The 223664-nt window shown below is 61.9% G+C and carries 217 protein-coding genes, 3 tRNA genes, 2 pseudogenes and 1 riboswitch (1 of these 223 cut by a window edge); of the genes and pseudogenes, 121 read left to right on the top strand and 101 right to left on the bottom strand.

Features of this window, described 5'->3' with window-relative positions:
• Positions 1-52: 52 nt before the first annotated feature.
• Complete coding sequence (locus KXR72_RS10790; RefSeq protein ID WP_437421104.1) at positions 53-1747, bottom strand: L-lactate permease; 1695 nt, start codon at positions 1745-1747, stop codon at positions 53-55.
• A gap of 279 nt (positions 1748-2026) precedes the next feature.
• Between KXR72_RS10790 and KXR72_RS10785 the strand changes: the two genes are divergently transcribed.
• Positions 2027-2818: a GntR family transcriptional regulator gene (locus KXR72_RS10785; protein ID WP_437421336.1), complete on the top strand. Its 792-nt coding sequence runs from the start codon at positions 2027-2029 to the stop codon at positions 2816-2818.
• A gap of 21 nt (positions 2819-2839) precedes the next feature.
• Here KXR72_RS10785 and smpB read toward each other — a convergent pair whose 3' ends face one another.
• Complete coding sequence (gene smpB / locus KXR72_RS10780; protein ID WP_437421103.1) at positions 2840-3322, bottom strand: SsrA-binding protein SmpB; 483 nt, start codon at positions 3320-3322, stop codon at positions 2840-2842.
• A gap of 190 nt (positions 3323-3512) precedes the next feature.
• Here smpB and KXR72_RS10775 point away from each other — a divergent pair, with 190 nt between their 5' ends.
• Positions 3513-3947 (top strand): type II toxin-antitoxin system RatA family toxin, encoded by a 435-nt coding sequence (locus tag KXR72_RS10775; RefSeq protein WP_437421102.1) that lies wholly within the window; start codon positions 3513-3515, stop codon positions 3945-3947.
• Positions 3940-4260 carry an RnfH family protein gene (locus KXR72_RS10770; protein WP_437421101.1) on the top strand — a complete coding sequence of 107 codons (321 nt, stop codon included), beginning with the start codon at positions 3940-3942 and terminating at the stop codon, positions 4258-4260. Before KXR72_RS10775 ends, KXR72_RS10770 begins: the two co-directional genes overlap by 8 nt.
• Positions 4261-4307: 47 nt before the next feature.
• Here the strand turns inward: KXR72_RS10770 and KXR72_RS10765 are convergent, their stop codons facing one another.
• Positions 4308-4826, bottom strand: a complete 519-nt coding sequence (locus KXR72_RS10765) for an outer membrane protein assembly factor BamE (RefSeq protein ID WP_437421100.1) — start codon at positions 4824-4826, stop codon at positions 4308-4310.
• A 94-nt stretch (positions 4827-4920) separates the two neighbouring features.
• On the opposite strand from KXR72_RS10765, the gene fur reads away from it, so the two are divergent.
• Positions 4921-5328 carry a ferric iron uptake transcriptional regulator gene (gene fur / locus KXR72_RS10760; protein WP_437421099.1) on the top strand — a complete coding sequence of 136 codons (408 nt, stop codon included), beginning with the start codon at positions 4921-4923 and terminating at the stop codon, positions 5326-5328.
• 204 nt (positions 5329-5532) lie between these two features.
• On the opposite strand, the gene recN is transcribed toward fur, so the two are convergent.
• Positions 5533-7206, bottom strand: coding sequence for a DNA repair protein RecN (gene recN / locus KXR72_RS10755; protein WP_437421098.1), 1674 nt, complete (start codon positions 7204-7206; stop codon positions 5533-5535).
• A gap of 230 nt (positions 7207-7436) precedes the next feature.
• Between recN and grpE the strand changes: the two genes are divergently transcribed.
• The 8 genes from grpE (at position 7437) to KXR72_RS10715 (ending at position 17660) form a co-directional block, all read left to right on the top strand.
• Complete coding sequence (gene grpE / locus KXR72_RS10750) at positions 7437-8006, top strand: nucleotide exchange factor GrpE (RefSeq protein WP_437421097.1); 570 nt, start codon at positions 7437-7439, stop codon at positions 8004-8006.
• Positions 8007-8100: 94 nt separating this feature from the next.
• The gene (dnaK, locus tag KXR72_RS10745; protein WP_437421096.1) at positions 8101-10014 is read left to right on the top strand and encodes a molecular chaperone DnaK; all 1914 of its coding nucleotides are present in this window, start codon (positions 8101-8103) and stop codon (positions 10012-10014) included.
• Between the two features lie 162 nt (positions 10015-10176).
• A complete protein-coding gene (gene dnaJ / locus KXR72_RS10740) occupies positions 10177-11304 on the top strand; it encodes a molecular chaperone DnaJ (RefSeq protein ID WP_437421095.1) in 1128 nt (375 codons plus the stop codon).
• A gap of 83 nt (positions 11305-11387) precedes the next feature.
• Positions 11388-12194 (top strand): 4-hydroxy-tetrahydrodipicolinate reductase, encoded by an 807-nt coding sequence (gene dapB / locus KXR72_RS10735; protein WP_437421094.1) that lies wholly within the window; start codon positions 11388-11390, stop codon positions 12192-12194.
• Between the two features lie 180 nt (positions 12195-12374).
• Positions 12375-13523, top strand: a complete 1149-nt coding sequence (gene carA / locus KXR72_RS10730) for a glutamine-hydrolyzing carbamoyl-phosphate synthase small subunit (RefSeq protein WP_437421093.1) — start codon at positions 12375-12377, stop codon at positions 13521-13523.
• Between the two features lie 30 nt (positions 13524-13553).
• Positions 13554-16775, top strand: a complete 3222-nt coding sequence (carB, locus tag KXR72_RS10725; RefSeq protein WP_437421092.1) for a carbamoyl-phosphate synthase large subunit — start codon at positions 13554-13556, stop codon at positions 16773-16775.
• Positions 16772-17251, top strand: coding sequence for a transcription elongation factor GreA (gene greA, locus KXR72_RS10720; RefSeq protein ID WP_437421091.1), 480 nt, complete (start codon positions 16772-16774; stop codon positions 17249-17251). The genes carB and greA overlap by 4 nt, the downstream gene beginning before the upstream one ends.
• Positions 17252-17261: 10 nt before the next feature.
• On the top strand, positions 17262-17660 hold the full coding sequence (locus tag KXR72_RS10715; RefSeq protein WP_437421090.1) for a DUF4149 domain-containing protein: 399 nt from the start codon (positions 17262-17264) through the stop codon (positions 17658-17660).
• A 7-nt stretch (positions 17661-17667) separates the two neighbouring features.
• Here the strand turns inward: KXR72_RS10715 and KXR72_RS10710 are convergent, their stop codons facing one another.
• Complete coding sequence (locus KXR72_RS10710) at positions 17668-17979, bottom strand: YhbY family RNA-binding protein (protein WP_437421089.1); 312 nt, start codon at positions 17977-17979, stop codon at positions 17668-17670.
• Positions 17980-18061: 82 nt separating this feature from the next.
• Here KXR72_RS10710 and rlmE point away from each other — a divergent pair, with 82 nt between their 5' ends.
• The 16 genes from rlmE (at position 18062) to KXR72_RS10630 (ending at position 33891) form a co-directional block, all read left to right on the top strand.
• Positions 18062-18697: a 23S rRNA (uridine(2552)-2'-O)-methyltransferase RlmE gene (rlmE, locus tag KXR72_RS10705; RefSeq protein ID WP_437421088.1), complete on the top strand. Its 636-nt coding sequence runs from the start codon at positions 18062-18064 to the stop codon at positions 18695-18697.
• Between the two features lie 193 nt (positions 18698-18890).
• Complete coding sequence (gene ftsH, locus KXR72_RS10700; protein ID WP_437421087.1) at positions 18891-20801, top strand: ATP-dependent zinc metalloprotease FtsH; 1911 nt, start codon at positions 18891-18893, stop codon at positions 20799-20801.
• 14 nt (positions 20802-20815) lie between these two features.
• Entirely contained in the window at positions 20816-21667 is an 852-nt protein-coding gene (folP, locus tag KXR72_RS10695; protein ID WP_437421086.1) for a dihydropteroate synthase, read from the top strand.
• An 8-nt stretch (positions 21668-21675) separates the two neighbouring features.
• A complete protein-coding gene (gene glmM, locus KXR72_RS10690; protein ID WP_437421085.1) occupies positions 21676-23013 on the top strand; it encodes a phosphoglucosamine mutase in 1338 nt (445 codons plus the stop codon).
• A gap of 65 nt (positions 23014-23078) precedes the next feature.
• Complete coding sequence (gene tpiA, locus KXR72_RS10685) at positions 23079-23834, top strand: triose-phosphate isomerase (RefSeq protein ID WP_437421084.1); 756 nt, start codon at positions 23079-23081, stop codon at positions 23832-23834.
• A gap of 4 nt (positions 23835-23838) precedes the next feature.
• Positions 23839-24222 (top strand): preprotein translocase subunit SecG, encoded by a 384-nt coding sequence (gene secG, locus KXR72_RS10680; protein WP_437421083.1) that lies wholly within the window; start codon positions 23839-23841, stop codon positions 24220-24222.
• A 7-nt stretch (positions 24223-24229) separates the two neighbouring features.
• Positions 24230-24315 (top strand) — tRNA-Leu (locus KXR72_RS10675).
• 93 nt (positions 24316-24408) lie between these two features.
• Positions 24409-24485, top strand: a tRNA-Met gene (locus tag KXR72_RS10670).
• 128 nt (positions 24486-24613) lie between these two features.
• Positions 24614-25072: a ribosome maturation factor RimP gene (gene rimP / locus KXR72_RS10665; RefSeq protein ID WP_437421082.1), complete on the top strand. Its 459-nt coding sequence runs from the start codon at positions 24614-24616 to the stop codon at positions 25070-25072.
• A gap of 46 nt (positions 25073-25118) precedes the next feature.
• Complete coding sequence (gene nusA, locus KXR72_RS10660) at positions 25119-26600, top strand: transcription termination factor NusA (protein ID WP_437421081.1); 1482 nt, start codon at positions 25119-25121, stop codon at positions 26598-26600.
• Between the two features lie 29 nt (positions 26601-26629).
• Entirely contained in the window at positions 26630-29128 is a 2499-nt protein-coding gene (gene infB, locus KXR72_RS10655) for a translation initiation factor IF-2 (protein WP_437421080.1), read from the top strand.
• A gap of 116 nt (positions 29129-29244) precedes the next feature.
• On the top strand, positions 29245-29634 hold the full coding sequence (gene rbfA / locus KXR72_RS10650) for a 30S ribosome-binding factor RbfA (protein WP_437421079.1): 390 nt from the start codon (positions 29245-29247) through the stop codon (positions 29632-29634).
• Positions 29635-30552: a tRNA pseudouridine(55) synthase TruB gene (gene truB, locus KXR72_RS10645; protein WP_437421078.1), complete on the top strand. Its 918-nt coding sequence runs from the start codon at positions 29635-29637 to the stop codon at positions 30550-30552. It abuts the gene before it with no gap.
• Between the two features lie 112 nt (positions 30553-30664).
• Positions 30665-30934, top strand: coding sequence for a 30S ribosomal protein S15 (gene rpsO, locus KXR72_RS10640; protein WP_437421077.1), 270 nt, complete (start codon positions 30665-30667; stop codon positions 30932-30934).
• Between the two features lie 168 nt (positions 30935-31102).
• Complete coding sequence (pnp, locus tag KXR72_RS10635) at positions 31103-33208, top strand: polyribonucleotide nucleotidyltransferase (RefSeq protein WP_437421076.1); 2106 nt, start codon at positions 31103-31105, stop codon at positions 33206-33208.
• A 308-nt stretch (positions 33209-33516) separates the two neighbouring features.
• Complete coding sequence (locus tag KXR72_RS10630) at positions 33517-33891, top strand: BON domain-containing protein (RefSeq protein ID WP_437421075.1); 375 nt, start codon at positions 33517-33519, stop codon at positions 33889-33891.
• 53 nt (positions 33892-33944) lie between these two features.
• Here KXR72_RS10630 and KXR72_RS10625 read toward each other — a convergent pair whose 3' ends face one another.
• From KXR72_RS10625 to dksA, 15 genes are all read right to left on the bottom strand, one after another.
• The gene (locus tag KXR72_RS10625; protein WP_437421074.1) at positions 33945-34253 is read right to left on the bottom strand and encodes a DUF2845 domain-containing protein; all 309 of its coding nucleotides are present in this window, start codon (positions 34251-34253) and stop codon (positions 33945-33947) included.
• A gap of 12 nt (positions 34254-34265) precedes the next feature.
• Positions 34266-34565 (bottom strand): DUF2845 domain-containing protein, encoded by a 300-nt coding sequence (locus tag KXR72_RS10620; RefSeq protein ID WP_437421073.1) that lies wholly within the window; start codon positions 34563-34565, stop codon positions 34266-34268.
• Position 34566: 1 nt separating this feature from the next.
• Positions 34567-37458 (bottom strand): DUF748 domain-containing protein, encoded by a 2892-nt coding sequence (locus tag KXR72_RS10615; RefSeq protein ID WP_437421072.1) that lies wholly within the window; start codon positions 37456-37458, stop codon positions 34567-34569.
• 186 nt (positions 37459-37644) lie between these two features.
• Entirely contained in the window at positions 37645-38520 is an 876-nt protein-coding gene (locus KXR72_RS10610; RefSeq protein WP_437421335.1) for an oxygenase MpaB family protein, read from the bottom strand.
• Between the two features lie 78 nt (positions 38521-38598).
• Positions 38599-40263, bottom strand: a complete 1665-nt coding sequence (gene pgi, locus KXR72_RS10605) for a glucose-6-phosphate isomerase (RefSeq protein ID WP_437421071.1) — start codon at positions 40261-40263, stop codon at positions 38599-38601.
• Positions 40264-40620: 357 nt separating this feature from the next.
• Positions 40621-41001 carry an aspartate 1-decarboxylase gene (gene panD, locus KXR72_RS10600; RefSeq protein ID WP_437421070.1) on the bottom strand — a complete coding sequence of 127 codons (381 nt, stop codon included), beginning with the start codon at positions 40999-41001 and terminating at the stop codon, positions 40621-40623.
• A gap of 100 nt (positions 41002-41101) precedes the next feature.
• Positions 41102-41965 carry a pantoate--beta-alanine ligase gene (gene panC, locus KXR72_RS10595; protein WP_437421069.1) on the bottom strand — a complete coding sequence of 288 codons (864 nt, stop codon included), beginning with the start codon at positions 41963-41965 and terminating at the stop codon, positions 41102-41104.
• Positions 41962-42762, bottom strand: a complete 801-nt coding sequence (panB, locus tag KXR72_RS10590) for a 3-methyl-2-oxobutanoate hydroxymethyltransferase (protein WP_437421068.1) — start codon at positions 42760-42762, stop codon at positions 41962-41964. The genes panC and panB overlap by 4 nt, the downstream gene beginning before the upstream one ends.
• Before the next feature lie 161 nt (positions 42763-42923).
• Positions 42924-43418 carry a 2-amino-4-hydroxy-6-hydroxymethyldihydropteridine diphosphokinase gene (gene folK, locus KXR72_RS10585; RefSeq protein WP_437421067.1) on the bottom strand — a complete coding sequence of 165 codons (495 nt, stop codon included), beginning with the start codon at positions 43416-43418 and terminating at the stop codon, positions 42924-42926.
• Entirely contained in the window at positions 43419-44813 is a 1395-nt protein-coding gene (locus KXR72_RS10580; protein ID WP_437421066.1) for a polynucleotide adenylyltransferase PcnB, read from the bottom strand.
• A gap of 646 nt (positions 44814-45459) precedes the next feature.
• On the bottom strand, positions 45460-46878 hold the full coding sequence (locus KXR72_RS10575; protein ID WP_437421065.1) for a sigma-54-dependent transcriptional regulator: 1419 nt from the start codon (positions 46876-46878) through the stop codon (positions 45460-45462).
• A gap of 144 nt (positions 46879-47022) precedes the next feature.
• On the bottom strand, positions 47023-49977 hold the full coding sequence (locus KXR72_RS10570; RefSeq protein WP_437421064.1) for a sensor histidine kinase: 2955 nt from the start codon (positions 49975-49977) through the stop codon (positions 47023-47025).
• Positions 49961-50137 carry a hypothetical protein gene (locus KXR72_RS10565; protein ID WP_003095129.1) on the bottom strand — a complete coding sequence of 59 codons (177 nt, stop codon included), beginning with the start codon at positions 50135-50137 and terminating at the stop codon, positions 49961-49963. Before KXR72_RS10565 ends, KXR72_RS10570 begins: the two co-directional genes overlap by 17 nt.
• A gap of 169 nt (positions 50138-50306) precedes the next feature.
• The gene (gluQRS, locus tag KXR72_RS10560; RefSeq protein WP_437421063.1) at positions 50307-51197 is read right to left on the bottom strand and encodes a tRNA glutamyl-Q(34) synthetase GluQRS; all 891 of its coding nucleotides are present in this window, start codon (positions 51195-51197) and stop codon (positions 50307-50309) included.
• A 92-nt stretch (positions 51198-51289) separates the two neighbouring features.
• Positions 51290-51733: an RNA polymerase-binding protein DksA gene (gene dksA / locus KXR72_RS10555; RefSeq protein WP_019342101.1), complete on the bottom strand. Its 444-nt coding sequence runs from the start codon at positions 51731-51733 to the stop codon at positions 51290-51292.
• Between the two features lie 192 nt (positions 51734-51925).
• Between dksA and KXR72_RS10550 the strand changes: the two genes are divergently transcribed.
• Together KXR72_RS10550 and sfsA are read left to right on the top strand one after the other, a co-directional pair.
• Positions 51926-53098, top strand: coding sequence for a pyridoxal phosphate-dependent aminotransferase (locus tag KXR72_RS10550; protein ID WP_437421062.1), 1173 nt, complete (start codon positions 51926-51928; stop codon positions 53096-53098).
• Complete coding sequence (gene sfsA / locus KXR72_RS10545; protein WP_437421061.1) at positions 53098-53805, top strand: DNA/RNA nuclease SfsA; 708 nt, start codon at positions 53098-53100, stop codon at positions 53803-53805. The genes KXR72_RS10550 and sfsA overlap by 1 nt, the downstream gene beginning before the upstream one ends.
• Positions 53806-53821: 16 nt before the next feature.
• On the opposite strand, the gene KXR72_RS10540 is transcribed toward sfsA, so the two are convergent.
• The 5 genes from KXR72_RS10540 to KXR72_RS10520 all read right to left on the bottom strand — a co-directional run bounded on the left by KXR72_RS10540 (position 53822) and on the right by KXR72_RS10520 (position 58428).
• A complete protein-coding gene (locus KXR72_RS10540; RefSeq protein ID WP_437421060.1) occupies positions 53822-55129 on the bottom strand; it encodes a PQQ-dependent sugar dehydrogenase in 1308 nt (435 codons plus the stop codon).
• A gap of 18 nt (positions 55130-55147) precedes the next feature.
• Positions 55148-55660, bottom strand: coding sequence for an MgtC/SapB family protein (locus KXR72_RS10535; protein ID WP_437421059.1), 513 nt, complete (start codon positions 55658-55660; stop codon positions 55148-55150).
• A gap of 63 nt (positions 55661-55723) precedes the next feature.
• Positions 55724-56746, bottom strand: coding sequence for a DUF5924 family protein (locus tag KXR72_RS10530; protein WP_437421058.1), 1023 nt, complete (start codon positions 56744-56746; stop codon positions 55724-55726).
• A 128-nt stretch (positions 56747-56874) separates the two neighbouring features.
• Positions 56875-57378, bottom strand: coding sequence for a DUF2726 domain-containing protein (locus KXR72_RS10525; RefSeq protein WP_437421057.1), 504 nt, complete (start codon positions 57376-57378; stop codon positions 56875-56877).
• 462 nt (positions 57379-57840) lie between these two features.
• A complete protein-coding gene (locus tag KXR72_RS10520) occupies positions 57841-58428 on the bottom strand; it encodes a TIGR00730 family Rossman fold protein (protein ID WP_437421056.1) in 588 nt (195 codons plus the stop codon).
• A 660-nt stretch (positions 58429-59088) separates the two neighbouring features.
• Here KXR72_RS10520 and KXR72_RS10515 point away from each other — a divergent pair.
• A complete protein-coding gene (locus KXR72_RS10515) occupies positions 59089-60000 on the top strand; it encodes an SDR family oxidoreductase (protein WP_437421055.1) in 912 nt (303 codons plus the stop codon).
• Positions 60001-60010: 10 nt separating this feature from the next.
• On the opposite strand, the gene dauA is transcribed toward KXR72_RS10515, so the two are convergent.
• On the bottom strand, positions 60011-61735 hold the full coding sequence (gene dauA / locus KXR72_RS10510) for a C4-dicarboxylic acid transporter DauA (RefSeq protein WP_437421054.1): 1725 nt from the start codon (positions 61733-61735) through the stop codon (positions 60011-60013).
• A 193-nt stretch (positions 61736-61928) separates the two neighbouring features.
• Here dauA and KXR72_RS10505 point away from each other — a divergent pair, with 193 nt between their 5' ends.
• From KXR72_RS10505 to KXR72_RS10495, 3 genes are all read left to right on the top strand, one after another.
• Positions 61929-62216 carry a PA4642 family protein gene (locus KXR72_RS10505; RefSeq protein WP_437421053.1) on the top strand — a complete coding sequence of 96 codons (288 nt, stop codon included), beginning with the start codon at positions 61929-61931 and terminating at the stop codon, positions 62214-62216.
• A gap of 293 nt (positions 62217-62509) precedes the next feature.
• Complete coding sequence (gene mqo, locus KXR72_RS10500; protein WP_437421052.1) at positions 62510-64021, top strand: malate dehydrogenase (quinone); 1512 nt, start codon at positions 62510-62512, stop codon at positions 64019-64021.
• A 390-nt stretch (positions 64022-64411) separates the two neighbouring features.
• The gene (locus KXR72_RS10495; protein WP_437421051.1) at positions 64412-64996 is read left to right on the top strand and encodes a YajG family lipoprotein; all 585 of its coding nucleotides are present in this window, start codon (positions 64412-64414) and stop codon (positions 64994-64996) included.
• 73 nt (positions 64997-65069) lie between these two features.
• Here the strand turns inward: KXR72_RS10495 and KXR72_RS10490 are convergent, their stop codons facing one another.
• Complete coding sequence (locus KXR72_RS10490; protein ID WP_437421050.1) at positions 65070-66446, bottom strand: DUF1329 domain-containing protein; 1377 nt, start codon at positions 66444-66446, stop codon at positions 65070-65072.
• A gap of 382 nt (positions 66447-66828) precedes the next feature.
• Between KXR72_RS10490 and KXR72_RS10485 the strand changes: the two genes are divergently transcribed.
• The gene (locus KXR72_RS10485; RefSeq protein WP_437421049.1) at positions 66829-67107 is read left to right on the top strand and encodes a hypothetical protein; all 279 of its coding nucleotides are present in this window, start codon (positions 66829-66831) and stop codon (positions 67105-67107) included.
• Positions 67108-67128: 21 nt separating this feature from the next.
• Here the strand turns inward: KXR72_RS10485 and KXR72_RS10480 are convergent, their stop codons facing one another.
• Positions 67129-68295, bottom strand: coding sequence for a 1-acyl-sn-glycerol-3-phosphate acyltransferase (locus KXR72_RS10480; RefSeq protein ID WP_437421048.1), 1167 nt, complete (start codon positions 68293-68295; stop codon positions 67129-67131).
• Positions 68296-68380: 85 nt separating this feature from the next.
• Between KXR72_RS10480 and KXR72_RS10475 the strand changes: the two genes are divergently transcribed.
• The 4 genes from KXR72_RS10475 (at position 68381) to KXR72_RS10460 (ending at position 70411) form a co-directional block, all read left to right on the top strand.
• A complete protein-coding gene (locus tag KXR72_RS10475) occupies positions 68381-68563 on the top strand; it encodes a CPXCG motif-containing cysteine-rich protein (RefSeq protein ID WP_437421047.1) in 183 nt (60 codons plus the stop codon).
• Positions 68563-68823 carry a putative signal transducing protein gene (locus KXR72_RS10470; protein ID WP_437421046.1) on the top strand — a complete coding sequence of 87 codons (261 nt, stop codon included), beginning with the start codon at positions 68563-68565 and terminating at the stop codon, positions 68821-68823. The genes KXR72_RS10475 and KXR72_RS10470 overlap by 1 nt, the downstream gene beginning before the upstream one ends.
• A gap of 47 nt (positions 68824-68870) precedes the next feature.
• A complete protein-coding gene (locus KXR72_RS10465) occupies positions 68871-69491 on the top strand; it encodes an SOS response-associated peptidase (RefSeq protein WP_437421045.1) in 621 nt (206 codons plus the stop codon).
• A 104-nt stretch (positions 69492-69595) separates the two neighbouring features.
• The gene (locus tag KXR72_RS10460; protein ID WP_437421044.1) at positions 69596-70411 is read left to right on the top strand and encodes a M48 family metallopeptidase; all 816 of its coding nucleotides are present in this window, start codon (positions 69596-69598) and stop codon (positions 70409-70411) included.
• A 21-nt stretch (positions 70412-70432) separates the two neighbouring features.
• Here KXR72_RS10460 and KXR72_RS10455 read toward each other — a convergent pair whose 3' ends face one another.
• The 4 genes from KXR72_RS10455 to KXR72_RS10440 form a co-directional block, all read right to left on the bottom strand.
• A complete protein-coding gene (locus tag KXR72_RS10455) occupies positions 70433-70876 on the bottom strand; it encodes an ester cyclase (protein ID WP_437421043.1) in 444 nt (147 codons plus the stop codon).
• Positions 70877-70959: 83 nt separating this feature from the next.
• A complete protein-coding gene (locus KXR72_RS10450; RefSeq protein WP_437421042.1) occupies positions 70960-71547 on the bottom strand; it encodes a TMEM165/GDT1 family protein in 588 nt (195 codons plus the stop codon).
• Positions 71548-71559: 12 nt separating this feature from the next.
• Positions 71560-71760: riboswitch (yybP-ykoY riboswitch) on the bottom strand.
• A gap of 40 nt (positions 71761-71800) precedes the next feature.
• A complete protein-coding gene (locus KXR72_RS10445) occupies positions 71801-72802 on the bottom strand; it encodes a methyltransferase (RefSeq protein WP_437421041.1) in 1002 nt (333 codons plus the stop codon).
• 59 nt (positions 72803-72861) lie between these two features.
• Positions 72862-73824, bottom strand: coding sequence for a 2-hydroxyacid dehydrogenase (locus KXR72_RS10440; protein ID WP_437421040.1), 963 nt, complete (start codon positions 73822-73824; stop codon positions 72862-72864).
• 62 nt (positions 73825-73886) lie between these two features.
• On the opposite strand from KXR72_RS10440, the gene KXR72_RS10435 reads away from it, so the two are divergent.
• From KXR72_RS10435 to KXR72_RS10415, 5 genes are all read left to right on the top strand, one after another.
• Complete coding sequence (locus KXR72_RS10435; protein WP_437421039.1) at positions 73887-74519, top strand: LysE family translocator; 633 nt, start codon at positions 73887-73889, stop codon at positions 74517-74519.
• 94 nt (positions 74520-74613) lie between these two features.
• Positions 74614-76296 carry a fatty acid--CoA ligase gene (locus KXR72_RS10430; protein WP_437421038.1) on the top strand — a complete coding sequence of 561 codons (1683 nt, stop codon included), beginning with the start codon at positions 74614-74616 and terminating at the stop codon, positions 76294-76296.
• A 184-nt stretch (positions 76297-76480) separates the two neighbouring features.
• The gene (locus KXR72_RS10425; protein ID WP_437421037.1) at positions 76481-77137 is read left to right on the top strand and encodes an OmpA family protein; all 657 of its coding nucleotides are present in this window, start codon (positions 76481-76483) and stop codon (positions 77135-77137) included.
• Between the two features lie 153 nt (positions 77138-77290).
• Entirely contained in the window at positions 77291-80980 is a 3690-nt protein-coding gene (locus tag KXR72_RS10420) for a CHASE domain-containing protein (protein WP_437421036.1), read from the top strand.
• Positions 80981-81076: 96 nt separating this feature from the next.
• The gene (locus KXR72_RS10415) at positions 81077-83215 is read left to right on the top strand and encodes a putative bifunctional diguanylate cyclase/phosphodiesterase (RefSeq protein WP_437421035.1); all 2139 of its coding nucleotides are present in this window, start codon (positions 81077-81079) and stop codon (positions 83213-83215) included.
• A 12-nt stretch (positions 83216-83227) separates the two neighbouring features.
• Here KXR72_RS10415 and KXR72_RS10410 read toward each other — a convergent pair whose 3' ends face one another.
• From KXR72_RS10410 to KXR72_RS10400, 3 genes are all read right to left on the bottom strand, one after another.
• On the bottom strand, positions 83228-84133 hold the full coding sequence (locus KXR72_RS10410) for an acyltransferase (RefSeq protein ID WP_437421034.1): 906 nt from the start codon (positions 84131-84133) through the stop codon (positions 83228-83230).
• Positions 84134-84256: 123 nt separating this feature from the next.
• Entirely contained in the window at positions 84257-86353 is a 2097-nt protein-coding gene (gene pta, locus KXR72_RS10405) for a phosphate acetyltransferase (RefSeq protein ID WP_437421033.1), read from the bottom strand.
• 102 nt (positions 86354-86455) lie between these two features.
• Positions 86456-87643: an acetate kinase gene (locus tag KXR72_RS10400; RefSeq protein ID WP_437421032.1), complete on the bottom strand. Its 1188-nt coding sequence runs from the start codon at positions 87641-87643 to the stop codon at positions 86456-86458.
• 243 nt (positions 87644-87886) lie between these two features.
• Between KXR72_RS10400 and KXR72_RS10395 the strand changes: the two genes are divergently transcribed.
• The 4 genes from KXR72_RS10395 to KXR72_RS10380 all read left to right on the top strand — a co-directional run bounded on the left by KXR72_RS10395 (position 87887) and on the right by KXR72_RS10380 (position 90881).
• Positions 87887-88372: an FKBP-type peptidyl-prolyl cis-trans isomerase gene (locus KXR72_RS10395; protein WP_437421031.1), complete on the top strand. Its 486-nt coding sequence runs from the start codon at positions 87887-87889 to the stop codon at positions 88370-88372.
• A gap of 99 nt (positions 88373-88471) precedes the next feature.
• Positions 88472-88954 (top strand): glutathione peroxidase, encoded by a 483-nt coding sequence (locus tag KXR72_RS10390; RefSeq protein WP_437421030.1) that lies wholly within the window; start codon positions 88472-88474, stop codon positions 88952-88954.
• A 144-nt stretch (positions 88955-89098) separates the two neighbouring features.
• Positions 89099-89695: a TetR family transcriptional regulator gene (locus tag KXR72_RS10385; protein ID WP_437421029.1), complete on the top strand. Its 597-nt coding sequence runs from the start codon at positions 89099-89101 to the stop codon at positions 89693-89695.
• A gap of 76 nt (positions 89696-89771) precedes the next feature.
• On the top strand, positions 89772-90881 hold the full coding sequence (locus tag KXR72_RS10380; protein WP_437421028.1) for an NADH:flavin oxidoreductase: 1110 nt from the start codon (positions 89772-89774) through the stop codon (positions 90879-90881).
• Between the two features lie 30 nt (positions 90882-90911).
• Here KXR72_RS10380 and KXR72_RS10375 read toward each other — a convergent pair whose 3' ends face one another.
• The 7 genes from KXR72_RS10375 to KXR72_RS10345 form a co-directional block, all read right to left on the bottom strand.
• Positions 90912-91523, bottom strand: coding sequence for a flavodoxin family protein (locus KXR72_RS10375; RefSeq protein WP_437421027.1), 612 nt, complete (start codon positions 91521-91523; stop codon positions 90912-90914).
• 69 nt (positions 91524-91592) lie between these two features.
• Entirely contained in the window at positions 91593-92351 is a 759-nt protein-coding gene (gene cysZ, locus KXR72_RS10370; RefSeq protein WP_437421026.1) for a sulfate transporter CysZ, read from the bottom strand.
• A 224-nt stretch (positions 92352-92575) separates the two neighbouring features.
• Positions 92576-92917, bottom strand: coding sequence for a HopJ type III effector protein (locus tag KXR72_RS10365; RefSeq protein ID WP_437421025.1), 342 nt, complete (start codon positions 92915-92917; stop codon positions 92576-92578).
• Entirely contained in the window at positions 92910-93206 is a 297-nt protein-coding gene (locus tag KXR72_RS10360) for a DUF1244 domain-containing protein (RefSeq protein ID WP_437421024.1), read from the bottom strand. Before KXR72_RS10360 ends, KXR72_RS10365 begins: the two co-directional genes overlap by 8 nt.
• A 98-nt stretch (positions 93207-93304) precedes the next feature.
• Positions 93305-93679 carry a dihydroneopterin triphosphate 2'-epimerase gene (folX, locus tag KXR72_RS10355; RefSeq protein ID WP_437421023.1) on the bottom strand — a complete coding sequence of 125 codons (375 nt, stop codon included), beginning with the start codon at positions 93677-93679 and terminating at the stop codon, positions 93305-93307.
• 14 nt (positions 93680-93693) lie between these two features.
• Positions 93694-94404 (bottom strand): dihydromonapterin reductase, encoded by a 711-nt coding sequence (gene folM / locus KXR72_RS10350; RefSeq protein ID WP_437421022.1) that lies wholly within the window; start codon positions 94402-94404, stop codon positions 93694-93696.
• Positions 94405-94487: 83 nt separating this feature from the next.
• The gene (locus KXR72_RS10345) at positions 94488-95156 is read right to left on the bottom strand and encodes a PilZ domain-containing protein (protein WP_437421021.1); all 669 of its coding nucleotides are present in this window, start codon (positions 95154-95156) and stop codon (positions 94488-94490) included.
• A gap of 205 nt (positions 95157-95361) precedes the next feature.
• Between KXR72_RS10345 and KXR72_RS10340 the strand changes: the two genes are divergently transcribed.
• Together KXR72_RS10340 and KXR72_RS10335 are read left to right on the top strand one after the other, a co-directional pair.
• On the top strand, positions 95362-95814 hold the full coding sequence (locus KXR72_RS10340; protein ID WP_437421020.1) for a flavodoxin: 453 nt from the start codon (positions 95362-95364) through the stop codon (positions 95812-95814).
• Positions 95815-95916: 102 nt separating this feature from the next.
• Positions 95917-96693 (top strand): class II aldolase/adducin family protein, encoded by a 777-nt coding sequence (locus KXR72_RS10335; protein WP_437421019.1) that lies wholly within the window; start codon positions 95917-95919, stop codon positions 96691-96693.
• Here KXR72_RS10335 and KXR72_RS10330 read toward each other — a convergent pair.
• The 3 genes from KXR72_RS10330 to olsB are packed head-to-tail and all read right to left on the bottom strand — an operon-like array spanning position 96681 to position 98828.
• On the bottom strand, positions 96681-97271 hold the full coding sequence (locus KXR72_RS10330) for an ACP phosphodiesterase (RefSeq protein WP_437421018.1): 591 nt from the start codon (positions 97269-97271) through the stop codon (positions 96681-96683). The two genes, KXR72_RS10335 and KXR72_RS10330, sit on opposite strands and share 13 nt — an antisense overlap.
• A 40-nt stretch (positions 97272-97311) precedes the next feature.
• On the bottom strand, positions 97312-98082 hold the full coding sequence (locus KXR72_RS10325) for a lysophospholipid acyltransferase family protein (RefSeq protein ID WP_437421017.1): 771 nt from the start codon (positions 98080-98082) through the stop codon (positions 97312-97314).
• Complete coding sequence (gene olsB / locus KXR72_RS10320) at positions 98082-98828, bottom strand: L-ornithine N(alpha)-acyltransferase (RefSeq protein WP_437421016.1); 747 nt, start codon at positions 98826-98828, stop codon at positions 98082-98084. The genes KXR72_RS10325 and olsB overlap by 1 nt, the downstream gene beginning before the upstream one ends.
• Before the next feature lie 240 nt (positions 98829-99068).
• On the opposite strand from olsB, the gene KXR72_RS10315 reads away from it, so the two are divergent.
• The 5 genes from KXR72_RS10315 to KXR72_RS10295 all read left to right on the top strand — a co-directional run bounded on the left by KXR72_RS10315 (position 99069) and on the right by KXR72_RS10295 (position 103955).
• Complete coding sequence (locus KXR72_RS10315) at positions 99069-99932, top strand: acyl-CoA dehydrogenase (protein WP_437421015.1); 864 nt, start codon at positions 99069-99071, stop codon at positions 99930-99932.
• A gap of 192 nt (positions 99933-100124) precedes the next feature.
• Positions 100125-101285 carry a phospholipase D-like domain-containing protein gene (locus tag KXR72_RS10310; protein WP_437421334.1) on the top strand — a complete coding sequence of 387 codons (1161 nt, stop codon included), beginning with the start codon at positions 100125-100127 and terminating at the stop codon, positions 101283-101285.
• A 46-nt stretch (positions 101286-101331) separates the two neighbouring features.
• Positions 101332-101913, top strand: a complete 582-nt coding sequence (locus KXR72_RS10305) for a DJ-1/PfpI family protein (protein ID WP_437421014.1) — start codon at positions 101332-101334, stop codon at positions 101911-101913.
• 71 nt (positions 101914-101984) lie between these two features.
• Entirely contained in the window at positions 101985-102206 is a 222-nt protein-coding gene (locus KXR72_RS10300; protein WP_437421013.1) for a VF530 family DNA-binding protein, read from the top strand.
• Between the two features lie 183 nt (positions 102207-102389).
• Entirely contained in the window at positions 102390-103955 is a 1566-nt protein-coding gene (locus KXR72_RS10295) for a methyl-accepting chemotaxis protein (RefSeq protein ID WP_437421012.1), read from the top strand.
• Between the two features lie 72 nt (positions 103956-104027).
• Here KXR72_RS10295 and KXR72_RS10290 read toward each other — a convergent pair whose 3' ends face one another.
• Complete coding sequence (locus KXR72_RS10290; protein WP_437421011.1) at positions 104028-105551, bottom strand: fumarate hydratase; 1524 nt, start codon at positions 105549-105551, stop codon at positions 104028-104030.
• 340 nt (positions 105552-105891) lie between these two features.
• Between KXR72_RS10290 and KXR72_RS10285 the strand changes: the two genes are divergently transcribed.
• On the top strand, positions 105892-107022 hold the full coding sequence (locus tag KXR72_RS10285) for a diguanylate cyclase domain-containing protein (RefSeq protein WP_437421010.1): 1131 nt from the start codon (positions 105892-105894) through the stop codon (positions 107020-107022).
• Positions 107015-107959: an iron-sulfur-binding ferredoxin reductase gene (locus tag KXR72_RS10280; RefSeq protein ID WP_437421009.1), complete on the top strand. Its 945-nt coding sequence runs from the start codon at positions 107015-107017 to the stop codon at positions 107957-107959. Before KXR72_RS10285 ends, KXR72_RS10280 begins: the two co-directional genes overlap by 8 nt.
• Before the next feature lie 21 nt (positions 107960-107980).
• Here KXR72_RS10280 and pyk read toward each other — a convergent pair whose 3' ends face one another.
• Positions 107981-109432 carry a pyruvate kinase gene (gene pyk / locus KXR72_RS10275; protein ID WP_437421008.1) on the bottom strand — a complete coding sequence of 484 codons (1452 nt, stop codon included), beginning with the start codon at positions 109430-109432 and terminating at the stop codon, positions 107981-107983.
• Between the two features lie 175 nt (positions 109433-109607).
• Here pyk and KXR72_RS10270 point away from each other — a divergent pair, with 175 nt between their 5' ends.
• The 3 genes from KXR72_RS10270 to KXR72_RS10260 are packed head-to-tail and all read left to right on the top strand — an operon-like array spanning position 109608 to position 110930.
• Complete coding sequence (locus tag KXR72_RS10270) at positions 109608-109985, top strand: tetratricopeptide repeat protein (protein WP_437421007.1); 378 nt, start codon at positions 109608-109610, stop codon at positions 109983-109985.
• Between the two features lie 36 nt (positions 109986-110021).
• On the top strand, positions 110022-110450 hold the full coding sequence (locus KXR72_RS10265) for a DUF4124 domain-containing protein (protein ID WP_437421006.1): 429 nt from the start codon (positions 110022-110024) through the stop codon (positions 110448-110450).
• A 48-nt stretch (positions 110451-110498) separates the two neighbouring features.
• Positions 110499-110930: a PilZ domain-containing protein gene (locus KXR72_RS10260; RefSeq protein ID WP_437421005.1), complete on the top strand. Its 432-nt coding sequence runs from the start codon at positions 110499-110501 to the stop codon at positions 110928-110930.
• A 4-nt stretch (positions 110931-110934) separates the two neighbouring features.
• On the opposite strand, the gene KXR72_RS10255 is transcribed toward KXR72_RS10260, so the two are convergent.
• From KXR72_RS10255 to KXR72_RS10230, 6 genes are read right to left on the bottom strand one after another with little or no spacing between them, the layout of a single operon-like run.
• On the bottom strand, positions 110935-112263 hold the full coding sequence (locus tag KXR72_RS10255; protein ID WP_437421004.1) for a DUF58 domain-containing protein: 1329 nt from the start codon (positions 112261-112263) through the stop codon (positions 110935-110937).
• A 25-nt stretch (positions 112264-112288) separates the two neighbouring features.
• Positions 112289-113293 carry an AAA family ATPase gene (locus KXR72_RS10250; RefSeq protein ID WP_437421003.1) on the bottom strand — a complete coding sequence of 335 codons (1005 nt, stop codon included), beginning with the start codon at positions 113291-113293 and terminating at the stop codon, positions 112289-112291.
• On the bottom strand, positions 113290-114453 hold the full coding sequence (locus KXR72_RS10245; protein ID WP_437421002.1) for a DUF4350 domain-containing protein: 1164 nt from the start codon (positions 114451-114453) through the stop codon (positions 113290-113292). Before KXR72_RS10245 ends, KXR72_RS10250 begins: the two co-directional genes overlap by 4 nt.
• Positions 114450-116015: a DUF4129 domain-containing protein gene (locus KXR72_RS10240; protein WP_437421001.1), complete on the bottom strand. Its 1566-nt coding sequence runs from the start codon at positions 116013-116015 to the stop codon at positions 114450-114452. The genes KXR72_RS10245 and KXR72_RS10240 overlap by 4 nt, the downstream gene beginning before the upstream one ends.
• Complete coding sequence (locus KXR72_RS10235) at positions 116002-116985, bottom strand: stage II sporulation protein M (RefSeq protein WP_437421000.1); 984 nt, start codon at positions 116983-116985, stop codon at positions 116002-116004. Before KXR72_RS10235 ends, KXR72_RS10240 begins: the two co-directional genes overlap by 14 nt.
• On the bottom strand, positions 116982-117734 hold the full coding sequence (locus KXR72_RS10230; protein WP_437420999.1) for an RDD family protein: 753 nt from the start codon (positions 117732-117734) through the stop codon (positions 116982-116984). Before KXR72_RS10230 ends, KXR72_RS10235 begins: the two co-directional genes overlap by 4 nt.
• Before the next feature lie 170 nt (positions 117735-117904).
• On the opposite strand from KXR72_RS10230, the gene sbcB reads away from it, so the two are divergent.
• Positions 117905-119341, top strand: coding sequence for an exodeoxyribonuclease I (gene sbcB, locus KXR72_RS10225; protein WP_437420998.1), 1437 nt, complete (start codon positions 117905-117907; stop codon positions 119339-119341).
• 54 nt (positions 119342-119395) lie between these two features.
• Here sbcB and mvaT read toward each other — a convergent pair whose 3' ends face one another.
• Entirely contained in the window at positions 119396-119773 is a 378-nt protein-coding gene (gene mvaT / locus KXR72_RS10220) for a histone-like nucleoid-structuring protein MvaT (protein ID WP_437420997.1), read from the bottom strand.
• A 373-nt stretch (positions 119774-120146) separates the two neighbouring features.
• Here mvaT and purU point away from each other — a divergent pair, with 373 nt between their 5' ends.
• From purU to KXR72_RS10205, 3 genes are read left to right on the top strand one after another with little or no spacing between them, the layout of a single operon-like run.
• Positions 120147-120998, top strand: a complete 852-nt coding sequence (purU, locus tag KXR72_RS10215; RefSeq protein WP_437420996.1) for a formyltetrahydrofolate deformylase — start codon at positions 120147-120149, stop codon at positions 120996-120998.
• Positions 120999-121016: 18 nt separating this feature from the next.
• The gene (locus KXR72_RS10210) at positions 121017-121271 is read left to right on the top strand and encodes a hypothetical protein (RefSeq protein ID WP_437420995.1); all 255 of its coding nucleotides are present in this window, start codon (positions 121017-121019) and stop codon (positions 121269-121271) included.
• Positions 121261-122733, top strand: coding sequence for a helicase HerA-like domain-containing protein (locus tag KXR72_RS10205; RefSeq protein WP_437420994.1), 1473 nt, complete (start codon positions 121261-121263; stop codon positions 122731-122733). The genes KXR72_RS10210 and KXR72_RS10205 overlap by 11 nt, the downstream gene beginning before the upstream one ends.
• A 49-nt stretch (positions 122734-122782) precedes the next feature.
• Here the strand turns inward: KXR72_RS10205 and KXR72_RS10200 are convergent, their stop codons facing one another.
• From KXR72_RS10200 to yaaA, 3 genes are all read right to left on the bottom strand, one after another.
• Entirely contained in the window at positions 122783-122998 is a 216-nt protein-coding gene (locus tag KXR72_RS10200) for a hypothetical protein (protein ID WP_437420993.1), read from the bottom strand.
• Between the two features lie 270 nt (positions 122999-123268).
• The gene (locus KXR72_RS10195) at positions 123269-124711 is read right to left on the bottom strand and encodes a mannose-1-phosphate guanylyltransferase/mannose-6-phosphate isomerase (RefSeq protein ID WP_437420992.1); all 1443 of its coding nucleotides are present in this window, start codon (positions 124709-124711) and stop codon (positions 123269-123271) included.
• Between the two features lie 589 nt (positions 124712-125300).
• Positions 125301-126077 carry a peroxide stress protein YaaA gene (gene yaaA, locus KXR72_RS10190; RefSeq protein ID WP_437420991.1) on the bottom strand — a complete coding sequence of 259 codons (777 nt, stop codon included), beginning with the start codon at positions 126075-126077 and terminating at the stop codon, positions 125301-125303.
• 135 nt (positions 126078-126212) lie between these two features.
• Between yaaA and dmeF the strand changes: the two genes are divergently transcribed.
• The 5 genes from dmeF to moaE all read left to right on the top strand — a co-directional run bounded on the left by dmeF (position 126213) and on the right by moaE (position 130110).
• Complete coding sequence (gene dmeF / locus KXR72_RS10185; RefSeq protein WP_437420990.1) at positions 126213-127199, top strand: CDF family Co(II)/Ni(II) efflux transporter DmeF; 987 nt, start codon at positions 126213-126215, stop codon at positions 127197-127199.
• 255 nt (positions 127200-127454) lie between these two features.
• Positions 127455-128843, top strand: coding sequence for a PhoH family protein (locus KXR72_RS10180; protein WP_437420989.1), 1389 nt, complete (start codon positions 127455-127457; stop codon positions 128841-128843).
• Positions 128844-128939: 96 nt separating this feature from the next.
• Positions 128940-129410: a cyclic pyranopterin monophosphate synthase MoaC gene (gene moaC / locus KXR72_RS10175; protein ID WP_437420988.1), complete on the top strand. Its 471-nt coding sequence runs from the start codon at positions 128940-128942 to the stop codon at positions 129408-129410.
• Entirely contained in the window at positions 129407-129655 is a 249-nt protein-coding gene (locus tag KXR72_RS10170; protein WP_437420987.1) for a MoaD/ThiS family protein, read from the top strand. Before moaC ends, KXR72_RS10170 begins: the two co-directional genes overlap by 4 nt.
• Positions 129656-129657: 2 nt before the next feature.
• Positions 129658-130110: a molybdopterin synthase catalytic subunit MoaE gene (moaE, locus tag KXR72_RS10165; RefSeq protein WP_437420986.1), complete on the top strand. Its 453-nt coding sequence runs from the start codon at positions 129658-129660 to the stop codon at positions 130108-130110.
• Here moaE and KXR72_RS10160 read toward each other — a convergent pair whose 3' ends face one another.
• From KXR72_RS10160 to KXR72_RS10145, 4 genes are all read right to left on the bottom strand, one after another.
• Positions 130111-130275, bottom strand: a complete 165-nt coding sequence (locus KXR72_RS10160; RefSeq protein ID WP_437420985.1) for a hypothetical protein — start codon at positions 130273-130275, stop codon at positions 130111-130113.
• A gap of 130 nt (positions 130276-130405) precedes the next feature.
• Positions 130406-131818: an ATP-dependent RNA helicase RhlB gene (gene rhlB, locus KXR72_RS10155; protein WP_437420984.1), complete on the bottom strand. Its 1413-nt coding sequence runs from the start codon at positions 131816-131818 to the stop codon at positions 130406-130408.
• Between the two features lie 101 nt (positions 131819-131919).
• Complete coding sequence (locus tag KXR72_RS10150) at positions 131920-132855, bottom strand: GGDEF domain-containing protein (protein WP_437420983.1); 936 nt, start codon at positions 132853-132855, stop codon at positions 131920-131922.
• 167 nt (positions 132856-133022) lie between these two features.
• Positions 133023-133679: an alpha/beta hydrolase gene (locus KXR72_RS10145; RefSeq protein ID WP_437420982.1), complete on the bottom strand. Its 657-nt coding sequence runs from the start codon at positions 133677-133679 to the stop codon at positions 133023-133025.
• Between the two features lie 349 nt (positions 133680-134028).
• On the opposite strand from KXR72_RS10145, the gene KXR72_RS10140 reads away from it, so the two are divergent.
• The 6 genes from KXR72_RS10140 (at position 134029) to KXR72_RS10115 (ending at position 142843) form a co-directional block, all read left to right on the top strand.
• Positions 134029-135057, top strand: a complete 1029-nt coding sequence (locus KXR72_RS10140) for an amino acid ABC transporter substrate-binding protein (protein WP_437420981.1) — start codon at positions 134029-134031, stop codon at positions 135055-135057.
• A gap of 90 nt (positions 135058-135147) precedes the next feature.
• A complete protein-coding gene (locus tag KXR72_RS10135) occupies positions 135148-136332 on the top strand; it encodes an amino acid ABC transporter permease (RefSeq protein ID WP_437420980.1) in 1185 nt (394 codons plus the stop codon).
• 10 nt (positions 136333-136342) lie between these two features.
• Complete coding sequence (locus KXR72_RS10130) at positions 136343-137440, top strand: amino acid ABC transporter permease (protein WP_437420979.1); 1098 nt, start codon at positions 136343-136345, stop codon at positions 137438-137440.
• 9 nt (positions 137441-137449) lie between these two features.
• Positions 137450-138226 (top strand): amino acid ABC transporter ATP-binding protein, encoded by a 777-nt coding sequence (locus KXR72_RS10125; RefSeq protein ID WP_437420978.1) that lies wholly within the window; start codon positions 137450-137452, stop codon positions 138224-138226.
• A gap of 226 nt (positions 138227-138452) precedes the next feature.
• Positions 138453-142349 (top strand): phosphoribosylformylglycinamidine synthase, encoded by a 3897-nt coding sequence (purL, locus tag KXR72_RS10120; RefSeq protein ID WP_437420977.1) that lies wholly within the window; start codon positions 138453-138455, stop codon positions 142347-142349.
• Between the two features lie 176 nt (positions 142350-142525).
• Positions 142526-142843, top strand: a complete 318-nt coding sequence (locus tag KXR72_RS10115; protein ID WP_437420976.1) for an NGG1p interacting factor NIF3 — start codon at positions 142526-142528, stop codon at positions 142841-142843.
• A gap of 63 nt (positions 142844-142906) precedes the next feature.
• Here the strand turns inward: KXR72_RS10115 and KXR72_RS10110 are convergent.
• The 4 genes and pseudogenes from KXR72_RS10110 to KXR72_RS10095 form a co-directional block, all read right to left on the bottom strand.
• Positions 142907-143335: pseudogene (locus KXR72_RS10110) on the bottom strand (organic hydroperoxide resistance protein).
• 107 nt (positions 143336-143442) lie between these two features.
• On the bottom strand, positions 143443-143892 hold the full coding sequence (locus tag KXR72_RS10105; protein WP_437420975.1) for a MarR family winged helix-turn-helix transcriptional regulator: 450 nt from the start codon (positions 143890-143892) through the stop codon (positions 143443-143445).
• 68 nt (positions 143893-143960) lie between these two features.
• On the bottom strand, positions 143961-144461 hold the full coding sequence (locus KXR72_RS10100) for a L,D-transpeptidase family protein (RefSeq protein ID WP_437420974.1): 501 nt from the start codon (positions 144459-144461) through the stop codon (positions 143961-143963).
• A 25-nt stretch (positions 144462-144486) separates the two neighbouring features.
• Positions 144487-145041: an NUDIX hydrolase gene (locus tag KXR72_RS10095; protein ID WP_437421333.1), complete on the bottom strand. Its 555-nt coding sequence runs from the start codon at positions 145039-145041 to the stop codon at positions 144487-144489.
• Between the two features lie 196 nt (positions 145042-145237).
• Between KXR72_RS10095 and KXR72_RS10090 the strand changes: the two genes are divergently transcribed.
• From KXR72_RS10090 to purT, 4 genes are read left to right on the top strand one after another with little or no spacing between them, the layout of a single operon-like run.
• Positions 145238-145849 (top strand): CoA pyrophosphatase, encoded by a 612-nt coding sequence (locus KXR72_RS10090; protein ID WP_437420973.1) that lies wholly within the window; start codon positions 145238-145240, stop codon positions 145847-145849.
• Positions 145850-145851: 2 nt separating this feature from the next.
• Positions 145852-146376 (top strand): gamma carbonic anhydrase family protein, encoded by a 525-nt coding sequence (locus KXR72_RS10085; RefSeq protein WP_437421332.1) that lies wholly within the window; start codon positions 145852-145854, stop codon positions 146374-146376.
• Positions 146373-146564 carry a DUF1289 domain-containing protein gene (locus tag KXR72_RS10080; protein WP_437420972.1) on the top strand — a complete coding sequence of 64 codons (192 nt, stop codon included), beginning with the start codon at positions 146373-146375 and terminating at the stop codon, positions 146562-146564. The genes KXR72_RS10085 and KXR72_RS10080 overlap by 4 nt, the downstream gene beginning before the upstream one ends.
• A gap of 48 nt (positions 146565-146612) precedes the next feature.
• Positions 146613-147794 carry a formate-dependent phosphoribosylglycinamide formyltransferase gene (purT, locus tag KXR72_RS10075; protein WP_437420971.1) on the top strand — a complete coding sequence of 394 codons (1182 nt, stop codon included), beginning with the start codon at positions 146613-146615 and terminating at the stop codon, positions 147792-147794.
• Between the two features lie 4 nt (positions 147795-147798).
• On the opposite strand, the gene KXR72_RS10070 is transcribed toward purT, so the two are convergent.
• Together KXR72_RS10070 and KXR72_RS10065 are read right to left on the bottom strand one after the other, a co-directional pair.
• Positions 147799-149085, bottom strand: a complete 1287-nt coding sequence (locus KXR72_RS10070; protein ID WP_437420970.1) for an HlyC/CorC family transporter — start codon at positions 149083-149085, stop codon at positions 147799-147801.
• A gap of 9 nt (positions 149086-149094) precedes the next feature.
• Positions 149095-149895 carry a cytochrome C assembly family protein gene (locus tag KXR72_RS10065; RefSeq protein ID WP_437420969.1) on the bottom strand — a complete coding sequence of 267 codons (801 nt, stop codon included), beginning with the start codon at positions 149893-149895 and terminating at the stop codon, positions 149095-149097.
• Positions 149896-150134: 239 nt separating this feature from the next.
• Between KXR72_RS10065 and ffh the strand changes: the two genes are divergently transcribed.
• From ffh to thrC, 10 genes are all read left to right on the top strand, one after another.
• Entirely contained in the window at positions 150135-151511 is a 1377-nt protein-coding gene (ffh, locus tag KXR72_RS10060; protein WP_437420968.1) for a signal recognition particle protein, read from the top strand.
• 168 nt (positions 151512-151679) lie between these two features.
• The gene (gene rpsP, locus KXR72_RS10055) at positions 151680-151931 is read left to right on the top strand and encodes a 30S ribosomal protein S16 (RefSeq protein WP_256056068.1); all 252 of its coding nucleotides are present in this window, start codon (positions 151680-151682) and stop codon (positions 151929-151931) included.
• Between the two features lie 4 nt (positions 151932-151935).
• The gene (gene rimM / locus KXR72_RS10050) at positions 151936-152472 is read left to right on the top strand and encodes a ribosome maturation factor RimM (protein ID WP_437420967.1); all 537 of its coding nucleotides are present in this window, start codon (positions 151936-151938) and stop codon (positions 152470-152472) included.
• Between the two features lie 5 nt (positions 152473-152477).
• Entirely contained in the window at positions 152478-153230 is a 753-nt protein-coding gene (gene trmD, locus KXR72_RS10045) for a tRNA (guanosine(37)-N1)-methyltransferase TrmD (RefSeq protein ID WP_437420966.1), read from the top strand.
• 42 nt (positions 153231-153272) lie between these two features.
• Positions 153273-153623: a 50S ribosomal protein L19 gene (gene rplS / locus KXR72_RS10040; protein ID WP_437420965.1), complete on the top strand. Its 351-nt coding sequence runs from the start codon at positions 153273-153275 to the stop codon at positions 153621-153623.
• Between the two features lie 116 nt (positions 153624-153739).
• A complete protein-coding gene (gene xerD, locus KXR72_RS10035) occupies positions 153740-154636 on the top strand; it encodes a site-specific tyrosine recombinase XerD (RefSeq protein WP_437420964.1) in 897 nt (298 codons plus the stop codon).
• 101 nt (positions 154637-154737) lie between these two features.
• The gene (locus KXR72_RS10030; protein WP_437420963.1) at positions 154738-155463 is read left to right on the top strand and encodes a thioredoxin fold domain-containing protein; all 726 of its coding nucleotides are present in this window, start codon (positions 154738-154740) and stop codon (positions 155461-155463) included.
• A 93-nt stretch (positions 155464-155556) separates the two neighbouring features.
• Complete coding sequence (locus KXR72_RS10025; protein ID WP_437420962.1) at positions 155557-156042, top strand: GFA family protein; 486 nt, start codon at positions 155557-155559, stop codon at positions 156040-156042.
• Positions 156043-156165: 123 nt separating this feature from the next.
• Positions 156166-157470: a homoserine dehydrogenase gene (locus KXR72_RS10020; protein ID WP_437420961.1), complete on the top strand. Its 1305-nt coding sequence runs from the start codon at positions 156166-156168 to the stop codon at positions 157468-157470.
• A gap of 80 nt (positions 157471-157550) precedes the next feature.
• Positions 157551-158960: a threonine synthase gene (gene thrC / locus KXR72_RS10015; protein ID WP_437420960.1), complete on the top strand. Its 1410-nt coding sequence runs from the start codon at positions 157551-157553 to the stop codon at positions 158958-158960.
• 63 nt (positions 158961-159023) lie between these two features.
• Here the strand turns inward: thrC and rnt are convergent, their stop codons facing one another.
• Positions 159024-159698 (bottom strand): ribonuclease T, encoded by a 675-nt coding sequence (gene rnt / locus KXR72_RS10010; protein ID WP_437420959.1) that lies wholly within the window; start codon positions 159696-159698, stop codon positions 159024-159026.
• A complete protein-coding gene (pyrC, locus tag KXR72_RS10005; RefSeq protein ID WP_437420958.1) occupies positions 159695-160738 on the bottom strand; it encodes a dihydroorotase in 1044 nt (347 codons plus the stop codon). The genes rnt and pyrC overlap by 4 nt, the downstream gene beginning before the upstream one ends.
• 186 nt (positions 160739-160924) lie before the next feature.
• Between pyrC and KXR72_RS10000 the strand changes: the two genes are divergently transcribed.
• From KXR72_RS10000 to gloA, 3 genes are all read left to right on the top strand, one after another.
• Positions 160925-161818 carry a flagellar protein MotY gene (locus KXR72_RS10000; protein WP_437420957.1) on the top strand — a complete coding sequence of 298 codons (894 nt, stop codon included), beginning with the start codon at positions 160925-160927 and terminating at the stop codon, positions 161816-161818.
• Positions 161819-161901: 83 nt separating this feature from the next.
• A complete protein-coding gene (locus KXR72_RS09995; protein WP_437420956.1) occupies positions 161902-163119 on the top strand; it encodes an argininosuccinate synthase in 1218 nt (405 codons plus the stop codon).
• Positions 163120-163227: 108 nt separating this feature from the next.
• Positions 163228-163620, top strand: a complete 393-nt coding sequence (gene gloA, locus KXR72_RS09990) for a lactoylglutathione lyase (RefSeq protein WP_437420955.1) — start codon at positions 163228-163230, stop codon at positions 163618-163620.
• 63 nt (positions 163621-163683) lie between these two features.
• Here the strand turns inward: gloA and KXR72_RS09985 are convergent, their stop codons facing one another.
• From KXR72_RS09985 to rsxA, 8 genes are all read right to left on the bottom strand, one after another.
• Positions 163684-163863, bottom strand: coding sequence for a PA3496 family putative envelope integrity protein (locus KXR72_RS09985; protein WP_437420954.1), 180 nt, complete (start codon positions 163861-163863; stop codon positions 163684-163686).
• Between the two features lie 110 nt (positions 163864-163973).
• Complete coding sequence (nth, locus tag KXR72_RS09980) at positions 163974-164612, bottom strand: endonuclease III (RefSeq protein WP_437420953.1); 639 nt, start codon at positions 164610-164612, stop codon at positions 163974-163976.
• A 52-nt stretch (positions 164613-164664) separates the two neighbouring features.
• On the bottom strand, positions 164665-165378 hold the full coding sequence (locus KXR72_RS09975) for an electron transport complex subunit E (RefSeq protein WP_437420952.1): 714 nt from the start codon (positions 165376-165378) through the stop codon (positions 164665-164667).
• Complete coding sequence (rsxG, locus tag KXR72_RS09970; protein WP_437420951.1) at positions 165375-166142, bottom strand: electron transport complex subunit RsxG; 768 nt, start codon at positions 166140-166142, stop codon at positions 165375-165377. Before rsxG ends, KXR72_RS09975 begins: the two co-directional genes overlap by 4 nt.
• 1 nt (position 166143) lies before the next feature.
• On the bottom strand, positions 166144-167172 hold the full coding sequence (locus KXR72_RS09965; RefSeq protein WP_437420950.1) for an RnfABCDGE type electron transport complex subunit D: 1029 nt from the start codon (positions 167170-167172) through the stop codon (positions 166144-166146).
• A 76-nt stretch (positions 167173-167248) separates the two neighbouring features.
• Positions 167249-169525, bottom strand: a complete 2277-nt coding sequence (rsxC, locus tag KXR72_RS09960) for an electron transport complex subunit RsxC (RefSeq protein WP_437420949.1) — start codon at positions 169523-169525, stop codon at positions 167249-167251.
• Positions 169522-170097: an electron transport complex subunit RsxB gene (rsxB, locus tag KXR72_RS09955; RefSeq protein ID WP_437420948.1), complete on the bottom strand. Its 576-nt coding sequence runs from the start codon at positions 170095-170097 to the stop codon at positions 169522-169524. The genes rsxC and rsxB overlap by 4 nt, the downstream gene beginning before the upstream one ends.
• Entirely contained in the window at positions 170094-170678 is a 585-nt protein-coding gene (gene rsxA, locus KXR72_RS09950) for an electron transport complex subunit RsxA (protein WP_437420947.1), read from the bottom strand. Before rsxA ends, rsxB begins: the two co-directional genes overlap by 4 nt.
• A 208-nt stretch (positions 170679-170886) precedes the next feature.
• Between rsxA and KXR72_RS09945 the strand changes: the two genes are divergently transcribed.
• Positions 170887-171303, top strand: coding sequence for a hypothetical protein (locus tag KXR72_RS09945; RefSeq protein ID WP_437420946.1), 417 nt, complete (start codon positions 170887-170889; stop codon positions 171301-171303).
• Between the two features lie 19 nt (positions 171304-171322).
• On the opposite strand, the gene KXR72_RS09940 is transcribed toward KXR72_RS09945, so the two are convergent.
• Positions 171323-172144 carry an enoyl-CoA hydratase gene (locus KXR72_RS09940; RefSeq protein WP_437420945.1) on the bottom strand — a complete coding sequence of 274 codons (822 nt, stop codon included), beginning with the start codon at positions 172142-172144 and terminating at the stop codon, positions 171323-171325.
• Positions 172145-172352: 208 nt separating this feature from the next.
• Complete coding sequence (locus KXR72_RS09935; protein WP_437420944.1) at positions 172353-173597, bottom strand: ABC transporter substrate-binding protein; 1245 nt, start codon at positions 173595-173597, stop codon at positions 172353-172355.
• Positions 173598-173836: 239 nt separating this feature from the next.
• On the opposite strand from KXR72_RS09935, the gene ung reads away from it, so the two are divergent.
• Entirely contained in the window at positions 173837-174532 is a 696-nt protein-coding gene (ung, locus tag KXR72_RS09930; protein ID WP_437420943.1) for a uracil-DNA glycosylase, read from the top strand.
• A 33-nt stretch (positions 174533-174565) separates the two neighbouring features.
• On the opposite strand, the gene KXR72_RS09925 is transcribed toward ung, so the two are convergent.
• From KXR72_RS09925 to ygfZ, 3 genes are all read right to left on the bottom strand, one after another.
• Entirely contained in the window at positions 174566-175084 is a 519-nt protein-coding gene (locus KXR72_RS09925; protein ID WP_437420942.1) for a DUF4142 domain-containing protein, read from the bottom strand.
• A 146-nt stretch (positions 175085-175230) separates the two neighbouring features.
• A complete protein-coding gene (locus tag KXR72_RS09920) occupies positions 175231-176067 on the bottom strand; it encodes an HDOD domain-containing protein (RefSeq protein WP_437420941.1) in 837 nt (278 codons plus the stop codon).
• Between the two features lie 39 nt (positions 176068-176106).
• Positions 176107-177048, bottom strand: coding sequence for a CAF17-like 4Fe-4S cluster assembly/insertion protein YgfZ (gene ygfZ, locus KXR72_RS09915; RefSeq protein ID WP_437420940.1), 942 nt, complete (start codon positions 177046-177048; stop codon positions 176107-176109).
• Positions 177049-177198: 150 nt separating this feature from the next.
• Here ygfZ and KXR72_RS09910 point away from each other — a divergent pair, with 150 nt between their 5' ends.
• Both KXR72_RS09910 and KXR72_RS09905 read left to right on the top strand, forming a co-directional pair.
• Positions 177199-177453, top strand: a complete 255-nt coding sequence (locus KXR72_RS09910; RefSeq protein WP_437421331.1) for a succinate dehydrogenase assembly factor 2 — start codon at positions 177199-177201, stop codon at positions 177451-177453.
• Entirely contained in the window at positions 177437-177892 is a 456-nt protein-coding gene (locus tag KXR72_RS09905) for a protein YgfX (protein ID WP_437420939.1), read from the top strand. Before KXR72_RS09910 ends, KXR72_RS09905 begins: the two co-directional genes overlap by 17 nt.
• Here the strand turns inward: KXR72_RS09905 and nadB are convergent.
• Positions 177861-179474 carry an L-aspartate oxidase gene (nadB, locus tag KXR72_RS09900; protein ID WP_437420938.1) on the bottom strand — a complete coding sequence of 538 codons (1614 nt, stop codon included), beginning with the start codon at positions 179472-179474 and terminating at the stop codon, positions 177861-177863. The two genes, KXR72_RS09905 and nadB, sit on opposite strands and share 32 nt — an antisense overlap.
• Before the next feature lie 367 nt (positions 179475-179841).
• Between nadB and rpoE the strand changes: the two genes are divergently transcribed.
• From rpoE to pdxJ, 12 genes are all read left to right on the top strand, one after another.
• Complete coding sequence (rpoE, locus tag KXR72_RS09895; RefSeq protein WP_437420937.1) at positions 179842-180423, top strand: RNA polymerase sigma factor RpoE; 582 nt, start codon at positions 179842-179844, stop codon at positions 180421-180423.
• Positions 180424-180454: 31 nt separating this feature from the next.
• Entirely contained in the window at positions 180455-181048 is a 594-nt protein-coding gene (locus tag KXR72_RS09890; protein WP_437420936.1) for a sigma-E factor negative regulatory protein, read from the top strand.
• Between the two features lie 8 nt (positions 181049-181056).
• The gene (locus KXR72_RS09885; RefSeq protein WP_437420935.1) at positions 181057-182010 is read left to right on the top strand and encodes a MucB/RseB C-terminal domain-containing protein; all 954 of its coding nucleotides are present in this window, start codon (positions 181057-181059) and stop codon (positions 182008-182010) included.
• The gene (locus KXR72_RS09880; RefSeq protein WP_437420934.1) at positions 182007-182498 is read left to right on the top strand and encodes a SoxR reducing system RseC family protein; all 492 of its coding nucleotides are present in this window, start codon (positions 182007-182009) and stop codon (positions 182496-182498) included. The genes KXR72_RS09885 and KXR72_RS09880 overlap by 4 nt, the downstream gene beginning before the upstream one ends.
• Positions 182476-183897 (top strand): DegQ family serine endoprotease, encoded by a 1422-nt coding sequence (locus KXR72_RS09875; RefSeq protein WP_437420933.1) that lies wholly within the window; start codon positions 182476-182478, stop codon positions 183895-183897. Before KXR72_RS09880 ends, KXR72_RS09875 begins: the two co-directional genes overlap by 23 nt.
• Positions 183898-184069: 172 nt before the next feature.
• A complete protein-coding gene (gene lepA / locus KXR72_RS09870; protein ID WP_437420932.1) occupies positions 184070-185869 on the top strand; it encodes a translation elongation factor 4 in 1800 nt (599 codons plus the stop codon).
• Position 185870: 1 nt separating this feature from the next.
• Entirely contained in the window at positions 185871-186725 is an 855-nt protein-coding gene (gene lepB, locus KXR72_RS09865) for a signal peptidase I (RefSeq protein ID WP_437420931.1), read from the top strand.
• 88 nt (positions 186726-186813) lie between these two features.
• A complete protein-coding gene (locus tag KXR72_RS09860; RefSeq protein WP_437420930.1) occupies positions 186814-187191 on the top strand; it encodes a DUF4845 domain-containing protein in 378 nt (125 codons plus the stop codon).
• Positions 187188-187877 (top strand): ribonuclease III, encoded by a 690-nt coding sequence (gene rnc / locus KXR72_RS09855; RefSeq protein WP_437420929.1) that lies wholly within the window; start codon positions 187188-187190, stop codon positions 187875-187877. Before KXR72_RS09860 ends, rnc begins: the two co-directional genes overlap by 4 nt.
• Positions 187870-188784 carry a GTPase Era gene (era, locus tag KXR72_RS09850; protein WP_437420928.1) on the top strand — a complete coding sequence of 305 codons (915 nt, stop codon included), beginning with the start codon at positions 187870-187872 and terminating at the stop codon, positions 188782-188784. The genes rnc and era overlap by 8 nt, the downstream gene beginning before the upstream one ends.
• 182 nt (positions 188785-188966) lie before the next feature.
• The gene (gene recO / locus KXR72_RS09845) at positions 188967-189659 is read left to right on the top strand and encodes a DNA repair protein RecO (protein WP_437420927.1); all 693 of its coding nucleotides are present in this window, start codon (positions 188967-188969) and stop codon (positions 189657-189659) included.
• Positions 189652-190398: a pyridoxine 5'-phosphate synthase gene (gene pdxJ, locus KXR72_RS09840; protein ID WP_437420926.1), complete on the top strand. Its 747-nt coding sequence runs from the start codon at positions 189652-189654 to the stop codon at positions 190396-190398. Before recO ends, pdxJ begins: the two co-directional genes overlap by 8 nt.
• 220 nt (positions 190399-190618) lie before the next feature.
• Here pdxJ and KXR72_RS09835 read toward each other — a convergent pair whose 3' ends face one another.
• Positions 190619-191509, bottom strand: coding sequence for a LysR family transcriptional regulator (locus KXR72_RS09835; protein WP_437420925.1), 891 nt, complete (start codon positions 191507-191509; stop codon positions 190619-190621).
• A gap of 158 nt (positions 191510-191667) precedes the next feature.
• Between KXR72_RS09835 and KXR72_RS09830 the strand changes: the two genes are divergently transcribed.
• Positions 191668-191964 (top strand): hypothetical protein, encoded by a 297-nt coding sequence (locus KXR72_RS09830; protein ID WP_437420924.1) that lies wholly within the window; start codon positions 191668-191670, stop codon positions 191962-191964.
• On the opposite strand, the gene cmoB is transcribed toward KXR72_RS09830, so the two are convergent.
• The 4 genes from cmoB to lon all read right to left on the bottom strand — a co-directional run bounded on the left by cmoB (position 191945) and on the right by lon (position 196643).
• Positions 191945-192907 carry a tRNA 5-methoxyuridine(34)/uridine 5-oxyacetic acid(34) synthase CmoB gene (gene cmoB, locus KXR72_RS09825; RefSeq protein ID WP_437420923.1) on the bottom strand — a complete coding sequence of 321 codons (963 nt, stop codon included), beginning with the start codon at positions 192905-192907 and terminating at the stop codon, positions 191945-191947. The two genes, KXR72_RS09830 and cmoB, sit on opposite strands and share 20 nt — an antisense overlap.
• On the bottom strand, positions 192904-193647 hold the full coding sequence (gene cmoA, locus KXR72_RS09820) for a carboxy-S-adenosyl-L-methionine synthase CmoA (protein ID WP_437420922.1): 744 nt from the start codon (positions 193645-193647) through the stop codon (positions 192904-192906). The genes cmoB and cmoA overlap by 4 nt, the downstream gene beginning before the upstream one ends.
• A gap of 77 nt (positions 193648-193724) precedes the next feature.
• Positions 193725-194120, bottom strand: coding sequence for a protease inhibitor I42 family protein (locus KXR72_RS09815; protein ID WP_437420921.1), 396 nt, complete (start codon positions 194118-194120; stop codon positions 193725-193727).
• Positions 194121-194261: 141 nt separating this feature from the next.
• Positions 194262-196643 (bottom strand): endopeptidase La, encoded by a 2382-nt coding sequence (gene lon / locus KXR72_RS09810; RefSeq protein ID WP_437420920.1) that lies wholly within the window; start codon positions 196641-196643, stop codon positions 194262-194264.
• Positions 196644-196783: 140 nt separating this feature from the next.
• On the opposite strand from lon, the gene KXR72_RS09805 reads away from it, so the two are divergent.
• From KXR72_RS09805 to putP (KXR72_RS09795), 3 genes are all read left to right on the top strand, one after another.
• Positions 196784-197539, top strand: coding sequence for a helix-turn-helix domain-containing protein (locus tag KXR72_RS09805; protein WP_437420919.1), 756 nt, complete (start codon positions 196784-196786; stop codon positions 197537-197539).
• A 254-nt stretch (positions 197540-197793) separates the two neighbouring features.
• Entirely contained in the window at positions 197794-200955 is a 3162-nt protein-coding gene (putA, locus tag KXR72_RS09800; protein ID WP_437420918.1) for a bifunctional proline dehydrogenase/L-glutamate gamma-semialdehyde dehydrogenase PutA, read from the top strand.
• Between the two features lie 205 nt (positions 200956-201160).
• Positions 201161-202645 carry a sodium/proline symporter PutP gene (gene putP / locus KXR72_RS09795; RefSeq protein WP_437420917.1) on the top strand — a complete coding sequence of 495 codons (1485 nt, stop codon included), beginning with the start codon at positions 201161-201163 and terminating at the stop codon, positions 202643-202645.
• Positions 202646-202753: 108 nt separating this feature from the next.
• On the opposite strand, the gene KXR72_RS09790 is transcribed toward putP (KXR72_RS09795), so the two are convergent.
• Positions 202754-202978, bottom strand: a complete 225-nt coding sequence (locus tag KXR72_RS09790; RefSeq protein ID WP_437420916.1) for a DUF3203 family protein — start codon at positions 202976-202978, stop codon at positions 202754-202756.
• Positions 202979-203219: 241 nt separating this feature from the next.
• Between KXR72_RS09790 and KXR72_RS09785 the strand changes: the two genes are divergently transcribed.
• The 7 genes from KXR72_RS09785 to KXR72_RS09755 all read left to right on the top strand — a co-directional run bounded on the left by KXR72_RS09785 (position 203220) and on the right by KXR72_RS09755 (position 211262).
• On the top strand, positions 203220-203894 hold the full coding sequence (locus tag KXR72_RS09785; protein ID WP_437420915.1) for a methylamine utilization protein: 675 nt from the start codon (positions 203220-203222) through the stop codon (positions 203892-203894).
• A complete protein-coding gene (locus tag KXR72_RS09780) occupies positions 203878-206238 on the top strand; it encodes a putative bifunctional diguanylate cyclase/phosphodiesterase (protein ID WP_437420914.1) in 2361 nt (786 codons plus the stop codon). Before KXR72_RS09785 ends, KXR72_RS09780 begins: the two co-directional genes overlap by 17 nt.
• On the top strand, positions 206238-207092 hold the full coding sequence (locus KXR72_RS09775; protein WP_437420913.1) for a DUF3034 family protein: 855 nt from the start codon (positions 206238-206240) through the stop codon (positions 207090-207092). Before KXR72_RS09780 ends, KXR72_RS09775 begins: the two co-directional genes overlap by 1 nt.
• Complete coding sequence (locus tag KXR72_RS09770; RefSeq protein ID WP_437420912.1) at positions 207092-207511, top strand: group I truncated hemoglobin; 420 nt, start codon at positions 207092-207094, stop codon at positions 207509-207511. Before KXR72_RS09775 ends, KXR72_RS09770 begins: the two co-directional genes overlap by 1 nt.
• A gap of 184 nt (positions 207512-207695) precedes the next feature.
• Complete coding sequence (gene putP / locus KXR72_RS09765; protein WP_437420911.1) at positions 207696-209180, top strand: sodium/proline symporter PutP; 1485 nt, start codon at positions 207696-207698, stop codon at positions 209178-209180.
• A 193-nt stretch (positions 209181-209373) separates the two neighbouring features.
• Positions 209374-209547: a hypothetical protein gene (locus tag KXR72_RS09760; RefSeq protein ID WP_437420910.1), complete on the top strand. Its 174-nt coding sequence runs from the start codon at positions 209374-209376 to the stop codon at positions 209545-209547.
• Positions 209548-209855: 308 nt separating this feature from the next.
• Complete coding sequence (locus KXR72_RS09755; protein WP_437420909.1) at positions 209856-211262, top strand: alpha/beta hydrolase; 1407 nt, start codon at positions 209856-209858, stop codon at positions 211260-211262.
• Positions 211263-211351: 89 nt separating this feature from the next.
• Here KXR72_RS09755 and KXR72_RS09750 read toward each other — a convergent pair whose 3' ends face one another.
• The 8 genes and pseudogenes from KXR72_RS09750 to metG all read right to left on the bottom strand — a co-directional run bounded on the left by KXR72_RS09750 (position 211352) and on the right by metG (position 218942).
• Positions 211352-212386, bottom strand: coding sequence for a hypothetical protein (locus tag KXR72_RS09750; protein WP_437420908.1), 1035 nt, complete (start codon positions 212384-212386; stop codon positions 211352-211354).
• Positions 212387-212944: 558 nt separating this feature from the next.
• Positions 212945-213691, bottom strand: coding sequence for a DUF2726 domain-containing protein (locus KXR72_RS09745; RefSeq protein WP_437420907.1), 747 nt, complete (start codon positions 213689-213691; stop codon positions 212945-212947).
• 122 nt (positions 213692-213813) lie between these two features.
• Entirely contained in the window at positions 213814-214332 is a 519-nt protein-coding gene (locus KXR72_RS09740; RefSeq protein WP_437420906.1) for a hypothetical protein, read from the bottom strand.
• Positions 214329-215357, bottom strand: a complete 1029-nt coding sequence (locus KXR72_RS09735) for a hypothetical protein (protein WP_437420905.1) — start codon at positions 215355-215357, stop codon at positions 214329-214331. Before KXR72_RS09735 ends, KXR72_RS09740 begins: the two co-directional genes overlap by 4 nt.
• A 262-nt stretch (positions 215358-215619) precedes the next feature.
• Positions 215620-215693, bottom strand: a tRNA-Gly gene (locus KXR72_RS09730).
• A 68-nt stretch (positions 215694-215761) separates the two neighbouring features.
• Entirely contained in the window at positions 215762-216454 is a 693-nt protein-coding gene (locus KXR72_RS09725; protein ID WP_437420904.1) for a pseudouridine synthase, read from the bottom strand.
• A pseudogene (locus KXR72_RS09720) lies at positions 216454-216639 on the bottom strand (cysteine-rich CWC family protein); the annotation flags it as partial. The pseudogene KXR72_RS09720 and the gene KXR72_RS09725, both read right to left, overlap by 1 nt.
• A gap of 263 nt (positions 216640-216902) precedes the next feature.
• Positions 216903-218942, bottom strand: coding sequence for a methionine--tRNA ligase (gene metG, locus KXR72_RS09715; RefSeq protein WP_437420903.1), 2040 nt, complete (start codon positions 218940-218942; stop codon positions 216903-216905).
• A 194-nt stretch (positions 218943-219136) separates the two neighbouring features.
• Here metG and apbC point away from each other — a divergent pair, with 194 nt between their 5' ends.
• Positions 219137-220231 carry an iron-sulfur cluster carrier protein ApbC gene (apbC, locus tag KXR72_RS09710; RefSeq protein WP_437420902.1) on the top strand — a complete coding sequence of 365 codons (1095 nt, stop codon included), beginning with the start codon at positions 219137-219139 and terminating at the stop codon, positions 220229-220231.
• A gap of 137 nt (positions 220232-220368) precedes the next feature.
• On the opposite strand, the gene KXR72_RS09705 is transcribed toward apbC, so the two are convergent.
• Positions 220369-220578, bottom strand: coding sequence for a cold-shock protein (locus KXR72_RS09705; protein WP_003282211.1), 210 nt, complete (start codon positions 220576-220578; stop codon positions 220369-220371).
• A gap of 318 nt (positions 220579-220896) precedes the next feature.
• Here KXR72_RS09705 and dcd point away from each other — a divergent pair, with 318 nt between their 5' ends.
• Positions 220897-221463: a dCTP deaminase gene (gene dcd, locus KXR72_RS09700; RefSeq protein ID WP_021207353.1), complete on the top strand. Its 567-nt coding sequence runs from the start codon at positions 220897-220899 to the stop codon at positions 221461-221463.
• Positions 221464-221547: 84 nt separating this feature from the next.
• Here dcd and KXR72_RS09695 read toward each other — a convergent pair whose 3' ends face one another.
• The 3 genes from KXR72_RS09695 to KXR72_RS09685 all read right to left on the bottom strand — a co-directional run.
• Positions 221548-222231 (bottom strand): SDR family oxidoreductase, encoded by a 684-nt coding sequence (locus KXR72_RS09695; protein WP_437420901.1) that lies wholly within the window; start codon positions 222229-222231, stop codon positions 221548-221550.
• Positions 222232-222366: 135 nt separating this feature from the next.
• Positions 222367-223293 carry an ABC transporter permease gene (locus KXR72_RS09690; RefSeq protein ID WP_437420900.1) on the bottom strand — a complete coding sequence of 309 codons (927 nt, stop codon included), beginning with the start codon at positions 223291-223293 and terminating at the stop codon, positions 222367-222369.
• A gap of 59 nt (positions 223294-223352) precedes the next feature.
• Positions 223353-223664, bottom strand: partial view of an ABC transporter permease gene (locus tag KXR72_RS09685; protein WP_437420899.1) — the final stretch only. It continues 795 nt past the right edge of the window; the window shows 312 of its 1107 coding nt (coding positions 796-1107); the start codon falls outside the window, past its right edge — the gene reads right to left on this strand; the stop codon is at positions 223353-223355.

Below are 223664 nucleotides of genomic sequence, written 5' to 3'. Positions count from 1 at the left end.
GCCAGTGTCGAACGCCACGGCCCGAGATGTTCGGGGCCGTGGATGCAATTTGTCAGACGCCGACCAGCGGGTCCGTCACGCCTAGCACGTAGATCGCCAGCAGACCGATCAGGCCGGTAGCCAGCACGTAGTACAGGGTAGGCCAAACGGTCTTGCGCAGCGTGATACCTTCGCGGCCCAACAAGCCGACGGTGGCGGACGCAGCGACCACGTTGTGGATCGCCACCATATTGCCTGCTGCGGCGCCGACCGCCTGGATGGCAACGATCATCGCACCGGAAATGCCAAGGGACTGTGCCACACCGAATTGGAACTGGCTGAACATCATGTTGCTGACAGTGTTCGAACCGGCCAGGAAGGCGCCCAACGCGCCGACCGACGGGGCGAGCAGCGGGTAGATGCCGCCTACGCTGTCGGCGACGTAGCGTGCCATCGCGATCGGCATGCTCGGCAGGTCGCCGGCGTTCACGCCCGAATTGATCAGAATGCGCACCATCGGCACGGTAAACAGCAGCACGAAACCGGCACTGAGCAACACGCTGCTCGATTCCTTGATTGCGGCCTTCAGCTCCGACGCGCGCATTCCGTGCAGGAAGTACGTGATCAACACGACCGCAACGAGGATCCCGCCCGGCAGGTAGAGCGGCTCGATGCTGGCGCTGACACCCGTCTCACCGAGGATGTTGGCGAAGGCGATGGACAGGGATTTCAGTGCAGCGGACACCTGCGGGAAGACGCGGCTGATCACCAGGATCGCGCCCACCAGCACATAAGGCAGCCAAGCCCGCAGGGCGCTCATCGGGCGCGCGGCGAGGTCGTCGAGCTTCATCTCGATGGTGCCGACCCATTCGGCCGGCCAGTCGCGCGCATCAGCGAAATCCCAGTGGCTCTTCGGTACAAGGAAATTGAAACGCGCCGCCGTGGTGACGATGGCCAGGCCGACCAGTCCGCCCAACAGTGAGGGGAATTCAGGGCCCAGGAACACGCCGGTAGCGACGTAGGGAAGGGTAAAGGCCAAGCCCGCGAACAGCGCAAACGGCAACACTTCGAACCCGGCTTTCCAACTCCGCTCTTTACCGAAGAAGCGCGTCAGCATCAGTACCATGATCAGCGGCATCACCGTGCCGACCAGGGCGTGGGTGACCGCGACGCTGCTGGTGATTTGCTGCAGGAACATCGGCCAGCTGGAGCCTTGTGCCACCAGTTGGGCGCCAAGCGTAGCCGTGTCCAGCCCGCTATTCACACCGACCACGATAGGTGTGCCGACCGCGCCGAAGGATACCGGCGTGCTTTGCACCAGCATTCCCATCAACACGGCGGCCATGGCCGGGAAGCCGACCGCGACCAGCAGCGGGGCGGCGATCGCCGCAGGCGTGCCGAACCCGGAGGCGCCTTCTATGAAACAGCCGAACAGCCAGGCGATGATGATCGCTTGGATACGGCGGTCGGGGTTGACGGTGGTGAAACCTGCGCGAATCGCCGTGATGCCGCCAGAATGCTTCAGCGTGTTCAGCAGTAGGATCGCGCCGAAGATGATCCATAGCAGGCCGAGCGTGATGACCAGGCCTTGTAGGGTCGAGGCGATGATGCGCGTCAGGCTCATGTTCCAGATGAACAGGCCGATCGCTGCGGTGAAGAGGAATACGACGGGCATGGCGCGGCTAGCCGGCCAGCGCAGGCCGATCAGCAGAACCGCCGCAAGCAAGATCGGGGTGAAAGCGAAGAGGGCAAGCAGTCCGTTGGACATGTCAGGCTCCCCGTCGCGAGTTGAGCAGGGAAATGGCCTGATAGGCCAGTGGCGAACCGGAAGTTGGAGACCGCATGAATAGCCCTCTTCTTGTTGGATGCCTTCGATGTAAATTGGTAATACCAATTGTCCGAAGGGTTTCGCCAGCGTAAGAGTTAGTCATTGCAGACGTCAATTCGGTCCATTTTAGACTTTGGTCGCAGCATCCCAAATTGCGCAAGTGAATCTGGATGGTTACGCTTGCTCCAACATAAAGTGGTAATACCAGTTGAGGGCGTCATGGAAGTAGGGGTGGTGCGCCAGCGGAAGCTGGCAGACAACATTATCGAGCAGCTTGAGGCCATGATTCTCGAGGGTACGCTCAAGGCCGGCGAGCGGCTGCCATCCGAGCGTGTGTTGGCGGAGCAGTTCGGCGTGTCGCGGCCTTCCCTGCGCGAGGCGATCCAGAAGCTGGTTGCCAAAGGCTTGATCGTCAGCCGGCACGGTGGGGGTAATTTCGTCGCCGAATCGCTGGGGTCTACCTTCAGCGACCCGCTGTTGCACCTTTTGGAAAACAGCGTCGATGCGCAACGCGATCTGCTTGAGTTTCGTCACACGCTAGAAGGCAGCTGTGCCTACTACGCGGCGCTCCGCGCAACTGACGTCGACCGTCAGCGGCTGGGTGACGCATTCGCTGCGTTGCAGGCCTGCTATGCGCGCGATGGCGCCGTGAGTCGTGCAGAAGAGGGGGCGGCCGATGCGCGCTTCCATTTGGCGATCGCGGAGGCCAGCCATAACGCGGTGTTGTTGCACACCATTCGTGGGCTGTTCGATCTGTTGCGTCGCAACGTGGTGACCAACATTGGTGGCATGTATGCGTTGCGCAACGAGACGCGCGACATGCTCATGGCGCAGCATCAGGAACTCTATGACGCGATCATGGCGCGCCGCGCGGTCGAGGCGCGGGACGTCATTCATCGGCACATTGCCTATGTGCAAGAAGTGCTGGCAGAAGGGCAGCAAGAGGCGCAGCGCTTGGCGCGTGCGCAGCGCCGCCAGCGGCAGGTGGGGAAGCCCGCACAGATGAATTGAGACGGCGGCTCGCCGGGGGGATTAGTCTTCCTTGCCCTTGGTGCGCATCGCCCGTTGGATCTCGCGGTCCGAGTCGCGCTCTTTTTCGGTGTGACGCTTGTCGAATTCTTTCTTGCCCTTGGCCAGTGCGATGTCGCACTTGATCAGGTGCTTCTTCCAGTAGATCGACAGGGCAACACAGGCATAGCCTTTTTGCTGGACGCCGCCGAACAGCTTGCCGAGCTCGCGCTTGTTCAACAGTAGCTTGCGGGTGCGTGTGGGGTCGGCGACGACGTGAGTGCTTGCAGAGGTCAGCGGCGTGATGTGGCAGCCCATGAGCCAGGCTTCACCGTCCTTAAGCAGCACATAGCTATCGACCAGCTGGGCCTTGCCGGCCCGCAGGCTTTTAACTTCCCAGCCGGCCAGAACGAGGCCCGCCTCGAATTTCTGCTCGACGAAATAATCGTGTAGCGCCTTCTTGTTCAGCGCGATGGTCCCGGGGGACTGTTTCTTCTGTTTGGCCATAGGCTGCGCATTATAGGGAGTCGCGTGGCGGCTGGCGATAACCTGCACCCTGCGACGGCATGAAACTTGAGAGGGGCGTGCTTATCCCAGACAATGACTTGTCCACCAGGGCTCGTGAAGGTGCGTCTGCCCGCCCTGGTCTCATCCGCGCCGTCGGCGAGGGCCGCTGACGAAGAAGTAGAAGGTCTTGATGACGACACATATCCAACGCTCGGCGTTGCTGCCATATCCGGCGCAGGCGCTGTTCGACATGGTCAACGATGTGGCCAGCTATCCCCAGTTCCTGCCCTGGTGTTCGGCGACCGAGGTCATTTCCAGCAGCGATTCGGAAATGCACGCGAGCATGACTGTGGCCAAAGCCGGTATCAGCCAGCGTTTCCTGACGCGCAACGAACTCCAGCCGGGCAAGCGCATCGAGATGAAGTTAGAGGAGGGGCCGTTCAGCCACCTCCACGGCATCTGGGAATTCAAAGCGCTTGGGGAAAAGGCCTGCAAGATCAGTCTTGATCTGACGTTCGACTACGCCGGGCCGCTGGTCAAGGCCACCTTGGGCCCGCTGTTCACCCAGGCCGCCAATACGTTGGTAGATGCGTTCTGTGATCGTGCTAAGCAGTTGTATGGATAGCGGAGTTATTGCCGTCGAGGTGGTGTACGCGCTGGCCGACAGGCAGAAGCTGCTGCAGCTGACCGTGCCGGCAGGCACGACGGCTCGGCAGGCTGCGCTGCAGTCGGGGATCGATGCTTATTTCCCCGGGCTCGATGTATCGTCTGCGCCGCTGGGTATCTTCGGCAAGGCCGTTCCGAAGCCGGATGAGCGTGTGCTGGAAGCGGGCGAGCGGGTGGAGATCTATCGGCCGCTCATCGCCGATCCGAAGGAGGTGCGTAAGCAGCGAGCTGCAAAGGCCGCGCGGAACAAGGCGGAAGGGGCGGTCGACTAGAGTATGCGCCAGCTATAAAAAAGCCCGGCAAGCCGGGCTTTTTTATGTCAGTCCGTTTCGATGCGTTCGGGGCTAGGAACCGGGACGGGCTCGGCGGCATCGACGTCGCGCTGGATCTCATCGAGCAGCGAGCCCGGCGCTGCCGGTTGTTCAGGCGTTGCAGCCGGTTGGGCGGGATTGGCCGCCTCACCAGCGGGGCGCTGTGTTCCAAGAATCGCTTCGTCGCGGCTTACGCCGGGTTTGAAGTCGCCTGCCAAGCCGGCCAGTTGATCATTGCCGTTGAAGACCAGGCTGACCCTCTCCTGTTGGCGCGGCCCGCCGCCCGGCTTGATGCTGTACAGATAATCCCAGCGGTTGGCGTGGAAGGTGTCGGTGATCAGCGGGTTGCCCATGATAAACCGCACTTGCGAGCGGGTCATTCCGGGGCGCAACTGGTCTATCATGTCCTGCGTGACGACATTGCCCTGTTGAATGTCGACCTTGTAAACCCCGGGGAATGAACAACCGGCGAGTGCGAACAGACCCACCAGGGTGAGGCTGGACAGCAGGAGCTTGGTCTTTTGCATCGGTAGGTGACTTCCACTATCTTGGCTGGGCAAAGACCCGGATCATACCCGCATTGAAGGAGGCTGCGAAACAGCAGCAGCGAGAAAGCCAACCATGGTTGAAAATAGCGAATTACGCAAAGCTGGGCTCAAGGTGACCCTGCCACGGGTCAAAATCCTGCAGATGTTGGACACTGCCGATCGGCGCCACATGAGTGCCGAAGACGTCTACAAGGCGTTGATGGAGGCCGGTGAAGATGTCGGGCTCGCGACGGTCTATCGCGTGCTGACCCAATTCGAAGCAGCCGGGCTGGTGGTGCGGCACAATTTCGACGGTGGCCACGCAGTCTTCGAATTGGCCGATAGCGGGCATCACGACCACATGGTGTGCGTGGACACGGGCGACGTCATCGAGTTCTTCGATTCGGATATCGAGAAGCTGCAGAAGGAGATCGTCAAGCGGCACGGCTACGAGCTGGTTGACCATAACCTGGTCCTCTATGTTCGCAAGAAGGAAAGCTGATAGGCCTTGCGTTATTGATGTAACGACTCCGGTGCCGTCTGAACGAAAACCCCGCTTTTGCGGGGTTTTCCGTTCAGTACATGCGTATGCCAGCATGGCCGTGTTGGCGCCGGTTCGTTATAGCGGGCGCGGCTGCGGTAGGCCCTCGGTCTATGAGAACGCGTGCTTGTTCGGCTAACCCTCTGTCCGCGTCTGGATGTTGGCTTACGCCTGGGCAGAGCCGATCATCTGCCGCGCATGGGCTAGGGCCTGTTCGGTCAGGTCGACGCCGCCGAGCATGCGCGCGATTTCCTCCACCCGCTCACTGCCTTCCAGTGCCGCTACCGCCGTGTGGGTTTCATCGCGGCCGCGCGCCTTGTGCACGAAGAGGTGATGATGCCCTTGGGCGGCAACCTGAGGCAGATGGGTGACGGTCAGCACCTGGCCACGCTCGCCGAGCCTACGCAGCAGTTGCCCGACCACTTCCGCGGTAGGTCCACCGATTCCGACGTCCACTTCATCGAAGACCAGCGTGGGGATGCGAGACGTCTGAGCGGTGATGACTTGGATCGCCAGGCTGATCCGAGATAGTTCACCGCCCGAGGCGACTTTCGCCAATGGCCGCAGTGGTTGTCCGGGGTTGGCGCTGACGAGGAATTCAACCTGCTCCATGCCGTGCGGCACGGGGTCGCCATCAGCCATAGGTTTAAGGGTGACGCTGAAACGGCCGCCGGGCATGCCCAGGCGCTGGATCTCGCTTTCGACGGCTCTGCCGAGCGATTCGGCTGCCTGCTGCCGCGCCTCGCTGAGCGCCTGTGCTTTCTCGCTGTAATGACGAGCATAAGCGGCCAATTCCTCGGCAAGCTGTTCCACCGCATCGTCGTCCGCATTAAGGCTTTCCAGTTCCTCCAGCAAACGCTGCTGCAGCGTGGGCAAGTCTGCTGGTTGGACGCGATGCTTGCGTGCAAGGGTGTAGATGCTGTCCAGGCGCTCTTCGAGCCATTGCTGGCGCTGCGGGTCGGAGTCGAAGTGATCGAGGAAACGGTTTAGCTCCCCGACGGCTTCTTCGACCTGGATTTGCGCGCTGGAGAGCAAGTTAACCGCTTCGCCGAGTGCGCCGGGCTGATGTTGAAACGCCGTCAAACGGTTGAGGCTGGCCGTTAACGCCGAGAGCACATTACCCGCGTCGCTTTCGCTGCACATGTCCAGCACCTGGCGACAGGCGCCGAGCAGTTGCTCGGCATTGGCGAGGTTTTTGTGCTCCTGTTCGAGCTGCTCCAGCTCATCCTCACCGAGGGCCAGGGTTTCCAACTCTTCGAGTTGATAGCTGAGCAGCTGGTGCCGTGCTCGCTGTTCGTCACTGCTATCACTCAATCGTTCCAGACTCTGGCGTGTCTGCCGCCAGCGCTGCGCGGCCAACTGCACCTGTCGAGCCAGTTCCTGGCTGCCGCTGTATTCGTCGAGCAAGCGCCGGTGGGTATCGAGCTTGAGCAGTGATTGATGCTCATGCTGGCTATGGATGTCTATGAGCAGCTCCCCCAGCGCCTTCAGGTCACCTTGCGGACAGGGGGTGCCATTGATGTAGCCGCGCGAGCGACCTTCGGCAGTGATCACTCGACGCAGGATGCATGGGCCGTCGTTGTCGAGGTCGCGCTCGGCCAGCCAGGCGCGGGCGTCGGGGATGTCGTCCAGGTCGAAGCTGGCGAGGATGTCGGCCTTGTCCGCGCCGATGCGTACCACGCTGCTGTCAGCGCGGTCGCCCAATGTAAGGCCGAGCGCGTCTAGCATGATCGACTTGCCGGCACCGGTTTCGCCGCTGATGACGCTCATGCCGCGTTTCAGCTCGAGATCCAGGTGTTCGACAATGGCGTAATTGTGGACGGACAGATGAACCAGCATGACGGGCTCCCGGTTTGGCGTGGCTGGCTATTTATACAGTGGTTCGGCTGGCCGCTACAAGCTGGCCTTCCCAGTGGCCTGTAAATAAATCAAGCGGGTCGGGTAGGAGTGATTCGTCGAACCCTACGACGCGCTGGAGTACTTATTCGCCCTTGAAGCCTGAGTCATCGTCCCCATATAGCGGCACAAGCGCGGGCGACGCCCGCTGATGTCTCGATGAGGAGGACCGCATGGCCGACGAGCAGAACCTGGACAACCAGATCCCGGAAGAGAACGAGCAAGAGCAGGCCGAGGTGGCTGAAGACCTGGCTGCTCGAGTGCAGTCGCTTGAAGAGCAGTTAGCGGCGGCGCAGGACCAGTCTTTGCGTGTCGCGGCCGAGCTGCAAAATATCCGTCGCCGCGCAGAGCAAGACGTCGAAAAGGCCCACAAGTTTGCCTTGGAGAAGTTTGCCGGTGACCTGCTGGCCGTCGCCGACAGCCTGGAGCGTGGGCTTGAGCTGTCGAATCCGGATGACGATGCCGTCAAGCCGATGCGCGAAGGCGTCGAGCTGACCCTCAAGCTGCTGCTCGACACCCTGGCTCGTCACCATCTGGAGCCGGTCAACCCCCAAGGCGAGCCGTTCAATCCCGAGCATCACCAGGCGATGGCAATGGAAGAGAGCACTCACGCCGAGCCTGGCAGCGTGCTCAAGGTGTTCCAGAAGGGCTACCTGCTCAACGGGCGTCTGCTGCGGCCAGCGATGGTCGTGGTGAGCAAGGCGCCAGCGCAAACCCCGCCTTCGATCGACGAGAAGGCTTGAATTTCGGCGACAGACCCCCATCTGGTAGCCAAGCGTTTTTGTTACCCGCAGCCGGTGAACAGGCGCGGACCAATCAAAAGTTCGGAGAGAAACAATGGGCAAGATCATCGGTATCGACTTGGGAACGACCAACTCCTGCGTCTCCATTCTGGAAAACGGCAAGGCCAAGGTCATCGAGAACGCCGAAGGCGGCCGCACGACCCCGTCGATCATCGCGTACGCCAGCGATGGTGAGACCTTGGTCGGCCAGTCCGCCAAGCGTCAGGCGGTAACCAATCCGCAGAACACCCTTTATGCGGTTAAGCGCCTCATCGGCCGCCGTTTCGAAGAAGATGTCGTCCAGAAGGACATCAAGATGGTGCCCTACAGCATCGTCAAAGCCGATAACGGTGACGCCTGGGTGGAAGTGAAGGGTCAGAAGATGGCCCCGCCGCAGATCAGTGCCGAAGTGCTGAAGAAGATGAAGAAAACCGCCGAAGACTATCTCGGCGAGCCTGTGACCGAGGCGGTGATTACGGTTCCGGCCTACTTCAATGACAGCCAGCGCCAGGCTACCAAGGATGCGGGCCGCATTGCCGGGCTGGAAGTCAAGCGCATCATCAATGAGCCGACCGCAGCCGCACTGGCCTATGGCATGGATAAGGCCAAGGGCGATCACACCGTGATCGTCTATGACCTGGGCGGCGGTACGTTCGACGTATCGGTCATCGAGATCGCCGAAGTGGACGGCGAGCACCAGTTCGAAGTGTTGGCCACCAATGGCGACACCTTCCTCGGTGGTGAGGACTTCGACATTCGCCTGATCGACTACCTCGTCGACGAGTTCAAGAAAGAGTCCGGCATGAACCTCAAGGGCGACCCGCTGGCTATGCAGCGCCTGAAAGAGGCGGCCGAGAAGGCGAAGATCGAGCTGTCCTCCAGTCAGCAGACCGATGTCAACCTGCCATATATCACGGCCGACGCGACCGGTCCGAAGCACCTGAACGTGAAGATTTCTCGTGCCAAGCTCGAGGCGCTGGTTGAGGACCTGGTGCAGCGCACCATCGAGCCGTGCCGTCTGGCCATGAAAGATGCCGGCATCGACGCCTCCAAGATCGACGACGTCATCCTGGTCGGTGGCCAGACTCGCATGCCGCTGGTGCAGCAGAAGGTGGCCGAATTCTTCGGCAAGGAAGCGCGCAAGGACGTCAACCCGGACGAAGCTGTTGCCATGGGTGCCGCCATTCAGGGTGCCGTTCTGGCGGGCGACGTCAAGGACGTACTGCTGCTCGACGTATCCCCGCTGACCCTGGGTATCGAAACCATGGGTGGCGTGATGACCGCGCTGATCGAAAAGAACACCACTATCCCGACCAAGAAGTCGCAAGTGTTCTCCACGGCAGACGACAACCAGAGCGCCGTGACCATTCACGTGCTGCAAGGCGAGCGCAAGCAGGCGGCGCAGAACAAGTCGCTGGGTCGTTTCGACCTGGCCGAGATTCCGCCGGCGCCGCGTGGCGTGCCGCAGATCGAGGTTACCTTCGACATCGACGCCAACGGCATCCTGCACGTGTCGGCGAAGGACAAGGCGACCGGTAAGCATCAGTCCATCGTGATCAAGGCCAACTCCGGTCTGTCCGAGGAGGAAATCGAGCAGATGGTGCGTGACGCCGAGGCCAACGCCGAGGAAGACCGTAAGTTCGAGGAACTGGTCACCGTGCGCAACCAGGGCGATCAGCTGGTCCATGCGACCCGCAAGATGCTGACCGAGGCCGGCGACAAGGCGTCCGAGGAAGACAAGGCCACCATCGAGAAGGCCATCGGCGAACTGGAAGTTGCGATCAAAGGCGACGACAAAGCCGAGATCGAGGCGAAGATCGCTGCGGTCTCCCAGGCGTCCACGCCTTTGGCGCAGAAGATGTACGCCGAGCAGCCGCAGGGCGGCGAAGGCGAGCAGGCCGGCAACAACGGTCAGGCCGGCGACGATGTCGTCGACGCTGAGTTCGAAGAGGTCAAGGACAACAAGTAAGCTGCGGCTTGTGTCCCCCTTGAGCGGGGGCATGGCGGCGTCCGTCGACGATGCCGCCTTTCGCTCCAGCCCGTCTCGTTCGAAGCGGGCCTGATCGCCGCGCGGGGGCTTGCTCCCGCGTCGGCGTGTCTGGAGGGTACGAATTGAAGGTTCAGGATATCTATGGCCAAACGTGATTATTACGAAGTGCTGGGCGTCGAGCGTGGCGCCAGCGAGGCGGAGCTGAAGAAGGCTTATCGTCGTCTCGCGATGAAGCACCATCCGGACCGTAATCCCGGAGACAAAGCCGCTGAAGAAGCGTTCAAGGAGGCCAACGAGGCTTACGAAGTGCTGTCCGATGCGAGCAAGCGTCAGGCCTACGACCAATACGGTCATGCCGGCGTCGATCCGCAGATGGGGGCGGGCGCTGGGGCTGCTTATGGCGGGGCGAATTTCTCCGACATCTTCGGTGATGTCTTCAGCGATTTCTTTGCCGGTGGACGTGGCAGTTCCCGTGGCGGCGCCCAGCGTGGCAGCGACCTGCGCTACACCTTGGAGCTCGATCTTGAAGAGGCCGTGCGCGGTACGACGGTAACTATCCGCGTGCCTACGTTGGTCGAGTGCAAGACCTGCGACGGCTCCGGTGCGAAGAAGGGCACCAGCCCAGTGACCTGTACCACCTGCGGCGGCATTGGCCAGGTGCGCATGCAACAGGGCTTTTTCTCTGTACAGCAGACGTGCCCGCGCTGCCATGGCAGCGGCAAGATGATTTCCGACCCTTGCGGCAGTTGCCATGGCCAGGGCCGTGTCGAAGAGCAAAAGACCCTATCGGTCAAGGTGCCGCCGGGTGTCGATACGGGTGACCGCATTCGGCTGACCGGCGAGGGCGAGGCTGGTGCGCAGGGCGGGCCAGCCGGCGACCTCTACGTGGTGGTCAATGTACGCGAGCACCCGATTTTTCAGCGCGACGGCAAACATCTCTTCTGCGAGGTGCCCATTAGCTTCGCTGACGCGGCGCTGGGTGGCGAGCTCGAGGTGCCGACCCTCGACGGTCGCGTCAAGCTGAAGATTCCGGAAGGAACCCAGACCGGCAAACAGTTCCGCCTGCGCGGCAAAGGCGTTGCCCCTGTACGCGGGGGCGCCGCAGGCGACCTGCTCTGTCGCGTTGCGGTGGAGACGCCGGTCAATCTCAGCAAGCGCCAGCGTGAGATGCTCGAAGAGTTCCGTGGGACCCTGCAGGGCGACACCTCTCATTCACCGAAGGCCAGTGGCTGGTTCGAAGGTGTGAAGCGATTTTTCGGCGATGTTTGAGTAGGGAGCTGGATGTCAATCGGCAGCCTGTAGTGCGCCGGAGTGGCTTCCATCTTCCGGCTTCCAGCTTGGAGCGATGAGATATGCGACGTATAGCAGTGACGGGCGCCGCCGGGCGCATGGGCAAGACGCTCGTGGAAGCGGTGCAGCAGACCGGCGGCGCAGCGGGCCTGACGGCGGCGATCGATCGTCCCGACAGCACACTGGTCGGTGCTGATGCCGGCGAGCTTGCTGCCATCGGGCGGCTCGGGGTGCCCCTGATTGGCGACGTAGCGAAAGTTGTCGAAGAGTTCGACGTGCTGATCGACTTCACCCATCCATCGGTCACCCTGAAGAACCTCGAAGTGTGTCGGCGCGCAGGTAAGGCCATGGTGATTGGTACTACCGGGTTCACCGAGGATGAGAAGGAGCGGCTCGCGGTCGCTGCGCAGGACATTCCGATCGTCTTCGCCGCGAATTTCAGCGTCGGCGTCAACCTCTGCCTCAAGTTGCTCGACACGGCGGCGCGTGTCCTGGCTGATGAAGTGGACATCGAGATCATCGAGGCGCATCACCGTCATAAGCTCGATGCACCTTCTGGCACGGCGCTACGCATGGGTGAAGTGGTCGCCGGTGCGCTCGGGCGTGAGTTGCGAGACGTGGCTGTCTACGGGCGGGAGGGTCAAACCGGTGCGCGTGATCGTTCCACCATTGGCTTCGCTACCGTGCGCGCGGGCGATATTGTCGGTGACCACACTGTGCTGTTCGCGGCCGAAGGCGAGCGCGTCGAGATCACACACAAGGCGTCCAGTCGCATGACCTTCGCCAAGGGGGCGGTGCGTGCTGCGCTCTGGCTCGAGCAGCGGCCGGCCGGCTTGTATGACATGCAGGACGTGCTCGGACTGCGCTGAGTGGGCCGCTGGGCGGATTTCGTCTGGACCTGAAAGGGCCGTTTCTGTAAGCTTTCCGTTTTAGTGTGTCCACTAAAAGTTGCGCAGAAATGACTCAAACAAAAAGCGGGATGACCTTCACACGTCATCCCGCTTTTTTACAATCTGCGCCTGCTTCAGCCTAGATCTTAGGGAGGTCTCTTGACTAAGCCAGCTCCTACGCCAGCCATACTGGCCCTTGCCGACGGCAGCATTTTCCGCGGTGAATCCATTGGCGCCGACGGGCAGACCATCGGAGAGGTGGTATTCAATACCGCCATGACCGGCTATCAGGAAATCCTTACCGATCCTTCCTACGCCAAGCAAATCGTCACTCTGACCTACCCGCATGTGGGCAACACCGGTACCACGCCGGAAGATGCCGAGTCATGGAAGGTATGGGCTGCGGGCTTGGTCATTCGTGATCTGCCATTGACCTCAAGCAACTGGCGTGAAAAACAGACACTGCCTGAATATCTGAAAGCCAACGGCACCGTCGCCATTGCCGGTATTGATACCCGCCGCCTGACCCGCATCCTCCGCGAGAAGGGCGCTCAAGACGGCTGCATCCTGGCAGGTCCTGACGCGACCGAAGAAAAGGCGCTGGAGCTTGCGCGCAGCTTCCCGGGTCTCAAGGGCATGGACCTGGCCAAGGAGGTCAGTGTCAAGGATCGCTACGAGTGGCGCTCGACGGTCTGGAACCTGAAGGATGACGGCCACGCCGAAATCCCGGCCAGCGAGCTGCCGTACCATGTCGTCGCCTTCGACTACGGCGTGAAGTACAACATCCTGCGCATGCTGGTTGCGCGCGGCTGCCGCGTCACCGTGCTGCCTGCGCAGACGCCTGCCAGCGAGGCTCTGGCGCTGAATCCTGATGGCATCTTCCTGGCCAACGGCCCTGGCGATCCGGAGCCCTGTGACTACGCCATCAAGGCGATACAGGAGGTCCTGGAAACCGATATTCCAGTGTTCGGCATCTGCCTGGGTCACCAACTGCTGGCCCTTGCATCGGGCGCCAAGACAGTGAAGATGCCGAGCGGCCATCACGGCGCCAACCATCCGGTTCAGGATCTGGATACCGGCGTGGTGATGATTACCAGCCAGAACCACGGTTTCGCCGTGGAAGAGTCCAGTTTGCCGAGCAATCTGCGTGCGACGCACAAGTCGCTGTTCGATGGCACGCTGCAAGGTATCGAGCGCACCGACAAGGTGGCCTTCAGTTTCCAGGGGCACCCTGAGGCGAGTCCCGGCCCACATGACGTGGCGCCGCTGTTCGACCGCTTCATCGATGCCATGGCCAAGCGCCACTAAGCCCGCCGAGCACAGAATTCGAGAGAGACCATGCCAAAACGTACAGATATCAAAAGCATCCTGATCCTTGGCGCCGGCCCGATCGTTATCGGCCAGGCGTGCGAGTTCGATTACTCCGGTGCACAGGCGTGCAAGGCGCTGCGCGAAGAAGGTTTCCGCGTCATTCTGGTGAACTCCAACCCGGCCACCATCATGACCGACCCGGCCATGGCCGACGCGACCTACATCGAGCCGATCAAGTGGGCCACCGTAGCCAAGATCATCGAGAAGGAGCGTCCCGACGCGCTGCTGCCGACCATGGGCGGCCAGACCGCGCTGAACTGCGCGCTGGATCTGGAAAAGCATGGTGTGCTGGAAAAATTCGGCGTCGAGATGATCGGTGCCAATGCCGACACTATCGACAAGGCCGAAGATCGCTCACGCTTCGACAAGGCGATGAAGAACATCGGCCTGGCCTGCCCGGTTTCCGGAATCGCCCACAACATGGACGAAGCCTACGGCGTCCTCGAAAAGGTCGGATTCCCTTGCATCATCCGTCCGTCATTCACCATGGGTGGCACCGGCGGCGGCATTGCCTACAACCGTGAAGAGTTCGAAGAGATCTGCGCGCGCGGCCTCGACCTGTCGCCGACAAGCGAGCTGCTTATCGACGAATCGCTGATCGGCTGGAAGGAATACGAGATGGAGGTGGTCCGCGACAAAAAGGACAACTGCATCATCGTCTGCGCCATCGAGAACTTCGATCCGATGGGTGTCCACACCGGCGACTCCATCACCGTCGCCCCGGCCCAGACCCTGACCGACAAGGAATACCAGATCCTGCGCAACGCCTCGCTGGCGGTGCTGCGTGAGATCGGCGTGGAAACCGGCGGCTCCAACGTGCAGTTCGGTATCTGCCCGAACACGGGCCGCATGGTCGTGATCGAGATGAACCCACGTGTGTCGCGCTCCTCCGCGCTGGCTTCCAAGGCTACCGGCTTCCCGATCGCCAAGATCGCGGCGAAGCTGGCCGTCGGTTATACCCTCGACGAGCTGCAGAACGACATCACCGGCGGTCGCACCCCGGCATCCTTCGAGCCGGCGATCGACTACGTCGTCACCAAAATCCCGCGTTTTGCCTTCGAAAAGTTTCCCAAGGCGGATGCTCGCCTGACCACCCAGATGAAGTCCGTCGGCGAAGTCATGGCCATCGGTCGTACCTTCCAGGAGTCCGTGCAGAAAGCGCTGCGCGGTCTGGAAGTGGGTGTGTCCGGCTTCGATCCGAAGCTCGATCTGGCCGATCCCGAGAGCGAAAGCACGCTCAAGCGCGAGCTGACCGTGCCGGGCGCGGACCGCATCTGGTATGTCGCCGATGCCTTCCGTGCCGGCAAGTCCGTCGCGGAAGTCTTCGACCTGACGCGCATCGATGAGTGGTTCCTGGTGCAGATCGAGGATCTGATCAAGGAAGAAGAGCAGATCAAGACACTGGGTCTGTCCAGCATCGATCGTGACGTGATGTACAAGCTCAAGCGCAAAGGCTTCTCCGACGCGCGCCTGGCCAAGCTGCTCGGCGTGACCGAAAAGAACCTGCGTGCTCATCGGCACAAGCTGAAGGTCCTGCCGGTCTACAAGCGCGTTGACACCTGCGCGGCCGAGTTCGCGACCGATACCGCCTACATGTACTCGACCTACGAGGAAGAGTGCGAGGCCAACCCGTCGAGCCGCGACAAGATCATGATCCTCGGTGGCGGCCCCAACCGCATCGGCCAGGGCATCGAGTTCGACTACTGCTGCGTGCACGCGGCACTGGCGATGCGTGACGACGGTTACGAGACCATCATGGTCAACTGCAACCCGGAAACCGTCTCCACCGACTATGACACCTCGGATCGGCTCTACTTCGAGCCGGTGACCCTGGAAGACGTGCTGGAAATCGTGCGTGTCGAGCAGCCCAAGGGCGTCATCGTGCAGTATGGTGGCCAGACGCCGCTGAAACTGGCGCGTGCGCTTGAAGAAGCGGGCGTGCCGATCATCGGCACCAGCCCGGACGCCATCGACCGTGCCGAGGACCGCGAGCGTTTCCAGCAGATGGTCGAGCGCCTGAATCTGCGCCAACCGCCGAACGCGACTGCACGCAGCGAAGAAGAGGCCCTGGCGGCGTCCAAGGTCATCGGTTATCCGCTGGTGGTGCGTCCGTCCTACGTGTTGGGCGGTCGGGCGATGGAAATCGTCTACCAGGAAGAAGAACTCAAGCGTTACATGCGCGAGGCGGTGAAGGTTTCCAATGACAGTCCTGTGCTGCTGGACCACTTCCTAAACTGTGCCATTGAAGTCGACATCGATGCGGTCTGCGATGGCGAGCACGTGGTGATCGGCGCGATCATGCAGCATATTGAGCAGGCTGGTGTGCATTCCGGTGACTCGGCTTGCTCGCTGCCGCCGTATTCGCTGCCGGCGCACATACAGGACGAGATTCGCGACCAGGTCAAAAAGATGGCCCTGGAGCTTGGTGTCGTCGGCCTGATGAACGTGCAGATGGCAGTGCAGGGCGAGGACATCTTTGTTATCGAAGTGAACCCACGCGCCTCGCGGACCGTACCGTTCGTGTCCAAATGCATTGGTGTTTCGCTGGCGATGATTGCGGCTCGCGTCATGGCCGGCAAAACGTTAGCCGAAGTCGGGTTGACCGAAGAAATTATCCCGAACTTCTACAGCGTCAAGGAAGCGGTGTTCCCGTTCGCCAAGTTCCCGGGTGTCGACCCGATCCTCGGCCCGGAGATGAAGTCCACCGGCGAGGTGATGGGTGTGGGCGACAGCTTTGCCGAGGCGTTCGCCAAGGCACAGTTGGGCGCGAGTGAGATTTTGCCCAACAGCGGTTGCGCCTTTATCAGCGTGCGCGACGACGACAAGCCGGACGTCGCCGACGTTGCGCGCGCCCTTGTCGGCCTTGGCTTCGATGTCGTCGCTACGGCCGGGACCGCGAAGATCATCGAAGCGGCCGGTCTGCCGGTGCGTCGGGTCAATAAGGTGACCGAAGGTCGGCCTCATGTGGTCGACATGATCAAGAACGATGAGGTCACACTGATCATCAATACCACCGAGGGGCGTCAGTCCATCGCTGACTCCTACTCGATCCGTCGAAATGCCCTGCAGCACAAGATCTGCTGCACCACTACGTTGGCTGGTGGTCAGGCGATCTGTGAGGCGCTGAAGTTCGGTCCCGAGAAGACCGTGCGCCGCTTGCAGGATCTCCATGCAGGAATCAACGCATGACAACGAAATTCCCGATGACTGTCCAGGGCGCGCGCGCCCTGGAAGACGAACTCAAACACCTCAAGACCGAGCTGCGGCCTCAGATCACTCAGGCAATCGCGGAAGCGCGGGAGCTGGGTGACCTCAAGGAGAACGCCGAGTATCACGCTGCGCGTGAGCAGCAAGGCATGGTTGAGGCACGCATTCGCGATATCGAGGGCCGCCTGCAGAATGCTCAGGTCATCGATATTGCCAACATCCCACATACCGGCAAGGTGATCTTCGGAACGACGGTAGAAATCGCCAATGTTGAAACCGACGAGAGCGTGACCTACCAGATCGTTGGTGACGATGAAGCCGACATCAAGGCTGGAAAAATATCCGTCAGCTCACCGATTGCTCGTGCGCTGGTGGGCAAGGAAGAGGGCGACGTTGTGGTGGTGAAAACACCAAGTGGCGTAGTCGAGTACGAAATCGTCGAGGTCCGCCATCTCTGACCTTCGCCCTATGCGAGCTGCTGCGATCAGCTGGCAGCTGGCTCAGACGTTCTGGGTTGGCGGCCTTTGGCTGCTGCAGTTCGTCGTGCTTCCTGCCCTTGCTAAGTTCGGTCTGGCGCCGCTCTTGATTGAGGAAATTGGCGCGAGCCTCAGGCCGTTGCTGGTAGGCTTCGCCGCGTTTTGTGTCATGTTGCAGGCGCTGGTGCTTGTTCAGTGCCGTGGTTTCGCGAGCCTCTTGCAGGATGTGCGAGGGCAGTTGTTGGTAGCCGTTCTGCTGTTGGCGGCAAGTTTCTTCGCAGTCCGTGCGGGCGTGTTCCAGTCGGCCTATTGGCTGGTGTTCAGCTATCTGGTGATTGGATTGTGCGGGCTGTTGCTAGTGATTCAGTCCGCTCCCGGACGGGAGCGGTAGGACGGCTTCAGGCCTGATAGCGGTGCACGTTGGAGAGCTGCTTGTTGACCTTGGGGTTCTTGCGGTAAACCAGCGCCATCTTGCCGATTGTCTGGATCAACTCGCAACCGCCGAGCTGGCACAGCTCCTCGATTACGGCGTGACGCTCATCGCGCTCACTGAGGCGCAGCTGCACCTTGATCAGTTCATGATCATTCAATGCACGTTCCAGTTCGGCCTGTACGCCTTCGGTCAAGCCGTTTTCGGAAACGATCAGAACCGGCTTCAGATGGTGGCCGATGGATTTGTACTGTTTCTTCTGCTCGTTTGTGAGCGGCATAATTCGACCCTTGCGTCAGAACCCTGAAAAACGGCGACCAGTGTACCTGACACGCCCTGAGCCGCACAGATGAGGTAACAGCTTGGCACGCTCCAAGACCAGCCAACGTTGGCTGAAAGAACATTTCGACGACCCCTACGTGAAAATGGCGCAGCGCGACGGCTACCGTTCGCGTGCTAGCTACAAGCTGCTCGAAATTCAGGAAAAGGACCGTCTGCTTCGACCTGGCATGACCGTCGTGGATCTCGGCGCGGCGCCTGGCGGCTGGTCGCAGGTCGCTAGCCGCGTGATCGGTGACCGGGGTCGGCTGATCGCGTCTGACATTCTCCCGATGGACAGCATTGCCGATGTAGCCTTCGTGCTTGGCGACTTCACCGAAGACGCTGTGTTCGAGCAGATCCTTGAAGCTGTTGGGGATTCGCAAGTCGACCTTGTGATTTCCGACATGGCCCCCAACATGAGCGGTGTGAAGGTCGCAGACCAGGCGCGTGCCATGTTCCTATGCGAGTTGGCGCTGGATTTGGCCATGAAGGTACTCGCTCCAGGGGGTGACTTCCTGATCAAGATTTTCCAGGGTGAGGGCTTCGATGCATACCTGAAGGAGGTTCGCCAGAACTTCGACAAGGTCCAGATGCGCAAGCCACTGTCTTCGCGTGACCGCTCACGGGAGCAATACCTCCTGGCGCGTGGCTTTCGAGGGCTGGGTAACGAGGCTTGAGTGGCGTTGTCGTATCTGACAGCGGATTCCGGGCGCGACCGGTAGCCGATTTGCGGCTAGGATGTTTCATATAGGGTTACAGACCAGGCTGCCTGCTTCGCGGCGTTGTGTAGTAAGTTAAGCGAGCGAACCATAGGCCGTCCTGCAGGTTCCGAACAGTGGGCCCGCTCCAGAGGGTAGTGAATTGAACGACATGGCAAAAAACCTGATTCTTTGGTTGATCATCGCCGCAGTCCTTGTGACGGTGATGAACAACTTTTCGAGCCCGACCGAGCCCCAGACGCTCAACTATTCGGACTTCATCGAGCAGGTGAAGGAAGGTCGGGTCGAGCGTGTCACCGTCGACGGCTTCGTCATCACCGGCAAGCGCAGCGACGGCGACACCTTCAAGACGATCCGACCCGCTATTCAGGACAACGGCCTGATCGGCGACCTGATCAACAACAATGTGGTGATCGAGGGCAAGCAGCCGGAGCAGCAGAGCATTTGGACGCAGTTGCTGGTCGCCAGCTTCCCCATTTTGGTAATCATCGCGGTGTTCATGTTCTTCATGCGCCAGATGCAGGGGGGCGCTGGCGGTAAGGGTGGGCCGATGAGTTTCGGCAAAAGCAAGGCCCGGCTACTCTCGGAAGATCAGGTCAAGACCACTTTCGCGGACGTCGCGGGCTGTGACGAGGCGAAGGAAGAGGTTACCGAGCTGGTCGAGTTTCTACGTGATCCGGGCAAGTTCCAGCGTCTTGGTGGTCGCATCCCGCGTGGCGTGCTCATGGTCGGCTCTCCCGGTACCGGTAAGACGTTGTTGGCCAAGGCCGTCGCTGGCGAGGCCAAGGTGCCCTTCTTCACCATTTCAGGTTCGGACTTCGTCGAGATGTTCGTTGGTGTCGGCGCCAGTCGCGTCCGTGACATGTTCGAACAGGCGAAGAAGCACGCGCCTTGCATCATTTTCATTGACGAAATCGACGCCGTAGGTAGGCACCGTGGTGCGGGCCTCGGTGGCGGTCACGATGAGCGTGAGCAGACTCTCAACCAATTGTTGGTCGAGATGGATGGCTTCGAGATGAACGATGGCATCATCGTGATCGCCGCGACCAACCGCCCCGACGTACTGGACCCGGCTCTGCTTCGTCCGGGCCGCTTCGATCGCCAGGTTGTCGTCGGGCTGCCAGATATTCGGGGTCGTGAGCAGATTCTTAAAGTGCACATGCGCAAGGTGCCGCTGGGTGATAGCGTCGAGCCTGCTCTTATCGCTCGTGGCACGCCCGGATTCTCCGGCGCGGATTTGGCGAACCTCGTTAACGAGGCGTCCCTGTTCGCCGCTCGTGCTGGCAAGCGCTTGGTCGAGATGAAGGAATTTGAGTTGGCGAAGGACAAGATCATGATGGGCGCCGAGCGCAAGTCCATGGTGATGTCCGAAAAAGAGCGCCTCAATACGGCTTATCACGAGGCAGGTCATGCCATCGTGGGTCGCGTGGTACCCGAGCACGACCCGGTCTACAAGGTGTCGATCATTCCTCGCGGACGTGCACTTGGCGTCACAATGTTTCTTCCCGAGGAGGACCGCTACAGCTTGTCCAAGCGCGCGCTCATTAGTCAGATCTGTTCGCTGTTCGGTGGCCGCATTGCCGAAGAAATGACTCTTGGCTTCGATGGCGTTACGACGGGCGCGTCGAACGACATCATGCGCGCCACGCAATTGGCGCGGAACATGGTGACCAAGTGGGGCTTGTCAGAGAAGCTTGGTCCGTTGATGTATGCGGAGGAAGAAGGCGAGGTATTCCTGGGGCGCAGTGCCGGTAGCCAGCACGCTAATGTCTCAGGAGACACGGCGAAGCTCATCGACCTTGAGGTGCGTAGCATCATTGATCATTGTTACGGCACGGCGAAGCAAATCCTGGCCGATAACCGCGACAAACTCGATCTCATGGCCGAGACACTGATGAAGTATGAAACCATCGACTCTGACCAGATTGACGACATCATGGCTGGCCGCACGCCTCGCGAGCCGAGGGATTGGCAAGGCGGTGCGGGGCCGAGTGGAACGCCGATCCAGCCGGAGCCGGGTCGTCCGCAGACCCCCATCGGTGGCCCTGCTGGCGAGCATTGATCGAGCTTTTTTAGATGGCTGATGCGTTTCACCCAACCCGGCTGCCTTGTGGCAGCCGGGTTCTTGATTTATCTCGCCCGCACGTGATGGGTATCCTCAACGTAACGCCAGATTCGTTTTCCGATGGCGGACTGCATGCCGGCGTCGACGCCGCGTTGCATCATGCTCAGGAGATGGTCGCCGCTGGCGCTACGCTGATTGACGTCGGCGGTGAGTCGACCCGGCCTGGTGCGAAGGTCGTGTCGCCAGTCGAAGAGCTCGAGCGAGTCGCGCCGGTTGTGGAGGCGATTGCAAGTGAGCTGGATGTCATTATCTCCGTGGACACCTCGAGGCCTTCCGTCATGCAGGAAGTGGCGCGGCTAGGAGCAGGGATGATCAATGACGTTCGTTCTCTTTCGCGTGAGGGGGCGCTGGATGCGGCGCTGAACACTGGGCTGCCGGTTTGCCTCATGCACATGCGTGGCGAGCCGTCCGACATGCAGAACGATCCTCGATACGACGACATCGTTGCTGAGGTCGAGTGCTTTCTTGCGCAACGAATGCAGGCCTGTGTGGCTGCTGGGTTCGCTTCCGATCGGATCATTCTTGACCCTGGTTTCGGGTTCGCGAAGACGCTCGCGCATAACTTAAGCCTGTTTAACCAAATGGAGCGACTGCATCTGTTTGGGCGGCCGCTTCTGGTTGGGGTGTCGCGAAAAAGCATGATCGGTGGCGTACTGGGTCGCCCCGTAGGCGAGCGTCTGTACGGAAGCCTCGCGCTGGCGGCATTGGCCGTTGCCAAAGGTGCGAAGATCTTGCGGGTTCATGACGTGGCGGAGACCGTCGACGTAGTAAGAATGATTGCTGCAGTTCAGGCGGCAGACTAGGAATAGACATGAGCAGAAAATATTTTGGAACCGACGGCATTCGTGGGCACGTTGGTCAGTTTCCGATCACGCCTGATTTTATGCTCAAGCTGGGATGGGCGGCGGGTATGGCGTTCCGCAAGCAGGGGAAGTGCCGGATTTTGATCGGTAAGGACACGCGAATATCCGGCTATATGTTCGAGTCGGCGTTGCAAGCGGGGCTCTCGGCTGCCGGTGCCGACGTGCTGCTTCTCGGCCCGATGCCGACGCCTGCGGTCGCTTACCTGACCCGGACCTTCCATGCGGATGCAGGGATTGTGATCAGTGCGTCCCACAACCCTCATCACGACAATGGCATCAAGTTCTTTTCCGGACGCGGGACCAAGTTGCCCGATGAAGTCGAACTGATGATCGAGGAGCTGCTGGATGCGCCGATGACTGTCGTGGATTCCGCGCAGTTGGGCAAGGCGTCGCGTATCAACGACGCCGCCGGGCGCTACATTGAGTTTTGTAAGAGCAGCGTCCCGACCAGTACTGACTTTGCGGGCCTTAAAGTCGTCTTGGACTGCGCGCACGGCGCAACCTACAAAGTTGCGCCCAGTGTATTCCGGGAGCTGGGGGCTGACGTGGTTGTAACGGCGGCACAGCCCGATGGCTTGAACATCAATGCAGGCGTTGGTTCGACCCACGTCGAGCAGTTGCAGAAGGCGGTCGTCGAGCATGGGGCTGACTTGGGTATCGCGTTCGATGGTGATGGCGACCGCGTAATGATGGTCGATCATACCGGCGCCCAGGTCGACGGTGACGAGCTGCTATACATCATCGCTTCAGATCTACAGGATCGAGGTCGACTGAAGGGCGGCGTCGTCGGCACGCTTATGAGCAATCTAGGGCTTGAGCTGGCACTCAAGGACCGTGAGATTCCCTTCACGCGCGCCAAGGTCGGAGATCGATACGTCATGGCCGAGATGCTGGATCGTCAGTGGGTGCTTGGTGGCGAGAATTCAGGGCATATCGTGTGTGCTCAGCACGTTACTACAGGCGACGCCATTATCGCCGCGCTGCAGGTCCTCCTGGCGCTGCGGCACCGCGATCAAAGCTTGGCGCAGGCTCGTCTCGCATTGAAGAAATGCCCGCAAGTGTTGATCAACGTCCGTCTCGCCGGCTCGCATGATCCTATTGGTGACCCAAAGGTTCAGTCTGCTTGCGACAGTGTTACACAGCGAATGGCTGGGCGCGGTCGGGTGCTTCTCCGCAAGTCCGGCACTGAGCCGCTGGTGCGCGTGATGGTGGAGGGCGATGATGAGGCTCAGGTGCGTGGCTACGCTCAGGAGCTGGCAGATGTCGTCAAAAAAGTTTGTGCGTGATCGCGCTTGCCAGACGGTTTTTCCTTGAGTACCATCTGCGCCCACTTTGACCGACGAGGTAAACGATGCGTCGCCCATTGGTAGCTGGTAACTGGAAAATGAACGGTACCCGCGCCAGCGTCGCTGAGTTGATGGTCTCGTTGAGTGAGCAGGAGCTTCCTGCTTCGGTAGAGGTTGTGGTATTTCCCTCTTGCGTGCATATCGCGCAGGTGGTCGCCGGGCTGAGCGGTCGGCCGATTGCCGTAGGTGCGCAGAATTGCGCTGGGCAAATTGGGTTTGGTGCGTTGACCGGCGAGGTATCGCCTGAGCAGTTGGTGGATGCTGGCTGCAAATGGGTTCTGGTAGGTCACTCCGAGCGACGCCTGGTTCTGGGCGAAAGCGACGAGGCGGTAGGTCGGAAGTTTGTGGCATCACTTGATTGCGGCCTGACCCCTGTGTTGTGTCTGGGTGAAACGCTGGAAGAGCGTGAATCCGGTAAGACGCTTGATGTGGTGGACCGACAGCTGACAAAGGTCCTGGATGTCGCAGGTATCGAGGCTTTCGCAGGTGCGGTTGTGGCGTATGAGCCTGTATGGGCTATCGGTTCGGGGCTGACGGCTACACCGGCTCAGGCCCAAGAGGTGCATGCCGCCATTCGTGAGCGGCTGGCTCGTGAAGATCGCGGGGTCGCCGCTGGTATCCGGCTTTTGTACGGCGGGAGCGTCAAGGCCGAAAACGCCGGAGAGCTTTTCGGTATGGCGGATATCGATGGGGGGCTGATCGGTGGCGCCTCGTTGAAAGCGAACGAATTCGGCTCGATTTGTCGGGCTGCTGGGGGCTGATCAGATGTTGCAGACTGTTGTGATTGTGGTGCATCTGCTGGTTGCCATCGGTGTGGTTGCGTTGGTGTTGCTGCAGCAAGGAAAGGGCGCAGATGCAGGTGCTTCTTTTGGTTCGGGTGCTTCTGCAACCGTTTTTGGAAGCCAAGGTTCTGCTACCTTTCTTAGTCGGTTTACTGCTATACTGGCGGGCGTTTTTTTTATGACCAGTCTTGGGCTTGGCTTCTTCGCTGCACAGCAAGCAGGTCGTCTGTCTCAGGAAGGTTTGCCGGATCCTGCGGTTCTTGAGGTTCCGGCTAATAAAGCGGAAGAGGGTGATGTACCTGTCCTCGAGTCCGCGCCGTCTACTTCTCCTGCTGACGAAGTTCCGCAGATTGAGGAGCAGAAGTAAGGTTTTTGCCGAGGTGGTGGAATTGGTAGACACGCTACCTTGAGGTGGTAGTGGCCATAGGCTGTAGGGGTTCGAGTCCCCTCCTCGGTACCAAACAAGCAGGCCCGCAGATGCGGGCTTTCTTGTTTCTAATGTTATTGGTTGACCTTTGGTCAAGTGCGGTCGTATAATTCGTGCCCAGTTTGACGCGGGGTGGAGCAGTCTGGTAGCTCGTCGGGCTCATAACCCGAAGGTCGTTGGTTCAAATCCAGCCCCCGCAACCAGTGATGAGAAGCCCCTATCGAGGGGCTTTTTATTGTTTCGAGCCAGGTCGCCGGCATTTCTACAGGCGGTCAATAGGGATGGGCGTTTCGCCCATTTTTCATTTTTACGGCATGCACGAGGGACTTCGATGTCGAGCAAGCTAGAACAGTTGCAGGCCTTGTTGGCCCCAGTGGTCGAGGCGCTCGATTACCAGTGCTGGGGTATCGAGTTCATCTCGCAAGGTCGTCATTCGCTGCTGCGGATTTATATCGATCACCCAAACGGCATTCAGGTCGATGACTGCGAGAAGGTCAGCCGGCAATTGAGCGGCGTCCTCGATGTAGAGGACCCTATCAGCACGGATTACACGCTTGAAGTTTCGTCTCCCGGGATGGACCGGCCGTTGTTCACGCTCGAGCAGTACGCGGCGCATGTCGGCGACCAGGTGAAAATCAAGCTACGGTCGCCTTTCGAAGGGCGACGTAATTTTCAGGGCTTGCTCCGTGGGGTCGAGGAGCAGGACGTGGTGGTGCTGGTCGATGATCACGAGTATCTCCTGCCTGTCGATTTGATCGACAAGGCCAACATCATTCCCCGATTCGATTGAGCGCGGATCCGCGGACCCCAATGGATTGCGAAAGGCGAGGCGTACGATGAGCAAAGAAGTACTGCTGGTTGTGGAGTCGGTCTCCAACGAAAAAGGCGTACCGGCTGGTGTGATTTTCGAAGCATTGGAGCTGGCATTGGCCACTGCTACCAAGAAGCGGTTCGAAGACGAGGTAGACCTGCGTGTCGAGATCAATCGGCACAACGGCAGTTACGAGACGTTCCGGCGCTGGACGGTTGTCGAGGAAGAAGAGTTCGACGATCCGGCGCACCAACTCACGGAAGATATGGAACAAGCCCGTCAGGCCAATGCTAAGGTCGGGGACGTGCTAGAAGAAAAGGTCGAGTCGATCGAATTCGGTCGCATCGCTGCGCAGACCGCCAAGCAGGTCATCGTTCAGAAGGTCCGTGAAGCTGAGCGTGCTCAGGTGGTCGAGGCTTACCGCGATCGTCTTGGTGAAATCATCTCCGGGACAGTAAAGAAGGTGACCCGCGACAGTGTCATTGTCGACCTGGGCAATAACGCCGAAGCCTTGCTTGCTCGCGAAGACATCATTTCCCGCGAAACCTTCCGGGTAGGCGCTCGGGTTCGGGCATTGCTCAATGAAATTCGTACTGAGAACCGTGGCCCGCAGTTGATTCTTTCGCGCACCGCGCCTCAGATGTTGATTGAGCTGTTCCGCATTGAAGTGCCGGAAATCGCTGAAGGCCTCATTGAAGTCATGGGCGCTTCGCGTGATCCGGGTTCGCGGGCGAAAATCGCAGTCCGTTCCAAGGACAAGCGTATCGATCCGCAAGGCGCCTGCATCGGTATGCGAGGTTCCCGTGTTCAGGCAGTTTCTGGCGAAATTGGTGGCGAGCGGGTGGATATCGTGCTGTGGGACGAAAATCCCGCGCAGTTCGTTATTAACGCCATGGCTCCAGCTGAAGTCGCTGCGATCATTGTCGATGAGGATGCCCACGCGATGGATATCGCTGTTGGCGAGGACAATCTGGCGCAGGCCATTGGCCGTGGTGGTCAGAACGTGCGACTGGCCAGCCAGTTGACGGGCTGGACGCTGAACGTGATGACCGAGGCGGACATCCAGACCAAGCAGCAGGAAGAAACCGGCGACATCCTACGCAGCTTCATCGAAGAGTTGGATGTCGACGAGGAGCTGGCTCAGGTGCTCGTCGAGGAAGGGTTCACCTCCCTCGAGGAGGTCGCGTACGTCCCGATGGAGGAGATGCTCGGCATCGAAGGCTTTGACGAAGACATCGTCAATGAATTGCGGACCCGCGCCAAGGATCGCTTGCTTACCAAGGCGATCGCGACGGAGGAGAAACTGGCAGACGCCCAACCGGCCGATGATCTACTCGAGCTGGACGGCATGAACAAGGAACTGGCGGTCGAGTTGGCAATGCGGGGCGTCATTACCCGCGAAGACCTGGCCGAGCAGTCGATTGACGACCTGCTCGACATAGACGGCATCGATGAAGAACGTGCCGGCAAGCTGATCATGGCCGCCCGAGCCCATTGGTTCGAGTAAGTATTCCAGCGGCCTGAGGAGAGAGATGCATGACGCAAGTCACGGTGAAAGAACTGGCCCAGGTGGTCGACACACCGGTCGAGCGCCTGCTGCAGCAGATGCGTGAGGCAGGACTGTCGCACACCAGCGCCGAGCAAGTAGTGACCGATAACGAGAAACAAGCCCTGTTGGCGCACCTCAAGAGCAGCCACGGCGCCAAGGTGGACGAGCCGCGCAAGATCACCTTGCAGCGCAAGACCACCACCAAGCTGAAGGTCGGCGGTAGCAAGACCATTAGCGTCGAAGTTCGCAAGAAGAAGACCTTCGTCAAGCGTAGCCCTGACGAGATCGAAGCAGAGAAGCAGCGGGAACTCGAGGAGCAGCGCGCAGCTGAAGAGGCTGCACGGCAGAAAGCCGCTGAGGAAGCACGTTTGCTTGCCGAGGAAGAGGCACGTCGAGAAGCTGAGCGTCGGGCGAAGGAAGACGCAGCTGCCGCAACCGCAGCGCCTGCTGCTCCTGCGCCTACGCCGGTGGCGGAGCCCGTCACGCCCGCGGCGCCTGTCGAAGAGCGCAAGAAAGAAGAGCCACGTCGCAGCGAGAAGTCCCGTAGCGATGACGACGAGCGCCGCGACCGCAAGCAGGCCCAGCATCGTCCTTCGCTCAAGAGCAAGGCGCCGTTGTCGCGCTCCGTTCGCAGTGGCGAAGACGACGCCGACGGTTTCCGTCGGGGTGGGCGCGGCAAGTCGAAGCTGAAGAAGCGCAACGCGCATGGTTTCCAGAGCCCGACCGGACCTATCGTTCGCGACGTGGCAATCGGCGAAACCATCACGGTCGCAGATCTCGCGCAGCAAATGGCGATCAAGGCTGCTGAAATCATCAAATTCATGTTCAAGATGGGCAGCCCGGTCACCATCAACCAGGTGCTGGATCAGGAAACCGCCCAGCTGATCGCTGAAGAGTTCGGTCACAAGGTCAAGCTCGTCAGCGACAACGCGCTGGAAGAACAGCTCGCCGAAATGCTGAAGTTCGAAGGTGAGGCGATCACCCGGGCGCCGGTTGTGACCGTAATGGGCCACGTCGACCACGGTAAGACCTCGCTGCTCGACTACATCCGCCGCGCCAAGGTTGCTGCGGGCGAAGCGGGTGGCATCACCCAGCACATCGGTGCCTACCACGTCGAGACCGATCGGGGCATGGTTACCTTCCTGGATACTCCTGGCCACGCGGCGTTTACCGCCATGCGCGCACGGGGAGCCCAGGCCACCGACATCGTGATCTTGGTGGTCGCTGCGGACGATGGCGTGATGCCGCAAACCATCGAGGCCATTCAGCATGCCAAGGCTGCTGGCGTGCCGCTGGTGGTTGCGGTGAACAAGATCGATAAGCCCGGTGCGGATCTCGACCGAATCCGTAGCGAGCTGTCAGTCCACGAAGTGACGTCTGAAGAGTGGGGTGGCGACACGCCGTTCGTCTCGGTCTCTGCGAAGATGGGTACTGGTGTCGACGAGTTGCTCGAAGCCGTACTGCTCCAGGCGGAAATACTCGAGCTGACTGCAACACCATCCGCACCTGGCCGCGGGGTCGTCGTCGAGTCTCGCCTGGATAAAGGTCGTGGCCCGGTGGCAACTGTGCTCGTGCAGGACGGTACGCTGCGCCAAGGCGATATGGCCCTGGTGGGCTCGAACTATGGTCGCATCCGCGCCATGCTCGACGAAAACGGCAAGCCGATCAAAGAAGCCGGTCCGTCTATTCCGGTCGAGATTCTCGGTTTGGACGGTACGCCGGATGCAGGCGATGAGCTGACCGTGCTGGCTGACGAGAAGAAGGCCCGCGAGGTTGCGCTGTTCCGCCAGGGCAAGTTCCGCGAGGTCAAGCTGGCCCGCGCTCATGCCGGCAAGCTGGAGAACATCTTCGAAAGCATGGGGCAGGAAGAGAAGAAGACGCTCAATATCGTGCTCAAAGCCGATGTGCGTGGTTCTCTGGAAGCCCTGCAGGGCTCGCTTGGTGGGCTGGGTAACGACGAAGTACAGGTTCGCGTCATCGGCGGCGGCGTCGGTGGTATCACTGAAAGTGATGCAAACCTGGCGCTAGCATCCAACGCCGTGCTGTTTGGCTTCAACGTGCGTGCCGACGCTGGTGCGCGCAAGATCGTCGAGCAGGAAGGCCTGGATCTGCGTTACTACAACGTGATCTACGACATCATCGAAGATGTCAAGAAGGCGCTCACTGGCATGCTTGGCAGCGATGTCCGGGAAAACATCCTGGGTGTGGCCGAAGTCCGGGACGTGTTCCGTTCGCCGAAATTCGGCGCTGTTGCAGGCTGCATGGTCATCGAGGGCATGGTGCACCGCAACCGTCCGATCCGCGTTCTGCGCGACGATGTGGTCATCTTCGAGGGCGAACTCGAATCGCTGCGTCGCTTCAAGGATGACGTGGCCGAAGTGCGCGCTGGAATGGAGTGCGGTATTGCGGTGAAGAGCTATAACGACGTGAAAGCTGGCGACAAGATCGAGGTGTTCGAGAAAGTCGAAGTGGCACGTTCGCTCTAAACAGCAGTTGCGGGCAGAGGCGGCAAGCGTCGAGGGGAAGCCCTGGTCGCTTGCCGTTTGCCTTTGCAGTGCATCGTTTTTCACCATTCGGCAGCTTGCTGCTCGAGGCAGATTTAATGGCCAAAGAATTCAGCCGTACCCAGCGTATCGGTGACCAGATGCAGCGCGAACTGGCGCTGCTGATTCAACGTGAAGTCAAAGACCCGCGCTTGGGGTTGGTGACGATAACCGCCGTCGAGGTCAGTCGCGACCTGTCTCACGCCAAGATTTTCATCACTGTCATGGGCAAGGATGACGATGAGGACGCGGTGAAGACCAACCTGCGGATACTGAGCGAGGCAGCGGGTTTCCTGCGCATGCAGCTGGGCAAGGCGATGAAGCTGCGCACCGTGCCGCAACTGCACTTTCACTATGACGCCAGTGTTCGTCGCGGTGTTGAACTCGCCTCGTTGATCGAGCGCGCTGTAGCGGAAGATCGCCTGCATGGCGACAAGGGAGACGAGTGAGTGGCGCAGGTCAAGCGTGTTCGCCGCGCCGTCAGCGGCATCATTCTTCTGGACAAGCCTCGCGGGTTCACGTCAAACGCAGCCCTCCAGAAGGTGCGCTGGTTGCTAAACGCCGAGAAGGCGGGGCATACCGGTAGTCTCGATCCATTGGCAACTGGCGTGCTGCCGTTGTGTTTTGGCGAGGCGACCAAGTTTTCCCAGTATTTGCTCGATGCGGACAAGGGGTACGAAACCGTTGCGCAGTTGGGCGTTACGACCACGACGGCCGATGCCGAGGGCGAGGTAATCGAACGCAAGTTGGTCGATGTCAGCGAGCAGTCGATCCAGGCGCTGCTGCCGCGCTTTCGCGGTGAGCTACAGCAAGTGCCGCCAATGTATTCGGCACTCAAGCGCGACGGCCAGCCGCTGTACAAGTTGGCGCGTGCCGGTGAAGTAGTGGAGCGCGAGCCTCGTTCTGTTACTATTGCGCGCCTGGAATTGCTGTCGCTGGACGCCGACAAGGCGCGCCTTGCGGTCACCTGCAGCAAAGGCACCTATATCCGGACTCTGGTCGAGGACATAGGCCGCGAGTTGGGTTGTGGCGCGCATGTCGCTGAGCTGCGGCGTACGCAGGCCGGGCCTTTCGATCTTGCTCAGACTGTCAGTCTCGAGACGCTCGAACAGGCGCATGCCGAGGGCGGAGCGGAGGCGGTGGACGCGTTCCTAAAGCCGGTCGACAGTGGGCTTGAGCATTGGCCGCTGTTGCAGTTCTCGGAGCATAGTGCGTTCTATTGGCTGCACGGGCAGCCGGTGCGGGCGCCAGAGGCGCCGAAGTTCGGCATGTTGCGGGTACAGGATCACAACGGTCGTTTCATCGGCATTGGTGAAGTGATCGAAGACGGGCGTATCGCACCCCGTCGATTGATTCGGTCGGAATGACCGAAGCGTTCGCTGCGTAGTAGCGTACGTCGAGGATGGCTGTTGGCAGGCACGGTCACGCCTCTTTTAAAACACGGGACTTGTCCCGGCCTGTTCAAAGAAGGAGCCCATCATGGCACTTAGCGTTGAAGAAAAAGCCCAGATCGTTAACGAGTACAAGCAAGGTGAAGGCGACACCGGTTCTCCGGAAGTGCAGGTTGCACTGCTGACCGCCAACATCAACAAGCTGCAGGATCACTTCAAGGCCAACGGCAAGGATCACCATTCCCGTCGCGGCCTGATCCGCATGGTTAACCAGCGCCGCAAGCTGCTGGATTACCTGAAAGGTAAGGACACCACTCGTTACAGCACCTTGATCGGTCGCCTGGGTCTGCGTCGCTAAGACGCGCTCGCGCTGGAAGCCGGAAGCTGGAAGCCTGAAGTTGAAAGCCGGGATACTCCCCGCAATCAGCTTCGGTCTTCCAGCTTTCGGCTTTCTTGCAGGTCGTATCGGGCCGATTCCCGAGCGTTCTGCCCATTTCCCCAAAGGCAACAAAGAGAAGGAATAACCGTGAATCCGGTAATCAAGAAATTCCAGTTCGGTCAATCGACCGTAACCCTCGAGACCGGGCGTATCGCCCGCCAGGCATCGGGCGCTGTCCTGGTATCCATCGATGATGACGTGTCTGTGTTGGTCACTGTCGTCGGCGCCAAATCGGCAGACCCAAGCAAGGGGTTCTTCCCGCTCTCGGTCCACTATCAGGAAAAGACCTACGCAGCCGGCAAGATCCCGGGCGGTTTCTTCAAGCGTGAAGCCCGCCCCTCGGAAAAAGAAACCTTGACCTCGCGCCTGATCGATCGCCCGATCCGCCCGTTGTTCCCAGAAGGTTTCCAGAACGAAGTTCAGGTGATCTGCACCGTTGTATCCACCAGTAAGAAGACCGACCCGGACATCGCCGCGATGATCGGGACGTCCGCCGCGCTGGCGATTTCCGGCATCCCGTTCAACGGCCCGATCGGTGCCGCACGCGTCGCCTTCCACCCTGAAACCGGCTACTTGCTGAACCCGACCTACGAGCAGCTCAAGGCGTCCAGCCTGGACATGGTTGTGGCTGGTACCAAGGACGCGGTACTGATGGTCGAATCCGAAGCCAAGGAGCTCACCGAAGACCAGATGCTGGGCGCCGTGCTGTTCGCTCACGACGAGTTCCAGACTGTCATCCAGGCCGTCAACGAGCTGGCCGCCGAAGCGGCGAAGCCGACCTGGGAGTGGGCTCCGAAGGCTGAGAACACCGAGCTTCTGAACTCCATCCGCAGCGAGTTTGGCGAAGCCATTTCCCAGGCTTATACCATCATCGTCAAGCAGGATCGCTACACCCGTCTGGGTGAGCTGCGTGACCAGGTCGTGGCCAAGTTTGCCCGTGAAGAAGGCCAGCCTACGGCCTCCGAGGTCAAGGATGCTTTCGGCGAGATTGAATACCGCACCGTTCGCGAAAACATCGTAAACGGCAAGCCGCGCATCGACGGACGCGACAACCGTACCGTGCGTCCGCTGAACATCGAAGTCGGTGTACTGCCGAAGACCCATGGCTCGGCACTGTTCACCCGTGGCGAAACCCAGGCGCTGGTCGTTGCGACCCTGGGTACCGCTCGGGACGCTCAACTGCTCGACACGCTGGAAGGCGAGAAGAAGGACGCCTTCATGCTGCACTACAATTTCCCGCCCTATTCGGTAGGTGAGTGCGGCCGTATGGGCGCGACCGGTCGTCGTGAAATTGGCCATGGCCGCCTTGCCCGTCGTGGTGTGGCAGCCATGCTGCCGAACGCCAACGATTTCCCGTACACCATTCGCGTAGTGTCCGAAATCACGGAGTCGAACGGCTCTAGCTCCATGGCTTCGGTTTGTGGTGCATCGCTGGCTCTGATGGACGCGGGTGTGCCGATGAAGGCGCCTGTTGCGGGTATCGCTATGGGGCTGGTGAAGGAGGGCGACAAGTTCGCTGTTCTGACCGACATCCTGGGCGACGAAGATCATCTCGGCGATATGGACTTCAAGGTTGCCGGTACCGTCAATGGCGTCACGGCGCTGCAGATGGACATCAAGATTCAGGGCATCACCGAGGAGATCATGGAGATCGCCCTGGGCCAAGCCCTCGAAGCCCGCCAGAACATTCTCGGGCAGATGAACCAAGTCATCGCGCAGTCGCGCAGCGAGCTGTCGGCGAACGCGCCGACAATGATCGCGATGAAGATCGACCAAGACAAGATTCGTGACGTCATCGGCAAGGGTGGCGCAACGATCCGCAGCATCTGCGAGGAAACCAACGCGTCGATCGACATCGAGGACGATGGGTCCATCAAGATCTTTGGTGAAACCAAGGAAGCAGCGGAAGCAGCCAGGCAGCGTGTGCTCGGTATCACCGCTGAAGCCGAAGTCGGCAAGATCTACGTGGGCAAGGTCGAGCGAATCGTCGATTTCGGCGCCTTCGTGAACATTCTGCCGGGCAAGGATGGTCTGGTGCATATCTCGATGCTGAGCGACCAGCGCGTGGAGAAGGTTACCGACGTGTTGAAAGAAGGTCAGGAAGTGAAGGTGCTGGTATTGGACGTGGACAACCGCGGCCGCATCAAGCTGTCCATCAAGGACGTCGCCGCTGCGGAAGCGTCGGGCGCCTAAGCTGTTACGCCTGATCGCCCGCCCACGGCGGGGAACGGTATGAAAGGCCCGCATCGAAAGATGCGGGTTTTTTTTGAGTCAGAAAAGATAGGAGATGGGCGTACCGAACCGAACGGTACCATGCAGAATGCATGCTCTAAATCGCCGTAACTTGCATCATGCTAGTGGCGCATAGCTAGTTATTGTTATTAAGATATTGATTTTGATGGTTTTTTATTTCAGCGAAACGTGGCACGCCGGTTGCGATAAGAAGTATGCAACTGCGGTCGGAGTCAAGCCGCAGCCCATACGAAAACAGGAGTGCCACTATGAAAACGATCCAGAACTCGCTTACCGCCGTCGCTGTTGCCGCTGCTCTGAGCTTGCCATTCGCCGGCGCTGCCCTCGCAGATGAAGCCCCGGCTTGGGATAAGACAGACACCGTTATGCTGGCCGCCAATGACAAGATGGATCAGGCAGCGGACGCAACCTCCGATACCTGGATCACCACCAAAGTGAAGTCGACCCTTCTTGCCGAAGACGCAACTCCCGGCATGGATATCGAAGTGGAAACCAAAAATGGTGTCGTGTCGCTATCCGGCACTGTGGCCACCGAGGCTGAGCGCGAAGCTGCGATCAGCAAAGCCAAGTCTATCGAAGGCGTTCGCGAGGTCGCTGCTGACGGCCTCAAAGCGGCCGACTAAGTTCTAGCGGTGCCTTCCAGAACCCCACCTTGCGTGGGGTTCTTCGTTTCTGCTCAGCGCCCGCGCTGGCTTTCGATGTCCTGCAGGCGATTTCCTTCGAAGCGTAGGTAGTGATACATCCCGTTGCTCGGCCCGTAGGTCCATTCCTCAACCTGCACCTCTTGGCGGAATCCCTGTTCGTCGACGCGTTCCTTGAGGCCGATGATGGCAGCATCCGCTGGGTTGCCACACTTGCTCCGAACCTCACTGGTCGAGGCGCCCACGCTGACCAAGGTGCTGTTGCAGCGGTAGGTGGATGACGCCAGCGCCGGCTCGGCGAGCAATAGCGTGCCCAGCAGGGCGAGTGTGTATCCAGGTTTCATGTGGGTTCCTTCTCAGCGCGAGCGGCGCGATTCAATGTTAGTGAGGCGGTTGCCCTGGAACGTCAGGATCTTCAGCGCCCCATTACGCGGTCCATATACCCATTCCTCGATCAACAGCTCCTCCCGGCCATGCGGCCCCAGGGTGTAGCCGAGGACATCGCGTTGAACGGGAGGGCCGCATCGGCGTTCGACTTCGAAGGCGCGGTCACCGGTGTTAACCAGTTGACTACCGCAGCGTAGCGTCTCGGCCGAGGCCATCGGGAGGGCCAGTATGCAGCAGGCTGGCCAGGCGTAGCGAGTAGTCCATCTCATCTCATTCCGCTCCAAGATGCAGGGTGGTGGGAACCATGCCGTTATCCCCGGCTTCAGTGATGCCCGTGTCGAGCAGGTACAACCGGGCATCTGCGAGCCCAGCCTGGTCGACCAAATAATCCTTGATTGCGCTGGCGCGTTCACGGCTCAGGCGGCGTAGCAGGGCTGGGCTGTCAGCCCGGCTAGCCAGTATCGCTTCGCGCATACGAGCGCTGCGGGCCGCTTCGTCGAGTTCGGCCCATTCTGCCGGCGGCTGCTGTTTCAAACGGCTTCGGTAGATTCCTTCGAGCAGCGCCGGTTTGCTGTCTTCGCTGACTTGGAGTTCGGCGGGGTCGGCAGGCACGGTTTCGCCGCTGCGCTGCAGCATGTTGTATTGGGTTTGCTGGTATTCGCGCGTCAGCCATTGCTCGGCCAGTAGCGGTCCATCCATCTCCGGTGAGCTCTGACCTTCGATCTCCAGGCGCAATACAGGGCGTTCGTTAAGTGCCCGGCCAAGCGTGTCCAGGTTCGAGCGGGCTTCTTGGCTCAGTTCGCTACTGCCGGGTGCGAAACGCACCTTGTCCAGATCGGCCTGCTTACCGCCGACAAGGCCGCCGAGAAACCTGAAGGGTGCCTTCGCTGCACGGGTGACCAGATTGCGTAGCGTCTGCCAGACGATCGGCATGACATCGAATTCGGGGTTGTTGAGGTTGCCCTGCACCGGTAGCTCCAGCGCGATCGTGCCTTTGCTGTCTTTCAGCAACGCCACTGCGAGGCGTATTGGCAGGTCCACGGCCTGTGGGCTGTCGACCTTTTCCCCTAGCTGCAGCTGCTGCAGCACGACTTTGTTTTCCGCATTCAGTTGACCTTGGTTGATCCGGTAATGCAGATCCAGATCCATGCGGCCCTTGCGGATGCGGTAGCCGGCGAACTTGCTGGAATAGGGTGACAGCGTGGTCAGCTCGACCTGCCGGAAGCTGGTGGCCAGATCCAGGCTCTGCAAGGGGTCAAAGGGCGTAAGGCTGCCCTTGATGGTGACCGGTGCGTAACGGTCGACCTTTCCGTTGACGTTCACCGAGGCCGGCTGTTGTTGCCGGTTGTCCAGCGTGCCGACCGAGCCATTGAGTTGCTGGACGGCAGTGATGAAGGGCGGTCGCAGGCTCAGATCGGAAAAGTTGGCTGACCCGTCTTCGATGCTGATGCCGCCGATACGGATCGCCAACGGAGCGGTGTCGCCTTCGCGGGCATCGCTGCCGGCGCCATTGGCAGCTGGTTTGTCGACGAGCAGATCATTGATGTTGGTCGTCAGGTCGGGGTTGATGATGAAGCGCGCGTAAGGCTGGGCCAGTGCAACCTGGCCTATTTCCAGCCTCTGGGGGTGGCGGTAGTGAATCCCGTCAAGATGCAGCCGTTGCCACTTCAGCAGGTCACGGTTGTTGATGGTGTCGAGGGCGTGCAGTTGGGTCACGTCAGCACTGCCGCTGGCTTCGAACGTAAGCGGGTCGGTACTCGAGAGCGCCAGGTCGAGTTGGCTGGACAGGAGCCCGCTTCGCAGTTCGAGGTGGACGAAGGGACTGAGATAGGCCTGGGCAGTCCTCAGGTCGATATCTTGCGTTTCGATCGAAAGGGTCCCGCTGGCGGGCGACAGTTGGAGGCGGCCCTCGGCCAACAGCGTTCCACGGTTTCCAACGCCCGCTTCGAGCCGAAGGCCGAAAGGCTGCTTGCCCAGGCTGTCGAAGTTGTAAATGTGGAGGCCAAGCGGACCCACGTCGAGCGTTACGGCTTGCTCAGGCACCTTATCCGTCAGGTGAAGGCGATAGTCGCGCAGTTCGCCGTCCCTGACCACGACTTGCCATGGTTGGGCTTGTGCGGCGCCGGGCTCCGCAGCTGTTGCGTCGCTTGGCGTATCTTCGGCCGGTGAGGCGAAGAGCTCGAGCCAGTCTATGCGTCCATTCTCGTTCCGGCTCGCCCAGGCTTCCAGGTTGCGGCTGCGCAGTGTACCGATCACTGCGCGTCGGGCCGCCAGATCAAGCGAGGCTTCGCTGATGCTCAGCGCGTCGAGCGTCATCAGTGGATCGCCAGCCTGTGTGGCGAACTCGAGAGAGCCGAGTTGCAATTCCAGGTTGCTCAGCATCAGCTCGGTGCCCTGGGAAAGGTCGAGCTGATAGTCGCTCCCGATGCTAGCGCGGCCTTGCTGGAGTTTCAGCGGTACGGCGTTTTGCGCGTAGGCCCAGAGATCCTTCAAAGCCAAGTTGTGGATTTCCAGATGCCCCGATGAGCTGATCGGAGCCGGATTGAGCTGCCCTTTCCATTCGATGCGCGCCCCGCTGGGGCCGGCAGCAACGAGGGTGGCGTTCGCGGCGGCGTCGCTACGCGTGGCGAAATTACGCAGCTCGAAGTCCAGCGAGTCGAGCAGGATATCCACCGGTTCGTCCGGCCTGGCGTCGGCAAAGTGGAGCCGGCCTTGCATCAGAACGAGCCGATCGACCTGCAGTGCAAACGGCTCCTGGTCATCGCGGGGCGGCGAATCAGATGGGGGTATGTCGAATAAGGTGCTGAGGTTGAGCGTGCCGTTTTCGTCGAAGCGCACCTCGCTCTGCAGCCCGGTCAGCTCGGTGTCGGCGATTTGCAGGGCGCGACGCCACAGGCTGCTCCACATGACGTCGAGGTATAGATGATCGAAGCCGATCTGCTCTTTTCCCTGCTCGCCGATGCGAAGGCCGAACAACCACAGCTCTAGGCTGAACGGGTTCAATTCGATTCGCTGTAGGTGCGCCGGAACTGTCGCGTATTGCCCCAGCTGTTGGTTGGCCACGCGCTGTGCGACGCCGGGCAGAATGAGAAAGCCGAGCAGGCAGTAACAGACCAGTGCCATGACCGCGCCGAGGAGGGCGCGTTTCAGTCCTTTGGGCATACGATGCGGATTTCCAGGCAGTTGACTGGCCTTGGAGTATGTCACGAGTGCCGGGTTCCTCCGCATCGTCATCCGCCACGCTTTGCTTGAGAGGTCGATGGGCGTGTCCGACAGGACCGTCAGTGGCGAGCGTCGGAGGAGGTTCCAGGCTTAGCTGGTCGCGGTTAGCGGCCTGGCTTTCGGTCATTAGTGGGCAGGCCGTTCCATGCGCCTGCGCGCCCGATGCGCTGAGCCGTTGCGCACCGCCCAGCGCAGAACCGGGGCCGTGCTCCGCACGCCTACCCGGATCGCCTGGCGGGTGACGGGGTGCTGATGCAAGCCAAGCATTTCACGGGCCCAGTCGGGCAGCAGCTCCACGCCGGCGCGCATCATCAGCGCACCGAAGGGACGGGCCAGGGCACTGGGCGCTGGTGCCGTGAATAGAATCCGCACGATCTCTCGGGAGCGGTCATCGCAACGGAGGCTAGGCCGTATGTCCTGTAGGTACCGTGCGACGGCATCGCGCGAACGCGGCACGTTCCGTGCGCCCAGCGCCTCGGCGACCTGCGCGACTTCGCTGTAGTAGCGGTCCTGTTCATCGCCCGGCAGCGCCGGGTTGAGGTAGCGCAGGTGTGCCTCGAGAAAGTTGCTCACTTCGGCGACATGGACCCAAGTGAGCAGGTCCGGATCGTACGCTGCGTAAGGGCGGCCATCCGGCGCTTGCCCGATGACCTTGAGGTGAATCGTCCGCACACGCTCGATCAGGCGCTGTGCGTCGGCCCGGCTGCCAAAGGTCGTGCCTGAAATGAACTGCCCGGTTCGACGCAGCCGCCCGAGCAGGTCCTCCCGAAAATTCGAGTGGTCCCAGACGCCGGCCAACGCCAGCGGGTGCAGGGCCTGCAGCAACAGCGCGGCGATACCACCGACCATCATCGACGTGAAGTCCCCATGGACGCGCCAGCATACCGAATCAGGCCCGAACAAGCCGGGGTCGCCCGGTGGGTTCTCGTAGTCCACGCCACCGATCGCCAGGCCAGTGAGGCTCATGACCTGGGCTTCGATGGTGCGGCGTAGGGCTTCCATAGCGGGAAAGGGCTGCGTTAGGCCAGCGATGCCGACCTGTCCGGTTGGCAGGTCGGATATGCTCAAGCGGCCAAAGCGTCAGCCGCGATGACGGCCACGGAAGAAGTCGATGAGCCCTTGGGTCGAAGCGTCCTCGGCTGGCGGCGCATCGAAGCTGGTCATCTGACCATAGACGGCCTTGCCAAGCTCTTTGCCGAGCTCCACACCCCACTGGTCGAACGAATTGATGCCCCAGATAACGCCTTGCACGAATACCTTGTGTTCGTAGAGCGCAATCAGCGCCCCGAGGCGGCCGGGGCTGATGGTTTCCATGACGAGCGTGTTGCTGGGGCGGTTCCCCGGGATCACCTTGTGCGGTGCCAGGCGCTCGATTTCGGGTTCGCTCAGGCCTTTGGCGCGCAGCTCGGCCTCGGCTTCGCTGCGGGTCTTGCCCAGCATCAGTGCCTGGCTCTGCGACAGGCAATTGGCATAGAGCCACTCGTGGTGATCGGCGACGGGATTATGGCTGACCACTGGCACGATGAAGTCGGCAGGGATCAGCGGGGTGCCCTGGTGCAGCAACTGGTGGTAGGCATGCTGGCCGTTGGCGCCGACCCCGCCCCAGATCACCGGGCCGGTGTTGCAGGACACGGGCGTACCGTCCTGGCGGACGCTCTTGCCGTTGGACTCCATGTCCATCTGCTGCAGGTGTTTGACGAAGTTGCGCAGGTAGTGGTCATAGGGCAGGAAGGCGTAGCTCTGCGCGCCCCAAAAATTGTGGTACCAGACCCCAAGCATGGCCAGCAGGACGGGCATGTTGCTTTCGAAGGGCTCGCTCAGAAAGTGCTGGTCCATGCTGTAGGCGCCGGATAGCAGGTCCTTGAAGTTGGACATGCCGATGGCCAGGGCGATGGGCAGGCCGATCGCCGACCACAGCGAGTAGCGTCCGCCGACCCAGTCCCACATGGGGAATATGTTTTTCTCGCGGATCCCAAACTCGATCGCGGCCTGCTTGTTGCTGGTCACCGCGATGAAGTGGCGGTAGAGCTTCTCTTCGGTGCCGCCCTTGCCGAGGTACCAGTTGCGCGCGGCCTGTGCATTCTTCAGCGTCTCAAGCGTGCCGAAGGTCTTGCTGGAGATGATGAACAGCGTGGTCTCGACGTTGAGCTTGGCGGTCACCTCGCGGAACTCGCTGCCGTCGATATTCGCCAGGTAGTGCGTCCGCACGCCGTGCTGGGTAAAGGGCAGCAGTGCCTCGGAGACCAGCTGCGGGCCGAGAAACGAACCACCGATGCCGATGTTCACGACGTCGGTAATGGTTTTGTCGCTGAAGCCTCGCCAGAGGTTGTTATGGATCCGGGTAACGATGTCCGTCATCTGCGCCAGCGCAGCGTGCACGTCGCGCATGACGTTTTGCCCATCGACGAGCACAGAATCACCCATCGGCCTGCGCAGCGCGGTGTGCAGCACAGGGCGCTTCTCTGAAGCATTGATTTGTTCGCCCTCGAACATCGCGCGGGCAGCCTGCTCGACACCGGCCTCGCGCGCGAGGTTGACCAGCAGGGTACGGGTCTCGGCGGTGATCAGGTTCTTGGAGTAGTCAAGGAACAGGCCGCAGCAGGACGCCGACAGTTCGTCGAAGCGTTTCGGGTCGGCTTTGAAGGCTTCGCGCATGCTGAAATTCTGCATGCTCAGGCGATGTTCTTCTAAGGCCTTCCAGGACGACAGGCCGGTAGCATCGAGAGGGGTCTGGTAATAGCTCATGGTGGTGCGGCTTCCTTTGCTTGGCGGACTGGCTATGGCGCGCATGCGCACGGGTGGCATGGCAACTGGATGCAGTCACCGACAATCATTCGATCTTGCTGGCACGCTGGCGTTCTTCCTGAAGCGGCAGGCACGTACCGCTGCGGTGAGACCGAAGCGGCCGCGGCGCATCCAGCGCCGCCGAACTGGTCAGACTGGAAAAACGCCGGGGTGTTCCGAAGCGCAAGCGCGGCGTTCGAGCCTGGTCAGGGCGCAGGGTGGGACCATTGCAGATTTGCCCGGCTCCTGGGAAGCCCGCAGGGACAAAAAAGCCCGCGACACGGTGGTGTGGCGGGCTTGGGTATTTCTCTATACCGGTCAGGCGACCTGCACCGGGATGGCGTTACTGGTATGGCTGAGCTCGCCGTCGGCCCCCATATAAAGGACGTGTGGCTTGAAGTTTGCCAGTTCCGCCTCGCTGTAATGTGCGTAGGCGCAGATGATCAAGCGATGCCCGACACCAGCCTTGTGGGCCGCGGCGCCGTTGACGGAGATGATTCGGGAGCCTTCCTCGCCGCGGATGGCGTAGGTGGTGAAGCGTTCGCCGTTATCGACGTTGTAGATCTGGATCTGCTCGTACTCGCGAATGCCGGCGAGGTCGAGCCAGTCACCGTCGATGGCGCATGAGCCCTCGTAATCCAGCACCGAGTGGGTCACCTGGGCGCGGTGCAGTTTGGCCTTGAGCATGATGGCGTGCATGGCGGGGTCCTCCGGGTGCGCAAGCGGCGCAGAGTGTGCCCGAACCCCGGGGTGCGATCAATACCGGGGTCGGACAGTCTGGTACCGGTTTTACCGCAGTTCAGGGCGTCGCCGATGGCGCCTCGACCAGCAGGTTATCGATCAGTCGGGTCTTGCCCAGGAAGGCAGCCGCCAGGATCACCAGCTCGCCGTGGCTGCCGTCTGCAGGTTGCAGGTCCAGCGCATTGCGAATTTCCAGGTAATCGGGCCGCAGACCTGCCGCCAATAGGCCATCCGTGCCGGACGCCAGTAGCGCGGCGAAATCGCGCTCGCCCTGTCGGATGGCGTCGGCGATCGTTACCAGTGTGCGGTGCAGCGTCGGCGCAACGGCCCGCTCCTGAGTGCTCAGGTAGCCGTTACGTGAGGAGAGTGCGAGACCGTCCTCGGCCCTTACGATGGGCTCGCCGATGATCTGGATCGGCATGTTCAGGTCGCGCACCATGGTGCGGATGACGGCCAGTTGCTGGAAATCCTTCTCGCCAAACACGGCAAGGTCCGGCAATACCATGTTGAACAGCTTGCTGACGACCGTGGAGACACCGTCGAAGTGGCCCGGGCGGCTGCCGCCGCAAAGCCCTTCGGACACGCCGGGTACGCGAACAATGGTCTGCAGCGCCTGGCCGTTGGGGTACATCTCCTCGACACTTGGCGCGAACAGTAGGTGGCAACCGGCTTCGACGAGCTTTTCCTGATCGGCCGCGAGGGTGCGCGGGTAGCTTGCCAGGTCTTCGTTGGGCCCGAACTGCAGTGGGTTGACGAAGATGCTCGCGACGACGAACTCGGCACGCTGGCCGGCCTTTTTCACCAGGGCGATATGCCCGGCGTGCAGGTTGCCCATTGTCGGCACGAAGCCGATGCGCTTTCCTTCCCTGCGCGCGCGCGATACCGCCGCGCGCAGGTCAGCTATTGTCCTGACCACGTTCATGCTGAAAATCCGTGTTCGACCGCAGGGAATTCGACGGCCTTGACCGCCTTGACGTAGGCCGCGATGGCTGAGGGAATGTCACCGTGCTCGGACATGAAGTTCTTGACGAACTTGGGCGCGCGGCCGGTCAGTGAAAGGCCGAGCATGTCGTGCAGGACCAGCACCTGGCCATCCGTAGCGCTACCGGCACCAATGCCGATCACCGGCACGCTGACAGCCTGGGTGAGGCGCTCGGCCAGCTCGCTGGGCACGCATTCGAGCAGCAGCATGGCGGCGCCGGCTGCTTCGAGCGCCTTAGCATCTTCGATCATACGTTGTGCCTGCGCTTCCTGGCGGCCCTGCACCTTGTATCCGCCGAACAGGTTGACTGCCTGTGGCGTTAACCCCATGTGCGCGCAGACGGGGATGCCGCGCTCGGCCAGCAGCGAGATCGACTCGGCCAGCCAGGCAGCGCCTTCCACCTTGATCATGTGGGCCCCGGCTTTCATGAGCTGAGCCGAGTTGTCCAATGTTTGCTCGACTGTCGCGTTCGCCATGAATGGCAGGTCGGCGACAATCATGGCGCCGCGATTGCCGCGTTTGACGCAGGCCGTGTGGTAGGCCATTTCGTCGACCGAAACGGGAAGCGTGCTGTCATGGCCCTGCAGCACCATGCCGAGGGAGTCGCCGATCAGCAGCATTTCTACACCGGCTTCGCTGGCGGTTTTGGCAAAGGTGGCGTCATAGCAGGTGAGCATGACGATTTTCTCGCCCTTTTGCTTGAGGCCTTGCAGGGTTGTCAGGGTTACGTCTGGCATGAATGCCGTCCTCCTAGAGCCTCTCGAGTAGCCATGCTGCACCGGCAGCGGGCGGCTTGCCCTATTTGAATGCGTGCCGGCGGCGGGCCGCTATAGTCCCGATGGCGGCAGGCTAAGTCAATCGGCAGTGTTACCGGCAGGTGACGCCTGTTACCCAAGCGTTACAGCGGCGTCTCGAGTCGCTCGAGCCCAGTGAATGGGCAATTGGCGAGCAGGTCTGCCAGAAGCCGACCGTCCGCCAGGCGCAAGTCAGGCGGCGCGATTTCGGCGAGTGGATACAGGACGAACGCGCGAGCCTGAATATGGTAGTGCGGCACCTTCAGACGAGATTCATCGATCAGACGGTCGCCGAACAGCAGGATGTCCAGATCCAACGTGCGCGGCCCCCAGCGCTCGGCCTTGCGCTGACGTCCTTGCGTGGCTTCGATGGCTTGCAGGGCATCCAGCAGTTCAATCGGCTGCAATGTCGTGTCGAGCGCGGCCGCAGCATTGTTGTAGCGTGGTTGGTCAGGTGGGCCCAGCGGATCGCTTAGGTATAGCGACGAGACGGCCGCTAGCCTCGTTCGGGGGAGCAGGGTCAGGGCCTCGAGCGCGGCGCGCAATTGCTGGCGGGGCTCGGCCAGATTGCTGCCAAGACCGATGTAGGCGCGCTCCATTCAGTCAGCAGGCGCCGGCGCGCCGTCGTTCGGGCCGGACTTACGGCGGTTGTTGCGGCGGCGCTTGCGCGGAGCTGCACCACCTTCCTTGTTACCCAGCCCGCGGATCATCGCGCGGCGTTCACTTTCGTTGGCCTCCTGGTAATCGGTCCACCAGTCGCCAAGCCCTCCGGTTTCTTCGCCTGCGCTTTCGCGCAACAGCAGAAAGTCGTAGCCAGCACGGAACCTGGGGTTATCCAGCAATTGGTCGGCCCTGCGCCCTTGGCGACGCGGGAGGCGCTCTTGCATGTCCCATATCTCGCGCATCGGCATGCTGAATCGCTTGGGGATTGCGGTGCGCTGGCACTGCTCCCACACGATGTCGTGTGCAGCTTCCTGCATGGCCGGAATCGGCGGCAGGCCGCGCGCCTGGATTTCGGCAGCCCGAGCCGGTAGTGCCGGCCACAGCAGCGCGGCGAAGAGAAACGCCGGGGTGACTGGTTTGCCCTGGGCGATCCGCTGGTCGGTATTGGCCAGGGCGTTGCGGATCAGCGTGCCGGCGTAGTCTGGATCATCTTCCAGCGCGGCGGCGCTGGCGGGAAATAACGGAGCGAAGAGATCGAACTCCATCAAGAGGTCGAACGTGCGCTCCGCCTTGCCGGACAAGAACAACTTGATGACCTCGTCGAACAGCCGTGCGGCGGGAACATCATCAAGCAGGTCTGCCAGGTCGGCGATCGGTTCGGCGCTGTGCTTCTCGATCTCGAAATCGAGTTTGGCAGCGAAGCGCACCGCCCTGAGCATGCGCACCGGGTCTTCCTGATAGCGTTGCTCGGGGTCGCCGATCAGGCGGATCAAGCGGTTGCGAATGTCATGGACGCCATGGGTATGGTCCAGCACGCGTTCGGTCGAGGGATCGTAATAAAGCGCGTTGATGGTGAAGTCGCGGCGCTGGGCATCGTCTTCAAGCGTGCCGTAGACGTTGTCGCGCAGGATGCGGCCGCTCTCGTTGCGTGCCGACAGGTGGCTGTCCTCGTCCTCGTCGCTTTCTGGGTGGTTTGCACGGAAGGTCGCCACCTCGATGATTTCTCGTCCGAAGTGCACATGGACCAGTTTGAAACGGCGCCCGATCACCCGTGCATTACGGAACTCGGCACGAACCTGCTCAGGTGTGGCGCTGGTCGCTACGTCGTAATCCTTGGGTTCGAGGTCGAGCATCAAGTCGCGTACACAGCCACCGACGACGTAAGCCTGGTAGCCGGCCTGCTGAAGTCGCTCGACAACGCTGACGGCGTGCCGGCTGAAATCGTTGCGGTGCAGCGAATGCTGCCGGCTGGACAGTATTTCGGGTGTGCGGCGAGGATGCGGGAAGCGGCGCAGGGGAGAACGAAAAGACTGGAACAGCTTTTTCAGCATGAGAGGCACTGTGTGGCGAAAGGTGATGTGATGCAGCGAAAAGCCACGAAACGAGCGAGGATTCTAGCACCGGGTGCCGGGATGGTGAACGAAGCGCGGGGAGGTGTCAAAACGACAGCGGCCATATAGCACAAGGGGGAGCCGAAGCTCCCCCTTTCAAATGATGTCGCGTGCTTTTTTGTTATTAGTATTTCGGGCGTGTTGTTTTTGTTTGATCACCCGTTCCCGTCAGCCATCGCTTCGGGGAATCGCTCCTACGTTGGGAGCAAAGAGCAAACGGATTTCTTTGGTCGCTGATCTGCCTCGTTCCATCCAGTACAGGCACTGCTCTAGCAGCTTTTATTGTTCTCGGCCTGGTGGTGGGGCAAAACACCCCGTTGGGCACATCCTCTCCAAAAGAATCAGTTAGCTACGCCTCCGCCTTCTTGTCGTTGTTTTGCTGGAGCCGGTACGTCTTGTTCTTATTGTGGGTCTGCTTGTTATTGTTGTTGTGCCAGATATAAAGCACTTGCCGTGCCAGGTTTTAAATATCGTTATTTTTCAAGTGTTTATGGTTTTGTACCAATCAGCTGCCCATAAAAAACCGGGTTCCCGTTACCGATGAACCCGGTTTTTGTTACGGCTGGGTAGTGAAGGTAACAACTCACTACCCAGCCGCGCTCGACTTGCGCCGTGGGATACCCAGGCGCTGGCGGCGCTCCCACAGGCATTTGCGGCTGATGCCGAGCTTGCGGGCCAGCTCGGTTTCCGTCATGTGGTCCTGATGCTCCAATACGAAGTGCTGGAAATAGTCTTCCAGCGAGAGATCCTCGGTGGGTTCATTGCCGCTCGACACGACCCCAGGCGGCGTGCAGTTATCGTCGAAGTCGTCCTCCAGCTCATCGAGTTCCACATCGATACCGAGCAGGTCCGCACTGATTTCGGCGCTGTCGCTGAGGATTGCGGCGCGCTCGATGGCGTTTTCCAATTCACGCACGTTACCGGGCCAGGCATACAGGCGAACGGCTTGCTCGGCTTCGCGGGAAAAGTGCAGCGGCTCGCCACCGATGCGCTCGCACTGGCGTGCCAGAAAGGCCCGTGCGATCTCGAGTACATCGCTGCCACGCTCGCGCAGCGGCGGCAGTTTCAGCGCAATGACGTGGAGACGGTAATAGAGGTCTTCGCGAAATTGGCCAGTCTTGGCCAACGTTTTCAGGTCCCGGTGCGTCGCGGCGATGAGTCGGACATCGACCTTTTGTGATTGCGTCGAACCCACTCGGCGTATTTCGCCTTCCTGCAGAACGCGAAGCAGTCGGGCCTGGGCTTCGAGGGGCAGCTCGCCGATCTCATCGAGGAAGAGGGTGCCGCCGTCGGCCGCTTCGACAAGTCCGGCGCGGCCGGCATTGGCACCGGTAAAGGCGCCTTTTTCGTGGCCGAACAGCTCGGATTCGATCAGGGTTTCCGGGATTGCTGCGCAGTTGACCGAAATCATCGGCGCCTTGGCGCGCCGGGACAGGTTATGCAGCGCGCGCGCGACGAGTTCCTTGCCCGTCCCGGATTCGCCCTGGATGAGCACGTTCGAATCGGTCGGTGCGACCTTGCGAATCTTGCCGAACAGCTCCTGCATGGGGGCGCACTGGCCGATGATACCGATCCCGGTGTCACTGTTACCGGGTATTGCGGGGCTGGTGTTACCGGTCACGCGGGGCGTGGCTGCCGGCGTTGTCACAGCCTGCTCGTGGTCGCTGATGATGCGTGCCACCGTCTGCAGCATCTCGTCATGGTCGAAGGGCTTGGCGATGTAGTCCACCGCGCCGAGCTTCATCGAGTCCACTGCCGAGCGCAGGCTGGCATAGCTGGTCATGATCAACACCGGCGTGCCCTCGGCGAGCTTGATTAGCTCGGTGCCGGGCGCGCCGGGCAGGCGCAGGTCGCTGACGATGAGGTCGAAGCCCTGAATGCTGAAACGCTCCTGCGCTTCCTGAACGGAACCGGCCTCGCTGACCTGGTACTGGTTTCGTTCGAGGAGACGGCGCAGGGCTGAACGGATGATGGTTTCGTCTTCGACGATCAGAATGTGTGGCATCTGTACTCTCTCGACGGGTTGAGGCTGCTGCGGGCAGTGGCGGGCAGTGCGCCTGCTCGGCAGCGGTCGTGCATCGGCATGGCAGTCGCCCGGTGGGGGCGCCGGGTGCGCTGGCCAGGGTGGAACGCCTGGGTGCACGCCTCTTTAAACAATCGCATCGCTCGCCTCGACATGCCGGGGCAAGGTGATGCGGAAACGGGTACCGCGCTGGGTTTCCGGATTGGCGGGGCTGTCGATATCGATCCGGCCATAATGCTCTTCCACGATCGAATAGACCAGCGCGAGGCCGAGCCCAGTGCCTTCGCCGGGGTCTTTGGTGGTGAAGAAGGGCTCGAATAGCCGGTCCTGGATGGCTTTCGGAATACCAGTGCCTTCGTCCTCAACGATCAGGTAGACGGTCTGTTCCGACACCTCGCTGCGCACGCGGATCGGGTCGCCGGGACTGGAGGCGTCGCGTGCGTTGGCCAGCAAGTTGATCAGCACCTGCGCCAAGCGTTGCGGGTCGCCTTCGGCCACATGGGCAGGGTCGCACTGGTTGAAGAAACGCACCTCGGTACCCTGACGGTTGAGCGAGAGCAGGGCGATGGCGTCCTGCGTGACGTCGGCTAGGTTCACTGGGTACAGGTTCTGTTGCCGGCCGCCAGCATGGGCGAAGCTCATCAGCGACTGCACGATCCGCGACACCCGTTTGGTCTGCTCGACGATCTGGTTGCTGATCTCGATAATCTCGGGGTCGGCCTCGCGCTCTTCGCGAAGATTCTGCGCCAGGCAGGCGATCCCGGTGATGGGGTTGCCAATTTCGTGAGCGACCCCGGCGGCCAGGCGGCCAATGCTCGCCAGGCGCTCGGAATGCACCAGACGATCTTCGAGTTGCTGAGTCTCGGTAAGGTCTTCGATGAGCAGTACCAGGCCACTATTGGCCGGCGCCAGCGGTTCGGCAATCGCCGCCTTGTGCAGGTTCAGGCAGCGGCTGTGGCCATCGAGCTGCAGCCGTTGCTTATGCAGATGCTCGTCGTTCTGCTTGATGAAGCCGGCAAGCAAGCTGCGCCAGGGTTCGGCGATGGTCGATAGGCGCGACCCGACCACGTGCAGCGCCGGGATCTCGGTCAACTCTTCCAATGCGCGATTCCACATCAGGATTTCCTGATCCTTGGCCAGCGAGCAGACACCCATCGGGAGTTCCTGCAGCGTCTGGCGATGGTAGCGGCGCAGGGCATCCAGCTCGGCGGCGAGGCCGGTCAGGCGCGAGTGGTATTCCTCGAGGCGGCTTTCGATGAAGTGGATGTCCTCCGTGACATAGCCATCGGCGCCATTCTTGTAGGAGAGGAAGTTTTCTACGATGTCCTGCGCGACGCTCGGGCCCATCAGGCCCGACAGATTGGCCTCGATGCGATCACGCAGGCGCCGAAGGGCGTACGGGCGATGTTCGTCGAAGGGTAGCTGCAGATCACGCAGCGCCTGCTCGACCTCGCGCTGGGCGGTCTTGGCGCCTAGCGGTTTGGCCAATTGGGTGGCGAACTCCTGCGGCGAGGCGGCGATCAGCTCACGGCGTTGCGGGCGGCGGACGTTCTCGACGGCGCAGGCTTCGGCTGCGGCCTGTTCCTCGGGGCTGGTTTCGGTGAACAGCGAGAACAGCGAAAACGCCAGCACGTTGACCGCCAGCGAGGCGATCGCCGCCAGATGCCAACTGGTGTCGTCAAGCACGTACACCACGTTCAGCAGCGGGATGTAGAAACCGTCCAGGTTGCCGACCAGCGGCAGCAACATGGTCACGACCCACACGGCGATGCCGGCGAGCAGGCCGATGATGTAGCCGCGGCGATTGGCGGTCGGCCAGTACAACACCGAGAGCACGCCAGGCAGGAACTGCAACGTGGCGACGAAGGCAACGATGCCGAGATTGGACAGGTCCTGCTCGGCGCCGAGCAGCAGGTAAAAGCCGTAGCCGGCCATGATGATCGTCAGGATCAGGCTACGGCGGGTCCATTTCAGCCATCGATAGATATTGCCCTCGGCCGGCGGCTGGTACAGCGGCAATACCAGATGATTCAGCGCCATGCCTGATAGCGCCAGGGTGCTGACGATGATCAGCCCGCTGGAGGCGGAAAGGCCGCCGACGAACGCGAGCAGGGTAAGCGCCTCGCTCTGTGCGGTGATGCCGAGGCCTAGGGTGAAATATTCAGGATTGGTGCTGACGCCGAGCTTCAGGCCGGCCCACAGAATCAGCGGCACGGCCAGGCTCATTAGCAGGAGATACAGCGGCAAGCCCCAACTGGCACTGACCAGCGCGCGTGGGTTGAGATTTTCGGTAAAGGTCATGTGGTACATGTGCGGCATCACGATCGCCGAGGCGAAGAACACCAGCAGCAGGGTGCGCCAGGGGCCTTCCTGCAAAGGTGTATGCAGGGCCTGTAGCGCCGACTGGTTCTGCAGCAGCCAGATCTCCAGCTGGTGCGGCCCGCCGAAGACCACATAGAGCGCATACAGCCCGACGCCGGCGAACATCACCAGCTTGACCACGGATTCGAATGCGATCGCGAACACCAACCCCTCGTGCTTCTCCCGCGTCGCGATGTGCTTGGCGCCAAAGAGGATGGTGAACAGCATGATCATCACGCAGTAGCCCAGCGCGACGCGTTCCTGCAGCGGCTCCAGGGTGAGAATGCCGATGGCGTCCGCTACCGCCTGGATCTGCAGGGCGAGCAACGGCAGCATGCCGATCAGCATTACCACGGTGGTCAGCGCGCCACTCCAGGTGCTGCGAAAGCGAAAGGCGAAGAGGTCGGCCAGCGATGCCAGCTGGTACGTGCGTGTGATCCGCAAGATGGGATAGAGCAGCACCGGTGCCAGCAGGAAAGCCCCGCAGACGCCGAGGTACGTCGCCAGAAACCCGTACCCGTACTGGTAGGCGAGGCCCACGGTGCCATAGAAGGCCCAAGCGCTGGCATACACGCCCAGCGACAGCGTGTAGGTCAAGGGATGGCGGATCATCCAGCGCGGTATCAAGCCGCGCTCGCTGACCCAGGCGACGCCGAACAGCACAAGCAGGTAGGCGACGCTGATGAGGATCAGATGGCTGAGGCTAAAGCTCGTCGGCATCGCGCTGGCTCTGAAGAATGAACGTCACCACGATCAGGATCAGCCACAACAGGTAGGGCCGGTACCAGGCGCCGTTGGGGTCGATCCACCAATCCATGATCGCGGGGGAGAACAAATAGATCCCCACGACCAGGAGCAGCACCAGTCGGTAGATGTACATGCCGGAACTCGTGTCGAATGTGCGGGGGATGGTAATGGATGGAGGGTGAAGCTTGAAGCGCGAAGCGAGTTCACGGCTATGCGCGCCTCGGTCGGCCTGGGTGGCATGATCGAATGCCGATCCGGTCCAGGGCCTAGGGCGCCGCGCCTGCTGCTTTCGGCGGCGGGCTTCAAATTAGCTGCGCCTCGGCCAATGTGCGAACGCGCGGGATGCGGTCGGCATTCCAGTGGCGGATCGCCCATTCGAGTATCTCGTAGGGTAGCGCGTCGGCGAGCGGTTCCGGAGTCGGCTGGCCGAGGGCACGCAAGGCGCGCAGCAGCATCGGGGTGGCTTCGTTGGCCTGCAGGGGTGGCGACCGGTAGCGCTTGCCGAGCTTGTGTCCGTCCGGCTGGATGATCAGCGGGACATGCAGGTAGCGCGGGCATGGCAGGCCAAGTAGCTCCTGCAAATAGAGCTGGCGGGGCGTGGAATCGAGCAGATCGGCGCCGCGCACGATGTCGGTCACACCCTGCCAGGCGTCATCGAGCACCACGGCGAGCTGATAGGCGACCAAACCGTCGCGCCGGCGGATGACGAAGTCACCCACGTCGGTGGATAGGTGCTGACCGAACTCGCCCTGGACGCGATCAATGAAACGGAAGGTACGCTCCGGCACCAGCAGGCGGATGGCAGCATCTGCCGCATCGCGGCCAGCGCCTCGGCAGAAGCCTGGGTACAACCCGGCGAACGGTTCCAATTGCTTGCGCGAACAAGTGCAGGCGTAGGCGTGCCCCTGCGCCCGGAGTTGTTCGATCACGGCGGCGTAAACATCCAGCCGGCTGCTCTGGCGTTCCATCGGACCGTCCCATTCGAAGCCATAGGCTTCCAGCGCCTGGACGATTGCGGCTTGGGCACCGGGCATTTCGCGTGGCGGGTCGAGATCTTCCATGCGCAGCAACCATCGGCCGCCCGCAGCACGTGCGTCGAGGTAGGACGCCAGGGCCGCCATCAGCGAGCCGAAGTGCAGGTAACCGCTGGGTGTAGGGGCGAAGCGACCAACGTAGGGTGTGGCGAGTGACATGGGCCGGCTCGGAGCAGTGAACGGCGCGGCGGATGGTGCAGGGCGTGCAGGTGCCGCAAATGAAACGGGGCGCCGTAGCGCCCCGTTCGGGATCAGGAACCGATCTGCTTTTCCTTGATCTCCGCCAGCGTCTTGCAATCGATGCAGAGCGTAGCGGTGGGGCGTGCTTCAAGGCGGCGGATGCCAATCTCGACGCCACAGGAGTCACACCAGCCGTATTCGTTGTCTTCGATCAGTTGCAGCGTCTCGTCGATCTTCTTGATCAGCTTGCGTTCGCGATCGCGTGCACGCAGTTCCAGGCTGAACTCTTCTTCCTGGCTGGCGCGGTCTGCCGGATCGGGGAAGTTGGCAGCCTCGTCCTGCATGTGGTGAACGGTGCGATCGACTTCCTCCATCAGCTCCAGCTTCCATTTGTTCAGGATGCCGGTGAAATGAGCGCGCATGTTGTCGCTCATGTACTCCTCACCCTTGGACTCCTTGTAGGGCACGAAGGCGCGAATCAGTTGGTTGCTGGGTGTCGTTTTGGTAATGGGCATGGATGAACGCCTCTCGCTATGTCCATTGCGCAGGATAATGAGTCCCTCTGCCGGCCCGTGCCGGCCCTGCGGCTGCAAGCGGGCGAACTTACCAGAACGAATCGGGGTGCGCTACTCCCGAATCTTATGGTGGCTGCGGCGTCAGTGGGACCTTGGGTAGAATTCACGTTTTGTTCCTGTCAGGAAGGTCAGATGACCTCGTCATATAGCGCGCGTAGCCGTGCAATCGAACCCTTTCATGTCATGGCGCTGCTGGCGCGAGCCAACGAGCTGCAGGCGTTGGGGCGTGATGTCATCCACCTGGAAATCGGTGAGCCGGACTTCACTACCCCGGCGCCCATCGTCGCGGCGGGGCAGGCTGCCCTGGCCGCTGGGCAGACTCGCTACACCGCCGCCCGCGGGCTGCCGCAGCTGCGCGAGGCGATTGCCGGTTTCTACGCCGAGCGATATCAACTGTCTATTGACCCCGAACGGGTGCTGATTACTCCCGGTGGGTCCGGTGCGCTGTTACTGACCAGCAGCCTGCTGGTCGATCCGGGCCGGCACTGGCTGTTGGCCGACCCCGGCTATCCCTGTAACCGCCACTTCCTGCGGCTTGTCGAGGGAGCTGCGCAATTGGTGCCGGTGGGGCCGGACGTTCGTTATCAACTGACCCCCGAACTGATCGACCGTTACTGGGATCGGGACAGTGTCGGTGCGCTGGTTGCATCCCCGGCGAATCCGACCGGGACGCTACTTGAACGCGATGAGCTGGCCGCGCTGTCCGTTGCGCTTAGGGCGCGGGGTGGCCATTTGGTCGTCGACGAGATCTACCACGGGCTGACCTACGGCACCGATGCGGCCAGTGTGCTGCAGGTCGATGACGAAGCGTTCGTACTCAACAGTTTCTCCAAGTATTTCGGTATGACCGGCTGGCGCCTGGGTTGGCTGGTGGCGCCTCCGGCTGCCGTCCCCGAGCTCGAGAAGCTGGCGCAGAATCTTTACATCAGCGCGCCGACCGTGGCCCAGCACGCCGCGCTGGCCTGCTTCGAGCCGGGCACCATCGAGATTCTCGAAGCGCGCCGTGCCGAATTTGCGCGGCGTCGAGACTTCCTTCTGCCAGCGCTGCGTGAATTGGGCTTCGGCATCGCCGTCGAGCCGCAGGGCGCCTTTTACCTGTATGCCGATATCGCCGCGTTCGGCGGCGATGCCTACCGCTTCTGCCAGCACATGCTCGAAACGCAGTCCGTAGCGATCACTCCGGGGCTGGACTTCGGTCGGCATCAAGCCGGTCATCACGTGCGCTTCGCCTACACGCAGAACCTGCCACGCCTGGAGCAAGCGGTCGAGCGCATTGCGCTGGGCCTGCAGAGCTGGGCCGGCTGATGCGTTACGCGACGGCACTCGAAGAAGGGCGGCTGGTGCGGCGGTACAAGCGATTCTTCGCCGACATCCTGACCGAGACGGGCGAACCGCTATGCATTCACTGCCCGAACACCGGTTCGATGCTCAACTGCATGAGCGAGGGCGCGCGGGTGTGGTTTCAGCGCAACAACGACCCCAAGCGCAAGCTGCCCGGCACCTGGGAACTGGTCGAAACGCCCCAGGGGCGGCTGGCCTGCGTGAATACGGCGCGTGCCAATCGGCTCGTGGAGGAAGCGCTGCTGGGCGGGGTGATCGAGCCGCTGGCTGGCTTTACCGAGCTCAAGCGTGAAGTGGCCTATGGCATCGAAAACAGCCGTGTGGATTTTCGTCTCGATTACCCGGCGGGGCCGGCCTTCGTCGAGGTGAAAAGTGTCACCTTGGGCTACGGCGATACGGCCGTAGCGGCGTTTCCGGACGCCGTGACCAGCCGTGGCGCCCGTCACCTGCGCGAGTTGGCAGCGCTTGCCCGCGACGGTGTTCGGGCCGTGCAGTTGTATTGCGTCAACCTCAGCGGGATCGAGGCAGTGCGCCCGGCGGAGGAAGTCGATCCGCGCTACGCGGCCGCGCTGCGTGAGGCGGTGGAGGCGGGCGTCGAGGTGCTGGCCTATGGCGTGACGATCACACCCGAGGAAATTTGCCTAAGCCGTCGGCTCCCGGTAGTGCTCTAGCCGCGGCCGGCACGGATCAGTCGCGTGGCGTGACCCGCCAGATCACATCGCCCACATCGTCCGCGACCAGCAGGGCACCCATGGCGTCCACCGCGACGCCCACGGGCCGGCCCATGGCCTGCTCGTTGTCGTCGACGAATCCAGTCAGGATGTCCTCGGGTTGACCGGCCGGCTGGCCGTTTTCGAAGGGAACGAAGATCACCTTGTAGCCGCTGCGCGGCTTGCGGTTCCACGAGCCGTGTTGCCCGATGAAAGCGCCGTGGCGATAGCGCGTCGGGAATCGTTCGCCCTCGTAGAAAACCAGGCCCAGCGATGCGGTATGCGCACCTAATGCGTAGTCGGGCACAAGTGCTTGGGCGACAAGATCCGGCCGCTGCGGCTCGACGCGCGTATCCAGATGCTGACCGTAGTAGCTGTAAGGCCATCCATAGAAGCCGCCACGCTGAACGGACGTCATGTAGTCAGGCACCAGGTCACTGCCGATCTCGTCGCGCTCATTGACCGTCGTCCACAGCGCACCGCTGTCCGGTTGCCAAGCCAGCCCGTTGGGGTTGCGAAGGCCCCAGGCGAAGCGTTGCAGCGTCTTGCGCTCAGGATCGACTTCCAGAATTGCGGCGCGGTTTTCCTCTGCGTCCATGCCATTTTCCGCGACGTTGCTGTTCGACCCGCTGGTGACGTAGAGGTGCGCGCCGTCCTGGCTGGCGATGACGTTCTTGGTCCAGTGGTGGTTGATCGGGCCGGCCGGCAGATCGACGATCTTCTCGCCGGAGGCCTCGATGCGCGTGGCGCCGTCGCGGTAAGGGAAGCGCAGCAACGCATCCGTGTTGGCAACATACAAGTCGTCATCGACCAGGGCCATCCCGAACGGCGAATTGAGGCCGTCGAGAAAAAGACTACGTTCGTCCGGCAAGCCGTCGCCATCCGTGTCTCGAAACAGGGTAATGCGGTTGGCACTGGGGCTACCGGAGCCGGCGCGTGCCATGATTTTCCCGGCGATCCAGCCGCGTAGCCCGCCGCTATCTTCTTTGGGCGGTGCGGCGCTTTCGGCGACCAGCACATCGCCGTTGGGCAGCACATATAGCCAGCGCGGATGATCCAAATCACGCGCAAAAGCCTGAACCTGAAATCCATCTGCCGCGACGGGCGTCGTGCCCTCTGGCCAGCCAGTCGCTGTAGCGATATTCACCGTCGGTAGCAGCGAGGTGACCGGTTCCGGCAAGGTCGGGTCCGGGCCGTAGCCGGCATCGACCGGCAGGCGAGCGCGGTCGCCACAGCCGGCCAGAACCAGGCCAAGCGCGGCCGTAACGGCGAGAGAAATGCGCATCAGGAGCTCCTGCTCGGTTCAGTCGTTTTCCCCCTGGCGCTTGCGTGGCGACACGCGTGCCACGTGCTTCTCCAGATGGGGCATCAACCTCAGAATAGCCAACGCGAACACTGTAGTAAGAACAGCGGTGCTTTCGTGCCCCAGCCCGGCGGCGACGCCAATAGCGGCGGTCAGCCAGATACCGGCAGCAGTGGTCAGGCCCTTGACGTCCTGCAGCGAGTCGCCCTTCAGGATGGTGCCTGCACCGAGAAAGCCGACGCCGGTAATGATCCCCTGCATCACCCGCGACAAGTCCTCGACCTTCATGCCGGCTTCCAGCGGCACCAATACGAAAAGTGCCGCGCCCAGTGAGACCAGCATATGGGTGCGCAAGCCAGCGGCCTTACCCTTATATTCGCGCTCGTAGCCTAGGGCACCCCCCAGAAAGGCCGCGACGAGCAGGCGCACCGATACGCGCACGGCATGCTCCAGGTCCGGCAGGTCAGAAAACTCCGAGGCGACAACGCGGCACAGCATTTCCCACCATTCCATAGATCCTCCAGCGAACTGTGCCTGCCACTCATAGCGTTTTGGAGTCGTCACCCACCGCTGCGTTCATTCATGCACCTCGAAGCGCAGCATGCCGATCATCTGCCCGGCCTCGGTCACGACGCGTACTCGCCAACGGCCTGCGGCGGCCTGGGGGAAGTTGCGCTTGTGGCTCCAGGCCCGATAACCGGCGTCCCGACCACCACTGATCTCCAATGAGATACGGTCGACCTGACGGCCATTGTGGGTCCACTCGTGGAAGATGCGCTCTTTCAGGCCGCGCGGCGCATTGATCGCGGTAAAGGCATAGAGGCCATTGGCGTGCAGCTGTGCCAGGCTCAGCGAGCGCAGCCGCTCGCCCGGTTTGCGCGAGCGGTTATCGAGCGAAGTGCTGATCGCCACGTCGGTCAGCCACAGCGTTGCCGGCGGCACCCAGGTTCGTCCCATCCAGCCGGCAAAGCCGACCACACCGGCGAGTACCAGCACACCGAGCACGCTGCGCCAGTTCCAGGCTGGAAACAGGCCGCCCAGGCTGGGCAGCGCCAGCAGCACGGCGATGCCCAGCGACCAGGCATAGCTCTGCGGCGTGGAGAGATGAAAGATGATCGGGAGGGCCGTGAGCAGCACGGCGAACAGCGTCAGTGCGTGGAACGCGAGGTAAATCCAGCGTCGCGGCGCAAGCCATTTGTAGTAGAGGGGGTCGACGAGCGACACCAGCGCGGCGAGCCCGAGCAGGATGGTGAACACCGCCTGACCGCTGTTCCAGGTGGTGGTGATGAAGAAGAACGGAATGATGAAGAACAGGCTTTCCTGATGAACAATCTGCGTGACGTAGCGCAACAGCGGCGCAGGCACCTTCCAGCCGAACCTACGCTCCAGGCCGCGGCGCAGATTGCGCTCGAGCATCAGCCAGAGCCAACTGAGCAGCATGACGGCTGCGACCACCTTGGCCAGCCCTGCCTGGCGTTCGACGAGTACGAAACTGGCGACACCAGAGCAGAAACCAAAGAGCGCCACCACGCCCGGGTAGCGCTGTATCAGGCGGGAGACGATCTGGACGAGGGCGGTGATCCGCGATTTTAACGGCATGGTGCGTTCAGACCTGAACGTGGGCAGGTGGGATAAGGGTTAGGGCCGCTGAGGGTAGCGGTCGCAGCACGCGGTGGCCAGGCTCGGGGAAGGACGGTTCGATCACTGGGACTAATGGCTTGGGCGCATCACGCCTGGGGCAGGGTAGTGGTGCCGGCGGCGACCGCCTGTTCGATCGCGGCCTTGACGCGGTCATAGCTGCGAGCAGTTTCCGCGGGTAAGCGGACCATCGGAAGGCCGATGGTTTGGCAGAGTTCATCCATAAAGGCATTGGCTGGTGTGCCGGCCTCCATTTCAATCGCGCAAACGGGTGCTAGCGACGCCGGGTCGCACAGCAGAAAGTCGAAACGCGACGCCGAGATCCGATTGTGAGCTTGGTACCAGGGCGCACGCCTGGGCACGGCGGTCACGTCGACCACATCGGCCAGACGAACCTTGGCGAACACACGGTACTGCTCGCCTACAGCCTGCTCGAGTAGAGTCAGCAAGGCACGTTCTTCAGGCGCGAACAGTGGGGTATGCAACTGGTACGGCATGCGCAGCGCGGGGTGGTTGTACTGCCGCTGCTTGATGAAAAACACCAGGGCAAAACAAACGAAGGCAGCCAGCACCATTCCGAGAAATACCATCATGGCGTGTACGCTCGTAGCGAGGGGCACGCATTCAGGCGATTGTGACGTTGACGCATGTACGACTCTTCTGGAGGTGGCTGTAACGGGTTGGAGCGGGGCGTTGTCGGAGAGTTCGCCGACATCGTGTGCCAGCCTAGGCATTCTGAAGCCGGCCAATAGTTATCCATGATTACTGTGCAAGGCATTGTGGATAACCTTGGGGTTGAAACGGCAACGCCGCGCTGTTCTTGACGTTGCGCGATATGATCAACATTTGACCAGCCCGGGAGGTAAGGCTCCAACGCTGCTTTGGCTCTCTGAAAAACCGTTTTCCACGTTTCCTTTTTGGCGAAATATCGTCAGGCGGATCTTATCCACGGTTGCTGTGGGTGCCGCTGTGGATAACGCGAGGAAAACCCGCTGCAGCGGGCACCGGCCGTGGCTCACCATACAGTGTTCGTTTTTTGATCAGCTCACGATTGCTTAGCTAACGGTGCGTTCTTGCCAACGTACATCGGCGGTGGGCGCCCAGTGTTCGAGCATGGCTAGGAGGGTTTGTGGAGAGTCGCTGCGCTGTAGCATGTCGCGATGCGGCGCTTTGACGAAGCCTTGTTCCACCAGATGGTCCAGAAAGTGGCTGAGCTTGCTGTAGAAGTGCTTGATGTCCAGCAGGCCGAGCGGTTTACGGTGGTAGCCAAGCTGCCCCCAGGTCCAGACTTCGAATAGCTCTTCCAGAGTTCCAAGCCCGCCCGGCAGCGCAATGAAAGCGTCCGCCAATTCCGCCATGCGAGCCTTGCGTGCATGCATGCCGTCCACGACTTCCAGTCGGGTCAGTCCGGTATGGCCGACTTCCGCATTTTTCAAACTCTGCGGAATGATCCCGATGACCTCGCCGCCGGCTGCTAACGCCGCGTCGGCAACCACGCCCATCAGGCCAACCGCTCCGCCACCGTACACCAAGGTTATGCCCTGCCTGGCCAGCGCCTGGCCCAGCGCTATGGCCGCTTCTTTATACGCCGGGTCGTGGCCCGTGCTGGCGCCGCAAAATACGCAAATCGAACGCATGGTCATGGTCTGCTCCGTCAATGAGAGGCGGGCAGCGTAGCGCCTGTTCGCTGGCTTCACCAAGCCTCAGCGGTCGCTAAGGCAACCTCCACTGGTGCCCGAGGCGTAATTGGCGAAGAGCTTCTGAATGAAATCAAGGCTGAGCATGGCATGGCTCCTCTGGTTCGACGTTTGCAGCCTAGGCGCTACTGACAACGATGGCCCGTTAGTTTTTCGAATCGCGGCCATAGGGGCGCCCCGATGAGTTATCCCCTCTCGTTGTGGAGCGCTCAGTGGATAACCTATTTATTTTTCTGCCGAAGCGGCGAGCGACGTGGCCTCGACAGTTCTGTTCAGAAACTGATCAAGCGCTGGGCCGATGCCATAACTCGCTGTCCGAAAAGATAAATTACCGATGATGCGTTTGGTTATGGCGCTCGCTACCCTACCCATGAGTTGTTAAGGATATCTGTGGGACGCTCTGTGGATAACGTGGGGGCACTTTGCGGGAAGCCTAATGCGCTGCGGGCTTGCAGCGTACGATCAAAGAATGAACAGCGTTGCGCTGCGTCATCCCAGCCCTTTATGCATGCCCATTCATTCGCAGCGCTTTGATTGCCGGGCCCGGCGGCGTCACCGACACTCCAGTCGTCACATGACAACAGAACAGCCGCAGGAGGAAACGCGATGAACGAATCCATTCGCTTCGAAGACAAGGTGGTCATTGTGACCGGTGCTGGGGGTGGACTGGGCCGTGCGCATGCCTTGCTATTCGCCCGCCATGGCGCGCGCGTGGTGGTCAATGATCTGGGCGGCAGTGCCCAAGGCGAAGGCGCCAGTGCATCGGCCGCCGACCGGGTCGTCGCTGAAATCCAGCAAGCCGGGGGAACGGCGGTAGCCAACCATGACTCGGTGACCGAGGGCGACCGGATCGTCCAGCAGGCGCTGGACAGCTTCGGCCGTATCGACGTCGTGGTGAACAACGCCGGCATCCTGCGCGACAAGACCTTTCACAAGATGGAGGACGCGGATTGGGACCTGGTCTACCGCGTGCACGTCGAGGGCGCCTACAAGGTGACCCGCGCCGCCTGGCCGCACATGCGCGAGCAGGGCTATGGCCGGGTGATCTTCACCGCGTCGACGTCCGGCATCTACGGCAACTTCGGCCAGTCCAACTATGGCATGGCCAAGCTGGGGCTTTACGGCCTGACCCGCACCCTGGCCCTCGAAGGGCGCAAGAACAACATCCTGGTCAATGCCATCGCGCCCACCGGCGGCACGCGCATGACCGAGGGGCTGATCCCGCCGCAGGTCTTCGAACAGCTCAAGCCCGAGCTGGTGAGCCCGCTGGTGGTGTTCCTGGGGAGCGAGCAATGTCAGGAAACTTCCGGACTGTTCGAAGTGGGCGGTGGCTGGATGGGCAAGGTGCGCTGGGAGCGCAGCCTGGGGGTCGGCTTCGATCCCAAGGCCGGCTTCGATGTCGAAGACGTGGCCGCCAATTGGCAGCAGATCTGTAACTTCGACAACGCGGCGCATCCGGCCGACAACCTCGAGGCGCTCAAGGAAATGATGGCCAACCTGCAAAAGCACGCGGGTTGACCCACACCCGTCAGGCCTGCGGTGACGCGGCGGTTATCAGGTCGAGCGCCTTAGCACGGGCCTGTTCGCGGTCACGCACGTAGTGAAGCTGGCCGGGCTGGCGATGAATGCCAGCCCGGCGCAGCTTGAGCCGCACCGACGCGCTGGTGCCACAGAGAATCAGCGCGATGCCGTGCCTGCGATAATCGAGTAGCAAATCCTCGAGCGCGGCGAGGGCGGTCATGTCCATCAGCGGGACCTCACGGATGTCGACGATGACCACGCGGATGCCCGGGTTGAAACGGCGCAGCGCTCCGAGGGCTTTGTCTACCGCGCCAAAGAACAGGGGGCCGCGGATTGCATAGGCGGCGACGTGCGCCGGCAGGTCTGAGAAGCCGTCCGTGCGACCGTGGCGCAGGCTGGTGGTGCCGGTGAGTTCGCTCATGCGCTTGATGAACAGCCCTGCCGCGAGCAGCAGGCCGACGCCCACTGCGAGGACCATGTCGAACAGCACGGTCAGCACCAAGCAGGTCAGCAGGACGAGCACGTCGCCGCGCGGCGCGATGCGCAGCGTTCTCATGACATGCGGTGCCTCGCTCATGTTCCACGCCACCAGCAGCAGCAGCGCCGCGAGTGCCGCCATTGGCAGATAGCTGAACAGCGGCGCGAGCCAGAGGATCGCCACCAGTACGACCACCGCATGGGTGATGGCCGCCAGGGGTGAAAATGCACCGGCCCGTACGTTGGCAGCAGTGCGGGCAATGGCTGCGGTCGCTGTGATGCCACCAAACAGGGGCGCGACGAGGTTGCCTATGCCCTGCCCGAGCAGTTCGGCATTGGGGTCGTGGTCGCTGCCGGTCATGCCATCGGCGACCACGGCGCAAAGCAGCGATTCGATTGCGCCCAGCATGGCAATGGCAAAGGCCGGGGCCAGCAGTTGGCGAAGCAGCTCGAAGCTCAGCACCAGGGGCTCGCCGTCTGGGCCAGGCAGCCGCCAGGGCCAGTCAAATGTCGGTAGCAGAGGTGGAATACCAGGATGGGTCGCACCGTCGAGGCTGTAGCTGAACCGCTCGCCCAGGGTGGCGACCGGCAGGCCCAGCGCTTCGAGTGCCAGTCCGGCCAATGCGCCCGCAGTGAGCGCAACCAGATGCCCTGGAACCTTCGGCACCAGGCGCGGCCAGACGATCAGCACCGCGAGGCACGCCGCGGCAACCAGGCCGTCGCCCGGCTGTACGCTTGGCAGCGCCTGGGCCAGCAGGCGCAGCTGATCAAGGTAATGCTGCGGGCTGGCCTCGAGCGATAGGCCGAGCAGGTCCTTAACCTGCAGGGTCGCAATGACGATCCCAATGCCGGCTGTGAACCCCAGGGTGACCGGGTAGGGCACGTAGGCGATCAGGCGACCTGCGCGCAGCAGGCCAAAGGTGATCAGGATGAGACCGGCCAGCATGGTGCAGAGCAGCAGGCCGCCAAGGCCGAACGCCTGCGTGATCGGGAGCAGGATGACCACGAAGGCCGCGGTGGGGCCGGACACGTTGAAGCGCGAACCGCCGGTCAATGCGATCAGCGGAGCAGCGACCAGCACGGTATAGAGCCCGTGTTGCGGCGCGACGCCCACGGCGATCGCCAGCGCCATGGCCAGCGGGATAGCGATAACCCCCACCGTCAGCCCCGCCGCGATGTCCCCGCGCAGCGCCCGACTGTCATAACCCGAGAGCACGGCCAGGCGCCAGGCGGCAAACAAGGGGAAAGGTTTCATGCCAGGCACTCCGTTGCGGCGAAAAGGCCAGTATAGGGTCGGGTGTATGCCCCGTCCGGGTTCGTTCCAGACATTGCCGGCATATCCGCCATTCTCATGTACGACCTTGGTCGCAAGCGGCCCTGGCGCGTTGAGTGCAGGGTTGCCGCGGAGTAAACTGCCGCCCCCGTAAGACTCGTCGACTGGAGTAGGCATGCGTAAAGACAAGAAGCAGGTGATCGGTGAAGAGATCTCCGACGAGTCGATCAAGTTGTTTCTCGAGCCTGAGCCTGCTGACGATACGCCGCCTTCGCTGCATAAGCTGATCAAGGCGTACCGTGGCTTGCGAGTCGACGATTTCGAACGCTTTCTGGGCTTTTTCGTCGAAGCCGGCTATGACCTGAACGCGAAGGATGCCAACGGGCAGGATTTCGTCGCACTGATCGCGGACCAGCGCCAGGCCGAGCCCTACATCGAGCTGATCCAGGCCGCCCGCGGCTGATCCAGGCCTGGCTGCGCTGCAGCCGATGCCTTGCGACACGCTAGACCTTGGCTGAGCGGCTGGCGGCCATTATCGATTCAATCGCTGCGAGTAGCCCGTCGAGCTCTGGCCATTGCCGCTCCGGGAGGCTCCGCAGCGAAAGGGAGACGGCCAAAAGCCTCGCTCCCGACAGCGGACGGGCGTGCCCGTCTCCGGGCACAAGCCCGGGCAGCGATCTGGTGGGCCCTCCGCTTCCAGTCGCTTGGCTGGTGGTTCTACATGATCGCGTACTGCGGTCATGACAGTTTAATGCTGTGATTCTGGAGAACGCGTTGATGACGCAACACGATAGCGAAGCCGTGGATATGGTGCTGGTGGGAGCCGGCATCATGAGTGCGACACTGGCGGTCCTGCTCAAGGAGCTCGATCCCGACATCAAGCTGGAAATCGTCGAGTTGCAGGAGTCTGGAGCCGTCGAAAGCTCGAACCCCTGGAACAACGCCGGTACCGGCCACGCCGGGCTCTGCGAGCTGAACTACACGCCAGACAGCAAAGACGGCACCATCGACATCAAGAAGGCTGTCACCATCAACACTCAGTTCGAAGTATCGAAGCAATTCTGGGCCTATCTTGCGGGCCGTGAGGGCTTCGGTAACCCGCGCGACTATCTCAATCCCGTGCCGCACCTGAGCTTCGTGCGCGGTACCAAGAACATCGACTACCTCAAGCGCCGCTTCGACGCACTGAAGACTCATCACGCCTTCGAAAACATGGTCTACACCGAAGACCGGGCGACGATGGAAGCGTGGATGCCGCTGATGATGCCGGGCCGTCCGGTGGACGAGCCGATCGCCGCCACCCGCGCAATGAACGGCACGGACGTCAATTTCGGTGAATTGACCCGGCAGATGCTCGCGTACCTGGCAAGCAAGCCGGGCGTGAAGATGTCGTATTTCCAGAAGGTCACCGGGCTCGGCCGCGAGGGCAAGGGCTGGCGCGTACAGATCAAGAACACCCGTGACGGTAGCAACCGTGACATCCATGCCGGTTTCGTCTTCCTCGGCGCGGGCGGGGCGGCGTTGCCGCTGCTGCAAATGTCCGACATCGAGGAAGGCAAGGGCTACGGCGGTTTCCCGGTCAGCGGCCAGTGGCTGCGCTGCGACAATCCGGAGATCGTCAAGCAGCACCAGGCCAAGGTTTACAGCCTGGCGGCCGTCGGTGCCCCGCCGATGTCGGTTCCCCACCTCGACACGCGCGTGGTCGATGGCAAGAAGTCGCTGCTCTTCGGGCCCTATGCCGGCTTTACCACCAAGTTCCTCAAGCACGGCTCTCCACTCGACCTGCCGATGTCCATCCGCCCCGGCAACCTCAAGCCGATGCTGGCGGTTGCGCGCGACAACATGGACCTGACTCGCTACCTGATCAAGGAAGTGCGCCAGTCCATGGAGGATCGCCTGGAAACCTTGCGTGGCTTCTACCCCGAGGCCAAGGCCGAGGACTGGCGCCTGGAGATCGCAGGTCAGCGCGTCCAGATCATCAAAAAGGATCCGAAGAAGGGCGGAATCTTGCAGTTCGGCACCGAGCTGGTGTCGGCAAAGGACGGTTCCATTGCGGCATTGCTGGGCGCCTCGCCCGGTGCGTCTGTGACCGTATCGATCATGCTCGACCTGATCGAGCGCTGCTTCCCCGAGCAGGCCCGCAGCGAGGCCTGGAGCAACAAACTCTGCGAAATGTTCCCGGCGCGTGAGAAGGTGCTGCAGTCCGATGCGACGGCGTACCGGGAAGTGGTCGCGATGGTCGACAAGCGACTGGGCCTGGCCGAGTAACCCGAACCGGTGTACACCGAGCCGCCGCCCCCTTGGGAGCCGGCGGCTTTTTCATGTCTGGGCCGTGAGGCCTGGTACCCTTCGACCTATCAGTGCCAGTCGAGGCTCGGCGATTTCCACCCAGCGTGGGCCCACTGGTGGCTCCGCTGCGGTCAGTAGCATGCAGCAGCGGCTGGCATTATCGAGTAGTGCGAAATGGCGATGCGTGGGCGGTGGAACAGGCGTGGCAGTCTGAACATGGCGGCTCCTGTGAGGCCGCTGGGTTATCGCAGAGTTGTATGACTGTTCGATGAAGGCGCCTCCGCTGGCCGGGGCGGCGGTCACTGTTGGCCTGCGGCGACGCTGGGTATACTGCGCGCCACTGACCACCCTTACTTGGAGAAAGACAGCATGCTGCCACGCCTGTTGTTCAGTCTGTTCGTCGTGTCCGCTGTGGCGCTCACGGGCTGCGCTCATAGCCCGCAACAGCTCGATCCCAACCCGAAGATCACCGAAAGCATCAGCCCGGTGGGGCAGGGGCAGCCCGTCGTGGTGCGCGTTGTCGATGGCCGCGCGTCAGCCACTTTGGGAACCCGGGGCGGGTTGTACCCAGAAACCAGCGCGGTGATCGTGCCTAAGGAGCGCGTGGTGCCCAAGCTGCAGGCCCAAGCCGAAGCTGCGGTGCGCCTGCTGGGCTTCACGCCCTCACCTAACGCCTACAACGCGCCCCAGCTGACGCTGACGTTGGCGGAGCTGAAATACCAGTCGCCAAAAGAAGGGCTGTACGTGACAGAGGCGAAGATCGGCGCGACCTTCCGGGTCGAGGTACAAAACGGCGGGCGACGTTATACCGGTCGCTACGGCGCTTCGCTTGACCAGCGCTTCGGCATGGCGCCCAACGAGCAGACCAATACCAAACTCGTGACCGACGTGCTGAGCGATGCGCTGACCCGTGTGTTCCGCGATCAGAACATCGGCCAGGTGCTGTCGCAGTAACCGGCCTAACCCGCCAACGCAAACGCCCCGACTCGAATCGGGGCGTTTTTGTTTCAGGCCTAGACCTGGGTGATCAGCGCACGCCGGAATTGCGCAGCGCCGCTGGTGTGTACTGGTTCGAGTTGGCCTTGTAGTTGTAGGTGTAGGGGTTCTTTTCCTCGTTCTTCATGCCCATCACCAGGTAGCGGCCGGACACCAGGTCGTACAGCGTTTCCATGGCATACAGCGGGACCTGGGCGTTGTAGATGTACTCGGCATGTGCCTCGGCAACCCGCCAGAGGGTATTACGGCCGTCGTAGTGGTCGATGACCGCAGCTTGCCATGTGTCTTCGTCGATGAAGAAGTGGCGCTTGGCGTAGATGTGGCGCTCGCCTGGCTTCAAGGTCGCCTCGACTTCCCACACGCGATGCAACTCGTAGCGGGTCAGGTCCTGGTTGATGTGCCCGGGCTGGATGATGTCGCTGTACTTGAGCTGCGGCGAGTCGAGTCGGTAGGCGTTGTAAGGGATGTACATTTCCTTCTTACCGACCAGCTTCCACTCGTAGCGGTCCGGCGCGCCGTTGAACATGTCCAGGTTATCCGAGGTGCGCAGGCCGTCGGACGCAGTGCCAGGGCCATCGTAGGCGACCTGCGGGGCGCGGCGCACGCGGCGTTGACCAGCGTTGTAGATCCACGCCATGCGCGGCTCCTTAACCTGGTCGAGCGTCTCGTGCACGAGCAATACGTTACCGGCCAGGCGGGAGGGTTCAGTGACCTGCTGCTTGAAGTAGAAGAGCACGTTGCCGTGCTTTTCCGGGTTGTAGTCGGTCAGGGTGTCCGTATAGACCACCTCGTCGACGAATTTCACCAGACTGTAGCTGCCGTTTACCTGCGGGGTTGCCTGGGCAACGGTGCGGCGCGCCGAACCGCCACGGTAGCGAGTGATGTGGTTCCAGACGACTTCCAGCCCGTCCTTGGGTATCGGGAAGGCGACGGCGGTATCGAAGTTTTCCAGCCCGTTGCCGCCGCGTACCAGTTGGGCCTGGGTGGCGTTCTTCGCCGCAGCATCGTAGATGCGCTGCGGCATTGCAGCGCTGCGGCGTGTTTCATACACCGGGAGACGATAGGTGTCGGGGTAGCGCTTGAGCATGGCGATCTGGCCGGGGCTCAGGTTGTCTTTGTATTGCTCGTAGTTCTGCGCCGTGATGGTGAACTTCGGCTTGTCGTCCGGGTAGGGGTCGCTGACGAACCCGTCGGCCGTGACCGGCGCGGCGTCGCTCGCAAGCCCGCCGGTCCAGGCAGGGATGGTGCCCGCCGCGTTTCCCGCCATTTCTGCCCCGATGGGCGTCAAGCTCTTGCCGAGCTTCGCGGCATCGGCCTCGGGAACGGCCGCCATGGCTGGACTTGCCAGCAGTGCGCTGGCCAGCAGGGAGAGTGAGAGAGCCCCCGTCTTCACGAAATTCTTGTTCATTGTTCTGTCCTGTTTGTGCGGTGCCGCTCATGCGCGAATGCATGCCTGCGGTGTGCGGAGCTGTGTCTCGCCGGCGCTGCATCATCATTTAAGATGGCGAGGCCGTGCCCGATCGTGGCAGTCCCGCCTGGCATTGAGTCAGGCGCATGCTCTATTTCGGCTATTTCGGGCAAATCGAGGGTGGAGCCGGAACCGAATATATGTCAATCGCAGCCAGGCGACCTACAGGCATAAACGGCGTAAATACCCGACAAATTGCCAGCTCGGGCGTCATGGGTGTTTGGTCGGGAAAAAAGCCGGCTGCTGCCGGGCTCCGGTAGACTCTCGCGCCGCCCTGGCACCGCCGGGGCCTGAATACCCGTTTTGTGCGGTGGAGGTTCGGTTGTCACTGCAGATCGACATGTCCGGGTTAGCGAGCCTTGCCTGGCTGCTCAACTCGATGGCCTTGCTCATTGCCCTGGCCGGGAGCTGGCTGCTCGTGGCCACTCGCTGGCGGCGACAGTTGTCCGGCGCGCGGCTGCACCTGGCGGAGAGCCGCGTCGAGACCTCGACCGACCCTCAGCGGCTAGGGACCGGGCGAGTGGACCGCTTCTTCTATGCCTTCGGCTTTGCCAGCCTTGGCCTGGCATGGCTATTGTCCACGGCGACCCGGCTGGTCTAGCCGACCCGCCGGGACCAGGCGTCAGAGGCTGAGGCCTGCCTTGATGCGGTGCTGGTTGCGCACTGGCGTGGCGTACTGCTGGATGAGGTAGGGTTGCTGCACGCTTGGGCAGGCCGCGAGGCGCCTGCCCCACTCGGCCTCGGCTCGGGCGATTTCCGCCGCGCCAAACAGGTCACCTACAGCCGGCACCGGCAGGTCGGGATCGCGACCGTCCCAGAGCTGATACGCCAGGTAGTTGACCGGGAACAGCCGGTAGTCGCACAGAATCTGGCGGTCGATATCGGCCGCCAGCTGTTTGGGATCGTCCGGTACATCAGTGATAGGCGTACCGAAACTGACATGCACACGGCCCTTGTAGCCAGTGATGCCGAGCGCGATGCTGGTGTCATCCTCGCCTGCGGCTTTGGTGTAGCCTCCGGTGGTAGCGCGGATGTAGAGCTCGCGCGCCTTGGCCTGATCGCAGGGGTCGTACTCGTAGCTAATCGAGACCGGGGTCGGGCGCAGGGCCGATAGAGCCTCGGAGAACGGCTCCTCCTTGCGGCTCATATGCAGCATCTTGAGGATCGCCGAATCGGTGCGATCATCGCCATCCTTGGCGCGCCCCTCGGCCTGAGCGATCCAGATGGACTCGCCGTCGTTGCGGATCGAGTGGTTGATGTAGGCCGATAGCACCTGGTAAGCCGCGAGTTTTTCACGTCGGGCGGTGATCGACCGGCGGACGATGAAGCTCTTGTTCAGACGCATCAGGTCGCTGACGAAAGGCCGCTGGAGCAGGTTGTCACCAATGGCGATGCGCGGTGTGCGCATGCGTGCCTGGAACACGGCATAGTTCACGAAGGCCGGGTCCATGACGATATCGCGATGATTGGCCAGGAACAGATAGGCGCAGCCAGGCTTGAGTTTTTCGACCCCCGAGTAAGTCACGCCGTCGGTAGCACGCTCGATGGTGCGATCCAGGTACATCTCGATGCGTGCTTGCAGCGTGTCCACCGAATCGATACCGGCGAATTCGCGCCGCAGCCGTTGCGCTATAAGCGGTTTGAGGGCCCAGCCCATGGGGCCGGCCAGCCGCGGGAAGCGAAAGTGGGCCAGAATGTCGAGGAACTCCCGGTCGGCGAACAGTCGCGCCATCACGGCAGGGACTTCGGCGTCGGCATAGGGTCGGATGGCTTCGAATTCGTCCATCATGCTCTCTGAAAGGAAACGACTGGATAGCCCCAAGGGACTTGAGGCAGGACGGCGATTATAGCGGCAACTCAGGCAGGAGACGCTGATGCTCGAGACACAGAACTACCAATGCCCCTATTGCGGCGAAGGCGTCGAGGCCGTGCTCGACCTGAGCGGTGGCGACCAGCATTACATCGAAGACTGCGCGGTGTGTTGCAGGCCCATCGTCTTCGACCTGCGGACCGATGGCAACGACTGGCATCTCGAGGTGTTCAGGGAGGACGAGTGATGCAGCGCATCTATGAGCCGCGGGATTTGCTGGAGGCGCAGATGCTCAGCGGCATGCTGGCAGCTGAGGGTATCGACGTCTTTCTCGCCGGCAGCCACCTCATCGGCGCGATGGGAGAGCTTCCGGCGACGGGGTTGTTGGCGCTGATGGCGGCTGACGAGGAGGCCGAGCGGGCGCGGCACCTGATCGCCGAGTACAATGGCGCCGAACCGCTGCCCGGTGACGAACCCGAAAGCTATCCGGGCGAGTTGATCTGCTAGTTGTCGACGGGGCGCTGTCCCGCTCGACTTGATGACGAGTCCTGCCCATGTGCGGCCGCTTTGCCCTGTTTCGCTGGAGTCCAGCTTTCGCCGCCTTGCCTGGCTGTCCTGCGGACCTGACGCCGCACTGGAGCCTGGCGCCGGGTGCTTCCGTTTTGTTGCTGCGCCAGGAAAAAGGCGACCTGAGCCTGGCCCGCGCACGCTGGGGACTGACGCCGGCCTGGATGACCGACTTCTCGCGAACGCCCGCGCAGGCGCGTGCCGAAACGCTTGCCGAGCAGCCCCTGTTTCGCGAGGCCTTTCGCCAGCGACGGGGTGCGTTGCCGGCGAATGGTTTTTACGAATGGCGCGGTACGGCGCGCAAGCGCCCTTATTGGATGACCGCTGAAGGATCGCTGATGTATTTCGCGGCCGTCTGGGAAGCCTATCCGGTCCAGGGCCATACCTACCTGAGTACTGCGGTCGTTACCCTGCCGGCGGCCAACCAGCGCCGTCCGCTGCTGCTGGATGAGGCGAGCCTGGCCGCCTGGCTCGATCCCGAGACGCCCATCGATACGTTGCAACAGCTGTTCAGCGCTCCTCAGATGCCGTTGCGCGAACGGCCCCTGGCGACTCTGGTCAACGATCCGAAACTGGATGCGCCGGAGTGCCTGACCCCAGCGAACTGATGTGCGTGGCGTCACCGTTTGGGTCAGCGGGTTATCGGCAGCTGCGGTTGCCGGGCGTCGGGCGTCGCTCTAGCATACGGCGCAGATTCCCATGGAGACGCGACATGCTCAGGTTGCACTCAGCCCCCGTTTGCCTCGCAGCGGCGCTGCTCGTCGGCTGCCAGGCCGTCAATACCACCAGCGGTGGCGCCGTTGGCGTCGATCGCAAGCAGTACATGTTCAGCATGCTGTCGACCGATCAGGTCAACCAGATGTATGCCCAGTCCTATCAGCAAACCTTGAGCGAAGCGTCGCAAAAGGGCGTCTTGGAAAAGAACAGTGCGATCACCAAGCGCGTCAATACCATTGCGCAGCGGCTTATCGCGGAAGTGCGGGCCTTCAGGCCCGATGCCGCGCAGTGGAACTGGGAGGTCAACGTCATCGACAGCCCCGAGCTCAACGCCAACTGCGGGCCGGGTGGGAAGATCATCTTCTATACCGGTTTGATCGAGAAACTCGATCTGACCGACGATGAAATCGCCGCAGTCATGGGCCATGAGATCGCCCATGCACTGCGCGAGCACGGCCGTGAGGCGATGTCCAAGGCTTACGGCGTGCAGATGGCGACGCAGATCGGTTCGGCTATGGGCGTCGGGGACGGCAGCTTGCAGCTGGCCAATGTGGGTGTGCAGTACCTGATGACCCTGCCCAACAGCCGCAGCAACGAGAACGAGGCCGACCTGATCGGCCTGGAACTGGCCGCCCGTGCCGGCTACAACCCGAATGCCGCGGTCAGCCTGTGGAAGAAGATGGCTGCCGCGGGCGGCTCCGCACCGCCGGAATTTCTCAGCACTCACCCGTCGTCGAGCAGCCGGACCCAGGCATTGCAGTCGACCATTCCAAAAGTGATGCCGCTTTACGAGCAGAACCGCAAGCGTTGAGCCAGTAGCCCGCCAATCCGATCAGATTGGCGGGAGCTTGAAGGGGACGGGGCTCTCCATGCCCAACAACGCGCGCGCGCCCTCGAGGTCGAAGAGCGTGCTCAGTTCGTCGATATCGCCGTTCGGGTTGAGCGTCCAGATGGACATGGCGGCTACGGAGAGAATCTTGCCATTGGGTTCGTGCCCGAACACAGGCTTGGCCAGCGTGCCGAACAAGGTGCTCGAAGTCACCACCCGGTTGCCTTCGCTCAGGCATTCGTCGACGACCACCTCAAGATCCGGTATCGCCAGGCGGACCTCGCGCACGATCATCGCGAAGCCGGCGCTGTTGGCCGGCTGCGCGATGAATGAACTCTTGTAGATGAAGTAACGGCTTTGCAGCTGTTCAGCCAATGCCAGGCGACCTTTGCTCCAGCTGAGGTCGATGTGCTGGCGAACCCTCCGTTTTCGTTCTTCTGGTGACATTCCGCCCGTTCTCCCCTCTGCCGCCAGGTGCGGCGAACGCGCACTCTAGCAGCAGTGTGGGCCGCGGCGACTTGCGCTGAGTATCAGACTGGAAGCGTGCCGCTCAGGGTAAGGGCCTCGTACGCGGCATAGCCTGCCAGAGCGGCGAAGCCAATTGCCGCAATGCGACGAATCAGCGTCAACGGCATCCGGTCGGCCGCGAAATTGCCAGCCAGCACCACCGGTACGTTGGCGATCAGCATGCCCAGCGTGGTGCCGATGATCACCAGCCAGAAGTCCGGATATTGTGCGGCGAGCATGACGGTCGCGACCTGGGTCTTGTCGCCCATCTCCGCCAGGAAGAAGGCGATCAGTGTCGCCATGAACGGTCCGAACCGAACCCCGCGCGAGGCCTCGTCGTCTTCCAGTTTGTCCGGTACTAGCGTCCACAGCGCGACCGCCGCGAAGGAGGCGGCGAGAATCCAGCTCAGCATTACCGGGGAGAGCGCGGACGATACCCAGTTGCCGATTGCGCCGGCGGCGGCATGATTGGCGAGGGTTGCGACAACGATGCCCCAGATGATCGGCCACGGTCGCCGATAGCGGGCGGCCAACAGCAACGCGAGCAACTGCGTCTTGTCGCCGATTTCGGCGAGCGCAACGATCAGCGTGGGGATATAGAAGGATTCCAACGAGACTTCCTTGCAGGGGCGGGTCGACTAAAAACACCATGACACGCACAGCCTGCCCGCCCCGGGTCAGGTATACGTGTCATGGGTCTTGTCAAACCGCGCGCGGTCGTAGAGCCGCGCGGGTCGCATGCGCCATGGTCTGCGGACCAAGTATGTTGACGCATGCCGGGCGAGCGGAGGGCTCGCCGGAGACTACTCCCCCTGGACGGGCGCGAGTGTGCCGAACGGTGACCCGTTGTGCAAGTGCCGCAGGCTAGTGCTCGCGGCGGGCACTGTAGATGCGGAACCCGCTCGCCTCGGTCACTGTGTCACAACGGCCTAGGCTGGCCTCGATCAAAGGCGGGTATTTGAGGAAGGCATTGGCGACCAGGCGCAGTTCGCCGCCGAGGCGCAGGTGGCTGGCAGCGCGACGCAGCAGGTTTTCAGTGGCTTGGTAGTGTGTATGCACCCCTTGGTGAAAAGGCGGGTTGCTGATGATTGCGCTGCAATCGCTCGGCGCGGCATCGATGCCATCCCCTGCGATCACGTGGCCTTGCAAACCATTGGCGGCCAGCGTCTGGCGGCTGCTCTCGATTGCAAAGGCGTCAACGTCCAGCAGGACCAGCTCGCTATCAGGATAGCGGCGCTTGAGACAGGCACCGACGATGCCTGCGCCGCAGCCGAAGTCCAGCAGGCGGCCATCAGGCAAGCCGTCCAGGTGATCGAGCAGCAGGGCGGTGCCGCGATCCAGTCGACCATGGCTGAACACACCCGGCAGGCTGACGACGTCCAGGGAACCGTCGGCCAGCGGCAGGCTAAACCGTTGGGCCAGCCGTAGCAGATCGGGCGGGGCAGGGCAGTTCGTCACTCGGACCTGCCAGAGCTGGCAATGACGCGCACTGTCGAGCTTGCGTGCCTGGCCGAACGCCCCGAGCTGCTTGGCTGCGCGCTCAATGCCAGCGCGCTTTTCGCCGACCAGATAGAGCATTTGCCCGTCAAGCCTGGCCGCCAATGCCTGGAGCAGGTAATCGGTCAGCTCGCGTGATTTAGGGAGAAAGAGAACTGCTGTCTCGAACGGGCTTGATGGCGCGTCGACGCCGAACACGCAGCGATCGGCAAAGCGCGCCTGCAATTGCTGATGCTCGCCGGCATGCCAAGACCAGCCGTGCGCCTGAGGTAGCTGGCCGAGCAGGTCGTCGGCTGGCAGTCCGGCCAGGAGCAAATGCCCTGTGAACAGCTCGGCCTGGCGCAGCAACACTTCGCTTCGCGGATCCATGGATGCCTCCGGCAAAAGCGGCCGAGCTTAGCAGTCAGCCCGCAGCGACAGAAGGTCCGTTAATTGACTTGGCGCTTCGGCGAGCCGGAGAAGAACGCCTGTGCGTTGTCGCTCAGCTGACCGACGATCCGCTGGCGCGCCTCGCGACTGCCCCAGGCGCTGTGCGGCGTCACGATCAGGCGCGGCACGTCCGCGGCGAGCAGCGGGTTGTCGTTGCTGGGTGGCTCGCTGGTCAGCACGTCGGTGGCGGCCCCGCCCAGGTGACCTCGGCGGAGCGTATCGGCCAGGGCCTGCTCGTCGATTAGACCGCCCCGTGCGGTGTTGATGACGAAGGCCGTGGGTTTCATCGCTTGTAACTGCTGGGCGCCGATCAGGTTGCGCGTATGCTCGGTCAGCGGACAGTGAAGCGTCAGCGCGTCGACCTGCGGCAGGAGCTCCTCAAGCGAGAGGCGATCCGCACGCGGCGGCCGGCCGGGCAGGTTACCGACCAGTACGCGCATGCCCAAGGCTTCGGCCAAGCGGGCAACAGCGCTCCCCAGCTCACCATGGCCGAGCACGCCTAGCGTCTTGTCCGCAAGCTCGACGATGGGAAAGTCGAGCAGGCAAAATTGTCCACTCTCCTGCCAGCGGCCGCGAGCCACGGCGGCCTGGTAATCTGGCAGGCGAGTCGCCAACGCCAGCAGCAGGGTCAAGGTGTGCTGGGCGACGGTCGCCGTGCCGTACGCCTGGCAATTGCAGACCGACACGCCGTGTTGCCGCGCGGCGTCGAGATCGACGTTGTTGACGCCAGTGGCGGCGACGAGCACCAGCTTCAGCTCAGGGCAGGCAGCGAACACCGCTGCGTTCAGGTTGACCTTGTTGATGATTGCCACCTGGGCGCCCTGCAGGCGTTCGATGACATCCTCTTCGGCAGTCTGTGCGTGGCAGGTCAATGCGTCGAAAGCCGCCTGCAGCGGAGCCAGGTCGAGGTCGCCCTGGTCGAGCGGGGAAAGGTCGAGAAAAACGGCGCGGCGGTTGCTCATGAACTTTACTCGTATGAAATCAGCGGGCTGATGGCCCGCTCCGAAATTGACGGAGTCGATCGATGTACTGGACCGAGTTTCTCACAGTTGCCCTGGTGCACTTGCTGGCAGTGGCCAGCCCCGGGCCCGACTTTGCCGTGGTGGTGCGCGAAAGCGTGACGCGCGGGCAGCGAAGCGGCACTTGGATGGCCATGGGCGTGGGCAGCGGCATCCTCGTTCACGTTGGGTATTCGCTGCTCGGGATTGGTCTGATCGTCTCGCAGTCCATCGTCCTGTTCAACTTGTTCAAATGGCTGGCGGCCGGCTACCTGTTCTGGCTCGGCTTCCAGGCCCTGCGGTCCAAGCCAATGCCAGCGGCCGAAGCGTTGGACGGCGGTGTTCCGGTTGAGCCGCGCCCGGCGCGGCGGGCGTTCATGGTCGGCTTCGTCACCAACGGGCTGAACCCCAAGGCGACGCTGTTTTTCCTCTCTCTATTCACGGTGGTTATCGACCCTCATACCCCCCTCGCGGTTCAGGCTGGCTATGGGTTATACCTGGCTTGCGCTACAGCCGTGTGGTTCAGCGTGGTGGCCTGGCTGTTCAGCCGCGCACGCATTCGCGCCGGGTTTGCTCGTATGGGGCACTGGTTCGACCGGGTGACCGGGGTCGTGCTGGTCGGATTGGGGATTCGCCTGGCTGCCAGCGAACTGACCTGAACGCCGCGAGCGAGTCACGGCGGTTCGAATGCATGCCGGCGACGCCTGCATGGCAAACGCGAGTACTTCATAACATCTATAACAGGAAGCCCTCATGCTGCAGACCCGAGTGATCAAGCCCGCCGAGAATGCCTACCAGTACCCGCTGCTGATCAAGCGCCTCCTCATGTCCGGGCAGCGGTACGAGCGCAGCCGCGAGATCGTCTACCGCGACCGGTTGCGCTTCGACTATCGCGAGCTCAACCGGCGCGTTGCGCGCCTGGCCAACGTCCTGACCAGCATCGGAGTAAAGCCGGGCGACACGGTCGCGGTGATGGATTGGGACAGCCATCGCTATCTCGAGTGCATGTTTGCCATTCCGATGATTGGTGCTGTGGTGCATACCATCAACGTGCGCCTGTCGCCCGAACAGATTCTGTACACCATGAATCATGCCGAGGACCGGTTCGTCCTCGTCAACAGCGAGTTCGCACCGCTTTATCAGGCAATCGCCGGGCAACTGACCACCGTTGAAAAAACGCTGCTGATCACTGACTCGGATGAGGCAGGGAGCGAGCTGCCTGACTGCGTAGGTGAATACGAACGTCTGCTGGCGGCGGCCTCGTCCGAGTACGACTTCCCAGACTTCGACGAAGACTCGGTGGCCACCACCTTCTATACAACCGGCACCACGGGCGACCCCAAGGGCGTCTACTTCACTCATCGCCAGCTTGTCCTGCACACGCTGGCGGCCGCGGTGACAGTCGGTTGCCGCGAGAACCCGACGTTGATGAGCAGCGGCGACGTTTACATGCCGATAACGCCGATGTTTCACGTCCACGCCTGGGGCCTGCCCTACGTCGCGACGATGATGGGCCTCAAGCAGGTCTATCCCGGACGTTACGATCCTGAGCTGCTGATCGAGCTGTGGCGCCGCGAGCAGGTGACCTTCTCTCACTGCGTGCCGACGATCGTGCAGATGCTGCTCAACGCCAAGGCGGCGCAGGGTGTCGACTTCGAGGGGTGGAAAATTACCATCGGCGGCAGCGCCCTGACGCGTGGCCTGTACGAGGCGGCACGTGGCTGCGGCATGCAGCTGATCGCCGCTTACGGGATGTCAGAAACCTGCCCGTTGATTTCCGGTGCGCATATCAATGACGAGTTGCTCGCCGCGAGCGATGACGAGCAGGTGACCTACCGGTTGAAGGCAGGCGTGCCGGTGGTGCTCGTCGACGCAGCGATCCAGGCCCCAGATGGCAGCTTCTTGCCCGCCGATGGCACCTCGCAGGGCGAACTGGTACTGCGCGCACCGTGGCTCACGCAGTGCTACGCCGGCAACCCGCAGAAAAGCGAAGAGCTGTGGGCCGGGGGCTGGCTGCATACCGGCGACGTCGCGACGCTGGATGACATGGGCAACATTGATATTCGTGACCGCATCAAGGATGTCATCAAGACCGGCGGGGAGTGGATATCGTCGTTGTCCCTGGAGGGTCTGATCAGCCGACATGAAGCCGTGCGCGACGTGGCCGTCGTCGGCGTCCCGGATGACCGCTGGGGCGAACGGCCTTTCGCGCTGCTGGTGCTGTGCCCTGGACAGTCGCTGGACGCACGTGCACTGCAGGCTTTTCTCGAGCCTGCCGTGGCGCAGGGGCACATCAACAAATGGGCGATCCCGCAGCAAATTGCTGTGGTCGACGACATCCCCAAGACCAGCGTCGGCAAGTTGGACAAAAAGCGCATTCGTGTGGATATCGCGCGCTGGCTGGCGGAGGGGCACAGCGCGATCTCCTCGGTCTAGCGTCCGCGCCCTGCATCGTTGGGGTGCGTCATTTCCAGGTGTTGCCTTACGGGTAGCGCTAATGGCGGCTTCGTCGGCCCGTTCCGGTTATTGCGCCGGGACGGGTGTTAACCTAGCCGCGCTTTTAAGCCGGCCGGTGCCGCTTCGCGCCCCGGCAGACGTCTCGGAGATGAAGGAAGTACCCATGAAGAAGTTCAGCAATCTCACCGCAATCGCCGCCACGCTCGCCCTGCTGGTCGGCTGCACCAACAACCCGTACACCAACGAGCGTGAAGCCGGCAAGGCGGGCATTTATGGCGGGATCGGCGCGGTCAGTGGCGCCGTCATCGGCGCGGCGACCTCCAGCAAAAAGGACCGCGCCAAGGGTGCCTTGATTGGTGCTGCGGTGGGTGGAGCAGCAGGCGGCGGTTATGGTTACTACGTCGATACCCAGGAAGCCAAGCTGCGCCAGACGCTGCAGGGCACTGGCGTCCAGGTGCAGCGCAACGGCGACAACCTAACGCTGATCATGCCCGGCAATATCACTTTCGCCAGCAATTCGGCTGACATTTCCAGCAGCTTCTATCCGACGCTCAATTCGCTGGTTCAGGTGTTCAAGGAGTTCAACAAGAACGGCGTGGACATCGTAGGCCATACTGATAGCACCGGCTCGCAGCAACTTAACCAGGACCTTTCGAACCGACGTGCGCGCAGCGTGGCGGCGTACCTCGAAGGTAACGGTGTAGCTGCATCGCGCATTACCGCTTATGGCGCTGCTTCCAGCCAGCCGATCGCAAGCAACGATAGCGCGGCCGGCCGTGCGCAGAACCGCCGCGTCGAGATCAATTTGCGTCCGCTGTAAGCATTCAAACAAAGCGAGATCAGCAAACGATTTCGCTTTGTCATTTTAGTGACGTCAGTTTTACATCCATCTTTCCGTCTTACGGAACCTCTCGGCGATTAACGACTCTGAAGCTCGTGACAGCGAGCCATGTAGTGGCACTGAGGAGGTCGAATGGAAGATCGTTCCGCTCTCCATTCTCGCAAGCCTTGGCTGCCATTAATGGTGACGTTGGCCTTGATGGCAGGGCTCGGAGGATGGGTCGGCTGGCAATGGCATGTTCAAGAATCGCGCATTCGCAACGAACAGGTGCAGCGCTTCAATCTTGCAGTCAATGACATCGAAAGCACGCTGCGCGAGCGCATGCGCGCCTACGAGATGGTCATGCGTGGCATGGCGGGCCTGTTCATCGGCAGTGACGAGGTGTCGCTCGATGACTGGAACCGCGCCTCCGACCAGCTTCAATTGCAGGATTTCTACCCTGGCATACAGGCGCTAGCCCTCTCGCGTTACGCGCGCCCCGATACCTTTGCCGATGTGTTGCGGCGCATCCGTGCAAATGGGCGTGAAAGCTTTCGCATGTTTCCTGCGGGGCAGCGCGACGAATATCTGATCACCGATTACATTCACCCGCTCGACTGGCGCAATCGCCGGGTAGTGGGATTCGACTTGATGAGCGAGGAAACTCGACGCGAGGCGATCACCGCTGCACGAAACATCGGTTCGCCCATGTTGACCGGACCTATCCGGCTCAAACAGGAAACAGAGGAAAACGCTCAGGTCGGCATGCTGCTTTTCATGCCGCTGTACCGGGCCGGCGCGCCCGTGACCACTCTGGAGGAGCGCCAAGCGGCGTTCGCTGGAGCTTTGCATAGCGCGTTCCGGCTGACTGACCTGATGGAGGGCGTTGTTGGATCGCGCAGCAAGCTGTTCCAGATGCAGCTGTTCGATGCCGGTGCTCCCGATGAGCCGCTGTTGGTCGGCCGCGCACCGGTGAGCCGTGATGCCGGTTTTCATCGAATTCGCAATATCTACATGTATGGCCGTAGCTGGCAGCTTGAAGTTGCCAGCACGCCGGAATACGAGGCGATCCTACGCAGCTCCGGCCGCGCGTTCAGCCTGCTCGCCGCGATGACCGCGGCGTTGCTGTTCTCCCTGCTGATCGGCGGCTATCTGTTCGTGCGCGAACGCGCCCTGCGCAGCAGCCAGATGCTCAGCGAGCAACTGCAGGAGCGCGAGGCGCGCTTTCGCCAGTTGATCGAACAACTGCCCGTGGCGACCCTGCTGTGCAATGCCAACGGCCGCATCGAGCTTGCCAACCAGAGCGCGGCCACACTTCTCGGTAGCACCGCCGGTCTGCTCGCCGGCGAGCGCCTCAATCGCTACGTACCGGGCGCGCTGGAGTCGCCGGAGCAGGCAGATGCGGGGCAACATGAACGCCAGGCACTGCGTGAGGATGGCAATGCCGTCCCGGTGTCGTTGAGCCTGACGAGCTTCAAGCGCGACGACGGGCTGCACCATTTGCTCAACCTCGTCGACCTGCAGCAGCGCAAGCGCGACGAAGAGCGCTTCCGCAACGTGGTCGAGGCGTCGCCAAACGCCTTCCTGCTGTTCGACCACGACGGCCGGATCGTCATGGTCAACCGCCAGACTGAGCTGCTGTTCGGGTACGAGCGCCAGCAACTGCTCGGGCAGCCGGTCGAGCTGCTGATCCCCGAGTCGATGCGCAAGACCTATTTCGAGATCCGCCATCGCCTGGTTCAGGAGCACGAGGCGCGCCTGGGCGACAATCGCGAGCTGTTCGGGCGCCACCGTGACGGGCGGCTGGTGCCGGTTGAGGTGGGCTTGTCGCCGCTGCGCAGCGGCGACGAGCAACTGATTCAGGCCGTGGTCATCGACATCAGCCACCGCAAGGCCGCCGAGCGGCGCCTGCGGGACCAGGCCAACGAACTGATGATTGCCAACCGCTACAAGTCGGAATTCCTCGCCAACATGTCGCATGAGTTGCGCACGCCGCTCAATAGCATCCTCATCCTCAGCGATCAGCTGCGGCAGAACGCGTCGAGCAACCTCAGCGAAAAGCAGGTCCGTCACGCCGACATCATCCATCGCGCCGGGCACGATCTCCTGCAGTTGATCAACGATGTGCTCGACCTGGCCAAGATCGAAGCCGGGCACATGCAGATCAAGGCCGAGCCGTTGAGCCTGGCCGAGCTGATGGTGGAGCTGACGTCGACGGTCGAGGCGCTGGCCGAGCAGAAAGGCCTGGTGCTGGAAACGGCCATCGCGCCGGATGTGCCAGCGGCCGTAATCAGCGACCGGACACGGTTGCATCAGATTTTGCGCAACCTGCTGACCAATGCTCTCAAGTTCACCGAGCAAGGCCGCGTCGACATCCTGGTCGAGCGCCAGGCCGGCGAGGAAGGGGCGGGCGATCGGTTGTTGTTTCGTGTCATCGACACGGGAATCGGCATCGCTGCCGAGGAGCATGAGCGGATCTTTCAGGCGTTTCAGCAGATCGACGGCTCGATCAGCCGGCAATACGGCGGTACGGGCCTGGGGCTGTCGATTGCCAAGCAGTTGGCCGAGGTGCTGGGCGGGGGTATCAGCTTGCAGAGCGAGCCCGGCAAGGGAGCCTGCTTCACGGTTGAATTGCCGCTGGTATCGGCCTCCGCACCGCAGGCCAGATCGGCGCCGCCGGCAGCGCGCCGGGGGCAGGGGCCGGGGCTGCTGATCGTCGAAGACGACGCCGACTTCGCCTCGGTGGTGGCCGAGGTGGGGCAGTCGCACGGTTTCCCCAGCGTCATCTGCGGGACTGGCCAGGACGGCCTTGAGGCGCTCGACCGTCAGCGATTCGCCGGCGTCATCCTCGACATCCTGTTGCCGGACATCAGCGGTTGGCAGGTCTACCGGACCTTGCGCGCCGATACTCGTCATCAGGGTATGCCGGTGTACGTTATCTCCTGCGTACCGCAGCCGCACAGCTGGAGCGACGACGATGCACGCTACCTGATCAAGCCAGTGGCGCAGGCCGAACTGGAGCGCCTGTTCATCGAGCTGGCCATGCAGGAGGCCAACCCGACGCGCCTTTTGTTGGTCGAGACCGACCCGGAGCGCCGTCGCCAGTTACGCGAGCATTTCGAGGCCATGGGCTACCGGGTCACCGATTGCGAGCGCAGCGAGGATGCGCGCCTGGCCTATGCACAGCAGCCGTTTGCGGTGCTGATCATCGATTTCGACCTGCCCGACGAAGACGGCCTGGACCTGCTCGACGCGCTCGACCGGCTGCGTTCGCTGAAGGATGTTCGGGTCGTCCTGAACAGCAAGAATCCACTATCCGAGCGAAATCTCGGAAGACTCCGACGCTATTCGTCGGTCGCCTTGTCAAAAACAGAAGGACTGGAGCATATGGACGATGCATTGAAGCCCCCCAAGGATTCGGCCTCGTTGGCCATCAATGAAATGGAACACCCTTTGCTTGGGCAGCGTGTGCTGCTGGTAGATCCCGACGTGCGGTCGATCTATGCCTTGAGCGGCCTGCTCGATGAGCAAGGATTGCAGGTGGTGCCCGCCACGGCAGGGGACGAGGCGCTGGAACGGTTCGAGGAAGATGCCTTCGATCTGGTTATCGTCGACCTGGCATTGCCCGAGGGTGGCGGCGCGGAGCTGATCGAGCGGCTTAGAAGCGACTATGGTTGTCAGGTGCCGATCGTGGCGCTCGCGATTGAGGCGGATCGTACGGAAGGTAGCGGCGGTACCCTGCCTGGTGTGGACGAGTGCCTGTCCAAGCCGGTCGATCGTAGCGAATTGGTGGCATTGCTGCGCCGTTGCCTCGGGGGCGACGGCGCTCCCCAGGAATCATGAGGAGACGCGTGTGACGCATCGTTCATGCCGGGCCAGGGCCTTGATCGGCCGGGCCGAAGTCGGAGGTAAACGCATGCCCAGCAGGGGAGACGAGTGATGCCGCGCGTGCAAGCCCAATCACAACCACGTACCCGCACGCTGCTGGTAGTCGATGATCGCGAGGCGAATCTGGTCGCGATGGAGGCGCTGCTAGGCGATGGGGACTGGCAGGTGCATACGGTCAATTCCGGCGAAGCCGCGCTTCAGGCCCTACTGGATTTGGACGTCGAATTGGTGCTGCTGGACGTGCAGATGCCGGGTATGGACGGTTTCGAGGTGGCGCGGCTGATGCGCAGCAACCCGCACACGCGCTACACGCCGATCATCTTCGTCTCGGCCATCGCCCACACGCGCGAGTCGGTGCTGCGCGGCTACGCCACAGGCGCGGTGGATTTCATCCTCAAACCGTTCGATCCCCAAGTGCTCAAGCACAAGATCAATACGCTGCTCAGCCATGAGCACAACCGGCGCGACCTTCAACTGCTCAGCCAACAACTCGACAGTGCTCGGGCGTTCAATGCGTCAGTGCTGAACAATGCCGCCGAAGGCATCCTCGTGGTGGGTGAGGACGGCTACATCAGCTTCGCCAATCCAGCCATCGCGCAAATGCTGCACTCGCACGTCGAGGACCTGCAGGGTACGGCGTTGGTCGATCACCTGGCCTCACCGGACATGCCAGAAGCCTGGCGCGATACCGAGTTCTACAAACACTGGCGCAGCGGCAATACCTACCGCCTGCACGAAGCCCAGCTGCACACCGCCCGCGGGACCCGCCTGCCGGTGGCGCTGTCGTCGTCCCCGCTGCCGCGTCAGCAGCGCTCGATGGTGGTCATCGCACTGGACATGTCGGTCGTGCGCAACCTGCACATGCAGCTGGAAACGCAGGCCGTTACCGATTCGCTGACTGGCCTGCTCAACCGCCGCGGGTTTCACCAGGCGCTCGACTCGGCGCTGGCGCGGATCGACCGCAACGGCAAGCGCATGGCGATCCTTTACATCGACCTGGACGGTTTCAAGCGCATCAACGACTCGCTCGGGCACGATGCGGGCGACGAGATTCTCTGCCGTGTCGCGCGGCTGCTCGAAACCTGCATGCGCCCCTACGACATCATCGCGCGCATGGGCGGTGACGAATTCACTGCGCTGCTCGACTCGCTCGACCATCCAGAAGACGCCGCTAAAGTGGCTGAAAAGCTCATCGAACTGATCTCGGTGCGACACAGCATCGACGGAACCGAGGTCACGCTCGGCGCCAGCATCGGCATCGCGCACTTTCCCGACTGTGGGCGAAGTGTCGAGGAGCTGCTGCGTTCAGCCGACATGGCAATGTACGAAGCCAAGCGGGCAGGGCGGCAGCAGTATCGTTTCTTCTCGCGCGAGATGAATGGGCGGGCTCACGCCCGGCTGATGATGGAGGAGAACCTGCGCAGCACCATCGAGCGCAACGGCTTCGCGTTGGCCTACCAGCCGCAGGTCGTGCTGGAGTCCGGCGAGCTTAGGGGCTTCGAGGCGCTGCTGCGCTGGGATTTTGCCGGGCGTGGCGCTGTCGAGCCGAATGTCTTCATCCCGTTGCTGGAGGAGACGCGGCTGATCGATCGCGTTGGCGAATGGGCGTTGCGCGAGGGATTGGCACAATGCCGGGACTGGCGCGAACGCTTCGGCGACAAGCTGATCCTGAGCTTCAACGTCAGCCCGGTGCAGTTTGCCCGGGCAGGCCTGCTCGACGAACTGCGGCGCCTACTCGATGAGTATCAGCTCGACCCTGGCCAGCTTGAACTGGAGGTCACCGAGGGTGCGCTGATGCAAGATCTGGAACAGAGCTGCGACAAGCTCCGGCAGCTTCGCGAACTGGGCGTGCGCGTTGCCGTGGACGATTTTGGCACCGGCTACTCGTCCCTGGCATACCTGCGGCATTTCGAGCTGGATACGCTGAAGATCGACCGCCTGTTCATCGCTAACATGCTGGATTCACCGCGTGACGCTGCCGTGGTCAGCACCATCATCGACCTCGGGCGCAACCTGGGGCTTGAGGTGATCGCGGAGGGGGTCGAGACCCTGGCGCAGCGCGAGTGGCTGGTGCGGCACGACTGCCAGGTGATGCAGGGCTTTCTGGTCGCGCCGGGCCTGACAGTCGACGATGCCCTATCATTCCCGCATTCGGTCGACTGGGAGGCGCTGGAGCGAACGCTGGACTGACCTGCGCCGGGCTTAGCGAGGCGGAAATTCGCGGCGAAGGGCGTCGAGCTTTTCGTCCTTGTCATTCCAGAGCTCGTTGACCCATTCCTGAAAACCCAGGCGGTAGCGTTCGTCCTGGTCGTAGCTGCGCCCGAGAAACTCCGGCGGGAGGGGTTGCGAATCGATGCGCATCACCACCCGGCTGATCCGGCCACAGAGCAGGTCCCAGAAATCCGGTCGGCCGTCGGGGTAGTGAATGGTCACGTTGATCAATGCGGCCAGCTGCTCGCCCATCGCGTCGATCACGAAGGCAATGCCGCCGGCCCTCGGCTTGAGCAGGTAGCGATAGGGCGCACCCTGCTCGATGTGCTTGTCCTCGGTGAAGCGCGTGCCTTCCAGGAAGTTGAACACCGACACCGGGTTGGACCGATAACGCGCGCAGGCACGGCGAGTAGTTGCCAGATCCTCGCCGCGTTTCTCAGGATGCTTGGCAAGGTATTCCTTGCTAAAGCGCTTCATGAAAGGAAATTCCAGCGCCCACCAACACAGGCCAATCACCGGCACCCAGATCAGCTCTTGCTTGAGGAAAAACTTGAGGAACGGCATGCGGCGATTGAACTGGTACTGCAGCACCAGGATGTCGGCCCAGCTTTGGTGGTTGCTGGTGACCAGATAGGAATGGTGCATGTCGACCTTGTCCAGACCCTGCACATCCCACTCGGTGCGCCTGACCAGATCCATCCAGAAGCTGTTGACGGCTATCCAGGATTCGGCGATCCAATGCATGCCGAAGCGCAGCGCACGCTGAACGCGCGGTATGGGCAACAACAGCTTGAGCAGCGACAGCATGAAAAGTGGCCAACACCAGAACAGGGTGTTGAGCGCCAGGAATAGCCCGGCAAGGACGCCCCGAAGCGGGGCGGGCAGGAAACTCAGCATCAAGGGTCTCGTTCGTACTACAAATCTGGCGCAAGAGTAACGATTGCGCGCCGAACTGCAAGCAAACGATCGATTCGGGATAGGGCTTGCTCCGGCGGGGGCCGGAGCAAGCCGGTGTTGCGGTCAGGCCTTCTGGCTGTCGGCCTGCAGTGCGGTCAGGGCGATGGTAAAGACGATGTCGTCGACCAGGGCGCCGCGAGAGAGATCATTGACCGGCTTGCGCAGGCCCTGGAGCATCGGTCCGACGCTGATCACGTTGGCGCTGCGCTGCACGGCCTTGTAGGTCGTGTTGCCGGTGTTCAAGTCCGGGAAGATGAATACGGTCGCTTGGCCGGCCACGAGGCTGTTCGGCGCCTTCTGCTTGCCGACGCTGGCGACCGAGGCAGCATCGTATTGCAACGGCCCGTCGATCGGCAGGTTCGGTGCGCGCTCCTGGGCGATGCGTGTCGCTTCGGCAACCTTTTCTACCTCGGCGCCGCTGCCGGACGTGCCGGTCGAATAGCTGATCATCGCCACCCGCGGCGTTACGCCGAGTGCAACGGCGGACTCAGCGCTCTGCAGGGCGATTTCCGCGAGTTCCGTCGCGCTTGGGTTCGGATTCACCGCGCAGTCGCCGTATACCAGTACCTGATCGGGCAGCAGCATGAAGAACACCGAGGACACCAGGCTGTAACCGGGGGCCGTCTTGATCAGCTGCAAGGCTGGGCGGATGGTGTTGGCAGTGGTGTGCACGGCACCGGAGACCAGCCCGTCAACCTCATCGAGCGCCAGCATCATGGTGCCGAGCACCACCGTGTCCTTCAGCTGCTCGCGCGCATCGTCCGGGGTCAATCCCTTGGCCTTGCGCATCTCGCACATGGGCTCGACGTAATGGTTGACGATCAGCTCGGGGTCGAGGATTTCCAGACTGGCCGGCAGGTTGATGCCTTGCTCGCGAGCTACGGCCTGGACTTCTTCAGGCTTGGCCAGCAGCACGCAACGGGCAATGCCGCGCTCCTGGCAGATGGCAGCCGCGCGGATGGTGCGTGGCTCGTTGCCTTCGGGCAGCACAATGCGCTTGTTCGCCTGCTGAGCGCGCTTGACCAGCTGGTAGCGGAAGGCCGGTGGCGAAAGGCGTAGTTCCGTACGCGGCACGCTCAAGCGCGTGTGCAGAAGGTCGGGCAGCAGGTGCTGAGCGATGAAATCGGTGACCTGGGTGGCACGCTCGATGTCGTCCGCCGGGGTTTCCTTGTTCAGCCCGAAGAGGTTGGTCGCGGTGTCGTAGGAGCCGGTCTGCACGGTCATGACCGGCAGGCCGCCGTCCAGCGCCGCCTTGCACAGTTCGAGGATGCGCGGGTCCGGTTCGAAATCGCTGCATAGCAGCAGACCGGCGAGCTTCACGCCATTGAGCGAGGCCAGGCTGGCGGCAAGGATGATGTCGTCGCGGTCGCCTGGGGTAACCACCAGCACACCGGGCTGAAGCAGTTGCACGGTGTTGGGGACGGCGCGGGCGCACAGCACGATCTTGCCGACGCGGCGCTGCTCGGACTCGCCGGCGTGCAGCACTTTGGCGCCGAGCAGCTCGGCGATGTCGCGGGTGCGCAGCGCATTCAGTTCCTCGGCGAAAGGGATAGCGCCGAGCAGCTGGAAGTCAGGGCTGCCGAGCAGCGGCAGTTGTTCCCTGAGGCGCTCGACGAAAGCCGGGACGCCGTCTTCACTTTTGATCTTGTTGAGGATCACGCCCAGCACCTTCGGGTCCTTGGCGCCGCCGAACAGCTGCGCCTGGATCTCGATGCGCTCGGCCATGCGCTTGAGCGTGTCGCCGCCCTGTGCCGAGATCAGAATGACCTCCGCATCGAGGCTCTTGGCCAGCTGGGTATTGATCCGCGAGGTGTGGTTGAACTCGCGCGTCGGCACCATGCCTTCAACGATCACCACGTCCTTGCCGGCAGCGACTTCCTGGAAGCGGCTGACCACATCCTCCAACAGCAAATCGAGTTCGCCGTCGGCCAGTTGGCGCTCTACCTGCTCGAGGGTGAGCGGTTCGGGCGATGTGATGGCGAGGGTGCTTTCCACCAGCAGGCGCGAGCGTTCACGGCCCTGGTCGAGTGGAAACGGCTGCGCGATCGGCTTGAAGAAACCGACCTTGAGCCCGGCGCGTTCGAGCGACCGGATCAGGCCGAGGCTGATGGAATTGAGGCCGCCACCGAAACCGCAGGGGGCGAGAAAGAGTGTGTGCATGGGGATCTCCTGTCGAGCGGCATGGTCGAGCATGGCTGTGCGAGCAAGGCGATACCCGACGGCGGTGCCGTCGGGTCGTGCGGCTGGCGCTGCGTGGGCCGGTCAGGCGTCCAGCAGGGCCAGCGTGTCCAGTGCGATCTGGCGTTCTTCATTGGTGGGGACGACCAGGACGCGCGGGCTGCCCTCGGCCTGGATCTCACCACCGACGCCGCGGGTGCAGCGCTCGTTGGCTTGTTCGTCGAGCTTGAAGTTGAACAGCTTCAGGTGTTCCAAAGTCCGGCTGCGGACAGCGACGGAGTTTTCACCGATGCCGCCGGTGAAGATCAGGCCGTCGAGCTTGGGTAGCGCGCAGGCCATCGCGGCGAGCGACTTGGCCAGGCGGTAGCAGAACACTTCCAGTGCGAGATTCGCGCCGGCATGCCCGGCAACCCGCGCTTCGTGCAGGGTGCGCAGGTCGTTGGACAGGCCCGACAGCCCTTTCAGGCCGCTATCGTGGTTCAGCATGCGGTCGATCTGTTCGAGGCTCCAGCCCAGCGTGCGGTGCAGGTAGCTGTGCAGGTTGGGGTCGACGTCGCCACTACGCGTGCCCATGACCAGGCCTTCGAGCGGGGTCAGGCCCATGCTGGTGTCGCGGCTTTCACCGTTGACGATGGCGCACGTCGAACAGCCGTTACCCAGGTGCGCGGTCAGCCAACAGCTGTCCTCCACCGGCAGCTTCGTCATCTCCGCGGCGCGTTTGCTGACGTAATTGTGGCTGGTGCCGTGGAAACCATAGCGGCGGACGCTGTGTTCCTTGTAGAGAAACTCCGGCACGGCGTAGCGGAACGCGTGCTCGGGCATGGTCTGGTGGAAGGCGGTGTCGAATACGCTCACCTGCGGCAGGCCGGGGAACAGGGTCATGGCTGCATCGATGCCGACCAGGTTAGCGGGGTTGTGCAGTGGCGCCAGCTGTGCGCTGTCTCGAATCGCTTTCAACACGTCTTCGTTGATCAGGCTGGAGCCGGTGAAGTGCTCACCGCCATGTACGACGCGATGCCCGATGCCGTCCAGCTGGCCGCCCGCGGCCTCCTGGGCCACCGGCAGCAGCCGCTCGAGCGCGGCGCGGTGATCGGCACCCGGGATGTTCAGGCTCTGCTTGGTGTCTCCCTGTTGCCAGTGCAGAACGGCCTCGGGGCTCCCGAGACGCTCGGCCAGCCCTTGCAGCGGGAAGGTTGCCTGGGCTTCGTTGACCAGCGCGAACTTGATCGACGAACTGCCGCAGTTAATCACCAGGATGTTTCGAGCGGACATCGGTGCTCCTTTGGATGCGAGAAATAATTGTTGAAATGATCGCCTACGCTTACTGGTCAGGATTCTTGCACAACGCTGGCGGTCGGGATGCTCTCCAAAGGTTGTATTCGGGGCAGCCGGTGGCAGGAGTTGATCTGGCTCAAGCGCGGCCGCCGGTAGTCCTCGTTTTGCCGCACCGGTTCGCATTCACTGCAGGTCGCGGTTAGACTTTGTCGTCACATTCCCAAGCAAAGGTTTCGTCCCATGCAGATCGCCGCTAACAAGGCTGTGTCAATCGACTACACCCTCACCAACGATGCCGGTGAAGTGATAGACAGCTCGGCCGGCGGCGCGCCGCTGGTCTACCTGCACGGTGCAGGCAATATCATCGCGGGCCTGGAGAAGGCGCTGGAAGGCAAGCAGGGCGGTGATGAGGTCAAAGTCGCTATCGAGCCGCAGGATGCCTACGGCGAATACAGCCCGGAGCTGGTCGCGACACTCAATCGTGCGATGTTCGAAGGCGTCGATGAGCTGGAAGTGGGCATGCAGTTCCATGCCTCGGGTCCGGACGGCGGCATGCAGATCGTCACCATCCGTGACGTGGAAGGTGACGACGTGATCGTCGACGGCAACCACCCCCTGGCTGGCCAGCGCCTGAACTTCGAAGTGAAGATCGTTGACGTGCGTGATGCCAGCGAAGAAGAAATCGCTCATGGCCACGTCCATGGCGAAGGTGGTCACCACCACTGACCCTTTCGTGATCCGTGACGAGGCCCGGTGACGTACACCGGGCCAGGGAAGCGCTCTGGTTCTGCCGGAGCGCTTTTTTGCCCTCTGGAGAAGAGAGAAATGAGCGCGTTCCATGAGTTGGTACTGCCTGGGCTGCGTGGCGAGCAGCTGCCCTTGGCGGAGATGAAGAACCAGGTGACGTTGGTGGTGAACGTCGCCTCGCAGTGCGGGCTGACGCCTCAATACGCGGGCCTGCAGGCGCTGCATGAGCGCTACCAAGCGCGCGGTTTTGGTGTGCTCGGCATTCCCTGCAACCAGTTCGCTGCGCAGGAGCCGGGCAGCGAGGCCGAGATTCTCAGCTTTTGCGACCAGCAGTACGGAATCAGCTTCCCCATGAGCAGCAAGCTGGACGTCAACGGCCCGCAGCGCCATCCGCTGTACCGCCTGTTGGCAGGTGAGGGGGCCGATTTCCCGGGTGACATCACTTGGAATTTCGAGAAATTCCTGGTCGGCCCGGATGGTCGCGTGCTGGCGCGCTTCTCGCCGCGTACCGCGCCGGATGACCCGGCATTGATCCAGGCGATCGAAAACGCTCTGGACTGAGCGCTCCTAAAACAGTCTTTACCTCATCGAGGTCGCCTGCCCGCGGGCGGCCGTCAGCCCCCATCATCCTTGCTACGGTTGTGGCTCGATAAGCCCGATGGATGATGCTGTCGGGCCGAGACGACCGGTCATATGCTCGGCTCTATGAACAGCCGAGCCCGAATCGACAAGCGTGCCTTGATCCTCGCCAAAGGCGCCGACGTGATGACCCGACGGGGTTACCACGGCACCGGCGTGCTGGAAATCGTCCAGGCGGCGGGAATCCCCAAGGGCTCCTTCTATCACTACTTCGCCAGCAAGGAAGACTTCGCCTTGCAAGCGCTCGACCATCTCTATATCCCGCGCCTGGAACGCTATCGTCTCGCGCTGCAGGACCCGGCGCGCGCGCCACGCGATCGCATACTGGCGTACTACGGCGACCTGGTTGCCCATTTCTCTCGCCAGACGAGCCCGGAATACCACTGCTTTATTGGCAGCCTGAGCTTCGAGATGGCCGAGCTGTCGCAGCCGATCGGCCAGCGGGTCGATGCGATCCTGCAAGCGTCCGTCGCCGTGCTCGCCGATTGCCTGGAACAGGCCCGTAAAGACGGGATCATCGACACGACAGTGGATTGCCTCGCCCTGGCCGAATTCATCGGCAATGCCTGGGAGGGCGCCTTGATGCGCATGAAGGTGGGCCGTAGCAGCGCCCCGCTGGCCATTTTTCTAACGCAGCTGGAACGGTTGCTCATGCGGCCCTGATTTTTTATTTGCCTGGCGACGAGACGACCGGTCGCCTGCACACGATTCGTAACGAACCCTGAACGGAGACTCACCCATGACCGCAGCCGTAAACGCCTTATTCCAACCTTTCCAGCTTGGTGCCCTGCAATTGCCGACGCGTGTGGTGATGGCCCCAATGACGCGTTCTTTCTCGCCCAACGGCGTGCCTACCGAGCAGGTGGTGGAATACTACCGACGCCGCGCGGCGTCGGGCGTCGGCCTGATCATCACCGAAGGCACTACGGTCGGGCATGCGGCCGCCAACGGCTATCCCCAGGTGCCGCGCTTTTATGGTGAGGACGCGCTTGCGGGCTGGAAGGCGGTAGTCGACGCGGTGCACGCGGCTGGCGGCAAGATCGTCCCGCAGCTCTGGCACGTCGGTAATGTTCGGCGCAAGGGCACCGAGCCAGAGCCTGAGGTGCCGGGATACGGGCCGATGGAAAAACTCAAGGACGGCCAGGTCATCGTCCATGGCATGAGCCACGAAGACATCCAGGCTGTAATAGCGGCGTTCGCCCAGGCCGCGCGCGATGCCAAGGCGATCGGTATGGACGGCGTGGAAATTCATGGGGCGCATGGCTACCTGATCGACCAGTTCTTCTGGGAAGGCAGCAACCAGCGCACAGATGAATATGGCGGCAGCCTGGCCAACCGTTCGCGCTTCGCCATCGAGCTGATCCAGGCGGTGCGCGCTGCGGTGGGGCCGGACTTTCCGATCATCTTCCGTTTCTCGCAGTGGAAGCAGCAGGACTACACGGCGCGGCTCGTCACCACGCCGGAAGCACTCGGCGAGTTTCTCGAGCCGCTGTCTGCGGCCGGCGTGGACATCTTCCATTGCTCGACCCGCCGGTTCTGGGAGCCGGAATTCGAAGGCTCGGACCTGAACCTGGCAGGCTGGACGCGGCAATTGACTGGCAAGCCGACCATCACCGTCGGCAGCGTTGGGCTTGACGGCGAGTTTCTACAGTTCATGGTCAAGACCGACAAGGTCGCCCAGCCGGCCAACATCGAAGGGTTGCTGGAGCGGTTGAACAAGCAAGAGTTCGACCTAGTCGCGGTTGGCCGCGCGCTCATCTGCGACCCGGATTGGGCAGTGAAAGTACGGGACGGGCGGATGGATGAGATCCTGCCGTTTAGCCGAGATGCGTTGAAAACGCTTGCCTGATGCAGCTAGGCGCCGCTCCGGCGGCGCCCCTCATTGAGACGCGCCGGGATAGCCTGAGTCTTTGAGCAGTTGCGCCAGGTGCACGGCATTTCGGGCCAGCATCTCATTCGTCTTGGTAATTTTCTCGCTGGGTTCCTCGAGGTCCTTGTAGTCGGTCGAACCCATCGCCTGGCCGACCCAGTAGGTGCAGCCGTTCGCCGGAATGCTGAAGCCTACGTCATTGAGCCCCTGGAAAAGCTCCGCGACGACGTGGTGCGCACCATCCTCGTTACCAACTACGGCAACACAGGCCACTCGGCCATATGAAACCATGCGTTGTTCGTCATCCACCTCGCCAATGAAGGCATCGAGCCGCTCCAATACTCGTTGGCAGACGCTGGCGGGATGGCCGAGCCAGATGGGTGTACCGAGGAGCAGGATGTCGGCCGCGAGTACCTTCTCGCGGATCATCGGCCAGTCGTCCCCTTCGCCCTCGTCGGACGTCACGCCGGGCTTGATGTTGTAGTCCACGGCCCTGATCTGCTCGCCGGTTACGCCTAAGCGGGAGAGCGCCTGGAGCGTCTGGTTCAGCAGCAATTCGCAGGAAGACGGCTCAGGAGACGCCTTGAGGGTGCAGTTGATCGCGAGGGCCGATAGCGCCATGTGAAGGTCTCCGGAGTTGGGCTGTCAGAGCTGGGTTGTCCAGATCTAGACAGTCGACTCGCAGGCAGTTCACCTCGATCTGACAGGCAGGTGCGGGTTCAGGCCGCCCTCACGCACCCAGAACACGGTTGCCCCGGCTACCGCAGCGGGCATTATCAGCAGGTTGAGCCCCGGCACCAGCAAGGCCGCATAGGTCACCGCGCCAAAGCTCAAGCTTTTCCAGCGGCGTTGGCGCAGCCAGACCATCATCTCTGCCCAGCTCATCTTGTTGTTGTCAGCTGGGTAGTCGATGTACTGGACGGCCATCATCCAGATCCCGAATAGCAACCACAGCGGTGCCGCCACGATGTTCACCACGGGAATGAAGGAAAGCACCAGCAGGCCCAGCGCACGCGGCGCGAAATAAGCCAATTTTCGTGCCTCGCGGCCAAGGGTACGCGGCAGCATGGCGATCAGCTCTGCCCAGCTGAACGGCGGCGAGCTGTCTTCGCCACGCGCCACCGTTTCGACCTTCTCAGCCAGGAAGCCGTTGAACGGGGCGGCGATGATGTTCGCCAGCATCGTGAAGGTGAAGAACACCATGAGCACCACTAGCGCGACGAACAGCGGCCAGAGGAGGTATTCCAGGAAGCTCAGCCAATCCGGCAGGCTGGGCATGAAGGTGTCGACCCAGGTGCCGAACCGGCTCAGCGCGAAGTAGATCAAACCCGCGAACAGCAACAGGTTCACCGTCACGGGCAGGATTACGAACAGGCGCAGCCCAGGGCTGAGGATCATCCTGAGACCTTCGCGCAGGTATTGGGGGCCGGAAAGGGCGGTGATGGGCATGAGGCGGCGCACTCTGGCTAGGAAACGGCCCGGACCTTACCGGCTTTGGCAAGGCTGGGAAAGACCCGGCAAACGCAGCGATAGGCATCGCCTATACATCCCATCAAATCAAGCCAATGGCCGGCGCCAGACGCTGGCCTTAGTCTTGCCGCCGAGTCTCTCCTTTTGGTTTTCAGGGCCGTCCGTTTTCAAGCCTTCCCCAAGTGCCTGGACGGCCCTTTTTTTTACGATTTGCGCGTCAGCGGCTGTTGGTCGAAGCGGACGCCTTGTAGGCCGCTTTGCATCAGGGCGCGAATGTTGCGGTGGTCGTCGCCGGCTGGGTTGTCCAGCACCGAGCGGTAGTGTTCACCAAACGCCAGCAACGCTTCCTCCTCGGAAAATGCCTCGAGGATGGCCATCCCCAGCACTTTGCACGATCCCTCGTTTTCACCCGCCGGGCTTTCAACGTCGCCGTTGATGAAGCGTGTCGGCCGGTAATCGTATGTATTGGCGATGTACGCCAGGGTATCGCTGAATGGGTGGTTCTCTTCGCGCAGACGGGCGCGAAACTGCCGTAGGTCACTCATGGCTTTGACTCTTCTCGAAGGCGGCCTGTTGTTCAGGTGTCGCCTCTTTCTGGTAGCGCTTCTTCCATTCGGCGTAGGGCATGCCGTACACCTCTTCACGAGCCTGGTCGATGCTGACCTCGATTTCCAGGTCGTCGGCCGCGGCCTTGTACCACTTCGACAGGCAGTTGCGGCAGAAACCGGCCAGGTTCATCAGGTCGATATTCTGGGCATCCGGGCGGTTGCGCAGGTGCTGGACCAGCCGCCGGAATGCCGCGGCTTCGAGTTCTGTGCGTTCTTGATCGTTCATGGCGTGGGGTCTCAGGCGTTGCAGACGTGGCCGGATCATACCCTTCGCCCGTGACCGACTGCCAGCCGTCGCTAGCGATGTGCGGTCGGAGGCGGACCTCAGTCCCGGTGCGCAGCCAGGGTGATAGAGACCGACTCTGCGAAACGCAGCGCATGTGGCTTGTCGACCTCGACCTCAGCGTAGCGGACCTCGGGGTGGCGCATCACCAGATCGAGGATCTCCTGGGTAAGGCGTTCGAGCAGCGCAAAGCGATTGTCCTCGACGTGCTGGATGATCGCCTTGGTGATGGTGCGGTAGTTCAGCGCGTGCTCGATATCGTTATCACGCACGGCTTCCGCCGCGGGGTAGAGCATGGTCAGGTTGATGAGAATGTCCTGTTTGTTGCGGATCTCGTCTTCCTTGATGCCGATGAAGGTGCGCAGGCGCAGGTCCTTGACGCGGATGCGCGCCATGGCCGGTTCGAGTCGAGGCATGGGGTTCCCTCTGGTCAGACAAGGTGGCGGCCGCCGTTGACGGCCAGGGTGGTTCCGGTGACGTACGGATTATCGAGCAGGTAGCGCAGGCTCTGGTAGATCACCTCGGCACCCGGCTCGATGCCCAGAGCCGACTTCGCCAAAGCCTTGCGGCGGTAGGCCTCGTCGTCACCTTCGTTGAACTGTATCAACGCGGGTGCGATGCCGTTGACCTTGATCGCCGGCGCCAGGCTGGCGGCGAAGGACTGGGTGAGGTTATCCAGCCCCGCCTTGCTTGCTGCATAGGCAATGTGTTTGCGGCTGCCAACCCGGGTAACGTCGTCGCTGATGTGCACGATATCCGCCGGCCCGCCATGACGCAGCAGGTCGGCGCAGTGCAGGTTGATCAAGTACGGGGCGAGCATGTGCACCTCGAACATGCGCTGGAATACTTCGGCTTCCCGTCCCGCGTCTTCGCGATGCCAGTCGGAGGCGTTGTGGACGATGGCGCGCAGAACCTGAGTCCGCTCGCGCAGCGCCTGGATGAACGCCATGATGCCGTCGACGCCGGAGAAGTCGGCCGGCAGGGCAGTCGCGCCGCGTTCGCGTAGCCGGTCCACGCCGGGGCGGAGGGTGCGATAGGTGATGATGACTGGCTGGCCGGCGTCGAGTAGCCGTTCGGCGCAATGCAGGCCGATGCGCTGGCCGGCGCCGGTAATGAGGATGGGGGCGTTGGCTTGGCTCATGGTGGTCCGCTGGTTACCGATGACGCCCGGACGGGCCGGGCGATGAACGCCGACAGCTTACATCAGTCTCCACGGCGCCGCGGTCAACCGTCCTTGGGCGGGAGTGTCGGCAGCTCGGGTTGCAGGTCGGGATGGAGCCGTTGATGCTGCTCGTAGAGGTACGAGCGGAGGCGCTCGGCATCTTTGTCCCTGGGATATTGCACCTCGTAGGCGGTCATGCCGTCCTCGGTGTCGCGGATACGCCAGCCGTCGACCTCGAGGGGCTCGTTGCCGGGGAGCTCCAAGCGCAGGTGCAGGTGGCTGGGTGCCTGTTTCGGCCCGGTATCGACCACCAACCCCTTGGGGGATAACTCGTGCACGCTCAGCGTGGTCTTGTCGCCGTTGGTCGACAACAGCGGCAGGGGCTCGTCCAGGTGCAGGCGCCAGGCGCGCAGCACTGGGCCGCGCTCGTAAATGGTCGGGGGCGCAAGTTGCAGCGTGATGCTTTGGAATTCGTCCTGTTTCAGCTGCAGCGGGAAGGACATGCAGTAGTCCTCCAGCTCGGCCTCGAGTGTCAGGTTGGCCTTCGCCGCCAGTTGTAGGAGCAGCGCGTTGGCGCGATCACCCCCGTCGACCTGGAATCCGGCGCGCGTTTCGCCAGGCTCGCTGCGAGCGCGCGAGCTGTTGACCAGCTCATTGATGTACGCCAGTTCGGCGCTGCTCAGCTCGATTTTTTCCGCCATTTCGATATCCCTTTTCAGGCGGCAGGTCATGCCCGTCGCACCGTTGCCGCTCCGGTGCTTCTGGTTCAGTAGGCTGACACTTGGAGTATTGCCGACGGGGGCTGCGACAGCCAGTTGGCGCGCAGGTTCCGTAGCGCCCAGCGGACGCGGGGCTGAGCGAGTGTAATACCGCGCCCGACAGGCAAACGTGTCGAATGCGGCATAATGCGCGGCTGAATTCGCAAGGGAGCTCGCCATGAAAATCGCCATTTTGTCCGGTACGGTCTACGGCACCGCCGAAGACGTTGCCCATCATGCTGCTGAAACACTCAAGGCCGCGGGATTCGAGGCCTGGCACGCACCTCGCGCTCAGCTTGAGCACGTCCTCGACTTCGCGCCCGAGGCGCTGCTCGTAGTGACCGCGACCACCGGTATGGGCGAGCTGCCGGACAATTTCGTGCCGCTCTACTCGGCGATTCGCGACCAGTTTCCAGCCTGGCATGGTCTGCCTGGCGGCGTCATTGCACTGGGCGATGCCAGTTATGGCGATACCTTCTGCGGCGCCGGCGAGCTGATCCGCGAGCTGTACGCCGAGCTTGGCGTGCGCGAAGTGGTGGAAATGCTGCGCCTCGATGCCAGCGAGACGGTAACGCCGCAGACCGATGCCGAGCCGTGGCTGGAGCGCTTCGCCCAGGCGTTGCGCGGCTGAGCCTGTCTTCTGGGGCCATCAGCCTGGCTGGAAAGGCAACTCCCGGCGCGCAGTAGCCTCGCTAGACTCGATTGAGTCGACAACAACAATAAGAGGTGCCGCGTGACCGCTCTGCAATCGATTCCCTCGCTCAAGCACCAGGTCAGCGCTGCCGAATGGCAGGCGCGTGTGGACCTGGCCGCCTGTTACCGGTTGGTCGCCCTGCATGGCTGGGACGACCTGATCTTCACCCATATCTCGGCAAAGATTCCCGACACCGATGAGTTCCTTATCAATCCCTACGGGCTGATGTTCCACGAGATCACCGCGTCCAGCCTGGTGAAGATCGACCTCGCCGGCAATAAGCTGATGGATTCGCCCTACGACATCAACCCGGCCGGCTACACCATTCACAGCGCCGTCCATGAGGTTCGCCACGATGTCGCCTGTGTGATGCACACGCACACGGCCGCCGGCGTCGCGGTTTCAGCGCAGACGCAGGGGGTACTGCCGATCAGCCAGCAGTCGCTATTCGTCCTTGCCAGCCTGTCAACCCATGCCTATGAAGGCGTTGCGCTAAACCATGAGGAAAAGGCACGGCTACAAGCCGACCTCGGCGATACCGGCTTCATGCTGCTGCACAACCATGGGTTGATGACCTGCGGTCCCAGCGTCGCCGACACCTTCCTGATGATGTTTACCTTTCAGCGTGCTTGCGAGGTGCAGGTGATGGCGCAGGCGGGCGGGGCAGAGCTGATACCGATCCCGCAACAGATCCTGGCGGGTGCCAAGGCGATGGCCGCGGGCGTCACGCGGAGCAAGGGCGGGATGGGCGGCGCGCTGGCGTGGCCGGCGCTGTTGCGAAAGCTCGATCAACAGAGCCCCGGCTACGACAGCTGACTGGCCTGCCGGGCATGTGCTGCATAGGCGATGAGCTCGGGGTAGAACGCGCGGAAGTCTGCCTGGAGCGGTTCGTATAGCTGCTCCAGGTCGGCCGCGCCACCCGCCAGCCCTTCGGGGCGCGACAGGCGGCGGCTCATGTTGGCGACGACGCGCTCCATCACACTGAACTCGCGATAGCTGCCGAGCCAGTCCTGCGCAGCCATGCGCGGGGCGATCAGCGCGAGCGTCCCGGGCAGCTCGGCCTCGGCGCCCAGCGCCTCGTACACTCGCGCGGTGAAGCGCGGCAGTGGTTCATCAGCGTAGTCGTGCCAGTGGGCGGCGAGACAGTGATCGAAGAACAGGTCGACCAGGATGCCGGCGTAGCGGCGGCGCTCGCGAGCGAAGCGCTGCTTGGCCTGGAGTACCCGTGGATGAGCGTCGGTATAGGCGTCGATCTGCCGGTGCAAGCGGATGCCGGCTTCGATATCCGCCGGCCAGAGGCCCTGCAACGGTCCTTTGACGAAGTCACCGTAGAGGCTGCCCAGCAGCTCGCCGGGTTGCGAGCCGCCAAGGTGGAGATGCGCGAGATAGTTCATGTGGGCCAGTCTAGCAGCGCTTCCTTGCGCGGGGCTTGCATCAGGCCGCCCGACGCAAGCTGGGTGGTTCGCCGAACAGGGCTTGGTGAATCGAGGCATGGCACAGCCGGCCGAGGCGGCTGCGCTCCATGTCAGCGGTGTCGATGGGCCGCAGCAGCTGGATGTCGACGGTCGCACGGTCTTCCATCATCAGCCGGAACAGGTGCGAGAGCAGGTCATCATCGCCGATGAAGGGCGCGATCGGGTCGGTGCACCCGTTGCGGCTGTAGCGGATGGCGACCGGTTGAATGGGCGTGGCGGTGTCCACCGCACAGCTCAGCAGGCGAGGGTGGAAAGGCCGAAGGGTCGTACCATCGGTGGTCGTGCCTTCGGGAAAGATCAGCAAATCCCGCCCCTGGCGCAAATGCTCGCTTAGCTGGCGCCCGAGCTGCAGCGTGTCGCCCTGGCCTCGCTGGATGAAGCGCGTGCCGGCTTGCGCCGCGAGCCAGCCGAACACCGGCCACAGACGGACCTCGGACTTGGCCAGGAACGTCATGGGCACCAGCATGCCGAGCAGCGGGATGTCGCTCCAGGATTGGTGGTTGGCAAGCCACAGCATCGGGCGCCCAGGCGGCTCGCCGGACAGCTTGACGTCGAACGGCAGTGCGCTGGCCAGCCGGGCGAGAAACCACTGGCACAGCCGCTGGCGTGCCGCGATAGAGGCGGGGCGACCGATCCCGTCGAGTACGCTAAGTCCGCAGGCAAGCAGCAGCCCTACCAGTATCACGCCGGCTAGCCTGGTTAGGCGGGCCAGGAACCTCAGCCGGCGCATCACACGGCCGCCTTGAAATGCCGGGCGTAACGTGGGCACAGCTCGTCACGCTTGAGCAGGATGAACACGTCCGCTACCTGGAAATCCGGGTCCCAGCAGGGTTCGCCGCAGATCTTCGCGCCGAGGCGCATGTAGGCTTTGAGCAGGGCCGGTACTTCGGCCGTGACGTTGTCAGGCAGATCGAGCGGCGGCAGCGGGTTTCTGGGTTGTGCGTGCAGCAGATCGGTCGATAGGTAGCGTTCGCGCAGGCGTTGCATGATCGCCTGGGCCTGGATGCCGCCATCCTGCATGGGAATGCTGGCGCACCCCATCAAGTAACGGTAACCACCCTGGTTCATCGCCTCGGCCAGCTCGCCCCAGAGCACGGCAATGGTCGCTCCGTTGCGGTAGGCCGGGTGAACGCAGGTCCGGCCGATCTCGAGGATGGGTGCGTCCAAGTCCGCTAGGCCTTGCAGGCTGAACTCGCCTTCGCTGTAGAAACGCCCGAGGCGTGCCGCGGTGGGGCTGTCGAGCAGTCGGGTGGTCGCGACCAGCGCGCCGCTGTCCATGTCGCGAACGCCGATGTGATGGCAATAGGGATCGAAATCATCGTGGTCCAGGCCTGATTCGGCCCCTTCGAGTCGCGCACCGAATTCGTTGCTGAAGACTTGGTAGCGCAGCGCCTGGGCTTCGCGCAGCGCGTCCTGACCGTATAAACGTTCGCCCTGAAGGCGCCGGGTCGTGCGAGGGAAAGCGAGGGTGGTCATGCTCTGTCTCCTGGTCAGCCATTGGCGGGCAATGCATTCGGAGCGCGTGATTGTTATGTTGGGCGTTCCGTCAATCGGGTGATTGCCGGCTCAGGCTAGGCAGAGGCAATGTCACGCCGGTTACCGAACGGTGATGCTTGGGTGACGGAAATGTGCCCGGCAGGTTGCTGGCTCATCTTTTTCCCAGAGGTCAAAAACATGGAGTGGCTACGGTTGGTGGGTCCGCTGGAACATTTACCGATGCCGCCCTCGCTGGCGCTTTGGTTCGATGAGGTGCAGCGGCAGTGCGCCGGTTGCGGCACGCTGGAGTCGGCCTTGCTCGGCGGGCGCCTTGCGGCGACTCCCGGGCTGGCTTTTTTGGCTGGATATCAGGCGGCGCTGCGCGGGCTCTGGGCATCCGCGCCTGCGGGCATTGGAGCCTTTTGTGCCACTGAGCAACGTTCCCTGCGTCCGGCTGAGATGCGCACGCGCCTCGTTGGTGGGCGGCTCAATGGAACCAAGGATTATGTGACCGCCGGGCCGGCCGCGCGCTGGCTGTTGGTTGCAGCGCGTGATGAGGGTGAGCGCGAGGCGCCTCGCCTGCGCTTATGCCTGGTCGACAGCCTCGCGACGGGCGTCACGATCGAGCCGGGCCCCCCGTTGCCGTTGATACCGGACATCCCCCACGGCCGTCTGCGCCTTGTAGATGTGCAAGCCGAGCCGCTCGCTGGCGACGGTTGGGACGGCTACGTCAAACTCTTCCGCACGCTGGAAGATCTGCACGTGCTCGCCGCGCTCGTCAGTTGGCTGCAGGGTATCGGTCTGACGTGCCAGTGGCCGCAAAGCCTCCTGCTGCGATTGCTGGGGCTTATGCCAGCCGCCGCGGAAGTAGCCCGGCTCGCTCCCGCAGCGCCTGCCACTCACCTGCTTCTGGCGGGGCTGTTGGCGCAGTTTGAAACGCTCCAGCCTGAAGTCGACGCGGCGTTTGCAGGCGGCCCGTCACACTGGGCGAACCTTTGGCAGCGCGACCGGCGTGTACTCGACCTGGCACGCAGCGCCCAGGCGCGACGGCAGGCGCGGGCGAGCGAGGCCGTTGGCTGGCCGGCAACAGCGCCACTGGTTTGAAACAGGCACGAGGAACTCCACTCCCGGTTCGTGCGCCTAACGGGCGTGCCCGGCGGCGCTGGGCCACAGGCCGACGCCTGACCAACGTATCGCTGAATGAGTCCCGTCGGGACAAGGATCCAGATGTCTTCTCGTTTCACGCCCCTCTCGCTCGAGCCGCAGCATGCCGCGCTACCTGCGGTCATGCCGCTGATGAAGCATGGCGAAGTCTTCCCCTGGCAGCAGGGCAATGACTTTCGCCTGCTGATCGACGGGCCGCGGTTCTTTCCGCAGATTCTGCAGCGCATCGATGGCGCCGAGCGTCGCGTCGACGTCGAACTCTATCTGGTCGAAGACGGCCAATGCGCCGATCGGCTGATCGATGCACTGGTCGCCGCGGCGGAGCGGGGCGTGCAGGTGCGCTGCCTGTTCGATGGATTTGGCTGCCTGAAGCTGGGCCAGCGGTCGCGCCAGCGCCTTTGCGACGCGGGCGTCGACCTGCGTCAATACAATCCGCTGCGGCTGCGGCTCAAGTTTCGCAACCTGCACCGCGACCACCGCAAGCTGATCCTCGTTGACGACAGCTGCTGTTTCGTAGGTGGCGCCGGTGCGACTGACGAGTTCTGGGACCCGCAACGGCCCGACCACCACTGGCACGAGGCGATGGTGGAGGTTCGCGGGCCCTTGGTCGCGGATTGGCGCCGCCTGTTCGAAACGCAGTGGGCGCAATGCTTGAGGCGCCGCGTCTGGCAGATGCCGTTGCCGCGGCGCCTGCCAAAGATCCCGGCCAGCCCCGACGTACGCGACGGTGCCGGGCGCGTTGCCTACGCCGCCGCCCGCCAGCATCGCGACATTCTCTTCAGTTTGGTGCGCCAGCTGCGCCGTGCTGAGCGGCGCATTTTTCTGGCTACGCCCTATTTCCTTCCGACGGGCCGGGTCCGCCGCGAGCTGATGCGTGCGGCGCGGCGCGGTGTCGAGGTGCGTTTGCTGCTCACCAGCCGCAATACCGACCATCCCTCGATCCGCTACGCCGGCCAACGCTACTACCCGCGCCTGCTGCGTGCGGGCGTGCGGATCTACGAATATCAGCCACACTTCCTGCACCTGAAAATGGTGTTGATCGACGACTGGGTCAGCGTCGGGTCGTGCAACTTCGATCACTGGAACCTGCGCTGGAATCTGGAAGCGAATCTCGAGGCGATCGACACGCGACTGAGTGCCGAGGTCGCACGTAGCTTCGAACAGGACTTCGAGCAGAGTCTGGAGATCGACTTGCAGCGCTGGCACTCGCGCCCGCTGCGCCAGCGCGTCTACCAACGGCTCTGGGCGTCGCTTGATCGCCTGGTGATCAATATCTTCAACCGAAGCGGTTAGCCTGACGGCGACCGCCAAATCCACACCTTAACCGGGAGCGTTCCAAATGGCTGCGAAGAAAATCCTGATGCTGGTCGGCGATTACGTCGAAGATTACGAAACCATGGTGCCGTTTCAGGCGCTGCAGATGGTCGGGCATGTCGTTCATGCCGTATGCCCTGAAAAGAAAGCCGGCGACACGGTGCGAACGGCGATTCACGATTTCGAAGGCGACCAGACCTACAGCGAGAAACCGGGTCACCATTTCGCGCTCAATTTCGATTTCGATGCCGTCCGCGCCGAGGATTACGACGCCCTGGTCGTTCCGGGCGGGCGTTCGCCGGAATACCTGCGGCTCAATGAGCGCGTCATCGGGTTGGTCCGCGCCTTCGGCGAGGCGAAGAAGCCGATCGCTGCCGTCTGCCATGGCCCACAGCTGCTAGCGGCGGCCGGTGTGCTCCAAGGGCGCGCCTGCAGCGCGTATCCCGCCTGCGCGCCGGAGGTGCGGCTGGCGGGCGGCGATTTCGTCGAGATTGGCGTCGACAAGGCGCATACCGATGGCAACCTCGTCACCGCCCCGGCCTGGCCCGCTCACCCGTCCTGGCTGGCCGCGTTCCTCGAAGTACTGGGCACGCGCATCAGCCTGTAAGATGCGCCACCTCGCTCGCGCGTCAGGCATCGTTGGCCTGGGGCGCGGGCGCCCATATTCTGAGGACGACCATGGCGCTGCCCAACGACCCCCTTCACGGCATCACCCTCGAGGCCATTCTTGTCGACCTGCACGCGCGCTACGGCTGGGATGGGCTTGCCGAACGAATCGACGTGCGCTGCTTTCGCAACGAGCCCAGCGTCAAGTCCAGCCTGAAATTTCTGCGCAAGACCCCCTGGGCACGATCGAAGGTCGAGGCGCTCTATCTCGAGGCCCAGCGCGCCAAACGCTGATGACATGACGCCGACTTGCGCCCGGTTTCGCTGCGTATGGCCTGCTGCGATTCGTCTGGCGCTAATGAATTTCCCGTTCGGCGACTCAAGTTAGGTCCGTTTCGTCCGACTCTTGTAACAGTTTGATTCGTCATGACCGACGAGTCTGTTAAGAGTCAAATCGCCATCACGGAGATCGCGAGGATGAGAAACAACGGTCCGGTTAGCAACACAGAACGGAGTTTTCCGGCGCATCAGCGACTGATCTCTGCAACCGACACGCACGGCAAGATTCTGTATTGCAACGACGAGTTCGTCGCCGTCAGTGGCTACTCGCGAGACGAGCTGGTGGGCAGCCCGCACAACCTGGTGCGTCACCCGGACATGCCGCCCGCCGTCTTCGAAGCCATGTGGGGCTACCTGAAGGCGGGCAAGAGCTGGATGGGGGTGGTCAAGAACCGGTGCAAGAACGGCGACTTCTATTGGGTCAGCGCGTACGTCACACCAATTCTGGAGGACGGCAAGCTCACCGGCTTCGAATCCGTGAGGGTCAAGCCGACCGCCGAGCAGGTCGCCCAGGCCAGTGCCCTTTACGAACGGCTGCGTGCCGGCAAGCCTGCTGTACCTGTGAGTCGCCGAGCCAAGGGCTGGGCGAAAATGCTGGCGCTGCCGGTCGGAGCCTCGTTGCTCGGCGCCGCCGGCATGCTCTGGCTCCCGCCCGCCCTCGAGTTCTTCGCCTTGCTCGGGCTGTTCTTCGCGCTTGGCTTGAGCTGCCATTCCGCGGCGGAGCGGCGCCTCCAGGGCATTCTCGACCGGGTACCCGACGCCTTTACCGACCCAGTCGTCGCGCTGACCTACACCAGTGGCTACGGCAACGCAGCACGCCTTGAGATGGCTCTGGTCAGTGAGGATGCACGGTTGCGCACCGCACTGACGCGGCTGTCGGATCTTGCCGGCCAGGTCGCCAGCGCATCGGCCGAAACTTACACCCTGGCCAGCCAGACCGAGAACGATCTGCGCCAGCAGCGCGGCGAGACCGACATGACCGCCACGGCCGTGACCGAGATGACCGCCTCGATCACCGAAGTGGCCAGCCATGTCCAGCAGACCGCCGAGGAAGCCACCACGGCCAACGCCTTGGCCGACGACGGCGATCGGGTCGCATCCAGTTCGCGCCAGGCCATGGAGATGCTGGCCCGGACAGTGAGCAACATCGGCAACGCGGTCAATGAACTGGCGGGTGAGACCCAGCAGATCATGTCCGCGGCGGGGATGATCCAGAGCATCGCGGAGCAGACCAACCTGTTGGCGCTCAACGCCGCGATCGAAGCAGCGCGTGCCGGCGAGCAGGGCAGGGGGTTCGCCGTCGTCGCTGATGAGGTACGTGCGCTGGCCAGCAAGACCCGAGATTCGACCCAGCAGATCCAGGCCATCATCCAGTCCCTGACGAGCAAGGCCGATGAAGCGGTCTCCATCGCTCAGGTCGGTGACAAGGAGGCCACCCAGGGATTGGCTCAGGTCATCGAGGCGCAGCAGGCATTGCAGGGCATACGCGACGCGGTCAACCGCATCACCGGGATGAGCCAGCAGATGGCCGCGGCGGCCGATGAGCAGGCTCATGTAGCAGAAGACATCGCCCGTCAGGTCACCAGCATTGCAGTGACCACCGACAGCAACGTGACCAAGGCTGAGTTGACCATGCAGCGAGGGCGGGAACTGGAAGGTACGGCGCGTGGGCTGCGTGCGCTGGTGGAGCGGTTCAACCGCTGACGGATGCGCCGTTAGCAAAAAGCCCGGCCAATGGCCGGGCTTTCTTTTGCGCTACCGTTTTGCAACGTGCGTTTACTGCACTTCGACGGCCAAGCTCTCAGCGATCTTCTTCTGCCAGATCTGAGGGCCGGTGGTATGCACCGATTCGCCCTGCGTGTCGACCGCTACGGTCACCGGCATATCCTTCACGTCGAACTCGTAAATGGCTTCCATACCGAGCTCCGGGAATGCGATGGTCTTCGAAGCCTTGATCGCCTGGGCAACCAGGTAAGCGGCACCGCCGACGGCCATTAGGTAAACGGCCTTGTTGTCCTTGATCGCCTCGATGGCGATCGGGCCGCGCTCGGACTTGCCGATCATGCCCAGCAGGCCCGTACTTTCCAGGATCTGGCGGGTGAACTTGTCCATGCGGGTAGCGGTGGTGGGGCCGGCCGGGCCGACCACCTCATCGCCGACCGGATCGACCGGGCCGACGTAATAGATGAAGCGGCCCTTGAGGTCCACCGGCAGCGCTTCACCCTTGTTCAGCATGTCGACGATGCGCTTGTGAGCAGCATCGCGGCCGGTCAGCATCTTGCCGTTCAACAGGAGGGTTTCGCCCGGCTTCCAGCTCTGGACTTCTTCTGGGGTGACTGTGTCGAGGTTGACGCGGCGCGCGCTTGGGCCAGCTTCCCAGACGATTTCCGGGTAGGCATCCAGCGGTGGCGCCTCGAGGCTGGCGGGGCCGGTGCCGTCGAGCACGAAGTGCGCGTGGCGGGTCGCGGCGCAGTTGGGGATCATGCACACCGGCAGCGAGGCGGCGTGGGTCGGGTAATCCATGATCTTCACGTCGAGCACGGTGGTCAGGCCGCCCAGGCCCTGGGCGCCGATGCCCAGCTGGTTGACCTTCTCGAACAGCTCCAAGCGCATTTCCTCGATGCGGTTCTGCGGGCCGCGCGCCTTCAGTTCATGGATGTCGATCGGGTCCATCAGGACTTCCTTCGCCATCACCGCTGCCTTCTCGGCGGTGCCGCCGATGCCGATGCCGAGCATGCCCGGCGGGCACCAGCCAGCGCCCATGGTCGGCACGGTCTTCAGCACCCAGTCGACGATGGAGTCGGACGGGTTGAGCATGGCCATCTTGGACTTGTTCTCGGAGCCGCCGCCCTTTGCCGCGACGTCCACCTCGACCTTGTCACCCGGAACGATGGAGTAATGGATGACGGCGGGGGTGTTGTCCTTGGTGTTCTTGCGGGAACCTGCCGGGTCGGCCAGGATCGAAGCACGCAGCACGTTCTCAGGCAGGTTGTAGGCGCGACGCACGCCTTCGTTGATCATGTCGTCCAGGCTCATGGTGGCGCCATCCCAGCGCACGTCCATGCCCACGCGAACGAAAACAGTAACGATGCCGGTGTCCTGACAGATCGGGCGATGACCGGTGGCGCACATGCGCGAGTTGATCAGGATCTGCGCCATGGAGTCGCGGGCAGCCGGGGATTCTTCCCGCAGGTAGGCCTCGTGCATCGCCTGGATGAAATCCACGGGGTGGTAGTAAGAAATGAACTGCAAAGCGTCAGCGACGCTTTGAATCAGGTCGTCTTGCTTGATCACGGTCATGCAGCGCGTCCTCTTGGCGGGGCGGAGACAGGCATGTCGAAACAATCAACCGACACGCTCAGGTAAAAAAATGCGCGGCAGTATAACCTGCTGCTGCGCAGGGTAGACAGACGGACCAAAGGTGAAGGGATGCACGAGGCAGGAAGCTGGTGGCGGGCTGCGATGGCCGCCGCAATGGTAAGGCGGCAGTGCCTGACGCAGGCGCGCAAGGCAGGTGGGGCGCCGCTGACCATTCAAACGCTGCCGCTTGTCGAGATCGGCGGCGATCACGGTCAGTTCGATAGGTTTTTTTCGATGCCGAGCGTAAAGTGTGTCGGATTGCCACTATGGGAAGGACTCCATGCGCGCGATTCCTGAAGACTCCGAACAGCAAGCGCTTCAGCTGCTGGTGCTCAAGCGTTTCGGCATGGCGGCCGGCACCTATGCGCTGGCCTTGCTGCTGACCTGGATCACGGTTTTCGGTGGTTATTACCAGGCGCCAAAGGACACGGCGATCGTCGGCTCGCTGATGATTCTCGTCAGCCAACTGGTGTTCTTCTGGATTTTTTACCGTGGCCATAACCTGCGTTTTCGCGATCCCAGCCTGACCGAGCCACAGGTGCTGGTCGGCCTCGCCTGGCTGACATTTTTTCTGCACAACCTTGGCAGCCAGCGCGGTTCGCTCATGGTGCTCTACGTGCTGGTGCTGATGTTCGCGGTATTTCTGCCGCCGAAAGTGTTCGCGCGTTATGCGGTTCTGGCCTTTTGCAGCTTCGTTGGCGTGTCGCTCGGTGACCTCTCATTCGAAGGCGGCGACGAGCCGCAAGTGGTGGTGTTGCAGGCGTCCGTTCTGCTCGTGACGCTGGTTTGGATGTGCCTGTTCGTCAGCTATGTCTACAAGCTGCGTCAACGGATGCGCCAGCGGCGCTACGCCTTGCAGGCGCACCAGGAAACCCTGCGCGGGATGATGCGCCAGTTGGAAGACCTGGCGTCGACGGATGAACTGACCGGCCTCTACAACCGGCGTCATTTCATCACCAAGGCCGAGGCGGAGCTCAAGCGCCTGCGCCCTGGGCATCAGTCCGGTCTCGCGCTGATCGACCTGGACCACTTCAAGCGCATCAATGACCTCTACGGTCATGCAACCGGCGACCGGGTCTTGCAAACGTTCGCCTCGGTGGCGCGCTCGTGTTTGCGGGACGACGATGTGCTGGCGCGCTATGGCGGCGAAGAGTTCGTTCTGCTGCTGCCGGGTACCGATGCCGAGCGCTTCCACGCCTGTTGCGAGCGTCTGCGTGAGGCCTTCGCCAACGCACAGCCGCTCGACGTGGAGCTGCAGGCCGGGCAGTTGAGCTTGTCGGTCGGGTTGACGCTGCTCAGCGCCGGCGACAGCCTCGACGAGTCGCTGCAGCGGGCCGACGACGCGCTTTATCGCGCCAAGCACAACGGCCGCAACCGCTGCGAGGCCAGTTGGGCGACGGTCGATGCCTGACCTGATCTGCCACGGCCGCCGCTGGACGGTGCCTGAGGGCAGCAACCTGCTCGATGCGTTGAACACAGCGGGATTCGGTGTGCCGTTCAGCTGTCGGGCGGGCAGTTGCCAGGCTTGCCTGGTCCGTTGCCTCGATGGGGAACCATTGGATTCGCGGCCCGAGGCGCTGTCGGCGGTGCGCCGCGCGCAGGGCTGGCGGCTGGCTTGCCAGTGTCGAGTCATCTCCGACCTTCAGGTCGCGACGTTCGACCCGGCCCGCGAAGGGATTCCAGCCGAGGTGCGGTCGCTGGAATGGCTGGCAGGGCAGGTGTTGCGCGTGCAGCTCATGCCCGAGCGGCCGATTCGTTATCGCGCCGGACAGCATCTGCTGTTGTGGAACGCAGCCGGGGTGGCGCGGCCCTATTCGCTGGCCAGCCTGCCAGGAGAGGACACTTGGCTGGAGGTCCACATCGACTGCGCGCACCCCGGCGCGTTCGTCGATTCAGCCCGTGGGCTGGTCGTCGGCGCCCGGTTACTACTGGGGCAGCTGCATGAGGGCGGGTTGCGCTACGAGCCGGACTGGCAGGCGCGCCCGCTGCTTTTGCTAGCGTCCGGTACAGGCCTGGCGCCACTCTGGGCCTTGTTGCGCGAAGCCTTGCGGCAGGGGCACGAAGGGCCGATCCGGCTGGTTCATGTCTCGTCCGGCGACTGCTACCTTCGCGGCCCGTTGGAGGCCCTGGCGGCCGAGCACGGCCATCTCGATATCGATCTGGTAAACGGGCGGGAGAGCATGGAAGTGTGGCTGCGCAGCCTGCGTATTCGCTCACGTCGGGACGTGGCGCTGGTCTGCGGCGGGGAGGGCTTCGTCGAGGCGACGACGCGGCGGTTGTACCTGGCGGGCCTGCCGAGAGGTCAGATCCTGAGCGACACCTTCGTCAGCCGCCGGCACGGCGACTGACGAACGGGGCACGCTTCAGACTCAGGTCAGCGAGTCGCCAACCCGCAGGATCTTCATGGTGTTGGTGCCGCCGGTGCCGTGGTAGGTGTCGCCCTTGGTCAGGATCACCCAGTCGCCGATGCTGACGATGTTGCGTTGCAGCAGTTCGTCGACGGCCGCCTGGCTGACCTTGTCTGCCGGCAGCGCGGCCGGGTCGAAGGGGATGGTCTGCACGCCTCGGAACATGGCGACGCGCGCCTGGGTTTCGCGATGCGGCGAGAACGCGAAAATCGGCACCGAGGAGCGAATGCGCGACATGATCAGCGGGGTGTAGCCACTTTCGGTCAGGCTGATGATCGCCTTGACGCCCGGGAAGTGGTTGGCGGTGTACATCGCTGCCAGCGCAGTGCTCTCATCGCTGCGCTCGAAGCGCTGGCCGAGTCGGTGGCCGGATTTGATGCTCGTCGGGTGTTTCTCGGCGCCGCAGCACACGCGTGCCATCGCCTTGATCGCTTCGACCGGGTACTCGCCGGCGGCGCTTTCAGCCGACAGCATCACCGCGTCGGTGTAGTCGAGCACCGCGTTGGCTACATCGGAGACCTCGGCGCGCGTCGGCATGGGGTTTTGGATCATCGACTCCATCATCTGCGTTGCGGTGATCACCACCTTGTTGTTGCGACGCGCGTGCAGAATGATCTTCTTCTGGATACCTACCAGCTCCGCGTCACCGATCTCGACGCCCAGATCACCGCGCGCGACCATTACGCCATCACTGGCGCGGATTAGCCCATCCAGGGCTTCGTCGTCGGCGACCGCCTCGGCGCGTTCGATCTTGGCGATCAGCCAGGCGTTGGAGCCAGCTTCGTCGCGTAGCCGACGGGCCAGCTCCATGTCGGCCGCATCGCGCGGAAAGGAGACGGCCAGGTAATCCAGGTTCATGTCCGCGGCGAGCTTGATGTCGGCCTTGTCCTTGGCGGTCAATGCGGGGGCCGTCAGGCCGCCCCCGCGGCGGTTGATACCCTTGTTGTCCGACAGCGGGCCGCCGATCAGCACGGTGCAATGCAGTTCGTCGGCGGTGGCGTTGTCCACGCGCATGACCACGCGGCCATCGTCGAGCAGCAGTTCGTCACCGATGCTGCAATCTTTGACCAAGTCGGGGTAGTCGATGCCGACGATTTCTTGGGTGCCGGCGTCGCGCGGGTGGGTGACCGAGAAACGAAAACTGTCCCCTTCGGCCAACTCGATGCGCTTATTTGTGAATTTGGCGATGCGGATCTTCGGGCCCTGCAGATCGCCCAGCAGTGCGACGAAGCGCCCGTGCTTGGCGGCGATGTCCCGTACCAGTTGCGCTCGGGCGCGGTGCTCGTCGGGACCGCCGTGGGAGAAGTTCAGCCGGGCAACGTCGAGCCCGGCAAGGATCATCTTTTCCAGCACTTCCGGCGAGCTACTGGCCGGGCCCAGGGTGGCGACGATTTTGGTACGGCGCGAGATCATGCAAAGGCTCCTGTTCGAGAATGGGCCGGAGGCTACTATGCCGGGCGGCTGTAGTCATCGTCGGCCTTCACTACTCTTTGCCCGCTGCGCATCGGTGAAACTGGCCAGCCAGGCGCTCAGCGGCGTTGGAGTTTTCCAACTGCCGGTCGATACACGGCCATCGGAGGATCTACCCATGCGCACTCTTTTCATACTCGTTCTCGCCACCCTGAGCGTCGGTTGCAGCAGCCGAAGTGCGCTCGATCGGCATCTCGACAGCGCCTACAAGCAATACGAGCTCGGCAACTGCGACCAGGTCATGCTCGAACTGTCCCAGGCCGAACGGCGCAGCCGTCCGCGGGACAATCTGCAGCCGGAAATATCGCTCTTGCGCGGCCAGTGCCTGGAGCGCCAGGGACTGTTCGTCGATGCGGTGGAGACCTATCGCTTCATCAGTTCGCGTTACCCGGCGAGCGAATATGCCTTTCGGGGGCGCGCCAGGCTGGAGACGTTGCGCCAGTTGGGGCACTATCAGCCCGAGGAGCGAGTGGTCACCACCGCCGTGAAACCCTGAAGCGGATCGGCCGTACGGCCGGTCGGGAAGGAACCCATGCACCGATTGCTGATCCTGTTCGCGGGACTGTCGTTTTCATCGTTATCCAGCGCTGAGATCTATCGCTGGGTCGACCCGCAGGGAAACGTGCATTTCGAGTCCCGGCCTCGCCCGGGCGCCGAGCAGGTCGAAGTACGTCCCCAGGTCATCGAGCGCGATGACGCGACCCGCGAGCGCGAGGCCCGCACCGAGCGTTTTTTCGATGCCAGACGGGAGGAACAGGCCGCGGCCGAGCGCCAGGCGGGAGAACAGCAGCGCAAGCGCCGTCAGGCGTGTGATCGGTTGCGTCACGAGCTGGCGCAGCTGAGTCACGGCGGGCGCTACTTCCGCCTCGATGCAAAGGGTGAGCGTGTCTACTACAGTGAGGATGAGGTAGGGGCGGCACGGCGGCAGTTGGCCAGTCGTATAAGTCAGAACTGCGGCTGAGTGGCCGGAACGGCGGCAGCGTACACACTTGGTGGCAGGCCCGGAACGATGAACATGCTCAACCAGCGCAGCATCCAGCGACACCAGTTGCCCTATTACCTGAACGTTTTCAATCGCTACACGGACAAGCCGCTGGGCTTCATCGGCAACCTGTCCGAAGGCGGCCTGATGCTCATCAGCCCCTATCCAATGATGACCGATGTACGGTTCGACATGCGCCTGAAGATCCCAGGCCAGCACGGCCAGCTGCGCTGCGTCGATTTCAGCGCGACTTGCATGTGGTCGCGCGAAGACGTCACCCCCGGGAGTTTCGACTCGGGCTTTGCGCTGATCTCGCCGCCAGCGGAGATCCGCGACATGATCGATGCGCTGCATCACTACTTCAGCTTTCGCCCGATCCAACACATTCCACCAGCGCGCCTGCCGCGTAGCGAGCCGCCGGCCAGCCGGGTCGATCAGGATCGCTGCCACGGAACCTGACGGCCTAGAGCACCCCGCCTTTTTTCCAGGCCAGATAGCGGCTGATCAGCGCTGGCCCAAGCTCCTGCGGGCGGGCGTCGAGCACCGGCACGCCTTGCCCGGCCAATCGCTCATGCAGACGGTTGCGAGCCGCCAGGTATTCCATCGCACCGCAGTAGTCCAACGCGTCGTTGAAGCCGGCCACTGGTTGTTGACGCAGATCGTCCAGTACTTGCTCGCGCAGGCTCACCACCAGGACTCGGTGGCGCCTTGAAAGCTGGCGAACGGCGGCCAGCAGGCTGTCATCGTCCTCGTCGCGCAGATTGCTGATCATCACGACCAGCGCACGGCGTTTCTGCCGGCTCAGCACATCGGCCGCGGCCTGCTCGTAGTCCGCCGGTAACTGGCTGTTTTCCAGATCGTAAACACCGTTGAGTAAGGCATTCAGCTGCGCTTGCCCATTGGCCGGGGCGATGTGGCGCTGTCGTGGAGCGGCAAAAGTATGGCAACCGATGGCGTCGCCCTGCCGCAGCGCGACGTAGCTGAGCAGCAGGGCGGCGTTCAGAGCATGGTCGAAGTGCGACAGGACGTCGTCCTGGCTGCGCATGCGGCGGCCGCAATCGAGCAGCAGCAGGATCTGCTGGTCGCGTTCGTCTTGGTACTCGCGCGCGATAGGGATGCGTTTGCGCGCCGTGGCCTTCCAGTCGATCTGCCGTGTGGTGTCGCCTTCGCGAAACTCGCGCAACTGGTGGAAATCCATGCCCAGCCCTCGGCGCTGTCGCTGGCGCACGCCCAGCCGGCTCAGCCAGCTGTCGACAGCCATTAACGGCGCCCCGTGAAGGCGTGTGAAATCGGGGTAGACACGCGCCTGCGAAGGCAGCGGCACGTGGCGGCGCTGGCGCCAGAGCCGCCATCCGCTGTCGAGGCGTATTTCGCAGCGGTCAAACGGATGCTGGCCTCGGCGTTCAGGACAGACCTGGTAGACCATTCGTGCGTGCTGCCCCGGCTGCAGCACGAGGCGCTGTGGCAGTGCCTGGGTGCGAAAGGTGGCCGGCGGATGGTCGAATACGTCCAGCCTCAGCAGATGCTCGCCCCCACCGAGAAGCAGTTCTACGTCGTGCCAGCGGCCTAGCGCCAGGTTGGTTGGAAGGGCGCGTTGAACCTCGGGCGATGGCAGCCGGCGCAGGGCTCGCCAATCAAAGGCGGCAACCAGTGCCAGGCATAGCAGCAGACCCCACCAGGCAGCGTTGACTGCGCGGGGCAGCGTGTAGCCGAGGGCGTTCGGCACGCCGATCACAACGCCGAGTGCCAATAAGAACGCAACCGCCCGAAGCAAATGTCTGGAGGGGGTCATCGTGGCGTCTGAATGGGTGAGGTGTTCACAGGCGGGGCGCCGCGATCTGGTCAAGCAACTGCAGCAGGACCTGATCCACCGAGGTGCCCTCGATCTCCAGTTCTGGCGATAGCCTGACGCGATGCCTCAGCACGGCCAGGGCGCACCCCTTGATGTCATCGGGGATGACGAAGTCACCGCCGCGCAGCAGCGCACGTGCTCGTCCGCAGCGGACCAGAGCAATGGAAGCGCGTGGTCCAGCGCCAAGCGACAGGCCTGGCCAGTCGCGCGTAGCCCTGGCGAGGCGCACGGCGTAGTCGAGTACTTGATCATCGATTGGCAGGTCACTGGCGATCTTCTGGAGCGCCTGTACGTCTTTTGCCTGGAGCATGACCCGCAAGCCGCTGACTTCGATGATGTCGGCGCGCGCCGAGCGAGTCGCCTGGCGGACCAGTTGCTGTTCTTCGTCGGCGTGCGGGTAGTCCATGCGCAGCATCAGCATGAAGCGGTCCAGCTCAGCCTCCGGTAGGGGGTAGGTGCCTTCCTGCTCGATCGGGTTCTGCGTCGCCATGACGAGAAAAGGTTGCGGTGCCGCCAGCGCGCGCCCTTCGAGCGTCACCTGACGCTCCTGCATCACTTCGAGCAGCGCGGCCTGGGTTTTTGCAGGGGCGCGGTTGATTTCATCGGCCAGCAACAGGTTGGTGAATACCGGCCCTTTACGCAGCTTGAACTGCTCGGTCGCCAAGTCGTAGACCGCATGCCCGGTGATGTCGCTGGGCATCAGATCCGGCGTGAACTGTATGCGCGCGAAATCGCCCCCGAAGCAGCGCGCCAGCGCCCGAACCAGCAGGGTCTTGCCCAGCCCCGGCACGCCTTCGACAAGCACGTGGCCGGCTGCGACGAGTGCGGTCAGGACGCCGTCGACGACCTCGTGCTGTCCAATAACGGCCTTGTGGAGTTCCTGGCGCAGCGCTTGTACCAGTTGGCTGGCACGCTCTCGCTGACTGCTCGGATTGAGGGAGGCTTGTGGTTCGCCTGTGGCTTCGCTCATAGGGAGTTCCTGATGCGTTGCAGGTACGCGACCTGACGGGTGAATTCAGCGGCGCTGACTGCTTTGGCGGGGCGGGTCAGGGCCTGCTCGATAAGGTGGTCGGGCAGTTGGGTGAGCGACGCCAGACGGCGGCACTGTTCGTCGTGCGGCAGATGCTCGAAGTTAGGATGGCCCGCGCGGATCAGTCGGCGGATGTCGCTTTGCAGCGTGTCGAGCAGGTGGCGCTGGCCGGCGCGACGGTAAAGGAAATCTGCGCCGGCACGCAGATGTTCGTGAAGGCGCCGCCGGCTGCGTTCGTGCGTTTCGATCAACGGGCCGTGACGCTGGCCGACATGCCAGGCACCCAACAGGATCAACAGCAGTAATGCCGCCAGCACCTCGGGAAAATGGCGGAGCAACTGCTGAACGAGGCCGTCGTGCTGCGTGTCGTAGGCGAGCTGGACGTCGCGGTTCTGGGTCAGATACCAGAGCAGCCAGGCGTGGTCGTAGCGGCCGATGTTCGCGTTTTGCCAGAGCCAGGCGTCGGTGAGCGCGGTGACCAGCCCCTGGCCATGAGCCAACTGCAGCATGTGCGTCGCATCATCGCTGTTGGCCCAGGCGTGGGCACGATGACCGGCATCGTACAGGTGGAAGCGAGTATCGAAGGCGAGGAAGGCGGGTGCGTCCTCGTTTTCCAGAAACAGGCGAGTCAGCCGTGGCTGTTGTGGGTGTTCTTCGGTGGCGGTGCCGCCCTCGGCAGGCTCGGTCGACGCCTCGTGCTGCTGCAGTTCCAGCGCATCGAGCAGGAGGTCGCCGCTGCGTTCGGTCGTTTCCTCCCAGAGCTGCTCGGCGACGAAGATCAGATGCCCGCCTTGCTCGACCCATGCAAGCAGGCGCCTGGTCTGTGCGGGTGTCATCTTGCTGCGGTCGCCAAGCAGGAGCAGCACTTGGCCGGCCGGCGGCTGCTCGGTCAAACCATCGAGGCCAACGGAGCGCGCGACGGGACGGCCCTGACTCTCGAGGAACAGGCGGGCTGCCAGATAGGGGTCGGCCGCCGCTTCGGGTGCAGGCCCGTGCTCGACCACTTCCTCATACGGGGTGGCTTTGCTCACCAGATAGGCCAGTCCTGCGCCGATCAGCAGGGCCGCCGCAATTATGACCAGTACCGTGCGCCGGCTCATGGCGTGGCTCCCTGAAACAACTCTCGCCAGCGCTGGCAAAGCTGAGCGGCGGTTTCGTCTGGGGGCAGGCGGTGGCCGTAGGCAATGCCGAGCCAATGCCCGGTCACGGTTTCGACGTAATGCTGAAGTGCCGGCGGTTCATGGCGCGTCAGCGTCAACACCTCACCCTCCGTGTGCGCCGCCAGTAGCGGGATTCGATGGTGATGCAACAGGCGGCTGAGCAGTGCGCGATAGAGCAGCCCTAGCGCTTCGCGCGGATGTTCGTTCCAGAGCCGTTCCACGGCATCAGGGACGTCGTCGGGCAGGCGCTCGGGCGCGAGGTCTAGGCCGAATAACTGCGGCGGATGCATTCGATGCGGCTTGGCAGGGCGCGGCAGGCGCCGGACGTGCAGGGCGATCCAGCTACGGTAACGCCAGAGCACGAAAGCAATCAGCGCGAACAGTGCGCACCACAGCAAGGCCTCGATGACCAATGCGAGGCTGTCGAAGCCAGCGCCTGGACCATCGGTCCGTAGCAGAGACTCAATCAGCCGTTGCAGCCAGTCGGGCGCCTGCTCCGTGTCGTCTTCGCCGAAACGCCAGCGGGTCACCGTTTCGCGGTTACGAAAGGGTGGTTGGTCCAGCAATGCTGTGATCTGCTGACGTGCCGCCTGGCTTGTCAGCGGTTGCTTGAGCAAGCGGTCGTCCTCGGGGCTGGCTTCGGGCAACGACTGCTGCACGGCGGTACGTGGGGCCGGCGCGGCATCAGCGTGGGCCGGTTCGGCGGGAATCAGCAGCGCCAGGCTGAAACCGATCACCAGCAGTGCAGCGATTGGCTGCAGGCGCTCGCGCAGACGTCGGAAGCTCAACTCGATGTCCCAGGCCTCGAGCACGGTGCGTCGGTTGAGGTAAAGGCTAAAGCCGCAGGCGATGTAGATCGGTTCCCAGACGATGAGCACCAGCGCATAGAGCAGGTTGGACAGATGCTCGGCCCACAGCCATTCGTCGCTCAGGCCGATCAGGTCCTGCCAGTTCCAGTCGGCCAGCACCTGTGCCGGAATCAACAGGTAGAGCAGCGCCAGCAGGCCCAGCCACAGCGCGCCTTCCAGATGCATGCCGACGAGCGTCAACCCGCTTGCGGTGCCGCTGTTACGCTGCCCGAGCACGGCCAGCCGTCGCGCACGCACGGTACCGGACAGGCCTTCGAGCTGGATCACCGGCAGGTCGAAGCTGCGCGTCAGGCTGAAGCGCCGCCAGATGAGGCTGGAAAACCATTGCGGCCGCAGCAGGCCCGGCAATGCCTTGGCACATTGGCGCAAGGTCGGTGTGTCGCCGAACAACGAGCTGGACAGGATGAATAGCGGTAGGCGCTCGAACAGCGGCTTGAGCCACCAGAACAGCAGCAGCGAGAGCGACGGATGTTGCCAGAGTACGAGGCTTAAGAGGGCGAACACCGGCAGGGTGAGTAGCGCCCAACTGAGTACCAGTAACCCTAGCTGGCGACGCGCCATGAGGACGCCGAGGTCGAGCGCCTCCCAGGCGCTGCGTGGGCGGACTGCCAGGTTGATATCACTCAGGCGCATGTCGCGTCCTGCCGCTCAAGATCAGATAGAAACCAACCGCTAGCCAGAGCAGCGCTCCAACAGCGTATTTGACGGCAGGGCTGGCGAAGGTCATCGACGACCAATAGGCCTCGATGAAGGCCGCGATTAGGAGGAAGAGCGTCGCACCGGCGATCATCCGGACGGCCCGGTTCGCCGCTTGCCGCAGCGCTTCGGCGCGACGCAGGCGGCCCGGTGCGATCAGCGCGGCGCCTAATCTCAGGCCCGCTGCGCCGGCGAGCGTGATAGCGGTCAACTCGAAGGCGCCATGGCCGATGACGAATGACCAGAACGGTTGGTGATAGCCGATTCCGGTGAGATGGCCGGCGACCGCGCCGATCACCAGGCCGTTGAAAATAAGGTAGAACAGGCTGCCCAGGCCGAACAGCAGGCCGCCAGCAAAGGTCTGGAACGCGATGCCGATGTTGTTCATCACGTAATAGCCGAACATTACCCAGTCATCGCCGGAACTGCGCTCGCCGAAACGACCGAGGCGACTGGCGTCCGGGTCGTACATTGCCTCCATTTCACGGACTTGGTCGGGGCTGATCAGGCTGTAGACGAGGTCAGGGAAGGCCAGCACCAGCGTGCCCATCCCGAACAGGCAGAGATAGAACGCCAGGCTGGCCGTCAGAACATATCGCCACTCGCTACGTACCAGCCTGCCGAAGCCGCCCAACACAAAGCCCAGCAGCCGACCAGCCAGCGGGCTGCGATGTCGGTAAAGCTGCTGATGCCCACGTTGCGCCAGCTGCTGCAGGTATTCCATGGCATGCGGGCTGTAACCGCGTGCCTGGGCCAGCGCCAAGTGCTGGCAGATGCGTCGATAGGCGGCAGGAAAACCGGCGAGGCCGTTGGCCTGCCGGGCTTTGCCGTGTTCCAGCGCGCGCAGGCTGTCATCGAACGCCTGCCATTCGCGCTGATGCTGCTGTTCGAACAGGCTCTGTTTCATGGCTGCCCCATCAGGCCGCGCGCAATGCCGTTGATCCGGGCCTCGGCCTGGTCAGGCCGTACAGCGAGCGGTTCGGCAATCAGGCCAGCCAGCTCCTGGCGTCGCTCAGCGGACAGGCTGCCCTGCCGTTCGGCGAAGCCGACCAAGGCCTGCTGCTCCGCCTGGCTCAGCGGGAACGGGGCAGTGCAGCTCGTTGCTTCTGGTAGCTGCGGGCGTTCAAGTGGGCGTTCGCTATAGACAACCAAGGTGCCGGCCGCCAGGTCGCCCAGGCGCTTGAAGGCGGGGTGCCACAGGCACGACAGCGCGCCGAGGAAATAGCCGAAAGGCAGCAGATCGACAAAGCGCAGCAAGTTGCGTGTCAGGGACGATGCCCAGCCGACCGGGGTACCGTCATCATGTATTACCCGCAGCCCAAGCCAGCGCTTGCCCGGCGTTCGACCCTGGTAGAGCACTTCGAACAGGACCATGTACCACCACTGCACGAGAAACAGCAGCAGGGCGCCGACGCCCAGGCCGAACTTGCCAAGCGCCCCGAGCCCTAATCCCATGATCAGCACGATCACCGCACGGATCACCAGATCCACGGCGAACGCAAGTGCGCGCGGGACCAGCCCCGCGGGCCGAAGCAGCAGGTCGACGCCCTCCGGGGTTTCGACCCGGAAGCGGTTGTCCAGCAGTGGCTGGGAGTCGGTGGCGACCTGCACTAAAGGTACTCGCGAGCGGTGTGGCGCAGATGCTATGCGGTGCATGAGGGGTTGAGCAACGTTCCAGATGCAATCGCGGGCCTGCGGGGGTAGATGAGGGCGAAACTTGTGAAGCGCGCCCGTCCCGGATGGATTCACAAGCAGGTGGCGGCGCTGGAACCCCTGTCAGGAGTCGGGCGCGCTAGACTGGGCCCCCGTTCGACAAGGAGTCTTTCGTGACGCCGAGCATTTTTTGGTACGACTTCGAAACCACCGGCATTTCACCGCGTTGCGATCGCCCGCTGCAGGTCGCCGGGATACGCACCAACGAGGCGCTCGAGGAAGTCGGTGAGCCGCTGAATCTGTACTGTCGGCTCAGTGACGACATACTGCCTCACCCCGCGGCCTGCCAGGTCACCGGCATTACGCCGAAAATCCTGGAAGAGAAGGGGCTGGCGGAAGCGGAGTTCATCGAGCGCCTGCATGCCCAACTGGCCCGCCCTGGAACCTGCGGCGCGGGCTACAACACGCTGCGCTTCGATGACGAGGTGCTGCGCTACAGCCTGTATCGCAACTTTCACGATCCTTATGCTCGCGAATGGCAGGGCGGCAATAGCCGTTGGGACCTGATCGACCTAGTGCGCACCGCGTATGCGCTGCGCCCAGAAGGTTTGCATTGGCCTGAAGAGGAGGGCCGGGTCACGCTGAAACTGGAGCGGCTGAGCGAGGCTAACGGGCTCGAACATCTTCAAGCACACGACGCGCTGTCCGATGTGCGCGCCACTATCGGTCTGGCCCGATTGATTCGTGACCGCCAACCGCGCCTCTACGAATACCTTTACCGCCTGCGTCGCAAGACAGCCGTGGTAGACCAGGTGCGGCTGCTCGAGCCGATGGTCCACGTCTCGGGGCGTTTTTCCGCCGCCCGGCATTATCTGTCGGTCGTGCTTCCTATGGCCTGGCATCCACGCAATCGCAACGCCTTGATCGTCTGCGATCTGAATTCGGAGTGCGGCCCATTATGGGAAGAAAGCGGAGACGCGCTGCGTGAGCGGCTTTATACGCGACGTGCTGACCTGGGTTCCGAGCACCCTGTGCCATTGAAGCTGCTGCACGTCAATCGCTGTCCGGTTATCGCGCCCATGAGCGTATTGCGGCCATCGGATATCGAACGGCTCGGTATCGAATTGTCATGTTGTGAAGAGCGGGCCGAAGAACTCCGCCGTCGGCAGGTCGACTGGCTGCCAAAACTCGCCGACATTTATCGGGATGACCCGTTCGATGGACTGGATGATCCGGAGCAACAACTTTATGACGGATTTATCGGTGATCGAGACAAGGGCCTGTGCGAGCAGGTTAGAACGTTGGCCGAGCATTGTTCGTCCTCGTTGCCGTTCGACGATCCGCGTTTGCCGGAACTGCACTTTCGCTACCGGGCTCGCAACTTTCCGAACAGCCTTTCCAGCGAAGAAGCTCGTCGCTGGGCGGACTTCTGTCGCCACCGGTTGACCCTACCGGAGTTCGGGGCGCCCAATACGCTGGCGCAATTCGAGCGGAACCTGAGAGAGGCGCTTGGGGCGGTAACGAGCGATCAAGCGAAAGTGCTGGAACAATGGGCCGTACATGCCCAACAGTTGCGGCAGCGATTCGGTTTGCCGTTGAACGATGCTTGAAATAAAAAAGCCATCCGACTTGCATCGGATGGCTTTTGGGTGAGGCTGGGTTCGTTAACCGAGCAGCGTTGCCCAGCTTTCGACCTCATCGGAGCCCCACTGGGCTTTCCATTCTTTAAGCGTCTTGTGATTGCCGCCTTTGGTTTCAATCACTTCGCCATTGTGCGGATTCTTGTATTGCTTGACGCGGCGAGCGCGCTTGGCCGCTGCCGGCGCTTTGGCCGCGCGGGAGGGCTTGTTGTTGCGGGCATCTGGATCCAGCAGCGCAATGATGTCGCGAAGAGACTTCTGGTACTCGCCCATCAGTTCACGCAGCTTGCCCTCGAACTCGAGTTCTTTTTTAAGTTTTTCGTCTGCGGAGAGCGATTTCAGGCGTTCCTGAAGTTCCTTGATGGCTTCTTCAGTGGCGCGGTATTCATTGATCAGCGACATGTCACTTCCTTGGAATAGGTTGGAACGCAAGTGTTGGCAATGATAGACAGGCATCCGGTACAAGTAAATATAGTTTGCCTGGAGAATTTGTTTCTGGTTTAAAACCCGGCGTGGACGTTTTCGAAAGTTTGCACGCTGTGCCAATCCCAGTTCCGGCTGTTTAATATTTTCGATTTTGAGAGGAATCGCCGGGCCTGAAGTTCGCAGCGAGCGTTTCGCACCGCCTCGATTCCCCCATTGTTCTTGTGGTCGAGCGATTGGAGCGCGATGCCCTTGGGTGCGGCCGATCCATGGAGTGGCTGAATAATATGGTGGCGCTTTTCCGCGCTGCGTTAGAATGCGGCCTCTTTTTTACAGGTCGGAGTTTCCGTTAATGCGCACTTTCAGGCTGGTTATCGCCTGCCCCGATGGCGTTGGCATTGTGGCCAAGGTCAGTAACTTTTTGGCGACCTATAACGGCTGGATCACCGAAGCCAACCACCACTCCGACCACCAAAGCGGTTGGTTTTTCATGCGCCATGAAATTCGCGCGGATTCGCTGCCATTTGATCTCGACGGTTTTCGCCAGGCGTTCTCACCCATCGCCCGTGAGTTTTCCATGGAATGGCGCATTACCGATTCCGAGCAGCGCAAGCGTGTCGTGTTAATGGCCAGCCGCGAGTCGCATTGCCTGGCGGACCTGCTCCATCGTTGGCATAGCGGCGAGCTGGACTGTGACATCCCTTGCGTCATTTCCAACCATGACGACCTGCGAAGCATGGTCGAGTGGCATGGCATCCCCTATTTCCACGTGCCGGTCGAGCCGGGGCGCAAGCAGGAGGCGTTCGCGGAAGTCACGCGCCTGGTTCGTGAACAACGGGCCGACGTCATCGTGCTTGCCCGTTACATGCAAATCCTCCCCGCCGAGCTTTGCGGCGAGTTCGCGCAGCGGGTGATCAACATCCACCACAGTTTTCTGCCGTCCTTCGTCGGGGCGAAGCCTTATCACCAAGCGTCGTTGCGAGGCGTCAAGCTGATCGGCGCGACCTGCCACTACGTCACCGAGGAGCTGGACGCCGGCCCGATCATCGAGCAGGACGTAGTGCGTGTCAGCCACCGCGACAGCATCGAAGACATGGTGCGTCTGGGCAAGGACGTGGAAAAAATGGTGCTGTCGCGGGGTTTGCGCTATCACCTTGAAGAGCGCGTGCTGGTGCACAGCAACAAAACCATGGTGTTCAACTGATAACGACCGGAGCCGGAGATGAGCGATCCACTGGACAAGGCCTCGGCCGTCGCGCCGCCGATCATCGGCAGCGGCTGCACGCAGCGCTACGATCCGAATGCTATGGACGGGGCTACCGGCACCACCTTTCCTGACGCTCGCCAGCTCTGGCAGCGCATGCATGGTGGCCGCCCGGCTGGCGATGCTAATGCACACGAGGGGCGGCCTGAGTCGCCTTGCGGGGTTGGCGAAACGCATTCCGCAGTTCGCTCGGAGGTAACCGATGGAAGGTAAAGACACGCTGGTACTTGGGGCGGATATGAGGGGCGATGCCGTCGGCCACCCGCTCCGCCTCGCCAATCGCCATGGATTGATTGCCGGCGCAACAGGCACGGGCAAGACCGTCACCCTGCAGCGCCTGGCCGAAGCGTTCAGTGACGCCGGCGTCGCAGTCTTCGCTGCCGACATCAAGGGAGACCTGTGCGGGCTGGCCGCGGCCGGTGTGCCGCAGGGCAAGATCGCCGAGCGCATCGCCAGCATGCCGTGGCTGAACCATCGCCCCCAGGCTTATCCCGTTACGCTCTGGGACATCGAGGGCGCTGCCGGCCATCCGCTGCGCACTACGCTGACCGAGATGGGGCCGCTGTTGTTGGGCAACCTGCTCGAACTGACCGATAGCCAGCAGGCCGCGTTGTATGCCGCGTTCAAGGTGGCCGATCGCGAAGCGTTGCTGTTGCTCGATCTGAAAGATTTGAAGGCGTTGCTCAACCATTTGCGGTCACACCCCGAATGGCTCGGCGATGATGCCGCTCTACTCAATGCCGGCTCGGTGCAGGCACTGCTCCGGCGCCTTGCAACGCTCGAGCAGCAGGGCGCCGAAGCGCTCTTCGGCGAGCCGGCACTGGAGCTGGGCGACATCCTGCGCCCCGATGCTGACGGGCGAGGGCGCATCCATCTGCTCGACGCCACCCGCCTTGTCCACGATTCGCCCAAGGTCTACGCCACTTTCCTGCTATGGCTGCTAGCCGAGTTGTTCGAGCAGCTGCCGGAGCGAGGGGACGCGGATCGGCCGCTGTTGGCGCTGTTCTTCGACGAGGCGCATCTGCTGTTCAATGACACGCCGAAAGCGCTTCAGGAGCGGCTCATTCAGGTCGTAAGGCTGATCCGTTCCAAAGGGGTTGGTGTGTACTTCGTCACCCAGTCACCGTCCGATTTGCCTGATGAGGTATTGGCGCAGCTCGGTTTGCGCGTCCAGCATGGCCTGCGTGCCTACACCGTGCGCGAGCAGAAGGCGCTGCGTGCTGTGGCGGATGGGTTTCGGGCAAACCCGGCATTTTCTTCACTCGATGTACTGGTCGACCTGGGGATTGGCGAGGCGCTGCTCGGTGGTCTGGAGAGCAACGGGACGCCGGCGATGGTCGAGCGTGTGGCGATTGCTCCGCCGCAATCGCGCGTAGGGCCGCTCAGTGATCAGGAGCGCAAGGCCATCATCTTGGCTTCGCCGTTGCGAGCACGTTATGAAAAGGCCGTCGACCGCGAGTCGGCGTATGAAATCCTTACGGAGCGCGCAGCCCAGGCGGCACGTGAAGGCGAGGCGACAAGTACGAAAACGCAGACCGCAAGCAGCAAGGCTGGCGATGCGCTAGGTGACCTGGCCGGGCGGGTGCTCAAGAGTGCCGTCCAGCAGGCAGCCAACCAATTCGGGCGGCAACTGGTCAGAGGGCTAATGGGCTCATTGCTCGGAAAGCGGCGCTGATCTGATTAGATATGTCTGTCCGGCACAAGATGTATGCCGGGCCATTGCATTAAGGCTTTTCGGCATCCGCGATTGGCGCCGCCAACTCTTTTTCCATCTTTTCCAACTCTTGCTGGAACACCTGGTCCTGTACGGTGGGTTTTTTGCGCCAGCGTTTGCGCTCCGGCTCGGGTTGTGCGGCATAGGTGGTAATTTCGCCACCGTAAATCGCCTGGAAGCGAGTGGCCTGACGTTCGAGTTCTGCGCGAAGTTCGTCTTTCGTCACGTAACGATATTTCCTTTGTAACCATCAATTGGATAGGCGGCGTTTGCCGACAACAGTCGCCTCGTTATTTAAGGGATGGGCGACTTTATTTCAAGTTGGTAATGCGCAGAATCCCTATCGCAAGTGGTGAGACCGCTTCGGCAGTCGTTTTACAAACGTGCTTGCCTGGCATGCCAGGTTTAGGCGGGGCGATGACTTTGCTCGCCTGGATTTAAGCATGGCGCATAAAAAACGCGCCGGTGCGGCGCGTTTTTTCGAGCGGTAAAGTGATTAGCGAGCGGATTGCTTTTCTGATTCCGGAGCGCGTCCGTAAACGTCGTCGAGTCGCTCGATGTCATCCTCGCCGAGGTAGCTGCCGGACTGCACTTCGATGATTTCCAGCGGAATCTTGCCGGGATTAGCCAGGCGGTGGATGGACGTGATTGGAATGTAAGTCGATTGGTTCTCGGTCAGTAGGAACGTTTTGTCGTTACAAGTGACCTGCGCGGTACCCGAGACCACGATCCAGTGTTCCGCACGGTGGTGGTGCATCTGCAAGGACAGCTGTGCGCCTGGATTGACGCAGATGCGCTTGACCTGGAAGCGACCGCCCATGTCGACCGAGTCGTACCAGCCCCACGGGCGATAGACGGCGCAGTGGTTTTGAGTTTCGGAGCGCTTCATGGCGTCGAGCTTGTTCACCAGCTTCTTGACGTCCTGAACCTTATCTTTATGCGCGATCATGGTCGCGTCCTTGGTCTCGACGACGACGATATTGTCCAGGCCGACCACGGTGACGAGCTTGCCATTGCCATGGACCAGGCAGTTGCGGCTGTCTTCGACGATGACGTCGCCGCGGGTCACGTTGCCGTTTTCGTCTTTCTCCAGCACATCCCAGAGCGAGGACCAGGAACCCACATCGCTCCAGCCTGCAGACATCGGGACGACGCAGGCCAGGTCGGTTTTCTCCATCACGGCGTAGTCAATGGAGTTGTCTGGGCAGCAGGCGAAGGTGGCCGGATCGATCAGTACTTCCTGGCCATTCTTGGCGCTGCGCTCCAGCGCAACCCAGCAGGTATCGTAGATGTCCGGGTCGTGCTTCTTCAGTTCATCGAGGAAGACGCTGGCACGGAACAGGAACATGCCGCTGTTCCAGAAGTAATTGCCTGAATCGACGTACTCCTGGGCGCGCACCTCGTCGGGCTTCTCCACGAACTGGGCGACGCGGCTGACGCCTTCCGGTAGCCCGTTGCGTTCCGCCGTGTCGCACTTGATGTAGCCATAGCCGGTTTCCGGGCTGGTCGCAGGTATGCCGAACAGCACCATGCCGCCGTTCTCGGCGGCATTGGTCGCCAATGCCAGCGAACGCTGGAAGGCTTTGTGATCTTCGATGACATGATCTGCCGGCAGCACCAGCAGTAATTCGTCGCGCCCATCGGCAAGTAGTTTCATGGCCGCCATAGCGATGGCCGGCGCGGTGTTGCGGCCAAAGGGCTCGAGCATGAGGCCTTGGGTCTCGAGTTTGCGAGCGGCCAGTTGCTCCTTGACGATGAACCGGTGTTCCTTGTTGCAGACCAGCAGCGGCGGCTGCATGCCCTCGAAGGCAAGGCGTTCGATGGTTTGCTGGAAAAGGGTCTGCTCGGCGGTAAGCGCGAGGAATTGCTTGGGGAACGCCTTGCGCGAAAGGGGCCAGAGCCGTGAGCCGCTACCGCCTGAAAGAATGACCGGAATCATGTCGTATCTCCTGAATCGTTTGAGAAGGGTAAGTTCTTCTTGTCCATTACAGCGCCCCATCGAAGGGCTACCGGATGCGTCTTGGTCGGGCCTTCAGGTGCCGCGCGCCATCGATTTGCTTTCCCTTGAACGGAAAACACCTTCGGTGCGAACTGCTTGCTCCGAGCCTGAATGTCTGGATGCCTTGCGCCTCACCGCCGTGCTCGGCAGGTTGACGTCGAGGTGAATGGCGCGGCCCGGTGTGATCGCTGCGCATCTGGCGCCGCAACACCCCTGGGCGATGGTTTGGGTCGATATCCTGCTGCGTTCGATTCGGGTGGCCAGAGACCGTGCTACCCGGACGGGATGGCTGTCTGGCCGGTGTTTCCGATCCCTTGGCATGCTCATGAGCGACGTCCCTTTGCGTCCGCAATGTCGATACGCGCTTATGAACCCGAAGGCGGTGGGATAGTTCCCTAGAGGCTTACCGCTGATCGGCAAGATGAATGGGGACGGGAAACGGGTCACTCAAATGAAGGTGGCCGGGCTGCAGGTGGGGAGGACGGAGAGATTGCCCGCGCCGGGCGGCGCGAGCAGGCGGGTACGACGATCAGGCCGGAGCGTCTCGCAGGAACACAAGGTGGTCCGCTCGGGATTGCTCGGGGCTGTAGCGATAACCGTCATAGTCGAACGCGAGCAATTGGTCCGGGCGTTCGATGCGCTCCTTGATCACGAAGCGCGTCATGAGTCCGCGTGCTTTCTTCGCATAAAACGAGATGATCTTGTACTGGCCGTTCTTCAGGTCCTTGAAATCGACGTCGATCACGCGCGCCGACAAGGCACTGCGCTTCACCGCTCCGAAATACTCGTTCGACGCCAGGTTCAGCAGCACATCGTCACCTTGTTCGAGCAGGGCCTGGTTGAGCCATTCGCTGATACGCTCGCCCCAAAAGGCGTAGAGGTCCTTGCCACGAGGATTGGCCAGCTTCGTGCCCATCTCGAGCCGGTAAGGCTGCATGAGATCAAGCGGGCGCAGCACACCATAGAGCCCGGAGAGCATCCGCAGGTGCTTCTGTGCGAAGTCGAAGTCCACTTCGCTGAAGTCGTTAGCGTTGAGGCCGGTGTAGACGTCGCCCTTGAAGGCGAGCAGGGCCTGCTTGGCGTTGTCCTGCGTGAACGAGGGCGTCCAGCTGCCGTAGCGTGCGACGTTGAGCGCGGCAAGCTTGTCGGACAGGTGCATCAGTTCGCCGATCTGGGCAGGCGTCATGTCGCGAAGCTGCTCGATGAGAACCTGAGCATCGTCGAGATGCTCGGGCTGGGTAAAGCGGTGGGTGGTGGGCGGGGTGTCGTAATTCAGGGTCTTGGCCGGCGAAATCACCATCAGCATGCGTCGGTCTCCTTGCAAGAGCGACGATTCTAGGCGCTATGACCTCTACGGCTCCAGCTATGGTGTCGATTGAGCCAGGGTTGACGGCTGCCCTGGTACAACGCGCAAGCTAGATGCAACTAAACGGAGTGCTTCATGACTGATTGTGACCATTCGAGCTGGGCACCTTCCCATCATTACCGGCCGCTGGAGCGCCGGGCGGAACGGCGTACTTGGGCGGTGGTTGCGCTGACCGGTGTGACCATGGTGGCAGAGATCGTTGCGGGCTACCTGTTCAACTCCATGGCGCTGTTGGCCGATGGCTGGCACATGGCATCTCACATGGTCGCCATTGGCATGGCGGCATTCGCTTATGCGCTCGCGCGGCGCTATGCCAGCGATCGACGATTTGCTTTTGGAACATGGAAGATCGAGGTGCTTGCCGGGTTCTCCAGTGCCGTGCTGCTGGTGTTGGTGGCGCTGATGATGATCGGCGAGTCGGTGTCGCGACTATGGGCGCCAGCGACAATTGGTTTCGATGAAGCCTTGTGGGTCGCGGCGTTAGGTCTACTGGTCAACCTGGCCTCGGCCTGGTTGCTCCGGGACGAACACGGACATGATCATGGACACGCTGCGCATGATCACCACGACCACGACCACGACCACGACCACGACTCGGGTTCAGCCCATGGGCGGGATCTCAACCGTCACGCAGCCTTCATCCATGTTCTGACCGACGCTTTTACGTCCGTCGCAGCGATCGCCGCCCTGCTTGGCGGCAAGTATCTGGGCTGGGGCTGGCTGGACCCGCTGATGGGCATCATCGGCGCACTGGTGATTCTGGTGTGGGCCAAGGGCCTGTTGCGTGATACCGCCAAAGCGTTGCTGGACCGGGAGATGGACGATCCGATCGTCGAGCGCGTTCGTCAGCGTCTCGAGGCCGTTCACGACACGGAGGTGACCGATCTACACCTATGGAGGGTAGGGCGGGCGCAGTACAGCTGCATTGTCAGCGTGGTGACTCACGAGCCGCACGCGCCGGACCATTACAAGGCAGTGCTGGCAGGTATGCCGGAGTTGGTACACGTGACCGCCGAGGTGAATCGGTGCGAAAAGGCGCACCGGGTTGATCCGTCAGCCTAGTCGGCTGCCAAGTGGTCGCCAAGGCCTATTCGTCGCGCTGTAAAAAAAATCTCATCTGGCTGAAAAAGACTTTTTCCTGTCATCTGTTTTGCGGTATTACCGAATCAAGACCGCCGGAACCTGCACCTCAGGTGGCGGCCTCTGGGTGGCCCCAATCCGCTGCCACTCAAGTCCGCTCACCTCGGCGCACGGCGGTTTCTCTTCGGCGGAGCGCATTCGGCTCTCCGTCGGCAGGCTCCGAAAAGGTGATCGCGTATGGATGACTACGGCAGACCCCGCGCTACTCAGCCCACCCTCTATGTTCTCGATACCAACGTCCTGATCCACGACCCCAACGCGTTGCTGAACTTCCAGGAGCATCAAGTCGCCATCCCAATGACCGTTCTTGAAGAGCTCGACCAGCTCAAGACCGGCAAACATTCGGTGGCGGCCGAGTGTCGCCAGGCTATCCGCCTGATCGACAAGGTGCTGGGCAACGCCACGCCCGAGGAAGTAGAGCTCGGCGTACCGATCCAGAGGGAAAAGAGCGGACCGTGCGGGAGCTTGTCGATCCTGATGAGCAAGGGCGCCGATTCCAGTGCATTACCGGAAGACCTGAACGACAACAAAATCATCAACCAGGTCGTCGACCTGCAACGTCGCAGCGGCGGCGTCCCGGTGGTACTCGTTACCAACGATATCAACATGCGCCTGAAAGCCCGGGCGTGCGGTGTCGCCGCCGAGGATTACCAGACCGACAAGTTGGTCGATGATGTGGGTCAACTGTCGCGGGGTTACCACAGCCTGACCGGTTCCTTCTGGGATCGCGTGAGCAAGGTCGACACCCACCAGGGACATGGTCGCACCTGGCACCGCGTTCAACTGATCGACAACTTGCCGGCAGTCCATGTCAACGAGTTCATCCTGGACGAGCAGGGCTTCGTTGGTTGGATCAAGGGCATTAAGGCCGACGAGTTGCTGCTGCTCGATATGCACCAGGAGCCGTTGCTGCATCAGGAAGCCTGGGGCTTGCGCCCGCGCGACATTCACCAGGCACTCGCGTTGTTTGCCCTGCTGGATCCAGACATCCACTTGGTGAATCTCTCGGGCGCCGCGGGTTCAGGCAAGACCATCCTGGCGCTGGCTGCTGCGATCGAACAGACCGTAGTCAGCAAGCGCTACCGCCGCATCATCGCCACGCGCAGCGTGCAGGGGCTCGACGAAGACATCGGCTTTCTGCCGGGTACCGAGGCCGAGAAGATGGAGCCCTGGCTCGGCGCGATCACCGATAACCTCGAAGCGCTGCACATGGATGATGAAAGCACGCACGGCAGCGTCGACTACATCCTGCAGAAGGTGCCCCTGCAGTTCAAATCGCTGAACTACATCCGCGGGCGCAGCTTCCAGCAGAGCCTGATTCTCATCGACGAATGCCAGAACCTGACGCCGCACCAGATGAAGACCATCATCACCCGTGCGGGCAACGGCTCGAAGGTGGTATGCCTCGGCAATCTGGCGCAGATCGACACGCCTTATCTGTCGGCAACCAGTTCGGGCCTGACCTACCTGACCGAGCGCTTCAAGGACTTTCCGCACGGCATGCACATCACGCTGCAAGGCGTGCCGCGTTCAGTGCTCGCCGAGTACGCCGAAGCGCATATGTAGCGCAGCAGGCCACACGCTGGGACCCTGGGCTGAGATCGAGGGCTTCCAGCGTCCGGCTGGGTTAACATCGCTCCTTCGATTTTCAAGGAGCCTTCCATGCTCACCCATCTCGATTCCCAGGGGCGCGCCAATATGATCGACGTCACCGCCAAGGCCGTCACGGCCCGTGAGGCGGTGGCCGAAGCCAGGGTTCGTATGCAGCCTGAAACGCTGCAGATGATTCAGGAGGGCGGCCACCCCAAGGGCGACGTGTTCGCCGTGGCCCGCATCGCCGGCATCCAGGCGGCGAAAAAAACCCATGACCTCATCCCGCTGTGTCATCCACTGATGCTCACCAGCATCAAACTGGACCTGCAGGCCGAAGGCGCCGATTGTGTGCGTATCGAGGCGAGGTGCAAGCTGGCCGGTCAGACCGGTGTGGAAATGGAAGCGCTGACAGCGGCGAGCATCGCAGCCTTGACCATCTATGACATGTGCAAGGCCGTCGACAAGGGCATGGTGATCGAGTCGGTTCGCCTGCTAGAAAAGGTGGGCGGCAAAAGCGGACATTGGCAGGTGCGTGCATGATCTCGATTCAATATTTCGCCCGCTATCGGGAAGCGCTCGGCAGCGACGGCGAGGCGCTGGAGTGGGATCCGTCGCTGCGCCGGCTCGACGATGTCCGTCAGCGATTGGTGGCGCGCGGTGGCGAATGGTCGGTGCTCGCCGAGCAGAACCTGATGTGCGCGCGTAACCAGGAACTCTGCGATGTGCAGGAGCCAGTGGTCGATGGCGACGAGATTGCGTTCTTTCCAACCGTGACCGGGGGCTGACCATGGGCGTACGCATCCAGGAGGATCCCTTTGATCCTGGGGCTGAACTTAATGCCATGCATTCTGCCAATCACGGAGTCGGCGCTGTGGCTGGGTTCGTTGGCTATGTGCGCGATTTCAACGATGGCGAGGATGTCGCGGGCATGTTTCTCGAGCATGCGCCGGGCATGACCGAGAAGGCGCTGCAGAAGATCATCGATGAGGCCAATGAACGCTGGCCACTGCTCAGGCTAGACATCCTGCACCGTGTCGGCATGCTCGAACCGGGCGAACCGATCGTCTTCGTCGCTGCGGCAAGTGCGCATCGCGAGGCAGCGTTCGATGGGTGCCGTTTCGTCATGGACTATCTGAAGACACGCGCGCCGTTCTGGAAAAAAGAGCAGACGCCGTCTGGCCCACGCTGGGTTGAGGGTCGCAGCAGCGATCAGGATGCCGCGCAGCGCTGGAAGCGCTGATCAACCGAAGGCGATCTGAAGTTTGTAGAGCAGCGTGGACGGCATCGACATGATGCCGAGCGCCAGCAGGGCAACGCCCCAGTTCCGCTCGCGGAAGTTGAAGCCCGTGCCCATCAGCACGAAGCTGGTCAAGATGAGCAGCAACATCAGGTGGGTAGTGTTCATGTGCCGACCTCCTGCCACCGGTACTCATGTCACTTTAGGCGCTTTGCCCAAGTGCGGCATGACCCCGATCAGTGGAGCAGGCAGGAAGTGCAAAAAAAGCGAAGCTGCCAGGCTTCGCTTTTTTTGCCGTTCAACGGCGCGGTGGAACGGGCGCTAGCAACTCGGCCGGAGGCATCTCGCAACTGATCTTTCGCCCAAGCAGCGCTTCGATGGCTGGCAGCGCGAAGGCGTCATCTTCGCCGGCGAAGCTGATTGACGTGCCGCTCGCGCCGGCGCGGCCGGTACGGCCAATACGGTGGACGTAATCGTCCGGCACTTCCGGCAGGGTGAAGTTGATGACGTGACTGATACCGTCGACATGGATGCCGCGGCCGGCCACGTCGGTCGCGACCATGACCCTGATCTTCCCCTCTCGAAAGCCTTCCAGCGCACGGATGCGTTTGTGTTGCGGAACGTCGCCGGACATCTGTACTGCGCTGATACCGTCACGGGTCAACCGTTCCTCGATGCGGCGTACTTCGTCCTTGCGGTTGGCGAAGACCATTACGCGCGTCCAGTCGTTACGAGTGATGAGGTTGTAGAGCAGCTTGTACTTGTCGCTGCCTGCCACGGCGTAAACGTGTTGTTCGACGGTATCGCTGGCGACATGTTCGGCTTCGATTTCGACGATGGCCGGGTCGGTCGTCCACTGCTTGGCGAGGTTCATCACGTCGTCGGTGAAGGTGGCAGAGAACAGCAGCGTCTGGCGCTCACTCTTAGGCGGGGTCTGTCGGATGATCTGGCGCACCTGCGGGATGAAGCCCATGTCGAGCATGCGGTCGGCTTCGTCGAGCACCAGAACCTCGACCATGTCCAGATGAACTTCGCCACGCTGGTGGAAGTCCAGCAGGCGGCCCGGGGTGGCCACTAGAATGTCGCAGTAGCGGGACTCGAGCGCCTTGAGCTGCTTGTCGAAGTCCATCCCGCCAACGAAGTTCATGACGTTGAGCCCGGTGTACTTGGTCAGGTTCTCCGCGTCCTTGGCGATCTGGACGACGAGCTCACGGGTCGGTGCGATGATCAGCGCGCGCGGCTCGCCCATGTAGCGGTCGCTGGGTGGCGGCGTCTGCAGCAGCTGGGTAATGGTCGAGATAAGAAAGGCCGCCGTCTTGCCGGTCCCGGTCTGCGCACGGCCGATGGCATCGCGGCCCTTGAGCGTGAAGCCCAGCACCTGCGCTTGAATTGGCGTGCAGTAGGGAAACCCCAGGTCATGGATGGCATGCATCAGGTCCGGGGCCAAGTTGAAGTCGTGAAACCGCGTTTTGCCTTCGGCAGGTTCCACGGCGAAATCTTCGATTTTCCAAGGCGCCACGGGCGGTACCGCGGGTTTACGGTTTTTCTGCCGGCGCGGCCTGGACGGCGCTTGTGCCTCGCTCGCAGGCTCGGCTACCTCGGGCTCGGCCTCGATTGCCTGGGCATGCGCGTCTTGAACCGGCTGCAGGGGCTGTTCTGGTTGGTCGGCTGTCTTGCCTTTGCCGAACATGTTCTTGAGTGCTTTGAGCACGGTCGTCTCATCTATTAATGTCGAAGGTCCGCCGGGCAGTGTAATGCAATAAGCACATACGGCGAAGCATTGCGCTGAGCGCTGACGATAGCAGCGGCGGCTTAGCCGCAGACGCGGTTTCGCCCGCCTGCCTTGGCCTGGTACAGCGCACTGTCTGCGATTTGGATCAGCGCGTCGAGGCTATCGCTCGGCTGCATGGGTGCGACGCCGATCGAGATGGTGACCCCAGGCAGCGTGCCGATAGGCGACGGGAAGGTACTGACCTGCTCGAGGCTTGAACGAAGCCGTTCGCCAACATTACGCGCATCGGCAAGGGCCATATCCGGAAGCAGGATGACGAACTCTTCGCCGCCGTATCGCACCAGGCTGTCGGCGGGGCGCAACTGCTTGGTTAGGGTGTCGACGACGAGGCAAAGCGCATGGTCTCCCGCCAGGTGGCCATGCCGGTCGTTGTATTCCTTGAAATTGTCGACGTCCAGCATCAGCAGCGACAGGGGTTGGAAGTTGAACGCGCAGCGGGTGCTTTCGCGGCTGTAGATGTGCTCAAGCCAGCGCCGGTTGAACGAGCCGGTGAGGGTGTCGACATTGGCATTCTGCTCGCTATTGATGATCAGCCGGTCGCTCAGGCGTACACGCTGGCAGAGCAGTTGAGCCAGGTTCTGCATCAGTTGCGGCGAGCGCGTGAGTAGCTCGATGGACCGACGATGCAGGCGCAGCACCGTAGTGGGCTCCAGCGCGACGACGTAGGCCGAGGGCGGCAGGTCGTCCATGAAGCTGATCTCACCGGCGCAGTCCCCGGCCTCGATGGCGCGTACCTGATGGCCGTCCAGCGAATCGAGGTGGACGCCGAGGCGACCGTTCAATACGAGATAAAGGTGGTGGTTGTGCTCGTGCGGCGACAACAGAACATCGCCCGTATCGACCAGGCAGGCTTCGAAGACTTCTTGCAATAGGCGCAAGCATGGTTCATCGACGCCTTTCAACAGATGGATCCGCTCTAGGTGGCCCAGCTCGGCTCTCCACGGCGCAAGCTTCATGACCCAGCACTCGGTTCGGGTGGTGTCGTCATGATGTCGATATCGCTCCGTGACCTAGAAAGGCGATGGCCGGACGACGAACGTTTCGGCCTATGCACCTGAATCGCAAGCGTAGCCGGTCTCAGGCGATCGAGCAGGCGTGCGCCGTCACATTTTCCACCGGCACTCTAACCGAGCCTTGCGGCAAGCCAGTCGCCGATGTCGCGGATTTCCTCGGGCAGAACCTCGTGGCCCATCGGGTATTCCTTCCATTCGGCCTGTACCTCGTTAGCTAGCAGGCAGTCGTAAGCCGCGCGCCCCATGGCGTTGGGTACGACCTCGTCCTGCGAGCCGTGCAGGCTCAATACCCGCCGGCCGGCATGCGTCGGGGACAGCTGCAGGTCGGTGGCAAAGGTCGGCGCGTAGGTCGACAACGCAATGACGCCCCCGAGCGGGCCAGCCCAGCGAAGGAAAGCGGTGTGATAGACGACCGCGCCGCCTTGGGAGAACCCAGCCAGCAGGATGCGCTTTGGATCGATGCCTGCATTGCGCTGCGCTTCGATCAGGTCGATCACGGTTTGGGCCGACTGCTCGAGCTGAGCTTGGTCGATCGCGCGCGCTGGGCTCATGGCCATGATGTCGTACCAGCTCGGCATGGCCCAGCCACCGTTTATGGTTACCGCTCGGGTCGGTGCCTGTGGCAGAACGAAACGGGTGTTAACCAATCGCTGCTGCAAAAGCTCTGCAACCGGGAGGAAATCGTAACGGTCCGCTCCAAGCCCGTGCAGCCAGATGACGCAGGAATCGGGGGCGCTTGCGGGTTCGATGATCAATGGATCGCTCATTTTGGGGCTCCGTATGAGGTGTGCGCGCCATGTTGGGGCGCGCGAAGTAGACGGTGTGCGTGATAGACGTGAGGTTACCCGGGCGAGCATTCGGTATGAAGCGCCCAGCTGTATCTACCGTCGTTCTTGGCAAATGTGGTACGCCGCTTGCTTTGTCTGGTTCCACCCAGCGCGTCGATGGCTTCGGCAAGCCCGCATGCCAGCGTGCTGGGAAAGTTGCCGATAACCAATCGGCAGCTAGACTCAGGGCTGGTCTTCCGCCGCTTCGCTCGATTCCTGTCGGGCGGGCAGCCTGCGATCCAGGCAGGAAGGCCAGACCCAGCAGAATAAAAGCAAACTGGAGGTTTCGATGATAAGGGTTAAAACCACACTGGCCGTGCTTGGTGCCGCCACCATTTTAGGCACCAGCGGCTTGGCACAAGCGGGGGCGACTCTCGACGCGGTCAAGAGCAAAGGGTTTGTGCAGTGCGGCGTCAGTGATGGCCTGCCCGGCTTCTCCTACACCGATGCCAAGGGCGAATACAAAGGTATCGACGTGGATGTCTGCCGTGCGGTAGCGGCGGCAGTCTTTGGGGACGCTAGCAAGGTCAAGTACAGTCCGCTGACGGCAAAGGAGCGCTTCACCGCGCTGCAATCCGGAGAAGTGGACATGCTGTCTCGAAACACCACGTGGACCAGTTCGCGTGACGCGGCCATGGGCCTGAACTTCACTGGCGTAACCTATTACGACGGCCAGGGCTTCTTGGTGAACAAGTCGCTGGGCGTATCCAGCGCCAAGGAACTCGACGGTGCAACGGTGTGCATCCAGGCAGGAACCACCACCGAGCTGAACCTCTCCGACTACTTCCGCGCCAACAACCTCAAGTACACGCCGATCACTTATGACACCTCCGACGAGAGCGCCAAGTCGCTGGAATCCGGGCGTTGCGACGTGCTCACGTCCGATCAGTCCCAGCTGTACGCGCAGCGTATCAAGCTGGCCAAGCCGGACGACTACGTCGTGCTGCCGGAGGTCATCTCCAAGGAGCCACTTGGCCCGGCTGTGCGTCAGGGCGATGAAGAATGGTTCGATATCGTGCGCTGGTCGCTGTTGGCCATGGTTAACGCCGAGGAGCTGGGCGTGACGGCGGCGAACGTCGAGGAAACCGCGAAGAGCACCAAGAATCCCGACGTGGCCCGCTTGCTGGGCGCCGAGGGTGAGTACGGCAAGGATCTGAAACTACCCAAGGACTGGGCTGTGCAGATCGTCAAGCAAGTTGGCAACTACGGCGAAATGTTCGAACGCAACATTGGCTCCGGCAGCGACCTGAAGATCGAACGGGGTCTGAACGCGCTCTGGACCAATGGCGGTCTGCAATACGCACCTCCCGTGCGTTGACCGAGCTGGGTCGGCCATCGCGGCTGGCCCTGTTTCAAGGATGAGCCTCGCCGGTGCCTATGCGCCGGCGATGCCGTATGAGGTTTCTTGATGCGAACCATCGCCAAAGCGGGGGTAGCGCGCGGCTCGCTACTCACGGATCCGCAGGCGCGTGCCTGGTTTTTCCAGGTCGTTGCCGTCATAACAGTCGTAGCTATCGGCTGGTTTCTGTTCAACAACACCCAGACCAATCTCGCTAACCGAGGCATCAACTCAGGCTTCGGCTTTCTCGATAACGCTGCCGGCTTCGGCATTCCCCAACATCTGATCGACTATCAGGAGAGCGACTCCTATGGGCGCGTATTTTGGGTGGGGCTGCTTAACACGTTGCTCGTCAGTGTTGTCGGAATCATCCTGGCCACGATTATCGGTTTCATCCTCGGTGTGGCGCGGCTGTCGCCGAACTGGCTGATCCGGCAAATCGCCACGGTCTATATCGAGATATTCCGCAACATCCCGCCGCTGCTGCAGATTTTCTTCGTGTACTTCGCGGTGCTGAGCCCCTTACCCGGCCCCCGGGAGAGCCTGAGCCTGTGGGACATGGTCTTTATCAACAACCGCGGCGTGCAGATGCCGGCACCCAGCGCGGGAGAGGGCTTCTGGTCGTTCTGGGTGGCGCTGTTCGTCGCGCTGGTGGCAATCGTCGCGCTCAACCGCTGGGCGCGGGCCCGGCGCCATGCCACGGGAGAATCCTTCCCGGTGTTCTGGGCGAGCCTGGCGCTGTTCATTGCGATACCGGGCGCATGCTCGCTGTTCTTCGGCGCGCCTTTCCTGTGGGAAATCCCAGAGCTGCAGCGTTTCAATATACGGGGCGGCTGGGTCGTCATCCCTGAACTCGTCTCGATTGTCCTGGCGTTGTCGATCTACACCGCGGCGTTCATCGGTGAAACCGTGCGTGCCGGCATCCAGTCGGTCAGCCACGGCCAGACGGAGGCGGCCGCTTCGCTGGGGCTGCGTCCTGGTCGCGTGTTGCGCCTGGTGATCATCCCGCAGGCGTTGCGGGTGATTATTCCGCCGCTGACCAGCCAGTATCTGAATCTGGCGAAGAACTCGTCCCTGGCAGCCGCGATCGGCTATCCCGACATGGTGTCGCTGTTCGCCGGAACGGTGCTGAACCAAACCGGGCAGGCCATCGAAACCATGGCTATTACCATGAGCGTGTACCTCGCAATCAGCATCAGCATTTCGCTGTTGATGAACTGGTACAACAAGCGCATTGCGCTGATCGAGCGGTAAGGACGAGCGCATGACTTCCCATACTTTCAAACCGGACCTTCCAGCTCCGTCGACCAATATCGGCGTTCTGGGCTGGATGCGTGCCAATCTGTTTTCGAGTTGGCTCAACACGCTGCTGACGCTGCTGGGGTTGTACCTCATCTGGCTGGTCGTGCCGCCCATCATCGAGTGGGCCATCATCAAAGCCGACTGGAGCGGGACCACTCGCGCTGACTGCACACGCGAGGGCGCATGCTGGGTCTTCATACAGACTCGTTTCGCCCAGTTCATGTACGGCTACTACCCGCCGGAACTGCGTTGGCGCGTTGATGCCACGGCATGGTTGGCAATCATCGGCGCAGCGCCGCTGTTCCTGCGGCAAATGCCGCACAAGGCACGGTATGGCATTGCCTTCCTGCTGATCTACCCGCTGCTGGCCTTCTGGCTGTTGCACGGTGGCTTCCTAGGTCTGGAAACAGTCCCAACGAGCCGATGGGGCGGGCTGATGCTGACCATCGTCATCGCGGCGGTCGGCATCGCCGGTGCTCTTCCGCTGGGCATCCTGCTGGCGCTGGGGCGACGCTCGAACTTGCCGGCAATCCGCGTGCTGTGCGTCACCTTCATCGAGTTCTGGCGGGGCGTGCCACTGATCACGGTGCTGTTCATGTCATCGGTCATGTTGCCGCTGTTCCTGCCCGAGGGGATGAACCTCGACAAGCTGATGCGGGCGATGGTGATGGTGGTGTTCTTCGAGGCCGCTTACATCGCTGAGGTGGTACGCGGCGGGCTGCAGGCGATTCCCAAGGGGCAGTACGAAGCTGCCGCGGCGATGGGCCTGGGCTATTGGCGCAGCATGGTGCTGGTGGTCTTGCCGCAGGCGCTGAAGATGGTGATCCCGGGGATCGTCAACACGTTCATCGCTCTGTTCAAGGACACCAGCCTGGTGATCATCATCGGCCTGTTCGACTTTCTCAATAGCATCAAGCGCGCCACCTCGGACCCTGCCTGGCTGGGCATGTCGACCGAGGGTTACGTCTTCGCCGCGCTCGTTTACTGGATTTTCTGTTTTGGCATGTCGCGCTATTCCATGCATCTGGAGCGCAAGCTCGACACCGGCCATCGGCACTAGGAGCCACTCATGAACGACATTTCTTCCAACCCGCAGCACCCGGCCCAGTCCGACGAAGCCGTCATCCAAATGCAGGGCGTGCACAAGTGGTACGGCCAGTTCCATGTGCTCAAGGACATCAACCTGAACGTCACCCAGGGCGAGCGTATCGTCCTCTGTGGCCCGTCCGGTTCCGGCAAGTCGACGACCATCCGCTGTTTAAATCGGCTGGAGGAGCATCAGCAGGGGCGTATCGTGATCCACGGCGTCGAGCTGACCAACGACCTCAAGCAGATCGAGGCGATCCGCAGCGAGGTCGGCATGGTGTTTCAGCACTTCAATCTGTTTCCGCACCTGACCGTTCTGCAAAACTGCACGTTGGCCCCCATGTGGGTGCGCAAGATGCCGCGCCGCCAGGCTGAGGAAATTGCGATGCACTACCTCGAACGCGTGCGCATTCCAGAGCAGGCAGACAAATACCCGGGGCAGCTCTCTGGTGGCCAGCAGCAGCGGGTCGCCATCGCGCGGGCGTTGTGTATGAAGCCCAAGATCATGCTGTTCGACGAGCCCACCTCGGCCCTGGATCCGGAAATGGTCAAGGAAGTGCTCGATACCATGGTCGGGTTGGCCGAAAGCGGCATGACCATGCTTTGTGTGACCCATGAGATGGGTTTTGCGCGCACTGTCGCCGACCGGGTGATCTTCATGGACAAGGGGGAGATCGTCGAAGAGGCCGACCCGGAGGTGTTCTTCACCAACCCCACCAACGAGCGCACCAAGCTTTTCCTCAGCCAGATCCTGCATTGAGGTAGTGGCGCCAAAGCGGGCGCGAGGATCTGCTTTTTGCCAGCGCCTTGCGTTCGGGGCATGGGTCGTCGGAACCCATGCCCTGCAGTTCCAGGGGTGCATTTGTTCGTTGCGGCGCTGAGCTGGCTTCCAGCTGCCGCAGCTTTCGCCTTCCCTTAGCCTCGAACGTCGTCATGGGCTAGAATACGCGGCCCGACTGCTCCCCCTTTCCGAGGCTGTTCCGACGATGTTGATCCTGCGCGGCGCTCCCGCTCTTTCCGCCTTCCGTCACGGTAAGCTCCTGGCGCAATTGACCGAAAAGGTCCCCGCTGTGAGCGGGCTGTACGCCGAGTTCGCCCATTTCGCAGACGTCACCGGCGCCCTGAGCGCGGATGAACAGCAGGTACTTGGCCGGTTGCTCGAGTACGGGCCGAGCGTTCCCGTGCAGGAGCCCAGTGGGCGTCTGTTTCTGGTTATTCCCCGGTTCGGCACCATTTCGCCCTGGTCGAGCAAGGCCAGCGATATTGCACGCAATTGCGGTCTCGCCAAGATTCAGCGTTTGGAGCGCGGAATCGCCTATTACATTGCCGGTGAGCTGTCCGATGCGGATGCCGCCGCGGTCGCTGCCAGCCTGCACGATCGCATGACGCAGGCGGTGCTCGACCGTTTCGAGGCGGCCGAGCCGCTGTTCAGCCACGCCCAGCCCAAGCCGCTGCAGGCTGTGGATGTACTGGGTGGCGGGCGCGCCGCGCTGGAGAAAGCCAACGCTGAGCTTGGCCTGGCGCTGGCTGAAGACGAGATCGATTACCTCGTAACCAGTTTTACCGGGCTGGGTCGCAACCCGCATGACATCGAGTTGATGATGTTCGCCCAGGCCAACTCCGAGCACTGCCGACACAAGATCTTCAACGCCAGCTGGGACATCAATGGCGAGAGCCAGGAAAAGTCGCTGTTCGGCATGATTAAAAACACCTACCAGATGCATGGCGAAGGTGTGCTGTCGGCGTACAAGGACAACGCGGCGGTTATTGTCGGCCATCGCGCCGGCCGTTTTTACCCCAATTCTGAAACCGGCGAGTACGCGGCCAACCAGCAGCCCGTGCATATCTTGATGAAGGTGGAGACCCACAACCACCCGACCGCCATCGCGCCGTTCCCAGGCGCCGCCACCGGCTCGGGCGGTGAGATCCGCGACGAGGGAGCGACTGGCCGCGGCGCCAAGCCCAAGGCTGGCCTGACCGGTTTTACCGTGTCGAACCTCAACATCCCGGGTTTCGAGCAGCCTTGGGAAGTCCCTTACGGCAAGCCCGAGCGTATCGTCACGCCGCTGGACATCATGATCGAGGGCCCGCTGGGTGGTGCGGCGTTCAACAACGAATTCGGCCGGCCGGCGCTGAATGGCTATTTCCGCACCTTCGAGCAGGCGATCGCTACGCCGCGTGGTGAGGAAGTGCGGGGCTACCACAAGCCGATCATGCTGGCAGGCGGCATGGGTAACATCCGTGAAGATCACGTACAGAAGGGCGAGATTTCCGTAGGGGGCAAGCTGATCGTGCTCGGCGGCCCTGCGATGCTCATTGGCCTTGGCGGCGGCGCGGCCTCGTCGATGGCGACTGGCAGCAGCTCGGCGGATCTGGATTTTGCCTCCGTGCAGCGCGACAACCCCGAGATGGAACGTCGATGCCAGGAAGTTATCGATCGTTGCTGGCAGCTCGGCGAAAAGAACCCGATCAAGTTCATTCACGATGTGGGCGCCGGCGGCTTGTCCAACGCCTTCCCTGAATTGGTCAACGATGGCGGCCGGGGCGGCCGTTTCGAGCTGCGTCAGGTGCCCAACGATGAGCCGGGCATGGCGCCGCTGGAAATCTGGTGCAACGAATCCCAGGAACGCTACGTGCTGTCCGTTGATGCGGCCGATCTGGCTCGTTTCGAGGAAATCTGTCGCCGGGAGCGTTGCCCCTTCGCAGTGGTTGGTGAGGCTACCGCCGAGCCGCATCTGACGGTTGCTGACAGCCATTTCGGCAACAACCCGGTGGATATGCCCCTCAACGTACTGCTCGGCAAAGCCCCTCGCATGCATCGCAGTGCGACTCGCGAAGCCGAGCTGGGTGATGACTTCGCCGCCGAGCAGGTGGACTTGGCTGACGCCATTGAGCGTGTCCTGCACCACCCGGCCGTGGCGAGCAAAAGCTTCCTGATCACTATCGGTGACCGCAGCATCACCGGCATGGTCGCGCGTGACCAGATGGTCGGCCCCTGGCAGGTGCCGGTCGCGGATTGTGCAGTGACCACTACGAGCTTTGATGTTTACACCGGTGAAGCCATGGCGATGGGTGAGCGCACCCCGGTTGCGCTGCTCGACGCGCCCGCGTCGGGCCGCATGGCGATCGGCGAAACCCTGACCAACCTGGCCGCGGCAAACATCGACAAACTCTCCGACATCAAGCTCTCGGCTAACTGGATGGCCGCTGCCGGCCATCCGGGCGAAGACGCGCGGCTGTACGACACTGTTCGTGCCGTGGGCATGGAGCTATGCCCCGCGCTGGGCATCACCATTCCGGTGGGCAAGGACTCGATGTCCATGAAGACGCGCTGGAGCGAGGAGGGTGCGGACAAGAGCGTGACCTCGCCGCTGTCGCTGGTTGTGTCCGGCTTCGCGCCGGTGGTGGACGTGCGCAAAACGCTCACTCCGCAACTGCGCCTGGACAAGGGCGAGACCGACCTGATCCTTATTGACCTGGGGCGTGGGCAGAATCGGATCGGCGGGTCCATCCTGGCGCAGGTGTATGGCCGCTTGGGCCGTACCGCGCCTGACGTGGACGATGCCGAGGACTTGCAAGCGTTTTTCGCGGTCGTCCAGGGTCTAAATGCCGATGGCCTGCTGCTCGCCTATCACGATCGGTCCGATGGCGGCTTGCTTACCACGGCGCTCGAGATGGCTTTTGCCGGTCATTGTGGCCTGGACCTGAACCTCGAAGCCCTGGTCGATCATGCCGCCGATATCCCGGCTGCGTTGTTCAACGAAGAGCTCGGTGCGCTGATCCAGGTGCGCCAGGGCGATACCGAGGTGGTGCTGGCGCAGTTCAGTGCCGCTGGGCTTGGCGACTGCGTTTCGGTGGTCGGCAAGCCGGTGAACAACGGGCACGTGGCGATTCGGTTCGAGGGGCAGGACGTGTTCAGCGGTGATCGTCGCCTGCTGCAGCGCCAGTGGTCCGAAACCAGCTATCGAATTCAGCGCTTGCGTGATAACGCGGACTGCGCCGATCAGGAGTTCGATGCGCTCCTTGAAGAAGACAATCCGGGGCTGAGCGTCAGCCTCGGCTTCGATGTCAACGAAGACATCGCAGCGCCCTACATCAAGCGCGGCGTGCGACCAGAGGTGGCGATCCTGCGCGAGCAGGGCGTCAACGGTCAGACCGAAATGGCGGCGGCGTTCGACCGCGCTGGCTTTGCCGCGGTCGATGTTCACATGAGCGATATCCTTTCGGGGCGGATCAGCCTGGAGCGCTTCAAAGGGCTCGTCGCTTGCGGAGGCTTCTCGTACGGCGACGTGCTGGGGGCCGGCGAGGGGTGGGCCAAGTCCATCCTGTTCAATACCAAGGCCCGTGACGATTTCAGTGCCTTCTTCGAGCGTAAGGACAGCTTCGCGCTTGGCGTGTGCAACGGCTGCCAGATGCTTTCCAACCTGCACGAGCTGGTGCCGGGCAGCGAGTCCTGGCCACACTTCGTACGCAACCGCTCCGAGCAGTTCGAGGCACGCGTCGCCATGGTGCAAGTGCAGGATTCGCCGTCCATCTTCCTGCAAGGTATGGCAGGCTCCCGGCTGCCGATCGCTATCGCTCACGGCGAAGGGCATTCGGAGTTCGAGAGCGAGGAAGCACTGCTCGAGGCTGACCTGTCTGGCACCGTCGCGCTGCGTTATGTCGACAACCACGGCAAGGTGACCGAGCGCTACCCGTTCAACCCGGGCGGCTCACCGCGCGGCATCACAGGACTGACGACACGTGACGGCCGGGTGACCATCATGATGCCGCACCCTGAGCGCGTATTCCGGGCAGTGACGAACTCCTGGCGCCCGGATGACTGGAAAGAGGATGGTGGTTGGATGAGGATGTTCCGCAATGCTCGGGTCTGGGTCGACTGAGTATTGAGGTGACGGATGAAGCTCGGAGCGCCTGTCGTTCCGAGCTTTTTTTCGTATTTGGAGGGCTGTCAGCCTGTCGCTGAACCAAGCCATACGGGCTGCGTCTGATGAACACCTAAGCCATTGGCGGGGCTTTAGCCGTTGTCCGGTCCGCCTGTATCTGTACGGAGAGGCTGATGTACAAACTGTGTTTCTATGTTCCGGAAAGCCATCTGGACGCTGTCAAGAAAGCGGTTTTTGCAGCGGGTGCTGGGCGCATCGGTGCGTATGACAACTGCTGCTGGCAGGTGCTGGGCCACGGACAGTTCCGTCCGCTGGAGGGAAGCCAGCCATTCGTGGGGCAGCAAGGTCATGTGCAGATGATGCCCGAGTGGAAAATAGAGCTCGTCGTTGCGGACGAAGCGATCCACGATTGCGTGAGGGCGCTCAAGGGTGCGCACCCCTACGAGACGCCAGCGTTCGAGGTGTGGCGGCTGTCCGATATGCAGTTCTAACGCATCCAGCACACAGAACCCCGGGTCACGAAGGTGGCTCGGGGTTTTTTGTTTCTGCCTCGATCAGACGCTGACGCTCAAGCGCACGTCGATATTGCCGCGGGTCGCATTGGAGTAGGGGCATACCTGGTGCGCCGCTTCTACCAGTTGCTCGGCTTGTGCCTGTTCCAGGCCTGGAAGCTGGATCGTTAACTCGACTTCCAAACCGAAACCGCCCGGAATTTGCCCGATGCCGACCTTGCCGGTAACCGACAGATCGTTCGGCAGGGTGACTTTGCGTTGTTGCGCAGTGAATTTCAGCGCGCCGATGAAGCAGGCCGAATAGCCGGCCGCGAACATCTACTCGGGGTTGGTGCCTTCGCCTCCCGCACCACCGAGTTCGCGTGGGGTGGACAGTTTGACGTCCAGTAGACCGTCAGATGAACGTGCACGGCCGTCGCGGCCGCCGGTGGCTGTAGCGGTCGCGGTATACAGGGCTTTGATGGTTTGCATGGGGCGGTCCTCATGTCTGGAAAGGGTTGGGTTAAGTTATCGCCATGTTATTTATCGCGCAAGATAAATTTCGATATGGCGTTCAGTCGGTTGGCCACGGGACTGCATCAACGTGTCTGGGTTAGGGCGTTGCGCAGCGCTACCAATTGCGCATGCAAGTTGCGTAACGCTTCGGCTGATTGGCCGGTGCATTCGAGCATGCAGCCAGGGAAGGCAGAGGCACGCTGCTTGAGGGCTTTCCCTTCTGGGGTCAGATGCAGCTCAACGACACGTTCATCTTGCTTGCTGCGAATACGGTTGAGCAGTCCCTCGGCTTCCAGCCGCTTGAGCAAAGGCGTCAGAGAGCCAGGTTCCGTAAGCAGGCGCGCGCTGATTTCACCGACGGTTTGCCCGTCGTGCTCCCAAAGGGCCAGCATTGCCAGATACTGCGGGTAGGTCAGCCCGATTTCCTGCAGCAGTGGCTTGTAGGCCTTGGTCATCTGCAGGGAGGCGGAATAGAGCGCGAAACAGAGCTGGTTATCGAGGTGAAGTAATTCGTCGGACGAGGCGTCGTTCATAGGCAGCCGGGGTAACGGGTAGTGAGGCGAACGTTACCCTTCGCAGGGCGCGCGTGCAAAAAAGACGGTCAGGGGCGAATCTCGATCAGGGTGCCGTTTTTAACCAGGCCCCAGATTTCGCGCATGTCATCGTTCTTCAGCGCGATGCACCCTTCGGTCCAGTCCAGGGTATGGAAGAACCACTCGGGATACTCTTCGTCGAGCGGTGTGCCGTGCAGCATGATCATGCTGCCGGGCCGGTCGCCCGTCTTGCTGGCGCGGGCGAGGTCCTGCGCGTTCGGATAGGAAATGTGCATCGCCAAGTTGTATTTTTCCGACGCCTTGCGCCAGTCGATCCAGTAGAAGCCTTCCGGTGTTCTCTGGTCGCCTTCGCGCTCCTTGGGGCCCGGCTGCTTGCCGAGCGAGACGCGGTAGCTTTTCATCGTCACGCCACGACTGATCAAGTGGAGCCTGCGCTCGGACTTGACCACCAGCACCTTGTCGATAAAGGCATCGTCGAATACGGGGGCGGCGTTGGCATGAGAAAGGGTGGTGAAAGTAAAGCAGACTAAAGCGAGCAGCCAGCGCATCGAGGCACGTCCTGAAACTACGACATCAGGCCTGTTTTCGTGCCACGCGCATTGCGCCCATGGCTTCGTTTCGTACCGGGAAGGCCTGCTGGACCCGGTCGGCGAAAAAGTATTCTAGGGTACGGTCGATGGTGGGGAAAGCCAGCTCTGACCAAGGGATATCGGTTTGCGCGAACAACCTGACCTCCAGGCTCTCGTCGCCTGCGCAATAGGCCTGATCGAGCAGTTCCGCGCGAAAGAACATGTAAACCTGATTGATATGCGGCAGGTCGAACAGCGTGTAAAGCTGCAAGCCGGTGACACGTGCATTCGCCTCTTCCAGCGTTTCCCGCTCAGCGGCTTGCTGGACGGTCTCGCCGTTTTCCATAAAGCCGGCCGGCAACGTCCAATAGCCGCGGCGCGGCTCGATCGCTCGGCGGCAAAGCAGGACCTGATCGTGCCAGACAGGTAGACAGCCCGCGACAATCCGCGGATTCAGATAGTGAACGGTCTGGCAGGCGTCGCAGACGAATCGGGGGCGGTTGTCACCCGCAGGCACGAACTCGCTGACCGATCCGCCGCACTGACTACAGAATTTCATCACACGTCCTTTTTCCGATGCTGCACTCGACGGTCGTCGCCGAGCCGCGGCCACCATGAGAGTGGCTGCGGCTCGGGAAGTTTTCAAGCCAGTCTGCGACGTTCGATGGCGTATCGGTGTCGCCCGGCCGGGCTGCGTATTGGGCACCTCGGTGATTCGTGCCATGATGCCCGGCAAAGTCAAACAGAGTAGATCGATGCTGGACAGGATTCTCCAACGGGTGCGCGATTACGCTCCGCATCTCCTGGAGCCGGAGGCGCGAATGCCCGAGGCGGCGGTGCTGATGCCCGTCACCCGAAGCGATTCGCCGGAGCTGGTGCTGACATTGCGCGCCAGCGGGCTGTCGACCCACGGGGGGGAGGTCGCGTTTCCGGGTGGTCGCCGGGATCCCGAAGATGCGGATCTCATCCAAACCGCTTTGCGTGAGGCGGAAGAGGAGGTGGGCTTGGCACCGGGGATGGTCGAAGTCGTCGGCCCCCTGAGCAGTCTGGTGTCGCTTCACGGTATCCACGTCACGCCTTTCGTCGGCATCGTGCCCGACTACGTCGAATACCGCGCCAATGACGCCGAAATCGCCTCGGTCTTTTCCGTGCCGTTGGATTTCTTCTGCCAGGACGTGCGCGAGGTTACCCACCGGATCGATTATGAGGGTGGCGTCTGGTACATCCCTTCCTATCGCTACGGTGAGTACCGGATCTGGGGGCTGACGGCCATCATGGTCGTCGAGCTCGTGAACCTCATCTATGACGCCGGCATCGAGATGCGTCGCCCGCCGGCCAGCTATGTGGATCTGCAGAGGAAACCATGACCATGAAATACCGCCTGGGAGACGCCCGTGTCGACGCGGACCCGCAAAGCTGGGTAGCGCCCAACGCCACGCTAGTTGGAAAGATCCGTCTGGAGGCTGGCGCCAGCGTTTGGTTCGGCGCCGTCTTGCGCGGAGACAACGAACTGATCCACATCGGCCCCAACAGCAACGTGCAGGACGGTAGCGTGATGCATACCGACATGGGGCATCCGTTGACGCTCGGCACCGGCGTGACGGTCGGCCATAACGCGATGCTGCACGGTTGCACCGTGGGCGACTACAGCCTAGTCGGCATCAATGCGGTCATTCTCAACGGGGCGAGGATCGGCAAGCACTGCATCATCGGCGCCAACACGCTGATCGCCGAAGGCAAGGAGATTCCGGATGGCTCGCTGGTGGTCGGGTCTCCCGGCAAGGTCGTCCGCGAGCTGACCGAGCAACAAAAGAAGATGCTCGAGGCCAGTGCCGCCCACTATGTCCATAATGCCCAGCGCTACGCGCGTGATCTGGCGGAGCAGAACGATTGAGCCAGCAAGAGAAACCCGTCTCCTCGCCCTGCGTAAGTATCTGCGCGCTGGACGAGGAGGATGTCTGCACCGGTTGCCAGCGCAGCGTCGACGAGATTCGCCGCTGGCGTGGTATGGACAATGCCGAGCGGCGCGCGGTGCTGCTGCGGTGTCATGAGCGTGCCCGCGCCAGCGGCATGCTGCTCTAACTCGCCGCGTTCTCGCGGCTTCTTCCTGAACGATCAACGAGGCAAATCATGCTCCGAATTGGCACTCCGATGTCTGCCAGCGCTACCCGGGTGCTGCTCTGCGGCTCAGGTGAACTGGGCAAAGAACTCGTTATTGAGCTTCAGCGTCTGGGTGTGGAGGTCATCGCGGTAGATCGCTATGCCAATGCGCCAGCCATGCAGGTCGCCCACCGGCATTACGTCATCGACATGCTCGACGGCGAGGCATTGCGCGGCGTCATCGAGCAGGAAAGGCCGCACTACATCGTTCCCGAGATCGAGGCGATTGCCACCGCGACGCTGGTCGAGCTGGAGGCCGAGGGTTACTGCGTGATACCGACGGCGCGAGCCGCGCAGCTGACGATGAATCGCGAAGGCATCCGTCGGCTGGCGGCCGAGGAACTGGGGCTTCCCACCTCTGCGTACCGTTTCGCGGATTCGCTCGAAGCATGCCGGGCGGCAGCTCTTGATCTCGGCTTCCCCTGTTTGGTGAAGCCGGTCATGAGTTCCTCCGGTAAAGGCCAGTCCGTGCTGCGCAGCGAGCAGGATGTCGATCACGCCTGGGCTTATGCTCAGGCTGGCGGTCGAGCCGGCAAGGGCCGGGTGATCGTCGAGGGCTTTGTCGATTTCGAATACGAAATCACCCTGCTGACCGTTCGCCACGCGGGCGGCACCTCATTTTGTCAACCGGTTGGGCACCGTCAGGAAAAAGGCGATTACCAAGAGTCCTGGCAGCCGCAACCGATGTCGGCGAGGGCTATGGCCGAAGCCGAGCGCATCGCGCTGGCCGTAACCGACGCTCTGGGTGGTCGCGGCATCTTTGGCGTCGAGCTGTTCGTCAAAGGCGATCAGGTGTGGTTTTGTGAGGTCTCGCCGCGCCCGCACGACACCGGGCTGGTAACGCTGGTTTCGCAAGATCTGTCCGAGTTCGCCTTGCATGCGCGTGCCATTCTGGGCCTGCCCGTCCCGGCCATCCGCCAGCTCGGTCCGAGCGCTTCGGCTGTGGTGTTGGTCGAGGGCGAGTCGGCGCAAGTCAGCTTTGGGAACCTGGCGGCAGCGCTGGCTGAACCCGACACTGCGCTGCGGCTGTTTGGCAAGCCGGAGGTCAGGGGGCAGCGGCGTATGGGTGTCGCGCTGGCTCGCGACGAATCGATCGAAGCCGCGCGTGCCAAAGCGCTGCGTGCGGCCTCGGCTGTAGACGTCCAGCTTTGAGGGGTCAGGGCTCGTCGTGGTGGCTGGGCACGCCATCGTCGATCAACCAGGCCCGTACACTCTTTACGCGATTGTCCGCCGCCTGAAGGATCTCGAAGCGGTACCGGTCGACCTGCACGCAGGTGCCGCTGTCGGGGATGTGCTCGAGGGCTTCGGTGATCAGGCCGTTGATGGTCTTAGGGCCGCCGCAGGGGAGCTCCCAGCCCAGCGCGCGGTTGATTTCACGGAGGTAGGCGGCGCCGTCGATCACCAGCGTGCCGTCGTCCTGGGCATGCACGTCGGGGCTGCGTAGCGCGTCCTGGTTACTGAATTCTCCTACGATTTCCTCGAGGATGTCTTCGAGCGTCACGATGCCGAGCACATCACCATATTCGTCGACAACGATACCGATGCGGCGCTTTTGCTTCTGAAAGTTGAGCAGCTGGATCGAAAGCGGCGTGTTTTCCGGCACGAAGTAGGGCTCGTTGCAGGCTTCCAGCAGGCTTTCTCGCGTCAGTTGGTCATGGCTGAGCAGTCGTGCGATCTGCCGCATGTGGACGATGCCTTCGATCTGGTTGATGTCCTTTCGAAAGACCGGCAGACGAGTGTGGGGCGTGGTGCGCAGCTGGGTAACGATGGATTCGAAGTCGTCCTCTATGTCGATGCCGGCCACTTCGTTGCGAGGAATCATGATGTCGTCCACCGTGACCTTTTCTAGGTCGAGGATGCTTAGCAGCATGCTCTGGCGGTTCATTGACATGTCGCTGCCCGACTCGCGGACAACGCTGCGGAGCTCTTCGGTCGACAGGCTTTCGTCGCCCTTGTTGTTCAGGTCAACGCCGAGTAGCCGCAGCAAGCCGTTGCTGATTCCACTCAGGAGGGCGACCAGCGGATACAGCACCTTCTGTAGCAGCAGTAACGGTAGGCTGACGGGGTAGGCGACCACTTCAGGGCGTAGCGCGGCAAGCGTCTTAGGTGTGATTTCGCCAAAGATGAGCAGGATGATGGTCAGGCCAATCGTGGCGATGGCGATGCCAGCCTCGCCCCAGAGCTTGATTGCCAGCACCGTGGCAATTGACGAGGCGAGAATGTTGACGAAGTTATTGCCGACCAGAATGGTGCCGAGCAGCCGGTCGGGCCGGGCCAGCAGGGTACTGGCCCGTTTTGCCCCGCGATGCCCCTCCTTGGCCTGGTGGCGGAGGCGGTAGCGGTTGAGGCTGAGCATCCCTGTCTCCGAGCTGGAGAAGAAGGCCGAGCAAAGGAGCAGGAAAACCAGCAAGCCGACTAGAAAGCCAGGGTGTAGATGTTCCACGTGGCTGCCTTAAATGTGCAGGATGAATTCGCGGACGAGCTTGCTGCCGAAGTACGCCAGCATCAGGAGGCAAAAGCCCGCCAGCGTCCAGCGGATAGCCTTGTAACCGCGCCATCCAAGCTGATGGCGGCCCCAAAGCAACAGGCCGAAGACGACCCAGGCGACGACGGACAGCAGGGTTTTGTGCACCAAGTGTTGGGCGAACAGGTTGTCCAGAAAGATCCAGCCGGAAATTAGCGAAGCCGAGAGCAGCAGCCAGCCGGCCAAAAGAAAGCCGAACAACAGACTCTCCATTGTCTGCAGGGGCGGGAAGTTCTTGATCAACCCCGATGGGTGCTTGTGCTTGAGATGATGATCCTGCAGCAATAGGAGCAGCGATTGAAATACGGCAATCGTCAGCATTCCGTAGGCGAGTATCGAAAACAGGATATGCGCGAGAATGCCGGGCTGCTCGCTGATCGCGGGTGCGGTGCCGGACGGTGCGAATTGGGCGAAGAGAACCGTCAGGCAACCCAGCGGGAAAAGCAGCAGCAGAAGGTTCTCGACTGGCATGCGATAGAGCGCCAGCAGGATCAGCAGGATCACAGCTGCAGCGATCAGGCTGGACGCGTTGAAGAAGTCGAGATGTAGGCCGCTGGGCGATAACAGCTGTATGAACAGGCTGACGCCATGGGCGACCAGAGCGAGCGTGCCCAAGAGCAGCAGGAGGCGTTTGTCCGGCATGGCGCGCTGTACCAGGCGCAGACCCTGGTATCCCGTGACGCCCGCATACAGGCAGGCGGCAGCTAGGCTCGGTAACAAAGGATGCATAGGTGTTCTAAGCAGCTCGGAAAGGCGTTGAGTGTGGCACAAACGTCAAGTCCGCAAAAGCGCGTGGATATCTACGTTCTTTACTTTTGGCAACGCGATCGAAGGGCTTGCGCTTGCAGGACGCTGTGTTCGGTTGCGTGATGATCGTTCGCGATGAAAAGGCAGTCGATGGGGTACCGACGCAGGGTGCGCACCTTCTATAATCGCCGGCTTCACCACACTCAAGCGTGGAACGGCTCATGTTCGAAAATCTAACCGATCGCCTCTCGCAGACGCTTCGCCATGTCACCGGCAAGGCCAAGCTGACCGAAGAGAATATCAAGGACACTCTGCGCGAAGTTCGCATGGCGCTGCTGGAGGCCGACGTTGCGCTGCCGGTGGTCAAGGATTTCGTCGCTCGGGTCAAGGACCGTGCGGTTGGTACCGAAGTATCCAAGAGCCTGACGCCGGGCCAGGCGTTCGTGAAGATCGTGCGTGCCGAACTCGAGGAGTTGATGGGTGCGGCCAACGAAGACCTTGCGCTGAACGTGACACCGCCGGCCGTGGTGCTGATGGCGGGCCTGCAAGGTGCGGGCAAGACCACGACGGTAGGCAAGCTGGCCCGCTTCCTGAAAGAGCGGAAGAAGAAGTCGGTATTGGTGGTGTCGGCAGACGTCTACCGGCCGGCAGCGATCAAGCAGCTGGAAACCCTGGCGGGTGAAGTCGGTGTGATCTTCTTTCCATCGGATACCAGCCAGAAGCCCGTTGAGATTGCTCAGGCGGCGATCCGCGAAGCCAAGCTCAAGTTCATCGATGTGGTGCTGGTCGATACCGCGGGTCGCCTTGCCATCGATGCCGAGATGATGGCTGAAATCCAGGCCGTGCATGGTGCCATCAAGCCGGCCGAGACACTGTTTGTCGTCGATGCGATGACTGGTCAGGATGCGGCCAACACGGCGCGGGCCTTTGGCGAGGCGTTGCCGCTGACTGGGGTGGTCCTGACAAAGGTCGATGGTGACGCACGTGGCGGCGCGGCGCTGTCTGTGCGGCATGTCACCGGCAAACCCATCAAGTTCATCGGTATGGGTGAAAAAAGCGATGCGCTTGAGCCCTTTCATCCCGACCGCATCGCGTCTCGTATCCTCGGCATGGGTGATGTGCTCAGCCTGATCGAGCAGGCCGAGCAGACCCTGGACCGTGAGAAGGCTGAGAAACTCACCAAAAAGCTGAAGAAAGGCAAGGGCTTCGACCTCGAGGATTTCCGCGACCAGCTTCAACAGATGAAGAATATGGGTGGTCTGGGTGGCCTTATGGATAAGCTGCCAGCCATTGGCGGAATGAACCTGTCTCAGATGGGTAATGCTCAGGGGGCTGCGGAAAAACAGTTCAAGCAGATGGAGGCAATCATCAACTCCATGACCCCAGCGGAACGCCGCAATCCCGATCTCATCAGTGGCTCGCGCAAGCGGCGCATTGCCGTGGGGTCGGGTACTCAGGTGCAGGACATCGGTCGCCTCATCAAGCAGCATAAGCAGATGCAGAAGATGATGAAAAAGGTCACCGGCAAGGGCGGCATGGCAAAGATGATGCGCGGCATGGGTGGCATGTTTCCCGGCGGCGGGATGCCCAAGTTCTGATGATGTTCGCGCCTGCCTGGGCATGGCGTTGGCCCGCTTGGTGCGGGCCTCACCCACGTTTCAAAAAAGCCATTTGCAAAAGTTCGGATAATCCTTAGAATATGCGGCCTTTCGGGCCTTGGGCCCTGCATTCAGATTTGCTGTACCGACTACAGGAACGATGTTCACATGGTAACTATTCGTCTGGCCCGTGGCGGCTCCAAGAAGCGCCCTTTCTACCACCTGACCGTGACCAACAGCCGTAACCCGCGCGATGGTCGCTTCGTTGAGCGTATCGGTTTCTTCAATCCGATCGCCTCGGGTGCGGAAGTGAAGCTCTCTGTCAATCAGGAGCGCGCTGCTTACTGGCTGAGCCAGGGCGCGCAGCCGTCTGAGCGTGTTGCTCAGCTGCTGAAGGAAGCTGCTAAGGCCGCTGCCTAAGTTCATGAGCGCAGCGTCTGCTCCGGCCGAAGATCTACTCGTCATTGGCAAGATCGTATCGGTGCATGGCGTGCGCGGTGACGTGAAGGTGTATTCCTTCACTGATCCGATCGATAACCTACTCGATTACCCGCGCTGGACGCTCAGGCGAGGCGAGGAAATCAAGCAGGTCGAGCTGGTCAAGGGTCGCGTCCAGGGCAATATCCTGGTAGCCACGCTGAACGGGCTGACAGATCGTGAAATTGCGCGTACCTACGCCGATTTCGAGATTTGCATCTCGCGTAGCGAATTACCCGATCTGGCTGGCGATGAGTATTACTGGTACCAGCTTCAAGGGCTCGTGGTCATCAATGGGGTCGGGCAAGTGCTCGGTCGCGTGGATCACCTCCTCGAAACCGGTGCCAACGATGTTCTGGTGGTCAAGCCATTCGCTGACAGCCTGGATGATCGTGAGCGGTTGTTGCCCTATACGGACCCTTGCGTGCTGAAGGTCGATTTGGCTGCGGGTGAAATGCACGTCGAGTGGGATGCGGACTTCTGAGCGACATGACGACTATGCGTGTCGACGTGATCAGTCTGTTCCCGGACATGTTCGCGGCTATTTGTAACTATGGCATCAGCAGTCGTGCAGTAAAGCAGGGCTTGCTTCACCTCCGATGCTGGAACCCTCGCACCTATACCGAGGACCGGCATCAGACCGTGGACGACCGTCCCTTTGGGGGCGGGCCCGGCATGGTCATGAAGATCAAGCCGCTCGAACTCGCCTTGGCGGATGCTAGGCAGGCTGCTGGCGAAAAGGCGAAGGTGATCTATCTCTCGCCGCAGGGGCGTCAGCTGAAACAAGCTGATGTGCGTGATCTGGCGAAAGAAGAGGCTTTGATCCTCATCGCCGGGCGCTACGAGGGCGTCGATGAGCGTTTCATCGAAGCTCATGTCGACGAAGAATGGTCGATTGGCGATTACGTGCTGTCCGGTGGCGAGCTGCCGGCCATGGTTCTGATCGATGCAGTGACTCGCTTGCTCCCCGGAGCGCTGGGTCATGCTGATTCTGCCGAGGAGGATTCGTTTACCGACGGCCTGCTCGACTGCCCGCACTACACCCGACCGGAGGTGTATGCGGATAAACGTGTTCCTGATGTGCTGCTCAGCGGCAATCATGAACACATCCGGCGCTGGCGTTTGCAACAGTCCCTTGGCAGGACTTGGGAACGGCGCGCTGATCTTCTGGATGGCCGCTCGCTTTCTGGAGAAGAACAAAAGCTGTTGGCGGAATATATTCGCCAGCGGAACGATAGTTAACGTATCGATGGCAGCCTAATAGGTTTGCCTCAGGAGCACAGCATGACCAACAAGATTATTCAGGCGCTCGAAGCTGAGCAGATGACCAAAGAATTGCCACCGTTCGCCCCAGGCGACACCGTTGTGGTTCAGGTCAAGGTCAAGGAAGGCGATCGTCAGCGCCTCCAGGCCTTCGAAGGCGTCGTGATCGGCAAGCGTAACCGCGGTCTGAACAGCGCTTTTACCGTCCGCAAGATCTCTAATGGTGTTGGTGTCGAGCGTACCTTCCAGAGCTACAGCCCGATGGTCGACAGCATCAGCGTCAAGCGCCGCGGCGACGTACGCAAGGCTAAGCTGTACTACCTCCGCGCGCTGTCCGGCAAGGCGGCCCGCATCAAGGAAAAGCTTTCCTGATCAAGCGGTTTCAGAAAAAGCAGCCTTCGGGCTGCTTTTTTTATGCCTGGGTGTCGGCGGCTGACGTCTGGAGCGTGTTGTGAAAAACTGGCGCGCCGCCGCTGCGATGAATGCACATGCCTACTCGAGATGACCCGCTGATCGACCGTTTCCTGGACGCCCTATGGTTAGAAAAGGGCCTGTCGGGCAATACGCGTCAGGCTTATCGCAGCGATCTAGCCTTGTTCAATGGCTGGCTCGAGGAACGGGGCGTGGGACTGGCTGATGCAGGACGCGACGTCATTCTCGATCATCTTGCTTGGCGCCTGCACCACGCCTACAAGGCCCGCTCGACGGCGCGGTTACTGTCCGGCTTGCGCGGTTTCTATCGCTTCCTGCTGCGCGAGGGCGTGATCGCAACCGATCCAACTCTTCAGGTCGAGCTGCCGCGACTTGGGCTTCCGCTTCCAAAGGCCTTGTCTGAGGCAGATGTCGAGGCGCTATTGGCTGCACCGGAGCTCCGCGACCCGCTGGGGCTTCGGGATCGCGCCATGCTGGAGGTTCTGTATGCCTGCGGCTTGCGCATCACCGAGCTAATCAGCCTGACGCTGGAGCAGGTCAACCTGCGTCAAGGGGTGCTGCGCACGGTCGGCAAGGGCAGCAAGGAGCGCTTGGTGCCATTGGGCGAGGAGGCGAACCATTGGCTGGAGCGTTACCTGCGCGATGCAAGGCGCGAATTGCTGGGGGCGAAGGTTGGCGACGTGGTGTTTCTCAGCCAGCGCGGCGACCAAATGACTCGGCAGGCGTTCTGGTATCGCATCAAGCTGCATGCGAAAGCGGCAGGCATCAACGCTTCGATTTCACCGCATAACCTGCGGCATGCATTCGCCACGCACCTGCTCAACCACGGCGCCGACCTTCGTACTGTGCAGATGCTGCTAGGTCATAGCGACCTGTCGACAACGCAGATTTACACCCATGTCGCGCGTGCACGCCTGCAAGCCCTACATGCGCAACATCACCCGCGCGGCTAGGTGTCGTCCGGATCTTATACGCCGCGGGTGCGCTGCGTCTGATCGAGGCCCCTGTGGTAGGCTGCATCCTTTCCGCTTGATCGATGTCGCCAGGAGATCCCATGCGCGTGACTCGTCTTTTTGCCGCCCTGAGCTTCGGGCTGGCCAGTTCCATAGTGCTCGCCGCTGATGCGGAACAGGCGATTCGTGACTCGCTGAACGCTATTCAGCCCGGCATGCCTGTCGAGGCGATCGCTGAAAGCCCGATGCCCGGCGTTTATCAGGTTCAGCTCAAAGGAGGCCGTCAGCTGTACGCCAGTGCTGATGGTCAGTTTCTGATTCAAGGCTACATGTATCAATTCAAGGACGGTCAGGCGACCAATCTGACCGAGCAGGCGCAGAGCCGGTCGGTCGCGAAAGCCATCGATGCCGTACCGACAAGCGAGATGGTGGTGTTTGCCCCCGAACACCCGAAGACGCATGTCACGGTATTTACCGATACCGATTGCGGCTACTGCCAGAAGCTGCACAGCGAAGTGGCGGAGCTAAACCGGTTGGGCGTAGAGGTGCGTTACATGGCGTTCCCACGCCAGGGCATGGGCAGCCATGGCGCCAACACGCTGACTAGCGTCTGGTGCGCGAAGGATCGCCAGGCAGCTATGAACAAGGCCAAGGCGCGCGAGGAGGTGCCGGCCGCGTCCTGCAACAGCCCGGTGGCCGAGCAGTATGAGCTGGGCCAGCTGATCGGCGTTCAAGGCACGCCAGCCATTATCCTGGCCGATGGCCAGATGATCCCCGGCTACCAGCCCGCACCGCAGTTGGCGGAGTTAGCGCTCAAGGCGAAGTGATTCCGCCTGACCATCGATAGTGACGCCTCCGTCCCGGCGGGAACTGTCGCGTTCGCTGTGTTCAAAGCAGTGAACTAGACAGCGGAGGCGATCATGAAGCTCGAAGGATCCTGTCATTGCAAGGCCGTGCGTTTTTCCCTCGAATCGGCCGAGCCCTATCCATTCATGCGCTGCTACTGCTCGATCTGTCGCAAAACGGCCGGCGGTGGTGGGTATGCGATCAACCTGGGCGGTGATGCGCGCACCCTGCAGGTCGAGGGTCGCGACCAGCTCGGTATCTACCGGGCCAAGATCACCGACGACGCGGGCAAGATGCAGCTCAGCGACGGCCAGCGCCACTTCTGCAAACAGTGCGGCAGCGCGCTCTGGCTATGGGATCCAAACTGGCCTGAACTGGTCCATCCCCATGCATCTGCAATCGATACCGATCTGCCGGAGCCGCCTGAATCTACCCACCTCATGCTCGGTTCCAAGGCGTCTTGGGTAACGCCTCAGGTCGGGCCAGATGATCGTTGCTTCGACGGTTATCCGGATGAATCGCTTGCGCAGTGGCATCAGCGGCTCGGGTTGCGGCAATAGGCGATCTGAGGAGATGGTCAGCGCGCTCCTGACTGGATTTGACTAAATCCCATGCGCTTCGTAATGTGCGACTCTTTTGTTCGGCCGCTGTGTCCGGTCGTTCGCTGGAAGAGGGAGTGCAGCTTGAAACCGGTGAAAGTTGGCATCTGTGGGTTGGGAACCGTCGGTGGCGGCACTTTCAACGTGCTCAAGCGCAACGCTGCAGAAATTGCCCGCCGCGCTGGTCGTGGGATCGAGGTCGCGCAGATTGCCGCTCGCAGCATCAACCCCAAGTGCGACACCGGTGATATCCCCATTACTGCTGACGTTCTCGACGTTGCCCGCAACCCCGAGATCGATATCGTCGTCGAGCTGATCGGGGGCTACACGCTGGCTCGCGACCTGGTGCTTCAGGCCATCGACAACGGTAAGCACGTCGTGACGGCGAACAAGGCGCTCATCGCTGTGCATGGCAACGAGATTTTCGCCAAAGCGCGTGAAAAAGGTGTGATCGTTGCGTTCGAAGCCTCGGTCGCCGGCGGCATTCCGGTCATCAAGGCCATCCGCGAGGGGCTGGCGGGCAACCAAATCAACTGGCTGGCTGGCATCATCAACGGCACCGGTAATTTCATTCTCACCGAAATGCGTGAGAAGGGCCGCACCTTCGAGGACGTCCTGGCGGAAGCCCAGGCGCTGGGCTACGCCGAGGCCGATCCGACCTTCGACGTAGAGGGCATCGATGCCGCGCACAAACTCACCATCCTCGCGTCCATCGCCTTCGGCATCCCGCTGCAGTTCGACAAGGCCTATACCGAAGGCATTTCACGCCTGACCACTGCGGACGTCAACTATGCCGAGGCGCTGGGCTACCGCATCAAACATTTGGGTGTTGCGCGCAGCACCGACGCCGGGATCGAGTTGCGCGTTCATCCGACGCTCATTCCCGCTGACCGTCTCATCGCCAACGTCAACGGCGTAATGAACGCCGTCATGGTCAATGGCGACGCCGTTGGCTCCACCCTTTACTACGGTGCTGGCGCCGGCATGGAGCCGACCGCTTCCGCCGTGGTAGCCGACCTGGTGGATGTTGCCCGCGCACTGACTACTGACCCGAACAACCGAGTACCGCACCTGGCGTTCCAGCCCGATTCGCTCTCCGCCCATCCGATCTTGCCGATCGGCGCCTGCGAAAGCGCCTATTACCTTCGCATCCAGGCCAAGGATCACCCCGGCGTGCTGGCGCAGGTCGCGACCATCCTGTCGGAGCGCGGCATCAATATCGAGTCGATCATGCAGAAGGAAGTCGAAGAGCACGACGGCCTGGTGCCGGTCATTCTCGTGACTCATCGGGTGGTCGAGCAGCGCATCGACGACGCCATCGCCGCGCTCGAATCGCTTGAGGATGTGGTCGGTAAGGTCGTCCGTATTCGCGTCGAACAACTCGCTTGAGGCTGGCGCTCGATGGCTGAACGACATGCTCGTTTGGCCTTCGGCGTTCGGTACTTCTATCGGCTTTTGAGGCTCTTTCCATGCGCTACATCAGTACCCGCGGCCAGGCACCGGCCCTGAATTTCGAAGACGTGCTATTGGCCGGTCTGGCCAGTGACGGCGGCCTCTATGTGCCGGAGAATCTGCCGCGGTTCACCGTCGAGGAAATCGCTTCCTGGGCCGGGCTGCCGTACCACGAGCTGGCCTTCCGCGTCATGCGCCCCTTCGTCGCCGGAAGCATCGCGGATGCCGACTTCAAGCGAATCCTCGAGGAGACCTACGGGGTCTTCGCCCATAGCGCTGTCGCGCCGCTACGTCAGCTCGACAGCAACGAATGGGTACTCGAGCTATTCCATGGCCCGACCCTTGCGTTCAAGGACTTCGCGCTGCAGTTGCTTGGGCGGCTGCTCGATCATGTCTTGGTCAAGCGCGGCGAGCGGGTAGTCATCATCGGCGCGACCTCCGGTGATACCGGCTCCGCGGCCATCGAGGGCTGCCGGCGCTGCGAGAACGTCGACATCTTCATCCTGCACCCGCATAACCGCGTTTCCGAGGTGCAGCGTCGCCAGATGACCACCATCCTGGGTGACAACATTCACAACATCGCCATCGAAGGCAACTTCGACGATTGCCAGGAGATGGTGAAGGACAGCTTCGCCGATCAGGGCTTCCTGAAGGGCACACGTCTGGTGGCGGTGAACTCGATCAACTGGGCGCGGATCATGGCTCAGATCGTCTACTACTTCCATGCTGCGCTGCAGCTGGGCGGGCCGTCGCGCTCGGTGGCGTTCTCCGTACCCACCGGCAACTTCGGCGATATTTTCGCTGGTTACCTGGCGCGAAACATGGGCTTGCCGATCAGCCAGCTCGTTGTGGCGACCAACCGCAATGACATCCTGCACCGCTTCATGAGTGGCAATCGTTACGACAAGGACACACTGCACGCGTCGCTGTCGCCCTCGATGGACATCATGGTGTCGTCCAACTTCGAGCGTCTGCTATTCGATCTGCATGGCCGCAACGGCGCCGCCGTGGCCGAGCTGATGAGTGCGTTCAAGGCCAGTGGCAAGCTGTCGGTCGAAGAGGAGCGGTGGACCGAGGCGCGCAAACTATTCGACTCCCTGGCGGTGGACGATGCACAAACCTGTCGGACCATCGCCGAGGTGTTCAAGTCCACCGGCGAGCTGCTGGACCCGCACACAGCCATCGGCGTTCATGCTGCCCGCGAGTGCCGTCGAAGCCTGTCCACGCCGATGGTCACGCTGGCTACGGCGCATCCGGTAAAGTTTCCAGACGCGGTCGAGAAGGCTGGCGTCGGCAAGGCGCTGGAACTGCCGGCACATTTGTCCGACCTGTTCGAGCGCCCAGAGCGTTGCACGGTATTGAAGAACGACCTGAAGGCCATGCAGGTGTTCGTCGGCGAGCACGGCAATCGCGGCAAGCCGCTGTAAGCGAACGGTAGACATGAAAAAGGCCAGTCATCTGACTGGCCTTTTCATTTACGGGCGACACCACTACTCGTCGAATTCTTCCCAGCCACCCATTTCCTTCCAGCGGTTGACGATTCCGCAGAAGAGTTCGGCAGTCTTCTCTGTGTCGTATCGGGCTGAGTGGGCTTCGCGTCCGTCGAAATCGATACCGGCAGCCTGGCAGGCTTTCGCAAGCACGGTCTGGCCATAGGCGAGGCCGGCCAACGTTGCGGTGTCGAAGCTCGAAAACGGGTGGAAGGGGTTGCGCTTGATGTCACAGCGGGCGATGGCCGCGTTGAGGAAGCCGAGATCGAAGCTGCTGTTATGCCCGACAAGGATGGCACGCTTGCAGCCGGCTGATTTCACCGCCTTGCGCACGCTACGAATGATCTCATTCATCGCTTGCGATTCGGGGACGGCCATGCGCAGTGGGTGATCCAGCTTGATGCCGGTGAACTCCAGTGCGGCCGGTTCGATGTTGGCGCCAGCGAAGGGCTCGACGCGAAAGAACAGCGTGTCCTGCGGATAGAGCAGGCCTTGCTCGTCCATGCCGATGGTGACTGCGGCGATTTCCAGGAGCGCGTCCGTCGCGCAGTTGAAGCCGCCGCACTCAACGTCGACCACGACGGGCAGAAAGCCTCGAAAGCGATTCGCCATTGGCGAGCGAGGTTTGCCGGAGGCGGTGGGCTCCAGATCGTCGTCGAACTGATCGTCACTCATTGGCTTTGCTCCAGCCGCCACTGCAGGGTTTCGCCGGCACGCAGCGGGACTAGGTCATGGTCACCGAAGGGCAGGCTGGCTGGCACGCTCCAGGGTTCACGTACCAGAGTGATGGTGTCGGTGTTGTGTGGCAGGCCATAGAAGTCTGGCCCGTAGTGACTGGCAAAGGCCTCGAGGCGATTCAGGGCACCACGTTGCTCAAAGGCTTCGGCGTAGAGTTCGATGGCAGCGAAGGCGGTGTAACAACCGGCGCAGCCGCAGGCGTTTTCCTTGGCATGCTTGGCATGGGGTGCCGAATCGGTACCGAGGAAAAACTTCGGGCTACCACTGGTGGCAGCGTCCAGCAGCGCCTCTTGGTGGGTGTTGCGCTTGAGGATCGGCAGGCAGAAAAAATGCGGGCGGATTCCGCCCACTAGCATGTGGTTGCGGTTGTACAGCAAATGGTGCGCGGTGATGGTCGCGGCAACGTTGCTCGCAGCAGCCTGAACGAACTGGACGGCGTCACGCGTGGTGATATGTTCGAACACCACTTTCAACGTCGGGAAGCGTTCGGTGACGCGGCTCAGCTGTTCGTCGATGAAGCACTTCTCGCGGTCGAAAATGTCAATCTCCGAGCGCGTCACTTCGCCATGTACCAACAACGGCAGGCCAACCTCGGCCATGACCTCGAGTACTGCAAAAATGTTGTCGATGCGCGTCACCCCGGAGGCCGAGTTGGTCGTTGCGCCGGCCGGGTAAAGTTTGGCCGCGAACACATGGCCGCTCGCCTTGGCCTCGCGGATATCGTCGGGTTGGGTCGTATCGGTGAGGTAGAGCACCATGAGCGGCTCGAACCGGCTGCTGGTTGGCCGCGCGGCCAGGATGCGCTGACGATAGCCCTGTGCTTCGGTGGCATTGCGAACCGGCGGGACCAGGTTCGGCATGATGATGGCGCGCGCAAATTGGCGTGCGGCGTCGGCGACGGTGTGCGGCAGCGCTGCGCCGTCGCGCAGGTGGATGTGCCAATCATCGGGGCGCAGGAGGGTCAGGCGGTCGGACATGCGGGATTCCAGGGCGTTGAAACGTGCGGGAATGCTACCGGAATCGCAAAAAAAAATCGCCGCGGCGGGGGCTTGGCCCATGGCATGGGGCGGTCGGCGTGCTCTATCGCGGTGCTCGCTAGGTTCAAGTTTCCGCGGCCGGCACCGATACCTCCCTTGAACGTTTTGTCCACCGTGGAGCCTCTCGTGCGCCTGCGCCCTCTTTTTTTGGCTTGCCTGCTGGCCCCATCGGCCAATGCCATCACCTTCCAGACTCGTCTGGAGCATGTGCAGTGGCAGGTCGAGGGTGATCAATTCGAGTGCCGGCTAAGCCAAGCCATTGCCGGTTTCGGCAAAGGCGAGTTCGTGCGCCGCGCGGGTGAACAGCCAACCTTTCGCCTGCAATCGACCGATCGCTGGTTCGGCACCGGATCGGCGACGCTGCTAGCGGCGGCTGCGCCCTGGCAACCCGGGCGCAGCGATTTGAATCTCGGTGTGGTTTCGGTGGCTGGCGGGGACATTCCGTTCAACAGCTCGCAGCTGCAGGCCGGGCGCTTGCTGACGGGCCTGCTCGACGGGCGCAGCCCGGTCATTCGCCATCACACCTTGCAGGGTGCTGATGCGCTCGAGGTGCGCCTGCTGCCGGCCCGTTTCAGCAAAGCCTACGAAGAATTCCGCACCTGCACGGCGAAGCTTTTGCCGGTCAACTTCGACCAGATTCGCCAGTCGCAGATTGGTTTTCCGGCCGGTGATATCGAGCTGGATGCGCTGGGCCAGGCTAAGCTCGACATCATTCTGGCGTTCCTCAAGGCAGATCCGAGCGTCAACGTCATCCAGCTCGATGGCCATTCGGACAACAGCGGCAACCGCTTGACCAACCGTGACCTTTCGCGGCGGCGCGCATTGGCCGTCGAGGCGTACCTGATCGCCCAAGGGGTGCCGAAGGAGCAGATCACCGTGCGCTTCCACGGCGAGCGTTATCCGATTGTGCCGAACAGCAGCGAGGCCAATCGCGCCAAAAACCGACGTGTCACCCTGCGCCTCGAGCGAGGCCCGGCGGCCGTGTCGGCCGCAGCCGGGGCCGCTACGCCGGCAACCTGAGCCCGGCGGGCCCGTGCCCCTGTAAAAGGGGCGTCGCGACCAGTAGAATTGCCGCTTTCCTTCAATCCCGGGAGTGGATGGCAATGGCCGACGTAAAGAAGGTAGTCCTGGCGTATTCCGGTGGCCTGGACACCTCCGTGATCCTCAAGTGGCTGCAAGACACCTATAATTGCGAAGTAGTGACCTTCACCGCTGACCTCGGCCAGGGCGAGGAAGTCGAGCCAGCCCGTGCCAAGGCGCAGGCCATGGGCGTCAAGGAAATCTACATCGACGATCTGCGCGAGGAGTTCGTTCGCGATTTCGTCTTCCCGATGTTTCGCGCCAACACCATCTACGAAGGCGAGTACCTGCTGGGTACGTCCATCGCCCGCCCGCTGATTGCCAAACGCCTGATCGAGATTGCCAACGAGACCGGCGCCGATGCCATCTCCCATGGCGCCACGGGCAAAGGTAACGACCAGGTGCGCTTCGAGCTGGGCGCTTATGCACTCAAGCCGGGCGTCAAGGTCATCGCACCCTGGCGCGAGTGGGACCTGCTCTCGCGCGAGAAGCTGATGGACTACGCGGAGAAGCACGCCATCCCAATCGAGCGTCATGGCAAGAAGAAGTCCCCTTACTCCATGGACGCCAACCTGTTGCACATCTCCTATGAAGGTGGCGTGCTGGAAGACACCTGGACCGAGCACGAAGAAGACATGTGGCGCTGGACCAAGTCGCCGGAAGCCGCACCGGATACCCCGACCTACATCGAGCTGACGTACCGCAAGGGCGACATCGTCGCCATCGACGGCAAGGACATGTCGCCAGCCCAGCTGCTGGCCTACCTGAACAAGGTCGGTGGCGAGAACGGCATCGGTCGCCTGGACATCGTCGAGAACCGCTATGTCGGCATGAAGTCGCGCGGCTGCTACGAAACCCCTGGCGGCACCATCATGCTCAAGGGACATCGCGCCATCGAGTCGATCACGCTGGACCGTGAAGTGGCCCATCTGAAAGACGAGCTGATGCCCAAGTACGCCAGCCTGATCTATAACGGCTACTGGTGGAGCCCGGAGCGCAGCATGCTGCAGCAGATGATCGATGCGTCCCAGGTCAACGTGAACGGTGTGGTGCGCCTGAAGCTCTACAAGGGCAATGTCATCGTTGCGGGCCGCAAATCCGATGATTCGCTGTTCGATGCCAACATCGCCACCTTCGAGGACGACGCCGGTGCCTACGACCAGGCAGATGCCGGTGGCTTCATCAAGCTCAACGCATTGCGCATGCGCATCGCCGCGAACAAGGGCCGGACGCAGTTCTGAGCCGAAGCGCGAGCTTTAGGGCTCGCGGCTTCAGGACTGGCGCCGTGCCGGTCCATCCAGGCCCCGGTCACAAGCCGGGGTTTGTCTTTAGCCAAGAGGAGACCACCGATGAGGCTGCTGCATACCATGCTGCGGGTAGGCGACATGGATCGATCCATCGCCTTTTACACCGAGGTGCTGGGCATGACCCTGTTGCGTCGCAAGGATTACCCCGAAGGCAAATTCACCCTCGCCTTTGTTGGCTATGGCGACGAGGCGCATAACAGTGTGCTCGAACTGACCCACAACTGGGGCGTGGACGCCTACGACCTGGGCAACGGCTACGGCCATATCGCATTGGAAGTCGAGGACGTCTACAAGGCCTGCGAGGACATTCGTTCGCGCGGCGGCAAGATCACCCGTGAGCCGGGCCCGATGAAGCATGGCAGCAGCATCCTAGCGTTCATCGAGGATCCGGATGGCTACAAGGTTGAGTTGTTGTCACCGTCACGCAACGACTGACTCGCCAGAAGAAAAAAGCCCCGGATCAACCGGGGCTTTTCGTATCGGTACCTGACGGCAGAATCAGATATCGAAGTCGAAATCGTTGAGCTGCTTCTGTAGCCTGCGCTCTTCGAGCAGGTTGTCGATGATGCGACGTTTGGTCAGGTTAGTCTTGGCGACTTCCACGGGAGCCTCTGCAGCATCGTCTTCGTCATCGCTGACGAAGTCATCTTCAATTTGAATATCTTCTTTTTCGGACACTTGTCTGTTCTCCACGGCAAAGGCGCGCTAATGGCGCACCTTATAGCGGCAAAAATTCGGGCCGTAAAAAAGATTTTTTCAATCGTGCGATAGCGATCTCCAGTGGCAAGTCAATCATCGGAGGTCTTGTGCTTGTATTCGCACAGGTCCTCGATCCGGCAGCTTCCACACTGCGGTTTGCGGGCCTTGCAGACGTACCGCCCGTGCAGGATCAGCCAGTGGTGAGCGTCGAGCAGATACTCCTTCGGCACGAACTTGACCAACTTGCGCTCGACGTCCAGCACGTTCTTGCCTGGCGCGATGTTGGTGCGGTTGGCGACCCGAAAGATATGGGTGTCGACAGCCATGGTGAATTGGCGGAACGCCGTATTGAGCACGACATTGGCAGTCTTGCGACCGACGCCGGGCAACGCTTCGAGCGCCTCGCGGTTGTCCGGGACCTGGCTGCCGTGACGCTCGACCAGGATGCGGCAGGTCTCCAGCACGTTCTTCGCCTTGCTGGGGTACAGGCCAATGGTCTTGATGTAGCTGCACAGCCCGTCGTAGCCGAGCGCGTAAATGGCTTCGGGCGTATTGGCGACGGGGTAGAGCTTGGCAGTCGCTTTGTTGACTCCGACGTCAGTCGCCTGGGCGGAGAGGATGACGGCGATCAGCAGTTCGAAGGGCGTGCTGTAGGCCAGCTCCGTCTTGGGCTCAGGGTTGTCTTCGTGAAAGCGGCGGAAGATCTCCCGGCGTTTCTCGGCGTTCATCGACGTTGCTCCAGATGAAGGGCGCGGCGGTGACGTGCGTGGCTGAGCGGCGTCACTCGATCACTCCGGTGACCCGCACACGGCGACTCTGCGCCGGCGCTTCCGGCCGGTTGGCCTTGGCCCGCTCGGCGAGGTGTTCGTCGATGCGGTTTTTCAGGGCGATCAGCAGGCCGAGCACGATAAAAGCGCCCGGCGGCAGGATGGCCAGCAGGAAACCCTTGTAATCGCTGACCAGCGTAACCTGCCAGTCGGCTGCAACCGAACCGAATAGCAACTGCATATTGGCGAACAGCGCGCCGGTGCCAATCAGCTCGCGAGCGCCGCCCAGGATCAGCAGGACGAGGGCGAAGCCCAGGCCCATCATCAAGCCATCGAAGCCGGCAACGAGCGGGTTGTGCTTGGCGGCGAAGCCATCGGCGCGGCCAAGAATCACGCAGTTCGTGGTGATCAGCGGGATGAAGATCCCGAGGATCTGGTAAAGCTCGTAGGTATAGGCCTGCATCAGCAGTTCGATGCAGGTGGTGAGCGCGGCGATGATCATGACGAACGCCGGCAAACGCACGGCGGTATTTACCACGCCCCGAACCAGCGAGACAGCGACATTCGAGCAGAGCAGCACCATGGCCGTCGCCAGCCCTAGGCCAAGGGCATTAACGGCCGAGTTGCTGACGCCGAGCAGCGGGCATAGCCCGAGCAACTGAACCAGCGCTGGGTTGTTCTTCCAGAGGCCGTTGACGCTCAACTCGCGGAAACTTGGGCTGCTCATTGGGTGGCGTCTCCTTCAGCGCGCGGCATACCAGGCAAGCCGTCGCTCCGTGTGGCCGCCTCTCCGGCGTGGCTGTGGGTGGTGACTTCGGCGGGCTGGGCCTCATCCCGAAGCGCTTCATCTGCCGAGATGGGGCGAGTCGGTGCGTGGAGCAGGGCCTGCTTGTTGGCTTCGAAATACTGCAGCGCGCGATGCACGGCGCCGACCACCGCGCGCGGGGTGATGGTGGCGCCGGCGAACTGGTCGAAAGCGCCCCGGTCCTTCTTGACTGCCCAACCCGCTTCGTCCGGATCGTTCAACGAGCGATTCTCGAAGCTGCGAATCCAGCTGCTCTTGGCCAGCTCGATCTTGTCGCCCAGCCCTGGGGTTTCCCGGTGTGAAAGAACACGTACACCCGTGATACGCCCATCGGCGCGAATCCCCACCAGCAACTGGATGGCGCCGCTGTAGCCGTCCGGCGCGATGGCCTGGAGGATCACGGCGCTCGGCTGGCCATCCTTCATAGCGATATAGGCTGGCAGCGGTTGGCGGGTGCCCAGCAGTGGGTCGTGCACATTGATGGTGTGGTCCAGCAGCGGGCTGTCGTAGCTTGCGGGCGGCAATACCTCGTTGAGCGCGCGCAGTTGCGCCGTACGTTCGGACGCCTGGATGCGCTCGGCGGTGAATTGCTGCAGCAAGGTAACGCTGCCGACAGTGACGATGGCGAACAGGCCGAGCACCAGGCTGTTCTTGAACATCGAGCGGCTGATTTCCGGAAGGATCATGTCATTCGCCCAGCTTGAAGCCGCGCTCGGCCTTTCGATGGCCGTAGGTGCGCGGGCGGGTGTAGTAGTCGATGGTCGGTGCGGACAGGTTCATCAGCAGCACGGCGAAGGCCACGCCGTCGGGATAACCGCCCCACGCACGGATGACGTAGACCAGAATGCCGACACTGGCACCGAAGATCAGCCGGCCGCGAGGGCTGGTGGCGCCACTGACCGGATCGGTAACGATGAAGAAGGCGCCGAACATGGTGGCGCCGCTGAGCAGGTGAAAGAGGGGTGAACCATGGCTGTCCGAGCCCGAGCCGTTCCAGAACACCAGGCTCATCAATGCCAGCGCGGCAAGCATGCCGACCGGGGCATGCCAGGTGAATAGGCGCTTATGCAGCAGGAAAAGCCCGCCGGCGAGAAACGCGAGATTGACCACTTCCGAGCCGATGCCACCAAAATGGCCGAACGCCGGGTTGGCCCAGAGCTCATCAATGGTCAGGCTGTTGTTGATCTTGAGCGTGTCGAGCGCCGTGGCCTGCGTCCAGCCATCGGGGAGCGAGGCAATGCCAAGGATATGTTGCAGGCCGGCACCCAGCCCGACAGCGTGCGGAATGGGCCAGGTCGTCATCTCCACCGGGAAGGACACCAGCACCACGACGTAGCCGATCATGGCCGGGTTGAACGGGTTCTGCCCGAGCCCGCCGTAGAGTTGCTTGCCCATCAGGATGGCCGAGGCGGTGGCGATCAGCGTCAGCCACCAGGGCGAATAGGGCGGGAGGGCCAGCGCGAGGAGCACGGCCGTAACCAGTGCGCTGCCATCACGCAGGAAGAAACCGACTGGCCGCTGGCGCAGCTTGAGGACGCCAGCTTCACAGGCCAAGGCGGCTGCGCCGGCCCAGAGCAGGTTGATCAGCGTGCCGGCACCGTAGATCCACGTCAGCGCGACGACGCCCGGTAGCGTAGCGGCCAGCACCAGCAACATGACCCGCTGGGTGCGGTTGCTGCCTGTGGTATGCGGTGAGGTGATGCGGGGCAGGGCCATTGGCTCTCCGTTAGTCCTCGATGGGCGCTTTTAACAATTGCGGCGCCTGCGGTGACAGCGTCAGCGACGCTGCGTCTTACGATTGGGTGTGTTCCTGAAGCTTGCGTTCGGCTTCATCGAGCCGGGCCCGGGCGGATTCCAAGGCATCGATTTCGCATCTAGCGTTGCGCTCGAGCTTTCGCAGGTCGGCGCGGGCAAAAGCAAGCTCGGTCTTCAAGGCGCGGGTCTGCTCGTCCACCGGGCGTTTCTCGGTGCGTACCAATTCGGGGGCGGGTTTTCCAGACTGATCCTCGGCCTCGTGCAAGGCCTGCTCCGCGGCCGAAAGGGCCGCGCGCAACCCGGTCAGCTGAGCTTCGTCGGCGCCTGCTTTCTCCGCTTTCTTTAGCTCGGCGCGCTTCATTGCCAGCTCGATCTTGGCTTTTTTCAGTGCTTCGGTGCCGGGAGTGGCGGCGGGTTTGTCGGCGCCTGGTGCCGCTTCGGTGTAGAGGGCTTCGGTAGCGGCCAGCTGCGCCTGCAGGCGGACCCGTTCAGCATTTTGGTCGGCGTCTGGTGCGTCCAGCTTTTCCAGCTTGCGAAGCTGGGCACGCAGCATGGCGGCCTCGATCTTGGCTTTTTTCTGAGCCTCGTCGCGCGCCGGAGCCGGAGCGGCGGGTTGTGCATCGGCAGCCGTTGCGCGCTCCAACGCGGCTTGCGCCTTGGCGGCCACTTCGCGCAGCGCCGCGACTTGGCTTTCGAGTTCGGGTGTGGCGTGCGCTGCCAGCTGCTTTTCCGCTTTCTTCAGCGCGACCTGAGCCATGCTGGCTTCGATCTTGAACTTCTTCTGCTGCTCCGTTAGCCCCGGATTCGGGGCTGGGCGCGCCGGATCGTCCTGGCTGGGCACAGCGCTGGTTTCGGCCTGTGCGGCCTTGGCGCGTGCGGCCCGCTCAGCGCGTGCTTTGCGGTCGGCTTCCTTCTGCTCTTCAGCACGACGCAGACGCTCCTGGCGCAGTTCGAACCGCTGGCGGGAGTGTTCGGCCTTGTGCTGCTTCTGCTCGAGCGTCCGAATTTCGCCTTTCGCCGCGCGGTAGTACTGGACGAGTGGAATGCTCGACGGGCAGACGTAGGCGCAGGCGCCGCATTCGATACAGTCGAACAAGTTGTAGGCCTTGAGCTGGTCGTGCTCCTGGCCCAAGGCGAAGAAATGCAGTTGCTGGGGCAGCAGATTGGCCGGGCAGGCCTCGGCGCATTCTCCGCAGCGGATGCACGGCAGCGCAGGCGGGGGAGGCGGCAACTCTGCGAGCGTGCAGGCGAGCAGGCAGTTGGTGGTCTTGACCAGCGGCACGTCCAGCGACGGCAGCGTAAAGCCCATCATCGGGCCGCCCATGATCAGGCGGTTGAGTTTCGCGCGGTCCAGGCCAGCGAACGCCAGCAGGTCGGCGACGGGCGTACCGATCAACGCCAGGACGTTCATCGGGCGTGCCAGCGCCTCGCCGGTCAAGGTCGTTACACGCGAGATCAGCGGCTTGCCGAGCAGAACCGCATCATGGATGGCGACGCATGTACCCACGTTTTGGCAGAGGATGCCGATGTCGACGGGTAATCCACCGCTCGGTACTTCCTCGCCAGTAAGGATCTGGATCAGCTGCTTTTCGCCGCCGGAGGGGTATTTGGTCGGCATGACCGTGAGGCCATACGAGCGCTCGCCCAGCGCCTCGCGTACCGCGCCGATAGCCTCGGGCTTGTTGTCCTCGATGCCGATCAGCACCTGTTCCGGCTGGATGAGGTGGACAAGGATGTCGATCCCGACCACCAACTCATGGGCCATTTCGCGCATCAGCAGGTCGTCGGAGGTGATGTATGGTTCGCACTCAGCGCCATTGATGAGCAGTGTGCGGATGGGTTGGTTCGTCGCCCCGCCCAGCTTCACCGCCGTCGGGAAGCCCGCACCGCCGAGCCCGCTGATGCCGGCTTCACGGATCAGGTCGAGCAGCTCGGACGCTGCAAGCTGGCGGTAGTCGGGCGTAGGGTGCGGCTCAGCCCACTCATCCTCGCCATCGCTGTCGATGACGATGGCCTCGTGCAGCATGCCGGACACGTGTGGATATGGCTGCGGACCGATGAAACTGACGATACCGGATGTGGGCGCGTGCACCGCTGCGCTGACGTAACCGCTCGCTTCGGCAATCTTCTGCCCTTTCAGGACGCGGTCGCCCTCGCTCACACAGGGCTCGGCCGTGCTGCCCAGGTGCTGGGCGAGTGGCACGACGAGCCGTGCCGGCAGGGGTAGCCGCTGGATCGGTGACCGATTTGACAGCGCTTTGCGCTCAGGCGGATGAATGCCGCCGTGAATGTCCCAGAGCGTCACTGCGGTCATGCGGCCTGCCCCCGGTCGCTTGCGATCAGGCGCCCCGGCGCCAGCGGATGCTCCCATTTCCAGCCTTGCAGCGGCGTGCCCAGTTCGATCATGTCGATACAGTCGACCGGGCAGGGCTCGACACAAAGATCGCAACCCGTGCACTCGGAGACGATCACCGTATGCATCTGCTTGGCTGCGCCGACGATGGCGTCGACCGGGCAGGCCTGGATGCACTTGGTGCAGCCGATGCATTCGGCTTCGCGAATATAGGCGACGCGGGGCGGCAGTTCGCCCTCTGCCGCATCGAGCGGTTCCGGTTCCACATCGAGTAGATCCGCCAGGGCCTGAATCGTGGCTTCGCCGCCCGGCGGGCACTTGTTGATCTTGTCACCGCCGGCGATGGCTTCGGCGTATGGCTTGCACCCTGGATAGCCGCATTGGCCGCATTGCGTCTGCGGCAGCAATGCGTTGATCTGCTCGGCGATAGGATCGCCCTCGACGCGAAAACGCACCGCTGCAAAACCGAGGATCGCGCCGCACACCAGGCACAGCGCCAGCAGCGCAAGCACAGCGATTAACACCGTGCTCATAGCTTGATCAGCCCGGAAAAGCCCATGAACGCCAGGGACATCAGGCCGGCTGTGATCATGCCGATCGCTGCGCCCTGAAATGAGCGCGGCACGTCTGCGATCGCGATGCGCTCGCGCATGGCTGCGAACAGCACGAGCACCAGGGAAAAGCCGAGCCCGGCGGCGAAGCCATTGACCGTTGCGGTCAGGAAGGTGAACTCACCTTTATTGGCATTCAGCAACGCGACGCCCAGTACGATGCAATTGGTCGTAATCAGGGGCAGGAAAATGCCGAGCACGCGATAGAGCAGCGGGCTGGTCTTGTTCACCACCATTTCGGTGAACTGGACCACCACAGCGATCACGAGGATGAAGCTGATGGTGCGCAGGAATTCGAGATCCAGAGGCTGCAGAACGTAGCGTTGCACCAGGTAGCTGCACATCGCTGCGAGCGTCAGTACGAAGGTGGTGGCGAGTGAGAGGCCTATGGCCGTTTCGATCTTCTTGGAAACGCCCATGAACGGGCACAGCCCGAGAAACTGCACGAGCACGAAATTGTTGACCAGAATGGCGCTAACCATGATCAGGGCAAATTCGGTCATCAAAGGGAATTCCTGTGGCGCTCGGTCCGAGCCCTAGGCTAAAAGCCCGCTATTATCAGGAACCGCTGGCGGCCATACAAGCTGAGGCTGCCGGCGGCGGACATATGTGGAAATGAACCGGCCGTCCCCGACCTGCAAGGGGCGCTCCTGGTTGTGGTCTGATAGTTGGAGGTCTTCGCCCGCTGCGACAGGCCATGGGAGGTGTTCGATGTCCATTCGAATGGTGCTGGCTGTGGTCAGCCTTGGGCTGGCTTTTCAGGTATCCGCCGATTCGCGCGGTGGCGTCTGGGTTTATCAGCCGGACGGCGGCAGCTATCGGGTACAGTCCGGGCCCCGGATTTACGATCCTCGCAGCCCTTATTCCAACTTTCCCCAGTACCGGCAGAATCTACCGCCGCGCATGCAGGGCCAGTTACCCCCGCAGTATTACGATCGCCACCGTGGCAATGCCGGGCGCGATTGGGACCGGGGCCGTTATCAGGGCTGGAAGCAGGAACGGCACGGTCGGTTTGAGCGGCCACCCCGTTGGCACCGACATGATGACCGGCGCCACGACCGCCCCCCGGTGCGGGACTATCGCGCCTTGCAGCAGCGCGGCTATGAAAGCCGTGCCTATCGGCGATAGGTGCTAGCGCAACCGGCGCCTAGCGGTTGCGCCATCGGGGCTCGCGTTTCTCCAGAAAGGCGTTGACGCCTTCGCGGGTGTCTTCGGCTTCGAAAAGGTCGACGAAAGCCTCGCGCTCATCTGCGGCCAGCGCGGCGGGCCCTCGCGTCTTCATCGAGTCGATCAGCGGTTTGATGGCCCGGACGGCGACCGGACTCTGCCGCGCCACGCGTGATGCCATGAGCAAAGCATGCCCGCGCGCCTCGCCTGGCTCCACGACTTGCTCGATTAGCCCGATCCGTAATGCGGTATCCGCCGTCAGCCGCTCGCCGCAGAGAATCATGCGCTTGGCCCAGCCTTCGCCGACCAGCCAGGCCAGGGCTTGGGTCCCGCCGGCACAAGGCAGCAGCCCGACCGAGGCTTCAGGCAAGCCCAGTTGGGCGTGCTGCTCGGCGATGCGAATGTCGCAAGCCAGCGCGCACTCGAGCCCGCCGCCCAATGCGTAGCCATTGATGGCAGCGATCGAAACGCCGCGGAATGCGCGAAGCGACTCGAACGCCTCTCCGAAGCGGCGGGCCATCTCCCGTGCGCGGTTGCGGTCGCCATCGGCGAAGAGCTTGAGGTCGGCCCCGGCGCTGAAGAATCGGTCGCCCTGGCCGGTGATCACTAGCGAATAGACATCGTCGTCGTGGTTCAGGTGTTCAATGAGCAGCTTGAGACCGATCAGCGACTCCCGATCCCATGTGTTTGCAGGTGGTTGGTTGATGGTGATGAGCGCAGTGTGCCCGTGCTTTTCCACGGTGAGTTTATGGGTCAGATCGAAGACGCCGGGTTTGTACGGCTCGACTGCGGTAGTGCTCATGAGGGGCCTCCTGAACAGGCGATGCATGCGGAACACAGGGCATCAGAATCCCCGACGGCGCCGCAGGTTGCACTGCGAGACGCCGGTGTACCGACAAACGGTTGCCTTGAGTTAGGGCTCGCCAGGCCACAGTAGGCAGGCGCTTCGAAGCACACCGGTAGGCGTTGGCCTGGGCATATGGGCAGTCGTTCGCTCGGCGTCTCGCTTGTTATTGGAGGGCCAGCTTTTGACCGCTCGCAGTGCGCTCTAGCTGCCACTGCGCCTGGGTAGGGGCGGCTTGTTCGGCGCTGAGGCGATGGACGATCTCGAAGTAGTCCTGCTTGAAGCGGTCCTTGAGCACTTCAGCTCGCTCCTTGACGCGAACTGCGTAGATGGTTTGCACATTCTGATGGTCGAACGCGCGCCATTGCTGTTCGTCCTTCAGCAGGCGGTAGCGATGGCCCTCCAGCGCGGCGATGATCTTTTCGCTGTCGAGGCTGCGGGCCCGAGTCGCGGCGTCTGCCCATTGGTAGACGATGCTGTAGGCCGAAGCGGCCGAACTGGACGGATGGGTCTGATAGCGCTCATCATAGTTAGCGACAAACTGTTGCCCAGCGGCAGAACCCTCCATCTCTGGCACGCGCCAGGTCCAGGGCTCGGTTCCCAGCACGCCGCGCATGATGTCGGGTCCCGCGGTCTCGACCATGCTTTGCGTCAGGTTCGGCACGGCGACTTGCATGCGTTTGTTGAGGCCCATTTCATCAGCGATGCGCATCGCACGAACAAGGTCTTCACCAAACAGCACGAGCACCAGCACCTCTGCTTCGCTCGCGGCCGCTCGGGTCAAGGCGTCACGGTAATCGGATAGGCGCGCCCCGGGAAAAGCCGTTTTCAAGCCTGGATGGAGCGTACCGTCTTGGGTGCCGGTGGCCTGGCGAAGTGAGCTTTCGCTGGTGTGGCCCCAGGTGTAGTCGGACGTAATGTAGAAGTAGCGTTTATTCGGCAGGTTCTGGTTCAGGTATTCGCCCAGGACCTTGGCACTCATCCAGGCGTTGTTGCATTCCCTGAACATGTACCTATGGCCGTCCTTGCCGGTGGTGTCGTTCGAGTAGGTGAGCGTACCGAAGTAGAGGAGGCCACGCTCCTTTGCGCGCTTGCCGGCGGCAATGGCTACGGCACTGGACGCACCGCCGAAGAGCATGACGGCACCCTCATCGGCCAGCTTGTCGACGTTGGCAACGGCTTTCTCGGGGCGGGACGCGGAGTTGCGGCTGGACAGGCGTAGCGGTCGGCCGAGCACGCCACCCTTGGCATTGATTTCGTCGATAGCCAGCAGGGCGCCTCGCATCTGCGCTAGGCCTTCCTCCTTGTAACTGCCAGTGCGGGGATAGTTGAGACCAAGGGTAATGGGGTCGGCTGCTTCAGCACTCAGGCAAAAACCTAGCGCCAACGCCAGTAGGGTGGTCCGTTTCATAACAGTGATCCTTGTTGTATTTGTTTTATTGGCGTCGCTTTTTTTACGCGTGTTGCGGCAATTCGTCACCCCTTCAATTAGTCGTAGACGGATCGTCGTTCCGCGCCGTGCGATGCTCCGCAGATTGAGCAAATTCACATGAGCGCAGTGGCGCCACTAACGAGCTGACAGATCTGCCTTGCATTGACTCAGGCGGGGGCATTCCTTAGGGTGCAGCGCTGTCCAGAGAGAGCCATGCCGTGAGTGATGACGACCGCATAAAACTGGAATCGACCTGGAAGGAGGCCCTCCGGGACGAGTTTGCGCAGCCCTATCTGCAGGCGCTCAGCGTGTTCCTGCGGCAAGAAAAGGCGGCGGGGAAAACCATCTATCCGCCTGGTCCCTTGATCTTTCATGCACTGGATTCGACGCCGCTACCCCAGGTGCGTGTGGTCATTCTCGGTCAGGATCCTTATCACGGGCCGGGGCAGGCACACGGGTTGTGTTTCTCGGTGCAACCAGGCGTGCCTGCGCCGCCATCGCTTCAAAACATCTTCAAGGAGCTCAAGCGCGACCTGAACTTGCCAGTACCCAACCATGGCTACCTGCAGCACTGGGCGGACCAGGGCGTGCTGTTACTCAACACATCGCTCACGGTGGAGCGGGGCATCGCGGGGTCGCATGCAAAGGTGGGCTGGCAGCGATTGACGGACCGGATTATCGAGGTCGTCAGCGAGACGCGTCCGAACGTGGTGTTCATGCTCTGGGGGGCGCATGCTCAGGGTAAGGCGAAGCTCATCGACGCGACCAAGCACTTGATGCTTAAGTCGGTTCACCCGTCGCCGTTATCGGCGCATCGTGGATTCATTGGTAACGGTCATTTCAGCCGCGCCAATCAGTTCCTGACGCAGCACGGGGTCGACCCCATCGACTGGCGGTTGCCGGAAACGCTGTGACGAGGCGCCGGTATGCCCGGCGCCGGAGAGAAATTACTGCTTGCTGCCGTGCTTGCCAGCCAGTTCCTTGGCATGTTTCAGGTGCTGTTCGAGTTCTGGCAGCGTCGACTGCGCGAATGCCTTGAGTTGGGCATTCTCACCGTCCTCGACATACTCACGGTAGAGTTCGATGGTTTGCTCGTGGGCCATGACCTGGTTATTGGCATAAGCCTGATCGAAGTTCTCACCGTCGCGCAGCTTGAGGATCATGGCCTTGGCCTTGTCCATTAGCGTGGCTTCGTCGGAAATCTCCAGGTCTTCATGTTGCCCAGCCAATTCGGCCAGCTTCTGGTTTGACTTGGTGTGGTCGTCGATCATCTTCTGGGCAAAGGTTTTCACGTCTTGCGCCGTACCCTTATCCAGCGCCATACGTGCGGTTTCGATTTCCGCTATGCCCTTCGCCGAGGCCTCGTCGACGAAGTTTTCACCGTCAGCGGCAAGGGCGAAATTCGCGGCTACGCCAAATAGAAGGGCCGCAGTGCCGGACCATAGAGTCTTGTTCGCTCGCATCATGTTCGTTCTCCTTCGATTACCTGGCCTGCCCGTGCCGACCCAGGAGGCGGCACGAGCGGTTGCGGCAAGTACGCCGTCTAATTTGTGACTGGACTGCGTTGGGGCGGTTCCAGTACTCCGGCGAGCGGTCGAAGGAGGTGGGTGGGCTACTGCAACATGCTCATGGCGGCATCCATCGCTGCGGACAGATCCTCGTCTTCCTGCAGTAAAGAGTTCGGGTCTAGCCCCAGCCTGTCGAAGGCAGGGATTTCGTTCCAGTCGAGCTGAGTGAAGGGGTGCGAGCTACCGATGTAGCTTTGTAGCGTGGCGACTTGAACGATGTCGACATAGTCGACCTTTTCGGACGCGCGGGTGAAGCTCAGGTGCTGACCTGGAACGACGGCGATTGCTTCCGGGAACTCCCACGTGCGCAGAATCTTCTCCCCCAGGATCGGGTGGATGCGATCGATCACATGGTTGAGGCTGATCGAATCGCTGAGCAGGGCGCTGTGTTCTTCGGCATAAGTCAGGATCGGCAATATCCCGATCTGGTGGACGAGGCCCGCCAGGGTGGCCTGATCAGCAGGCAAGCGTGTGAAGTTGCGGCAGAGCACATGGCTAATCGCCGCGATTTCGGTGCTCTTGTTCCAAACTTCGCGCATCTTCCGGTCGACTACGTCAGTCGTCGCCTGGAACATCTGCTCCATGGCCAGCCCTGTCGCCAAGTTCGACGTGTAGTTGATACCGAGGCGGCTGATCGCCATTTGCAGATCATTGATTTCACGATTGGTGCGCAATAAAGGGCTATTGACCACCTTGATGATCCGGGCTGTTAGCGCGGTGTCGTTGCCGATGACCTTGGCCAGGGTTGGGATGCTCACGTCCGGGTTTTCGGCGGCCTCGCGGACGCGCAGCGCAACTTCTGGAAGGGTGGGCAGGACAAGCTGGTCGTTTTCGATCGCTTGCATCAGCTCCTGCTGAACTTTATCGGCAAGGGTACTCATGTTGTTCCTTAATGAAGTGCAGTGTTGGCAAGTCGTTATCTAGCGCTGGATCTCTTTGTCCGCGTCCAGGGAGTAGGGCAGGTCGAGCCGTTTGAGCGTCGGGCCTTCAGGTGAGCCGAAGTGGATTCGGCCATCATCGATAGCCTCCTGCTGGACCACTGCGAGCAGCTCGATACCCTGTTCTGCGGCGGCCGCGAGCACGACCTCTCCAACGCTCGATCCGTGCACGGGTGAAAAGAGCGCCGTGCCTGGTGCCGGTAGTGCGGTGGTGTCTGCTGCTAGGCGATACATGCGGCGCTTGAGCTTGCCGAGGTATTGCATGCGCGCGACGATCTCCTGCCCGGTGTAGCAGCCTTTCTTGAAGCTGACGCCGCCGAGAGCCTGTAGGTTGATCATCTGGGGAATGAACAGCTCGCTGGTGTCGCTCATGACCTGGCCAACACCCGCGCGGATCTGGGCCAGAAGCCATTTTTCGAGAGGTGCCTCCGTGAGCTGTGCGGCAAGCGTTGCTCGAACGGTTCCGGCTTCAGATTTAGCGCTCCACAGCTCTATACGGACGCCGTCAAGGCGAATCGCTGACAGCCCATGGCCGCTGGTCACGCTTCCGACACCCTGAGGCAGTTCCAGACCCAGGCTTTCGAGCGCGCCATCGCCGCCGACTAGGCCAAAGCGGGCCCATGCTTCGCTATCGTCCGTCAGCTTAGATTTAGAGAACACGGCATAGCGCGACAAATCTGTCAGTTGCGCTTGCAGCAACCCCGCGTCCATGGCCAGAAGGTAACCATCGGCCTGCGGCAGGATACGAAAGCTCGACTGCATGCGACCTTTAGGCGTGCAGCGTGCGCCAAGGCTGGAGTGGTTGGCATCGAGATAGTTGAGGTTGCAGGTCAGTTGGCCCTGCAAAAACGTGTTGGCGTCCGGGCCGCGTACGGCCAGGACGCCTTCGTGCGACAACGCGCAGAAAAAAGCAGTGTCGGTCATGACTGGTCGCGCCGTTAAAATCCGGACGGGCATCATAGCAGGCCGACGGCTGAACACGGCGTGCGCCAGATGACAGAACGCGTCGCCTTTCATCTGCCGAGCCGTGGCGGCAGCCGCTATAATGCCGCGCTTCAACTCAGGAGCTTGTGCATGGTCGATCAAACCGAACTCAACCGTCTGTTCTGGCACAGTCGCCGAGGTATGCTCGAGCTCGACGTATTATTGGTCCCCTTCGTGCAAGAGGTTTATCCGCATTTGGGGGAGCAGGATCAGGCGCGCTATCGCAAACTGCTGAGCTGCGAAGATCAGGATATGTTTGGATGGTTCATGGAGCGCGCCGAGCCAGAAGATGAAGATTTGCGCCTGATCGTTCGCATGATTCTGGATCGTGTCCAGCCCAACTGAAGCCCCCTTCGAGTGTCATTGGCACCCCTCACGGTCGGTACTCGTCGCGTATTTGGCCGTGCAGGGAATGGTAACGTGCGGCCTCTTTCTACTCCCGATGCCGTTTTGGGTCGCGGCAGCTGGTTGGGTCTTCTGCCTGCTGCATGCCTATTGCGTTCTCCCGACTCACATCCTGCTGAAGCACGACGCGGCATGGGTCGGTTTACGGCACGATCATGCCGGTTGGGCTCTGTGGAGCCGGCGTGCCGGCTGGCAACCCATCCAGCTACGCCCCGATAGCATCGCGCTTCCTCTGGCTGTGGTGCTGCGCTTTCGGTTGCCAGGTGAGCGATTCGCCCGTGGGTTGCTCATACCGCGAGATGCCTTGGCGCCGGAACAGCACCGGCGCCTTCGGCTTCGGCTGAAATTCAGCCGGCGAAGGTGGGTGGCACCAGAATAGTGTCCCGGGCTTCAGAAAGCTGCGAGGGATAATCCAGCGTGTAGTGCAGGCCCCGGCTCTCGCGGCGCTCCATAGCCGAGCGGATCATCAGTTCTGCTACCAGCGCAAGGTTACGCAGTTCGATCAGATCGCGGCTCACCTTGTAGTTGCTGTAGAACTCGTCAATTTCGGCAAGCAGTAGGTGCACTCTATGCTGAGCGCGCATCAAGCGTTTGGTGGTACGCACGATTCCGACGTAATCCCACATGAAGCGCCTCAGCTCATCCCAGTTGTGCGCGATGATCACGTCTTCGTCGGAGTCGGTGACGAGGCTGGCATCCCACGCGGGTAGGTCTGTCGGCATCGCCACCTGGTCAAGTTGGCGCTGAATGTCTTTCGCGGCCGCTTGCGCATAGACGAAACACTCGAGCAATGAGTTGCTCGCCATGCGGTTGGCGCCGTGCAGTCCGGTGAAGCTGGTTTCGCCGATGGCGTATAGGCCGGGAATATCGGTTCGGCCGGCTTGGTCGACGACGATGCCGCCGCAGGTGTAGTGAGCAGCAGGCACCACCGGGATCGGCTCGCGAGTGATATCGATACCAAACTCCAGGCACCGCTCGTATACGGTGGGGAAGTGGGCTCGGACGAAGTCAGCGGGCTGATGGCTGATATCGAGGTAGACGCAATCGATGCCGAGGCGCTTCATTTCATGGTCGATGGCGCGCGCAACGACATCTCGCGGCGCCAGTTCGGCACGTTCATCGAAACGCGGCATGAACCGCTCGCCGTTCGGCAGCTTGAGCAAGGCGCCCTCGCCACGCAATGCCTCGGTAATCAAGAAGCTTTTCGCTTGCGGATGGTACAGGCACGTCGGGTGAAACTGGTTGAACTCCAGGTTGCCCACTCTGCATCCGGCGCGCCAGGCGATGGCGATGCCGTCGCCACAAGCGCCGTCCGGGTTGCTGGTGTAGAGGTATACTTTGGCCGCACCGCCTGTCGCCAGAACCACAAACCGCGCGTTAAACGTGTCGACTTCGCCAGTCGACCGGTCCAGCACGTATGCGCCCAAGCAGCGCCGGCCTTGTCGGCCAAGTTTGTGCTCAGTCAAGAGATCGACCGCGACGCGCTGATGCAGCAGGTGGATGTTGGTTCGGTCGCGGGCGTGCGCCAGCAGGGTGCTGAAGATCGCGGCACCAGTGGCGTCTGCCGCATGGATGATACGGCGGTGGCTATGTCCGCCTTCCCGAGTGAGGTGGTATTCGAACGCGCCGTCTTCGCCGCCCGCATCGTCACGAGTAAAGGGCACGCCTTGGGCGATCAGCCATTCAATGGCTTCCCGGCTGTGTTCGACTGTAAAGCGAACCGCCTGCTCTTTGCAGAGACCGCCGCCGGCGACCAACGTGTCGGCCACATGGGACTCTACGGTGTCAGCTGTATCCAGGACGGCTGCCACCCCTCCCTGTGCCCAGTATGTCGATCCGTTAGATAGATCGCCCTTGCTCAGCACTGCGATACGCAGATGATCCGGCAGGTTCAGCGCCAGGGTAAGGCCAGCAGCACCGCTGCCTATGACCAGAACGTCGTATTGATAGTGTCGACTCATGTTCGGACTCATAAGGAAGGCGGGGGTAGTATATCGAGCCCTAATGCCCGCAAAATAGCGGGCCGTTGCGTTAGGTCTTTGAGGGTCTGGAACTTTTCTTGCAAGACCCTCTCTATAGACAGTTGTGGATGCAAGCCGGCTGGCCACCAAGTGGGCGGCGCGGGTTGGGCGTGGGTTATTTAAAGTCCACCTCGAGCCGTCTCGGTCCACCTCGAGCCGTCTCGCGGCGTTGCTCGTTTTTGTCATCGGATGTGTTGCAGGAATGCTTGCTAGGAGGGGGAGAACTTTTGTGTAAAGCCCGGGTCTATTCTGGCAGGTCAGCTCGCAGGCAGCGGCAGCACCCCTTCCAGGTCACGGAGGAGTGCTTATGCTAACGCAGGAGCAGGACCAGCAACTGGTCGAACGAGTACAGCGGGGCGATAAGCGAGCTTTTGATTTGTTGGTTCTCAAGTACCAGCACAAGATTCTTGGGTTGATCGTGCGCTTTGTTCATGACTCTCATGAAGCGCAGGATGTCGCGCAAGAAGCCTTCATCAAGGCATACCGGGCACTGGCTAACTTCCGTGGTGACAGTGCTTTTTATACCTGGCTGTATCGCATCGCCATCAACACGGCGAAGAATCATCTAGTGGCGCGCGGGAGGCGGCCGCCGGACAGCGATGTCAGTTCGGAGGACGCGGAGTTCTATGAGGGCGACCACGCGCTCAAGGACATCGAGTCGCCGGAGCGCTCGCTTCTTAGGGACGAGATCGAAGACACGGTTCACAGAACCATTCAACAGCTTCCAGAAGATTTGCGTACGGCTCTAACACTGCGTGAATTTGATGGTCTTAGTTATGAAGACATTGCAAATGTGATGCAGTGTCCAGTTGGTACAGTCCGCTCCCGGATATTCCGAGCGCGGGAAGCCATCGATAAATCGTTGCAACCCTTGTTGCATGAATCCTGAGACAGCGGCGATAGCCAAGAGAGGAACCGCCATGAGTCGTGAAGCCCTGCATGAATCGCTGTCCGCGGTGATGGATAACGAAGCGGACGAGTTGGAATTACGTCGAGTTCTCGCCGCACATGGCGACTCGGATATGCGATCGACCTGGTCGCGCTACCAGATTGCTCGTGCTGCAATGCACAAAGAATTGGCCGAGCCTCGGCTGGATATCGCCTCGGCGGTGTCGGCTGCACTGGCGGATGAACCAGCGTTGACGCCTGCCAAAGAGCCGCGGTCCACCTGGCGTAATCTGGGTCGTATTGCGGTTGCTGCTTCTGTTACGGTCGCCGTGCTTGCGGGTGTACGCCTGTACAACCAGAGTGAGGTTGTCGGGCCTCAAATGGCGCAGCAGGCGCCGCAGCCGGCGATCGCTGTTCCACAGACAAACCAGGGGCCGGCGGTTCTGGCTGGTTACAGCGAGGGGGCGTCTGCTCCGGAGGCGGAGGTGACGCAGGCACCCACTGAAGGTTGGCATGAGCAGCGCCTACCGGCCTATGTGCGCCAGCATGCTCAGCAGGCTGCATTCGGAAGCGGCTCCGAAGGTGCGTTGCCATATGCACGTGCTGCCAGTATGGAAGACCGTTAAGGAAAGACATGCGTGTAATACCGCTGTGTGTGGTACTCGGAGGCTGGCTATCAATGCCGGCCTTCGCTGCTGATGCCGGGGCTGATTCCTGGCTTCAGCGTCTGATCAGGGCCGAGGAGCGGCAAAGTTATCTCGGCACCTTCGTATACGAACGCAATGGCAGCTTCTCCAGTCACGCGGTATGGCAACTGGCCGACGGTGACCAAGTGCGCGAGCGGCTGTTTCAGCTCGATGGGCCCGCAGCCGAGGTCATGCTTGAAAACGGCAAGATTGCCTGTGCGACGGAAGAGTTAGCCTCGCAGGTAAAGGATGTCCAGCCGTGGCGTCGTCAGCAGCTGGATCCGGCGCGGTTGTCCGAATCATATGAGCTTCACATGATCGGCGAGTCGCGAGTGGCGGGTCGGTCTGCTGTTGCGATTGCAGTGCAACCACGAGATCAGCATCGCTACGGGTTCGAGTTGCATCTAGATGAGGAAACAGCGCTGCCATTGAAATCGCTGATGCTAGGCGAGGGCGGACAGCTGCTGGAGCGTTTCCAGTTTACCCAGTTTTCGTCTGGCCCCGTTCAGCCCGAGGACGTCGAAGCCGGGCAGGCGTGTCAACCAGTTGCGCTCGCCCAGGTAGAAGAGAAATCAGAAACGACCCCATGGCGCTCCGATTGGCTGCCGCCGGGCTTCCAGTTGCTCGACTCCAATGTTCAGCCTAGCCCCGCATCAGATGAGAAGGTGGCTTGGCTTTCCTATGGTGACGGATTGGCCCGTTTTTCGGTTTTTATCGAGCCGCTGAGCGGAACAGTCGTCGAGGATGCACGCAGCCAGATGGGGCCGACCGTTGCCGTATCCAAGCGCATCACGACTGCGGGTGGTGACGTCATGGTGACGGTCGTGGGCGAGATTCCGCTCGGGACGGCCGAGCGGGTGGCGCTGTCCATGCGTTCGGGCTCGGACCAAGCCGCACAATGATCGAGGAGTCGGGCCGGGTTGTAGCGGTCGATAAAGGTGCTGTTTGGGTAGAAACTCATCGCAGCAGTACCTGTTCCGGCTGCTCCGCCCGAAACGGTTGTGGGCAGGCGCTGATGAACAGGCTCGGTGACAGCAGTCGGCAGATTAAGATGCTCCGTGCAATTTCGGGCATCCAGCTCTGTGTTGGGGACTTCGTCATCGTTGGCGTCCATGAGGATGTTCTGTTGCGAGGCGCAGTGCTTGTGTACTTGGTGCCCTTGCTGTCGCTGATGGGTGCCGCTTTTATTGCTTCCTTTTTCTCGCTCGGCGAGCCTTATGTCATTACGGCCGGCCTGGTTGGTTTTCTGTCTGCATGCGCGTTGGTGCGTGCACAGGCTCGGCGTGGTGCCGCTGATCCGCGGATTCAGCCTGTCGTGCTTCGGACGACGCTTGCAACTGGGGCTGGGTTGTTCCAAAGGGGGGATGATGCTCAAGGTTCGATACGATAGCTGCCGTGCCGTTCTGGCTGCTTTGTTTTTGTGGGGTATCACTGCGACGGCAAACGCTCAGCTACCAGATTTCACGGCGTTGGTAGAAAGTGCTTCGCCGGCGGTTGTCAACATCAGCACCAAACAGAAGCCCCCTACGCGAAGCGCCGCTGCGCAAATGCCTGAACTGGAGGGGCTGCCGCCCATCTTTCGGGAGTTCTTCGAGCACGGTATTCCCCGCGCGCCTGGCCAGGGTGCTCCAGGCCAAGGCCGTGAGGCGCAGTCGCTCGGGTCTGGCTTCATCATTTCCGCTGATGGCTACGTGTTGACCAATAATCACGTCGTTGCCGACGCTGACGAAATTATCGTCAGGCTTCCTGATCGCAGTGAGCTCGAAGCTGAGTTGGTCGGTGCTGATCCGCGTACCGATGTGGCGCTTATCAAGGTCAAGGGCGAAGGGTTGCCAACGGTTAAGTTAGGTGACTCCAGTGCGCTGAAGGTGGGTGAATGGGTGCTCGCGATCGGCTCACCGTTCGGTTTCGACCACACCGTGACTGCCGGTATTGTCAGCGCTACGGGACGCAACTTGCCGAGCGAAAGCTACGTGCCGTTCATTCAGACCGACGTCGCAATCAATCCTGGCAACTCCGGCGGGCCGTTATTTAACCTCCAGGGAGAGGTGATCGGTATTAACTCCCAGATATTCACGCGCTCGGGCGGCTTCATGGGGTTATCGTTCGCCATTCCAATCGATGTGGCAATGGACGTTTCAGACCAGTTGCGTACAGAAGGTAAGGTGAGTCGTGGCTGGCTCGGCGTCGTTATTCAGGAGGTTAATCGTGACCTTGCTGAATCGTTCGGACTCGACCGGCCTGCAGGTGCTCTCATCGCGCAGGTGCTCGATGGCGGGCCGGCTGCTAAAGGCGGGCTGCGGGTAGGTGACGTGATCCTCAGCGTCAATGGCGAGTCGATTGACATGTCCGCAGATCTGCCCCATCTCATCGGCTCCATCAAACCGGGCAGCAAGGCTAGTCTCGGCATCGTGCGCGAAGGCGATCGAGAAACCGTTAACCTGTCGGTTGGCACGCTGCCCGATGAGGGTGAAGAGGTTGTCACCAGCAATGACCGCGGGGAAAAAAGTAGCAATCGCCTGGGTGTAAAGGTTTCGGAGTTGACGGCCGAGCAGAAGCGCAGCCTGGATTTGCAGGGTGGCGTGGTGATCACTGAAGTGCTGAGCGGGCCGGCAGCGATGATTGGGCTGCGTCCCGGCGATGTCATCACCCACCTGAACAACCAGGCCATTGAATCCGCATCCACCTTCGGTCGGGTAGCCGAGGCGTTACCTAAGAATCGCTCCGTGTCGATGCGGGTTCTGCGGCAGGGGCGTGCCAGCTTCATTACCTTCAAGCTTGCGGAGTAACCATTCCCTTGCGAAGCGGCCCTGCGGGCCGCTTTTCACATGCGTCACCGAGGCGTCATCGGTCCCTTTGAATCTCGCCGCAGCGCGGCGTGACGCCGAATAGACCTATCGGGTACACTTGGCGGCTATTTTCGGCAGGCAATGTGCTTGCGACGTATTCGAGTGTTGAGCTGTGAGTGACCTGAGTCATATCCGCAATTTTTCCATCATCGCGCACATCGATCATGGCAAGTCGACCCTGGCCGATCGTTTTATCCAGATCTGCGGTGGCCTGACCGAACGTGAGATGAATGCTCAGGTTCTCGATTCCATGGATCTCGAGCGCGAGCGCGGTATTACCATCAAGGCGCACAGCGTCACGCTGTATTACACGGCTCGAGACGGTAAAACCTATCAACTGAACTTCATCGACACGCCCGGCCATGTCGACTTCACCTATGAAGTCAGCCGGTCCCTCGCGGCATGCGAAGGCGCCTTGCTGGTAGTGGACGCCGGTCAGGGCGTAGAGGCGCAGTCGGTGGCGAACTGCTATACCGCGATCGAGCAGGGGCTTGAAGTCATGCCCGTCCTGAACAAAATGGACTTGCCGCAGGCCGATCCGGAAAAGGTAAAGGGCGAGATTGAGCACATCATTGGCATCGACGCGACCGACGCGGTGCCCTGCAGTGCCAAGAGCGGCATGGGCGTGGAAGACGTGCTCGAGCGTCTGGTGGATGTCATCCCGGCACCCACGGGTGAAATCGATGCACCCTTGCAGGCGCTGATCATCGACTCCTGGTTCGATAACTACCTGGGCGTGGTTTCGTTGGTCCGTGTTCGCCACGGCCGAATCAAGAAGGGCGACAAGGTCCTGGTCAAGTCGACGGGCAAGGTCCATCAGGTCGACAGCGTTGGTGTTTTCAACCCCAAGCACACCACGACGGCCGATCTAAAGGCTGGAGAAGTCGGGTTCATCATTGCTGGCATCAAGGACATTCACGGCGCGCCTGTAGGCGATACGCTGACATTGGCGAACACGCCCGATGTCGAGATGCTCCCCGGTTTCAAGCGGGTCAAGCCTCAGGTGTATGCAGGGCTGTTCCCTGTCAGTTCTGATGACTTCGAGGATTTCCGCGAGGCCTTGCAGAAGCTGACGCTCAACGACGCAGCGCTTCAGTATGAGCCCGAGAGTTCCGACGCCCTCGGCTTCGGTTTCCGTATTGGTTTCCTTGGCATGTTGCACATGGAAATCATCCAGGAGCGCCTCGAACGCGAGTACGACCTGGACCTGATCACCACCGCGCCCACCGTGGTCTACGAACTGGCTCTGAAAAGTGGCGAGGTGATCTACGTCGACAGCCCTTCCAAGTTACCCGACCTTTCGTCCATCGAAGACATGCGCGAGCCGATCGTGCGGGCCAACATTCTGGTGCCGCAGGAGCATCTGGGCAGCGTAATCACGCTTTGCGTCGAGAAGCGCGGTATCCAGATCGACTTGCAATTCCTCGGTTCTCAGGTCCAAGTCCGTTATGACCTTCCGATGAGTGAGGTGGTACTGGACTTTTTTGACCGGCTGAAGTCGGTGAGCCGAGGCTATGCCTCTCTGGATTACAGCTTCGAATGTTTCCAGTCAGCCAATCTCACTCGGTTGGATATTCTGATCAATGGCGACAAGGTCGATGCGCTGGCCCTCATCGTGCACCGCGACAATGCTCAGTACAAAGGGCGCATCCTGGTCGAGAAGATGAAGGAGTTGATCCCTCGCCAGATGTTCGACGTGGCGATCCAGGCCGCCCTTGGCGGGCAGATCATCGCGCGTAGTACGGTGAAAGCGCTGCGTAAAAACGTTCTGGCCAAGTGCTACGGTGGCGACGTCAGCCGCAAGCGCAAGCTGCTCGAGAAGCAGAAGGCCGGCAAGAAGCGGATGAAACAGGTCGGCAACGTCGAGATTCCGCAAGAAGCCTTCCTAGCGGTGCTTAAGGTAGATAGCTGATATGTCCATCAATTTCCCGCTGTTGCTGGTGATTGCCGTAGCGGTCTGCGGCTTTCTATCGCTTCTCGACCTGGTGATCTTCGCACCGCGTCGTCGGGCCGCGATAGCGAATTACCAAGGGCGTGCAGGTGAGCCCGATCAGTCCACGCTGGATGCGTTGAGCAAGGAACCGGTGCTGATCGAATACGGCAAGTCGTTCTTCCCGGTACTGGCCATCGTACTGGTGCTGCGCTCGTTCCTGGTCGAACCGTTCCAGATTCCCTCGGGCTCGATGATCCCTACGCTAGAAGTCGGCGACTTCATACTGGTGAACAAGTTTGCCTATGGCATCCGCCTTCCCGTCGTAGACACCAAGATCATCGAAGTCAGTGACCCCAAGCGGGGCGACGTCATGGTGTTTCGCTATCCAAGCGATCCGAATATCAATTACATCAAGCGGGTGATCGGTTTACCCGGCGATGTGGTTCGTTACAGCAGTGACAAACGACTGACCATCAACGGCGATCTGGTTGCTGAGACTCTCATCGGCGAAGAGCCGGGCAGCCTCGGCAGCGCCAAGCTATACGAAGAGCGCCTCGGTGACGTCGAGCACCTGATCCGCAAGGAGATGGGGCGTTACCGGGTCGAGCCCGATCGTGAGTGGACCGTCCCCGCCGGGCACTACTTCATGATGGGCGACAACCGCGACAATTCCAACGACAGCCGCTACTGGCAGGACGTGAATATCCCGGCAGATCTCGTCGGTATGGTTCCGGACCGCAATATCGTCGGCAAGGCGTTTGCCGTATGGATGAGCTGGCCAGACCCGAAATTTAGCAACCTGCCACATTTCTCTCGGGTCGGTTTGATTCACTAAGCTGTGAATCAGGGCCCGGTTCCCGCGGCCCGGCTCGTTATATTTGAGCTGCCCCGCTTCGTGGGTTACGTACGACATAGAGGTCGACATGAGTTTCGCTCGTTCGCAAAAAGGGCTCTCCATGCTGAGCTGGATCATGGTGCTCGCCGTGGTCGCATTTTTTGCCAGTACTGCTTTCAAGATGTTGCCGCACTACTTCGACTATATGTCCATGGACAAGATCATCTCTGGGGTCGAAAGTGAACAGGCGCTTGAGATCCGCACGGTGCGTGATTTCTACAGCCATGTTCGCAAAGGCATGGATGTGAATGGAATTCGCGACCTCAACCTCGACGAGGCGATGACGGTCGTGATTGAAAATAATGAGTTCAAGGTTCACCTGGACTACGAAAAACGCGAGCCGCTGATCCGTAACCTCGATCTGGTGGCGAACTTCGATAAAGAATATCGCCTAAGGATGCCGTGAGCACTTCGCTAGCCCGACTCGAGCGCAAGCTCGGATATCAATTCAAAGACCAGGAGCTAATGCTCCTGGCTCTGACGCACCGCAGCTACGCCGGACGCAATAACGAGCGTCTGGAGTTTCTTGGCGACGCCATCCTCAACTTCATTGCCGGCGAGGCGTTGTTCAATCACTTCCCCCAGGCCAAGGAAGGGCAGCTGTCTCGGCTGCGTGCTCGTCTGGTCAAGGGCGAAACGCTGGCCGTACTGGCTCGGGGGTTCGAGCTGGGCGACCATCTGCGGCTTGGTTCAGGTGAGTTGAAAAGCGGTGGATTTCGCCGCGAGTCAATCCTTGCTGACACGCTGGAAGCCTTGATCGGCGCCATTTACCTCGACGACGGTATTGAAACTGCGCGGGACCGGGTGTTGGCCTGGCTCGCCAACGAGCTCGAAGGTCTGACGTTGGTCGATACCAACAAGGATCCGAAAACCCGCCTGCAGGAGTTTTTGCAATCGCGGGCCTGCGAACTGCCGAAATACGAGGTGGTGGCCATACAGGGGGAGCCGCATTGCCGGACCTTCTTCGTCGAGTGCCAAGTCGCCTTGCTCAATGAGAAAACCCAGGGGCAGGGCGCCAGCCGGCGGATTGCCGAGCAGGTCGCTGCCGCCTCGGCACTGATCGCGCTAGGCGTGGAGAATGGTCATGATTGATGAACATCAGCTGGAAAGCGAAGACGTGAGCCGCTGCGGCTACGTGGCAATCGTTGGTCGTCCCAACGTGGGCAAATCGACTCTGCTCAACCATGTGCTGGGGCAGAAGCTCGCCATCACGTCCCGCAAGCCGCAGACCACACGCCACAACATGCTCGGTATCAAGACCGAAGGTGCCGTTCAGGCCGTCTACGTGGACACGCCCGGCCTGCATAAGAACGGCGAGACGGCGCTGAACCGCTACATGAACCGAACGGCTGCCTCGGCGCTGAAGGATGTCGACGTTGTGGTGTTCGTCGTCGACCGCACACGGTGGACGGATGAGGACCAGCTGGTACTCGAACGGATCCAGTACGTCGAGGGTCCCGTCATCGTTGCTGTGAATAAGACCGACCGTGTTGAGGATAAGGGAGAGCTGCTGCCGCATTTCGAATGGTTGTCGCAGCAGTTGCCCAACGCCGAAATTGTCCCGATTTCCGCCCAGCATGGGCAGAACTTGGACGTCTTCGAAAAGCTGGTTGCTTCGCATCTGCCGGAGGGCGAGCATTTCTTTCCCGAAGATCAGATTACCGACCGCAGCAGCCGATTCCTGGCAGCCGAATTGGTCCGAGAGAAGATCATGCGCCAGCTCGGCGCCGAGGTGCCGTACCAGATCACTGTCGAGATCGAGGATTTCAAGCAGCAAGGGCACGTCCTGCATATTCATGCATTGATCCTCGTCGAGCGTGACGGCCAGAAGAAAATCATCATTGGCGACAAGGGCGAACGCATCAAGCGCATCGGCCAGGAGGCGCGCAAGGACATGGAGGTGCTGTTCGACTCCAAGGTCATGCTCAACCTCTGGGTCAAGGTGAAAGGCGGCTGGTCGGACGACGAGCGTGCGCTGCATTCGCTTGGCTATCAGTAGGCTAAAGGTCTGGCCAGGCACTAGACGCTTGATGACATGAGCGGCGCAGAGCCCGTGGCTTGTAGCGGCGCCCTTGGCCCTAGGGCGACTGATTTCGCCGAGCTACGGTGATCCTGGTGTATTGACGGCGGGCTTCGCTGGTTCTAGGCCCGCTCCGCCCTCCAGTCTAAAGCGCAGGATCCATGACCATCCAATCCGCCTTCGTTCTGCACAGCCGGCCCTATCGTGAAAGCAGTGCGCTGGTGGATTTTTTAACGCCTGCCGGTCGGCTGAGGGCAGTGTTGCGAGGTGCGCGTGGCAAAGCCGGTACGCTCGCGCGACCCTTCGTCCCGTTGGAGGTCGAATTTCGCGGCCGTGCGGATCTCAAGACTGTGGGCCGACTCGACAGCGCTGGCCTGGCCTATTGGCTGGACGGTAATGCGCTGTTCAGCGGCATGTACCTCAACGAGTTGCTGATCCGACTGTTGCCTGCCGAAGATGCACACCCCGCCATGTTCGATCACTATGCTGCCACCTTGCCGGCGCTGGCCGCCAAGCGTCCATTGGAGCCAATTCTTCGCGCATTCGAGTGGCGGCTGCTGACCGAACTCGGCTACGGTTTTTCTCTGGATACCGATATCGCTGGCCAGCCGATCGTGGCGACCGCCGCCTACCGTTTGTTGCCTGACACCGGTCTTGAACCGATCGGCCAGTTCCAGCCGGGCCTGTTCAACGGCGCGGAACTCCTGGCAATGGCCGAAGCCGATTGGACCGTGCCGGGAGCGTTGGCAGCCGCGAAGCGTTTGATGCGCCAGGCCTTGGCGCCCCATCTAGGTGGCCGGCCGTTGGTCAGCCGGGAACTGTTCATGAATACAAAGGAGACTCCGCGTGACTGAAGCCAATCGAATCCTGCTCGGCGTCAATGTCGATCACGTCGCTACGCTGCGCCAGGCCCGCGGTACCCGTTATCCGGACCCGGTCAAGGCCGCGCTGGATGCCGAGGAGGCGGGGGCGGATGGCATCACCGTGCACCTGCGCGAGGATCGCCGCCACATCCAGGAGCGCGACGTGCTCATGATGAAGGATGCCTTGCAGACCCGAATGAATTTCGAGATGGGCGTGACCGAGGCGATGCTGGCATTCGCCGAGCGGCTGCGCCCTGAGCATGTGTGCCTGGTTCCCGAAACCCGGCAGGAACTGACTACCGAGGGCGGGCTGGACGTGGCGGGCCAGGCGTCGCGCATCAAGGAGGCTGTCGACCGGCTTGCGGCCTGTGGTGCGGAGGTCTCTCTGTTCATTGACGCCGACCCGGCGCAGATCGAGGCGGCGGCACGGGTTGGCGCGCCTGCTATCGAACTGCATACCGGGCGCTATGCGGACGCGCACAGCCTGGCAGAGCGCGCGTGCGAGCTAGCCCGTATACGTGACGGGGTGGAGGCGGGGCTTAGCCATGGCTTGATCGTCAACGCCGGGCACGGCTTGCACTACCACAATGCCGAGGCCATCGCGGCGATTCGCGGTGTCAACGAACTGAACATCGGCCATGCGATCGTGGCCCACGCGCTATTCGTCGGCTTCAAGCAGGCCGTAAAGGAAATGAAGCACCTGATTCTGAGCGCCGCTGCGCGTGGTTGACCGGCACCGCGTCAGTGGGTGAAGAGGTTCAGCGGAACCGTCAGTACCAGACTCAGGATGAGTGTCGAGGTCATTGAGTCGAGCGCTCACCCGCGCTCGGACTCGATCCGGATGTCTCGGGGAGCCTGCCAAATTAGGCAAGCAGCCCCGGCGCGCAATGCTGGATGGCGCCGATGGTCAAGGTCACGCCACCGCCAATTCCCTAGTTGAATGGTGCTATTCAGTGATGCGTGGCGAAGGCCGCTACCACATGGCGCGCCAGCACTTCGGCCGGCTCACTGGGTTGCGCGGTGCAGAGCAGCTTGATCTGGTACTGGCCGAGCGGTGGCAGCAGCTCGGTTTCTTCCAAGCGTTTCAACGGGGTGCGGACCAGGCTGAGCGGATAGGGCGCGACGGCCAGGTCTGCAATCATCGCCGCTTCCTGTCCGGCGCATTGCTCGCTTGAGTAGGCAATTCGATACGCACGTCCGGCCCGGTCGAGCGCGTCGAGGGCTTGGCGGCGCCAGGCGCACTCCGGGCTGGCCAGTGCCAGCGGCAGCGGCGTGCGCTCGGCGGCGACACCTCCGGCGCGGCCGGCCCAGACCAGCGGTTCGCTGAAGATCACGTCGCCGCGAGAGTCGTCTTGTCCGAGATTGCCGACGCTGACCAAAGCCACGTCCAGCTCGCCTGCGTCGATGCGCTCGATCATATCCACGCTCCGGCCGACCGACACGTTCACTTCAATACCCGGGTGGGTGCGTGCGAACAACGACAGCAAGCCAGGCAGGACATGGGTCCCGATGTCCGCCGGAGTTCCGAAACGAACCTGGCCGCACACGCTGGGTTGGACGAATGCGCTGACCGTTTCTTCGTTGAGCTTGAGCAGGCGGCGCGCATAGCTGAGCAGGCGCTCTCCATCAGGCGTCAGGCTGACTCGCCGGGCTTCGCGGCTGAACAGGGCGCAACCCAGCGTGGTTTCGAGGCGTTTGATCTGCATGCTGACCGCCGAGGTAGTGCGGTATACCTGACCGGCAGTCCGGGTGAAGCTGCCGTTCTCTGCGATGCAGACGAAGGTACGCAACACGTCGATTTCCAGCATGGGCATCGCGGCGTGCGGCAGTGGTTCTGGCATTCCCGGCATAGTGCTTACTCTTCAATTTCACTGAACTGACGTTTCTATTCTAGTCGTTTGTCTGAAACGTCAAGTGCGCCCAATCTGAAGGTGCCGATGCTTTTTCGGCACCAACGGGTGCGACAGGCACCCCCTGCGAGCAGGAGGATGCAATGAAGATGGGTATGAGACTGTATGCACGATCCGCCAAGGTTGGAATAGCGCAGCGTTGCGAGCCGCCACAGCCGGATGTCTACCTGCCAGCGATGTGGCCCGTAGAGCTCCAGCAACGGGTGATCGACTGGCTCAGGGCCTGGCATAAGCGCCGTCTGTATCGGCGCCTGCTCAGGCTGGACGATCGGCAGTTGCGTATGCGCGACCTGAGCCGGCCGCTGTTGCAGGAAAAGGCGCGTATGCCGTTGCGTCAACTCATCGCCGAGCGGCAAGCGGTCGACGTCAGGGCTTGCGGCCGATGAGTACCGCGCGGGTCGGGGCAGGCAGGCCCTCGACCGTCTTGCTGCGGTCGTGTGGGTCGAGGAAGTCGGGGAGCGACTGGTAGCGCATCCAGTCGGTGCTGCGTTGCTCCTCGACGCTGGTGACGCTGACGTCCACGCAACGAACATCAACGAAACCGGCGCGGCGCAGCCAGCACTCCAGCGCTGGCACCGACGGCAGGAACCAGACGTTGCGCATTTGCGCGTAACGGTCTTCGGGTACCAGCGCGGTCTGTTCGTTGCCTTCGACGACAAGCGTCTCGAGCACCAGCTCGCCGCCACGCAGCAGGCAGTCCTTGAGTTCAAGCAAGTGGTCGATGGGGGAGCGCCGGTGGTAGAGCACACCCATGGAAAACACCGTGTCGAAGCCTTCGAGACGAGCGGGCAGGTCTTCCAGGGCCAGCGGCAGGTGCCAGGCCGGCAGTTCGTCGAGGTAGCGCTTCATCGCGTGGAATTGGCAGAAGAACAGCCAGTTGGGGTCGATGCCAACCACCGAATCCGCGCCGGCGCCGAGCATGCGCCACATGTAGTAGCCATTGCCGCAGCCGACGTCGAGCACGCGCTTACCAGCGAGATCGAGGTGGGGTACGACGCGACCCCATTTCCAGTCCGAACGCCATTCCGTGTCGACATGCACGCCAAAGACTTCGAATGGCCCCTTGCGCCAAGGCGACAGGCCGAACAGCGCATCATGAATCGCAGTGCGAGTCTCGTCGCTGCAGTCGCCGCCCAGGCGGAATGCGTCACGCAACTCGACGTGGGCGGGCGTGAGGGCGGGCAAGGCGTCGACGGCACGGCGCCAGCGGGGCAGGTCGCCGTGCCCGATCGCGAGCTTGGCGTCGAGTTGCCGCTGCAGGTCATTGGCCCAGGCGGCCAGCGGGGTTCCGGCCAGGCGCCAGGTCATGGGTGTCAGGTCGAGGTTCATGGCAGGGCGATCAGCGAGGCGAAATTCAGGCATTGGAACCAGGGCACGACCCTGGAGAATCCGGCGGCCAGCAGACGTTGGCGATGCGTCTCGAGGCTGTCGGGCTTCATCACGTTTTCGATGGCGCTGCGCTTCTGCGCGATTTCCAGCTCGCTGTAGCCATTGGCGCGCTTGAAGGCGATGTGCAGGTCGTTTAGCAAGTCATGCTCGACGTCGTCCTCGAAGCGCAGCTTTTCCGACAGGATCAACGCGCCGCCCGGCACCAGCGCTTGGCGGATCGAGGCGAGCAGGGCGGGGCGCTCAGCCGGCGGTATGAATTGCAGGGTGAAGTTCAGCGCGACCAGCGACGTCGGCTGAAATGCCAGCTCGAGCACGTCGGCCTCGATGACGTCGGCCGGCAGCAGCTCTTGAAACATCGAATCTTGGGCATGTAGGTATTCGCGGCAGCGCTCGACCATCGCGGCCGAGTTATCGACGGCCAGCACGCGACAGCCCTCAGCTTTCACATGCCGGCGCAATGCCTGCGTGACCGCCCCGAGCGAGCACCCGAGGTCGTAGAGTCGGGTGTCGGGCTGGGCAAACTGAGCGGCAAGCACGCCTATGTTTTCCACGATCGTTGGATAGCCCGGCACCGAGCGTTTGATCATGTCGGGAAATACGCGCACTACCGCCTCGTTGAAGACGAAATCCTGCGGTTGCGCGAGGGGATGTGCGAACAGGCGGTCGGGTTCGTGGCTCACGGCGGCGTCTGGGGCTGGAAAACAGGGGCGGCATTGTAGCGGAAAGCCGCCCCGATCGCCTTCTGGCGGACGGTCGGCTACTCGACTTCGATCCGGCAGTCGAAAAGGCCGGCTGGCTCGCCGTCGGCCTCCCACGGGCGCTGATAGGTCAGGTACAGGCGGCCTTGGCCCGGCTCGCCGGCCTGGTAACGCCAGGTCGACAGGCCGTCGCCGCCGATCATGCCTTTTTCTGGCGAGCTGAACACTTCCGGCCCGAGGCTCTTAACCTGCGCTTCGGATACCTCCTGGACATTCCAGCGATATCCGGTGGTTGGGTTGCTCGGTAGGCTGACGATCAGCGTCTGGCCGCGTTGCAGCTGCACCGGGCAGTCCGCATCGTCAGTCAGGGTGACACTGCCGGTGGGATGGCTGGCGCAGCCGGCAAGCGCAAGCAATGACGCAAGCGGCAATACGCGGGGCGAAAAGATGGGCATGGGCGAGGTGGCTCCAGACGGCGGGGAAACGGCTGAACCTTAAGGGGCTGGGTGCCTGCTCGTAAAGCCGTTGGCTTGATGGTCATCGGCTGAGTGGGCGGCTGCGGGCAGAGGCGACCTCCGCCCGCGCCCGCGCGCCGGTCAGAACAGCACCTTGACCACCTCGCTGAAGCGCTTGGCGAAGTGCATCGTCAGGCCTTCCTTGAGGTAATCCGGCAGCTCTTCGAAGTCCCCGCGATTCAGCTCAGGGATGATCAGCTCGAACAGCTTCAAACGCCGCGCGGCGATCACCTTTTCCCGCAGCCCGCCTATCGGCAGGACCAGGCCGGTCAAGGTCAGCTCTCCCGTCATCGCCACCCCTTTCTTAGGCGCCTGATTGCGCGCGAGCGACAGCAGGGCACTGGCCATGCTGATACCGGCACTCGGCCCATCCTTCGGCGTAGCGCCTTCCGGCACATGCATATGCACGAAGGCCTGGTCGAAGAACTCCGGGTCGCCCTTGAATTCTTTGAGGTGCGAGTTGATGTAGCTGAAGGCGATCTCCGCCGATTCCTTCATCACGTCGCCGAGCTTGCCGGTGAGCTTGAAACCGCGGTTGAGCGTATGGATGCGCGTCGCCTCGATCGGCAGCGTGGCGCCGCCCATGCTGTTCCAGGCGAGCCCGGTCACCACGCCCACGCCGGTAAGCAGTTGCTCGGGGTGCCAGAACGGCATGCCCAGGTAGCTCTCGATGTCCTTAGGGCCGATCTTGATGTTCGCCTCGGGTTCGTCGAGCAGCTTGACCACCGCTTTGCGCACCACTTTGCCGAGCTGCTTGTCCAGCTGTCGCACCCCGGCCTCGCGCGCATAGCCTTCGATCAGGCTGCGCAGGGCGCTGTCGCTGATCGACAACCGTTTCTTCGGTACACCGGCCCGCTCAAGCTGGCGCGGCCAGAGGTGGCGCTTGGCGATCGCCAGCTTCTCCTCGGTGATGTAGCCGGACAGCCGGATGATCTCCATGCGGTCGAGGAGCGGGCCGGGAATCGAGTACAGGCTGTTGGCCGTACAGACGAACAGCACCTTGGACAGGTCTAGGCGCAGGTCAAGGTAATGGTCGAGAAAGCCAACGTTCTGCTCGGGATCTAGCGTCTCGAGCAGCGCCGAGGCCGGGTCGCCCTGGTGGCTGCTGCCGAGCTTGTCGACTTCGTCGAGCATGATGACGGGGTTCATCACCTCGGCTTCCTTGAGCGCCTGCACCAGCTTGCCCGGCAAGGCGCCAATGTAGGTCCGGCGATGGCCCTTGATCTCCGCCTCGTCGCGCATGCCGCCGACGCTGAATCGATAGAAGGTACGGCCGAGCGATTCGGCGATCGACTTCCCGATGCTCGTTTTGCCGACGCCGGGCGGGCCGACGAGCAGCACGATGGAGCCGGCAATTTCGCCGCGGAAGGCCCCAACGGCCAGAAACTCGAGGATCCGGTCCTTGATGTCGTCGAGGCCTGCGTGATGAGCGTTCAGCACTTTGCGGGCATGGTTCAGGTCGAGCTTGTCCTCGCTGTACAAGCCCCAGGGCATGGAGGTCGCCCAATCGAGGTAATTGCGGGTGACGGCATACTCCGGCGATCCGGTTTCCAGCACCGAGAGCTTCTGCAGCTCGTCGTCGATCCTTTTTTGCGCGGCCGGCGGCACGACTTTGCCTTCCAGACGCGAGCGGAACTCATCGGCGTCCGCGCTGCGGTCGTCCTTGGTGATGCCGAGCTCCTGCTGGATGATCTTCAACTGTTCCTTGAGGAAGAACTCGCGCTGGCGCTCGCCGATCTTGCGGTTCACTTCACCGGTCAGCTCCTTCTGCAGCTTGGCGACCTCGACTTCCTTGCGCAGCAGCGGTAGGACTTTTTCCATGCGCTTGAGCACCGGTACGGTGTCGAGCACTTCCTGCAGTTCGGCACCCGGTGCGGTGGTCAGCGCGGCCGCAAAATCGGTCAGTGGTGACGGTGCATTCGGGCTGAAGCGGTTGAGGTAGTTCTTCAGCTCCTCGCTGTACAGCGGGTTGAGCGGCAGCAGCTCCTTGATCGCGTTGATCAGCGCCATGCCGTAAGCCTTCACCTCGTCACGCGGGTCTTCATCGCTTTGCGGATAATCAACTTCGACCAGATAAGGGGGCTTGCGGCGCAACCAGCCGCGGATTCGCACCCGGGCCATGCCTTGAGCGACAAACTGCAGCTTGCCGCCTTCTTTCGACGCGTGGTGCACGCGCACCATGGTGCCGTGTTCGGGCAGTGCGTCCGGGTCGAAACTGGCGGCATCCGCAGCGGGGGTGTCCATATAGAAGAGGGCGAGGCGCTGATACGGCGTCTTGCTGACCAGCTCCAGCGTTTCCGCCCAGGGCTCGTCATTGACGATTACCGGCAACACCTGTGCCGGGAAGAACGGCCGGTTGTGCACGGGGATGATGTACAGCTTGTCGGGTAGGTTCTGATCCGGCAGAACCAGGCCCGTGGACGATTCGTCTTGCTCGAGTTCTTGATGGATGTCGTCGTTCATGCGGCACCTGTGGCGAGTACGTTCTCTTTAGATGGGTATCGGCCGAATGATTTCAATACGAATCGCAGCCGGCCTCTGGTCGCCGCTGTAAAAAATGCCGGGCCTTCGGTAGAGTGCCTGGACACCTCAGGTATCCCGCCATGCTCAACGCCCGTCTGCTTCGCCTCGATGATCAGGCCCACGAACACGCGCACGACTATCACCAGTTGGTGCTGTCGCTGGCCGGCAGCGCGGAGTTCGAGGTGGACGGAGCGGGTGGGGAGGTCTGCCGCATGCGCGCCTGCCTGGTGCCCGGCCATGCCGAGCACGAATTCGCCGGCAAGGGCGACAACCGCATGCTGATCATCGACCTCGATGATCAGGACATGAGCGAAGACGATCCGCGCTTGCTCGCGCAACTCTTCGAAATCCCGCGCTACCCGGCGCTGGATGCTGATTTCCAGAACCTGCTCAACTATGCCGGTGCCGAGCTGGCGCGCTACGGCAGTGATCCATTGTTGGCGCGCGCGTTGGGCGGCGTGCTTTTGCGCGCACTTCACCTTCGCGTGTTCGGGGATACGACTCACCGCCCGGTCGGCTCGCTCGATATTGCCCGGCTCGATGCGCACATCGAGACCAATCTGGCGCGGCGCATCACCGTGGCGGAGTTGGCGCAAGTGGCTTGCCTGAGTCCCAGTCACTTTCACGCACAGTTCAAGGACTGCGTCGGCCTGACCCCTCACCAATACCTGCTCAAAAGCCGCCTCGATCGCGCCACCCGTCTGCTGCGTGAAAGCCCTCTGCCGCTAGTGCGGATTGCCGAGGAGTGCGGCTTCTCCAGCCAAAGTGCCCTCACTACGGCAACGCGTCGCTACCTCGGGCTGACGCCCAAGCGGTTGCGCACGCGCGACAGCTGAAGATCCGTCATTTCGCACCGAAACGGTGCGTGTGTGGCCTAAAGCCAGTAATCCAGCACCGCTATAGTGAAAGTGGGTGACGGGTAAATGACGGCGCTCAAAAACCCATAGGTTTCTGCAAAAGTTCCGTAGCTTTGCGAAACAACGCCCGTGGCCGCCGCCGTAGATTCGCCTACCCGTTCGGCGAGCGCTGCCAATTTCAAGCCGCAGCGCGCCGAGCCAGTACAACAACACTCCACTAGAGGAGCGGCGCGATGTTCAAAGCCGGTAAAGTCTTGCAGGGCGATTTCGCCAACCTGAAAGCCGCCGAATTTTTCCCCGCCATCAGCGCAAATTATTGCGTAGACGAGGCGGACTACCTCACCGAGCTGCTGCAATTGGCTGACCCTGGCGAGGCAGGCATCGAAGCCATCCGCCAGGAAGCGCGTAGCCTCATCCAGGCCGTGCGTGGGCGTGATAACGCCGTGGACACCCTTGACGCTCTGTTACGCCAGTACAGCCTGGATACCCAGGAAGGCCTGATGCTCATGTGTCTGGCCGAAGCGCTGTTGCGCGTGCCGGACGCCGCCACCGCCGACGCGCTGATCCGCGACAAACTGAACGCGGCCGAATGGGAGCGACATCTCGGTCAGAGCGACAACGTGCTGGTCAACTTCGCCGCCTGGGGTCTGGTCATGACCGGCCGCGTGGTGGACCCGGAAAGCTCCGACGGTCGTCCGAAGAACGTCATCGGCCGCCTCATCAAACGCTCTGGTGAGCCTGTGATTCGCGCTGCGATGAACCAGGCAATGAAGCTGATGGGCAAGCAGTTCGTCCTCGGTCGCACCATCTCCGAAGCCCTGAAGAACGGCCGTCCGGAGCGCGAGAAGGGGTACACCTATTCGTTCGACATGCTCGGTGAAGCTGCGCTGACCGCCGAGGACGCCCGCAAGTACATGGCCGACTACCGTCAGGCTGTCGAAACAGTCGGTGCAGAACCGCAGGTCGGCCCTGGCCCGCGCCCGTCCGTGTCGATCAAGCTGTCTGCATTGCACCCGCGTTATGAAGTGGCCCAACGCGAGCGAGTGCTTACCGAACTGTTCGCCAATGTGCGCGAGCTGGCCATCCTGGCGCGCAAACTGGATGTCGGTATCACGATCGACGCCGAGGAGGCGGACCGCCTCGAACTGTCGCTCGAACTCTACGAAAAGCTCATGCGTGACCCCGCCATTGCCGGCTGGGGCGAGTTCGGCCTGGTGATCCAGGCGTATTCCAAGCGCTGCCTGCCGGTGTTGGTATGGCTGACCTTGCTGGGTAAAGAGCTTGGTGCGCGCATCCCGTTGCGTCTGGTCAAAGGTGCCTACTGGGACAGCGAGATCAAGCAGTGTCAGGTTCAGGGCCTGCCGGGCTACCCGGTTTATACCCGCAAGGAAGGTACCGACACCTCGTACCTCGCCTGCGCACGTTACCTGCTCTCCGAGCAGACCCGCGGCGTGATCTACCCGCAATTTGCCAGCCACAACGCCCATACCGTCAGCTGCATCCTGGCCATGGCCAGCGAGCTGCAAACCCCGCGCGACTTCGAGTTCCAGCGCCTGCACGGCATGGGCGACGCCCTGTACGACACCGTGATCGAGAAGTACCGCAAGAACGTGCGCATCTACGCACCCGTCGGTGCTCACAAGGATCTGTTGCCCTATCTGGTGCGCCGCCTGCTGGAGAACGGTGCCAACTCGTCGTTCGTGCACCAGCTGGTCGACCCGCGTGTGCCGGTTGAGACATTGATCGATCACCCGGTCAGCCAGCTCCGCCAGTTCAAGACTTTCGGCAACCAACGCATCCCGCTCCCGCCGGCGCTGTACGGCAACCGGACCAATTCTCGAGGCATCAACATGAATATCCAGACCCAGTGGAACGAGCTGTCCAGCGCCTACCAGACCTTCCTCGATCGCCAGTGGCAAGCCGCACCCGTCATCGGCGGGCAGAAGCTGACCGGCACCCCGAACAAGGTCCATTGCCCGTACCAGCTCAGCCAAGAAGTGGGCACCGCACAGTTCGCCAGCGCCGAGCAGGCCAAGCAGGCCATCGACGGTCTGGCTGCCTACTGGCCCCGCTGGAACGCAACGCCGGTCGAACAGCGTGCGCAGATCCTCGAGCGCCTGGGTGACCTGCTGGAAGCCAATCGCGCCGAACTGATGGCCCTGTGCACCCTAGAAGCGGGCAAAACCCTGCAGGACGGCATCGACGAAGTGCGCGAAGCGGTCGACTTCTGCCGCTACTACGCGTTGCAGGCCCGTCTGAAACTCGGCCGCGAAGAGCTCAAGGGCCCGACCGGCGAGCGCAACGAGCTGTTCCATGAAGGCCGTGGTGTCTTCGTTTGCGTCAGCCCTTGGAATTTCCCGCTGGCCATTTACCTGGGCCAGATCACCGCGGCGCTGGTCGCCGGCAATACCGTGTTGGCCAAACCGGCCGAGCAGACCAGCCTTATCGCAGCCCGCGCCCTTGAGCTGATGTTTGAAGCTGGCCTGCCGAAAGACGCCATTGCCCTGTTGCCGGGTGACGGCGCCACGCTGGGTGGCGTGTTCTGCCGTGACCCGCGCGTGGTCGGCGTCTGCTTCACCGGTTCGACTGACACGGCGCGCATCATCAATCGCCAGCTGGCCGAGAAGGAGGGCGCCATCGCTACTCTGATCGCCGAAACGGGCGGCCAGAACGCCATGATCGTCGACTCCACCGCGCTGCCTGAGCAGGTGGTCAAGGACGCGGTCGGGTCTGCCTTTACCAGCGCTGGCCAGCGTTGCTCAGCCTTGCGCGTGCTCTACGTTCAACGCGACATCGCGGACCGCGTGATCGAGCTGCTCAAGGGCGCCATGGCCGAGCTGAAGGTCGGCCCGACGCACCTGCGCGAAAACGACCTGGGCCCTGTGATCGACGCTGAAGCCCGCGAAGGCCTGCTGGCGCATATCCAGCAGCTCAAGGCCGAAGGCAAGCTGATCGCCGAAGCCCAGCTCCCGGGCAGCCTCAACGGTCACTTCGTGGCGCCGGTGGCGTTCGAGATCGGCAGCATCCTGGAACTGAAGAAAGAGCAGTTCGGCCCGGTGTTGCATGTCGTGCGTTTCGATGCTGCCGACCTGGAAAAAGTGGTTGGTGACATCAATGCCACTGGCTATGGCCTGACGCTTGGCGTTCACAGCCGTAACGAGGAAACCGCCGCGCGCATCGAAGCCCTGGCGCGGGTTGGCAATCTGTACATCAACCGCAACCAGGTCGGCGCGGTCGTCGGCGTGCAGCCCTTCGGTGGCTGCGGCCTGTCCGGCACGGGCCCGAAAGCAGGTGGCCCAAGCTATCTGCTGCGCTTCGCCAACGAGCGCACCACCTCGACCAACACCACCGCCGTTGGCGGTAATGCCTCGCTGCTGTCGCTGGTCGACGATTGATCGTCACTTAGCAGGAAACGGCTGGCGGCTCGGTTCAGAGACCGCCAGCTCACTACAACAATCAGAACAGTCGGCGGATCGCTCTTCCGCCACTGATGGGTCCGGTTGGGCCCGTCCCGGTGATGGCGCGATCCGCCATCGCCCTCTGCCAGGTGGGATCGGGAATACCCTCGCGCCCATCAACAACAACTAATGAGGGAACAACATGAGCATCAGTACTCCCACTTTGATCACCTTCCTGGTCTACATCGGCGCGATGCTGTTGATCGGCTTCGTCGCTTACCGGGCCACCAAGAACTTTGACGATTACATCCTCGGTGGCCGGAGCCTCGGCAGCTTCGTGACGGCGCTGTCCGCTGGTGCTTCGGACATGAGCGGTTGGTTGCTGATGGGCTTGCCTGGCGCGATCTTCGTCGCCGGTTTGTCGGAAAGCTGGATCGCCATTGGCCTTATCGCAGGCGCCTGGCTGAATTGGTTGTTCGTTGCCGGTCGGCTGCGCGTCCATACCGAGCGCAACCAGAATGCACTGACCCTGCCTGACTATTTCTCGCACCGTTTCGAGGATGACAGCCGCATGCTGCGCATCTTCTCGGCGCTCGTGGTGCTGGTGTTCTTCACGATCTACTGCGCATCTGGCGTAGTGGCCGGCGCCCGCCTGTTCGAGAGCAGCTTCGGCGTGCCGTATGACCTGGCCCTGTGGATCGGTGCCGCAGCGACCATCCTGTACGTGTTCATCGGCGGCTTCCTGGCGGTCAGCTGGACCGACACCGTGCAGGCCACACTGATGATCTTCGCGCTGCTGATCACCCCGGTGTTCGTCATCCTCGCGCTGGGCGACATGGGTGCCGCGATGGATACCATCGCGACCCAGAATCCGGCGGCTTTCGACATGTTCGACGGCCTGTCCTTCGTCGCGATCATTTCGCTGCTGGCATGGGGCCTGGGCTACTTCGGCCAACCGCACATCCTGGTGCGCTTCATGGCCGCCGACTCGGTCAAGACCATCCCCAACGCGCGCCGCATCGGCATGGCGTGGATGATCTTGACCCTTGCTGGCGCCGTGGCAGTGGGCTTCTTTGGTATCGCCTATTTCGCGGGCCATCCTGACCAAGCCGGCCCGGTAACCGAGAACGGCGAGCGCGTGTTCATGGAGTTGGTGAAGATCCTGTTCAACCCCTGGGTGGCCGGTGTGATCCTCTCCGGCGTGCTGGCTGCCGTCATGAGTACGCTCAGTGCTCAGCTGTTGGTCAGCTCCAGCGCCCTGACCCAGGACTTCTACAAGGCTATGCTGCGCAAGAACGCCTCGCAGACCGAGCTGGTCTGGGTCGGCCGTGCGATGGTGCTGCTGATCGCCTTCATCGCCCTGGGTATTGCCTCCAACCCGGACAGCAAGGTGCTGGGCCTGGTGTCCTACGCCTGGGCCGGCTTCGGTGCTGCCTTTGGCCCCGTCGTGTTGATCTCCCTGCTGTGGAAGAACATGTCCCGCAACGGCGCGCTGGCTGGCATGATCGTCGGTGCTGTCACCGTGGTGGTCTGGAAGCAGTTCATTGGTCTCGGCCTGTACGAAATCATCCCGGGCTTTATCCTTGCGAGCATCGCCATCGTTGTCTTCAGTAAAGTCGGCCGTGGCGCTTCGCCGAGCATGGTCAAGCGTTTCGAAGACGCCGAGCAGGAATACCAAGGGCGCTGATTCACGCACGCCCAGATGACGAAACCCCGCTGTCGGTCAGCCCGGCAGCGGGGTTTCGTTTATCTGGGCAAGGTCGACCTCCGGTCGGCGTCGCCTCATGTGGCAGCCTCAATCGTCGACAACTAGGTTCTCGCGATCGTCTTTCGCACCGGCGGCGATCAGGTGTTCGGCCTGGTCTTCGGTGAGGTGGGTGCTGGCGCCATCGACGTGTGCGACCGACATGCGCGCGGCCGGATCGGTGCTGATGCGTACGTCCATGATGGCGCTGCGGTAGGTGGTGCCGTCGATGGTGGTGGAACAGGTGCCCGTGGCGGTATCGATGTCGAGGGTCATGGCAGCCTCCTGGGTGTCGCAGTCGAAGGAGCCGCGCGAAGGATGCGCGGCCATTGCTCTTCAGACCCTTGGCGAGAGGATCCGTTTTGCCGAGGCGGCCGGCCGGTGCAGCGGAGGATCGGCGCAGTGAGGTGAAAAAAAGGCTGATCAGGTAGTGGCAATGGGCTAGCCTGACAGCTAAATGGTTGCCAGGGATGGTTGCAGTCCAACGCATGACGCCACGAAGGCGGGGTCGATCCCTATGTTCAAACACAGTGCAACCCTCGTCCTGACGGGCCTGCTGGGTGCGCTCGCCGCAGCCGCACAGGCTCAGCCGCTACAGGTGCGCATCCTCGATACCGAGGGCAAACCGGTGGTCGGCGCCGTGCTCAGCCTTCGCGGCGCAGCACTGGCAGCAGGCCAGGGCGGGCAGGCCGATATGGACCAGATCGGCAAGCAATTCGTCCCGGCGGTGCTGCCGGTGCGGGTAGGAACCGCAGTGCGCTTTCCCAATCGTGACGACATCCGTCACCAGGTCTATTCCTTTTCCCCGGCCAAGCGGTTCGAGCTGCGCCTCTATGAAGGAACGCCCAGCGCACCGGTGGCCTTCGATGCGCCTGGTCTGGTCGTGCTTGGCTGCAACATCCACGACTGGATGCTGGGGTACATCTACGTCACCGAAGATGAGCTGTTTGCCGTCAGCGATGCAGAGGGCAGGGTGACGCTGGACGTACCGGCCGGTCAGTACCCGGCCACGCTCTGGCATCCTGCCTTAGCCGATATGCAACCGCAGGCCGCGGGCCAGTTGGGGGCCGGCGACGAAACCGTCGACCTGCGCCTGTCGGTGGCCGTGACGGCACCGTTACAACCCGCTCCGCCAGCGCCAAGCGCGTTTGCCGATGCGTTCAGGAATGCCACCCGTGACGCGCGGCCTTAGTTTCCATGCGCGCCTGACCGGCGTGCTCGCGGCCTTCGTGCTGATCGTTATCGGCGCGCTGTACTTCTCCGTGCGGCTGGTCACCGAGTCGGCTGTTAGCCGACAGGCCACCGATCGGCTCGAATCGGGCCTGCGTGTGTTCGAGCAGCTACTGGACATGCGTGGCCGCCAGTTGCGCGACGGGGTCCAAGTGCTGGCCGCGGATTTCGGCTTCAAGGAAGCAGTCGCCAGCGGTGACACCCCTACGCTGCAATCGGTAATGACCAACCAGGCGGCGCGGATCAATGCCAGCGAAGCCATGCTGCTGGGGCTCGACGGCCGTGTGTTGGCCTCCAGCCTGGCAGACGCGATTCCCGGCGAAGCCTTCCGTTATGCCGATGACCTTCGCCAGGCCCGCGAGAGCGGCCGCACGCTCGTGGTCCTCGCCTTGGGTGGCCAGGCTCACCTGCTGGTCGAGGCGGAGGTGCGCGCTCCGCTGCCGATCGCCCGCGTCGTCATGGGTTTCGTCATGGACCGCTCGCTGGCGGAGGAACTCAAAGAGCTGACCGGGCTGGACGTATCCTTTCTGGCCATGGGCAGCGATACCCGTGGCGAGCTGACCAGCACACTCGTGCCCGAGAAACACGAAGATCTGATCGTCGGCTGGAGCCGGCACGTACACGCCGACGGCTTTCAGCCGCTGATGCTTGGCAACGAGCGCTACCTCAACGAGGACGTCGTGCTTTCCCAGGGCACCGATCACGGTGTCATCGCCGTCGTCCACAGTTCACTGGATGATGCGCTGGACGGCTTCCATGAACTCGATTCGCGCATCCTGCTGATTGCGGTCGTTGGCCTGATCGCCTCGTTGGTCGGCGCGCTGCTGCTGGCGCGCAGCCTGGCCGAGCCGGTCAATGCGCTGGCCCGCGCGGCCGATCGGGTCGGGCGTGGTGACTACCAGACGCCGATCGAACTGGATCGCGACGACGAGCTGGGCAGCCTTGCCAAGGCGCTCAATCAGATGCAGCGGGGCATCGCCGAACGCGAGCAACTGATCGCGCACAACATGCTGCATGACGATGTGACCGGGCTACCTAACCGCTCGCTGGTCTCGGAGTTGCTGTCCAACGCACTGGAAGCCGGGCGCGCAACTGCGGTGCTGCACATCGGCATCGGCAACCTCGACGGCCTGCAGGACAGCGCCGGCTCCGAGGGCCTCGACCAGGCCCTGCGGCAGATTGCGCAGCGGCTGCAAGCCAGCCTGCAGCCGGGTGATCACCTGGCACGGCTGTTGTTCGATGAGTTCCTGATGATCGTCAGTGATACCTCGGTCGAACAGGCGTTCAGTGTCGCTGTTGCGGTGCAACAAGTGCTGGTGCAGCCAATGCGCATTGCCGAGTTGGAGGTGCGCCTCGACGCACACATTGGTGTCGCCGCCTACCCGAACGACGCCGCAAGCGTTGACGAGCTTTTGCGCCGCGCGCGCATCGCCATGCAGGACGCCACCCTCATTCCTGATGGTCTGCAGCTCTACCAACAGGGCAGCGACGTTGCACACCAGCGACAGATCACGCTCATTCGCGACCTGCGCCATGCCCCGCAAACCGGCGGGCTGAGTCTGATGTTCCAACCCAAGGTCGACTTGCAGACCGGGCGCGTCTACCAGGCCGAGGCATTGCTGCGATGGCATCACCCGCAGCATGGGCCGATCTCGCCGGGCGAGTTCATTCCGCTGGCCGAGCGTACCGGCAGCATCCAATTGCTGACCGCCTGGGTGATCGAAGCGGCGATTCGTCAATTGCATCACTGGAACGGGCGAGGCTTCCGGATGGAGGTTTCGCTGAATATCTCTGCTGAAGATCTTGTGTCGCTAACGCTCGAAGAGCATGTCGCCGAGTTGCTGGGCCGTTATGCGATCAAGGGCGAGCAGCTGGTCTTCGAGATCACCGAAAGCGCCGTCATGCGCGAGCCGGAGCGGGCATTGGCGATGCTGCATCGTTTGCGCGGGCTCGGTATCCGTCTCTCGGTGGACGACTTCGGCACCGGCTACTCCTCGCTGGCCCAGCTTCGCCGGATGCCGGTACAGGAGTTGAAGATCGACCAGTCCTTCATCCGCGAGCTGGGCGAGACCCGCGGTGACGCGGTGATCGTGCGCTCGACGATCGACATGAGCCATGCGCTCGGGCTGAAGGTCGTGGCCGAAGGCGTCGAACACGACGAAACCCGCGATCTGCTTCAGGCCTGGGGCTGCGACACCTTACAAGGCTATCTCTATAGCCGCCCACTTCCGGCTGAAGCCTTCGAAGCCTGGGTCGCCCAGCAACCGTCTCACATGGCTTCGGCTCGCATGAAGGTGCATTCGTGATGTTCGTTCGGCATCTGTTCATCCTGGCCTGTTGCCTTCCGCTGTTGGCCAATGCGGGCCAGGGCCGCCTGCTGGCGACAGGCGGCGCCACCAGCCTCGAAGGCGCGGCCGGTGGCGGCATCACCCCCTGGGCGGTGCTGGCCGGTTATGGCGAGCGGGGTGAGTGGGGCGGTGACGTCTTCGCGACGCGCGTCGAGACTGGCGACTACCGGCTTGAAGTGGCCGGTGCCGCCGTGGCCTACGGCAATCGGCTGGAGCTTTCCTTCGCCCGCCAGCGCTTCGATCTCGGTACGCTGGCGCGAGACCTGTCCCTGCCCGAAAACAGCCTCAGCCAGGACATTTTCGGCGCCAAGTGGCGGCTGTTCGGCGATCTGGTCTACGACCGCCTGCCGCAGGTGTCGCTGGGCGTGCAGTACAAGCGGCAGAAGGATTTCCTGATTCCCTCGCTGATCGGCGCGCAGCGTGACGAGGATGCCGAGGCTTATCTGACCGCGAGCCGCCTCGTCCTCGGCGGCGCCTTCGGCTACAACCTGTTGCTCAACGGTGGCGTGCGCTACAGCCGGGCCAACGAACTCGGCCTGCTCGGCTTCGGCGGCGATCGGCGCGACAGCCGCAGTCTCTTGAAAGAAGGTTCGGTGGCGGTGCTGTTCAATCCTCGCTGGGCCGTTGGCGTCGAGTACCGCGAGAAACCCGACAACCTTTCGTTCGCCGGGGAAAGCGATTGGGCTGACCTTTTCGTCGGCTACTTCCCAAGCAAGCGTCTGGCCCTCGTGCTCGCCTATGCCCGGCTCGGCGAGATCGCCACGCTACGCAATCAGGACGGCGTCTATCTGTCCGTGCAGGGGAGTTTCTGATGCCGCGGCTGATCCTGCTGGTCTGCCTGTTGCTCGCGGCTTGCGCCCAGCAGCCGGCACGCGACGACATCCTGTATCGCCAACTGGGTGGCGCGCCGGGCATCACCCGCATCGTCGAAGGCATGTTGCTGCGCGTCGCCGCGGACCGGCGGATCGTCGAGCATTTCCAGCGTGTCGACATCCAGCGGGTGCGCGACAAGCTGATCGAGAAACTGTGCGCCGAAGCGGGTGGGCCCTGCGTCTACACCGGTGACAGCATGGAGGAAAGCCACAAGGGCCTGGCCCTGACCCCGGCGGATTTCAACGCCTTGGTGGAAAACCTGCAGGCCGCCATGACCGCCGAAGCAGTGCCGATCCCGGTGCAGAATCGCCTGCTGGCGCGCCTCGCGCCCATGCGCGGTCAGGTGATCGACCGATAACCGGAGGCGGGCGCCTCCTCGTACGACCTGGCGTCCAGGACATCGGAAACCTCCCGGTCACGAGCGGTTTTGCAATCGAAACGCTATCCTTGCGCGCTGACTCGGCCATCCGTTGCCGACGCCCTGCAATGTGTCGTCAGTGGAGGCGGAGCGATGCCTCCGCAGCACAAGGAAATAAATACAAATGAACCTGAGTAACCCGACACTGATCACCTTCGTGATCTACATCGTGGCGATGATCCTCATCGGCTTCATCGCCTATCGCGCCACCAAGAACTTCGACGACTACATCCTCGGCGGCCGCAGCCTGGGCAGTTTCGTCACTGCGCTGTCGGCCGGTGCCTCCGACATGAGTGGCTGGCTGCTGATGGGCCTGCCCGGCGCGATCTTCGTTGCCGGCCTGTCGGAAAGCTGGATCGCCATCGGCCTCATTGCCGGCGCCTGGCTCAACTGGCTGTTCGTCGCCGGCCGCCTACGTGTGCACACCGAGTACAACCACAACGCGCTGACGCTGCCGGACTACTTCTCACATCGCTTCGAAGACGAGAGCCGCCTGCTGCGTATCTTCTCCGCCCTGGTGATCCTGATGTTCTTCACCATCTACTGCGCCTCGGGCGTGGTGGCCGGTGCGCGCCTGTTCGAGTCCACCTTCGGTATGGAATACGGCACCGCGCTGTGGGTTGGCGCCGCGGCGACCATTCTCTACGTGTTCATCGGCGGCTTCCTCGCGGTGAGCTGGACCGACACCGTGCAGGCCACGCTGATGATCTTCGCGCTGCTGATCACGCCGCTGTTCGTCATCTTCTCGCTGGGCGACATGGGCGCCGTCATGGACACCATCGCCGCGCAGGATCCGTCGAACTTCGACATGTTCAAGGGCCTATCCTTCATCGCCATCATCTCCCTGCTCGGCTGGGGGCTGGGCTACTTCGGCCAGCCGCACATCCTGGTGCGCTTCATGGCTGCCGATTCGGTCAAGACCATTCCCAACGCGCGCCGCATCGGCATGGCCTGGATGATCCTGACCCTGGCCGGCGCCGTGACCGTGGGCTTCCTTGGTATCGCCTACTTTGCCGACAACCCGGCCGTGGCCGGCGCGGTGACCGAGAATGGCGAGCGGGTGTTCCTCGAACTGGTCAAGCTGATGTTCAACCCTTGGGTGGCCGGGGTGATTCTCTCCGGCGTGCTCGCGGCCGTCATGAGTACGCTCAGCGCCCAGTTGCTGGTGAGCTCCAGTGCGTTGACCCAGGACTTCTACAAGGCCTTCCTGCGCAAGGGTGCCTCGCAGACCGAACTGGTCTGGGTCGGCCGCGCCATGGTGCTGTTGATCGCCCTGATCGCCATCGGCATCGCCTCGAATCCGGAGAGCAAGGTGCTGGGCCTGGTGTCCTACGCCTGGGCCGGTTTCGGTGCGGCCTTCGGCCCGGTGGTGCTGATCTCCCTGGTATGGAAGCGCATGACCCGCAATGGTGCCTTGGCTGGCATGCTCGTCGGTGCCGTGACCGTGGTTGTCTGGAAGGAATTCATTGGCCTGGGCCTGTACGAAATCATCCCCGGCTTCATTCTGGCCAGCGTCGCGATTTACGTGGTGAGCATGATGGGCAGGGCACCCGCTGACAGCATTCAGCAGCGTTTCGACGCAGCGGATGCGGAGTACCGCGCGGGTTGATCACAGCCTCGTTCGCAGGGCGATGCCTGGATAGGGATCGCCTCGCCCAAAACCAGAATAGGGCGCGGCATGGAGTCCGCTTCTGCAGGCGCCCGCTTGCTGCGATCAGATGGATGCTGCCGCTCGAATGGGCCATAGTTGCAAACGTAACGGCGCCAGCCAGGCGCCTTCAGGAAAGCCGAGGAGTATTCCGATGAAAGCACTGCATAACCTGACCACCCGCACGCTGATTGTGGCCCTCGCGGCCCTGCTGATGACCGGCTGCAGCCTGCGCCTGCCGGGCGTTGCCGTCGACGTCGGCGACCGCGACGGCCACCACGGCGGCACTCATTGCCCCCCTGGCCAGGCCAAGAAGGGCAACTGCTGAGCCCTCCTCGGGGCGGTCCTGCCCCGCTCATGCCGCGCCGTAACGCGGCCGCAATACCAGGCCCGACTGCACGTCGGGCCCTTCCGCTTCACCCACTCCATCGTTGTGCTGATGCGTCCATAAGCGCGGCGGCAGTCGGGACATTTTCGAATGCTGGTTTCGCTGCCAGTCGTCTGCCAAATCCTGGTTGTGTTTGACAGGCCCGTAGCCTCTGCCACGGTTAGCTGAGCGCGCAAGGCATCGGCTCGGCAGGTCTTCGACGCAGTGCTCGCACCGCTAGAACAAGAACAACAATCAGGAGAGTCTCCATGCGTCCAAGCAACCTGGCTTCGGCCTGCGCACGCGCCCTTGCCGGCGTGATGCTCGTCGGTACGATCGGCGTCGCGGCCGATGCCCACGCCCGCCCCAAACCCATCAAGCCGCCGCTGTCCCACAGCGAATCACGTGAGCAGGATTCGCGTACCTTCGTTCCTGTGGTTTCGCCATTGGCTGCGATTCCCGGCCTGCCCAGCGAGCGTTGGACCGGCGTCTACCAGGGTTCGTCCTACCAGATCGAAGTGCCGCCTAACTGGAACGGCATGCTCGTCATGTACGCTCATGGGTTCCGCGGGCAGGGGCCGGAGCTCACCGTCGGTCCGCCAGCCATCCGCCCCTGGTTGCTTCAGCAGGGCTACGCCTGGGCGGCGTCCAGCTACAGCAAGAACTACTACGATGTACGCGCCGGCATCGAAGACACCAACGCCCTGGCCCTGGCCTTCAGTGAGCTGACCGGCAAGGCTGCGCCGAGCAAGACCTATATCACCGGGCATTCCATGGGCGGCCATGTCGCGGCCGCTGCCGTCGAGGCCGAAACCTACGCGACGGCCAACAACCGCGTCGTGTACGACGGCTCGGTGCCCATGTGCGGCGTGACCGGCGACGTCTACGAGTTCGAGTACCTGATGAACTTCACCCTGGCCGCGCAACACCTGGCCGGGCAGGGGCCGACCAGCTTCCCGGCGACCGACTTCCAGGCCAAGCTGCCGCAGATCATCGGTGCGCTGTGGGACAGCTATCCCACCGATCCTTCGCCGCAAGGCGAGAAGCTCGAAGGCATTGTCCGTGAACTCAGCGGTGGCGATCGGCCGATCTTCGCCGAGGGCTTCCGCACCAGCCTGCAGAGCGTCGTGCTCGGCACTGGCGGGCGGGACGGCACCGTTGACGGCATCCTCGCCGATTCGCTGTCCGGCAACCTCTCCACGCGCTATCAGTTCGACACGAACAAGGCGATGTCCCGCGAGGAACGCGAGTTCAACGACTCCATCATCCGCGTCATCGGCTACGCCCCGGCCAACAGCATCCGCCCGGATGGCCTGCGCTGGATTCCGGTGGTCAACGGCCAGTTCAACGTCCCGGTGGTCAGCATTCACACCCTGGGTGACCTCTACGTGCCGTTCAAGCACCAGCAGATCTACCGGCGCAACGCCGAGGCCAACGGCAACGGTGAGCTACTCGTGCAACGCGCGATCCGTGCGCCCAGCCACTGCGACTTCAGCTACCAGGAGCAGGTCGAGGCCATGGCGGACATGCTGCGCTGGGAGCAGGAGGGCATCAAGCCGGCGGGTGACGAAGTGCTGAACCCGCGTGTCGTGGCCGATCCGGCGTACGGTTGCACCTTCACCCGCAACGAAGGCGTACCGACCCGCGGGTTGCTGCCGGCCTGCCCGGAAAGCTGAGACCGGGGCTCGCCAGGGCGAGGCCCACACCTCGCCCTGGCGACCGAATGGTCCGGCGACCGGCCGTAAGCGGGCGATCGCGTTGCCCGCTATTGCTGCACGACGTTGGCCAGGTTGCCGTTGCCGGTCTGGACAATACTGGCCGTATGGCTACCCAGCGACTGCGTCAGAAAGGCCTGGTGGCCTTGCCCCGTCTGGCTGATCATCGCTTCGTTGGCCTCGAAACCCTGCGAGGCCTCGATCCGGTTGTAAGCACCGATCTGCGCGATGTCTAGCTGGTTTCCATCGCCGACCTGCGAGGTCGAGACTCGGTTGTAATCGCCTTCCGAGTACCCGCTCAGGTTGCTGTTCTGCCCGGCCATGTACGCGTCGAGCTCGTTTCCAATACCGCGCTGCGTGTGCGCGAGCGCGCTGTTTCCGTCCCGTGTCTCGATGCGTGCCATGTTAGCCACGCCCGCCTGATCGACGGCCACGTCGGCCGCGGGATAGCGTCCGGATATTTGCAGGATGAATGCTTGGTTGGCAGTGCCGTCCTGCTCGATTTCCGCAGCACCACCGCCCAGACCGCCGCTGTCCTGCTCCAACTGCACCTGGTGGGCCGTGCCGGTCTGTTGAATGCTGGCCGTGCTGAACCCGGATTGATCGATCTGCACGCGATTGTCCTGCCCGCTGGACACCGCCTCGAGCTGGTTGCCCACCCAGGCCTGCCTGGCCTCGAGCTGGTTACCCGTGCCGTCCTGCTCAATGCGCGCCGTGCTGGCCAGCTCACCCAGGTAGGCCTGCTGCTCGAGCACGACGTTGTTCGACGTGCCCGCCTGGTACACCTGCGCGTCCGCCGTGCCTGGCTGGCTGCCGTTCACCTGGTAGATCTCGACCGAATTGAGCGACCCGATCTGCTCGACCCGCGCCTGATCGCTCGCGCTGCTGGTCCCGGACTGGTCCGTGATCGCGCTGTTCGCAACGCCGTCCTGCGCGATGAACGATCGCTGCATGACGCCGCTCTGCGTCTGTTCCGCGCGATTGTCGAGGCCGGTCTGCTCCACCTCGGCCACATGCCCGTTGGCCAGCGCATGGCCGTTTAACGCCAGCCAGATCGCGGCGGACAAAGCGATTGATCTGTTCATTGAACTCTCCTGTTTGCATTGGATGGGCTCCGTACATCACAGGCGAAGCAAAAGGAGTGTTGTCGCGCAATCGCCCTCGCGATATAGGCCGAACGGATCAAGTGATGGGCGGCGCGGGATTAGGTCCTAAGTGGCCGTTCAGCCGCACGGCATGTCCTCGGGGCGAAGCTACTCGTTCGCCCGCAACGAACGCGGAGCGCCTAGCTTCGCTTTAAGGACGCTTCGGAAGTTGTGTGGGCGAGGGAATCGAAGCCTTTTGCTTGGTGTGTCGATTCGGCTCAAAGCGTGTCATTACGGGGTTCGTGACCGACTCGCCTGCTCGTTTCGTGGCAATTCGGCACAGTGATTTCGACACTTTATCGACAGCTAGGTATTCGGATGGATCAGGAACAACTGCGTCGACAGCTACTTGAGGGCGTTCAATCAAAGCTAGTGGAGCCTGCAAACGACTGGTATTTCGAGTCGCTTCGCCAGCGCGTCAAGAGCGCACAGACCGCTAGATGCGGTCAGCCCATCGGTAGTCGATCAACCCGGATGCGATGGTGAGCGTGGCTCGACCTACACCGGCCTGTCGAAAGTAGGTTCGACCCGCTCCGAAGTTGAGCTCGGCTGCATTACCGGCTCGATGGTTGGCGTCGGAACCGCTCCTGGCGTCTGCGGCTCTGGTGCGCGCTTGCACTCCGGGAAAGTAAGGGCGATCTGCTCTACGGACGGCATGATCTCGCAACGCCAGCGCACAACGCGAATGCCCGCTGCGGTTAGAACCTTGTCCTTCTTGGCATCGGCTTTGTGTCGATCCTTGTCCGAGTAGTGCGATTTATCGTCCAGCTCGACAGCCGCAATGGTGTTCAAGAACTCGTCCGCGATCACGAAATCAACGCTCATCTGACTAATGCGGGAGAACCACATCTTGAAGCTGTGGCCTTTCTTGATCGCCACCAGTTGCGATAGCTGAACCTGGGTAAAGATGTAGTGATCCGGCAATGCTTGCCGCAGGCGCTCGAACAGGACTGTCTCCGTTGCGGTTATCAGCTTCCGCTTCTGAAACGGCCATTCGCCGTCTGGGTCGTAGCGAAAACCGTCCGCGGCGATCTTGCGACTCGGTTGGGCTGACTGTGGCGCTTGTTGTGGTTGCTGCGGTTGAGGCTGAGCGCTGGCGGTCCCAGTAAACGTCGGCTCTTGCTTCCTAGCTGGCTCCTTCCATGGTGCGCGCGGTGGCCGCTTGTAACGGTTTGGATTTTGGCTTCTTCTTGACTTGGAAAATGAAGAAGACAATAGCGAAAACGATAATCCACCCGAAAACATCCACTGTTTTTTCCTTAATGCGTTGTATATGCCAAGTGTCCCGCTAAAAGCATTACGGCATGATTTATTTTTTTTGGCTGCTGCGAAAGTCGATTGTCTCGAGCGTGAGTTTGATTATTGAATTAAAGTTTTGAACTTCGATTGGTATAGCCGTCGACGAGTGATTGATGCTCGTCGTCCCTTTCGGAAATGGTTTTGATCGCATCTGCTGGTATTAGGGTTAAGATGACCGTCCAGAGCTGCCATAATGTAAGCGTAACCAGCGTAAAATAGGAAGCGCCGCGTAGTGGCTTACTGTAATCATTCAGTACGTTAATTGTCTGTAAGATTGGAGCAGTAACTCCTATCAATAGGATTATGCATAAGATGGTGGTTGAGTGAACTATAGGGGAAAATAATTGGCTAAGGCCGTTATGGTTGTTTTTTGTCTGAGTGCCTTTTGAAAACGAGAGGCGGAGCCTGTCGGGATAGACAATGGCAATCCAAGCTCCCACAACTGCGAAGATAATTGAAGCCGTGGTACGCAAGGCCTCAAACAAAGGCCATTGTTTATGAAAGGGGATTTCGGAGCCTAGCCAGCCCGCAATGCAGGCCAGCGTTACTGAAGTAATCCAGGCTATGTATTTCAGTGGCTTTCTCATGATAGTAATTTGAGTATGGCTTGCTTTCTCTTGGTAAGTGCGTTTATTAAGGAGTCAGTGTTGATGATCTCGTCGTTGTCTCTCAGGACGTCGAGCTCAAATTCTCCGCGAGCGGTAGCATGGCTGAGCCAATGGACCTTCGAGCTTCCTTTTATGACAAAGCCGTAGTCGTCCCACTGTCGGTCAGTATTGTCTTTCCACTCTTTAATTATTTGCTGCAAATTTGGCTTCGTTATGGTTGCACCAATAATGTAACGAAGATTGATAAAGTCTGCGGGCTTCGCTTGTGGCTGTGAGATATTAGTCCATCTTAAGAACTGCTGCCAAATTTGCAGGTCGTCAGTCCTGTTTAGCTGCAGTTTTGTTTTCTTCACTGCCCTTGTTATTTTGTCTACGTTCTGTAGTAGATATATGTGTGGGCCTGGTTTTCTATAAAGGTTCGTATGGAACTTGGGTGATAGATCCTCAGGGTCCGCAGTGTTTTTTGCTCGATACCCTAAGATTTCTATGTCTACTCCCTTTGCTGGCGCTTTAGCATGCACGACATATTTAGAAAAAGCCTGCATGTACGATTCGACATACTGTTGAAATGCTGGTTGGCCTGTTATGAGATGTTGAAATCCGACGCTTGCAAAAATGTTTTCTTTAGGCATGACCCAGAAGTATGTTGCAAATCCAGGAATGCTGCCTTTTGCAATTTTATTTGCAATAACCGTAGGGTTTCCAACATTGGAGGCGCCCATTACGGAATGTACATTGCCTGAGGTTGATGGCGTTTCGTTCCAGATTTTTATGAGCCAGTTGCTTCCCTTGTTCTTTATGTCCAATAGATAGGTTGGGTTGAGTTCTGTATAGTCTTGCTGCTCGTAGGTCTTGGTTGCAACAAGGGGCTTTCCTTTTGCCCATATTGCTAGATCAGCCAAAATATCTTCTATATCGCCAAAGCGCGGTGTTTTTTCACCCCACTCAAAATATCCGCACTTTGATATGTCATAGATGCTGATCCTTGCTTTTTCAGTTGGCATTGACGATCCTGCTTGTCAGTAATGTGAACGTTGGCGTTATATGGCTTTGTGCCTATTTTTATTTGCTTTTAGATTTCAATTTCGGTGGTGGTTTCAGATGCTAGCTTTTAAGCGTTTTAAAGAAAACCACCGCTCGCCTACCGCTTTGGTTAGCATCAAAAAGGGGGCAGATTTATTTTCCGCTAAGCCCACTAATCGCCCCCAGCCGAAACAAGCCAAACCCTAAACGAAAAAGCCCTGCAAGTGCAGGGCTTTTCTGATCTGGAGCGGGCGAAGGGAATCGAACCCTCGTCATGAGCTTGGGAAGCTCAGGTAATGCCATTATACGACGCCCGCGATGGGTGCCTTTTTACCAGAAGCGGGGGCCGAGTTGAAGCGGTTGGCGAGACTATTCGCCGGTTGGCTCAGATGGGGTCGATTTCTGCTGGCGTCAGGCGGCGGTATTGGCCGGGCGCGAGGGTGGGGTCGAGGGTGAGCGGGCCCATGCGTTCGCGGTGCAGGGCGGTGACCTTGTTGTTGAAGTGGCCGAACATGCGTTTGACCTGGTGGTAGCGGCCTTCATGCAGGGTCAGGCGCGCCTGGCGCGAGCCGAGCAGTTGGAGTTCAGCGGGCCGTGTGGTGAGGTTCTCGTAGCCGAAATACAGCCCCTGTGCGAAGCGCTCGACGCAGATCGGGTCGATGGGGTCTTCGGTTTCCACGAGATAGGTTTTGCCCAGCAGGCTTTCCGGCTGAGTCAGGCGGCGGGACCAGAGGCCGTCGTTGGTGAGGATCATCAGGCCCGTGGTGTTGAAGTCCAGCCGGCCGGCGATATGCAGCTCGGCCTTGTCAGGCTCGTTCAACAGGTCGAGCACGGTGGGATGCGCTGGATCGGCGGTGGCGCTGACGCAGCCGGCGGGTTTGTTCAGCATGTAGAAGCGTGCGGGTTTGCCGGCTTGCAACAGCTCGCCGTCCAGCTCGATGCGGTCGAACACACGGATGTCATGGGTGCCGTCGCGTACGGGCTGCCCGTTTACCGAAGCGCGGCCCGACGCCAGCAGCAGGCGCGCCTGGCGATGGCTGCAGGCGGGGAGGTTGGCGAGAAAGCGGTCGAGGCGCATCAGGGTTTTTCAGGCAGCTCACCGCGCGCGCAGCGTGGGCAGATGCAGGCTTTGTTCTGTGCATCTGCCGGAATCCGTTCGCGGGCTTCGGGCACTATCTCGGTGGTGAAGCACCAGCATGCGTGCGTGGCGGTCGCGGGGTTGCTGAGGCTGCATTGATTCGGCTCGCCACAAACCGGACATCGATTAGCAGGAGGCTGAAAAGCAACCTGCGTTGGCGATACGTCGTTGAAAACAGCCCCGGAATGTTCATTTAGAGCACCTGACTTGCAGGCCAGCCCGGTCCGCGTGTCCGGCTGCTTTTGCCTTGTCTTGCCTGCCTCGGCCACGTTCTTCAACGGCCTGCTGGGATCGGGCGTATGGGTCATAACCGGCTCCGGGTGGTGAAGCGGTTGGTTGGAATCGAAAAAGAAGCCCGGCATTGCGCCGGGCTTCTCATGCTACGTCATTACTTGACGCGTTGGCCGGGCTTGGCGCCGCTGTCCGGGCTGAGCAGGTAGATTTCTTCACCACCAGGGCCGGCGGCCAGCACCATACCCTCGGAGACGCCGAACTTCATCTTGCGCGCGGCGAGGTTGGCGACGTACAGGGTCAGGCGACCTTCCAGCATGCTTGGGTCCGGGTAGGCGCTCTTGATACCGGAAAACACGTTGCGCTTGGCATCGCCGATGTCGAGGGTCAGGCGCAGCAGCTTGTCGGCGCCTTCGACGAACTCGCACTTCTCGATCAGCGCGATGCGCAGGTCCACGGCGGCAAAAGCGTCGAAAGCGATCTCGGCAGCCAGCGGCTCCTTCGTCAATTCACCGTTGCCAGCAGGCGCGGTGGTTTCGGTGGCGGCGAGGTCTTCCTTGGAGGCTTCGATCATGGCGTCGATTTTTGCAGGCTCGATACGGGTCAGCAGGGGGGTGAAGGCGTTCAGCTGGTGGTTGGCCAGCGGTGTCCGCAGGTCAGCCCAGCCCAGCGGCTGGACGTTCAAGAAGCGCTCGGCGTCGGCGGCCAGGTTCGGCAGCACCGGCTTGAGGAAAATCACCAGCTGGCGGAACAGGTTGATACCGGTGGCGCAGATCGCCTGCACTTCATCCTGCATGCCTTCCTGCTTGTTCAGGGCCCAGGGTGCCTTGTCGGCGATCCAGGCATTGGCGCGGTCGGCCAGGGCCATGATTTCGCGCATGGCGCGGGCGAAGTCGCGGCTTTCATAGGCTTCGGCGATGGAAGGCGCGGCCGCCAGGAAGGCGTCGCTGAGCTCCGGTGCGGCATTGCGGTCGACCATCAGGCCGCCGTTGCCCTTGTGGATGAAGCCGGCGCAGCGGCTGGCGATGTTGACCACCTTGCCGACCAGGTCGGAATTGACCTTCTGCACGAAGTCCTCGAGGTTCAGGTCCAGGTCGTCCACGCCGCGGCCAAGCTTGGCGGCGTAGTAATAGCGCAGGTACTCCGGGTTCAGGTGTTCCAGGTAGGTGCGCGCCTTGATGAAGGTGCCGCGCGACTTGGACATCTTCTGGCCGTTCACCGTCAGGTAGCCATGCACCGCGACGGCGGTGGGCTTGCGGAAGCCGGTGCCTTCGAGCATGGCGGGCCAGAACAGGGTGTGGAAGTTGATGATGTCCTTGCCGATGAAGTGGTAGAGCTCGGTGGTCGAGTCCTTTTTCCAGAAGGCATCGAAATCCAGCTCCGGGCGGCGCGCGCAGAGGTTCTTGAAGCTGGCCATGTAGCCGATTGGCGCGTCCAGCCAGACGTAGAAGTACTTGCCCGGCTCGCCCGGGATCTCGAAGCCGAAGTAGGGCGCATCGCGGGAGATGTCCCACTCGTGCAGGCCGCCGTCGAGCCATTCGGCGATCTTGTTGGCGACCGATTCCTGCAGGCTGCCGCCGCGGGTCCATTCCTTCAGCATGGCCTCGAAGTCGGGCAGCTTGAAGAAGAAATGCTTGGAATCGCGCAGCACAGGCGTGGCGCCGGAGATGGCCGAGCGCGGATTCTTCAGGTCGGTGGGCTCGTAGGTCGCGCCGCACTTCTCGCAGTTGTCGCCGTACTGGTCTTCGGCGGCGCACTTCGGGCAGGTGCCCTTGATGAAGCGGTCGGCGAGGAACATGCCCTTTTCCGGGTCGAAGTACTGGGTCACCGAGCGGGTGGCGATGTGGCCGGCTTCGTTGAGGCGGGTGTAGATCAATTCGGACAGCTCGCGATTCTCGTCCGAATGGGTCGAATGGAAATTATCGAAGTCGACGAGGAAGTCGGCAAAGTCCTTGCTGTGTTCAGCCTGGACGTTGGCGATGAGCTGTTCCGGCGTGATGCCTTCCTTCTCGGCGCGCAGCATGATGGCCGAGCCATGGGCGTCGTCGGCGCAGACGTAGATGCACTGGTTGCCGCGCAGCTTCTGGAACCGCACCCACATGTCCGTCTGGATGTACTCGAGCATATGGCCAAGGTGGATCGAACCGTTGGCGTAGGGCAGGGCACTGGTAACGAGGATCTGGCGAGCTTCGGACATTGGGAAATCTGCAGTCGGGGTGGCGAAGTGAGCGGGTAACTATAAAGGTGCAGGCGTTATTTTTCATCCGCACTGGCGCGGTACGCGCGGGTCGAATGGCGCAGTTGTTGCCGCCGGATGCCGGTATTGGGCCGCGGCGGGTGCAGCGGGGTAAGATGCCCGTCTGTTTTGGTTGGTTTTTCTTGGGAGCAGTCATGACCGTCACACGCGAAGCGGTGGAAGCCGTATTGGGTCAGTACACCGACCCTAACCTGAACCAGGACCCGGTGAGTGCCGGTTGTATCCGCTCGATCGAGGTCCAGGGGGATCGTGTTAGCGTACAGCTCGAACTCGGCTATGCCGCCGGTTTGTTCCGTAGCGGCTGGGCGCAGATGCTGGCGATGGCCATCGAAGGGCTCGAGGGCGTGACGCGCGCGGACGTGCAGGTCGATTGCGTGATCCGCTCGCACAAAGCGCAGGACCAGGTGCCTGCGCTGAGCAACGTGAAAAACGTGATCGCGGTCGCCTCCGGCAAGGGTGGCGTTGGCAAGTCCACGACGGCAGCGAACCTTGCGCTGGCGTTGGCCCGCGAAGGCGCACGGGTCGGTGTGTTGGATGCCGATATCTATGGGCCCAGCCAGGGCATCATGTTTGGTATTCCCGAGGGTACGCGCCCCGAGATCCGCGACGGCAAAGCGTTCATTCCTCTGCAGGCCCATGGGGTGCAGATCATGTCGATGGCCTTTCTCGCCGACGACAAGACGCCCATGGTCTGGCGTGGCCCGATGGTGTCGGGCGCGCTGCTGCAACTGATCACCCAGACGGCCTGGGACGACCTGGACTATCTCGTCGTCGACATGCCGCCGGGCACCGGCGATATCCAGCTGACGCTAGCGCAAAAGGTCCCGGTGGTCGGCTCCGTCATTGTCACTACGCCGCAGGACCTGGCGTTGCTCGATGCCAAGAAGGGCGTGGAGATGTTCCGCAAGGTGAACATTCCCGTACTGGGCGTGGTGGAGAACATGGCGGTGCACATTTGCTCCAATTGCGGCCACGCTGAGCATCTGTTCGGTGAGGGCGGCGGGGAGAAGCTCGCTGGTCAGTACAATGTCGAGCTGCTGGCCTCGCTGCCGCTGTCGATGGCCATTCGCAGCCAGGCCGATGCAGGCGCGCCGACAACGATTGCTGACCCGGAGAGCCAGATCGCCATGATCTATCAGCAGATGGCCCGCCGGGTCGGCGCGCGAATTGCCCAGAGCGGGCAGATCGTCGCGCAGTCGATGCCGAACATTATGGTGACCGACGACTGACTCGGTCGGTGGGGCGCCTGCCTTGCGTTTCAGCGGGAGGCGGGCCTCCGGTAAGCCGCGAGTCGTTTGGCTGGACGCCAAATCGCAGGCATAAAAAAGCCCCGCCGAAGCGGGGCTTTTCTTAAAGAAGCTTCAGGTTAGATAACCTGAACTTCCTCAGCTTGCATGCCCTTCTGGCCGCGGGTAGCGACGAAGGAAACTTGCTGGCCTTCTTTCAGGCTCTTGAAACCGTCGCCCTGGATGGCGCGGAAGTGTACGAAGAGGTCGTCACCGGATTGCGGAGTGATGAAGCCGAAGCCTTTTTCATCGTTGAACCACTTAACGGTACCGGTTTGGCGATTAGACATTTGAATGTCTCCTTGAACAATGTAGAAGTTTGTTGAACGGGCAAATACCCCGAACGGTGACTGTGTGCAAGGAGTTAAAGGAGTCGTAGCAATGATCGGATCGAAATCTAAACATGTAGCGATTCACGGTGACACATGCAGCAGCAGCCAACGCAAGATACTCCATTTCTGACGCAATGCGAGCATTATTTTCAGTTTCCAGCCAAAGCGTCAGATATGCGGCGCACAGTCCCGGCGCGCGGGCTTTAACCAGCCCCTTTGGCTCGGTAAGATGCGCGCACCTTCATAGACCGCCAAGCAGAGATCAGGACGCCCGCCATGAGCATCAAATCGGATAAGTGGATTCGCCGGATGGCCCAGGAGCACGGCATGATCGAGCCCTACGTGGAGCGCCAGGTGCGCACCGAGGGTAATGAACGACTGATCTCCTACGGCGTGTCCAGCTACGGCTACGACGTGCGCTGTGCGGATGAATTCAAGGTATTCACCAACATCAACTCGGCGACCGTCGATCCGAAGAATTTCGACGAGAAAAGCTTCGTCGACATCAAGAGCGATGTTTGCATCATCCCGCCGAATTCTTTTGCGCTGGCGCGTACCGTCGAGTACTTCCGCATTCCGCGCAACGTGCTGACCATCTGCCTGGGCAAGAGCACTTATGCGCGCTGCGGCATCATCGTCAACGTGACGCCGCTGGAACCCGAGTGGGAAGGCCATGTGACGCTGGAGTTTTCCAACACCACCACGCTGCCGGCAAAAATCTATGCAAACGAAGGCGTGGCGCAGATGCTGTTCCTCGAGTCGGACGAGGAGTGCGAGACCTCTTACCGCGACCGCGGCGGCAAATACCAGGGCCAGCGCGGCGTGACCTTGCCCAAGGCCTGACGCCGTCCCGCCTGGGCGGGTCAGTCTGAAACGGATGATGCGGGTGGTGACGAAAGTTGCCACCCGCATCGTCGTTTACGGGGCTTACCAGGGAAGCCGGGCGCCTTGGTAATCGAGGTAGACATGGCCGCCTTGCCCGATCGCACGGCTGACCTGTTCGACCATGCCCTTGCAGCTGGTTTCAACGTCCAGCGGCGCTTCGTCACCACCCATGTCGGTTTTCACCCAGCCCGGGTGCATCGACAGCACGGTCAAGCGCGTTCCTTCACCGAGCTCAGCGACGAAGGTACGCGTCAGATGGTTCAGTGCCGCCTTGCTTGCGCCATACAGCGGCATGCCCATGCCCGGGCCCGCCTCGACGCTGCCCATCACCGAACTCATGAACGTGATCACGCCGGTTTCGGGGCTCACCAAGGGCAGCAGGCGCTTGGCGAGGCGTACAGGGCTGACGGCATTGGTCAGGAAAAGGTCGCCAACGTCCTCAGCGCCGGCATTGTCAGCGTTGAGGGTCCGTGCCCCTGAGATGCCAGCATTGACGAACAACACGTCGAGGCGCGTGCCTTCCAGTCGAGTGGTCAGCGACGCGACGCTGGCGTCGTCGGTGATTTCCAGCGATTCGATCCGCACGTCCGGCACCGCTTTCAGCGCGTCCGCGCGATTGGGGTTACGTACGGTGGCGATGACCTGCCAGCCCTCGGTGGCGAACTGTCTGGCCAGGCCGAGCCCCAGCCCGCGTGAAGCGCCGATGATGAGTACGGTTTTGGACATTGCTTCGCTCTCCTCTGGATCGGGGAGGGGAGGATAGCCGAACCTTGGCGGTGCCGTGGCGATGCGTGCGGCGCAGATGGGCATCGCGTCGAACCGGAGATGCCCATCCCTGCATCGAAAAGTCTCGCAGTGCCGTCAGTGCCCCGGTTGCCAAGGCTGGCCAAGCGATACTGGTGCGTAGAGGCGTGTGCGGACCGCATCCCTCGACAGGATCACCAGCACCAGAATCGTCGCGACGTAGGGCAGCATTGCCAGCAAGTTGCCGGGGATCGCCAGGCCGATGCCCTGCGCCACCAGGTGCAGGATGCTGGCGAGGCCGAACAGGTAGGCGCCGAGCAGCACGCGGCTGACCCGCCAGCTGGCGAAGACGACGAGCGCGAGCGCGATCCAGCCGCGGCCGGCGGTCATGTTCTCCGCCCACATCGGGGTATAGGCAAGCGACATGTAGCCACCGGCGAGGCCCGCCATGGCGCCGCCGAACATCACCGCGAGCGTGCGCACGCGCAGCACTGGCAGACCCATCGCACTGGCCGCGTTGGGGTTTTCGCCTACCGCCTGGATGATCAGGCCGACGCGGCTCTTCAGCAGCACCCAGGCCACCAGGGCGAACAGGGTGAAGGACAGATAAACCAACAGATCTTGCGCGAACAGCATCCGGCCGATGACCGGAATGTCGGCGAGCAGCGGGATGGCGATTGGCTCGAAGCCTGCCAGCGGCTTGCCTACCCAGCTTGCGCCGACGAAGGAGGATAGCCCCACGCCGAAGATCGTCAGCGCTAGCCCGGTCGCGACCTGGTTGGCGTTGAAGCCGAGCGCGACCATGGCGAACAGCAGCGAGAGCAGCACGCCGGCCAGGCAGGCGAACAACACGCCGAGCCAGAGGTTGCCGGTCGAAAACGCGACCATAAAGCCGATCACCGCACCGAACAGCATCATCCCTTCCTGGCCGAGGTTGAGGACGCCGGTCTTTTCGCAGACGAGTTCGCCGAGCGCGACCAGCAGCAGCGGCGTACCGGTTCGGATCATGGCGTAGAAGATGTTGGTCAGCAGATCAATGTCCATGGATCAGGCCTCACACAGCGAGCGGCAGATGGCTTGGGAGAAGCAGAAATGAAAGCGGCTCACGAAACAGGCTCCTGTGCCAGCGGTGCGGAGTGCGGCGTGCGGCGCCATTTTTTCAGGCGCGGCCTATAAAGAATCAGCACATCGCACGCCAGCAGAAAGAACAGCACCATGCCCTGGAACAGTTGCGTGATCGACTGAGGCAGGTTGGCGGCCATCTGTGCGTTCTCGCCGCCGAGGTAGAGCAACGCCATTAGCAGGCTGGCGAATACGATGCCCAGCGGATGCAGGCGGCCCAGGAAGGCAACGGTGATCGCCGCATAGCCGTAACCTGGCGAAACCTGCGGCACGAGCTGACCGATCGGGCCCGT

Origin of the sequence: Stutzerimonas chloritidismutans, assembly GCF_051486945.1 — a bacterium.
Classification (GTDB): domain Bacteria; phylum Pseudomonadota; class Gammaproteobacteria; order Pseudomonadales; family Pseudomonadaceae; genus Stutzerimonas; species Stutzerimonas chloritidismutans_B.
Note: the sequence above shows the minus strand (reverse complement) of the source record. Positions and strands in the feature narration are given on the sequence as shown.

What these genes read in the sequence shown, in the direction of transcription:
- KXR72_RS10790 (WP_437421104.1), bottom strand. Translation starts at nt 1,747, where the DNA reads ATGTCCAACGGACTGCTTGCCCTCTTCGCTTTCACCCCGATCTTGCTT.
- KXR72_RS10785 (WP_437421336.1), top strand. Translation starts at nt 2,027, where the DNA reads ATGGAAGTAGGGGTGGTGCGCCAGCGGAAGCTGGCAGACAACATTATC.
- smpB (WP_437421103.1), bottom strand. Translation starts at nt 3,322, where the DNA reads ATGGCCAAACAGAAGAAACAGTCCCCCGGGACCATCGCGCTGAACAAG.
- KXR72_RS10775 (WP_437421102.1), top strand. Translation starts at nt 3,513, where the DNA reads ATGACGACACATATCCAACGCTCGGCGTTGCTGCCATATCCGGCGCAG.
- KXR72_RS10770 (WP_437421101.1), top strand. Translation starts at nt 3,940, where the DNA reads ATGGATAGCGGAGTTATTGCCGTCGAGGTGGTGTACGCGCTGGCCGAC.
- KXR72_RS10765 (WP_437421100.1), bottom strand. Translation starts at nt 4,826, where the DNA reads ATGCAAAAGACCAAGCTCCTGCTGTCCAGCCTCACCCTGGTGGGTCTG.
- fur (WP_437421099.1), top strand. Translation starts at nt 4,921, where the DNA reads ATGGTTGAAAATAGCGAATTACGCAAAGCTGGGCTCAAGGTGACCCTG.
- recN (WP_437421098.1), bottom strand. Translation starts at nt 7,206, where the DNA reads ATGCTGGTTCATCTGTCCGTCCACAATTACGCCATTGTCGAACACCTG.
- grpE (WP_437421097.1), top strand. Translation starts at nt 7,437, where the DNA reads ATGGCCGACGAGCAGAACCTGGACAACCAGATCCCGGAAGAGAACGAG.
- dnaK (WP_437421096.1), top strand. Translation starts at nt 8,101, where the DNA reads ATGGGCAAGATCATCGGTATCGACTTGGGAACGACCAACTCCTGCGTC.
- dnaJ (WP_437421095.1), top strand. Translation starts at nt 10,177, where the DNA reads ATGGCCAAACGTGATTATTACGAAGTGCTGGGCGTCGAGCGTGGCGCC.
- dapB (WP_437421094.1), top strand. Translation starts at nt 11,388, where the DNA reads ATGCGACGTATAGCAGTGACGGGCGCCGCCGGGCGCATGGGCAAGACG.
- carB (WP_437421092.1), top strand. Translation starts at nt 13,554, where the DNA reads ATGCCAAAACGTACAGATATCAAAAGCATCCTGATCCTTGGCGCCGGC.
- greA (WP_437421091.1), top strand. Translation starts at nt 16,772, where the DNA reads ATGACAACGAAATTCCCGATGACTGTCCAGGGCGCGCGCGCCCTGGAA.
- KXR72_RS10715 (WP_437421090.1), top strand. Translation starts at nt 17,262, where the DNA reads ATGCGAGCTGCTGCGATCAGCTGGCAGCTGGCTCAGACGTTCTGGGTT.
- KXR72_RS10710 (WP_437421089.1), bottom strand. Translation starts at nt 17,979, where the DNA reads ATGCCGCTCACAAACGAGCAGAAGAAACAGTACAAATCCATCGGCCAC.
- ftsH (WP_437421087.1), top strand. Translation starts at nt 18,891, where the DNA reads ATGGCAAAAAACCTGATTCTTTGGTTGATCATCGCCGCAGTCCTTGTG.
- folP (WP_437421086.1), top strand. Translation starts at nt 20,816, where the DNA reads ATGGCTGATGCGTTTCACCCAACCCGGCTGCCTTGTGGCAGCCGGGTT.
- glmM (WP_437421085.1), top strand. Translation starts at nt 21,676, where the DNA reads ATGAGCAGAAAATATTTTGGAACCGACGGCATTCGTGGGCACGTTGGT.
- tpiA (WP_437421084.1), top strand. Translation starts at nt 23,079, where the DNA reads ATGCGTCGCCCATTGGTAGCTGGTAACTGGAAAATGAACGGTACCCGC.
- secG (WP_437421083.1), top strand. Translation starts at nt 23,839, where the DNA reads ATGTTGCAGACTGTTGTGATTGTGGTGCATCTGCTGGTTGCCATCGGT.
- rimP (WP_437421082.1), top strand. Translation starts at nt 24,614, where the DNA reads ATGTCGAGCAAGCTAGAACAGTTGCAGGCCTTGTTGGCCCCAGTGGTC.
- nusA (WP_437421081.1), top strand. Translation starts at nt 25,119, where the DNA reads ATGAGCAAAGAAGTACTGCTGGTTGTGGAGTCGGTCTCCAACGAAAAA.
- infB (WP_437421080.1), top strand. Translation starts at nt 26,630, where the DNA reads ATGACGCAAGTCACGGTGAAAGAACTGGCCCAGGTGGTCGACACACCG.
- rbfA (WP_437421079.1), top strand. Translation starts at nt 29,245, where the DNA reads ATGGCCAAAGAATTCAGCCGTACCCAGCGTATCGGTGACCAGATGCAG.
- rpsO (WP_437421077.1), top strand. Translation starts at nt 30,665, where the DNA reads ATGGCACTTAGCGTTGAAGAAAAAGCCCAGATCGTTAACGAGTACAAG.
- KXR72_RS10630 (WP_437421075.1), top strand. Translation starts at nt 33,517, where the DNA reads ATGAAAACGATCCAGAACTCGCTTACCGCCGTCGCTGTTGCCGCTGCT.
- KXR72_RS10625 (WP_437421074.1), bottom strand. Translation starts at nt 34,253, where the DNA reads ATGAAACCTGGATACACACTCGCCCTGCTGGGCACGCTATTGCTCGCC.
- KXR72_RS10620 (WP_437421073.1), bottom strand. Translation starts at nt 34,565, where the DNA reads ATGAGATGGACTACTCGCTACGCCTGGCCAGCCTGCTGCATACTGGCC.
- KXR72_RS10615 (WP_437421072.1), bottom strand. Translation starts at nt 37,458, where the DNA reads ATGCCCAAAGGACTGAAACGCGCCCTCCTCGGCGCGGTCATGGCACTG.
- KXR72_RS10610 (WP_437421335.1), bottom strand. Translation starts at nt 38,520, where the DNA reads ATGGAAGCCCTACGCCGCACCATCGAAGCCCAGGTCATGAGCCTCACT.
- pgi (WP_437421071.1), bottom strand. Translation starts at nt 40,263, where the DNA reads ATGAGCTATTACCAGACCCCTCTCGATGCTACCGGCCTGTCGTCCTGG.
- panD (WP_437421070.1), bottom strand. Translation starts at nt 41,001, where the DNA reads ATGCACGCCATCATGCTCAAGGCCAAACTGCACCGCGCCCAGGTGACC.
- panC (WP_437421069.1), bottom strand. Translation starts at nt 41,965, where the DNA reads ATGAACGTGGTCAGGACAATAGCTGACCTGCGCGCGGCGGTATCGCGC.
- panB (WP_437421068.1), bottom strand. Translation starts at nt 42,762, where the DNA reads ATGCCAGACGTAACCCTGACAACCCTGCAAGGCCTCAAGCAAAAGGGC.
- folK (WP_437421067.1), bottom strand. Translation starts at nt 43,418, where the DNA reads ATGGAGCGCGCCTACATCGGTCTTGGCAGCAATCTGGCCGAGCCCCGC.
- KXR72_RS10580 (WP_437421066.1), bottom strand. Translation starts at nt 44,813, where the DNA reads ATGCTGAAAAAGCTGTTCCAGTCTTTTCGTTCTCCCCTGCGCCGCTTC.
- KXR72_RS10575 (WP_437421065.1), bottom strand. Translation starts at nt 46,878, where the DNA reads ATGCCACACATTCTGATCGTCGAAGACGAAACCATCATCCGTTCAGCC.
- KXR72_RS10570 (WP_437421064.1), bottom strand. Translation starts at nt 49,977, where the DNA reads ATGCCGACGAGCTTTAGCCTCAGCCATCTGATCCTCATCAGCGTCGCC.
- KXR72_RS10565 (WP_003095129.1), bottom strand. Translation starts at nt 50,137, where the DNA reads ATGTACATCTACCGACTGGTGCTGCTCCTGGTCGTGGGGATCTATTTG.
- gluQRS (WP_437421063.1), bottom strand. Translation starts at nt 51,197, where the DNA reads ATGTCACTCGCCACACCCTACGTTGGTCGCTTCGCCCCTACACCCAGC.
- dksA (WP_019342101.1), bottom strand. Translation starts at nt 51,733, where the DNA reads ATGCCCATTACCAAAACGACACCCAGCAACCAACTGATTCGCGCCTTC.
- KXR72_RS10550 (WP_437421062.1), top strand. Translation starts at nt 51,926, where the DNA reads ATGACCTCGTCATATAGCGCGCGTAGCCGTGCAATCGAACCCTTTCAT.
- sfsA (WP_437421061.1), top strand. Translation starts at nt 53,098, where the DNA reads ATGCGTTACGCGACGGCACTCGAAGAAGGGCGGCTGGTGCGGCGGTAC.
- KXR72_RS10540 (WP_437421060.1), bottom strand. Translation starts at nt 55,129, where the DNA reads ATGCGCATTTCTCTCGCCGTTACGGCCGCGCTTGGCCTGGTTCTGGCC.
- KXR72_RS10535 (WP_437421059.1), bottom strand. Translation starts at nt 55,660, where the DNA reads ATGGAATGGTGGGAAATGCTGTGCCGCGTTGTCGCCTCGGAGTTTTCT.
- KXR72_RS10530 (WP_437421058.1), bottom strand. Translation starts at nt 56,746, where the DNA reads ATGCCGTTAAAATCGCGGATCACCGCCCTCGTCCAGATCGTCTCCCGC.
- KXR72_RS10525 (WP_437421057.1), bottom strand. Translation starts at nt 57,378, where the DNA reads ATGATGGTATTTCTCGGAATGGTGCTGGCTGCCTTCGTTTGTTTTGCC.
- KXR72_RS10520 (WP_437421056.1), bottom strand. Translation starts at nt 58,428, where the DNA reads ATGACCATGCGTTCGATTTGCGTATTTTGCGGCGCCAGCACGGGCCAC.
- KXR72_RS10515 (WP_437421055.1), top strand. Translation starts at nt 59,089, where the DNA reads ATGAACGAATCCATTCGCTTCGAAGACAAGGTGGTCATTGTGACCGGT.
- dauA (WP_437421054.1), bottom strand. Translation starts at nt 61,735, where the DNA reads ATGAAACCTTTCCCCTTGTTTGCCGCCTGGCGCCTGGCCGTGCTCTCG.
- KXR72_RS10505 (WP_437421053.1), top strand. Translation starts at nt 61,929, where the DNA reads ATGCGTAAAGACAAGAAGCAGGTGATCGGTGAAGAGATCTCCGACGAG.
- KXR72_RS10495 (WP_437421051.1), top strand. Translation starts at nt 64,412, where the DNA reads ATGCTGCCACGCCTGTTGTTCAGTCTGTTCGTCGTGTCCGCTGTGGCG.
- KXR72_RS10490 (WP_437421050.1), bottom strand. Translation starts at nt 66,446, where the DNA reads ATGAACAAGAATTTCGTGAAGACGGGGGCTCTCTCACTCTCCCTGCTG.
- KXR72_RS10480 (WP_437421048.1), bottom strand. Translation starts at nt 68,295, where the DNA reads ATGATGGACGAATTCGAAGCCATCCGACCCTATGCCGACGCCGAAGTC.
- KXR72_RS10475 (WP_437421047.1), top strand. Translation starts at nt 68,381, where the DNA reads ATGCTCGAGACACAGAACTACCAATGCCCCTATTGCGGCGAAGGCGTC.
- KXR72_RS10470 (WP_437421046.1), top strand. Translation starts at nt 68,563, where the DNA reads ATGCAGCGCATCTATGAGCCGCGGGATTTGCTGGAGGCGCAGATGCTC.
- KXR72_RS10465 (WP_437421045.1), top strand. Translation starts at nt 68,871, where the DNA reads ATGTGCGGCCGCTTTGCCCTGTTTCGCTGGAGTCCAGCTTTCGCCGCC.
- KXR72_RS10460 (WP_437421044.1), top strand. Translation starts at nt 69,596, where the DNA reads ATGCTCAGGTTGCACTCAGCCCCCGTTTGCCTCGCAGCGGCGCTGCTC.
- KXR72_RS10455 (WP_437421043.1), bottom strand. Translation starts at nt 70,876, where the DNA reads ATGTCACCAGAAGAACGAAAACGGAGGGTTCGCCAGCACATCGACCTC.
- KXR72_RS10445 (WP_437421041.1), bottom strand. Translation starts at nt 72,802, where the DNA reads ATGGATCCGCGAAGCGAAGTGTTGCTGCGCCAGGCCGAGCTGTTCACA.
- KXR72_RS10440 (WP_437421040.1), bottom strand. Translation starts at nt 73,824, where the DNA reads ATGAGCAACCGCCGCGCCGTTTTTCTCGACCTTTCCCCGCTCGACCAG.
- KXR72_RS10435 (WP_437421039.1), top strand. Translation starts at nt 73,887, where the DNA reads ATGTACTGGACCGAGTTTCTCACAGTTGCCCTGGTGCACTTGCTGGCA.
- KXR72_RS10430 (WP_437421038.1), top strand. Translation starts at nt 74,614, where the DNA reads ATGCTGCAGACCCGAGTGATCAAGCCCGCCGAGAATGCCTACCAGTAC.
- KXR72_RS10425 (WP_437421037.1), top strand. Translation starts at nt 76,481, where the DNA reads ATGAAGAAGTTCAGCAATCTCACCGCAATCGCCGCCACGCTCGCCCTG.
- KXR72_RS10420 (WP_437421036.1), top strand. Translation starts at nt 77,291, where the DNA reads ATGGAAGATCGTTCCGCTCTCCATTCTCGCAAGCCTTGGCTGCCATTA.
- KXR72_RS10415 (WP_437421035.1), top strand. Translation starts at nt 81,077, where the DNA reads ATGCCGCGCGTGCAAGCCCAATCACAACCACGTACCCGCACGCTGCTG.
- KXR72_RS10410 (WP_437421034.1), bottom strand. Translation starts at nt 84,133, where the DNA reads ATGCTGAGTTTCCTGCCCGCCCCGCTTCGGGGCGTCCTTGCCGGGCTA.
- pta (WP_437421033.1), bottom strand. Translation starts at nt 86,353, where the DNA reads ATGCACACACTCTTTCTCGCCCCCTGCGGTTTCGGTGGCGGCCTCAAT.
- KXR72_RS10400 (WP_437421032.1), bottom strand. Translation starts at nt 87,643, where the DNA reads ATGTCCGCTCGAAACATCCTGGTGATTAACTGCGGCAGTTCGTCGATC.
- KXR72_RS10395 (WP_437421031.1), top strand. Translation starts at nt 87,887, where the DNA reads ATGCAGATCGCCGCTAACAAGGCTGTGTCAATCGACTACACCCTCACC.
- KXR72_RS10390 (WP_437421030.1), top strand. Translation starts at nt 88,472, where the DNA reads ATGAGCGCGTTCCATGAGTTGGTACTGCCTGGGCTGCGTGGCGAGCAG.
- KXR72_RS10385 (WP_437421029.1), top strand. Translation starts at nt 89,099, where the DNA reads ATGAACAGCCGAGCCCGAATCGACAAGCGTGCCTTGATCCTCGCCAAA.
- KXR72_RS10380 (WP_437421028.1), top strand. Translation starts at nt 89,772, where the DNA reads ATGACCGCAGCCGTAAACGCCTTATTCCAACCTTTCCAGCTTGGTGCC.
- KXR72_RS10375 (WP_437421027.1), bottom strand. Translation starts at nt 91,523, where the DNA reads ATGGCGCTATCGGCCCTCGCGATCAACTGCACCCTCAAGGCGTCTCCT.
- cysZ (WP_437421026.1), bottom strand. Translation starts at nt 92,351, where the DNA reads ATGCCCATCACCGCCCTTTCCGGCCCCCAATACCTGCGCGAAGGTCTC.
- KXR72_RS10365 (WP_437421025.1), bottom strand. Translation starts at nt 92,917, where the DNA reads ATGAGTGACCTACGGCAGTTTCGCGCCCGTCTGCGCGAAGAGAACCAC.
- KXR72_RS10360 (WP_437421024.1), bottom strand. Translation starts at nt 93,206, where the DNA reads ATGAACGATCAAGAACGCACAGAACTCGAAGCCGCGGCATTCCGGCGG.
- folX (WP_437421023.1), bottom strand. Translation starts at nt 93,679, where the DNA reads ATGCCTCGACTCGAACCGGCCATGGCGCGCATCCGCGTCAAGGACCTG.
- folM (WP_437421022.1), bottom strand. Translation starts at nt 94,404, where the DNA reads ATGAGCCAAGCCAACGCCCCCATCCTCATTACCGGCGCCGGCCAGCGC.
- KXR72_RS10345 (WP_437421021.1), bottom strand. Translation starts at nt 95,156, where the DNA reads ATGACCTGCCGCCTGAAAAGGGATATCGAAATGGCGGAAAAAATCGAG.
- KXR72_RS10340 (WP_437421020.1), top strand. Translation starts at nt 95,362, where the DNA reads ATGAAAATCGCCATTTTGTCCGGTACGGTCTACGGCACCGCCGAAGAC.
- KXR72_RS10330 (WP_437421018.1), bottom strand. Translation starts at nt 97,271, where the DNA reads ATGAACTATCTCGCGCATCTCCACCTTGGCGGCTCGCAACCCGGCGAG.
- KXR72_RS10325 (WP_437421017.1), bottom strand. Translation starts at nt 98,082, where the DNA reads ATGCGCCGGCTGAGGTTCCTGGCCCGCCTAACCAGGCTAGCCGGCGTG.
- olsB (WP_437421016.1), bottom strand. Translation starts at nt 98,828, where the DNA reads ATGACCACCCTCGCTTTCCCTCGCACGACCCGGCGCCTTCAGGGCGAA.
- KXR72_RS10315 (WP_437421015.1), top strand. Translation starts at nt 99,069, where the DNA reads ATGCCGCCCTCGCTGGCGCTTTGGTTCGATGAGGTGCAGCGGCAGTGC.
- KXR72_RS10310 (WP_437421334.1), top strand. Translation starts at nt 100,125, where the DNA reads ATGAAGCATGGCGAAGTCTTCCCCTGGCAGCAGGGCAATGACTTTCGC.
- KXR72_RS10305 (WP_437421014.1), top strand. Translation starts at nt 101,332, where the DNA reads ATGGCTGCGAAGAAAATCCTGATGCTGGTCGGCGATTACGTCGAAGAT.
- KXR72_RS10300 (WP_437421013.1), top strand. Translation starts at nt 101,985, where the DNA reads ATGGCGCTGCCCAACGACCCCCTTCACGGCATCACCCTCGAGGCCATT.
- KXR72_RS10295 (WP_437421012.1), top strand. Translation starts at nt 102,390, where the DNA reads ATGAGAAACAACGGTCCGGTTAGCAACACAGAACGGAGTTTTCCGGCG.
- KXR72_RS10290 (WP_437421011.1), bottom strand. Translation starts at nt 105,551, where the DNA reads ATGACCGTGATCAAGCAAGACGACCTGATTCAAAGCGTCGCTGACGCT.
- KXR72_RS10285 (WP_437421010.1), top strand. Translation starts at nt 105,892, where the DNA reads ATGCGCGCGATTCCTGAAGACTCCGAACAGCAAGCGCTTCAGCTGCTG.
- KXR72_RS10280 (WP_437421009.1), top strand. Translation starts at nt 107,015, where the DNA reads ATGCCTGACCTGATCTGCCACGGCCGCCGCTGGACGGTGCCTGAGGGC.
- pyk (WP_437421008.1), bottom strand. Translation starts at nt 109,432, where the DNA reads ATGATCTCGCGCCGTACCAAAATCGTCGCCACCCTGGGCCCGGCCAGT.
- KXR72_RS10270 (WP_437421007.1), top strand. Translation starts at nt 109,608, where the DNA reads ATGCGCACTCTTTTCATACTCGTTCTCGCCACCCTGAGCGTCGGTTGC.
- KXR72_RS10265 (WP_437421006.1), top strand. Translation starts at nt 110,022, where the DNA reads ATGCACCGATTGCTGATCCTGTTCGCGGGACTGTCGTTTTCATCGTTA.
- KXR72_RS10260 (WP_437421005.1), top strand. Translation starts at nt 110,499, where the DNA reads ATGAACATGCTCAACCAGCGCAGCATCCAGCGACACCAGTTGCCCTAT.
- KXR72_RS10255 (WP_437421004.1), bottom strand. Translation starts at nt 112,263, where the DNA reads ATGACCCCCTCCAGACATTTGCTTCGGGCGGTTGCGTTCTTATTGGCA.
- KXR72_RS10250 (WP_437421003.1), bottom strand. Translation starts at nt 113,293, where the DNA reads ATGAGCGAAGCCACAGGCGAACCACAAGCCTCCCTCAATCCGAGCAGT.
- KXR72_RS10245 (WP_437421002.1), bottom strand. Translation starts at nt 114,453, where the DNA reads ATGAGCCGGCGCACGGTACTGGTCATAATTGCGGCGGCCCTGCTGATC.
- KXR72_RS10240 (WP_437421001.1), bottom strand. Translation starts at nt 116,015, where the DNA reads ATGCGCCTGAGTGATATCAACCTGGCAGTCCGCCCACGCAGCGCCTGG.
- KXR72_RS10235 (WP_437421000.1), bottom strand. Translation starts at nt 116,985, where the DNA reads ATGAAACAGAGCCTGTTCGAACAGCAGCATCAGCGCGAATGGCAGGCG.
- KXR72_RS10230 (WP_437420999.1), bottom strand. Translation starts at nt 117,734, where the DNA reads ATGCACCGCATAGCATCTGCGCCACACCGCTCGCGAGTACCTTTAGTG.
- mvaT (WP_437420997.1), bottom strand. Translation starts at nt 119,773, where the DNA reads ATGTCGCTGATCAATGAATACCGCGCCACTGAAGAAGCCATCAAGGAA.
- purU (WP_437420996.1), top strand. Translation starts at nt 120,147, where the DNA reads ATGCGCACTTTCAGGCTGGTTATCGCCTGCCCCGATGGCGTTGGCATT.
- KXR72_RS10210 (WP_437420995.1), top strand. Translation starts at nt 121,017, where the DNA reads ATGAGCGATCCACTGGACAAGGCCTCGGCCGTCGCGCCGCCGATCATC.
- KXR72_RS10205 (WP_437420994.1), top strand. Translation starts at nt 121,261, where the DNA reads ATGGAAGGTAAAGACACGCTGGTACTTGGGGCGGATATGAGGGGCGAT.
- KXR72_RS10195 (WP_437420992.1), bottom strand. Translation starts at nt 124,711, where the DNA reads ATGATTCCGGTCATTCTTTCAGGCGGTAGCGGCTCACGGCTCTGGCCC.
- yaaA (WP_437420991.1), bottom strand. Translation starts at nt 126,077, where the DNA reads ATGCTGATGGTGATTTCGCCGGCCAAGACCCTGAATTACGACACCCCG.
- dmeF (WP_437420990.1), top strand. Translation starts at nt 126,213, where the DNA reads ATGACTGATTGTGACCATTCGAGCTGGGCACCTTCCCATCATTACCGG.
- KXR72_RS10180 (WP_437420989.1), top strand. Translation starts at nt 127,455, where the DNA reads ATGGATGACTACGGCAGACCCCGCGCTACTCAGCCCACCCTCTATGTT.
- moaC (WP_437420988.1), top strand. Translation starts at nt 128,940, where the DNA reads ATGCTCACCCATCTCGATTCCCAGGGGCGCGCCAATATGATCGACGTC.
- KXR72_RS10170 (WP_437420987.1), top strand. Translation starts at nt 129,407, where the DNA reads ATGATCTCGATTCAATATTTCGCCCGCTATCGGGAAGCGCTCGGCAGC.
- moaE (WP_437420986.1), top strand. Translation starts at nt 129,658, where the DNA reads ATGGGCGTACGCATCCAGGAGGATCCCTTTGATCCTGGGGCTGAACTT.
- KXR72_RS10160 (WP_437420985.1), bottom strand. Translation starts at nt 130,275, where the DNA reads ATGAACACTACCCACCTGATGTTGCTGCTCATCTTGACCAGCTTCGTG.
- KXR72_RS10150 (WP_437420983.1), bottom strand. Translation starts at nt 132,855, where the DNA reads ATGAAGCTTGCGCCGTGGAGAGCCGAGCTGGGCCACCTAGAGCGGATC.
- KXR72_RS10145 (WP_437420982.1), bottom strand. Translation starts at nt 133,679, where the DNA reads ATGAGCGATCCATTGATCATCGAACCCGCAAGCGCCCCCGATTCCTGC.
- KXR72_RS10140 (WP_437420981.1), top strand. Translation starts at nt 134,029, where the DNA reads ATGATAAGGGTTAAAACCACACTGGCCGTGCTTGGTGCCGCCACCATT.
- KXR72_RS10135 (WP_437420980.1), top strand. Translation starts at nt 135,148, where the DNA reads ATGCGAACCATCGCCAAAGCGGGGGTAGCGCGCGGCTCGCTACTCACG.
- KXR72_RS10130 (WP_437420979.1), top strand. Translation starts at nt 136,343, where the DNA reads ATGACTTCCCATACTTTCAAACCGGACCTTCCAGCTCCGTCGACCAAT.
- KXR72_RS10125 (WP_437420978.1), top strand. Translation starts at nt 137,450, where the DNA reads ATGAACGACATTTCTTCCAACCCGCAGCACCCGGCCCAGTCCGACGAA.
- purL (WP_437420977.1), top strand. Translation starts at nt 138,453, where the DNA reads ATGTTGATCCTGCGCGGCGCTCCCGCTCTTTCCGCCTTCCGTCACGGT.
- KXR72_RS10115 (WP_437420976.1), top strand. Translation starts at nt 142,526, where the DNA reads ATGTACAAACTGTGTTTCTATGTTCCGGAAAGCCATCTGGACGCTGTC.
- KXR72_RS10105 (WP_437420975.1), bottom strand. Translation starts at nt 143,892, where the DNA reads ATGAACGACGCCTCGTCCGACGAATTACTTCACCTCGATAACCAGCTC.
- KXR72_RS10100 (WP_437420974.1), bottom strand. Translation starts at nt 144,461, where the DNA reads ATGCGCTGGCTGCTCGCTTTAGTCTGCTTTACTTTCACCACCCTTTCT.
- KXR72_RS10095 (WP_437421333.1), bottom strand. Translation starts at nt 145,041, where the DNA reads ATGAAATTCTGTAGTCAGTGCGGCGGATCGGTCAGCGAGTTCGTGCCT.
- KXR72_RS10090 (WP_437420973.1), top strand. Translation starts at nt 145,238, where the DNA reads ATGCTGGACAGGATTCTCCAACGGGTGCGCGATTACGCTCCGCATCTC.
- KXR72_RS10085 (WP_437421332.1), top strand. Translation starts at nt 145,852, where the DNA reads ATGAAATACCGCCTGGGAGACGCCCGTGTCGACGCGGACCCGCAAAGC.
- purT (WP_437420971.1), top strand. Translation starts at nt 146,613, where the DNA reads ATGCTCCGAATTGGCACTCCGATGTCTGCCAGCGCTACCCGGGTGCTG.
- KXR72_RS10065 (WP_437420969.1), bottom strand. Translation starts at nt 149,895, where the DNA reads ATGCATCCTTTGTTACCGAGCCTAGCTGCCGCCTGCCTGTATGCGGGC.
- ffh (WP_437420968.1), top strand. Translation starts at nt 150,135, where the DNA reads ATGTTCGAAAATCTAACCGATCGCCTCTCGCAGACGCTTCGCCATGTC.
- rpsP (WP_256056068.1), top strand. Translation starts at nt 151,680, where the DNA reads ATGGTAACTATTCGTCTGGCCCGTGGCGGCTCCAAGAAGCGCCCTTTC.
- rimM (WP_437420967.1), top strand. Translation starts at nt 151,936, where the DNA reads ATGAGCGCAGCGTCTGCTCCGGCCGAAGATCTACTCGTCATTGGCAAG.
- trmD (WP_437420966.1), top strand. Translation starts at nt 152,478, where the DNA reads ATGACGACTATGCGTGTCGACGTGATCAGTCTGTTCCCGGACATGTTC.
- rplS (WP_437420965.1), top strand. Translation starts at nt 153,273, where the DNA reads ATGACCAACAAGATTATTCAGGCGCTCGAAGCTGAGCAGATGACCAAA.
- xerD (WP_437420964.1), top strand. Translation starts at nt 153,740, where the DNA reads ATGCCTACTCGAGATGACCCGCTGATCGACCGTTTCCTGGACGCCCTA.
- KXR72_RS10030 (WP_437420963.1), top strand. Translation starts at nt 154,738, where the DNA reads ATGCGCGTGACTCGTCTTTTTGCCGCCCTGAGCTTCGGGCTGGCCAGT.
- KXR72_RS10025 (WP_437420962.1), top strand. Translation starts at nt 155,557, where the DNA reads ATGAAGCTCGAAGGATCCTGTCATTGCAAGGCCGTGCGTTTTTCCCTC.
- thrC (WP_437420960.1), top strand. Translation starts at nt 157,551, where the DNA reads ATGCGCTACATCAGTACCCGCGGCCAGGCACCGGCCCTGAATTTCGAA.
- rnt (WP_437420959.1), bottom strand. Translation starts at nt 159,698, where the DNA reads ATGAGTGACGATCAGTTCGACGACGATCTGGAGCCCACCGCCTCCGGC.
- pyrC (WP_437420958.1), bottom strand. Translation starts at nt 160,738, where the DNA reads ATGTCCGACCGCCTGACCCTCCTGCGCCCCGATGATTGGCACATCCAC.
- KXR72_RS09995 (WP_437420956.1), top strand. Translation starts at nt 161,902, where the DNA reads ATGGCCGACGTAAAGAAGGTAGTCCTGGCGTATTCCGGTGGCCTGGAC.
- gloA (WP_437420955.1), top strand. Translation starts at nt 163,228, where the DNA reads ATGAGGCTGCTGCATACCATGCTGCGGGTAGGCGACATGGATCGATCC.
- nth (WP_437420953.1), bottom strand. Translation starts at nt 164,612, where the DNA reads ATGAACGCCGAGAAACGCCGGGAGATCTTCCGCCGCTTTCACGAAGAC.
- KXR72_RS09975 (WP_437420952.1), bottom strand. Translation starts at nt 165,378, where the DNA reads ATGAGCAGCCCAAGTTTCCGCGAGTTGAGCGTCAACGGCCTCTGGAAG.
- rsxG (WP_437420951.1), bottom strand. Translation starts at nt 166,142, where the DNA reads ATGATCCTTCCGGAAATCAGCCGCTCGATGTTCAAGAACAGCCTGGTG.
- KXR72_RS09965 (WP_437420950.1), bottom strand. Translation starts at nt 167,172, where the DNA reads ATGGCCCTGCCCCGCATCACCTCACCGCATACCACAGGCAGCAACCGC.
- rsxC (WP_437420949.1), bottom strand. Translation starts at nt 169,525, where the DNA reads ATGACCGCAGTGACGCTCTGGGACATTCACGGCGGCATTCATCCGCCT.
- rsxB (WP_437420948.1), bottom strand. Translation starts at nt 170,097, where the DNA reads ATGAGCACGGTGTTAATCGCTGTGCTTGCGCTGCTGGCGCTGTGCCTG.
- rsxA (WP_437420947.1), bottom strand. Translation starts at nt 170,678, where the DNA reads ATGACCGAATTTGCCCTGATCATGGTTAGCGCCATTCTGGTCAACAAT.
- KXR72_RS09945 (WP_437420946.1), top strand. Translation starts at nt 170,887, where the DNA reads ATGTCCATTCGAATGGTGCTGGCTGTGGTCAGCCTTGGGCTGGCTTTT.
- KXR72_RS09940 (WP_437420945.1), bottom strand. Translation starts at nt 172,144, where the DNA reads ATGAGCACTACCGCAGTCGAGCCGTACAAACCCGGCGTCTTCGATCTG.
- KXR72_RS09935 (WP_437420944.1), bottom strand. Translation starts at nt 173,597, where the DNA reads ATGAAACGGACCACCCTACTGGCGTTGGCGCTAGGTTTTTGCCTGAGT.
- KXR72_RS09925 (WP_437420942.1), bottom strand. Translation starts at nt 175,084, where the DNA reads ATGATGCGAGCGAACAAGACTCTATGGTCCGGCACTGCGGCCCTTCTA.
- KXR72_RS09920 (WP_437420941.1), bottom strand. Translation starts at nt 176,067, where the DNA reads ATGAGTACCCTTGCCGATAAAGTTCAGCAGGAGCTGATGCAAGCGATC.
- ygfZ (WP_437420940.1), bottom strand. Translation starts at nt 177,048, where the DNA reads ATGACCGACACTGCTTTTTTCTGCGCGTTGTCGCACGAAGGCGTCCTG.
- KXR72_RS09910 (WP_437421331.1), top strand. Translation starts at nt 177,199, where the DNA reads ATGGTCGATCAAACCGAACTCAACCGTCTGTTCTGGCACAGTCGCCGA.
- nadB (WP_437420938.1), bottom strand. Translation starts at nt 179,474, where the DNA reads ATGAGTCGACACTATCAATACGACGTTCTGGTCATAGGCAGCGGTGCT.
- rpoE (WP_437420937.1), top strand. Translation starts at nt 179,842, where the DNA reads ATGCTAACGCAGGAGCAGGACCAGCAACTGGTCGAACGAGTACAGCGG.
- KXR72_RS09890 (WP_437420936.1), top strand. Translation starts at nt 180,455, where the DNA reads ATGAGTCGTGAAGCCCTGCATGAATCGCTGTCCGCGGTGATGGATAAC.
- KXR72_RS09885 (WP_437420935.1), top strand. Translation starts at nt 181,057, where the DNA reads ATGCGTGTAATACCGCTGTGTGTGGTACTCGGAGGCTGGCTATCAATG.
- KXR72_RS09880 (WP_437420934.1), top strand. Translation starts at nt 182,007, where the DNA reads ATGATCGAGGAGTCGGGCCGGGTTGTAGCGGTCGATAAAGGTGCTGTT.
- KXR72_RS09875 (WP_437420933.1), top strand. Translation starts at nt 182,476, where the DNA reads ATGCTCAAGGTTCGATACGATAGCTGCCGTGCCGTTCTGGCTGCTTTG.
- lepB (WP_437420931.1), top strand. Translation starts at nt 185,871, where the DNA reads ATGTCCATCAATTTCCCGCTGTTGCTGGTGATTGCCGTAGCGGTCTGC.
- KXR72_RS09860 (WP_437420930.1), top strand. Translation starts at nt 186,814, where the DNA reads ATGAGTTTCGCTCGTTCGCAAAAAGGGCTCTCCATGCTGAGCTGGATC.
- era (WP_437420928.1), top strand. Translation starts at nt 187,870, where the DNA reads ATGATTGATGAACATCAGCTGGAAAGCGAAGACGTGAGCCGCTGCGGC.
- recO (WP_437420927.1), top strand. Translation starts at nt 188,967, where the DNA reads ATGACCATCCAATCCGCCTTCGTTCTGCACAGCCGGCCCTATCGTGAA.
- KXR72_RS09835 (WP_437420925.1), bottom strand. Translation starts at nt 191,509, where the DNA reads ATGCCAGAACCACTGCCGCACGCCGCGATGCCCATGCTGGAAATCGAC.
- KXR72_RS09830 (WP_437420924.1), top strand. Translation starts at nt 191,668, where the DNA reads ATGGGTATGAGACTGTATGCACGATCCGCCAAGGTTGGAATAGCGCAG.
- cmoB (WP_437420923.1), bottom strand. Translation starts at nt 192,907, where the DNA reads ATGAACCTCGACCTGACACCCATGACCTGGCGCCTGGCCGGAACCCCG.
- KXR72_RS09815 (WP_437420921.1), bottom strand. Translation starts at nt 194,120, where the DNA reads ATGCCCATCTTTTCGCCCCGCGTATTGCCGCTTGCGTCATTGCTTGCG.
- lon (WP_437420920.1), bottom strand. Translation starts at nt 196,643, where the DNA reads ATGAACGACGACATCCATCAAGAACTCGAGCAAGACGAATCGTCCACG.
- KXR72_RS09805 (WP_437420919.1), top strand. Translation starts at nt 196,784, where the DNA reads ATGCTCAACGCCCGTCTGCTTCGCCTCGATGATCAGGCCCACGAACAC.
- putA (WP_437420918.1), top strand. Translation starts at nt 197,794, where the DNA reads ATGTTCAAAGCCGGTAAAGTCTTGCAGGGCGATTTCGCCAACCTGAAA.
- putP (WP_437420917.1), top strand. Translation starts at nt 201,161, where the DNA reads ATGAGCATCAGTACTCCCACTTTGATCACCTTCCTGGTCTACATCGGC.
- KXR72_RS09790 (WP_437420916.1), bottom strand. Translation starts at nt 202,978, where the DNA reads ATGACCCTCGACATCGATACCGCCACGGGCACCTGTTCCACCACCATC.
- KXR72_RS09785 (WP_437420915.1), top strand. Translation starts at nt 203,220, where the DNA reads ATGTTCAAACACAGTGCAACCCTCGTCCTGACGGGCCTGCTGGGTGCG.
- KXR72_RS09775 (WP_437420913.1), top strand. Translation starts at nt 206,238, where the DNA reads ATGTTCGTTCGGCATCTGTTCATCCTGGCCTGTTGCCTTCCGCTGTTG.
- KXR72_RS09770 (WP_437420912.1), top strand. Translation starts at nt 207,092, where the DNA reads ATGCCGCGGCTGATCCTGCTGGTCTGCCTGTTGCTCGCGGCTTGCGCC.
- putP (WP_437420911.1), top strand. Translation starts at nt 207,696, where the DNA reads ATGAACCTGAGTAACCCGACACTGATCACCTTCGTGATCTACATCGTG.
- KXR72_RS09760 (WP_437420910.1), top strand. Translation starts at nt 209,374, where the DNA reads ATGAAAGCACTGCATAACCTGACCACCCGCACGCTGATTGTGGCCCTC.
- KXR72_RS09755 (WP_437420909.1), top strand. Translation starts at nt 209,856, where the DNA reads ATGCGTCCAAGCAACCTGGCTTCGGCCTGCGCACGCGCCCTTGCCGGC.
- KXR72_RS09750 (WP_437420908.1), bottom strand. Translation starts at nt 212,386, where the DNA reads ATGAACAGATCAATCGCTTTGTCCGCCGCGATCTGGCTGGCGTTAAAC.
- KXR72_RS09745 (WP_437420907.1), bottom strand. Translation starts at nt 213,691, where the DNA reads ATGTTTTCGGGTGGATTATCGTTTTCGCTATTGTCTTCTTCATTTTCC.
- KXR72_RS09740 (WP_437420906.1), bottom strand. Translation starts at nt 214,332, where the DNA reads ATGAGAAAGCCACTGAAATACATAGCCTGGATTACTTCAGTAACGCTG.
- KXR72_RS09735 (WP_437420905.1), bottom strand. Translation starts at nt 215,357, where the DNA reads ATGCCAACTGAAAAAGCAAGGATCAGCATCTATGACATATCAAAGTGC.
- KXR72_RS09725 (WP_437420904.1), bottom strand. Translation starts at nt 216,454, where the DNA reads ATGCGCCTCGACCGCTTTCTCGCCAACCTCCCCGCCTGCAGCCATCGC.
- metG (WP_437420903.1), bottom strand. Translation starts at nt 218,942, where the DNA reads ATGTCCGAAGCTCGCCAGATCCTCGTTACCAGTGCCCTGCCCTACGCC.
- apbC (WP_437420902.1), top strand. Translation starts at nt 219,137, where the DNA reads ATGACCGTCACACGCGAAGCGGTGGAAGCCGTATTGGGTCAGTACACC.
- KXR72_RS09705 (WP_003282211.1), bottom strand. Translation starts at nt 220,578, where the DNA reads ATGTCTAATCGCCAAACCGGTACCGTTAAGTGGTTCAACGATGAAAAA.
- dcd (WP_021207353.1), top strand. Translation starts at nt 220,897, where the DNA reads ATGAGCATCAAATCGGATAAGTGGATTCGCCGGATGGCCCAGGAGCAC.
- KXR72_RS09695 (WP_437420901.1), bottom strand. Translation starts at nt 222,231, where the DNA reads ATGTCCAAAACCGTACTCATCATCGGCGCTTCACGCGGGCTGGGGCTC.
- KXR72_RS09690 (WP_437420900.1), bottom strand. Translation starts at nt 223,293, where the DNA reads ATGGACATTGATCTGCTGACCAACATCTTCTACGCCATGATCCGAACC.